The organism is Bacillus sp. FSL H8-0534, assembly GCF_038005885.1.
GTDB lineage: Bacteria > Bacillota > Bacilli > Bacillales > Bacillaceae_G > Bacillus_A > Bacillus_A pseudomycoides.
The window spans coordinates 115,344-346,029 of the sequence record NZ_JBBOUC010000001.1; the positions used below are offsets into that span (position 1 = coordinate 115,344).

Below are 230,686 nucleotides of genomic sequence, written 5' to 3' on the forward strand. Positions count from 1 at the left end.
TGAAAAGCCTAGCTTAACGGACTATTCTACATTCAGCCTAGATGAAGATAACCCTCATTTTATATTGCAACATACGGAGTGTAAACATTTTTCAGAAGATGAATTGTTTTATAATCAGTATGGTATTTGGGCGTTAGTAAAAAAAGCGTAGTATAAAATTTGTTGTGATAGGAATAGATGGTGCAGGAAATCCGATTTGTTGTAAATAACTAACTGTAAAAATGATGAGAGTTGATATGGATACTGGTGAATAAGAATGGAGTACTTCTAATTTAGGGGCATATTTACCTAGGCATTTACTGAAGAGGTATAAATCCATTTTTGATGATAGATTTGTAGGGGGAAAATTAAGTAAAGTAAAGGGGAATATGCGTGTCTATTAAAAATGCAATGCAACAATACTTTAGGTTAAGAATAAAATTAGCGTACGAAGGTTTAGATTTTCTATTAAAAACACCAGTTCTTGAAGAAGTGAATCCTATTCTTTATGATGGGGAAATAGATGAGGAAGGTTATATTCTATGGAAACCAGTAGAAAAAAATATCGTACACGACTTTATTCATTTAGAACAAGAAATGGATATTCACTTTCATCAAACGGTTATTACGTACTTTAATTCCTATTGGTTTGCTGAATTAAATGGTTTTTATAAAAATTATTATATTGAATTAGAAGCGGTATTGCCGAATATTGAATTGCATTCATTTAAAGAACGGTTAAAGGGCTATAAGGGGAACCATCAAGAGAGATTAAAACATATCCCAATAGGTATTGAAGGTAATGGAATGTTAGTTGTGATTGACAATGAAAATGGGAAAGTGAAATTGGAAGATTTTGAGAGAAGTTCATTTGAAACAATTTCAGAAAATATACAAGAATTGATTTTGAATTTACGTTTGAAGAGGTGATAGTTAGTACAAGTTTAAAGGAACTCATTTCTCGATTAAGCTTCCAATGAATTAGTAGTGTTTTGTTGGCTTTATATCTGTTAATTGGTGTGTATTGTTATAGAAAGTAAAGGGGCGTATTTATATGACAATCCGGTTTTGTAAGGAAGCAGTTGCATACTTAAAACCAATAGTAAAAGAGGATCTTGAGGAAGAATGCTTTACTTTATCTGAAGAAAATAGTTTTGTCCATACATTTTTTAATGAAGATTTAATGATTACCTTTTTAGTTGAGGATCATCAAAACGATTATTTTCAATATGTTCAAAATAAGCATATATCAGAAGAAGGATTGGATGAGGAACAGTTAGTAGAAATCGGGATCAATAATCTTTATAAATTAGCAGATGAAAAAGAACTACGGGTTCACACGCTATCGGAAGGGTGTTTTGCTTTAATTCTTGACGGGAATTTCGAGGCTAGCTTAATTGTTCTAGACGATTTATGGGAGCACTCATTAAAAGAATTCGTATCAAATGGGTATGCAGTTGCGATACCAGCGAGAGATATTCTTGTTTTTTGTGATTGTAATGCTAGTAACGGGATTGAAAAAATGAGAGGAATAATAGAAAAGGTTTGGGAAGATGGAGATCATTTACTGATTGATAAAATTTTGGTGAGAAGTGAGGGGAAATGGAGTTATTCAGAGTGAAAATGAAGCACATAGGAAAAGGGGAAGAAATTAGTGGAAAATTTTATTAAGAAGATAGGGGATAAAACTTTCATTGCTCAGGCGGAAAAGATCTTCGCAGTGCAGGTAGAAGGGTTATTTCATTTTTTAACTGAAGTAGAAAATGATCGATTAATAGATGGGTTTTCTATACAAGTTGGTTGGTCGATTTATTTTCTTGATAAAAGGGAAGATGGATTTCATATTACTGTACATGATTATACGAAGAATCCATTTGAAGATATGACAGATGATTTGACGATTTCATTATGGATACTATTAACACAAGTGAGTTTTTTAAAACCATTAACAATTGAAGGGGAATTGCTGCGATTTTGTGATAAAATTGTCGCTGCCAAAGATGTATTAAAGTTAGATGATATTTACTTAGAAAGAACAACAGATTGTGAAAAAGGTGACTCCGGTTGGTATATAGGTCCTATTAATGATGAGGATGATACAGAAGAGTACGAAGCGTTTTATGCATATGAATTACTAAAATTGAAGCCTTCACTTATTCAAGTATTAACATTACCTTCTGCATTTCTTGTAATCTTTGAAAAAGATGTAGTGAAAGCAGTGGTAGATGAAAATAATGTGAACATTTTGGATAGGATTAACGATAAATAATCTGGTATAGAAAAAAGACCTAGCCATTTGTTAATGTTAGTATCTCAATAAAGTGTAAAAATCGAATCGTGTAGGATGAGCCTTATTACATATTGAAGCAATTACTTAGGGAGGAACATTTGTGGCTTATAAAGATAGTTTATTTCATGTTGTTAAGGATAAAATTATATTAACTATGTTTATTTTACTTACTGTTTTCCATATGATAAATTTTGCATTTTTCTTCTTTTTTGCAGTTACGGTAGCTTTGTTTTGGGACGATCCGAATGCTGATATGAGTACAGAATATGCGCCAATAGTTATGCCGTATTTATATCCAGTTCTCATCGGTGGGATATGTATATTTTTAGCTTTTGTCAGCTGTTATTTCTATCAGAAGTACGCACCAAATTCTAAGTGGAAAAAGGTAGCTGTGGAAGTGCTTTTTCTGATTGTTGCATTTGTCATTCCAAGATTTTTTGGTGCATTTAAAATTCCTTTATTGGACATGCTTTCAAGATAAAGAGTTTACTATTGAGTATTCAAGAAACAAAAAGTCTCAGTAAATCGAAATTTACTGGGGCTTTTTGTTTATCGTTATCTTTTGAGTGAGACAGTTCACGATAAGAATGTAAAAAATAAATAGTATTCTACATATCAAAGATGGATGGTACATGACAACTCTCTTCAATCTGAAAGGTTTCTCTCCTAATATGAGCGAATAGATTGAAAAAGGAGGGAGTTTGTATGGAAGTTGTTGTGAAACAGCGGAAGAAAAGAGGTAAGGGGAAAAAAAATTTCATTTGGTTTGGTAGTATTCTTCTTTTTTTACTTGTTACCGCGGCAGTTTTTGTAAATGCATTCGTGATGAAGTCAATGCCAAAGGTAGAAGGGACGGTTCATGTCAGTGGATTGCAAAAATCGGTTCAAGTAATACGAGATGAAAGAGGGGTACCTCATATTAAAGCTGAGAATGAGCATGATTTATATTTTTCACAAGGATATGTTCAGGCGCAAGATCGGTTGTTTCAAATGGACTTAAGTAGAAGACAAGCATCTGGAACATTAGGCGAAGTGGTTGGGAAGGCAGCGCTAGATAAAGATAAATTGTTCCGAACCCTTGGGCTAAGGCGAGCAGCAGAAGCATCAGTAAGCCAATATACTGGCGAAGCAAAAGATGCATTGGAGTCGTTTGCTGATGGAGTAAATGCATTTATAAAGGAAGCAAAAAAGGACGGGAAACTACCAGTAGAGTTTCATTTACTAGGATACGAGCCTGCTGAATGGACTCCGGTTGATTCTTTAACGATTGGCAAGTATATGGCTTTTGACTTAGGTGGTCATTGGCATGGACAAGCATTTCGATTTTGGGCACTTCAACATCTTTCGAAAGAGCAGGCCTATGAATTATTTCCAACTTATCCAACGGATGCTCCTAGACTATTAGCGCTGTTAAATAATCTGGATGTGAATGTGGCCAGTGGTTTTGCAAAAGCAATTATTCCACCAGAATCTAACGGGAGCAATAATTGGGTTGTAAGTGGAGAAAAAAGTGCATCAGGAATGCCTATATTAGCAGATGATCCCCATCTTTCTTTGGCGACACCATCGATATGGTATCAAACACATTTGGAGATGAAAGACATAAATGTGAGCGGAGTTATTTTTGCAGGGGTTCCAGGTGTTATGTTAGGGCATAACAAACAAATTGCTTGGGGTGTCACGAATACAGGTCCGGACGTACAAGATTTATATATAGAAAAAAGAAACCCGGATAATCCCAATGAGTTTTTGTATAACGATAAATGGGAAAAAGCTACGATTGTGAATGAACCTATAAAAGTGAAAGGTGAAAAAACAATTCCTTACGAAGTGACGATTACTAGACACGGTCCAGTCATTTCAGAATTTGCTTATAAAAATAAAGATGAGGCTGTTTTTGCGCTTAGATGGACGGCATTGGAACCTTCAGCGGAATTAAAGGCCGTATTAAATATGAACAAAGCAACAAATTGGACTGAATTTGAATCAGCGCTGGAAGATTTTCATACTCCTACTCAAAATTTCTTATTTGCATCAACAGATGGCACAATTGCTTATAAAGCAAACGGAAACATACCGATACGTAAAAAGGGAGATGGAATTTTACCTGTTCCTGGATGGACAGATGAATATGAATGGGAAGGCTACATTCCCTTTGATAAACTTCCAAAGGTGATAAACCCAGAACAAGGCTTTATATCAACAGCCAATAATAAAATAATAAATGATGATTATCCGTATCATATTAGTCATATTTGGGCGCAGCCGTATCGTCAAATGCGTATTCAAGAATTTTTACAGGAAAAGGATAAATTGACTACGAAGGATTTACAAACTTTGCAAATGGATCAAAAGAACCTTCAGGCAAGAGAGTTTGTTCCAGTGTTTGTGAAAGAACTGAATAAAGTAAACGTATCAGACGTGGAGAAACAAGGGTTAAAAGAGCTGACAAATTGGGATTTTTACGATAATAAAGAGAAAGCTGCCCCGTTAATCTTTCATTTATGGATGAAAGAAATATCCAATACTTTATTTTCAAAGGAAATACCAAAGGGTATAATGGGTTTATTTGAAGGTAAGCAACAAGTTGTGGAACAATTGATACGGAAGCAGATGAATGGGGAAAACAGTGTATGGTTTTCTAAACATGGAGGCTTCAAAGAAGTTTTACATACATCGTATTCAAAGGTAATGAAAAAGCTTGAAAAACAATATGGATCAGACGTAACGAAATGGAAGTGGGGAGAATACCATAAGCTTTCTTTTACGCATCCTATGTCCCAATCCTCTCAGTTACTTGGTTTTTTTTTCAATCGTGAAAAGGCTGTGCCAGTTGGGGGAAGTAATATTACAGTTCAAGCAGCAAGTTATGGAGATGATGGGATTGTGAATCACGGAGCATCTTGGCGATTTGTAATAGATACAAAGGATATGTCAAATGGTTATCATATTGTAGGACCAGGACAATCAGGACATTTTAAAAGTGACTGGTATCATGATCAAATAGAAGATTGGGTAAATGGAAACTATCATGCTACTACGCTTCGTACAGATCGAATTGACGGTAAAATATTAACTCTAAAACCACAATAAGATTTATCCCGGATTAACGGGAAAGAAGACCCCACCTAAAGCTTCAGAGAGGAATGAGGAAGATAGGTGAGGGATAACTGCCCGTAAAAGCCTGATTGGTTCATCTAACCAACAGTGGGGGATGAAGAAAAAACTCACTGATGAAAGTTGTACTTTATAGGACTCTTACGTTTGTAAGAGTCTTTTTCGTATCATAAATAGCTTTCTTATAAAACGACAGTGTACCATAATTAAATTATGGAATGTTATAATTTGGGAAGAGAGTTTCATAGTTATACATATATAGAGGTGAGTACATGAGCAATTGTTATTTTGAATTTGTAATACATAAAGAGTCTTGTTTTCATAGACTAAGAGAATTTTTTTACAATCTTAAAGAAGAGAAAGAAAAAGAGATGATAGATTGTAGTGATTCTATGTGGTTAGATTATTTTGAAGAAGATACATTAAAACAGTTTTGGTGGCCGACGGAAGAAGAATTACATCATTACCAGATTTTATGGAAACAAACCCCTGTAGAAAAACGCTTAACAGATCCTAAACTGAGAACTCCATGGGACTTTGAATCTATGATTGATGCATTTGCTTCTGGGGAATATGAACTAGTCTCATGTGAAAAGGCAACAAACAATATTGGAAGAATTGATTTTTATCCTTATGGATGGCCATACGGCGGGAGCGATGTGTTTAGAGCTTTAATTGAGTATAGTGGTTTCAAAATTATTGATGAGAGTGTATAGAATTTACCATAGTTAAAGGTATAGTGATAGATTTTCTTATTGTAACTATGCATTTAGTTTTGAAAAATCAAATAAACACGGAAATACGTATAAAATTGTAGATAGTTTTCATTTAGTTATATAAGGTTGAAAGAATCCAAGTTACATAACAATCAATGAAATATATGGAATAGAATAAATCATAAAAAGAAACTGCAGAAGGGATGAGAAAATATGTCTAATTACTTAAAGTCGGAATTTATCGAAAATGCAGGTGGCTGTATCGTATCGAAAAATATTTTAGATGGAAATGGAAAATTAAAATGGTTGGTTAGAGATGAATCTGTGACTAGCGTTGATAATGGCTGGAGGTTTTTTTCGGATATTGATGATGATGATTATGTAAACGTTCCGAATAACTTAGTAGTATGTGATTTTAATACAGTAGCCCAAATTGAACCTGCTATTCTAGCGGTTTATTCCTTTCCGGTTGGAAGTGATCTACAATTAGTTGTAGAGAATGGAAAATATTATTTTATTGATAATATAACAGAAGAAGTTATCGAGTTTTTGTACCATTAAAATAACATACTCTAAAGAGGAATAATAACTTGTAGCCAGATAGATTCTGTACAAAGAGAAAATGTATATTATGCTACACGAAGTTGTACTGAATTTATTAGTGAATTGTATGAAGTAGGGAATAGATAATGGTTTGGGAGAAGTGAAAATGAAAAGAGAAATGGAGCAGTATTTTCATAAATTATTTAAGGAATGGAAAAACTATAATCATTCATTACCAAAATCCGTATGGATAGAAGAAGCAGATTCTTTTATATATGTAGGGGAACCAGATGCAGAGGAATATATTTTTTGGAAGCCTATAGAAAAAGATTTATTTCATGACTTTTCTGATATAGAAAAGAAATTAGCAGTACAATTACATCATTCGATTAAAGAATATTATAATTCCTACTGGTTTTTAGATTTAGCAGGTAGTTATTTAGAGTATAACATAGAGCTAAATCCTGTTATACCAGGAATTGAACTTCGAGATTTTTATACCTTTTTACAAGATTATAAAAAAGCGCACCATAATGAGTTGAAAAATATTCCTATAGGTATGGAATGTAACGGGCTTTTGGTAGTTGTAGATAATGAAAATGGCCAAGTGAAGATAGAAGATTATGAAAAGGGGACTTTTGAAGTTATTAGTAATAGTTTAGCAGAACTCATTTCAATGCTCTAATGAAAGTATATAATATAGGGTTCAATTTGAAATATAAGTTAAGAGGTAAAGGATATGAGCAAATCAGTATTTGAAAAAATAGAATTAGTCAAAAATATTTTAGGTGATGATCCATTCTGTTTGATTATTGGTGAAATTGTGGAAGAAGAAAACCCAATAGATGAAAAATTAGAAGATCATATTTTAAAAGATTATTATTTTATTGCAGGAAAATACAAAATATTGAATGGTGGAGTAATTACTATATACGGCCATCAAAGACTTAAAAGTATTCAGTTTTATGTGGAAGATATGCTAGATGGTGCTGATAAATGGATTTGTATAGGAACGGTAGAAAATTATCCATTATTTATTAATAAAATTGATGGAGAAGTATCTTGTTTGTTTGGAAATTTAATTGATCAAAATTTTGTTATTGAATCATACGGTGATTTTAGCAGTTTTTTAGAAAATTATTTTTTAGGGAGCAAATATATTGATATCGGCCTGTCTTTTGTTGAAGCGGGTGGAATAAGGAATCCCATTGGAAGTAAAGAGGATGAGTGGTATAAACTGTTAGAATTGAATAGATTAGTTTAAATGTATTACTTTGAATTTGGTGGTGAAAACTTTTTTACTTTAGAGAAGTAGAAATGAAAGGGGACGGCTATATGGAACCAAAACTTGCATTTTTAAGAAAATATAAAAGAAATGTAAAGCTTCAATCAATAGATAAAATTGATAATAAGGTCATACCTAGTATTTGGTTTGAAATTTTTAAAGAACACGATAGCAACAAGAGAATAAAAATGGTTTTAGAGATTTGGAGAACATACGTAGGGAAAGAATTAAGAAACACAATCTCATATTTGGAAGAGCACCTTTTCAATGTGGAGTTAATAGAAAATAACGGCATGTATTCGATGTTATATATACTGGAGACGTCGGATGGTGAAATAGTGTATTATGAAGCAGGAAATCCTATGGATACATTTCATAATAAAGTGCTAGAAGTTTCATGGGATAGAATTCCCATTTCAGTTCGAAAGTTTTATGAAAAAGTTCATAATGGTTTTTATTATTATGCGAGCGGTGCTATGGGATTAGTGCCTTTTGAATGTGTTACTTATTTTGATGATGATGAGTGGGGAATTATTGAAGAATTAGAGGAGAACTTACAAATTGATTTGAAAACAACTTTTGGATTTTTTAAAAGTGGAGCGGGCGGTTATGTAGCTATTGATTATAACAATTGCAAATATGATAAAGCTACATTATGGTTTGCAAACAATCAGCCAAAATATAATGTTGATTTTTGGGATCTAGTAGATGAATGGATAGTAACCGGTTTTGAAACGTAGTATGTAGAGAGTTTAAGAATTACTTTTGTGTACTGAAAAAAACGATATATGAATGGAGTTTGTATGCATGGAAAAAGAAGGTGTGGTCTCATTATGGCTAGGAAACATGGAATCTTAAGATTTTTTAGAGGACTATTTCAGTATAAAATATACAGATGATGGTGATTCCATAGCATCACCATTTATAAAAGACTTTCATATTTGTATGTATGATATTGATGAGGACTTTATTGAAAAAGAATTTTATTTAAAGCGAAGTGATAATCTAGAAGCTTTACTAACCGGGTGTTCTTATGAAGAAGTTGTGATACCACAGATGAAAAGATATTTGCTGCGAATACACTAGAGATGAAATACAACACAATTATTATGATATATAACTATGAATACAGCGGCGAAATAATAAATAAAAATGAAAATCTTTATGAAATGAAATACATAGGAGCTGTTTCGTATAAATGATAATAAAAAGGGGATTAGAACATGGAAGCTAGAGAAGTACATTCATTTCATCTACATTCAGAAAAAGAATTTTCTGAAATTCAAGATAAATTGATACATAGAATTGAATTGAAAAATAACTTTCATCTAGAAGATGTAAGTTTAATAGCTGGAGTAGATTTAGCTTATTGGGAAAAAGATGATAAGCACTATGGAACTTGCTGTATTGTTGTTATTGAGTATCATACGAAGAAGGAAGTGGAGAAGGTCTATAGTTATGGGGAGGTAACGGTACCGTATATACCAGGTTTTTTAGCATTTCGTGAGTTGCCTTTAGTAATAGAAGCAGCCAAAAAGCTTACTTCTAATCCAGATATATTTATGTTCGATGGAAATGGCTATTTACACTATAAACATATGGGGATTGCGACACATGCTTCTTTTTTCTTACAAAAACCTACAATCGGTGTAGCGAAAAGTTATCTTAAGATTAAAGATGTTGATTTTATCATGCCAGAGAATAAGGCGTTTACTTTTAGTGATATTATGATCGATGACGAGGTATATGGAAGAGTTTTAAGAACGAAGGAGAATGTAAAACCTATTTTTGTTTCTTGTGGAAATAATATCGATTTAGATACGAGTATTCAAATTGTATCGAATTTAATCGGGAAAGAAAGTAGATTACCAATTCCAGTGAGATTGGCAGATTTAGAAACGCATAAGGTGAGAAGAGACAAGAGGGAAAATGATAGATGATAGGTCTATGTAAAAAGGGATAGGAGGATGATCCCTTTTTTTGTTGTATTCGACGAAATACGACAACGCATAAAAACTTTATTTGCTATGATGTTTTTTGGAATATTTCATTTTTATAATAATGAGTTGTATTAGCTATTCTTTATGGTGTTTTTGGAGAGATTCACTCTACAAAAACCATGACAACATTAGTTAGAATCAAAGTGTTTATTTAGAGGGGAATGGATAAGAAGATGGATGAAATGGAGAAATATCGCAAAAAAATTAAGGTGATTTCTTTTGATAGAGAACAAAATAGAATGGTGGAAGTTGAAGAAAGTAAAATGACTTTCGCCGATGTTGGCGGAATGGAAGAGATTAAGAAGAAAATTAATATGGATTTTATTATGCCAATTAAAAATCCTGAATACTTTCAAGCGTTTGGTAAGAAAACAGGTGGAAGCTTATTATTTTATGGACCGCCTGGTTGCGGGAAGACATTTTTAGCACGTGCGGTAGCTGGAGAAATTGATGCGAATTTTATTCATTTGGAACTGCAGGCTATACTTTCTATGTGGACGGGTGAGTCTGAGAAAAATTTACATGAGATTTTTGAGGAAGCACGGAGAACAAAGCCATGTATTTTGTTTATTGATGAATTAGATGCATTTGGAGGGAATAGACAAAAAATGGGTTCTCATCATCAGCGGACACTAGTAAATCAATTGCTAGTAGAAATGGATGGAAGTAATTCTTTTAATGAAGGAGTTTATATTATTGGTGCAACAAATACACCATGGTATATTGACCCTGCATTGCGCCGTCCAGGACGCTTTAATTCTCTTGTTTTTGTTGCACCGCCGACTTATGAGGAACGATTAACAATCCTGGATTTGAAAACAAAAGATAAGCCGAAAACAGAATTACAGCTTGACTTGGTCGCAAAGTATGCAGAGCATTTTTCGGGTGCCGATTTAACATATTTAGTTGAGGATGCGATTAATCAAGCGATTCAGCGTTCATTTGAAACAGGGCAATTACAACCTCTTTCAAATGAAGACTTGCTAGAAGCGATGAAAAAACGTCAGCCAACGACTTTAGATTGGTTTTCAACAGCAAAAAATTATGCGACATTTAGCGATGTGAATAAGGATTTTGATAAAGTGCTAGATTATATGAAAGAACACAGATTGAAATAGCAGGTAAGAAGCAGGGGATGAGGGAATGGAAGACAATTTTAGAAGGGTTTATTATTTGCTGAAACTTGGTGATGTTGAGCGTGCCAAAGAAGAAGCGGAACTTATGGTTAGGGAAGATCCAGAAGATGTTTATGGATATCTCAGCTTAAGCTATGTATATTTCTATGGGCTTCATGAAAGTGATATTGCAAGTGAATATATAGAAGAAGCGCTTAAATTAGATCACTTAAATGAATTTGTTCTTTTAGCAGGATTAGATATTTTTACTGCGCAAAGTAATTTTACAAGATTAAGAGAAATAGCGGAAATTGGTATAAGAAACTCCCCTGAAGAGGGACCATATTATTTCTATATGAGCGAAGCTGTCATGCATCTTGAAGGAATGAAGAATGTACTTGTTTACCTAGAAAAGGCGATGGAATTAGACCCTGAAAATGAAACGTATGTAGGTAGGTATGCTTATATCCTTTTGAAACATTTCCCAAAACGAAAAGAAGAGGGATTAAAGGCTGAAAAGCGTGCTTTAGAATTAAATCCAGAAAATATAACGAATCTTTTCTGTTTTGCAAGTATAGCGAAGGAGAAGAGGAATTTTAAAAAAGCAAGAATGCTAGCTGAAACTGCGATGAAACTAGATCCAAATGATGAAGATGTTAGAGGGATTTATAAAGATACAATTGTAACGAAAAATAAATTTTGTGCTTTTACTATGGGATTTTCACAAATTTTAGTACGAGCTTTTTCTAAATTTTGCTCGTTATTTGGATTTGTATATGATCTAAATCGGTATGTGTATACTTTTTTAATCGTATTAAGTTTTATTGGATGGCTTATTCTTCCTATATATGTGATAGGAGGGTATGCAGGTATTATCTATTTTGTTGTTCTTGTGATGTGTCTTGTTTCTTCTATCATTAAAGGGAAGATATATAAAGAAGCTGGACTAAGTATGCCTTCAGATTGGAGAACGAATCTGCGCCAGAATCAATCTATTAGAGATCGAGAAATCTCTAAAATGAAACGTGAAGTTGGGAAAGTAGAGCCTGTAAATGTATCGACACAAAAGCTGTCACCAGAAGAGATTGAGTCGCAATTAGCAAGTTTTTGGGGAAAAGAAGCCATGTTTGAAAAACAACAAGTCGCAGAGGTAGCGCCCACGGTTGCTCGATCACAATTATCGTCTGAAGAGCATAAACAAATTCAATCGTATTCAGATATTAAATCTCCACGGTATAATAAATGGGGAATCTGTCTAGTCATTATTTTCTCTTTTACTCTTATTTATCGCGCTGAAAAATTATACAACCTGTATCAGAGGGAAACCGGAAATACAACGCCACATATCAGCCAAGAAACAAAACAATCGATTGTTGAATATCAGGATAGAGCGCTCGAAGAACAAAAAGAAAAATTCAATAAGTATACGGTGGAATCTATTTTATATTCATTGAAAAGAAGTGATTTTAGTGAGAAATCCCTTCAGCAATTTGTTGAAGAAGGTTATGTTCCAGTTGTGATGGGAAAGGTTGGCCAACCTAGTGTCGAGAAATTAAAAAATGCACATTCAACTAAATTTTATAAAGAAGGAACAATTACATATGTATTATTGCAAGATGAGGAGGGCTCGTTTCTTTTAGAAATCCGAGCAACAAAAATAAGTCACATTTACGGTGAAAGTTGGGATAATAGTGAGCGAGAGATGCAGAGATATCATGAGTTAATTACGAAAATTGATACACAAGGTATTGCAGTAGGAACAAAATAAAATCATATAGGTTACATTGTTTGCTTTTATATAACAAGTAAGGGGGACAAATGTCCTCCTTTTAGTTTTTGCTGAATGTTGAGGAAGGGATATTACTGCCCGTTAATGTGTGATAAATTTAATTAAAAAATAAGAAAGTTTTTTGATTTGTTACATATATTTTAGTGAAAGGCCTTTCACCATTTTATCACCTAGGGGGCAATCATAATGAAGTTTTTGTCTTACCTTACAGTAATTCTGGTGATTCTTGGCGGTTTGAATTGGTTGTTTGTTGCGCTGGATTATAATGTAGTTGAGAAATGGTTTGGTTCTACACCAGCTCTTGTTGATACCATTTATTGGCTTTTTGGTCTTTCTGCTCTTTATCAAATTTATGATCGGTTCTTTACGGACAATTAGCTCTTATAAATTTATGAATGGAGTGTTAAGCGAGATAAAATGCTTAACACTTTTTTGTATGTTTATAAAAGTAAATGCATCTGCAAACGGTTCCATTGCGTCTTGCACCCTAATAAAGCAAAACAAATTGACCGTATATTTTATATAGGTTATAATTCAGAAAGTTTAAAAATTAATAAATATAGAAACAGGGAGGTCATACAGTTGATGGAGAGAGTTTACAATTTTTCGGCAGGACCATCTATACTCCCTTTGCCAGTTTTAGAAAAAGTGCAAAGGGAGCTTTTGAATTATAACCGGACAGGCATGTCTGTTATTGAAATGAGTCACCGGTCTTCAGAGTTTCAAAATATTATAGATGAAGCAAGTAGCTTGCTTCGTGAATTGATGCACATTCCTGAGAATTACGACGTGCTATTTTTACAGGGAGGGGCATCGTTACAGTTTTCAATGGTTCCATTAAATTTAATGAATGAACATAAAAGAGCTGGATATGTCCTTACAGGGTCATGGTCTAAGAAAGCCTTACAGGAGGCTAAGAAAACTGGAGAAGTAGAAGTTATTGCTTCATCGGAAGAAAATCATTTTTCAACGATTCCACATGTTGATGTTTCAATGATTCCGAAAGAACTAGATTATGTACATATAACAACGAATAATACGATTGAAGGAACGAAATATGTTCAATTGCCGAAATTAGAGAATATTCCACTTATTGCTGATATGTCTTCAAATATTTTATCTGAAGAATACGATATAGAGAAATTTGGTTTCATTTATGCAGGAGCACAAAAGAATTTAGGACCAGCAGGACTAACAATTGCAATTATTAGAAAAGACTTAATTGGTAAAGCGGATACTTCTTGTCCGATAATGTTAAACTATGAAACTTACAGTAAAAATAATTCCTTATATAATACACCACCATCCTTTAGTATTTATGTGACGAAGCTAGTATTAGAATGGTTAAAGGAGCAGGGCGGCGTATCCGCGATTGAAGAACAAAATAGAAAAAAAGCAGCTCTTCTATACGATTTCTTAGATGAATCAAAATTATTTACTTCACCGGTTGATCCTGCATATCGTTCGCTTATGAATATTCCATTTACAACACCATCCAATGATTTAAATGAGCAATTTTTACAAAAAGCTAAGACACTAGGGCTTGTTACATTAAAAGGCCATCGTTCAGTCGGTGGCATGCGAGCGAGTATTTATAATGCAATGCCGGTAGAAGGTGTTCAACAATTAGTAGATTACATGAAGGATTTTGAGCTAGAGAATAGATAGGGAGATGGGGAAATGTTTCGCGTTCAAACATTAAATCAGATTGCTGAAAAGGGCTTGCAAATTTTTGGTGGAGAGCGATATGAGGTTGGAGAAGGCTTAGAACATCCAGATGGTATACTACTTCGAAGTTTTTCCTTACATCAAGAAGAATTTTCAAAAGATTTAAAGGCAATTGCAAGAGCAGGAGCTGGTGTAAATAACATTCCTGTAGAACGTTGTACAGAAAGAGGTATCGTTGTTTTTAATACCCCAGGGGCAAATGCGAATGCAGTGAAAGAACTTATTCTTGCCAGTCTTATTATGTCATCACGTAATATTATAAGTGGGGTTGGTTGGACAGCGGGATTAGAAGGTGAAGAAGTTCCGCAGCTTGTAGAAGCAGGAAAAAAACAATTCGTTGGTTCAGAGATAGCGGGAAAACGACTTGGTGTTATTGGACTGGGTGCTATTGGTGCCCTTGTCGCAAATGACGCATTATCTCTTGGTATGGACGTCGTTGGATACGATCCATATATATCTGTTGAAACAGCATGGCGCTTATCAACACATGTACAACGTGCATTTAGTTTAGATGAAATCTTTGCAACATGTGATTATATTACATTGCATATTCCACTGACGGATCAAACGAGAGGGATAATTGGAGAACATGCTATACAAACGATGAAAAAAAGTGTCCGTCTCTTTAACTTCTCAAGAGGAGAACTTGTGGATGAAGTTACGTTAGCAAAAGCTTTAGAAGAAGGGATTATTAATCATTACGTAACTGATTTTCCAAATGAAAATGTAATAAAAATGAGAAATGTAACGGCAACACCCCATCTTGGAGCTTCAACGTATGAATCTGAAGAGAATTGTGCAGTTATGGCTGCTCGTCAATTACGAGACTATTTAGAAACAGGAAATATCCGTAATTCAGTAAATTATCCAAATGTAGAACTTCCTTATGTCGGAAAGAAACGAATTACGATTATGCATCAAAACGTTCCGAATATGGTGGGGCAAATTACAGGATGTTTAGCGGAACATCATATTAATATTGCTGATATGATAAACCGTAGTAAAGGCTCTTTTGCATATACAATGATTGATATCGATAATGGAATTGATGATATAATTAAAGAAAATGTAGTTGAAAACATAAAGAAAATCACAGGTGTAGTAGCTGTTCGAATGATTGTATAAAGGAGAGAGAGATTTGGCGACAATTCGACCATTCAGGGCAATTCGTCCAGTATCTGATAAAGCTGCACAAGTTGCAGCACTGCCGTATGATGTGTTAAATAGTGAAGAAGCAAGAGAAGTTGTAAAGGGAAACTCATATTCCTTTTTGCATATTGATAAAGCTGAAATAGACTTAGATCCGGCTGTTTCACCATATGATAACAGTGTATATGAAAAGGCAAGTGAAAATCTACAACGTTTAATGCAAGAAGAAGTATTGATTCAAGATGAAGAGCCATGTCTTTATATTTATCAATTAACAATGCAAGGGAGAACGCAGTCTGGACTTGTCGTTTGTACATCAATTGATGAGTATACTGATAATACAATTAAAAAGCATGAGCGGACCCGTCATGAAAAAGAACAAGATCGCATTCGTCATGTTGATATATGTAATGCGAATACAGGTCCAATTTTTTCAACATATCGTGCGAAAGAAGACGTAACAAAGTTAATTGCAACGTGGCAAAAAAATCACACGCCAATTTATCAATTTACTGCAGATGACGGTGTGGAGCATGTAATATGGAAAATCGCAGAAATTGATGCGATTTCTGCATTAGTAGAATCATTCGAAGAGATTCCTTCCTTATATATTGCAGATGGACATCATCGATCAGCATCTGCTGTGAAAGTTGGGTTAATGCGTAGGGAACAATATCCGAACTATACAGGAGAAGAAGAATTTAATTTCTTTTTATCTGTTTTATTCCCTCATGATGAACTATCAATTTGGGATTATAATCGTGTTGTGAAAGATTTAAATGGTTTATCACAGGACCAATTTTTACAGCAAATTTCACACTATTTTTATGTAGAAAGAGCTTATGTATCTCCATATAAACCAACTGAACCAAAATCATTTGGCATGTATTTGGATCAGGGGTGGTATAAACTAACTGTGAAAGAAGAAACATTTGATGCCTATGATGTTGTAAAACGTTTAGATGTTTCTATTTTACAAGATCACTTATTGAGTCAAGTATTACAAATTCACGACCCACGTGCAGATAGCCGCATTGATTTTGTTGGTGGTATTCGAGGTTTAGAGGAGCTAGAGCGCCTTGTAAATCGTGGTGATTATAAAGTAGCGTTTGCTTTATATCCTACATCAATGGAAGATTTATTAGCAATTGCTGATGCGGGGGAAGTTATGCCACCAAAGTCCACTTGGTTTGAACCGAAGCTTCGTAGTGGGCTTTTCATACATTCTTTAAATTAAACAAAAAGACATAAGATTAGGAGTAAAGATAGTAAGGATTAAATATCCCTACTATCTTTTTTAAACTATAAGTACAAATTAAAGATACATAGTAATAATTGACGACTTATGAAAATACGCTATACACTATTCTTTCTTCAATTAAGGGATAGGTTCTAAAGTACCGTAGTTGATTGAAATTCCTCTTCCAACCATAAAATAGTATGAACACATTCTATCCATTTTCATCTTCTATAGTGTAGTACCTGTGCTGTATGAATGGATAACAGGTAGTTATCTACAAAAACAACATGATTTTTGTATTGATCTAATGGTTCTAGATGTAATGAAATTTACGGCATTAAGATTGTTAGGAGGAAATGGGAGTGTCAAATGAAATAATGAGTTACATTGACAATCAGATGGTGAAAATTCCAGGGGGAGAAATAGAATTAAGAGACGATAGAATAAAAAGCAAATGGAAAGTTGAAATAAGACCGTTTCTTCTTGCAAGGTATCCTGTAACTATGGATCTATACTATGCTATTACAAATAAGTCATCCAATTCTTTTGACGGAGATCTAAAACCATTTGTTAATATTTCTTGGAATGATGCAATTTCTTTTTGTAATCTACTTTCACAGAAAGCTGGACTGAAAGAGTGTTATTCTATAAGTAATGATGGTGAAAACATTATTTGTAATTGGGAATCTGACGGTTATCGACTTCCTTCAGAAGCAGAGTGGCAATATGCATGTAAAGCAGGGACTACTGGTTATAGATATGGAGAGCTTGATAAGATTGCCTGGTACAATGAAAATTCAGGGGGCAAAATCCATGAAGTAGGAAGAAAGGAACCGAATGCATGGGGTCTATATGATATGTTAGGGAATGTTTGGGAGTGGTGCTTTGATTTATATGATGAACAAGTGTACGGATCCTACCGAATTTTCCGAGGAGGTAGCTGGGCTGAAGAGGCCAGGGGGTGTGGGGCTTCGTGTCGTCGTCGTAGCCATCCGACATTTTACATTGAGGACCTTGGATTCCGTCTTGCTCGGTCTTTTTAGCTCCTACAAACAAGCGGATTTTCGGGTTTTACAGCTTAACGAACGGAGAGCTAGGGTTAAATAAAAAAGCCTGTATCGAAAATTACTTAGTAATCGAAGGTGCAGGCTTTCATTTGTAATATTTGTTAATATTTGTATATATTTAATTTTAAATGCGGGCTTTTTCTTGCAAAAAACACAATTGTTTCTTAATGTAATAGTGTAGAAGGATAAACAAGGAAGGATTTAACGAATATGATACATATTTTATTAGCGGATGATGACGGGCATATTAGAGAATTATTACATTACCACTTACAAAAGGAAGGCTATAAAGTTTTTGAAGCTGAGGATGGAAAGGTAGCGCAATCCATATTAGAAAAAGAAAATATTCACCTGGCCGTTGTCGATATCATGATGCCATTTATTGACGGATATACTTTGTGCGAAGAAATTAGAAAGTATCATGATATACCTGTTATTTTATTAACTGCTAAAGATCAATTGGTGGATAAAGAAAAAGGATTTATTTCAGGAACAGATGATTATATTGTAAAGCCATTCGAACCGGCGGAAGTTATTTTCCGTATGAAAGCTTTACTTCGTCGTTATCAAATGCTGAGTGCGGACGTTATCACGCTTCACGGAACAACGATTGATAGAAAAAGCTTTGAGGTAAAATGTAATGACCAAACGATTTTACTTCCTTTAAAGGAATTTGAATTGTTATCACAACTTGCAGGGTATCCTGGAAGAACGTTTTCAAGAGAAGAGTTGATTGAACTTGTTTGGGGGATGGACTTTGAAGGAGATGAACGGACAGTCGATGTTCATATTAAACGTCTTCGAGATCGTTTTTCAAAACGAACAGATGATTTTCAAATTAAAACGGTACGTGGACTTGGTTATAAGTTGGAGCTGAAATAAGATGAAGTCACTTTATTCTAGATTTGCATTGATTACGATTGGGATTATGCTTCTTAGTAGCATCATTGGTTTTTTATTAACCAATGTTTATTATCAAGTGAAATTAAAACCGTATAATAGTGAAAAGATTTTACGTTACGCTGAGGAAGTAAAACATTTATATGAAAAACAGACTGAGGAAAATAAGGATGAGTATTTACATTCTATTGCGAAATTAGGTTATGAGATTTATGTAGTAGATGATCAAAAACAGGGGAAACGAATTGGAAATGCTTTTCGGACTATAAAGATTAGTGATGCTACCATTGACAAAGTCTTACAAGGGAAAACATACAATGGTGTTTCTACCTATCCAACTCGTCTATTTATAACAGGCTTTTTTGATAATGAATTAATTAATAGCGTAGGGGTTCCGCTGAAACATGGTGATAAGCAATATGCCTTATTTATTCGTCCTGATATTCAGCAACAATTCGGTGAAATGAGGATTTTCTTAGCGGTATTGCTTGGATTTATTGTTGTATTAAGTATCGTTTTTATTGCAATCGCAGCGCGGTATATCGTTCGTCCGATTCGCATATTTACAAAAGCGACGCAAAAAATTGCGAATGGTGAATATGATATTGAATTAGAAGAAGGGCGAAAAGATGAGATTGGAACATTATCTACGAGTTTTAAAAAAATGACAAAAAGTATAAAAGAGTTAGATCAAATGAGACAAGAGTTCGTTTCTAACGTGTCTCATGAATTTCAATCTCCACTTTCCTCGATTCAAGGTTTTTCTAAAACTCTACAGTCAGAAAAGATGACAGAAGATGAAAGAAAACGTTATTTACAAATTATTGAGGGTGAAAGTAAGCGGATGTCTAGTTTATGTAAGCAGTTACTTACGCTTGCTTCTTTAGATAAAGAGGAAAAGGTTCTTCAAATAAAAGAATTTGATGTGCACAAACAAATGAAAGATGTCATTTTTATGTTGGAATGGAAATGGCGTGAAAAAGACATAGCGGTTGAATTTGACGTACCTAGCATAAATGTAAGAGGCGATGAAAATTTACTTCATCAAGTTTGGACAAATATCTTTACAAATAGTATTAAGTTTACAGATAGTGGTGGAACGATTGGATTTGCCGTAGAAGAATTAGAAGCGAGTGTAGTGATTTCAATTTCAGATAGCGGGATTGGTATGGAGCAAGAAGAAGTAGAGCGGATTTTTGATCGGTTTTATAAGGTGGATACAGCGAGGGCTCGTAATGTGGAAGGAAGTGGCTTAGGCTTATCCATTGTGCAAAAAATTGTTGAACTGCACCATGGAGAAATTTCAGTGGAGAGTATAAGAGGGGAAGGTACGACATTTCGAATTGAATTACCGAAATGATGAGAAGGACTGATTTGAAGAGGAAATCTTTAAATCAGTCTTTTTTTATAAGATAAAATGATAAAAATGTTAAAAGAAAATATGTAAATCATTTGAGGTAGATTGTTGGAAGTAGCCATTTGGAAATGGGTACGTCATTTTCGGTTCTGGTGCAAATATATGAAGAAGAACGCGGATAATAGTAGATTCCTAGTGAAATCGTATTTTATGCTATAAGTCCAAACACTTTGTGGATGAACTCTTTTTGATTTTGGGCAGAATGATTCCGTAAATCAATCTGTCCCTTTTTTATACCGATTATGAAAAATGAAAGTGATAATGTAAAGTTGTTATTACAACATGTTTTCCATTTTCAACTTAGTTGTCATTAGAATGTTTTTCTACAAAATCAAGGATCCTGGCATTAACTTCGTTAGAGAACTCACCATTGATTGCGTGAGATGCATTTTTCCAGTTAACTATATCGATATCTTTAACATATTTTTTCCCAGTTTCAACTGCTTTTACTGAATTGTGCATTGTACTTTTTTCAGCCATTAATGCAAGCACTGGAACATTGATATTTTTTAAGTCTTCTTTACTAAATAGATCAGGCGCTGGCGTTTTAAGTTTATAGTTACGCATACCCGACTCGATTAATTTAGCGATAGGCTCATCGTCATTTGTTTCTGCTCCTCCAGATACATAGCTTAACATCTTTTCTCTTATAAACTTAGGTACAATAGGGACGGAAGCTGGAATAGATGCTAGAATCATCTTTATGGGCATTTGCGCAAATACAAAGACTGGGTCCAATAAACTAGCCGTAGCAATATGCTCTGGATTATATCTGGCCAAATTCATTGTTGTCCAACCACCAATGGAGACACCCACGATATGCACTTTTTCTAAACCTAATCCCTCAATTACTTCATTTAACCATTCTGCTTGTTGTTTTTGGTTTTCAATCACCTTCGTTTGCACACTCATTCCAGGTTCACCGAGTAAATCTATCGTGTAAACAGGCCTTTTCTCCCTTAGCCCTTCTAAATTGGGTACCCACATTGGAGTAGATGCACCACGTCCAGGGAGTAAGAGTATTGGTTCCTTATGTTTGTTTTCCTCTTTAGTAAAGTAATAAGCACGAATTGTGCCATATTTAGTTTTTATATCTCTCGTATCGTTAGGCTTTGGAAGAAGTGCCATTGATTCATCGTAGGCAATTTGAAAGTCTTCCTTTCCTTTTTCAGATGTAAAGTGACCAATCTTATTATCATCTTTCTTCATTTTAATTCCTCCTTTCTACAAATATATTGATGAACTTTATCAATATATTCATGGCAATAATCCATTAAAAATTTATCTTCTTTAAGCCAAAACTCTCTTTTAGAAAAAAGAAAAATCTCACGTAAAATTAAACTTATACAAGCTTAGCTTGTTGGGCGTGGGGTGATACCCCTATTACGTAATGATTATTACAATTATGATAGTTGATTAACCACACTTTCTAAAAATTGGTCTACTTTTTCTTTTGATGTATCCGGCGTATGATAACCAATCGTAAATGTAAGTCTTCCATTATAAGAGCTTGCCCCCATTGTAAAGAATGGTGCATACATAATAGGTGATGTCATATACCCGTCCTCAGCTTGAACTTCACCAAACTTAATAGGTTCATCTGCTATCACCCCGAAATTTGTAAGTAACGGCAATGCCATCCCCATCTGTAAAGCCTGTTCGTATTGCTGCTTATACATTTCTTTCACCGCAGATAGCTTTATACCTGCCAGTAGCTCCATTCCTGCTGCTGAAGAAAGACCTGGATTTTGAGATTTTATTTTATCCATTGATTGTTTGACTCGAGCTAGAGTCTGATTAAATGATTCATCATCTTCCATTTTAATCACTGGCATTTCCATACCGGATAAGTTGCAAATAGCACCAGTTGTATGATTAGGAAGATATCGGCGTAAATCAATTGTTAAACCGATCATTTTTTCTGCGGTGCGAGGTTCTGCATACACAGTGAAACGTGATAAAGCTCGGAAGTATGCAGTCATGATTGCATCATTCAAGGTAGCCTGTTGTACTTTTGTCCATTGGATTAGACGTAGAGTTTGCTCATGGCTCAACCGCCGTACCGACATTTTTGGGTATATATTTTTGTTCGGTTGAGATGGAAAAGACCATAACGATGCCTGTTGTTCTTGGTTAGGACGATAGGCACTTTTTACGTCTGGTATTCCAGCATATTTGAAAACAGGTGATTGATCACGAAAACTCTCATTCCCCTCACCAAATTCCTTTATAATTTGATCCTTAGATTTTCCCAGGTAAAGTTGAGTATAAATTGCTCCCAACAAATTAATATATTCCTTGACTCCTGCACCATCTGAACATAGATGGGATAATTTCACCACTAACATATTTGTTGTAGTGCCTCGTAATAATTTTGTTTGAACCATAGACCCCTGAATACGATCTCCAGATTCCTTAATAAAATCTATTGCCATCATTTCAAGTTCTTGATCATTTCCTTCTGCAAAAAGACAAATAGGTGAGTTAGTACCAGATGAATGTTCCTCCCAGTAAGGAATATCACTTTCTACAAAACGGCTGTTCAAAACCGGCTGCAATTGTAACGTTATCCTTACTGATTGTTCAAGTATGTTCTTTGATATACCTACAGGAAAATAAAGAACTGCATTAATTTGTTGATTTGCCGAATAAAGACCTAATATATAATTCATTCGATCTTGAGGTGTTACTGGATACTTTCTTTGTTCCATAATTTTCTCCCCTTTTTAAGACTATTTTTGGTTATAACCCCGTTCTCCATATGGTTGTAACTTTTCTTCAAGAGCTAATAATTCTTCTTTTCTATTTTTCTAGTATGTCAATCATGAAAGCATCTTTGCCGTACTGGTTCCATTCTTTTTGCAGCTCTTTGTTGGTGGTATACCCATTTCTTTATTGTTATTAACATTTCCTATCTCTTATGAATATAAATAAACATAAATTTATTTCGTTTACACATATATAAACATTTTATAATAACGTTTGGATATTGTCAAAAAAACCAAACGAGTGGTTCTGTTGCAAAGTTTGAAAAAAGCATAAACAGGTTGGTAAATGAGGAGCAATGTTTAAGAAGTAGCTAGTAATTGTTGAAGTTCATTGTACGTTGAAAAGGCGGAGTCTCTTTGAAGACTTCGCCTTTGTTTATATAGAGCATGAATGGTTTCAATACCTTTTATCGTACGTGAAGCATGACGAAGATTTTGAAATCCTGCGGATTTAGCAAAACGTCTCTTTACATGCCTATGATCCTGTTCAATAAGATTGTTTAAATGCTTGATTGTACAATGGATTGTAGTTTGATAAAATCCTTGTTTTCTTAATTTGTTAAATGCGCAAAGTAATGCCGGTGTTTTGTCTGTAGTGAGAACAGTTGGTTCTCCAAAATGTTTTACTAATCTTTTCATGAAGGCATAGGCAACTTTTTAAAAGTGTTCATTATCTAGGGGACAGCTAAACAGGAGGGCAAATAAAGTGAATTTGTAATGTAAGTAGAAGATTGCGTTTTTTACTCATGCTTCTTTATATATTGAAGAATAAAATTAATATATCAATAAATTGAAAGGAGCAAATAGGATGAATATATTATTATCCGCAAAAAATGTTACAAAAATTTACAATAAGAATCAATTGCCTGGACTGAATAAAGTATCTTTTGATATTGAATCAGGTGAATTTATTGGTATTATGGGTGCTTCAGGATCTGGAAAGACAACTTTATTAAATATACTATCAACTATTGATACACCGACAGATGGAGATGTTTTGATAAATGGTGTCAATATTAAAACACTTAATGTTAACAAAACTGCGGATTTTAGGAAGGATCATTTAGGCTTTATTTTTCAAGAGTATTTTTTACTTGATAGTTTAACGGTGCAGGAAAATGTTGCTGTGCCACTTACTCTGTTAAACAAATCTCCAAACGAAATCGAATCGACTATAGAAAGTTTAGCAAAGCGTTTTGGCATATTCGAACAATTATCAAAGTACCCTAGTCAACTTTCTGGAGGACAAAAGCAGAGGGTTGCGGCAGCAAGAGCCATTGCGAAACAGCCAAGTATATTATTTGCAGATGAACCAACCGGCGCGTTAGATTCAAACTCTGCAACAGAGCTGCTTCAAAAGTTAAGAGAGGCTAATGAGGATCTTCATACAACAATTTTGATGGTAACCCATGACGCTTATGCAGCAAGTTTTTCAAGTAGAATCTTAATATTCAAGGATGGGAATATTTTGAAAGAATTAAAAAGAAACGAAAAGGGTAGAAAAGAATTTTTTGAAGAGATATTAAAGGAAATCTCAAAAATTGATGAAAATCGATATAACTAAGAGTGTGAAAGGAAGGCATGACTGTGGGATTATTAACAATAGCAACAAAGAATCTGAAGAATAACTTTTCCTTCTATTCGTTCTATTTCGTTTCAGTGGCTTTTGTTTTGATGGTGTTTTTCGCCTTTATTTCTTTTTCCATGAACGATATTATCATGGAAAAGATTTCGTCTGATGGTAGAGTAGAAACAATGTCGAGAACGGTGGCAATCTTCGTTATGGCATTTGTACTATTCTATATGTCATACTCCAATACTTTCTTTATGAAAAAAAGAATGAAAGAACTGGGAATTTATTCGCTCTTGGGGTATCGAAAGTCAACCATGGTAAAATTATTAACCTTTGAAAATATTATAATTTCTTTTACTGCTCTAATTGTAGGTATCGTGCTGGGTGCTGTTGCTCATAAAGGAATTATTGAGGTGATAGTCAAAGTACTAAAATTAAACATTAATACTTCTGAAGTGCCATTAATTAATCTTGATTCGGTACTATTCACTTTTATTTTTATATTTGCTGTTTTGACTGTCTTATTCTTATCAAACTGGATAATCCTTCGAAAAAGTTCCTTACTTACTTTGGTATGTATGGAGAAAAAGGAAGAAAAGCAGATGAAAGTTAGTACAGCTTTATCCCTATTAGGACTATTCTTGATTTTGGTAGGCTATTTCTTAGCTATTGATATTATAAGAGGAACCGAATCATTGTGGAAAACGATAGGGTTTTCACCAATCGCACTTTTAACAATGTTAAGTGTGGTATTAGGGACAATCTTCTTTATTCACTCCTTTTTACCTTTTGCTATTCAAAAATTGAAGAAAAAGAAAAAATGGTTTTATAAGGAATCGAATATTATTATCATTCCAAACTTTATATTTAAAATCCGTTCGAAGGCAAAGACTTTAATTTTGTTAACTTTATTAGCTGCAGGAACTTTGGCTATATTTGGCGCCACTATACTAACGCTTTACTATCCAATTGCTGCTACAGAACGTATCGTACCGTCAGCTATTGAGTTCCCGTTGGAAGATAAAGAATCGGCTAATAAAGCAATTAAAGCTGTGCAAGATACTGTCGGAAAAGAAAACATGAAATACAAAGAAACGACTATTATTCAAGGAGCATCCTCTTCTGAAAATTTGCCTAAAGAATATAGTATGAAGAAAGAACATGGATTTGATCTAATCTCTGAGTCGGATTACAGGGATCTAATAAATTTTCAAGGGAAAAATGTAGAATTTGAGAATTTAGCTAAACATGAAAGTATTTTAGTGAAATATAGGCCTGAAAAAGAAAAGTTAGATAAAGAGAATACATATACTTTGAACTTAACATCTACAAAGAGTGTGGATGTGAAAGTGAAAGAGACTACATTACTTAACCCAATTGGATTTGCGAATAGTGTAGGAACCCTTATTATTTCTGACAAACTTTACAAAGAAATAAAAGCATTAGGGCTTCCAGAAAAGACTATGATGAGCATTAACGGAACAGATATGAGAGATAACAAAGAAGTTTATGAAAACTTAGCTCCACTATTTAAAGATAATATCTATTTTACAAGTAGTTATCAAAAAAATGATTACATTATCCAGCAGAATAGCTCAACATTCCTGCTCATTAGCTTTGTCACTATCATCTTTTTTATTGCAACAGGTAGCATACTCTATTTCCATAATCTTTCGAGTATAATGTCAAATGAAAATGAATTTACAATTTTACAAAGAATGGGATATAACAAGAAAAAGATAAAAAGGATAATAAGAAAAGAAATCTTTACGTTATTTAGCATCCCTTATATATTAGGGGCAGCGCATAGTATTTTTGCACTGGTGGCATACAAAACTGCTTTAATGGACGATTTATTAGGAAAAGGTAGTGCCTTTATATTACCTATTCTTTTTGCATTAATTATTTTTACTGTGGTTTATATCATTTATTATTTGTTAACAAAAAGAGCATGCTATAAAATTATATTTAACGATAAAAAGTAAAAATTTACAGATAAAGCTGATGATAATAAACAAACATCAGCTTTATCTGTATGTAATCTAGTAAAGGTAAGTGAGTCTATGAAAAAATACTATGAGCAAAAACAAATCTTTATTTTAATGAATCAACTTTGTATGATTATTTTTTTATGCTATGAATTTTTGCAAGGTAAGATTGCAGGAACAGCAAAGTTACTTCCACTAACGTTTATAACAATAATGGTCATATATGGGGCATATATTAGTTTTGTAAACATAAAAGAAAATAACACGCTATCAAAATTCTCCAAATTGCTATTTTTTGCTTCATGGCAATTTTTACTTACGCTTAACGGGAGTCAAATTTCTTATACACTAAGTATACTACTTAGTGTAGTAATTCTATATAAGACAGTACAATTTTTGCTTTTGTTCTTTTTCCAAGATTCTATTTATGCTTATAAAAAAGAGACAGACTGGATTTTAAAGATTACATGTGTATTAACATTGGTTGCGAAATTGACAAACGATAAAATATTTGCCGCTCTATTTTCATGTCAATGGATTTTTAGTTTTATTTGTATTATTTTTCTGTTTTTGAAAAATCGAGAACGAATTAAATTTATCTTCAAAAGCGAAAAAAAGCAGTTATTTAAATCTGTTGCTATTCTTATCGCTCTCTTTATTGTATATGCTATGTTGTTTGCAGGAAGCCCCGAATATTTAAGTAATTTAGGGTGGTATATCGTGATCCTGCTACCCTTATTTAGTATTCATGCGATTGCTTTTAAAAGCCATACATTTATGAAGCAATATTTTCTTTTAAAGGAAGGTAAAATGATATTCATGTTTTTATGTTTTATTGTTTTTATTAGTTCGCTTGGGCTGTTGTTTAAATTTAATATGATTACCTATTTTGTCATTATACATACGATTTTTTGGTTTGTTCTTCTTTATTTCACATTATTATTTCAAGACATAAAAGATACGATCTTAAATGTGGATGCAGAAGAACCTAAACCCTTGCCAGAAAGCTCTTACGTTCAAAATCTTTTACAGATAGCTAAAGAGGAGAGGTTGAAAAGTGAATTTTCTGATTATCTGCATGATGAAATATTACAAGATATATTAGCAGTTAAAAATATGATGAATAAATCTAATAAAGAAGAAATTCATGAAATGATAGTAAAAACGCTAGATGACTTAAACCAGTCTATACGTGTACAAATGCAAGAATACCACCCAACGTTATTAAAGACACTCACATTAAAAAAGAATTATAGTAATCTGCTTGAGATGATCCAGCAAAAATACGGAATGAAAAATATTGATATATCTTTTAATTGTAATGATAATTTATTCTTAGTTGAACCTTATAATCTTGTTATATATCGAATTTTAAAAGAATTAGTAACAAATGCGTTCAAACATTCTAAATGTTCTAAGTTAGTTTTGAGTTTGACACAAGAAAATAACAAAATAGAGCTTATAGTAAAAGATAATGGGATAGGTATGGGAAATGAGAAGCATATTCCTAATGAACATAGGGGGGTGAATTCGATTAAAGAACAACTGTTTTTGTTAAACGGTAACATGACAATTTCAGAATGTAATCCTTCTGGTTTATGTATTGATATTTTTATTCCTATGAAAGGAGATGATTCCTATCAATATTTTATTAATAGATGACCATGCTTTGTTTTCAAAAAGTTTGGAGATAGCTTTAGAAGATTATCCTGAGATAGATGAATTCTATTCATTACAAAATGTTGGAAATGTTATCACAATCATTAATGAGTTTAAGCCAGATATTATTTTAGTAGATATAAATTTAAGCAATATTAGTAGCGAAGATGGTTTAGAAATAGCAAAAACTATTTTAGATAGTAAATGTGACACGAAAATAGCTATATTAACAGGCTATGATTTGCCTGTTTATCGATATGAAGCTCAAAAAATTGGTGTAAGTGGCTTTATTAATAAAAATATTATGCCAGATAAGTTGTTGGAAATTTTAATTAAAATTAACGAAGGTATTTGTTATTTTCCAATGTCTATGGACTATGTTGAAGAATTAACCGATAGTGAGAAACAAATTTTACAGTTACTATGTGGTGGATATAAGCGTAAAGAAATTGCTACTATGTTATATGCTAGTGAACGCACAATTTCAAACCATATTCAACATATGTTTGATAAATTGGATGTTTCATCTTCATTAGAAGCTGTAACAAAAGGAATACAATTAGGATATATTCAACCTCATTATAGAAATCGTTAATGAAACTATGGGCTTGAATCCAATACATTTCATTCAATGGTAAATTTTTGATTGTAATCTTTTGTTCATATTCCGTTCATATTTCTTTTTTAAGATGAGCACATAGAAAGAAATAGGAAGGAGCGAGCGAAATGTTTCTAGCTCTGCGTGAATTAAAACAATCAAAATTAAGATATGGATTAATCGGGCTCATCATGATTTTATTATCATTTTTAGTTCTTGTGATTTCTGGATTAGCAAATGGTTTATCGTATGATAATGCATCATCAATTCAAAATATGGATGCAACAAAATTTGTATTAGCAGATGATGCAGAAAATAAATTACTCCGTTCACAAATAAAGAAAGAAGATGTGGATGATGTAGTAGGGCAAGTAGATGCAAAAGATGCTGTGCCATTTCATGTGAAGGTTTCTACGTATGAAAAGAAGGATAGTTCAAAAAAGGTTGATATTGCAATTTTTGCAAGTGAACGTGACACGTTCTTGGAACCAAAGATTGTGAAAGGGAATGCATTAGGAACAGCACAAGATGAAATGGTTGCTGACGAATCGATTAAAGAAAAAGGCATAGATATTGGCGATACAATTATCGATCCAGTTTCGAAAAAGGAATTCAAAATCGTTGGCTTTACGAAAGATCAAATGTTTAGTCACACACCTGTTGTTTATGTGAATCAAGATGTATGGGGACAAATTGCGCAGCCAAATCAAAAGGATTATAGCGCAATTGCACTTCGTACTGATAAAGAAGTGAAAAATGCACATGTGATTGAGAAAAAAGAAGTTCTTCAAAGTATTCCAGGGTATAAAGAAGAACAAGGAACATTAACAATGATTATTGCGTTCTTGCTTGTGATTGCTGCTTTATTAATCGGTGTGTTCTTCTATGTCATTACATTACAAAAAACGCAGCAATTAGGTGTATTAAAAGCAATTGGAACGAAAAATTCGTATTTAGCAAATACTTTAGTTGTGCAAGCATTATTCTTATCTGTTGTTGCAATGGGGATAAGTATTGTATTAGTAGAAGGATTGCAAAAGATTTTGCCAGAAAGCATGCCATTTTTATTAACAACGACAATGATTGGCCAATATGCAGGAATCTTTATTGTCATTAGTATTCTAGGAACACTTATTTCCTTATATCAAGTGTTAAAAGTTGATGCACTAGAAGCAATTGGAGGTGGCATGTAATGACTTCATTATTAAAATTAGAGGAAGTAAGTAAAGTGTACGGAGAAGGAAATACCGAAGTAACTGCTCTACATCCAATTTCACTTGATGTGAAGGCGGGAGAGTTTATCGGTATTGTTGGTCCCTCTGGATCAGGGAAAAGTACTTTGTTATCAATTGCTGGTGCGTTATTATCACCATCAAAAGGAAACATTTACATTCGTGAACAAAATATTACGCGTTTATCAGAAAAGGAAATGACAGATATTCGTTTAAGAAAAATCGGGTTCATTTTTCAGTTTGCAAATCTTGTTCCCTATTTAAATGTAAAGGAACAATTACTCTACATTGCAAAATTAAAGAAAGAAGACCGAAAAGAATCCGAAAAGCGTGTGGATCATTTGTTAGCTGCATTTGGATTATCTCAAAGAAAAAATCATTATCCAAATCAATTATCTGGCGGAGAAAAACAAAGGGTTGCAATTGCTCGTGCTTTCATGAATAATCCAGATTTAATATTAGCGGATGAACCAACAGCAAGCCTTGATTCAAAACGTGGGCGCGAAGTTGTCGAAATGATGAAACGAGAAGTAAAAGAAAGTCAAAAAGCAGCGATTATGATTACACATGACGAAAGAATGCTGGATGTATGTGATCGCATCTTAACATTACGTGACGGAAAGTTAGTATAGGTAGTATAAGAAAAAGCGCAGGGTGGATTCCTGTGCTTTTTTGTACATGATAATTCGTTTAGACTGGTTTTGGAATTAAATGTTATAATAGTCTTATTATTCTGTTATTTATAAGGGAGGAGGATAAAATATGGAGAAAAAAATCATACGTATGGAAGGGCTTATTGTCTTAATAGCGACCATTTATATATATGCATTAAATGAGTTTAGCTGGTTAATATTCTTCTTGTTGCTTTTAGTACCTGATGTTTCAATGCTAGCATATCTTATTAATAATCGTATTGGTGCGCAGATTTATAACCTGTTTCATACTTACATAGTATCAATATTACTGGTTTTGATCGGTTTATTTCTAAAATCAGATGTGACTCTTATGATCGGCTTAATTTGGACAGCTCATATTGGAATGGATCGTCTGTTCGGATGTGGTCTTAAATATCAAACGGATTTTAAGGATACGCATATTCAGAAGTTATAAAATACAGTAGGAATAAACGTTTATAATACATATGAATCTTTTTATGTACCAAGCTATATTCATTTTAAAATCTAAGAGGGATAGGTATATGAATAATGATATGAAACGATACTTAATATGCACGTTCATATTTACATGGATACTCTGGGCACTATTAATTAGCTTGATAAAATGGGACATTACCACATTCGGTACTCCATTAGCAATGATATTGTTTGTTTTCGGAGGTATCATGCCAGCAATTAGTGCAATTAGTTTAAAGAAAAAATATGGATCAAAAGAGGAGTTTAGAGTTTTTATCAAAAACATTGTTAACGCTAAACATCATTTTGCATGGTATATTCTGCTCATTGTTCTAGCTTTTATTAGCTGTTATCTGCCAACGCTATTTGGTGGGGAAACGATGCAAAAGCCATTATACGTTGCATTATTTAATTTTCCAATGATTATTGGTGGTGGAGTTGAGGAAATCGGATGGAGGGGATTCTTGCAACCTGCACTTCAAAAAAGGTTTTCTTCATTTTTAAGCACCATGATTGTGAGCATAATATGGGCTGTTTGGCACCTGCCGTTATGGTTCATTCCAGGCACTAACCAGTCTCAAATAAATTTTATATACTTTATAATCACGATAATTGCCGTATCCTTCATATATACTACAATTTATAATGCAACTAAAAGTATTTTTATGTGTCTAGTTTTCCATGCACTTATGAATTCTTTTTGGAGCGTATACGTGCCAAATGATAAGATTTTACCAGCCTGTTCAACTCTTATCTTTGGAATTTTCGTCTTTATAGTGTATAAATTAGTGATAAAAAGAAAAAGTACTTTATTAACAGGTTAACAAAGATAAAGCAAGGAAACCTATTTCGAGTTTCCCTTCATCAAACCTTAAGTCCCCTATTAAGGGATATAACTTACCGACATGTTATATCGTGGATTTTAAATGCTGCTCTCTGGGCACAATTTTATTTTGCGAACGCTGTCTGCAGCGTGATAAAGCGATCTATTCATGATGGGAAAATGACGCAAATGGAACTCGATGTAATAGCTGATGATAAAAAGAATATTCTTGTCGGTGCAACAGAGTACATGGAATATTCTATAGAAGGAACAAACGAATGTCATACATATAATGCGGGGAATCCTCCAAAATTTGAAGGGGATCAAACGGTATATGTGCGCCATAAAGGAGAAAGGAATTTACATCCAGGTTTAACACGGATTGTTCATTTTTCAGCTAATAAATAGTTTAGAAAAGTAGTATGAAAGTAATAATGTATATCTTCTATATAAAAAGGGCTTTTATGTTATGATAAAGCTCTTTTTTGTGCGTTTATAAAAAAGTAAGTGAAATGTTAGGGGAAATCATGTTTTTTAAATCATTAGAGTCGCTTTACTACAATGAATCAAGTATACTGAGAAATGTTTCCTGAAAATAATTCAGGCTAAAAATCCATTAGGATTGTTTGGTTACTGAAGACTTTTCTAATAAAAGTGTAAGAGTTATGATTAGTGAACAGATAATGCTTGATGGATATTTGAATTACTATTTTAATTTTAGATAAAGAGTAAATAAGGAGAGTTAGTATGAATTTAGCAAAATTCCCTAGAAAAAAATATACAGAATCATATACGCCAATTGAAAAATTAAATCACTTTTCTGAAGTCCTAGGAGGACCTTCTATTTATTTTAAACGAGATGATTTACTTGGTTTAACAGCTGGTGGAAATAAAACAAGAAAATTAGAATTCCTTGTGGCGGATGCACAGGCGAAAGGTGCAGATACGTTAATTACTGCTGGCGGTATTCAGTCCAATCATTGCCGATTAACATTAGCAGCTGCGGTAAAAGAGAAAATGAAATGCATTCTTGTATTAGAAGAAGGACTTGAACCAGAAGAAAAACCAGATTTTAATGGGAATTACTTCTTATATCATTTATTAGGTGCTGAAAATGTAATCGTTGTGCCAAACGGAACTGACCTTATGGATGAGATGCAAAAAGTGGCCAAAGAAGTAACTGAAAAAGGGCATACACCATACGTCATTCCAGTTGGAGGATCCAATCCTACCGGTGCAATGGGATATATTGCATGTGCAGAGGAAATTATGGCTCAATCGTTTGAGCAAGGGATAGATTTCAATACGGTTGTTTGTGTAAGTGGCAGCGGGGGCATGCATGCTGGTTTGATCACTGGATTTTATGGAAGACAAACAGGGATTCCGGTAATTGGAATGAATGTGAGCCGCGGGAAAGCTGAACAAGAAGAAAAGGTATGTAAGCTTGTGCAAGAAACTTCAGCGCATGTTGGTATTCTAAACAGTATTCCGCGTGAGGCCGTGACATGTTTTGATGAATACGTTGGACCAGGATACGCTTTACCAACACCTGAAATGGTAGAAGCTGTTCAGCTTTTAGCAAAAACAGAAGGGGTTTTACTGGATCCAGTATATACAGGGAAAGCAGTAGCTGGACTGATCGACCTAATTCGAAAAGGTACATTTAAGAAAGAAGATAACATTCTATTTGTACATTCAGGTGGTTCTCCGGCGTTATATGCGAATACATCACTATTTTCCTAATATGTAAGAAAATCAGCACCAAAATAAGTGGTGCTGATTTTTTATGTAAGCTTTACTTGTCTGTCTTAATTAGCTATAAAGAACAAATTGCTCATCTAACCAGTTTACTATTTTTTCAATCATTGGAATACTTATAGAATGATTGATATTTTGGTATAGCATAAATGTAATGTTAGCTGTTGTATCTTGATGGTGTGATTGTACTTTTTCACAAAATGTTTGTTGTCCAAGAGGCGAGACAACAGCATCACTTGCCCCGTGTAATAATAGTATAGGTCGATTATGAATGCGTTCGATAAATTGAATAGGATCCATTTTTCTAATCATATGAATTTCATTGGCGATATTTGAGCCTTGCTTTTGAAAAATCTCTTCAGAAGTTATCCAAGCTCCTGAACCATTTATATTAATAAGTGCATCAATTTTTGAATCTTTGATAAAAGCTCCTGAGGATATGAATCCACCCATTGAACTTCCGAGAACTACAATTTTATGACCTAAGCAGTATTCACTCTCATAGATACTAGTAAATAAATCATTTATATCATGTTTAACAGTATGCAAAATGGTTTTCCAGAAATATTGTTCCATTATCGGTTTAGAAAAATGATTTTCTAAAGCTGTCCGTGAATCGTGATAAATAATTTCTGGAATAATTACGGTATATCCAAAGTTAGTTAAGATGGTACCTAAAAAGATTTGATGATAAATGCTAGATCCCCATCCATGATAGAAAACGATTGTTATTTTTTTATCCTGTTTTGTGGGCTGTAATAAGAGACCATGTATGTTTCCTAGTTGAATGTCTGTTTGATTCAATGTATCGGTTCACCTCCATAAATAAATAAGTGAGGGAATGAATGCCCTTACTGATAAAAGCTTTACTTTATCACTCCGTCTCAAAAAACTCAATCCATTCTCCATCAGGTAATGTTTCAATTTCCTCTGTTAATAAAAAAGTTACTCCTAACTTCTTCAGTCTTTCAATTTCATCTTCTAGAGAGTCTACTTTAAAGCAAATATGATGCACTTTTCCTTCTGCTGGAAGAGAAGGATTATAGCCTTCAATTAATTCAAGAATTGTTTCTTGTGATTCTTCTACACTAAAAAAGCAAGCTTTAAGTTTGGGTCTGGATGTCCCATACGTTTGATAAGCTTTAGTCCAATTACTTCTTCATAAAAGGAAAGGGACGTTTCTAAGTTTGCAACCATGATTCCGACGTGTTCGATTCTTCTTACTGGCATATTGATATCTTCTTTCCGTAAATTTCATATGTATCATAATATTGAAAATTAAGAAAATAAGCAAGATAAAAACCTTACAAATTTTATCGTGTTATATGATATAGTGAGAAAGTATGTTTGGAGAGAAGGAAGGAGACATTAGTATGAATACAACTTCGCAAGCTCCTTCATTAACGGAAACGATGAAAGAGTGGCATCAGGCGTTAGTATATGAAATTAAACATTGGAAAACGATAGGCGGCAGTAAATTATCGATTATAAATGGCCGTTTTTTATATACAGATTATGAGAGTACGGTGTATGTATTTCAGCTTATTTCGGAAGTAAGCTTACCTGATGGTACACCCATTCGGATTGAATTTGATGGTGAGGAAGCAACAGGAGAAGTGCTATCTGTACATGGATTAGAAATCGAACTGAAATTAAATGATTATATACAAGGCGAAATAAGAGAAGCAATTTTATATAGTGAACCATGGCAGTTATTAGAGCAATTGCAAGAGCGATTGAAAGAAATACGAAAAGATAAACAAAAACGTCAACGCGTAAAGCGTCTTTTAGATGGAAAAAGTACGCCAAAGCATATAGAAAAGATGAAAAATCCGAAGAATGAACTGGCATATCGTTCTTTTTATAATCCGACGACATATGTTTGGGGCCCACCGGGAACAGGAAAATCTTATAATTTATCACGTATTATTTCAGCGCACTATCAAAAAGGAAAATCAGTACTTGTACTTGCTCATAGTAATGCAGCGGTTGATGTATTAATGAGTGAGGTTACAAAGCAAATAGAAAAAAAAGAAAAATGGACACCAGGGGAAATCGTCCGGTATGGATTTAGTCAACATGAACATATACGTAACCATGAAACGTTGCTTGCTTCTAGATTAGTGGAAACAACGAATGGCTCATGGGGAGAAGAAAAGCTTTATTTAGAAGAAATGCGTCAAGATCTTCGTCAAAAAATCTTATCTTATAAGGCAACTGCTTCTGATAAAAAGCGTATGCAAGAAATTGAAGGAGATCTTAGAAAACAAAGAGCGAAAATTAAAGAAGTAGAAAGAGAATATATTGAAAATGCAAAGGTAATAGGTGCGACACTATCTAAGTGTGCAATTGATTCTCTTATTTATGAACGAACATTTGACTTAGTTGTTGTAGATGAAGTGAGTATGACATATGTACCACAAATCGCATTAGCTGCTTCTCTTGGTAAGCGAATTGTCGTTTGTGGTGATTTTTTACAGTTGCCACCAATTGCGATGGCAAATCATGAGCTTGTTAGAAAGTGGTTAGGAGAAGATATGTTTTATCATGCAGGGATTGTCCAATCCGTAAACAAGTGCGAGACACATCCGAATCTATTTATGCTGCAAGAACAAAGACGTATGCATGCGGATATATCTAAATTTACAAACTCATTTATTTATAAGAATAGAGTGTTCGACCATCCTTCTGTTTCGGCAAGACAAGAATTAGCGAAATTACAGCCGTTTGCAAACGAAGCGACAGCTCTGTTTGATACAAGTTTAATGGGAGCTTACTCTTTAAAAGATGCCGCTTCTGGTTCTCGTTTTAACATTATGTCCGGTTTCGTTGCAATGCAGATGATTTTAATTGGATTATTAGATGGCGTTCAATCGATTGGAGTTGTAACGCCATATCGCGCGCAGTCTCGTTTCTTATCAACATGTATAAGAGAAATATTGCAAAAAACAAAGTATCGAAATACACCTATTCTAGCAGCGACGGTTCATAAATTTCAAGGATCTGAACGCGATATGATGATTTTTGATACAGTAGATAGTTATCCGCAGGAACGTCCTGGCGTGTTATTCTTTGATCATAAGAATCATCGTCTTGTAAATGTTGCGGTAACGAGAGCAAGAGGAAAGCTCATTCAGTTATCGGACTGTCAATATATGCGGAAAAATCTTTCTAGAAAACAAGCGTTATCTCACTTAACTTCTCACATAGAAAGACACGGAAATGTATATGATCGTACAACATCACGTCCATTGTTAGAACGAAAAATTACAAAACGCTTGAGATGGTTTATGCAAATGAATTTGGAAGAGACGAAAGCATTATTAAAAGACATTCTGTCAGCAAAACAAAAAATTATTATTTCGCTCCCAAGTACAAGACAAGTAGATAAAAGGGTATGGCAGGCGTTAATGCGTACAACAGCGCAGGTAACAATCTATAGCGATGGACCAATTCCATTAAAAAATGTGAGAGTACAAAGGCAAAATAAATCACTCCCATTTGTATGTATTGATGATGAGATCTTTTGGGTAGGTGCTCCGTTAACATCGCAAATGATGTTTGAAGGAAGTCCAGAATTCCCTTATATATGTGCAAGAATGCAGGCGCCTGAAACGATTGGCGTTTTAAAAGGATTTTTAGATATTCGTTAAAATCAGATCGGAATTCCTTGACATTTACTCGGAATAAAACTAGAATGAAAATAATTTAATATAATTTTATGAAAATAAAAACGATTTTCTTATCACGAGAGGTGGAGGGACTGGCCCTATGAAACCTCGGCAGCGGATTCAATATGAATACTGTGCCAATTCCAGCAAGTGAAAGACTTGAAAGATAAGAAAGAAGGCCATTTTTGAATCTGTATGTTCAAGCCTCTTTCTATCTTTTAGAAAGAGGCTTTTTTATGTGCAAATTTAAAGGAGGAATGGGAAATGGGAACAAAACAAGTAACGTCACACCGAAATAGTATTACGGAAAGTATAGAAAGAAATAGAGAAAAATACTTAAAAACAAGTCATGATATACATGCGAATCCTGAAATTGGTAATCAAGAATTCTTTGCATCTAGAGCGTTAAGTTTACTTTTAGGAAGTACAGGATTTCAGCTTCAGCACAATATCGCAGGACATGAAACAGGATTTATTGCACGGAAAAGTTCAGGGAAACAAGGGCCGACAATTGCCTTTTTAGCAGAGTATGACGCTTTGCCTGGATTAGGCCATGCGTGTGGTCATAATTTAATTGGTACAATTAGCGTTGCAGCAGCCATTGCATTATCGGAAACAATTGAAGAAATCGGCGGTGAAATCGTTGTATTCGGAACACCAGCAGAAGAAGGTGGGCCGAATGGAAGTGCAAAAGCAAGTTATGTGAAGGCAGGTTTGTTTAACAATATTGATGCAGCACTTATGATTCACCCTAGTGGAAAAACAGCAACAACAAGTCCGTCACTCGCAGTTGATCCACTTGATTTTCATTTTTATGGAAAGTCGGCACATGCGGCTGCTTCACCTGAAGAAGGAATTAATGCATTAGACGCGGTGATTCAGCTTTACAATGGGATTAACGCACTTCGTCAGCAGCTTCCATCAGATGTGAAAATTCATGGTGTCATTACTGAGGGTGGTAAGGCACCGAATATTATTCCGGATTACGCATCAGCCCGTTTCTTTATTCGAGCAGCAACACGTAAAAGATGTGTTGAAATAACTGAAAAGGTACGAAATATTGCAAAGGGAGCAGCTTTAGCTACAGGAACAACAGTAAAAATCAATCAATTTCAAAATGAAATTGATGAATTATTAGTGACGAAGACATTTAATGAGGTGGTTGCTGAGGAATTAGAAAACCTTGGTGAAGATGTAAATCGTAAAGAGAGACTTGGAATCGGTTCAACAGATGCAGGAAATGTGAGTCAAGTCGTACCAACGGTTCATCCTTATATTAAAATTGGGCCGGATAATTTAGTTGCACATACGAATGAATTTAGAGAAGCAGCTCGTTCGGAACTTGGCGATAAAGCATTAGTTACATCCGCAAAAGTATTAGCGTATGTAGCATATCGATTAATTACAGAAGAAGGAACGCTTGATCAAATTAAGGAGGAGTTTAGAGGGGCGCAGCGAAATCAGTAATGTGATTAGTATTGGAGAAGTAGTTTTCTAGAATTCTATTTAGATAAAAAAGGTTTGGAGAAATCTCTAAGCCTTTTTTAGTTATAAAAGTTGGAACTTATTATTTAGATAACTATCTCTATTGGTTCCATTGGCTTGAATTAGGGAAGAATTTAGCATTTGATAAACGAGTAGAACAAATGCTTATTTCAGCGTGTCAGAAATCAAATTGTACAACAGTTGAGATGTTGAGAAGTGCATAAAAAAGACCTCAACTAAGAGTCGATTGAGGTCGAAATATCAGTAAACTAAGTTATTTTTTAACCCTTATTAAATTGTATTTGAATAATAGCGTTATTCCTAAGTTCATTAGAAAATGTACAACAAATGGTACTAAAATATTGTTTGTTTCAAAATATATCCAACCAAAAGTCAAACTTGGAACGCTTATATTTATTAGCATTATAGGCTTTTTGAAGTATTGAGTATGAAAACCTAAGAAAAATAAAGTAGTTGTTATAATTGCAATCCATGGGTTCTCTATAAATATGAAAAGCAAATTTTGAATAATTCCTCTAAACAAAAGTTCTTCAAATAACGCTCCTAAAAACATAAAGGCAAAAACACTTAACAGTGAATACTTTTGATAACTCTTGTTTGTATCGTCAATGTATTTCGAGGGAATGTAAAGCGTTAACATTACACCAAACAAAAGTAGAGCAAACGAAGCAATAAATATATTCATTATCATTCGGATTGGTTTATCGAATGATAGGAAATTTTGAATTGTGAGTACATCATAAACCATAAGAATAAAAATGATAGCCACGCAAATGAATGTAAAAGAAGAGAATACTAAAACAGCGTCTTTTGGGTTGAAATCCTTTTTTGTTTTCTTGGTTTTGTCTTTTATATCTTTCATATCTTACCTTCTTTCCTGTGACTTTAGAATAATGAAAATACTTTACTATTTTATCAGAAGATATAATATCTACAAATAATTATTTAAAAAGCAACAATCTTTTAGAAAACAGCCTTTATTTATACCATATGATAATGGAACCTTTGTAAAGGAAAGAAAAGACGTCACCATTCAATTTTATATATTAAGGTAGAGTGTTTCTTTTTTTATTTAAGTAAAAAGCCGAAGTGCTAAAAGGAAGGAAGAAAAATTGTATCAAAATATTCTTGAAGGCTATCAAATTAGAACTGCACATAATGATGAAAGTCCTCTCATTGTTAAAATGCTAAAAGAAGTTGCACAGTGGTTAAAAGAGCGAGAAATTGACCAGTGGCAGTATCTTTTAGAAGGTGGAGATGACGAAGAGATCATTCAAGCGGTAATAAATAAAAACACTTACATCATTTTAAAGGAAAATGAAATGATAGGTATTTTTACAGTTTCTTCTGTACAAAGTGAGTCTTCTTTTTCGTATTATTGGATTTTAAGTGATAGAAAATAAATTTTAAATATTTTGATAGATAGTGCATTTTTAATTATAATACAGCTAGATACATAGAAAAGGGGAATTGTTCATGCAAATAACAAATGAACGAGCAATGTTACGATTAATAGATACAAATGATATAGAAAAATTATTTTCAATTGTGGAAGGAAATAAAGAAATCTGGACGTATTTAATAGCTAAAATGGATAGCTATCAAGATATGGAGCGATATGTTGAAACGGCAGTAAAACGATATGAAAAGGGAACGGATTTACCATTTGTTGTGATAGATCAAAAAACGAATGAAGTTGTCGGCAGTACACGTTTATACAATATATCAACAGAAAGCAAGACTGTTGAACTTGGTCAAACGTGGTATCATCCGAGTGTACAGAGAACGAGTATAAATACGGAATGTAAGTATATGTTATTGCAATATGCGTTTGAAGAATTACAAATGCTGCGCGTGCAAATAAAAACAGACTTGCGAAATGAAAAAGCACAACGAGCAATTGAACGGCTAGGTGCAGTAAAAGAAGGGATATTACGAAATGAGAGAAGGTTACCAAGCGGTTATATAAGGGATGCGGTAGTATATAGCATCATTGCAAGCGAGTGGCCAATCGTGAAAGATCGATTACTGCACAAAATGGACCTGTATAAATAGGAGGCAAACATGACAAATATTGAAACAAAAAGACTAAAGATGATTCCTTTTACATTAGAACTTGTTGAGGCAACGATAAAAGGCAGAGAAGAGCTGCAAGAAATCATACCATATAAAATATCTTTAGAATGGCCAATGCCTGATTATAAAGATATTTTACCATGGGTTGCTGAAGGTTTACGGAAAAATCCGGAACAAAGTAAGTGGAGTGGACTGATTGTTCATAAGGAAGATAATGTTATTATTGGTGATATGGGTTGTAAAGGTGCGCCCGATCCAACTGGTACAGTAGAGATCGGATATAGTATTGTACCAGAATATCAAGGGAAGGGTTATGCGACTGAAATGGCAAAAGCTTTCGTTGAATGGTTAGAACGGAATGAAGAAGTGCAAACGATTCAAGCAGATTGTTTAACGAGTAATGCCGCTTCAAGTAGAGTGTTAGAAAAAGCCGGTTTTACATGTGTGCTTGAAGAACAACATATGAAATATTGGATTGTAAAGTGAAGTGGAAGAGGTATACGTCCCTAAGAGGGAAAAAATATACCTCTTTTTCTTACAAAATGATTACTTCTTTTATATACTTTTGTTTCATCATTCCCTTCTGTGAAAAAATTCGTTACAATGGAGTTGTATGAGAAATTTTGTACATAAATTAAATTCATAAAATATGCACCACAAAAAATAGTAAATTAAAAATCCTCTATTTGAATGAAAACCCTTTATAGCACGAATCAATTGTTGAGAAAAGTGCCTTCTTTCAAATGAACTCAAATATAATGATTTAAAATAGATTATTTTTTAGAAGTATGGATAATGCACGGGGGCCAGTACAAATGAAACAAAATAAGAAAAGTAAAAAAAGAAGAGTCTTGCAAGTGTTCTTGCTCATGGTTAGTTCTATCATTCTATTTGTAAGTTATGCAGCTTACGATATTTGGAGTTATCGCTTTAAAACGGATGAGGTGGATACAGATGCTGCTATTGTACTAGGAGCAGCTTCTTGGAACGGAAAACCATCTCCTGTATTTCGTGAAAGAATCAATCATGCGATTTCTTTGTATAAGAATGGAAGTATTAAAAAAATTATTTTTACAGGTGGTACTAAATTTGAAGCAGAGCAGGAAGAAGCACGTACTGCGAAAGCGTATGCATTAAAGCATAACGTAAAGGATGAAGATATATTAATTGAAACACAGTCGCGTTTTACAGAAGATAATTTAAAGAATGCGAAACAGGTTGGAATTGATAATGGCTTACATACGTATACGATTGTAAGTGATCCTCTTCATATGAAGCGAGCGATGAGAATAGCGAAGCATATTGGGATAGATGCATATGCATCACCAACGCCAACATCAGCATATAAAACATTAGATACGGAAATTCCATTTTTCTTTAAAGAATTATGTTCTTATATTGGATATGTTGCATCGTTACCTTTGCGTATATTGAAAGGTGATTAAAAAATAAAGAAAAGGATAGACAAAGGTAGAGTGGTTCTACGGAGTCTATCCTTTTTTTATGCAAATATGCTTTGGATTTTCTATAACTTTACAAATTATAGAAAAAACTTTCAATAAAAACCTTGTATTTTCATCGGAATAGTGACACACTAGAATGCATAATCAAATATAATCTTATCGAGAGAAGTGGAGGGAACGGCCCAATGAAGCTTCAGCAACCTATCTGTAATAAAAAAGGTGCTAATTCCGAGTAGATAAGAAGGAAAAGAGATGACAACCTTCTTAATATGTAAGGTTGTTTTTTAGTAGGAGGAGAAGGGATGAAACGTTTATTTTTTGCACTTGTAAGTATTGTATGTAGTTTATTTATCATTACGGGTTGCACGCAGACATCAGGGGGCGATCAAAAAGAAATTCGTTTAGGTTTTACACCTGGTCCGTACAGTGATCAAGTGAAAAAAGCGGTACAACCGTACTTAGAGAAAAAGGGATACAAAATTAAAATTGTTGAGTTTAATTCACCAAACGAAACAAATCCAGCATTAACGAATAAGGATATTGATGCAAATATATTTCAAAGTACTGCTTTTATGAAGTCTTACGCAAAAGAAAATAATGCGGAAATTTCAAGTATTATTCAAGTTCCATCAGCACCTCAAGGTGTATACTCTGAGAAACATAAATCATTAGATGATTTGAAAGATGGAATGAAGATTGGGGTACCAAATGATCCAGTTAATTTAGAACGGGCATTACGTATTTTAGAAGGGATTGGCTGGGTGAAATTAAAAGGAAATGTAAATATTTTAACAATTTCCGAAAAAGATATAACGTTTAAAAAGAAAGATTTCAAATTAGTACCACTTGAATCACCACAAATCCCAAGGGCAATGAAAGATTTAGATTACGGCATTATTAACGGAAATCTTGTCATTTCATCTGGACATAAGTTAAAAGAGGCACTGGAATTAGAAAAAACACCTTCACAACATAGAATTATTGTTACGGTTCGTGATGAAGATAAAGAAAAACAATTTGCGAAAGATTTAATTGAAGCATACCATTCACCAGAGTTCAAAAAGATGATTCAGTCTGAAGAACAATTTGAAGGGTTTGTGCTTCCTGACTACTTAAAGTAAAGGAGATCTTGACATGACATTATCATTTATAGAAACAGAAGAACAAGCTCTCGTATTGGAGAAGATAACAGAATTCATTCCGCAATTTGCAGGAAGGGAACATCAACTGAGCGAACTAGGCTCTTTTCCTTTTGAAAATATTAAAGACTTACAAAGTATTGGTTATACAAAGTTAACTCTTCCGAAGGATTTTGGTGGGAAGGCAATTTCATTATATGATTTTGTTTTATTTCAAGAGAAGATTGCAGAGGGAGATGGAGCAACAGCTTTGTCTATTGGATGGCATGTTGGAATTGTGAAGGAACTTGCGGAAAATCGCTCATGGAAACCTGAGATGTTTTCTTGGTTTTGTGAAGAAGTAAAAAAAGGCGCCCTTTTTAACAGGGCGGCAACTGAACCGAAGACAGGGAGTCCTACTCGGGGAGGAAAACCAGAAACATTAGCTGTACAAAAAGGCGATAAGTGGATTATAAACGGAAGAAAAACGTTCACAACGATGGCGCCAGTACTTGATTATTTCATCATATCTGCAAGCATTGAAGGGCGAGATGAGATAGGAGAATTTGTGATTCCAAGACACGAAAAGGGTGTGTTGATTGAAGAGACATGGGATAGTGTTGCGATGCGTGGAACGGCTAGCCATGATCTTGTATTACAGAATGTTGAAATCCCGCATAAATTTTTTACAGATGTAAAAGGTTCACAGGCGAAACCGAAAGGAATTGGATGGTTACTTCATATACCAGCATGTTATTTAGGGATTGCGCAGGCTGCAAGAAATTATGCGATTGATTTTGCGAAAGCATATCAACCGAATAGTTTAAATCACCCAATTAGTTTGCTTCCAAACGTTAGAAGATTAGTAGGCGAATTAGAGCTGGAACTCTTGCAAGCTCGTACTTTTTTATACCAAGTTGCGAAAAAATATGATGAGGTGGAAAATAAACAATCTTTACAAGCGGAATTAGCAGCAGCGAAATATATTGCGACGAATGCGGCGATATCAATTGTTGATAAGGCAATGAGAATTGTAGGGGCAAAAAGCTTATCTGAAAAGAATCCACTGCACCGCTATTATTTAAATGTTCGCGCGGGTTTACACAATCCACCGATGGATGATGTAACACTCTCATTACTAGCAGATGATGCGTTTAAATCAATTGAAAAGGAGTGAGTGAAAATGATAACGTTACGCGATATCAATAAAACGTTTCAGACGAAAGAAGGTTTATTTCACGGTGTAAAATCAGTCTCTTTGCAAATTGAGGAACATGATATATATGGAATTGCTGGATTAAGTGGTGCTGGAAAGTCTACATTATTACGTACAATGAATTTATTGGAAAAACCAGATTCAGGTGCAGTTATTGTAAATGGAAAAGATTTAACAAAGTTATCCAAGAAAGATTTACGAACAGCAAGACAGTCAATTGGTATGATTTTTCAGCATTTTCATCTTCTTCATAATAAAAACGTATCGGATAATATTGCTTTACCATTAGAATTGAAATCAGTTTCAAAAGAAGAGAGAGAAAAACGTGTAAGAGAGTGTTTGGAGATTGTTGGCTTAAGTGATAAAGCGCATCATTTTCCTTCTCAACTAAGTGGTGGACAAAAACAGCGTGTTGCGATTGCTCGTGCATTAGCAAATGATCCCAAGGTATTGCTTTGTGATGAACCGACATCGGCACTCGATCCGAAAACGACACGATCTATTTTGCAATTTTTACAAAAGATAAATAAAGAGTTAGGAGTTACAATCGTAATTGTAACGCATGAAATGAATGTAATTAAACAAATTTGTAATAAAGTAGCGGTGATGGAAGAAGGAGAAGTTGTTGAATCTTTCCACTTACGTGACCAACATCTAAAACCAACAACAGAAATTGCAAAACTTCTATTAGGTGTAGAACAAGAGAGGGGCATTGCACATGTTCAATAATGTTATCCCACTGCTTCCAGAGATTTGGACATCACTTTTACAAACATTATTAATGGTTGGACTTTCAGTTGGAGCAGCAATTATTTTAGGTGTTCCTTTAGGTGTAATTTTATATTTTACAAGTAAAGGACAAATTTTGGAACAAAATATTGTCCATCGTATTTTAAACGGCATTGTAAATATTATTCGCTCATTTCCATTTATCATTTTACTAGTGGCTCTTGTGCCACTTACAAGAATTTTATTAGGAACTACAATTGGTCCAATCGCTGCAACGATTCCATTATCAGTAGCAGCCATTCCCTATTTTGCGAGACTCGTAGAGCAAGCATTACGCGAGGTTCCAAAAGGTGTAATTGAAGCTGCTGAGGCAATGGGAGCGACGCCACTGCAAATTGTGTGGAAAGTATTGCTCGTTGAAGCGCGTTCAGGCCTTGTATTAAGCTTAACAGTTTTAACAGTAAGTTTTATTTCCTACTCAGCCATGGCAGGTGTTGTTGGCGGAGGCGGTGTCGGCGATTTAGCAATTCGTTTTGGATATTATCGTTTTCAAACAGACGTTATGATTGTTACGGTACTTATGCTTGTTATTCTCGTTCAATCTGTTCAATTCATTGGGAATAGGATTGCTGCAAAAATTGATAAACGGTAAGTATGAAAAAAGGCTTCGGTATACACCGAGCCTTTTTATAGTGAAAGATGAATTGCTGAGGGTATTCTGCTAAGTTCAAACAATCAGTATAGTTCATAATGAATCAGAGGTAGATGTGTGGGAAATTAGCCCTATCGATATAGATATGAGAGAATGTAGGAGATCTAAATAGGGAATATATATTTTAAAGGGGGAATAACAGTGGCGGAAATTAAATTTGATATTAAAGAAATTTTTGGAACTTTATCACAGTCACCTAAAGGCTGGAATAAAGAGCTCAATTTAATCAGTTGGAACGGAAAAGAGCCAAAATATGATCTGCGTGATTGGGCACCAGAGCATGACAAAATGGGAAAAGGTGTTACATTGACGGTTGAAGAGTTAAAGGCATTAAAAGATATTTTAAATCGTATGGAGTTATAAAGTAAAACTTTAATCAGTGGGGGCTATCCCCACTGATTATCAGCCCTCACCAATCGGGATTTTACGGACAGCAACACTCCCACCTAACTTCTTTGCTTTTACTGAATTTTGAGGCGGGAGTGTTACTGTCCGTTAATGCGGGATAAAAACGAAATGATTTGTGCAGAGAAAACCACTTTTGAAACATTATTTCAAAAGTGGCTTTTTGTATGGACGTATATGTCGGAAAAGACTATATAATCTTTACCTCTTTATCTTCTTTCTTGTGATGTTCAGGTACATAGATATATTGGGATACGATAAGGAGAACGCTTATAAAAAATATAGGGAACATACTTGATATAAATAGACCATCAATCTTTAAATTAGTGATTAGACAAACGATAATAATGAGTGATGTAAATAGATGAGAAATGTGTTTTCTTAATCGTATTTTATATACCTCTCGCAATATTTCACAGCATACAAATAGGATGAGCATACTTAAAAAAATTACATTTGTATCATAAATGATGAAACAACAGATTAGGCCGAAAAAAGCTAGGTATTCAATGAGTAATGGAATATTACGTAGCATAAGATGTTACCGTACTAAGTAAGGAAGTGGATCAACGGCATTTGTTTTTTCAAAATTCCATTCCCCATTATGTAATTCGAAATGAAGATGTTGCCCAGTTGAATGTCCAGTATTCCCCATCTGCCCCAACACTTGTCCAGTTTGAACGCGATCTCCAGCTTGTACAGATCGGTTTTTCATATGTGCATAAACAGTTGTATATAATTTTCCTTTTATGTAATGAGTGACGAATACGACGTTTCCGTAGCTGCTAGAATAGTAGGATTTGATAACTTTTCCAGCAGCTGCAGCACGAATAGGCTTATCTCCAGTTGCTGTAAAATCGACACCATAATGCATTTGCCCCCATCTGACTTCGAAGTTTGAGCTAACTTGTCCTTGTGTTGGAAATTTAAAAACAGCAGGTATTGAAGGTGACGCAGACTGTTCTTGTTGTTTATTTTGTAATACATATTGCTTTGTAACATATCCATATCCAGAGCCAAAACGAATTTTATACCATGTACCTACTGTGCCTACTACTTGTATTTGTGTCCCATTTTGCAAGGAACCAATAACAGCAGTATTTGTTCCTGCACCATTTCTTACCCTTAGTTTAGGGGTTGCAACATAATAAGAATTATTTTGTATAGTGATTCCTTTAACGAATGGTTGTGAGTTATGTGATACAAATTCTTTTTTCACATATCCTATTTTTCCGTTGTAAGAGATGAGATACCAGTCATTAAGTGTTTCTTGAACGGAGATAAATGTCCCATTTGGTAATACGTCAAGGATGGATGATTGTATACTTGGTTCTGAACGAAGGTTTAAGGCGCTTGCATTTACGATATGTTGGTTACGCTGTTGATTTAATTTCGCCAAAGATAAATTAGATTTTTGTATGTAACCAATTTTGTTTTGAGCGTTTACTTTATACCAGTCACGTGTAGTTTCGAGAATGGTAACAGGTGTATTGTATGAAATACTGCCAAGGGAATCACCATTTGTTGTATTTTCTTGATATAGTTGGACTTTATCAAGTTTTACATGTCCGATTTTTACGTTGTTTTTTGGTTGTACAGCAGCTGTTTTCATATCCGCTTCAGTAATTGATGGGAGAAGAGAAGTAACCGCGACAGTTGCTGCTGTCAATGTTGTAACTTTCATATTCATCGTATAATGAGCCCCCTTGTGTAATTTGTGGTAAAATTTAGAATTATATTACAAGAATAACAGAAATATAAAGAATATGGAAATAAATGAAAGAGATTTTTGTTTTTCTCAACATAAGATTTATTCGTACGATAATATTTGATGGTTTAAATGAGGCGTGGAAATTATCCGATATTTTCTAGGAAGATTAACTGCTTTATAGAATTCACAGACTTCATGTGATAAACGTAACAATTTTGAGAAAATAATGAATCTGTTAAGGAGTTTCGAAATCTTTCTTTTCAATTCCTTTTTTTATGTTTTATATGAGAAACCTAGGTTTCTTATTTATGCTGCGGTATAATAATGTGGAAAAAGTACGAAAAGAGGTAGTTTCATGCTCGAAGTCATTGCAACTTGTTTAGAAGATGTGAAGCAAATTGAAAAAGCTGGTGGAAATCGAATTGAGTTAATTTCAGCATATACAGAAGGTGGGTTAACACCAAGTTATGCTTTTATAAAAAAAGCGGTGAAAGCAGCAAACATACCTATCCATGTTATGATTCGTCCCCATGCTAAGTCATTTATATATACAACAGAAGAAATTGAAATGATGAAAGAAGATATTTTAATTGCACAAGAACTTGGTGCAGCAGGTGTTGTTTTAGGTGTATTAAATGAGCAGAATCAAGTTGATGAAAAAAATTTAGCTAATTTATTATCTGTTGTAGATGGGATTAATATCACATTTCATCGTGCGATAGATGAAGTGGATGATCTTATTGGTGCAGTTAAAACATTACGTAATTTTGAAAAAATAACTCATATTTTAACTTCTGGTGGTCAAGGGACGATAGAGGGAAATATACCTGTACTTCATGAAATGCAAAGAGTCAGTAAAGGGGATATCCAGCTCATTGTTGGAAGTGGTGTGACAAAAGAAAATATAAAGCGACTATTGAACGAAACAGGAATTTCAGAAGCACATGTTGGTACTGCAGTCCGAGAAGGTAAATCTTGTTTTGCTGAAGTAGATCAAAAATCTGTACAAGATCTAGTGGTATTAACAAAATCATTATAATACTAGAGAAGAGGGAAAAAGATGGAGAAAAGCAAGAAAAAAGAAATCGTTTCATGGGTTAAAACAATAGGGATTACGCTAGGAATCGCTTTAATTGTACGTGGTATTTTATTTACTCCTTCACTCGTACAAGGTGAGTCTATGATGCCTACTTTAGAAAATAACGAGCGTGTACTTGTAAATAAAATTGGTTTTAACGTACAAGGATTAAATCGTTTTGATATTATTGTTTTTCATGGAAAAGAAGGATATGATTTAGTGAAGCGAGTAATTGGCTTACCAGGAGATACGATTGAATATAAAAACGACGTATTGTACGTGAATGGAAAAGCGGTTGATGAACCATATTTAGCAGATTATAAGGACGAGGTATCGAAAGGGAAATTAACTCCTGATTTTACATTAGAACAAAAAACTGGGAAAACAAAAGTTCCAGAAGGTCAAGTGTTTGTGTTAGGAGATAATCGTCAAGTTTCAAAAGATAGTCGCATGTTTGGTTTTGTTTCTGAAGATCAAATTGTCGGAAAAGGTGAAGCGGTATTTTGGCCGCTGCAACAAGTGAGAGCATTGCATTAAAGAGAGAGTTTACGTATACGCGTTAAAAAAGCATTGAATTTTACTTTCAATGCTTTTTTTATTTGAGAAAAATATTGTTTAAATAGAAAGAATATTTTATAATTTTAAATTATATGTTTGTTTCAAAAAACGGAATTATTGTTCCGAATTACGGAACTTAGGGGAGCTAAGATGAGTGTAAATAAAACGGCAGTAAAGACGATGGATATTTTAGAACTATTTTATGGACATGAAGAGCTAACGTTAACGGAAATGGTTCATCAGACGGGAATGCCTAAAACATCTGTATACCGTTTAATTGGTTCGCTTGAAGAAATGGGCTTTTTACAAAAGACAACAAGGGGAACATATAGGCTTGGATTAGTATTTTTAAGGTTCGGTCAACTCGTTTCGAAGCGATTGTCAGTACGAAATATTGCAAAGCCATATATGAAAAAACTTAGAGACTCTCTTGGTCAAGCTGTCAATTTAATTATTCAAGATGCGAATGAGGCAATTTATATTGAAAAAATGGATGGAGATCAACCAGTAAGAGTATACACAGAGATAGGACGGCGAGCTCCTTTATATGCCGGAGCATGTCCGCGTATTTTACTTTCGTATTTTTCGGAAGACGATCAAATGCAGTATATAGAGAAAGTGCAATTACAACAATTTGCAGATGGAACGATAGTGGATAAAGAAGAGTTGCAAAGCCTATTATGTAAGGCTAAAAGAGAAGGATATACGATCAGTTATTCGGAACTTGAGAATCATACAGCTGCAATTGCAGCCCCTATTTTTGCAAGTGATGGTAGTGTAATAGCTGGTATTAGTATTTCGGGATTAGAAATAGAGTATAATGAATCGACAATTCCAAACTTTATTACAAAAGTAAAAGAAACAGCGCATCAAATTTCGAAAGAACTTGGCTGGATAGGTGAAAAGGAAGGTATATGATGAAATTTTCAGCACTAGGGGATCAAGCAGTTGTTGTTACGTTTGGAGAAACAATTGATTTGGATATATATGAAAATGTGCAAAATTTACATCGACTATTAAAGAGAAATCCATTTCTTGGAATGGTTGAGTGTGTACCTTCTTTTACTTCTTTAACGGTTTACTATGATGTATATAAGTTATGGAGGAAAAATGAAAGAAAGGTAGTACCATATGAGTTTGTATGTGAATACATGAATCGATTGTTTAGTCATAATCAAAATAAAACACAAAAACAATATGATTGTATTTCAATTCCAGTTTGTTATGGCGGGAAATATGGACCTGATTTAGAAGAAGTTGCGGCGTATCATGGGTTATGTGCAAATGAGGTGATTCGTCTTCATAGTGAAGTGACTTATTTTGTTTATATGTTAGGATTTACACCAGGATTTCCGTATTTGGGTGGTATGCCCAAAGAGCTAGAAACACCTAGAAAACAAACACCACGTCTACAAATAACACCTGGTTCAGTTGGAATTGGTGGAAGTCAAACTGGAATATATCCATTAGAAACACCAGGCGGCTGGAATATTATTGGCCGAACACCGATTGCGTTGTTTCAGCCAAATGAAGAAAAGCCTACATATGTGCAGAGCGGAATGTATTTACGTTTTATCCCAATAACAGAGGAAGAGTACCTGGTTATGGAGGGAGCTAGGAAATGAATGTTGAGGTTTTACATGCTGGGATGTTTACAACTGTTCAAGATTTAGGAAGATATCACTATCAACAATATGGCGTGCCTGTTGGCGGTGCTATGGATCAGACAGCATTAAGAATGATAAATATGTTAGTTGGAAATGAAGAGAATGAAGCTGGATTAGAAATTACAATGATGGGACCAAAGCTTCTTATAAAGAAAACGACATTGCTAGCAATTGGTGGTGCGAATATGGAGCCTCTGTTAAACGGAGAACCCATTCCATTGTGGCGACCAGTTTTAGCGAAAGAAGGTAGCATGCTTTGCTTCGGGAAGACGCAGTTTGGGTGTAGGACATATGTGACATTTGCAGGTGGAATTGATGTTGCAAGTAGTATGGGAAGCAAAAGTACATATGTAAAAGCAGCTATAGGTGGACTAGAAGGACGAGCGCTTAAAAAGGGCGACCTTTTTCAAATTGGTACACCATCAAAATTTGCTACTTGTATGATAAAGAAATTGATGGATGAAGACAGAATAGAAACACGTTGGGGTATATGTAATCCTGTTCTACCCAAATATAGTCGCAGCCCAATCATTCGTGTTATTCCAGGTTTTGAATGGGATCAATTTAAGAGTGAGAGTTTAGAGTCGTTTTTTACAAAGGAATATAAAGTTTCCAATTATGCTGACCGTATGGGCTATCGATTTGAAGGTGAAAAATTAAAAAGAATAGAACAATCTGAGATTCTATCGAGTGCAGTTACATTTGGAACAATTCAAGTGCCATCTGATGGTCATCCAATCATCTTAATGGCAGATAGACAAACGACAGGTGGATATCCGTTAATTGGTAATGTCATATCAGTTGATTTACCTATTCTTGCGCAATTGAAACCAGGTGATTATGTCACGTTTGCAAAGACTTCTATAACAGAAGCGACGGAGCTTTACATCGAGAAAGAACAAAATATGAATCTATTAAAGAAGTTCATCGCTTTACAAGCGTAAAGCAGGAGGAGAGATAGCGTATGGTTACCGTTGACTTAAATTGTGATTTAGGAGAAGGCTTTGGTGCATATAAGATAGGAAACGATGATAAAATTCTTCCGTTTGTTTCATCAGTAAATATTGCATGCGGTTTTCATGCTGGTGATCCAACTGTCATGCGTCAAACTGTTGAAAAAGCGTTGTACCACAATGTGGAAATAGGAGCACATCCAGGGTTTCCGGACTTAATTGGATTTGGTAGAAGAATGATGTATATTTCGCCAGAAGAGGTCTATGATTATGTTTTATATCAAATAGGGGCATTAGATGGATTTATAAGAGCGGCAGGAGGAAGGATGCACCATATAAAACCGCACGGTGCACTTTATAATATGGCAGCCACTGATCAAGAGATTGCGGATGCAATTGCAAAAGCAATTTATCATATAAATCCAGATTTATTTCTGTATGGATTAGCGAAAAGTAAATTTATACAAGCAGCTGAAAAATATGAACTGAAACTCGTGCAGGAAGCATTTGCCGATCGTACGTATCAATTAGATGGAACATTAACAAGCCGAACAGAAGAAAATGCACTCATAAAAAATGAAGATATAGCAATTGAACAAGTGTTGCAGATGGTTAAGGAAAGAAATGTAAAAGCAGTTGGTGGAAAGATTATCAATATCGATGCACAAACAATTTGCATACACGGTGATGGTGAGCATGCAGTTCAATTTGCAGAAAGAATATACAGAACATTTAGATTAAATGATATTTCTATTTGTGCACCAAAGTAGAATAAGGAGGAGATACATAGATGTTGAAACTAATTGGAATATTGCTTGTAGCTGTTGGATTTTTATTTCGCCTTAATACGTTATTGGTTGTAATGGTTGCAGGAATTGTTACTGGTATGGTTGCGGGGATGAGTTTTTATGATGTCATAAGTATGTTTGGAAAGTTTTTTATAGAAAACCGATATATGTCTATGCCAATATTATTAACTTTGCCTGTAATTGGAATTTTAGAACGATATGGACTGAAGGAACGTGCAGAAGCATTGATATCAAAATCTAAGGGAGCAACGACTGGTAGAGTATTAATGTCATATTTTACAATTCGTGAGGCTTCGGCAGCGGTAGGACTAAATATTGGGGGACATGCTCAAACAGTAAGGCCTCTTGTTGCACCGATGGCAGAAGGTGCAGCTCATGGACGTTATGGAAAACTACCAGAAAAATTAAAAGAAAAGATTAAAGCGAATGCAGCGGCAGCTGAAAATACGGCATGGTTTTTTGGTGAAGATATTTTTATCGCAACAGGAGCGATTCTATTAATGAAAGGATTCTTTGATTCTGTAGGAATGCATGTTGGTGTGTGGGATATGGCGCTTTGGGGAATTCCTACGGCAATCTCAGCTTTTATTGTAAGTTGGATTCGTTTTAAACAATTCGATAAGTATATTGAAAAAACGATGAAAAAAGAAGAAAGCCAACAAAAGGAGGCGATATAGGATGAATATTATTACACTTGATACAATCTATTATTTATTAGGTATTATTGTTGCCTTTGTCGCGATTCGTGTCGCTTTTGATCGTCAACATCCAAATCGCTTTGGTTCTAGTTTATTTTGGGCATTATTTTCTATTACATTTTTATTTGGAAATATGATTCCATCATTTTATATCGGTTGTATTGTATTAGCAATGGTCATTTTAGCATCATTGAATAAAGTAACGAAGTCCAATGAAAAAGAAGCACCTACTGAAGAACGAGTGAAACATGCAGAAAAACTGAGAAATAAAATTTTTATGCCCGCTATTTTAATTCCTATTTTTACGATTATTGGTACTTTAACTTTAGGAAAGCTAAAGTTTGGAAATGTATTTCTTGTTGATCCTGAGAAAGTCACATTAATTGCATTAGCTCTTGGGGCATTGCTTGCTTTTGTAGCAGCAATGGGAATCACAAAAGCAAAAATAACAGCGCCTGTACAAGAGGGAAGCAGATTATTACAAGCTGTCGGCTGGGCAGTTATTTTACCACAAATGTTAGCTGCGCTTGGCGGTATTTTTGCAAAGTCTGGTGTGGGTCAAGTTGTCTCGGATTTAGTAGGACAAGTATTGCCAACAGAGTATCCATTCGTTGCTGTTATGGCATATTGTTTAGGTATGATGTTGTTTACAGTTGTAATGGGGAATGCCTTTGCCGCATTTGCTGTTATTACAGGAGGAATTGGTTTACCGCTTATCGTTCAAATGCATGGTGGTAATCCAGCGATCATGGCCGCACTTGGAATGTTTGCAGGGTACTGCGGTACATTGATAACACCAATGGCTGCAAATTTTAATATTGTACCAGCGATGCTATTAGAATTAAAAGATAAAAATGCGGTAATTAAAGCCCAAGCACCAATTGCTATTACCATTTTTGTTATTAATATGTTCATCATGTATGGGCTCGTATATCGATTTTAGTAAGGAGTGGGAATGATGAAGACAGTATTGTTAACAGGGTTCGAACCTTTTGGTGGAGAGGAGATTAATCCTGCCTGGGAAGTTGTAAAGCAGCTTGATGGACAAAGCTTTGGAGATTACAAGATTGTTAGTAAACAAGTTCCAACTGTGTTTCATAAATCATTACAAGCGTTAAAGTCTTATATGGAAGAAATAGAACCGGAGCTTGTTATATGTATCGGGCAAGCAGGAGGACGTCCAGATATTACAGTGGAACGAGTTGCAATAAATGTAGATGATGCAAGAATCACTGACAATGAAGGAAACCAACCGGTTGATGTATCTATTGTAGAAGGGGGGCCCGTTGCGTATTGGTCTACACTTCCTATAAAAGCTACTGTAAAAAAACTTCGGGAAGAAGGAATACCTGCTTCTGTTTCTCAAACTGCAGGTACATTTGTTTGTAATCATCTCTTTTATGGACTTATGGACATTTTAGCAAAAAGTGAAAACGGGGCTCGTGGTGGTTTTATACATATTCCGTTTTTGCCAGAGCAAGCAAGTAAGCATCCTGGACAACCGAGTATGTCGCTTTCAACTATTACAACTGGAATTGAATTATTGGTACGGATCGCATTAGAGGTAGAAATGGATATTATAGAATGTGGCGGGACCACACACTAAACAAAAGTACAACACCTGCTATGGACAAATGTTATAATAAAGGAAGGATTATACATAGAGGTGAGAGCAATGCAGCAATATGAAGAAGTTCGTTCTGTTATAGAAAAAGCAAATAAGATAACGGTATTAACAGGTGCTGGTGCAAGTACAGAAAGTGGCATTCCTGATTTTCGCTCAGCCAATGGTTTATATGCAGATGCTAAAGTTGAAATGTACTTATCTAGAGGATATTATAACCGTAATCCAAAAGAATTTTGGAAGCATTACAAAGAAATATTTCAAATTAATACTTTCCATCAATACAAACCAAACCGTGGGCATCAATTTTTAGCAAGTATAGAAGAGCAAGGAAAAGATATTGTGGTGTTAACACAAAACATTGATGGTCTGCACCAATTAGGAGGGAGTAAGCATGTGATAGATTTGCATGGTACACTCCAAACGGCCCATTGTCCAAAATGCAAAACGAAATATGATTTGCAATATATGATAGACCATGAGGTACCACGATGTGAAACATGTAATTTTATTTTAAATCCAGATGTCGTTTTATATGGTGATACATTACCACAATATCAAAATGCAATACAGCGTTTATATGAAACGGATGTATTACTTGTTATGGGAACCTCATTAAAAGTGCAGCCGGTTGCATCGTTCCCGCAAATTGCAAAAAGAGAAGTAGGGACAACGACTATTTTAGTAAATGAAGAGTTAACGAGTCAAGAGTATTATTTTGATTATATCTTTCAGCAAAAAATCGGGCAGTTTGTAGATCGATTTTAAATGATGTAGGAAAACCGAGATAAGAGGTATTTATCTCGGTTTTTTGGAGTTTAAATTTTCTTAATTTTCTTTAAAAATACTATAAATTATATTATCTATGTGCTTTAATATTATTAATAGAGGAGATTTTTATATCCGGATGAGAAAGTATGGTTTAATTTTTGTTATTTATAAGATAAAGATACTTTAGACCATAGAAAGAGGAGAGCATAATGAAAAAGAAAGAACAGAAAAAGAAAGAACAGAAAAAGAAACGGAAAAAGAAAACCCATATTCCTTTCCGATTAAATGTGTTGTTTTTCTTTGTATTTCTTATGTTTTCAACTGTTATTGTTCAATTAGGTAAGGTTCAAATTATTGATGGTGAGACTTATAAAAATGAGGTGGAAAAAAAGGGAGATTTAACGGTTAGTACTCCCGTTCCACGTGGGAAAATTTTTGATCGAGAAGGCCACTCGATTGTTGACAATAAACCATTACGGACAATTACATATACAAAAATGAAAGGTGTTAATTCAGAAGAGATTTTAAATACGGCAAGACAACTTGCGAAGATGATTGAAATGCCGCAGGAGGCTATAAATAAGTTAACCGAGGTAGATAAGAAAGATTTTTGGATGCAATTACATAAGAAACGTGCAGCAGAAAAGGTTACAAAGGAGGATGAAAATAAATTAAGAGTAAAAAAAATAGAGGGAAAAGAATTAGATAAAAAGGTGGAAGAAATTAGACGTGAGCGAATTACAGCGGAAGAGTTAAATGAACTTACCCCACAAGATATAGAAGTATTAGCTATTAAAAGTAAAATGAATGCAGGATATAATATGACTCCTAAAATAATAAAAAAAGATGTAAAACCAGAAGAATATGCAGTAATTAGTGAAAATTTAGCAAATCTTCCAGGTGTGGATACGACCGTAGATTGGGAACGTGAGTATCCATATGATAAAATACTTCGTTCAGTACTTGGAAACGTTTCAAGTGCTGATGAAGGACTACCGAAAGAGCAATTAGATTATTATTTAGTTCGTGATTATAACCGCAATGATCGGGTTGGAAAGAGTTATATTGAAAAGCAATACGAAGACGCCCTACATGGTATGAAAGCGCAATCGAAAAATATTACAGATAAAGAAGGGAAAATACTTCGTACTGAACAAATTACGAAAGGGAGAAGTGGCAATAATTTAATGCTAACAATTGATATGGAATTGCAAAAGAAAGTTGAGGAAAGCATTGAAAAAAACTTAATGGCGTTCAAAGCTGTAGAACCAATGTTGGATCGTGCCTTTGTGGTAATGATGAATCCTAAAAACGGACAACTTTTGTCAATTTCAGGAAAGAAACTAGTAAATAAAGATGGAAATATTCAAGTAGAGGATTATGCCCTTGGTACAATGACAAGTTCATATGAATTAGGTTCAACAGTCAAGGGAGCTACGCTACTAACAGGTTATCAAACGGGTGCGATCAAACCATTTACTCATTTTTACGATGCACCGATGACATTTAAAGGGACAACAAAAGCAAAGAAATCATGGAAAGATTTTGGTGATATTGATGATGTCAGAGCTTTACAAGTATCTTCTAACGTATATATGTTTAACACAGCTTTAAAGATTGCGGGGATTGATTACGTACCGAATAGTCCGTTAAATGTGAAACAAGAAGTTTTTAATAAAATGCGTTATCATTTTGGGCAATTTGGTTTAGGCATTCCAACGGGGATTGATTTACCCAATGAGACTGCGGGACAACGTGGAAGAAAAGATAATACACCAGGATTCTTACTTGATTATTCAATCGGTCAATATGATACGTATACACCGCTTCAGCTTGCGCAATATATTTCGACGATTGCGAATGGTGGTTATCGTATGAAACCACAAATTGTACAAGAAATTAGAGAGCAACCGAATAAAGCTGAGGATATAGGTAAGGTAGTTCAATCAATGGAACCGGTCATCTTAAATCGTGTAGACATGGACATATCCTATATTAATCAAGTGAAAGAAGGATTTAAGAAAGTGTTTCAAGAAGGCGATGGAACCGGTGTAGCACACTTTCAAAATCTACCGTATAAGCCTGCTGGAAAAACAGGAACAGCAGAAACAGTGTATGGTGGTGATAGTAATATAGGTAAGGATGAAAATGGAGATAGAAAAAAGTGTTATAATTTAACCTTAGCTGGTTACGCACCTTATGACTCTGATCCAGAAGTGGCATTTTCTGTTGTTGTACCATGGGTAAACGATGATAAATCAGGGATTAATTCTAAAATTGGAAGAGAAATTTTAGACGCATATTTTGATTTGAAAGTGAAAAGAGTGGGTGGAAATCCAGTGCCTATGGAACAGCCGAATAAACAGCAATAAAAGATTTTTACATTTACATAGAATAACAGGACAGTGAGGCATTTTAGGGGATGAAGGAAAGTCATGGAGCAGATTACTAGAAAAGAGTGGGACAAACTTATTTTGCTTGTATTCGTTATAATTGTTATGATTCAGTCTTTTACATTGTGTAAAGTAGAATTTGTGTATTATCCTTTTTCTAAAGCTAAGATCTTAGAATAACAATTCATCCGAAAAAGAGTCCTAAAAGGTAATGGAGCATACCTGTTAGGACTCTTTTATTATGATATTCTTACCGTTTTAATAAAAAAACGGTGTTGTTTCACATCAAAATACCCTTTTTGTAGGATAAGTTGATGTATTTTGTACAATTCATTTACATATGTTTCAGTTTCAAAATCAGGCACTTGCCAAGGAATTGCTTGTAAATAATAGACGAGAGCACTGATATCATAAAACCTTTGAACGGGAAACTCTTCTTTATATGTTAAAACTTTAAAACCATGTTGCTCGAGTTCACTTAGAGCAGTTTCTAAATTCCAATTTGTAAATTCAGAATTGAGTGGTGCTCCTAGTGCTTCATTGATTTCCGCACAATCTAAGCCACCTACTTGCTGCGTAAGAAAGATGCCATTTGGAGAAAGGATCCTTTTTACTTCGGAAACAGAGTAGGATTCGTGTTGATTTAAAATCAAATCGAATTGTCCATCATCAAATGGTAAAGTCTCATCATTGGTTACTTCTACAACCTTTACACCTAAAGGTTCTAAATTCTTTTTTGCTAATGGGATATTTGGAGAATACCCTTCAGTCGCATAAATAGAAGGAGGGAATGGTCTTAACATGGATAAGAATTCTCCACCACCTGTTCCCATATCAAGCATAGAATTCGTGTTTTGAATAAGGGAAAAGGCCATGCTACCGTAGGACCAAGAAAGTAATTGACTCTTCATACGATCAGTTTCTGTAATAAAGGAAAAATCCCATCCAGTAAAGCTTGCGTTTGCATTTTCTAATAAGGTGAAAAATAATTTATCATTCTTCATGTTAAATCCTCCTGTTTACTATATTCAAAATAGGGTGAATATAATAAACAGGAGGAGGACCTCTAATTACAATATACGGTTGTTACGTTTCATGTTCTAGTATTTTCATATGAAATCACTCCTGGCAAAAGTATGTTGTTTTACCTTCTAGATTTATGAGTATAATACCTTCTAAAAGTAAAAAATAAAATAGATATAGCTGTACAGTGGTAATAAATAAAGTCCCATAAACGGCCGTTTTCGGTACTTTTTAAGGAAACTAGATTGGATATATATGTTAGGATAGAGAAGAAATATACTTAAGCCAACACCAATAAAGGAATCCACGTTTTAGACTACCTAATTTGTGGATTCTTTTTATTTTAACCTAAATATAATTCGAAAAATATTGTATTTTTATGTGTTTCTTACCGAATTATTTTTTTACATTGATGTTGGAACAATAATGGTGTATGACGCATAGTATAAAACATATACCGTATAACATACACCAAGAAAAGAGGTGAATGAATGGATACTTTATTGAATTCATTAACGACAGAGCTTAGGAGAGGAACTTTGACGTTAGCTGTTTTAAGTCAATTACAAAAGCCCCAGTACGGATATTCACTTGTTCAATTGTTGGAACAGTCAGGTATTAACATTGATCAAAGTACTTTATATCCATTGCTACGCCGCTTAGAAAAACAAGAGTTAGTAACAAGTAGTTGGGATACATCTGAGAGTAGACCGCGTAAGTACTATGTTCTAAGCGAATATGGTTTGGAGATTTTTTTACAGTTAAAAAGGGAATGGATGGACAATTCTAAAAAACTCTTAGAAGTGTTAAAAGGGGAGAAAGATGATGAATCTAATTGAGATTTATATACAAGAAGTGACTCGAAGACTGCCTGAAAAAAATCGTGAAGATATTGCTCTCGAGTTAAGATCAACCATTGAGGATATGTTACTTGATGATTACAGTGAAAAAAATATAAAAGGGGTTCTTGAAACATTAGGGAATCCCGCTATATTAGCTAGTAAATACCGCGATCAACCAATGCATCTTATTGGTCCTCACTATTTTGAGACATATGTTACGTTATTAAAAATGATTTTACCGATTGCTGCTATTATTTCTCTAATCTCGATCATTCCCGAATATTTTATAGGGTATCATGGCGAAGAAGCAGTAATTAGTGTGGGTTTTGATATTATTGGTTTTTGTATAGGGAGAATCGTTGAAGTAGGTATGCACGTCTTTTTCTGGCTGACACTTGTTTTCGCGCTTATTGAACGAGTAAATCATTCGAAAGGAAGTCACCCATTCACAACAAAGTTTACCAAATGGACAGCTGATGATTTAAAAAACACACCTTATATTCCTAAGAAAAAAGTCATCACGAAATTCGAAGTATTTGGAAGTTTATTATGGACTGCTATTTGGGCAACAGTTTATTTTTACGCAAATCATCTTGTAGGTATATATCGAAGTAGTACACACGGACTTGATTTTGCGGCCCCAGCTCTTAATCAGGATGTATTGCTTCAGTATTGCCCAATCGTTCTTGTTGTAATCGGTTTAGAAATAGTATTATCTATTTATAAATTAATTAAGGGACAATGGACAAAAGGAATAGCAATATTTAATACAGCTTTCCAGCTTATTGGAACCATTGTATTCATTGTGATAGTAACGAATCCAAATGTAATGAACCAAGATTTTATTACGTATACAGCTGATTTATTCACTATTACTACTAAACAACTTGAATCGCGGATAGTTGGCGGTGCAATTTTCTTCTTTATGTTATCTGCGGCAATCAGTGTATTTGATGGTATCCGCAAGGCTAAAATTCATTAATCAGCATTCGTCTATTACAATAATGGGGTTTAGTTTAACAAGCCATCCCTTAAAAAAGTCGGATTCTTAGCGTACAGGTGAACTGTACCCCATAAAGAAAAGACACTCTAATGAGTGCCTGATCTTAACTAGCAACCGAATCCGCCACCTGAACAGCTGCATCCAATAATGATTAATAGAATGAACAGCACAATTAGTAAAGCGAATCCGCCACCAAAACCACCACAACTACCACCAAAGCTCATAATATTTCCTCCTTGAGTAAGAGGGGCCAACTGGGATGCACATGTGTTTTAACGGATACACATTACTTTATGTTTTTAAACAATATATGAGCAGGTCCTTTAAGAAATAAAGAAAGACACCCTTACGTGGTTCAGCCAAGATACGTGTATTATTCTTCAATTCTTTCTAGTAGCCAATCTTGGACTTCATCTTTCAAATCCATTCCCACGATGATCTTACCAAGGACTACACCTTTACCGATTAAATTTATATCTATGTCTATAGATGGTTTTAATGGATTCATTGTGTATGTAACTGTTTCGATATGGCGAACTGGGATACGAACAATCCCAATGATTCCAGATGTAAGTAAATATCCATCCTCTGTAATCTCAATTACGTTATTTTTCCATGTGAATTTGTTATCAGTTATTGCTTTTGGATTTTTCGCACCAAAAATACCCATGATTTCACTCCTAAATGGGGTAGCGTCTTAAAGAATCTAACGAGACCATTTTTTCTGAATTAAAATGGTATTCTCCAAGTAAATTAATATGTTCCCAACCTAGAGGTGACATATGGTGCAATAAGTCTCTGTTAAAAATATCGGAATTAATAAAATTTCATCAAGTAATATACTTTCCTGACGTTATCTGTCAGGGAAGTTATATTATAATAGGCTATATCAATAGTGATAGGAGTGTTATTGGATGCAAACAAAAAAGGTTTATCTTTATGTATTTAATACAATGTCAGACTGGGAATATGGGTATTTAATTGCTGAATTAAACTCAGGAAGATATTTCAAAAAAGATGTAGCACCTTTAAAAGTAGTTACAGTAGGAACGAATAAAGAAGGTATTACTACGATGGGAGGGCTGAGCATACAACCAGATATGTCCCTTGATGAATGTACTCTTGAGAGTAAAGACCTTTTAGTCTTACCTGGAGGGAATACTTGGAGAGAAGATATTCATCAACCTATCTTAAAAAAAATTGATGAAGCCTTAAAGATTGGCACTATTGTTGCTGCAATTTGTGGTGCAACTGAGGCCCTCGCGAATATGGGATACTTAGATTTTAGAAAGCACACAAGCAATGACTTAGAGTATATTAAAATGGTCTGTCCTAATTATAAAGGAGAAAAATTTTATGAGATGAGACCTGCGGTATCTGGTGAGAATTTGGTTACTGCATCAGGAGTAGCACCTCTGGAATTTACGATGGAAGTACTGAAAAAATTAGATGTATTTGCACCTGATACATTACATGCATGGTATAACTTAAATAAGACTCATAACCCTGAATACTTCTTCCAGTTAATGAATTCAATAAATAGATGAGCTAAAAAAATCAACTTAGCAGTTTTATATTAGTTCAAATAATTACCATGCTTTAGACGATGTCAAAGCATGGTTTTTGTGTATAACTTAAAAATGTTTATAGAAGTAAAAAAATTACAAGGCACTCCTGAAGTTGTTATAAATAGAACTGGTAACTCAATCTCTTTTTAATATTGAAATTTCCTTAACGTTGTAAATCCGCATTTTCCTGACGATACCCCATTTAAGAAAATCCTATATCAGAGCCATTTAGTGACCTTAAAGATGTACATCCAAATGCTTTTTCAACAAAAAGAGTTTCTATCCATCCTAGAGCAAGAGATTGATGAATTAGCCATGCAGTTTGAAGAGTATGAGATTCTCCGTTCTATACCGGGAGTAGGATGTAAGATTGCGGCTACGCTCATCTCCGAAATCGGGGGAATCAAGCAGTTTAGTCACCCTAAAAAGCTAGTGACCTATGCAGGAATTGACCCCAGGATCTATCAATCAGGTAAGTTTACAGCTACCATAAGCCGCATCACGAAAAGAGGCTCTTCCAAGCTACGACAAGCTTTATATACAGCCGTTCAGTGTGGATTAACGAATAATCGAAACACCAAACTCAGAGAGTTTTACGACAAAAAAAGAAGTGAGGGAAAACCTCACAAAGTAGCGATAATAGCCTACGCCAACAAGCTATTACATTGGATTTATGCCATTTTCAAGCATAAAGAGAGTTTCATAGCATGACAAATAATTAATAATTACATTAATTGAAAAAACTTCAAATTGTTGTTTTGAAGTCTCTTTGTCATGCCTTTTTTTATTGTACCATTACTTATGAATCAATATTAAGCCAAAAGTATTGACTTATATTAGCTGATATAATTGAATAAATGAATATTAACTACATGTTTAAATGACTACACTTTAACAACATTCACTTTCCAGCTATTTTGCAGTTTTCGAATAAAGATGATTTGACCAATGTGATATGCGTTATGAGTGGATACATTTCCAAGTATCTCCCACCACTTCGCATGTGCAGGGAAGCCATTTACTTCACTCTCAACTTTTTCTTCCGTTAATAAATCTTGCCATTGTAACAACACCTCTAAAAGTCGTTCTTTTAAGTTACTAAAACTTTTATTTTCGGGAATTATAAAACTTTTATTATTATCACCTATGGAAGGTACAGCATTAACATGAGATTTTTGGTACCTAGTTTGCCATGTTTCATTCCAATAAAGTAGGTGCTGCACAATTTCAGCAATACTATTACAATTTTCGTTAGGCTTCCAAAATGCTTCTTCCTCTGACAAATTTTCGACTGAGTCAGAAAATGGAAGGTACCAGCTAGGATCATTAGCATTAGCTAATAACTGATCGGATAAGACGTCTTTTGCATGAAACATGCTCTCCACACTCCTAATAATTTTTTTCTGATTTATTCAAGTTAAAAACCAAAGTAGTGCTAAAACTCAGGCCTCAAATGTAATAAATCGACTACCTAGTTCTACTAATTCTCTTATATTAAGTTAATCCCTTCATTATTTTTTCATAAGGGGATCCTACCACATCGCCATCAAGCTAAGGTTTTAATATACCCCCTAAATGAACATTTTCTTTTTTTACAGGTAGTTACTTTGAAAAGTCAGCTTATTTTTTCGTTTTGAGGGCGTTTATTTTTCTTAAGCTGATGAATATGGAGTACCCCCTAGGTTAAATGAAATTCCACTTAGAAACAAGTGATTTTAACAACGTTAGGAGTGTTTCATGCAGCACAATGTCATTTGTGTTGTATCGCAAGAAGAAAAATTACATTAGAAAAGAGCCGGAATTCACCCTGTTAAGAGTAAACCAAATCTTTAATATTTAAAGGACGAAAAAAAGAAACATAGAAGTGAAAAACCTCTGTGTTTCTTTTTGATTCATATATTTATTGGGAAATACTTTGAACTTTCAGGCACAGATACTTCTTCTACCCTATTATAGAAGCTATTTTGAACGTAAGGGATTTGTAAGGAATAGGTAAGGAAAAAGAGATTTTCATTGTGTATGATCAAAATATAAAGAAGCATGAAAGGCGGAACAGATATGACTTATATATGAAAAACAAACCAGTTAACAAGAGTGTTTCAAGGAAAAGAAGTAATTTCTGGGGTTAACATACATGTGAAAAAAGAGGGATTTACCGTTTGTTAGGACAGAATGGCGTTTGTAAAAATAATCATTATGAAGATGATTACGAATTCAATGTTGACCTTTTGTCATTGGTGGAGATGATAACTGTGTGGTTAGTACGAAACAGCAAGCAACCACCTATCCAATATGAATAGAGGAGAGGAATGCCTTATGAAAACACGTAGTCAAATTACATGTGCAAGTTTGGCCCTTTTAATAGCTGGAAGTTCCCTGTTATACACAACGCCAACCTCAATTGTAAAAGCAGAGCCCACTCAAAATATATCTAGTTCGTTACAAACAAGCACTCAACGAGATCGTAATTCCGTCAAGCAAGCAATGCGGGATATATTGCAACTTGGAATCCCGGGGATACTTGCTAAAACTTCTGAGGGTGGAAAAACGTGGGGTTATGCCGCTGGGGTAGCGAATCTGAGCACCAAGAAACCAATGAAAACAGATTTTCGCTTTCGCATTGGCAGCGTGACGAAGACGTTCACCGCAACAGTTGTACTTCAATTAGCTGGAGAGAACCGCCTGAATCTAGACGACTCCATTGAAAAATGGTTGCCTGGTGTCATTCAAGGAAACGGATATGATGGTAACCAGATTACTATCCGGCAGATATTGAACCATACAAGTGGTATCGCTGAATACTTAAGGTCAAAAGACGCTGATATGATGAATACCAAAAAAACATATACGGCTGAAGAATTAGTAAAGATTGGGCTTTCTCTGCCTCCAGACTTTGCCCCAGGAAAGGGCTGGTCTTATTCAGACACAGGATATGTATTACTGGGTATCCTTATTGAAAAAGTAACCGGGAACAGCTATGCGGAAGAGATTGAAAATCGGATTATTGAACCGCTTGAATTGTCGAATACATTCCTACCGGGCAATTCAAGCGTTATTCCAGGCACCAACCATGCCCGTGGATATGTCCAACCAGACGGAGCAAGTGAGCTAAAAGACGTTACTTATTATAACCCAAGTATAGCTAGCTCGGCTGGAGATATGATCTCTACTGCTGACGACTTAAACAAATTCTTCTCTTACTTACTCAGTGGCAAATTACTGAAGGAACAGCAATTAAAACAAATGCTTACTACAGTTCCTACAGGAAGTGCTGAAATCAGCGGATATGGTCTTGGAATCTATGAAACTAAGCTTCCAAACGGTGTCTCGATATGGGGACACACAGGTAGCATTCCAGGGTTTGTTACTCTTGTTGGGGGTACACTTGGAGGCAAGCATACGTTGGCCGTCAATTTGAACAGTATGGGTAAAGCTAACTTTAAAAATATTTTACTTGCTGAATTTAGCAAGTAGGCAAAAAGGAAGAACGGATAAATTTTGTCATATTTTTTATAGTTAAACATATACCTTTCTGGTTCAAAAACCCCCAACTTACTCTAAAAAATAATTTTTTGGGTTTTTGGAATTACGGTGGCACCCCAATGTTATTCAAGGAAAAGAAGTAATTTCTGGGGTTAACATACATGTAAAAAAAGAGGGATTTACCGTTTGTTAGGACAGAATAGCGTTTGTAAAAATAATAATTATGAAGATGATTACAAATTCAATGTTGACCTTTTGTCACTGGTAGAGATGATAGCTGTGTGGTTAGTGTGAAACAGCAAGCAACCACCTATCCAATATGAATAGAGGAGAGGAATGCCTTATGAAAACACGTAGTCAAATTACATGTGCAAGTTTGGCCCTTTTAATAGCTGGAAGTTCCCTGTTATACACAACGCCAACCTCAATTGTAAAAGCGGAGTCCACTCAAAATGTATCTAGTTCGTTACAAACAAGCACTCAACGAGATCGTAATTCCGTCAAACAAGCAATGCGGGATACATTGCAACTTGGATTCCCGGGGATACTTGCTAAAACTTCCGAGGGTGGAAAAACGTGGAGTTATGCCGCTGGGATAGCGGATCTGAGAACCAAGAAACCAATGAAAACAGATTTTCGCTTTCGCATTGGCAGCGTGACGAAGACGTTCATTGCAACAGTTCTACTTCAATTAGCTGGAGAGAACCGCCTGAATCTAGACGACTCCATCGAAAAATGGTTGCCTGGTGTCATTCAAGGAAACGGATATGATGATAAACAGATTACTATCCGGCAGATATTGAACCATACAAGTGGTATCGCTGAATACTCAAGATCAAAAGACTTTGATCTTATGGATACAAAAAAATCGTATACGGCTGAGGAATTAGTAAAGATGGGGATTTCTCTGCCCCCAGACTTTGCCCCAGGAAAGGGCTGGTCTTATTCAAATACAGGATACGTATTACTGGGTATCCTTATTGAAAAAGTAACTGGAAACAGCTATGCGGAAGAGATTGAAAATCGGATTGTTGAACCACTTGAATTGTCGAATACATTCCTACCTGGCAATTCAAGCGTTATTCCAGGCACCAAGCATGCCCGTGGATATTTCCAACCAGACGGAGCAAGTGAGCTAAAAGACGTTACTTATTATAACCCAAGTATGGGTAGCTCGGCTGGAGAGATGATTTCTACTGCTGACGACTTAAACAAATTCTTCTCTTACTTACTCAGTGGCAAATTACTGAAGGAACAGCAACTAAAACAAATGCTTACTACAGTTCCTACAGAAATAGCTGAATTAGGAGAATGTGGTCTTGGAATCTTTGAAACTAAGCTTCCAAACGGTGTCTCGATATGGGGACACGGAGGTAGCATTCCAGGGTTTCTTACTTTTGCTGGAGGTACAATTGGAGGCAAGCATACGTTGGCCGTCAATTTAAACAGCATGGGTAAAGCTAACAGTCCTGACCCTTTTAAAAATATTTTACTTGCTGAATTTAGCAAGTAGGCAAAAAAGGAAAACAGGATGAATTTTTTCATAGTTTTTATAGTTGAAAATATACCTTTCTGGTTCAAAAACCCCCAACTTACTCTAAAAAATAATTTTTTGGGTTTTTGGAATTACGGTGGCACTTCAATGCTATTAAGCTAATAAAACAAAATCTTCCCTAAAATGAAAAAATACGTCATCCGTTCCTATTGGAGTGCCCCCTGAGAAAGAAACAATAAAAAACACCTCTCTAAATCGTAAGTATCAGTTATGATTTTAATGGAGGTGTTTTTCGTATTATGGATACAATTTCGCTTTAGCTTGATTGACATGGGGTACCGCCACACATCCATCAACTTAAGAATTTTATAACACACCCAAAACGAAAAAATGTACATTTTTTTGTTTTGGGACACTTGCTTTTCTTATCTTGATAGTGATGTGGTGAAACCCTTTAATTGTAATCATCATTTTGATAATCGTTATCTAAGCTGAGCGCTCTTCCATTTGGACGATATTCTATGTGAAAGGTATTATGTTATTACTTGTACTGAGGCTCTTCTTGTTCAATTTGCTGAAGACGAGGATTTAAAGATTCAATAATTTCTTGAGTTTGTTGTGCTGCACCTTTATATAATTGTTTTGCTTCCTGGTTATCAGTATCAAGAACAAATCCTTCTAGGCATGCTTGAGCACTCTTTAATCCAGCGATAGTTTGTTTAAGTTTAGTGCTTACTGTCATGTAGTATTTCCTCCTTGTAAATGTACTTCAAAATATAGAATGCCTATTTTGTTATCATAGTACGATTTCCAATTTTCGGTGTATAACGAATTACAGGAATTATTAATGGTTGCATAACCATTTAACGATGCAACCCTAGATTCTCTATGTTTTGGGTAACTTTGCAACAGAACCGTTTATATGCTCCCATCCCAAGTGGTGAAATATGTTCTAGTAATTCCTCATTGAAATCATACTTACTCTTTAATACTTCTATAGTCTTACTCAAATAAACGATATTCCATAAAGTCTTGATGGCGATGGGCGGGACCCCAATTAAAGTTTTTTAAACCTAATTGGACTTACCATTAAGAGAGCGAGGATTAATGTAATCCATGCATTGCTATATGAAAACAATCCCATACCAGCCAATGGTAATCCTGCAGCTGGAATAGGTAATCCCTTAAAATATCCAATGGTTGGTTTAACACTAAATTTTGCTAATCTTAAAGCACCCATCGTTGGGAAAAGGATAAATGCCAAAGAAGTTAAAATAGATGGTGTTGCTATCGAATGAAATAAAAGTGCAGGAGCAACTCCGAAACTAACAATATCAGCTAAGGAATCCAACTCTACACCAAACTCACTGTTCACTTTTAATTTTCTCGCAATCCTTCCATCAAGAAGATCTAAAACAGCTGAAAAGAAAATGAAAATGGAGGCTGCTTCCAAATAGTCACTCATATTCATGGTAATTGAAAAAACACCGCACAATAAATTTCCGATCGTAAATAAATTGGGTACAGCTTTTACTATCTGATTGAACAAGGTTGTCCCCCCTAAGTTGATCAAACTTCACATTTATGTAGCATTTTCTATATATTCTTCCGTTATTCTTAAAAATATATGACCACTGTACGCTAAGTAAATTTCGACAAGAGAAAGGCCGATTTCCTGTACGTTATGTTGGTTTATAAAAATGTTTGATCATGGGTAAGTCTATTACTGTTGATTTACCTAATATAAAAAGCCTGTTTTTGAAAAAAGATTGATCAAAACAGGCTCTAAAATAGAAAAGGGGAAAGAGGAGAGAGGTGAAAACTTGAAAAGTGTAATTTGATGTAAGGTTCTCAGTTTATGAATATAGAATGCAGTAATCCCCTTATTAAAAGTAATTTTGATTATATTGTAATTATGATGCATGAAATTATTTTAGTGTAAACAAAGAAAAGGTAGCTCCTGCTGCAAGGTACCTTTTCCAAGGGATATAACTCATTATCTAAACGATCGATGGTCATTTTATTGAGAAATAAATCAATTACTTAACAATAAAAGGAAAATGATTGTAACAAGCGAATGAGATTTAAGAAGAATTTACCGATATATGAACTTTCTTCTATTACATTAGTTTAAGGAGGACTATAAAAATGTCTGATCTCTATTCTCGTCTTTCCAAAAATGATGCCGCTGTTCTTCTAGTGGATCATCAAACTGGTCTTATTTCCAGCCTAGTGCGTGATTATGGTGTTGATGAATTTAAGAACAATGTTTTGGCTCTTGCTAATACCGCTAAGTTTTTTGATTTACCAGTTATTTTAACAACAAGCTTTGAAAGCGGACCGAACGGCCCACTAATGCATGAATTGGTTGAGCTCTTTCCTGGTGCGCCAAAAATAGCTCGGCCTGGACAAATTAATGCATGGGACAATGAAGAATTTGTTAAAGCCATCGAAGCAACAGGTAAAAAGCAACTAATTATCGCAGGGGTTGTTACTGATGTTTGTGTTGCGTTCCCAGCACTATCTGCTGTAAACGCAGGATATGAGGTATTCGTTGTAACTGATGCATCAGGGACTTTTAGTAAACAAGTTGCAGATGCTGCCCTTATGCGTATGGCTCATGGAGGAGTCCAATTAATGAACTGGTTTAGCGTTGCAGCAGAATTACATCGTGACTGGCGAAATGACGTTGAAGGTTTTGGAGCTTTACTTGCTAAACATCTGCCTAGTTATCAAAATATCATGGAAAGCTATATGAGAGCTCAAAGAGAGCTTAGCAAGTAAAATGACTTAATTAATAGTTGTACTGTTTCATTTTTTTCGTTTTGGGGAGCAACCAATTTCTTAACTTGATGGTGATGTATGGTGACCCCTATTAGGCTTGATAAAAATAAAGAATGCCCTTGCTTCAGTCAAGAAACAAGGGCATTCTTCATTTTTTAATTGATAATCCATATACAAGTGTTTCGCTAGGAGTCGTAATACTAAAACCTGTCATTTTATAATCAAGCTTTAATGTATTTCCTATATAGTCTTTTGTAAAATCATCCGTTTGAATAATAAGTTGCTCATCTTCATAAGCGATTTCATTTGGATTATACTCATCGAAAATTAAATCAACATCAACAAATATACTACAAGAATTTGTCATTGTACCTCTAATACGTATGATGTTTTTGTTATTTGCGTTTAATTTATGTAATACGGCTTTTGCCCCATCAGTTACGCGAATGTTCATGGAATCCCAACCTTTGTTTATAGTTCTTATTCTATTATTGCAAAAACATTAGAAATAGGGAAGTAAAGGGTTTCAATGAATGATAAACGTATAGGGATTACGATTTGAAAAGTAAGGATGGAACCGTAAATGTTTGTGTTAAGCATAACTCATCATCACTTATTTTCTCAACTTCTTGATACTTTATCACATTCTTTTGGTAGAACTTTTTCTAAAAGTTCACCGCTGTTTTATTGTTTTTTAATTGCATTACATAATAGGTTCCTTTGTGCTGTTTTAAAAGTTCTAAAATTGCTTGATCTGCTATCCTTTTTCCGCGGTACGCTTTTAATATGAAAAGATCGTTAATGCAGCAGTCTGTTTCAGGTGCTGTGAATGGTGGTTTCGCGAATAGAAGAAACCCGACATATTTTTCTTCATATGTAATGAAATAAGGAGAAAGCTCATCTCGGTTACAAATAAGTTCAAAAGCATCAAATTCAAAAAATCCATTTTCATTTGGATGAAGGGTAGGGGAGAATTCGGATAAATCATGTAAATATAGAGCATAAAAATTCTTTAATATTTTAAGTTGTTCAGTGGAGACAATTTCTAACGCGACGTTCATTTTAATCCCACCCTTTTTTTAATAATTCCTCTATGCAGTAAACCATTCGACATAAAGAAAACATATCCTTTGAATGTGAAGGATTCATTCCAATAAAAAAGGCCAGCAAACATGATTGATGTTTGCTGGCCTTTTATCACTTAAAGTTCACATTTATCAAGAGGAATTACTTTTGTTTTCTTTGTAAATTTATATCCTAACCACATCGCAAGGAAGAGAGGTAAGCCGATATAGGAAACAAGTACACCATTCCAATCGATAGACTCGCCTATAAATGCTCCGTAATTTTGTCCTAAAATGACAATGACACAAAGTGCAAATGCGAAGATTGGACCAAATGGGAACCATTTTGCTTTATACGGTAAATCATTTAAATCTTTTCCTTGTGCAATATATGCTTTTCGGAAACGATAATGACTAATAGCAATTCCGACCCATGCAATAAATCCAGACATTCCAGATGCATTTAATAACCAAATATATACAACACCGTCGCCGAATAAGGAAGCTAGGAAAGCGGCACAGCCAACTACTGAAGTTGCGATTAACGCGTTAACAGGTACGCCGCGGCTATTTAATTTACCTAAAAATTTCGGTGCTTTTCCTTGTCTTGCTAAATCCCAAAGCATACGAGCTGATGCGTACATACCTGAGTTACCAGCAGATAAAACTGCAGTTAAAATAACTGCGTTCATAACAGAAGCGGCAAATGCAACTCCTGCTTTTTCAAATACAAGTGTAAATGGACTTACTGTTACATCGCTAGCTGCAAGACTTTCAGTTGTATACGGAATTAATAAACCGATAACAAGTATTGCAAAGATGTAGAATAATAGAATACGCCAAAAGATTGAGCGAATTGCTTTTGGAATGCTACGCTCTGGATCGGCAGTTTCACCAGCAGCTACACCTAATAATTCAGTTCCTTGGAATGAAAAACCAGCAGCCATAAATACACCGATAATTGCCATAATACCACCGTTAAATGGTGCATCTGCAACAGTAAAGTTTTTAAATCCAACAGGTTCGCCACCCATAATACCAAAAATCATCATAAATCCAACGATTAAAAAGATAATAACAGTAGCTACTTTAATAAGTGCGAACCAATATTCCGCTTCACCAAACCCTTTAACAGATAAGTAATTTAAAAGAAACATAATGACTAAACAAAGGCCACTCCAAATAAGGGAAGGTGTATTTGGGAACCAAAACTTCATAATTAATGTTACGGCTGCAAGTTCAGCGGCAATGGTAATTGCCCAGTTATACCAATAATTCCAGCCGAGTGCAAATCCAAGTGATGGATCGACAAATTTTGTCGCGTATGTGCTAAAAGATCCAGTGACAGGCATGTAAGCTGCTAATTCAGCTAAACTTGTCATTAAGAAGTAAACCATAATTCCGATTGCCGCATATGCGATGAGAGCTCCGCCAGGCCCTGCTGTGTGAATGACACCACCACTTGCAAGAAATAGTCCGGTACCGATTGTACCGCCGAGAGAAATCATCGTAAGGTGACGAGATTTTAACCCGCGTCTTAATTCACCTTGTCCTTGTGTAGATTGTTTTGTAGAGGTAGCTTGATTCGTTGCGCTATTCATGTTCAACACTCCTTTTCTTGTAAGATTAGGAAGGAACGGGGAGAAAAATACAAAAAACCGCCAAAGGAATTTGGCGGAACGTTTCACAAATAACCACCCCATCATACCCTTCCGTTAAGATAGCACCCCACGTTTACACGGTACTTTGTAAACGTGACAGTTCTGTTCCTGTTTGGAGACAGCCCCAGCTCGTACTTCCAGAGAAGAAATACAAACTTCGGCAGCATTTCCTTTCAAACGGAGTCATTGACATTCTCTGTGTCTAATCCGTTCTACTAATAAAAGCCGCAACCTCTACCTCATCGGATTGATGAGGATTTATTTATTGCTGTGATTTTTAATATATGGCAATTGTAATTAGTTTCTGAAAATATTGCAAGGGATTTTTGTAGGAAAATATCAAAAAAAATCGGTTATTGTATAGGAAACGTTTCAAAATTCCACCCGAACCTACGTGATATGTAAAAAAATGAAGAAAAAATTGTTATACAAATGTTTCGCAAAAAGATATGGAAAATCCTCTAAAATTAAAAGAAAATTCAGAAAAATAAATTCGACATTGATTATAAGCAAAATAAAGAGTGCTAAAGAGATTAAAAAAGGTAAGCAAACTTATCATTTGCTTACCGTAGTATTTCACACCACTTTATAATTATTTCTGTTTTAAGGCAAAACTCGTTTTTGTCCAGTCGTATATCCAACGTTTTGTTTTGTAAGCTGGGAGTGATTTCTAACCGAAATGAAAAGTGCAATGATAACGACAAGACCCGCTGCAATATAGGAAAGGTTAATAATTGTTGGATCCACTTTAAATGATGTAAGCAGTGTCCGGATATTTGTAAAAATAATCAGTCCACCAACGAGTACCCCAAGTAAATGTGAAGGTACAATTCGTACTAACCATGCAGCGATTGGAGCGGCGATAATGCCGCCGAGCATAAGAGCAAATACCCAAAACCAGCTTACTTGTTCCCAGCCTAATGAAATGAAAAATCCAATAGTTGCAGCTAATGAGACAGGAAACTCACTCGTATCAACGGAACCAATGACTTTTCTTGCTTCATTTCCACGTGCGAGAAGTACGGGTGTAGTGATAGGTCCCCAGCCACCTCCACCAGTTGAATCAACAAATCCCGCAAACAATCCGAGTGGTATAAGTTGCTTACCAGACATACGTTTATTTGATTGGACAATTTGTTTTTGAATAATAAATCGTAATAAAATATAGACACCTAAAGTAAATAAAAAGATAGAAATGTACGGTTTAATTAAATCACCCGGTAAATTGCTTAAAAAACAAGCACCAACAAAAGCACCAATTGCACCTGGTAATGTTAGTCTGGAAACAGTGTATTTATCAACGTTTCCAAATCGAATATGAGATACGCCAGAAGCTGCAGTGGTAACAACTTCAGCTAAATGAACGGATGCGGAAGCGACAGCAGGTGCAATGCCAAACATTAATAATAATGAGGAAGACGTTACTCCGTAAGCCATTCCAAGTGCCCCATCAATCAGTTGAGCAAAAAAACCAATAATAGCAAAGACAATTAATTTTTGCATATAAAATCCCCCTGTAATAATAAACAAAAAGGCTCTTTTCTCGAGTGAGAAAAGAGCCTTTGGTTTTTCCAATCAGCTTAACGTTAATTTTTTATTATTATAATGCATATTAATCTCATAAAGCAACTGGGTTTTAAAAGTTTTTTAAATTGATTGAAATAACAGAACAGTTATATAATAAAAGGATGTAAATAAAGGGAGGGGAAAATTATGTTAGCATTTGATCATCTCGTTCATACCGTTAGGTGCACACCAAAGGAAGCAGAAAAGCGAATGGAGGAGCTTGGATTTCATACGGTACAGGGCGGAGAACATACAAACTGGGGGACATGGAATAGTTTATGTTATTTTGACTTATCTTATATTGAATTTTTAGCAGTGCAACATGAAGATACAGCGAAACAAGCGGATAATCCACTTGTTCAGGAAACTGTAGAGAAATTACGAGATAGAGAAGGAATGCTGCAAATTGCTCTTCGTACAGATCATATTGAAGAACTTGCGGTAAGGTTCATGGAAAAAGGGTTACAAGTTAAAGGGCCGTTTGAAGGAAAACGAATGAGAAATGACGGTCATCTTATCGAATGGAAAATGTTATTTGTGGAACAGGAAGATAGTGGACCGAAATTACCTTTCTTTATACAGTGGGAAGAATCTGATGAGAGTAGGAGATTCGATTTACAAGAAGTGGGCGTCATTGTCCCGCATAGCAACGAGGTAAAAGAAATTCAGACAATATATTATGCTGTGAAAAATGCACGTGCAACAGTAGAAAGATGGAAAGAGATACTCGAAGTACAAGTGACTTTACCTGAAATTCATCAAGAATGGAATGCGCTTTGTCAAAGTGTATTGCTTGAAAATGTAAATGTGCAGTTTTGTGAACCTATTGGTGAAGGGTTCGTGCAAGAATGTTTGTTAAAATATGGAGAACTTCCTTTTGCTGCTGAACTTCAAGGAGCAAATACACAGAAGAAAAAACAACAAATTTTAGGGAATGTATACATATATTAATTGGAGTGGTCTATGTGGAAGAGGTGCTAAGGGAGTTAGAACAACAATTGGATTGTCCTCGTATAGTAAAATGTACTTTGATTCCAAAAGGTTTTTCATTTGATAAAAAATATAAAATTGAATTAGAAAATGATGAACGCTATTTTATTAAAGTGTGTGATATGTCAACTAGTGAACGTAAGCGCGAAGAATATGAATATACGCGTCATTTTGAATCATTAGGTATACCAATACCAAAACCAGTTCATTTTATAAGGCTTGTTAGATTAAATCAATGTGTACAAGTATTTGAATGGGTTAACGGAGAAGATGGTGAAGATATACTTGGAAAGTTGACTGAGAAAGAGCAATATTTGGCTGGAAAAAGGGCAGGAGAAGTCTTAAAGACAATTCATACAGTGAAGAAAAAGAATGTAGAAGAATCTTGGGAAACAGCTCGATGGAATAAATACGAGAGATATTTGCAATTATTAGTGGAATACGAGGTGGATTTTATTGACTTGCAATCGGTGTTAACCTTTGTAGAAAATCATAAGAATTTATTGCGAAATCGTCCTACTGTGTTTCTGCATGATGATTTTCACCCAGCAAATATTATGATTCATCATAATGAATTTCGTTCAGTAATCGATTTTGCGAGGTTTGATTTTGGGGATCCCATTCATGATTTTTATAAAACGGCCTTGTTTACAATTGATATAAGTGAACCATTTGCTGTTGGACAAGTCCATGGGTATTGTGATGGGGAGCCGTCACTTCATTTTTGGAAACTATATTCACTGTATGCAGCGATGATTTTTCCAGCAGATATTGTTTGGGCACATAAAGTAACACCAAATTTATTAGATGGAATGAAGGGGAGGTTGAAGCGGATTGTAGACGATCAGAATGATTTTACTTCTTATATTCCAAATTGGTATAAATCTTTTAATAAAGATATAATAAATATAGAATAGTTGGGGGTGTTGATTTGGATAAAATAGCGGTTATTTCAGATATTCATGGTAATATTCCTGCTTTAGAAGCAGTTCTTAAAGACATCAAACTAAAAGGGATAGAACGTATTGTGTGCTTAGGTGATCTAGTAGGGAAAGGACCACATTCTAGTGAAGCAATTGAGATTATTCGGAAAGAATGTGAGCATGTTGTAATGGGAAATTGGGATGATTTTATTACAAAGCCTAGTGATTTCGAAACATTACAATGGCATCAAAAACAATTATCAGAACAGCAGCGGAATTATTTAAGGGAATTACCATTTTCAATTGAATTTATAATGAGTGGGAAACTAATTAGAATGTTCCATGCATCACCTAGAAGCCTATATGAAAGAGTTCAGCCCGGAGCTCCAATGGAACAACGTGTTAGTTTATTTGAAAATAGTAATCTTACAGAAAACATTGAAGGTGAAAGGAAACCGGATGTCGTTTGCTACGGAGATATTCATCAAGCTTATGTGCAAAATTTTCGTGGGAAAACTTTGTGTAATGCAGGAAGTGTGGGTAACCCACTTGAGATTACGCAAGCCTCTTATTTGATTTTTGAAGGCGTATATGGCCAAAAAGAGGCAGCAAGTTTCTCAATTCAACTTGTAAGAGTTCCTTATGATATAGAGCTTGCGATCCGATTGGCTAGAGAAGAAGAAATGCCTGAGATTGATGCGTACATACAAGAATTGACGACAGCTAAGTATCGGGGATTAAAGTAGAATTAGACAAAATATATTCGATAAATCAACATACAGTTCTGTATAAATACTTAAAAATATTAACTATAGGGGAGGGAATATTCTAAAATGATTATTTCGAATATTTAAAATAAAAAGTTAGATAAATGATTGGGAAAGTAATTATAACTTCTAAATAGAGAGAATTAGAAATAGCGAAATCATTAGATACAATGATTTTTCTCCAAATAGGCATGGTTAAAAATCCTTAGGTTGGCAGCTCATGTCTGTATTCAAAAGGTGTATAGTAACCTTAATAAATGATGAAATATGCTAAAAGTTAAAAACTAACGAGGGAATAGAGATGAAAATACAATTAAAGGCGGATTTAATGTTACTATTGGTTACATTTTTTTGGGGGGCATCCATCTTACTTACAAAAGTTGGCCTCAATTACATGCAAGAATATAATTTAATCTCATTACGTTTTATTATTGCTTTTCTTTTGTCAGGTATAGTGTTTTATAAGCATTTAATCAAAATTGATTTTAGAACTATTAAATATGCTTTTATATTAGCTGTTATCTTGTTTATAGTTTATATTTTTGCGACTTTTGGTACAAAGTATACATCGGTTTCTAATGCTGGTTTTTTAATGAGTCTTACAGTGATATTTATTCCAGTATTATCATCTATTTTTTTAAAACAAAGACCTGAAAAAAAAGTTATATTGGGAGTTGTTTTAACAATAGTAGGGATAGGGTTATTAACGTTAAATAGCCAATTAAAAATAGGTTATGGCGATATATTATGTATTTTATGTGCGCTATTTTATGCAGTCCATATCATTATTACTGGAACAATAACGAAGCAGGTTAATTCAATTAGCCTTGGAGTTTTACAACTTGGTTTTGTCGGTCTATTTAGTAGTATTTTCTCAATGTTTATGGAAAATCCTAAACTTCCTAGTACTGTTGAATCATGGTTTTCAATCTTAGTATTAAGCGTATTTTGTACAGCAATGGCTTTCATTGTTCAAATCATTGCACAGCAATATACGAGTCCTACACATACAGGTCTTATTTTTTCATTAGAACCTGTTTTTTCAGCGGGTTTTGCTTTCGTTTTCACAGGTGAAACTCTCACAGCTAAAGGTTATTTAGGTGCAACTCTTATATTATTAAGTGTAGTAATCGCTGAACTAGATTTTAAGAGTTTATTAAAAACAAATTATAAAAAAATATAGGATAGATGTTTTTTATAATACGTTCAAGTTGAGAATATTCATTTATATCATTTTAGCTCATATAAATCAGATTTACTTTTGATAAGTAGTTTTATGCTAATAGTTAGTGTTTGTAGCAAATATGGTATAATTTTTATAGTAATAAAAATCAACGATAAAATTTCTTAATGTTTTGTAAATATCTAACTGAGGTGGACTATTTTTGAAAAAAATGCGCTTATGAATTTCTAAAAATAAAAACTTTAAGTAAATCACATTTGATTATAGTAACAAAAAGGTGTTTTCACGTCTAGAAAGCACCTTTTCAGTCCACAGTTATTTGTTATAGTTTCATACTTGTTTCCGTAGTCTAAAGCATTTTTCATGGAGCGTTAATGCTCCATGAAAAATGTTTTTTTATTTTTGACAAAATTCAATGGCGGTATGTAAACGAGAAATTCCGTCCTCTATTTGATTGATATGTACTTTCCCATACGATAACCGAATATAGCCATCTTTTGCTCCAAAAATACTGCCAGGCATAAAGGCTACTTGCTGTTTTAAACTTTGCATTATAAGCTGTTTTTCGTTAATAGGCTCCTTTAATTTTCCCCATATGTAAATCCCGCCATTAGGATTTGAAAAAGAAATCTTATCTTGAAGATAATAATTTAGGGCATCGACAATGACATCTCTTTTTTGTGCTAACTGATTGCGTAATTGCGTTATATGCGTATCAAATGGAACAGTTTCAAAAAATTGCTGCATGAGCCATTGAGGAAATATACTCAGTCCTAATTCCATTTGATGCCGTGCATCTGATAACCGTTCTACTACTGACTGTGGAGCAACAAGCCAACCGATGCGAAGGCCAGGTGCAATCATTTTGGATAGTGAATGCACATAGATGACGGTTCCATTTTCATCAATGGATTTTAAAGTAGGGCAAGGCTGTTTATTTGCTAATGTTAATAAACTAGATGGATCATCCTCAACGATTGGAATACGTAGGTCTGCGCATAACGATAAAAGTTTTTTTCTTCGATTTGGATGAAGCATCGTACCTGTTGGGTTTTGGAAATTTGGATTTAAAAAAATCATTTTAATTCGGTGCTTTCGATATAGTTCATGCACATCTTCAGGATTCACTCCATGTTCATCAACAGGTAACGGGAAAATACGAATCCCCGCTGATTGGAAGAGGGGTAATGAATAGCAATGTGAGGGGCTTTCAAAAGCGACTGCATCACCTGGGTTTAATAAGCATTGAACGATAAGATGAAGCGCTTGTTGTGCCCCAGAAGTAATCATAATCGATTGCTCTGTTGCTTCAATTTTTAGATAATCTCTCATATATTTCGCTGCCGCTTGTCTTAATGGTAGATAGCCTAGTGGATGATCGTAGCTAAGTGATTGCGTTAAAGGTTGCTCACGTAAAATGTTTTGTAACTGTTCATGGGGAAACAGGTTACAACCAAGTTCTCCATTTGCGAAATCAATTATATTTTCATTTTGCTGGACTTGTTCCCGAATATGTCGAAGTAGTGGTAAATTTGGTAAAAAAGTACCACCTTCTACGAATCCTCTCCAGTTCGGTGTTAATGTTGGAGAAACGCCCCACATATGTGTACTTACACGTGTACCTCTTCCAGTTGTGCTGTCCACAATTCCCATAGCACGCAGTTCATTATAAGCAGTTGTAACAGTACTTCTGTTTACATTCAGTTGGATTGCTAATTTTCGTTCCGAAGGGAGAAAACTACCAGGAGGAAGCTCTCCGTACATAATACGTCTTTCAATAAAATCAACAACTTGTTGATAAATCGGAATCTTGCTGTCATTATCTAACTTCCATTCCATGTATAACGTCCCCTTATTCTTTATCTAGTTTCATTATAACAAATTGGCTGGGTAAAAAAACAGCCAATTGGACGGTGTGGTATCCAGCCAATTTTACTATGCTAAGGTAGTGGAAGGGGAGATTCGGATGAAACGATGGCAAATGGAATGGCTCCTAATATCAGTTGCTTTAGTATGGGGAGCGAATTATACAATTGGAAAATATGGAGTGGCGTATATGTCATCCATTCAATTTAATAGTTTACGATTTTTAGTTGCATCTCCGGTATTATTATTGATTACATTTTTTATGGAACGATCGCTACGAATTGAGAGAAAAGATTGGTTAAGATTATTAGTGGTTGGGATAGTTGGAACAACATTGTATCAAACATTATTTATGTTATCTGTAAAATATACATCAGCAACAAATGCGTCACTATTAATTGCGATGTCACCTATTTTTACAGGGATTTTAGCAGTGTTACACAAACAAGAACGTTTTTCGATGAAGATTCAAATCGGTTCTTTATTATCCTTTAGCGGCGCAGCACTTGTTTTATTAACAGGGCATACGAATCAATCTACATATGAGTATGCTTGGCTTGGAAATCTAATTGGATTAGTTGCTGCGATTGCTTGGGGTTGGTATCCAATTCTTGCACAGCCACTTATTACAAAATATTCGGCAATGCGAGTAACATCTTGGTCTACATTAATTGGCATTGTGCCACTTGTCGTATATTGTTTATTCAACGTAAATACACTAACATGGCCGACAGATACGTTAAGCTGGGGTTCATTAGGTTATTCAATCCTCTTTGCAACAGTCTTTGGACTTGCGATGTGGTATGTTGGTATTAGCAAAATTGGCTCTACAAAAGTAATGGTCTATATGTATCTTGTCCCGTTGTTTGCTGTCATTTTTGCCGCAGTAACAATTGGAGAAAGAATAAATACGATGCAATTGCTTGGCGGACTTGTTATATTTATTGGTTTGTACGTTGTGAAAAAAGGAGCGGTAAAAAAGCCCGCTTTCAATTTGAAAAAAGTAAGTTAATGTAAAAATAGCGTTTGTTTCACTGCCCATTGTTTTATAATTTATATAGAAATATACGTATGGAATTGTAACATAGGGCTTTTTTCAAAGCCCTATGTTTATTCTAATTAGCTTCAATTCTAAGTGCTTGAATATCACGACAGTCCAAAACAATTACAGAGCCAGGTTCTGTTGTGTTATCCACAAAGGTTGCGCAAAAATTATCTGGATTAAAGTTAGTAAAAATAAGATCCTCTAGTGTTGTTCCTGTAAGAAAAACATCTACTTCTGTACCTAACTGTAATCTTTCTAATTGTTCGCAGGCACATTTTGTATGCTTAGTCATATAAAAAACCTCCTTTTCTCGATTTACTATTAATATATTAATCAATCAAATAGAATGTTTGGATTAATAACCCAGTAATACTAATTATTTTGCTAGTTTATATTTTTAAATGTACGGGGCGTGGAAATGAAGGAAGCTGAAGACGCAAAAAAGGTTACAGCATTTTATTATACAAATCAAAAAGTAGAATCGGTAGAGGGACGTATGTGGTTTGTAGAGTTGCTTTTATCTGATGAAGTACGAGTAAAAAGAAGGTGATAATCTTTAACGATATGGAAATGTCTACTTATTACGGAGTGGGCGGTGGTATACGTATTATTTTGGATATGCGTGCTCTATTTCGCTGATAATTGTCTAGGGAAATCGGAATTGAAACGTAAAATAGAAAGGACAGATATTGCAGTTAAAGATGTATTATAGGGTTTTATGAGATGAAAAAGTTAGTTCCTCTGTAGATTTGGTTTTATTTTGTTAGTTTAATAAACTAATTATTATATTATAGAAAATTAATAATATATCATGGTAAAATATACTATATAAATATTGATTATTACATAGATTGGAGAATGGCAGAATGAAATTAAACTTACTAAAAGCGGGGGTACTGACTAGTTTTATGCTTTTATGTTGGTCTTATGAAGAGGTTCCCGCTTCTGCAGCATCTACGTGTGGGCCGTACGGTCAAATTAAGCCGAATCAAAATCCCTCTCGTCAGCACATGAATTGCTTACTAACGAACGCAGCATTAAAAGCAAATGTTCCTCCTGAAGTTGTAAAAGCTGTGGCTGCACAAGAAAGTGGCTGGAAACAATTTGATGGAAACGGCCGGCCAATCATAGCGCAAGACGGTGGGATTGGGATTATGCAAATTACAAATCAGTCCAAGTACGATCAACAAAAGTTAAAATACGATATTGAGTATAATATTCAAGCGGGTGTTGAAGTTCTTCGTGGTATGTATCAGCGAACGGATCTTCCTAAGATAAAGTCTGCTGGACCAGAAGGAATTGAAAACTGGTACTTCCCTGTTATGGCTTATAATGGAACAAAACCTGCAAATAGCCCTTTATATAAGGCTAATGGCCAGAAAAATTCAAACGCTTATCAAGAAAAAGTATTTGCTATTCTTGAACAATACAGTTTTTTAAATGATACGAAATTGGCACAGTTCCCTTTCCGTACAGCTGATTTCGAATATGACCCTAACACTAGCAAAAATATTGTATTTAAAAAGAAAGAGTACACACTAACAGGTTTACATCCCTCTACATACCATCTTAAAACAGGCGACCAAGTACTTGTAACAAGAGATGGAGTGAACTTAAGATCCAAACCCACTTCCGTATCAAGTGGGAAGCCGTTAAGTAAAAATACGAACTTGATTATTCAGGGGAACTTTGCATATGATGAATCTTTAAACAGTAATAATCAGTTTGTATGGTATCCAGTCAAAACGGCAGATCAAAAACTAGTAGGTTATATTTCTTCTGCGTACATTATGAAAAAAGGTGTACCTTTACCTCCAAAGGTGAATGCGGTCACAGATAAAGATAAGGTAGTGACAGGAACAGCTGAACCTAATTCTAGTATCTCTGTAAAATCTGGAACGACATTTATTGGTAAAGGAAAAGCGAATTCACAAGGAGTATTCTCAATTGTGATACCTTTACAAAAAGCAGGGACAAGAATAAGTGTAATAGTAAAGGATAGTGCAGGCAATAGCAGCCCATTTACAACAATAAGCGTACTAGATAAAACACCTCCAACTATCCCAAATGTAAATAAACTGACCAGTAAGGATACAGTGATAACAGGAACAACTGAGCCTAATACAGATGTGAATGTAAAAGTGGCTTCAACTCTTATTGGTAAAGGAAAGGCAAACTCAAAAGGACAGTTTTCAATTAAGATACCAGTACAAAAAATGGGAACGAGAGTAAGCGTAGTAGTAAGAGATAGTGCGGGGAATTATAGCCCATCCAAGGTAATAGAAGTAAGTAAGTAAGTAAGTAAGTAAGTAAGTAAGTAAGTAAGTAAGTAAGTAAGTAAGTAAGTAAGTAAGTAAGTAAGTAAGTAAGTAAGTAAGTAAGTAAGTAAGTAAGTAAGTAAGTGAAATATGTAAAGTATTTACAAGTAGGATCGAAATAGATCGGTCCTACTTGTATTGGCTCTGTTAAAGTAAAATGTTCATAAACGATATTTAAAACACCACCTGTTTGGGTGTAAGTAGTTCAGATAACATGGAGAAAAAGCCTAATCACAGTATAAATAGCGCATGATTTTGCAACACAATTTGCATATTAAATAATAGTATATTTAGCATATAAAAACGCTTGGGATTATCCAAACGTTTTTATATACTATATTTAAGCTTTATTCAACTAAAGCACCTTTGTTCGTATTTCCTGTTGTACAGATAAGAAGCAGATTTTATGAATTGGCTTATAAGTTGAAGATAGGATAGATTTTTAATAAGTGAATAGATGTCTATGTTAATATGAAAATATAAATACTCATAAATCAGATTTAAAAATGTAACTAGTTAAAAAAATCTCAATTTATTAGAGGTGAAAGATATGGTGGAAGAGAGAAGAAGTGTTACAGGATATGAAGAACAATACGATGTTACCCGATCTGGTAGAATTATAATAAAAAAAAATAACCAAGTTCGTCATAAAAAAGGAGATGAATATGGGTATAAGTATGTTCATCTACATAAGAAGGGTACTAGGGAACTCTGTAAAACATTTGATGTATGGCGAGAGGCGTTCCATGATGCGGACATAAGTGAATATAAAGGTATAAAATAGGATTCTAAAAAATAAAAAGAACCAAAATGGTTCTTTTTGTGTTTTTTGAAATAGAAATTATACTGCTTGTACATGAATATTTGAAAGGGGTGAATTTAGTTATGGAGCAGGTAATAGCAGAGTTTTTTTCTCCAAGTAAAAAATATAAAGTTCAAATAATAAAACGAAAAGATGACTTATATACAACGGAAGTCTATCGGTGGATGGAGGATTGTGGATATGAGTTTTGGAGTTTTATGTCTCAAGGGCTGTCTTTGATAGATTGTGAAGAACATGCGCGAAAGATAGCTATTGAACAGTTGAAAGAGTGTTCTAGAGAAAATCTTAATACAGACGTGTTAAAAGATTGAATTAATTAGAATTGAAGTCTTTATCATGTCTGAGTGTGAGGATTAAGATAGGAAAGTTAGAAGCTGCTAAAAAGGTTCGTAATATACACGTTGATTCCACTTAACCGTTTACTACGTTCCTTATAGGTAATCCCTTTCTTTTTTTCTCTTTTGGCTTGTTCTATCAACCTTTTCTCAATGGAATTCTCTAATTAAATAACAATAATAAACGCAGAGAAGGGATAGCTTAATCGCTATCCCTTCATCTTAATTTCACTATCTAATCCCATTGGTTGAAGAAAGTTGTTGTCTGTTTTTATTGAGTGTCTTCATCGCTTTTGTACTCCAAAATATCACCTGGTTGACAATCCAAAGTCTTACATATCGCTTCTAATGTTGAAAAACGAACCGCTTTTGCTTTCCCATTTTTCAGAATGGAAAGATTCGCCATCGTAATCCCAACCCTCTCCGAAAGCTCCGTTACGCTCATTTTTCGTTTTGCTAACATCACATCAATATTAATAATAATTGCCATATTCTCCACCTCAGACCGTTAAATCATTTTCTGATTTTATATTAATAGCTTCTTGTAAAAGTCTTTGGAGAACAGCAGCAAAAACGGCGATCACCATAGAGGCGAAAATAATGACCAATCCGATTGGTATGATACTTGGAGGGTCAACTCTTTCCGCTATGAGATAGTAGAGTGGCATACCTAGCAAGTACAAGGTACTGATCGTGATGGCACAGTATTTTATATTCTTTAAAGCCTTTACCGATAATTCCGAGAACGCTTGGTTCTTATCAATATAGCTTAAAAGTTTAAAAGCTTGATACAGAGCAAAGTAAAAAGGTATGGCTGCCGCGTACATATCGATTAAAACGAGAGATTTCATATAAGCAATATCTGGATACAATTCTCCAGCAAAATTCCCGAACTTAGGCACCAAAAATATGCACAATGCAAGAACTGGGATTCCTATAAAAATAACAGCTAGCTTTAAAAAGAGTGTCGTAACTTGTTTCATAAAATGCACCTCGCTTATTTAATGACAACATGATTTTATCATGTGATTTATCGTTTTACAATAAATTCATATTGTTTTTTATTATATTATTATTGTTATTGAAATATCCTTTTAATTTTGACAAAAATAAAAAGCATTTCTCATTACAAAGAAATGCTCTTACTTTAAAATGTTAAATTTACAACTTGTTCAACAAAACTTCCAAATAGTTTAATAAAGTAAATCAACAACGAAAGATAACAGAACCTTGAAATAAAAAATTTTCATGTGTTAAAAGAAATTAATAACTTATAAAACAAAAAAGTGAGATGAAATTTGTGTTTTGGGGTATTTGCTTTTCTTAGCTTGATGGTGATGTGGCGAGACCCCAATATGTAAAATAACTTAATAATCTATCAAAAGAATTGATCTCGGCATATGGTTTTATTTCGGTGTCATTCTTGATCATATAAGGATTGAACCATATGCCCTTTATATTCGCATTTTGACAGCCACCAATATCTTTTTCTATGTCATCTCCAACGAATAATGCTGCTTCCGGTTGCACATTAAGCTTATTTAATGCTAATTCAAATATACGTTTGTCAGGTTTACTAAATCCCACTTCTTCAGAAATAATTATTATATCAAAACAACTATTTAAATTGGTGTTAATTATTTTAGCCTTTTGTCTCTGAGTTGAGCCATTTGTTATAATTGCAACTTTAACATGCATCTTTATAGTATTTATGATATTTATAGTATTTTGGTTTATAGAAAAACAATGAGGAAAATTATTATTCCAAAAATCTTGAATGTAATTCCGTGGCAATCTATATTTTGGTGGGAATTCATCAAAAAATGATTCCAAAACTTTTACTTTGTCACTGTAGCCATAGCTTCTTTTATCATATTCTTTGAATTTCTGCAACATTTCGTTTTTTACTGAATGTTGTTTAACATCCCCATAGCACTTCTCTAAAATAATTGAAAACAAGTTATCTACTGCCTTATCCCTATCAAGTAAGGTATCATCTAAATCAAATAGCATTGCTTTATAACCCCTCAAACAACTTCACAGCCTTTCTCACATTATATAAATAATCCCTAGTGTTATGGTGACGAATCACTTTAAGGATGATTTTCCCATATATTTTTGATAGATCGAACTAGCCACCACTGTATCTAAAAAAGCTACCCCAACTGATTTAAATAGAGTAATTTCATCAGAGTTTGAACGTCCTTGTTTATGTCCTAAAATAATATCCCCGAGCTCACTATGTACATTTGAAAAATCCCATTCATTTTTTTCGCTTGCAATCAAGAAATCACCAGCTTCATGCTGTACACCTTCTAATGTATCTACAATAATTTTATCGCTGCGCTGTAATGTAGTGAAATCGAGTTCTTGCATATGAGGTTGGTAAGAACCGATTCCATTAATATGAGTACCAGGTTTAATGTATTTTCCATCAAACACAGGAGTAGTGGAGGTGGTACTACAAATGACAATATCAGCCATTGCAACAGCTTCGTCAGCTGATTCCATAATTTCAATGGATCCTTTCCAATTTGGATATAAGGAGAGTAACTGATTTTTAAATTCAAATGCTTTTTGCATTGTACGGTTTACAAGGAGAATACGAGTTAGAGAACGAACTTCCATAACAGCTTGTATTTGCCCGAGTGCTTGAGCGCCGCATCCGATGACAACGCAGATGCTAGCATCTTGACGAGCGAAATGATTTGTCGCAATACCACTCATTGCTCCTGTGCGAAGTGTTGTTAAATAGGAAGCTTCAATTGTCGCGACATGATCTCCAGTATTTGTTTCTGTTAAAACGATTAAGCTTTGTAGTGCTTTTTTCCCTTTTTGCGTATTTTGAGGGAAGATACTAACGATTTTCGTAGATGCAAATTCAATTGGAGCTACATAAGAGGGCATATAAAGGGAGTTTGCCTCTTCTTGAGAGTGTTGTATATTTAGCCTTACAGGTGTTGTAATCTCATTGTTCATATAGTACTGGAATGCCTTTTCGACGTCTTGCAAGCAATCTTTCATTTTATAAGTTTCTTGTACCATTTCTTCTGTAATATGAATCATTTCAATTATCCTCCTTTTAATAGAAAAGGGGGAGTTGAAAATCCCCCAATTGACTAGGCTTGTATATCTTGCTTTTGTACATTTTCTGCAATTTGCTTTGTTGAAACGGCAGTGATAGCGATTAAAGAAATGCAGCAAGTAAGTACAATATATAAAGCTACCGGAACCCAAGAATTGTTATACACATTCATTAAATAAGCAGCAATCATCGGTGCTGTCCCACCAGCTAATGCAGCTCCTAATTGATAACCTAGCGTAACGCCAGTATAGCGTACTTGAGTGGAGAAAATTTCAGAGAATAATGTACCTAATACGGCGGTTACAGGTGCCCATAAAATACCTAAACCGATAACAGTTGCGAGAATGATAGAGAAAGTTGTTCCTTGGTTTAGTATTAAGAAATAGGGAAAAGCATATAAGAGAATTGCAATCGTGCCCCATATGTACATTTTCTTTCTTCCAATTGAATCTGAAAGTTTTCCCATAATCGGAATCATAATAGTAGTAATGAGCATAGCGATTGTAACTGCGTTTAAGACAGTTGTATTGGGTAGTTTTAGCTGCGATGTCCCATAAGAAACAATGAATGTCGAGAAAATATAGAAGGGACCTGTTTCCGCTACCTTTGCTCCTGTAGCGATAAGTACAGATTTCCAATGATGACGTAAAGTGTCAGCAATAGGTAGTTTTGAAATATTTCCGCTTTCTTTTGCTTTTTTGAAATCTGGTGTTTCATCTAATCCGTTTCGAATCCATAACCCTATGAATACCAATACGGCACTTAAAATAAATGGAACTCGCCATCCCCACGTTACAAATTTATCACCAGAAATCATTGTCATGAAAGAGATCGCAGCAGTTCCGAGTAACATTCCAATTGTTACACCTGTTTGAGGGATGCTACCAAAAAGTCCTTTTTTTTCCTTCGGTGCATATTCTACGGCTAATAGTAAAGCACCACCCCATTCGCCGCCAATTCCTAATCCTTGAATAATTCTTAGTAATATTAAAAGAATAGGAGCTAGTATACCGATAGTTTCGTATGAAGGAAGCAAACCAATGCATACTGTCGCCCCTCCCATCAGAGATAGGGTTAACACAAGTGTCTTTTTTCTTCCGATTTTGTCACCGATATGACTAAAGATAATCCCTCCAAGTGGACGGATAAAAAATGGAATACCAAAAGAAAGATAAGAAAGCATGAGTGCGACAAGAGGATCTTCGTTTACAAAAAACAATTTGTTAAATACAAGTGCAGCAGCAGTTCCATATAAGAAGAAATCAAACCATTCGATAGAACTACCAATTAAACTAGCTATGAGTGCTTTTTTCTGGACAGAGTTTTGTTGATTCATCAGTTCACCTCTTTTGCTTTTAATATTCTAATTATTAAGAATATTTTATATAAAATGTTTTTATATGTCAAAGTTTTAGGACGTGGAGGAAGTATTGTTTTAAATAGCAAATATTATAAAGTGATGTTTTTCATTAGAATGGAAGGGGTTTAGAATAGTAGATATTTGTATTTACCTAATAATCAGAAGTATAGATAAAATGGGGAATAATAGGATGAGAGGAAGAGAGAAATGAAAGTAAGACACCTTCAAGACGAAGATTATGTAACGATTCATTCCGTGCTTAATGAGTGGTGGGGCGGGAGAAATATGGCTGATATGTTGCCGAAACTTTTTTTCGTTCATTTCCGAGAAACAAGTTTTATTATCGAGCAGGATGGGGAGATTACAGGGTTTTTATGTGGATTTTTCTCACAAACATATACCGATGAAGCATATGTTCATTTTATTGGAGTAAATCCAAAGCATCGAAGAAAGGGCATAGCTTCTACATTATACTCTTATTTTTTCGATGCAGCTCGCGCAAATAATCGTCATATTGTAAAAGCGGTAACTTCTCCGGTAAATAAAAAATCAATTCAATTCCATCAAGAAATTGGATTTGAAATTGAAATAGGTGATGGGGAAGTAGATGGAGTATCTGTACATACAAATTATGATGGGGATGGAGGGAGCAGGGTATTATTTGTGAAGAAGATGTAGAAAAGTATTATGAAAACTTTCATTTACATGGTGAGACATGGCGAATCACCAAAAACAGAAGAAAATAAAAGAACAAGAGGGTTAACTGAAAGAGGGAAATTAGATACTTATCGAATAACTGATATATTACAAGGGGAAGGTATTGAGGTTTTTGTTTCAAGCCCATACCACCGATCCATCCTAACTATTCAGGAGTTAGCTAAACGTTTAGGGCAAGAAGTTTTAGTATTTGAAGATCTAAAAGAGAGGGTTTTTTCTGCTGAAGACAAGCGAATATCTGATAAGGAATTATTACCTTTGTTAAAAAAATCATTTTCTGATCCAAACTTCGCTTTAAAGGGAGGAGAGTCTAATGCAGTTTGTCAGAACCAAGCTATAAAAGTTTTAAAAGAATTATTAAAGACTTATCGGGGCCAGAAAGTAGTATTAGGCACCCATGGAGCTGTTATGACTTTGATGATGGGATATTATGACAATCAGTACGGTTTGAACTTTTTACTACATACATCAAAACCGGATATATACAGAATGGAATTTCATGATCAGGAATTGGTGGAAGTTAATAGGTTGTGGAAATGTTAATAGAAGTGTTTATTTGCCCTACTATCTAAAATCGTGGTTTGGAAAAAGGATATTTGTATAATGGAATTCTCTTGAAACTATTACCACACCTATTCGCAAACATAGTTACATTTATAAATTTTAGAGGTCAAAAATGTTAGCAATTTCATTAATTTTCATGGCTTTGGGAATTGAAGAAAAGCAACAACATTTTTTATAGAGCATAATAAGTAAGCACCTTTTTTTCATCACCCCCATAACTTTTTAACCAGGAAAATCGTTATATAAAATGAATACTAATTTTATAAGTTATGAAAATGAATGGGGGAAAATTATGAAGGTCCTTATATTAGGAGGTACTCGTTTTTTAGGAAGAGCTTTAGTAGAAGAAGCATTGAAAAGAGGGCATGAAGTCACCTTATTTAATCGTGGCACGAATAAAGATGTATTTCCTGAAGTAGAGCAGCTAACCGGCGATAGAGGCAGTGATGTATCATGTTTAGCAAATCGAAAATGGGATGTTGTAATGGACACATGTGGATTTTCTCCTCATCAAATTAAAAAAATCGCTGCTGTACTTGGAGATAACATCGAACATTATACATTTATATCAAGTATCTCTACTTACAAAGATTGGATTCCACTTCATATTAAGGAAGGCTATCGTGTACAGCCTATGCCGCCTAGCGATAAGTTGAAAGCGGTTGAGGATGGGGAAATATCTCCTTACGAGTATTATGGAGCACTTAAAGTTTTATGCGAAGAAGAAGTAGAAAAATATTGGCCGGGGCGTGTTTTGCATATAAGAGCAGGGCTTCTTGTTGGACCATTTGACTATTCAGATCGACTCCCGTACTGGGTTCAGCGTGTAGCACAGGGTGGGAAAATAATGGTGCCAGGGCGTTCAGACCGTCCTGTTCAACTGATTGACGTGAAAGATGTGGCAACCTGGGCATTCGATATGGCAGAAAACAGAAAAGTAGGCAAGTTTAATGTAACAGGGCCGAATAATGAATTGACGATAGAAGAACTATTAAATACTTGTAAAGCAGTAACAAATAGCGATGCTGAATTTGTATGGGTAGAAGAACAATTTTTAATTGAGAATAAAGTACAGCCATGGACGGAGATGCCTTTATGGATTCCTGAAACTTTCCCATTAGAAGGGGAAACAGAGCCGTGGAAAGGTGGTTTTTTCATCAGTATAGAAAAAGCTGTTAACGCTGATCTTTCTTTCAGGCCTATTGAAGATACCATTTGTGATGTATATCAATGGGAGAAATCGAGACAGGATACAGAACGAAAGGCAGGTATATCAAGAGAAAGAGAGGCCGAATTGCTAGAGGTTTGGTTTCAGAAGGAGATATTATGATGAGAGTATATACTCATCAAGCAGAGAAAAAATTTTGCAAGGAAATAGATTCTGCTAAATTGGGAATCCAAAAGATCTGATATGATTGTGTAATAAAATTTAGATTTCAAAAAAATATTCTTGCCCCGTCTTAAATTTAGACGGGGTTATATGCGTTTGGGACTTTGAAATTTTGTGCGTACGCTCTTATTTTTAGAAAAAATAATATTTTCAAAATATATACTTGAATGAAGTATATATTTTTGTTAAATTTATCCTATGGATAGAACAAGTTTAATTAAAGGTCATTTAGAGATGTGTGTGTTATCTATTTTGTCAAAGGGTAAAAGTTATGGATATGAAATTATGAAGGAGTTAGAAAAACACAATTTAAAACTGAAAGGAGTAGGAAGCATTTATCCCATTTTGACTAAGCTCAAAGATCAAGAATGGGTTCACACTTACCGTGAAATGACAGAAAGTGGTAAGGTTAGAGTTTATTATGAAATGAATGAAAAAGGGGAAATGTATCTTCAGAAAAAAATCAACGAGTGGTTGGAGTTACAACAGGATATAAAATCCCTACTGCAAAGTGGTTTGAAAGGAGAACATTTCGAATGAACATGAGATTGAATATGGAAGAAACACAATTCTTAAATGAAGTTCTTGAAGAGTTAAAACAATACAAAGTAAGTTCAAAGAACAGAAAAGTTATTAAACAGCAACTTTTAGAACATATTCAAGAATGTCGTGAACATGGCCAAGATAGTCTAAATGATTTAGGAGATACAACAACATTTATCAAAGATTTTTTAGAAATGAATGAAATTGATCTTCATTCTGAAATAAAACAGATACGAAAATCAAAAAATAGAACAGGCATTTTATTTGTGATTGGATTCCTTACTTCAATTGTTACCTACCTCACTTCACAACTCTTACTATCTATGTTTTTAACAGAATCATTTAATCCACTACATACTAATAATTCGTTTGACTATAATATTTTGTATCAGATAGCAGATAATTCTTGGTGGAATTCTCTGTTAATGATTACCAGCGTTTCTATTTCCATACTAATTTCCACGCTGATAGTGTTTTATATAAGAAAAGTAAATATAAGCAGGTGAATGTTAATATGAAAATACTAAAATTCATGGTCATTTTTATATGCTTATTATGGAATGTGGTGATTTTATTTCTACCAGCCTCGAAAGTCTCCGCAGAAAAAGATATTAAGAATACTATAGACAACTATGTAGAAACTTTTTTAAAAGAACATCGAATTCCAGGAGCTTCGATTGCTATTGTTCATGAAAATGATTTATTTTATTCTAAAGCATGGGGTGTAACGGAAGAAACTGAGGAAAAAGTAACGACTGAAACTCCCTTTACTATAGGTTCGATAAGTAAATCATTAACAGGTTTAGCTATAATGAAATTAATGGAAGAAGGTAAAGTTGACCTTGAAGATCCAGTTCAAAAATACATCCCATGGTTTACACTTAAAGATAAAGAAGCAGCATCAAACATAACAATTAAACATCTGCTTACTCATTCAAGTGGAATTAGTACGTATTCTGGTTTATCAATATCAGATAAAGAATCTAAAGACTTTCATGCTATTAAAAACAATGTAGAAAACCTATCAAATGTTACACTTACCGTTTCACCTGGAGAAAAGCATCAATATAGTAATGCTAATTTCCTGATTCTTGGTGCTCTTATTGAAGAAGTTACCAATCAAACATATTCTGACTACATGAAGCAGGAAGTATTTTTACCATTAGGTATGAAAAGTGCCGCGGCTGATAATGATACTGCATATAAAAAAGGATATCTTGCTGGTTATCAGTCATGGTTTGGAATCCCTAGAAAAAGTTCGGTAACATATGATAATGGAGGAGCACCATATGGGTACATAACGGCAAGTGCAGAAGATATGCTTCAATACATTAAATTCCTTAGCCGACAAGAGAATGCCAATTTTTTAACTGAAAATACTATGAATCTTTATGTATCACCGCATGTTCAAACAGGTGAAAACCGCTACTATGGCTTAGGGGTAAGAATCACAAATCCAGTTTCTGATGAAAAAATGATATGGCATTCAGGCTCAACCCCTGATTCACATGCAGAAATGTTTTTTATACCGAAAACGGGTTGGGGCGGTGTGATTCTCACCAATAAAAATCATATTTTGGAAGAAGAGGCACTTTCCTATTTGAAGCAAGGTATTATAAATGTAATAAATGGAAATGAACCAGTTGATATACCTTCAAATACTCCTATTGTTCAATTGGTTACAATTGGGGTAATATGTTTACTTTTTGTAATGCTCGTTTATTTGTTGATAAAGATGAAATCAAAAAAAATTCGTAAAAGAAGCGTATGGTGCATTTCTGGTATTATTTTCTTAGTGCTATCTATCGCTACAATTCCGGTACTCATTTATAGTACGGATTCTCCATGGCATGCGATTTATGTGTTTTCTCCAGATTTAGCTTATTTATCAATTGGAGTAGTTATCCTGTTTGCGCTTAATGGATTGTTTTCTATTATCATCGCTTATAAGCAAAATTTGCAAGTGAAATATTTTAGTAGTTAAATCTAATAATCATATAAGGGTGGTACATAACAATGGATCTTACATTCAAATCAGAAAAAACGTGTTTTAACTATCGAGTCGGCGCGATATGTAAACATAATAATAAAATGTTAATGATTCAAAATGAAGGGGAAGATTTCTGGTATATACCAGGTGGACGAGTGCAGATGCTAGAAAGCAGTGAATCGGCAGTGAGAAGAGAACTTAGGGAAGAACTAGGAGTAGATGTTGATGTGAAGAGACTGCTTTGGATGGCTGAAAATTTTTTCACATATGATGAACATCAATTTCATGAAATCAGCTTTTATTATAAAGTAAATTTACTGGAGCTGCCTGCAAAGGGAGAGGATTCTTTCTTTCTTGAAGAAGACGGCAAAAGGTATGTATTTCAATGGGTACCTTTAGAGCATGTAAGTGAATATAATTTGAAACCAGATTTTCTAAAGGATAAAGTGAATGAGTTGCCTATTCATATGGAGCATATTGTTAGGAATGGATAAGAAGAGATAGGAAGATAAGAATTGGGACTTTACTTATAACTAATAAGATGATTATGGGGGGAATAACAAGAAAAGTATAAGCTTACAAAGTCTGTATGAAAAAACAATATTCCTAAATATGGAATTATAGTATAATAGAAGAGAAACACAAGGAAATGAGGGGAACAGCTATGATTACATTGCAACAAAAGCTGGAGCAATACACACATATATATGCACAGTTAAAAGGGGAACTAAAATGGAAAACTAGTGATTCTCGGACAGGGATGATGATTGCCGCTATGTATGCAGGCAGTGATAAGTCGTTTCATCTTGGGCGTTTTTTAGAAATCAGTAATTATATTAAGGATCAGGTAGGGATGTTTTCCTATTTAAAGTCCTATCATCGCTTTGTGGTTGCCGCAACATTAGATATTCACTTTACCCATTACAAAGAAGCGTTTCAGAAGTTTCTAGACTTATATGAACGATTAGTCGCTGGTGGTTTTAGCCGGAGTATATTTACTTATTTGGCAGCAGCTGCGCTTTTACCAGAAGAAACTGGGCAGCATGACGTACGCATTCAGCGGTCAATGCAAGTATATAAGCGCATGAAAGAGGATCACTTCTTTCTTACAAGTACAGATGATTACCCGCTCGCTGTTTTACTAGCAGGACAATCAGAGAAAGTAGAGACGCTTATGGATCGAGTGGAACGTCTCTATCAGAAGCTGGCGGCAGCTGGTATGTACAAAGGGAATAATCTTCAATTTTTAAGTCATATTCTTTCTCTAAAGAAGGATGTCAGTGAAGATATTTTAGTAGCACAGTGCACAAACATATGGAATCTGCTAAAGCGAGAAAAGGTAAAAGTAAAACAAATGCATTATCCGGCTATCGGGCTACTAGCGTTGCTTGAGGATGGAGAGAAAGAGGTTCATTCTATTCGAGCATTCATTGAAAAATTGCAGGGGGACAAATTATTCCGCTGGCATACGGATGCAAATATTCTTATTGCTATCCAATTGTTCGTAAGTCAGAAAGGTGCGGAAAGTCAGGCTGCCAACACAGGTTTACAAACAATGATAGAGGTTCTTATACAGGCACAGCAGGCTGCTATGATCGCAGCAATTACAGCTTCTACAGCAGCGGCATCAGCTAGCAGTGGATCATAACGTGCAATGCGCGGCATGAACTTTTTCAAAAAGGGTTACATAGACTGAGAAGTCGCTTGTCTGCTGACAAGCGACTTCTTAGTCTATGTTAAATTAATGAGGTAAGCGTCAAATATTCCCCACCTACTTTTTGTAAATAGCCCATGAGATAATCTCCTTACATACTATATGTTACATGTGGAGTTTTTTAATCCAAATTTGGCTTCTCCACCAATTTTATCCCGCTATTTTAGGACAGTAAGACTCCCACCTCAAAATTCGGCAAAACAAAGAAGTTAGGTGGGAGATCGACTGTCCGTAAAAGCCCGATTGGTGAGGGCTGATTAAAGTTTCACTTTATCGAAAGATGTTAAATCACTAAAAAATATTTGCATTTTTAGGAAGTTGTATATCGGTTTCATATAAGTGCAGTAAGTATAAGAAATGCCATTCAATAACTTTTTCTAGTATCCCTCTATCATTTAAATCTCCTGTTAATGATAAAATCTTTTATTCTTAAAAAAACATAAACTTCAATAATATGAAAGAAAATAAATGAACATATATTTAGAAAATTATAATATATTATATGGTGTTTTTTTCTATACTGTATACAAGAAACATTACAATTATCAATTTTATCCCGCATTAACGGATAGTAACACTCCCACCTCAAAATTCAACGAAAGCAAAGAAGTTAGGTGGGAGATGAACTGTCCGTAAAAGCCCGATTGGTGAGGGGTGATAATCAATGGGGGGTGGAGAAAACCCCCACTGATTAAAGTTTCTCTTGATTACAAGCATCAGTTTTCGGTCGTTAGCACATTACAAAATGGAGGTTGTTACAATGAGTGTAAACGTAGAACAAGTTAGATTGGCAAATGATGATGAAACTTATAGAAAGTTAAATATTCATCCTACAGAACCGCAGCCAAAAGAGGATGGCATGCGCACAGATGGAAGGGAGGGTTCTTTTGAGTGGTGGTATACTGATGCCGAATTTGAGGACGGAACAACTGTAGTGACTACCTTTTACACCAAAAACCACTTTGATGTTCTTGGACCAGCATGGCCTACAGTCCAAATTGATATTACATATCCTGATGGCACCAAAATCCTTATGTCTTCTCAAGAGGCTAAAGGCAGCAGGCTTAACGCTAAAAAAGATATTTGTGATGTCAATATCAACAAATCCTACCTCAAATACCAAGATGGACAATATATCCTTCATTTTGAAGAAGGATATATTAAATATCATGCTACAATGACGTCAAAATTACCGATGTGGCGTCCAAACACCGGTCATTGGTTCTACGGAGACCAAGATGAGCACTTCTTTGCATGGTTTATTGCTCAACCATCCGCGACAATCGAAGCTACTTTGACTATTGGTGATAAAATGATTCAATTAAATGGGACTGGTTACCATGATCATAACTGGGGCAATATCGGCATGGAGAAATTGATGAATCATTGGTATTGGGGAAGAGCTAAAGTTGATGGTTTTGACATCATTGCTTGCGATATTATTGCTGAGAAGAATTATAACTACAAAAGGTTGCCTGTGTTTATGTTAGCCAAAGATGGAAAAATAATATCGGACGATCAATCTCTTACTAAAATTCAGAGAGAAGATATTATAGAACATCCCGAAACGAAAAAGTTTATGGATAATCATTTAATATACCTTCAACCTATTTCAAGTTTTGAGTCTTATACAGTAGAATTTATTAGAAATAGGGATATTGTTTCAATAAGTTTATTAGACAATTTGGATTCTACTCAGGCTTTGATAGCCAAAAAGTCAGGGGCTAACCCTACCTATACTCGTATCTTAGGGGATGTTCACCTGACTCATGAATTGAATGGTGTGAAAAAAAATTATAAAGCTGAGGGTTTATGGGATCAAATGTTCTTCGGGAATAATAAATATGCTATCATCAACAATTAGCTAAGAGAGAATGAATAGCTTCACTTTTCACTCATAATTTGTGAAAGATCAGACTGTTTACAAAACCTTGTTTTTCGAGTTTATCTGGATAGAGCGCTCTTTTTATTTTCTGTTTGTGAAGTTTCGGAATACGAGTTGAAAGCATATTGGTGTCTACTATTATGTCAGTCATACTATGGGGGAGTTCCCGAAGATGAAGTATCAAATGATTGGGGCATTATCGAAGAATGAGATGAACCCATTAAAATTGATGTGAATTCAACCTTGTGGTTTAAAAATAAGCCACCTAAGTACAATTTAAATTTCTGGAATGTTGTCGATGAATGGATAGTAATTGGTTTTTAAGTATAATTTGATAATAAATTCTCTACTTAGTTATGATGCTTTAAACGCCCCGATAAAAGTGTCATATCACTCGTGAAATATTATAGAAAAAGCGAATCTAAGGAATTAAACTTTCTTTAGATTCGCTTTTTTATTTTATCCCGCATTAAAGGACAGTAACACTCCCACCTCAAAATTCAGCGAAAGCGAAGAAGTTAGGTGGGAGATGAACTGTCCGTAAAAGCCCGATTGGTTCAACTAATAATCAGTGGGGGATGGAGACCCCCCACTGATTAAAGTTTTACTTTATATGCTCAAGTTGATAAATTTGTTTTCTTTTAACAAATTAGTATAAAAGGAGGTTGATTATGGGAACAACAGAGCATGCTAGTATCTTCACTTAATAAGCACGAAGCACATGTAGTAAATAATCTTTTCGATTCAGTGGATTATAATCTACTCGTTTTCGCGACGGGAAATTTGATTCGATTTTACTATATCCGCAAGATCTAGCGATAAAAACACCTTCGCCTTCAGTGAAAGAATGTAGGCCGCGCTTAAAATTTTCCGTTTTGGCCATAGGCAGAGTTCCTGTTAAATAAAAGGAATTGTTATGCAGTACAGGGTCTTTAAAAGTAGCGTGTATTGCCGATAATTTATACATTGCTGTGCTAATTGAATTTGTTGGTACTGTTAATTCAAATTCATTTATTGGTTCGTATACATTTGTTCCAGCTTGCTTTAAAGCATCCATCAAGACAAGAGGTGTTAGTTTTCTAAAATCACCAGCTGTCGTTACGGGACTTGCATAACCGGTATGGGTTAATGTTACGGCAATGTCAGTGACTTCCCATCCATATAAGCCTTGTTTTAACGTTTGGAATACAGTGTCTTCAATGGCTTTATGAAATGCTAAAGGCAATGAGCCAAGCTCGACTTCTAAGTTATAAGTGATACCAGAACCTGGTGCACTAGGCTTCATGTGAAAACCAATTGTTGCATAGAAAGGGTTATTCTTTTCACCCATTATTTCTAGTGCATTTCCGATTCCAATTGGTTTTTCTATACATACAATTCTTGTGTCTGAGAAAGAAACATTTAAATTATATTTTTCCTGTAAAGTTGTTTCAATCACTTCTTTTTGAACTTCACCAAAAAGCCGAATATAGATTTCATTGTGAATATCATCTTTCACTACTTTTATAAGTGGATCTTCTTCTGAGAGTTCTACGAGTGCTTGATATAGGTTGTGATTTTCCCCTTTTGGCCGTGCTTCAATTGCAGCTTCCATTTGAGGTTCTGCAAAGTGAATATCTTTCATTTTATCTGACCATTCACCGATCACGTCACCGATTCTAATGTCGCTAAGCCCCCATACTTTACAAAACTCTCCCGTTCCAACAGTAGGGGATTGAATAGCACTTCCATTATGAAATATATGAAGCTTTTTGATTTTTTCTTTGTGTGAAAGGGTCTTTAAGTCACTTTGTTTTCGATTAATATCAACATATTTTCTTACGTGTAAACAGCCTGAGAATATTCGTACGTAAGCAATTTTTTCCCCGGTAAGTTCTCTTTCGATTTTAAAAATAATCCCAGATAAAGGTGTATTTATATCATTGTCACAATTATTTTTGGGAATCATTACTGAGATACCTTCGAGTAATTCAGTGATTCCTATTCCAGTCATTGCCGAACCGAAAAAGATTGGATATACAGTTGCATGCTGAATTTGATCCCATAATTCATTTCTTAAAGTGGCTGTAGTTAATACTTCGCCATTTACATAGGATTCAAGTAACGATTCATCATGTGTTGCTAGAAGTTCAATATATTCATCATATACATCAGCATGTACTTCATTTTGAATCATACATGCATCTTTTGTCCCTTCATTTTTCACTTTATATAATGGAAGTACTTGATTGGTAAGCATTTCCCGTATTTGTTGTATCACTTTAGTAGTTTGGGCACCACTCCGATCAATTTTATTGACGAATAGTATGGTCGGAATGCGCAGTTTCTGCAGAGTTCTCATTAAAATTTTGGTTTGTGCCTGAATGCCCTCAACTGCAGATATAACTAAAACGGCTCCATCTAGAACACGAAAAGATCGCTCCACTTCGGCAATAAAATCCGCATGGCCGGGTGTGTCAATTACATTTACCTTCAGATCATTTATAAAAAATGAAACGACAGATGCTTTAATTGTAATACCACGTTGCTTTTCTAACTCCATCGAATCTGTTTGTGTGCTTCCTTTATCTACTTGACCGATTTCCTGAATCACATTAGTTTCATAAAGAATACGCTCAGTCAAACTCGTCTTTCCAGCGTCTACATGCGCTACAATCCCTATATTTATTGTTTTCATGTATTAAAATCCTCATTTCGTTTTTCATGTTCATTTTCTCATTTCTTTTCGTAATAAATTGCCGCATTACAATCACTCTCCAGTCTTTCATGATATTTCTATTATAGGGAAATTTTCCTTATTTGTAATCTGGTGAAATACTTAATTTTGGAAAAATGGCAAGGTAAGATTACTAATGAGGTTGATATTAAAGTTTCACTTCTTATATACATGCGATTTATCATAATTACACATTTTTAAATGATTTGTGCACGAATACACGAATGAATGAAATGAACCATCACGTGTAATTGCAGAACAGGTGGGAATATTGTTAGAGAGAAATTTATAATTTAAGCGGAATGAATAAAACCTCTTTGTAAAAGGAAAGAGGTTTTATTTTTTTATGTAGGCAAAAAATAAATAAGTGAAAAACAAAATGGTTGCATTTAAAATTTTAATCGGGTATATTATTTGATGTATCAATTATTGATATGTCAAATAATTATGTGTTGCCTTTGCAAAGGAGGGGTAAATTGACAAATTCATGTTCAAAGGAAGCGATTATTTTATATAAATTACACTTTCTTAATAAAGAAGTGAGTTCAAAGTTTGAAGGTTGTACAGGTATGAGTCAATCTAGGCTTGAGCTTATACTTCAGTTATATGAAGTAGATGAAATTAGTCAAAAAGCACTTCAAAAAGAAGTGAATATTGATAATGCTGCGATTACAAGGCATTTAAAACAGCTTGAAGCAAATGGGATGATTACACGACGTAAAAATCCAGATGATAACAGGATTACTTTAGTCTCTCTTACGAAAGATGGACGAAATAAAATTCATGCCTTTCAAGAAGAGAAAGAGCGTTTTGCAGCTTCAGCGCTAAAAGGTTTAAGTGAAGAAGAGCGAGATAACCTTTTAAATATGTTAAATCGCATTGAAGCAAATATTCAGGAAATCTAAATATAAAATTGAAAAAGGGAGATTACATCTATGAATAACGTAACGAAAATCAATGATTTTACAGAAATTTTAACAGGACGTCGTTCAATTCGTAAATACGACCCAGCTGTGAAAATTAGTAAAGAAGAAATGACAGAAATTCTGACTGAAGCAACACTTGCACCATCTTCAGTAAATATGCAGCCTTGGCGTTTTCTTGTAATCGATAGTGAAGAAGGAAAAGCAACGCTTGCACCTCTTGCGAAATTCAATCAACTTCAAGTAGAAACATCTTCAGCAATGATCGCTGTATTTGGTGATTTACAAAACTTTGATAATGCAGAAGAGATTTATGGCACAGCGGTTGAACGTGGGCTTATGCCAGCTGAAGTGAAAAAAGCTCAAATGCAAAAGCTTTCTGCGTATTTCTCTTCAGTTTCACCAGAAGTAATGAAGGATACAGTATTAATTGATGGTGGCCTTGCATCAATGCAATTTATGCTGGCAGCTCGCGCTCATGGATATGACACATGTCCAATTGGTGGTTTTGAGAAGGACAAAATTGCAGAAGCTTTCGGATTAGATAAAGACCGTTATGTACCAGTTATGTTGATTTCAATTGGAAAAGCAGCTGATAGTGGATACAAATCAGTTCGTCTGCCGATTGATAAAATTGCTCAGTGGAAGTAATTTTATAAAGATACGTAGAATATGAGAGGGGAAGCACTATGATTATCATTCACGCAGTATTTCAAGTGGATCCAGCAAAACAACAAGCATTTTTAGAAGAAATTCAACCGTTGATTCATGGTTCAAGAGAAGAAAGTGGAAACGTATCATATGATTTATATAAAGATACTGAAAAAGAAAATGTATATACAATGGTAGAAGTTTGGCAAGATGCAGAAGCGGTTGCTAGCCACAATACGAGTGAACATTTTACTTCTTTTGTTAGTAAAGCAAATCAATTTTTGACAGCACCATTAGATGTTAAAGTTTACGATGGACAACAAGTGAATAATAAATAAGGATTTTAGCACGATAGGTAAAACCTCGATTACTCTAAAAGGGAGTTATCGAGGTTTTATTTTTTCTTCTTTTTTAACATCTTTTGATAGGTGTAAAGTTTATTTATCTCTTCTTTAAATTGCTGAAAGAGTGCAGTATTCTCTTGATCAGCATATCGTACGGCATTGTACGTTTCTATAATTGTATCGAATTGAATAGAGACATCTTCTTCTCTTTGAATCCGTTCCATCCATGCGTCAACTGTTTCACCACGAGTTCTGTTTAAAGGTGGTTTTAATTTCTTTTCTAGTTTGAAAATTTCTTTGCGAATGGCATTAGTAGGTGGACGTGTAATTCGTCTTTGTTTTTGTAAAATCCCCTCCTCTGTAATAGTTATGTTAGGGTTATAGAAGGAGATGTTTCCTAAATGAAATGATTTTCTTTTTTTGTAAAGCCTCCAAATTACAAATACGGCAAATAGACCGATCAAGGTAGCTGTAATGGATTGAGCAACAAAAGGGTTATAATTTTCACTTGGCGGTATGTCTGTACTGGAACCGCCTAGCTTTTCTATCGCGTCTGTAGCATCATTCGGATTTGTGATAGATAATAAAGCTTCAATGCCATATCCGAAACCAAGTGATACCCAGTATAAAAGATATGAGAGAACAATACGTATATAAGGGATCAACGGCAAGAATAAAAGGCTAGCTGTGCCTATTACTGCGATTGATATAAAACGAACTAATTTTTGATTTTTGTTATAGCTTGTAATCCAAAGCGACAGCAAAATAAACAGAGCGAATAGTCCGAGTTCCCATATAGAAGGCAGTTTCATCGCATGAAGAATAAAGGAGACAATGAACCATAAAAAGGCACCTAGCATTTTATGATATGGTGTAATATCTTCTCTTGCATGTACGATAAAAAAGAAAAACGGAAGTAAGATGGAACTGACAATAGAGAAAATAGAAAATGCGTAACAAAGTATAATTTGTACGAAAAAGAGAACAAGCAAGGCGGTTCGTTTATTAACCCTTATTTTATTGATGAAAATAATGCAAATAAAACTAATAGTCAGGAAGAGTACGATGTGAACAATTGCTCCTCGTTCTGTTAGCATACAAAGAAGGAGTAACAGGATAAAATCATTAATATAATGGAGCCAAGTTTTCAAGTTCTTCCACCGTCCCTTCATCAGTGATGAGATACGTTTGCTGCATCATATTTGGTAAATTAGCTTTTCTTATTCCGACAAAAAATAGTATTGAGGAACGCTCTTTTTTCCTATTCAAATAGTGCAGGAAACTTTCACGAGGGAGTAAAGTACTATCCTCTGAAATTCGGGCAAGTTCTTCTAATGCTTTCGCATATTGTACATGACCTTCATTTAATGCGAGATGTAAAGGGCCTTCTTCAGTGAATATGCTAACAAATAATTCAAAAGGAATATTTTTCTCTGTTGCAAATTGACATAAATACGTCGTGTAAGAAATAAGATCCTCGATATTTTCTTTCCAACCAAACCCACGATCTGCTCCTAAGCAAAGAGAAATTGTCCAGCTGTAATTTTTTATCGCTTCATATTGTTTCGCTTGTAAACTTTGCATTTTAGCAGATGCTTTCCAATGAATGGAGCGGAATGATTCTCTTTCATATTGTTTTATGCCAACAATAGAGGATTCATCATGAAAATAGGAAAAGTTTGTTTTATAAGTACCGATTGCCAATTGATGTATCTCCTGTAAACCTGCAACACGTTTTAACGTAGGGTAAACAATAATTTCAGTCTTCAATTTGTCTACAGTAGGTAGATGAACTTGAATGATATGAAATGGGTCACCTATAATGCATTCAAACTGCTCAATTTTAAAAACACCACGTTTTGTAGCGGTAAACGATAATTCCCATTTTTGTTCTGACTTTGCAGGTTGTGAAAATCGAAAGGAAAATAAAGTTTTAGATATTTGCTCAACGCCAGTAGTCGTATGTGGAACTAAGGTTGGGTTAATATGTAAAAAACAACTTCCATTTACTAAAGGAAGTTTTGCTTTATTTTGCAAATGAATCGATAAATTTCCTGTTTCATCGGGAAATAAACGTGATGTTTGTTTTTTATCGATAATTTGAAAGTGTCGATCTATATAAGCGGTATATCGATAAATAAAATAAGCAAACAAATAGTAAAACAAAAATGGAAAAACTAAAAATGAACTAGGTACATAGAAGGCTAGAAATAGAGCTACTGGAATTGTTAATTTAATAATATGATGCTGGAAAAATAATGGAACAGTTACGATGCGTGTATAATTCATGATTGCTCGATCTCCACAGGAACGTCTACGTCAGTTAAAATACTTTCAATTAACTTCTGTTTTGTTGTTCGCAGCGCACCCTCCATTGATAAAATGAGACGATGTTTCCATACGTAAGGAAGTAAGAATTGTATATCTTCAGGCGTACAGTATTCACGACCATGTAAAAAGGCCAATGCTTGTATCGCCCTGACTAAGGCAAGTGTTGCACGCGGGCTGACACCGTTGGCGATATAATCATGATTTCGTGTAGCATTGGCTAGTTGAATGATATAGTGCTCTAACGATTCAGATACGTATATTTCTTTTGCTTTTTGTTGTACTTGTAAAATTTCTTCTAAAGTTATAACGGGGCGAATGGCATCTAAAGGCTTGTTATTTCGAAAACGGCGCATCATTTTTAGTTCATCTTCTGGAGAAGGATAGCCAATTGAAATGGTCATTAAAAAACGATCTAGCTGTGCATCCGGAAGAGGAAAAGTCCCTTGTGATTCAATTGGATTTTGCGTTGCAATAACAAAGAAAGGTTTAGGAAGAGGCGTGGACTGTTTTTCGAGAGTTACTTGGCGCTCTTCCATTGCTTCTAATAAACTAGATTGTGTTCTAGGCATAGCCCGGTTTATTTCATCTGCTAGCAATATATTTGTCATGACTGGCCCAAATCTTAATTCAAATTCACTCGTTTTAGGATTGAAATATTCAATTCCTGTCACGTCACTCGGAAGTACATCGGGAGTGAATTGAACACGAGAAAATCCGCCGCCAATACTTTTTGCAATTGTCTTAGCGAGTAATGTTTTGCCAGTACCAGGCACATCCTCAAGTAACACATGACCATCAGCAAGTAATGAAACTAGGAGTAAATCAACCACGTTTTCTTTTCCGACGAAAACAGAGCTTATATTTTCTTTTAATTTATTTATCATAGGTATCATCCTTTCAAAAAGTAGGCAATTGTATTGTTATATTTTAACAAATTTTTCTGAAAATTAATATAATAATATTTTTGTATAGAATAAATATAAAATCTAAAAAAATAACTTCGTTTTTAGTTGTATTTATTTGGAATACGATATACAATATCGATATACGATGTATCGTGAGTCGATATATCATACATCGATGTATCGGAGGTAGTTATAATGAGTGTGAAAGCGCAGAAATATATTCCATTAACAGAGGCGACGTATTATATTTTGTTGTCATTAGTAAAGCCTATGCATGGTTATGGGATTATGCAGATGGTGGAAGAAATGACAAATGGGGAAGTAAAGCTCGGGCCTGGTACGTTATATGGGAACACGACAAAGTTATTGAAAGAAAAACTAATTGTAGAAGTAGCGTCTACAGATAGAAAGAAGTGTTACGTTTTAACTCCGTTAGGTAGAGACGTGTTAGAACTTGAATTTAAAAGGTTACAACGTTCTGTTCAAAATGGGGAAAATATTCTAGGGGAGTGAAGATAGTATGGAAATAAAGAAAACATTAAAATTTTTTGCGGCGTGGAACCTAGAAAAAGAAGAGGCGTATTTAAGAAAAATGCACCAAAAGGGCTGGGCATTCCAAAACTACAATTTTATGTACACATTTAAGAAAACGGAGCCGAAGGATGTTGTTTATAAAGCCGATTTCAAACTAGATAATCGAAACTCACAAATGAATCAAAAAGAATACATTGAAATATATGAGATGTCTGGCTGGAAGCATGTCACAAGCTTTACGAAATGGCACTATTTTTCTAAAGAAGTAACGGATGATAATGAATTACCTGATATTTATTCGGAAAAAGAAACAAAGATTGAAAAGCTTATGGATTTAATGAGATTTTTTGGAATTATCTTTGTCATTGAGATGCTAGGGATGTATTTGAATTACTTAGGACCTTCAGCAGCCAATAGTCCCATTTGGATAAAACTTGTGGTGGGGCTTTGCGGGTGTATAAATGTGTATGTATTTGTAAGGTTATTTTGGAAGATACGAAAATTTAAAAAAGAGGTTTTGTGAACGACTAGGTTCCAAAAAAGTACAGTTTCATTTCACTGAGTGTTACTTTGAACAGTTCCTGACGATTGTATATGACCATAGGATCCATTTATCCATCCATGCTACTACATATAATAATTGATTTGATTGTACTCGTTCGATTAGTTGTATTAAAAGGGGAAGTAATTTTACAGTGAGTTGAAAGAATAGATGAAGAATAAAATTAAAAACGTTACTTGGAAAACAAGTGGCGTTTTTATTGGTTTCAGAAAGAGTTGTAAGGAAATTTTATAGGAGTATATGTAATTTTGTTTTTTTTTTTTTTTTGTTTTTCAGAAAGATAAGATTATTCTGTTATAATCATTCGTAAATGGGATTAATTGTATATGGATATAGTTAGGGGGAAGAAATGTGCAAAGGGTATATAAACTGACATTGATATGTATCATTTTTATCTTTTGTAATGCTTGTGGTACACAAACAGAAACAACGAAAACAGAGAACAAGAATGTAAGCCAGAAAGAAAGTAAGAAAATAGATAATGAAAAACAGGTTGTTCATTCTATTCCTGTTACATTTGAAGAAATGACGAAATATCCGAATGGAAAATATAACGGGAAGTATAAAGTGGGGTTATTGGACATATCGAAAGAATCGGAACCGATTATGAAAGAGGTAGCTCATGATACGGAAGAGAATGTAAAATCTGCCGATTTGAAGAATAAATCTAATAGTGAGCAAGCGGACTTATATGTACATACGATGTATAGCTTGTTAAAACAGGAGATTATACCATTTGATAAAATGCCATTACAAATTTTAGGAATAGGCAGAGTTGAGGATGAAGAAAAGAAAAGCAATGGAACAAAGGGAGAGCAAAAAAATAAAGAGGACAGGGGAAACTATAATATTGAAATACTATTAGATGCTAGTGGGAGTATGGCTGGTAAAATCGATGGAAAAATGAAGATGGATATTGCAAAAGAGGCAATTCAGCAATTTGTTTCTGATTTACCAGAGGCTGTTAATGTTTCGTTACGAGTATATGGACATAAAGGATCAAATGATGAGAAGGATAAAACGGCTTCATGCGGAGCAATTGAAAATGTATATACTTTACAAAAGTATAATCAAACAACGTTCCGTCAATCATTAGATGGGTTTCAGCCGGTAGGGTGGACACCGCTCGCTGAAGCAATTAAAAGATCTACAGAAACGTTCCAATCTGCAAAAGCAAATGATAAAAATATAATGTATGTTGTAAGTGATGGAGTGGAAACATGTGGAGGAAATCCAGTTGAAGAGGCTCAGAAAGTTTCGAATTCAAACATAAAACCTATTATGAATATTATTGGATTTCAAGTAGATCATGAAGCAGAAAAACAATTAAAAGAGATCGCGGAAGTAAGTAAGGGGAAATACGTACTAGCAAATAATGCAAAAGAGTTACAAGATCAGTTTAAAGAAACAGGAAAAGATATTACGAGTCGTAGATTAAAGGCTGGTGGAGCTCAAGTAGATTTAAATATGGCTAGCGTCAGTGATAAAATGAAACTTGATGAATATGAACGGAAAACGAAAGAAAATATAAGAAGCGTTCAGATTGCTATGAAGCATACAGTTACAATTCTACATAAAGACGAAAAAATGAGTCAACAATTAGCTGATGAAATAGAGAAAAGGATAAACGATTTAACTGAGAAGCAGGATAAACAAGTGGAAATGGCATATAGTCACTTCCAAGAAAAAATAAAAAAGCATTATGAAGAGATGAGTAGGTCGATTAAAAGCGAGTAATTGATAGATAATCCAAAAGGTAATGAGGGATTTTATGTTACCTTTTGGATTAGGAAATATGAATCAAGTTTCCAAGTGTTAGAATGATTGGTTTTGCGCAGGTTTAATAAATTGTTCTGGGTTCTCAACAAGCCCGCATACTGCACATTGGACACGATAGGAAGGTCCTTGATATGCCATATGAAAAGCATTCATTGTTTCGTTCGTATATTCTTCTTCAATTTGACCAGTTTGTGGATTTAATTTTACTGGTTTTATTTGCTGCTCAAGAATATTAAAGCGAGTGCGATTTGTTTTACAACTTGGGCAAAGCATTGGTTCCATATGTATACACCTCCATTTTTAGCATCTCTTTATATGAAGAAATTTATTCAAAAGCAAAAGTTATTGATGTACAAGCAATTATATTTAACCATCCCTGTAAAAAAAAGTTTCTCAACATAAATCGTTGATTATTATATTTAAAATTCAGAAAAGATAAAATATAATAAAAGTATGAACTGGTTATGTCCAAACCAATCTCCTGTTTTATGCCAATATGTTTGAGACCGAGAAATCGGTCTTCTTTTTTTTGTTTATAATTATGAATACTGTCATATAAACAAGGTTTTCTACGTCCTTTGTCGAATTTTTAGAAGAGAATTTGAAAGGGGGATTACAATGAACTTAAAAATGAAATATGTCATTTTATATGTGGAGCGATATGAAGAATGTCTTCGGTTTTATAAAGATCTTTTATGCTTACCGATAAAAGGCGAACATGGTACATACATTGAGTTTGATACCGGAGCAACAATTTTAGCGATGAATAGTAGAGAGGATGTACGAGAGTTAACGGGATTATCAATTCCAAAGGGTGAATCAGAATCCTCTAATTTTGAAATTGGATTTGTTGTGGAGGATGTTAACGAAACGATTTCGGGATTAAGAGAAGAAGGTGTAAAAGTATTAGTGGAGCCAATAACGAAACCATGGGGGCAAACCATTGCTTATGTGTCTGATCCAGATGGTAATTACATAGAAATTTGTAACTCATTAGAGTAGAGGGAGAAGAGAGAATGGGATTTCCAATCTTAGAAACTGAGCGTTTAAAATTACGGGAATTAACATTATTAGACGCTGAAACAATGTTTTATTATTTTGAGAAGGCATCTGTTATCCGTTACTTTGGTATGGACTCTTTTCAAAATACGGAACAAGTGAAAAATACGATTCAAACTTTTAGAAAAAGGTATGAAGAGGGAAATGTTTTACGCTGGGGGATAGAGCTAAAAGGAACAAATCAATTAATTGGTACATTTGGATTTCATTTAATCAATCCAAATCATAAGAGAGCCGAAATTGGCTATGAATTAGATGATACGTATTGGGGAAAAGGGTATGCATCTGAGGCTTTACAGGCAATTCTTACATATGGATTTGAAACACTACAGCTAATAAGGATTGCAGCAGTTGTTTATACAGAAAATGAGGCTTCACATCGATTACTGAAAAGAGCTGGTTTTCAGGAAGAAGGATTACTTCGAAAATATATGATTCAAAATGGTGTAGCTCATGATACTGTAATCTATTCATTATTAGAAGAAGAGTGGAAAAGATAATGAATTCAAACGAATTAGTAAAAGTGATTGCTGAAAATACAAGTAATCGTTTTATTCTAGGTATAGATGGTCTGAGTCGTTCGGGAAAAACAACATTAGTCAAGCAGCTAGAAGACGAATTGAAACAAAAAGATATTCCATTTCATATTTTTCATATTGATGATCATATTGTGGAGCGTAGCAAGCGCTATAATACGAAACATGAAGAATGGTATGAGTATTATCAACTACAATGGGATGTTGAATGGTTGCAACAGCATTTGTTTCATAAATTAAGAATGGCAAATCAGCTAAACATTCCGTTCTATGATCATCAAACGGATTTCTGTGAAATGAGAGAGCTAATCATACCTAATCCTTGTGTGATTGTAATTGAAGGAATATTTCTTCAGCGTAAAGAGTGGCGAGAATACTTTGATTACATGGTGTATTTGGATTGCCCAAGGGAACAAAGGTTTCTTCGTGAAAATGAAGAAACACAAAAGAATCTCCTAAAGTTTGAACATAGATATTGGAAAGCCGAGGATTTTTATTTGAAAACGGAATTTCCGAAGCAAAATGCTAATTTAGTTATAAAATGAATGTTCCTACCCATTCATAGATAATTATAATTGTTAAAAAGCTAGCAAAATGCTAGCTTTTTGTATTTCTAATATTTGTATCATTTTTAATACGACGTGACATAATACCAATTTTTCTCGATTTTTGTGATTTCTTTATATTCGCTATTAAAATCATTTTTGTTTGGTTTTATATCATTTGGTGTGTAAATAAACCCTGAAAAGTTATCTAATATACCACGATAAGTAAAAAAGAAAACTAAGGTACCATTTTTATTATGCTGTATAAGTACATCTCCACCGCCTTTTGAAGTAGCTGCAAATCGTTCAGGTAAATGAATTTGGCTACTATCATGATTAATATTAGGAGTTAACTCTTTGCGATTTATAAGTTCTACAACTTCTTTACGGTTTTCTTTGTAGAATATAAAATCTAGTTTTAGATAGATTAGTGTAAATGGTGTACATAGCCAAATAACTATTATCGTTATTTGAATAATAAAAGGTTTCCAACTTTTATATTTGATAACATGTATAATCGTAAGGATTAACATTACGAAAAACCATCCGTGAATTGCTATTGATAAAAACGGCATAGCAAATGGTGTAAGAAATTCTACTAAATACCATTGAAAAAAATGATAGAAAATAAGAATGAGACCACTTGTTATTGTAATTTTTGTTAAGTTTTTATTCATATTCTGTATGTCCTTTCCATCCTGAAAAATATATCATTTTAGTGGGAATGTTCCGAATTATTGTATTTCTATTATATTATAAATTAAATATGTAGTGCAAAAAAGGATAGATAAGGCATAAATGTTTTTGCCTTATCTATCCTTTTCTTGGTTTTATATAATGAGCAATATGTTAATTTACGAGTCTTTTTTGAAAAGTTTAAAATTCTAAAAATATAAAAGGATAAATTCGATATTTATAGAATTTAAAATAATAACAAAATAAGGAGGGATACAATGGAAGTATTGAATTTGACAAGTAGAAAAAAGGAGACATATGACGTTCAAATCAAGTATTCATTACTGTTTGAGTGTGCGCTCGGGATTGCGGCGATCACTCATAAAAGGCTGATTGATACGTTAGAAAAATCTCAAAGTGAGTGGGAGGAGATAAGACAATCATTATCAGCGGAAATGATAGAGCATTTACGTTTCGTAGAGAAACATAACACGTGGAAAGCGTTGTTACAGCTATTATATCGAGAGGATTTTATGAATTTATCTGAGTTTATTCAGTATATTAACTCGCTATCAGAGGAGGAACTAAAGTATATATGCATTCCATTTGTCGGCTATACATATCAAGAAAAAAGAAGGAAGGCAGCAAATGGAGAGATGAAAGCAGTTCAGGACTTAAAAGAGTTAACAAGTAGCAATCCATTTTTTCCTGCTTATATTGATTTCATCTGTAAAGCGGATATAAAAATGCTTAAAGAGCATTTCATTGCAGTGATGACAGGCTGGTATGAAGCTATTATTGAACCGGAAGCAGAAAAGCTATCACTTATACTAAAACAAGACTATGAAACGAAATGTAAAATGAACGAAAAGATGAATGCCGAAGAATTTGTTGAATGGGCAACAGGCGGTGTTACCTATTCTCCAGAGCCAAGTGTACATCATGTTCTTCTTATTCCACAATACACGTATCGACCTTGGAATATCGAAGCAGATATAGAAGATACAAAAATATTTCATTATCCAATCGCAAATGAAAGTATACATCCAGAAGATCCATATCAGCCAAGTTATTTTTTAGTTCATAAACATAAGGCTTTAGGTGATGAAGCAAGATTGAGAATTGTAAAATTGTTATTTGAAAAAGATCGTACATTGCAGGAGATAACGGAACAATTAAATCTTGGGAAGTCAACAATTCATCATCATTTGAAAATTTTAAGATCTGCGAAGTTAGTTGATATTCAAGATGCAAAGTATATTTTGAAAAAGAAAGCATTAGAGGCTATATCGAAAGAGTTGGAATTCTATTTAAATCATTAATTATAAATTTGTACATCAAAGGTAAAAGATAAAATACTTTTACTTTTATAGAATATGCACAATAGGAGGAGAACTGAAAAGAAAAGTTGGTGCAAAATGGGGAGAAATATTTTAAAAAATCGATCGTTTTTCTTTATGTGGATTGGTAGCGCGATTTCTGAATTAGGCGGTGCATTTGGTACCCTATGTAATTCCATTCTTATTTATCAATTAACGGGCTCGAAAATGGCCTTAGGAAGCATGTGGCTACTTTACTTTATCCCATCGCTTCTTTTACAGCTTGTCATCGGTCCTTTCATTGATAAGTGGAGCCGGAAATGGATTATGATTGTATCTCAGTGGACACGTGGGCTAGCTTTTTTACTCCCTCTATGTATGATAATCATTGGAAATATAGAAACATGGCATATTTGTGTTGTACAAATAATCGTGGGGCTTATCACCCCATTCTATGTACCAGCCAATCAAGCGATTACACCAACAATTGTATCAAGGGAAGAGCTACAAACAGCGAACGCTTATATTGATGGTATGGTTCGTCTTATGATGTTTTTAGCCCCTGTATTAGGGGGAATTGTTATTGAGTTTATAGGCGTAAAGCTAACTTTATTTTTCGTTTGTTTATTTCTATTTATAAGTGGTACTTTACTGTTATTTATACAGGAACATAGAGTAGCTCAAACTGTTCGTAAAAGTTGGTTAAAGCAATCTATTGAAGGATTTACCTATTATTTCAAACAACCCATTATCGTTTGGTTAGGTATTTTTCTCACATTTGTTCAATTTGGAGTCGGTGTAACGATGGTTATCAACCTTCCATATATAATAGATGAGCTTTCGGCAAGTTATGCTGATTATGGATATTTTATGGCAGGTTTTCCCCTTGGATATGTAATTGGCTCTATACTTGTTGGGAAAGTTCAGTATCATAGTCGACGTCTTCTCATGCTTGGGGCGCTATTGGTAGGAGGAATCACATATATTTCACTAGGCCTAAATCATAGCATCATTTTAGCAGTTATGATTGAAGTTGTAGCGGGCGTATGCATGGCGTTTTTTAATGTCCATAACACGACAATATGCCAGCAAACTGTGCCAAATGATATGATGGGGAAGGTATTTTCGGTACGCTTATTTTTAATAAGGGGTGCGATGCCACTAGGTGTTTTAGTTGGAGGAGTATTGAGTGAGATATGGGGAGTAAGAACGTTATATATATTAATTGGCTCTATCATATGTGTAACTTCTTTAGCTGGAATAGTCCTTCCGTATTTTAAATTTCTCAATGAATCGATTCGAGAAAAATCAGCTTGAAACGTTTTAATTGAAAATGATTATCGAAATCAATTATAATAAAACAATAATATATTTATTTGCATACAAAGGGAGTGGGATATATGTTTATCGAAACGAAAACAATTACAGTTAAAGAAGGAACTTCAGACCTTGTTGTTCAGCGTTTTTCTGGAGAAGGTATTATTGAAAAATTTGAAGGGTTTATCGACTTAAGTGTTCTTGTTGAAAAGGTGAGAAGAGGGGACGAAGAAGTCGTAGTTATGATTCGCTGGGAATCTGAAGAAGCATGGAAAAACTGGGAGACAAGTGAAGAGCATTTAGCAGGGCATAGAGCAAGTCGCGGAAAACCAAAACCGGATCATATTTTGAAATCGGAGCATGCGGTATATTATGTGAAATCATCGAAATCTGCTTATCAGCAGTCTTAATCAAAAAAGGAAATAAATTTTGTGAAATATAAGACATGGAGTGTCATAAAGTTTTTTAATATCAATGTTTTGTTTATAATATATGAAAAAAGTACATCACACATAGTGGTGTACTTTTTTATTCACTTGGTATGTGTAAATGTGTAAACAAACACGAATAATATTAAACATGTAAACAACATGAGAGAAAATCCTTTGGAGACTCAATCTTAACTTGCCGTTGATAGGGTATTACCAGTATTTTTGAAAAGATAAGTTAAGCTAAATAGACATGAAATGATAATTTTATCCACATATCGTGTGAATGTACATATCTCCACATGATACAACCTGTTGGACGGCAATGGTAGATTCTATACAAGGAATTGGATATATGAGCACTTGAAAAAGAGAAGCAATTCGTATGTCAAATGTTAAAAGATTGCATACAAGTATCTTGGAATTTTGATGACAGAACTCTTTCGTATGATTTTCAATAGAAAATGGAACAAAAGAAACTTTTATCTTGTCTATATAAGGGAGTCAATTATAAAACATGAGGAAAGGTGTTTATGCTTATGCAAATAAGCTTGAGGTGTTGAGATGGAACATAAGGTTATTGAAAATTGCAATCATGATGAAATTGATAATGTTATAAGAGAACATTGGCAAGACGTATGGAATTATTCATTCATTATTACAAAAGATACACATTTATCAGATGATATAACGCAAGAGGTGTTTATAAAAGTATTTAAAAAGTGGGATTCATTTCGGAATGAGTCCTCTGTTAAGACATGGTTATTAAAAATTACAAGGAATACAGCTTTAAATTATTTAAAGTCCTCCTATTTTAAGAGGATTTCTTTAGTAAGTTTTTTTCGACATGATAAGGAATATCCGTCAGCAGAAAAACAATTTTTACAAAAAGAAACTATGAATGAAGTTTGGGACACCGTATTAAATTTGCCCCAAAAACATCGTGAAGTATTAATACTAGATGCAAAATATGAATTATCTTATGATGAAATTGCTGAAACATTAGGCGTGTCTATTGGAACTGTGAAATCTAGGCTACATCGCGCTCGTGCACGAGTTTCAAAAATATTATCGGAGGATGAATTATGAACAATGATAGAAAGCCGGATTGGTATAAAGAATTAAAAGGTGGGCCTATGAAACAGCCTCAAGACGAAGAGGAATTTATTTATAAAATAAAACAATCTATATACCAAAATAGGGAGGAAGGTTTCCCTAAAATTAGAAGGCCATTTCGTATAAAGACATTCACTGTTGCAGCTGTTCTAGTTTTTACGGCTGTGCTGTTTAACTTTCAACAATTCTGGTTTGGAAAAAATGAACCGCCTGTGCAAAGTAGCACTCAAATTGAAGTTAAGATGAAAGATGAATCTAATCAAGATCAATCACTAAAACAATTTATGGATGAATTAAATCAAAACACAAGCTTAAAAAATAAGAACGATTTATATAGAGTATTGGATGAAGAATTTGTTTTTAAGGGAGAAAAGTATAGTAAAAATGAATGGAAGTTTGATGATGATATTTTTCATGATTTACAAGTAGCTCTTGCAATGGGGGGAGAATTTGTGAATGATACGAAAACATTATATAAGATACCAAGTGGATTGGCAGAAAGTAACCAAACGAAGCAAGAACGTTATTTATATGCTACTGTTGTTGGTGAAGAAACAAAAATTTTAACTCAACCAAAACATGATTCACGCGTTTTATATCGGGTATCTAACGAAACTGTAAAAGCATGGATTCCGGAGAAAGTGAAGAATGATGGATATATAAAAATAACTACAATGAATGGTTATACTGGCTACGTAAAAGAAGACCATGTATCAATAGATATCCAGTATTCTTTCATTTTTGAAAAACAAAATGATGGTATGTGGAAAATAAAGAGTATAGATTCTATATGGTAAAAGAGAAAGGTTCACTTTATTGAACCTTTCTCTTTATTTTTTATTCTCTTTTTGGAGAGTATCCCACTCCTTTAAAATTTCCGCTGCAACAAGTGCTGCACTATTTCTTTCAGAATTACCACCAGGAATAATGACAGAAATAGCAATATGCGGATTTTTAGTAGGGGCATATGAAATAAATAGAGAATGATTTATAACTTTCTCTTGTTCATTCGGCGAACCTGTTATTCCCGTTTTACCAGCAACGTCAAAGGGTAAGTTTTTAATTTCTTGTATGTTTTGACTCATTCCACTTTGTAAAACATTCCAGAATCTTGAAGGATAACGATTTGAACTTTCTAAAATTGGTTTAAATTCTTTTGTTTTTTTATCACCGTTTTCCATAATTGCATTCACGATTTGAGGTTTGTATTTGTCCCCTTTATTTGCAAGAGCAGCCGCATATTGAGCGAGTTGGAGAGTAGTGTGTACTTCATTTGCGCCCCAAGAAGCATTCAATAAAGCAGAAATCCCACTTTCAAAATTACTAGATGCATGTAACTTATATTGTCCTTCTTCTTCAAAGGGCAAATCAATCCCAGTTTTGGAGCGAAGACCGAATTGTTTTAAATAACTCGTCCACACGGTTGCCACTTTTTCTAAATTTCCATTATTTTGATTGAATAGTGGAATTGCTACTTTTGCTGTCATAAATGTATTTGATGAGTTAATGATAGCTTGACTCGGTGTAATTTCACCAGTTGGAGTTCCAGCAGCATTGGTGATGTTATTTTGATTATTATACTGAAAGCGACCTTTATCTAAATATGTATCTTCAGGCTGAAAAAGCTTTTCGTTTAACCCAATTAATATAGTAAGCGGCTTTATAGTTGATGCCATATTTACATAGGAATCACCATACTTTAATTTTTGGATTGTTTTATTTTGAGCAAGTAATTGGATGTTTTCTTTTTCAGACGATGATAAAGGTGTATTGAATATATTTGGATCAAAAACTGGCGAGTTAGCCATAGTTAATATTTCTCCTGTTTTAACATCTATCACCACAGCATAACCAGCAGTAGCATCAGGGGTTTTCTGAATTTGGGATCTTAGTGCTTTTTCAGTTTTTTGCTGAAGTTTATAGTCTAGTGCTAGCTGAATATCTTTTCCTCTTTGAGGACTTTGTATGTTCCATAAGAACTTTTTATTTTTTATTTTAAAAGTGAGAGTTTTTCCTGGTTTCCCTTTTAAATCGTTTTCATATTGAAGTTCAATTCCGTTTTTACCAACAGGAACATAATTAGAATCCGAGTTATTTTTTTCATAGTCAACATACCCAATTACTTGTGAAGCAATTTCATGATGTGGATAAACACGTATCCACTCATTTTTTACTTTTATATTTTTGAAGCTGTTTTCGTTTATAAATGCGAATTCTTTATCATTTAAGTTTGCATGTAATCGTATTTCATTTTTATCATGATGTTTACAAGATTTTTGTAATTGTGAATTTATATCATCTACTGAAATCTTATGGTTAAACTTGGATGAAAACTGATTTAGAAAACTTGATATCTTCGCTACTTCTTGATCGGCTGGACAATCAATATTATAGACATAATACAAAGATTTTACTTTTTTATTTGTGGCTAGTATGACTCCATTTTGGTCAATAATTTTTCCCCTTTCAGCTGCAGAAGTTTTGATAGTAAACGAAATAAAACTCGTTTTGAATAAAAACATCAAAATAACTCCTAAAATGAATAAAACTGCTAAAATTATCCACCTCTTTGATTTTTTATGTAACATAAAATCCTCCCTTACCCAGATTCTATTCTATATTAAAATTTATTATTTTTTTTGTAAATGTGGGAACAACTTTATCATTTGGATTGTCTATTAAGTGTAGTAGCGCTTTTAGAGAAGTAAGCTGCTAGGAAAGGAGCAATGAAAATGAAAAAGAAACTGATATTAAAAGTAGGTCTATGCGCAAGTATATTAGGGATTAGCCAATTTGCCAGTTCAATATTTCCAGTACAAGCTGCCGAAAAAGTAGAGCAAATAAAAAATAAAGATCAAGAGAAAGATGTATCCATTTCACAATTGTATCCAAAGGTCTGGATGCATACAAGCATTGGAGTGGTAAATGGAACACGTATTCCTGCAAATGGTTTAATTCTTGAAACGTCTAAAGGACTAGTACTAATTGATACACCTTGGAATGATGATCTTACAGATCAACTGCTTCAAATACTAAAAAAGCAATTTCCTACAAAAGAGGTCACAGGAGCAATTGTGACTCATGCTCATGACGATCGTATAGGAGGAATTAAAACGCTGACTAAAAAAGGCGTCAAGGTACACAGTACGGCTTTAACTGCTGATTTAGCAGAGAAACAAGGTTTTGATAAGCCTCTTGGAGACTTGAAGAAACGCGATAATATGCGATTTGGTGATATAAACGTGGAAACATTTTATCCAGGAAAAGGACATACACAAGATAACATAACAGTATGGTTACCAAAGTATAAAATCCTATTTGGAGGATGTTTAATAAAATCACTAGATACGCAAGAGATTGTACAAACTCCAGGTTCATATGTATCTAATTGGTCAAAGGCAATTAAAAAAGTAGAAAAGAAATACAGCGATATAAATATTATTGTACCAGGACATGGAGATCCCGGAGATAGTCGTTTATTTACTCATACGTTGAACTTGTTAAAAAATAATGAAAATTAATAGGGTGTGACGGCCACGTAATATAGAGGAATAGCCTAATTTTTGTTTTAGATATATTAATAAAAAATAAGGGGAACTGCTTATGATTGAATGCAGTTTCTCTTATTATTTATCCCGCATTAACGGGTAGTAAGCCCCTCGCCTTAAGAGATAGAGAGAAACGAGGAAGAGAGGTGAGGGCTAACCATCAGTGAGGGATGAAGAAAACGCCCACTGATGGAAGTTTCACTTTATGTAAATAGAGGAACGATTCCATTTTCATCTATTCAATTTATTAATTGAATGAACCGCTACCTTTTAGTTTTCTTTGTATAAAGATCGAATAACACATATGCGTGAATTTGTATATGAAACTGTAATCTGAATGAAACTCATTAAAAAATGGAGGATATATGAAAAAGCAAACAGGAAAGAAGCAGAAGACATCGATATCTATCCGATTAAACATCCTATTTTTCTGCGTATTTATACTATTTTCGGCTATTATTTTTCAGCTAGGAAAAGTACAAATTGTTGATGGAGAGACCTATAAAAATCAAGTAGAAAAAAATGAAAATGCAACAACGAGTATACCAGTTCCCCGTGGGAAAATTTATGATCGAGAAGGGAAACAGGTTGTTGATAATAGAGCACTTCGTACGATTACGTATACAAGATTGAAGGGGGTAAGCTCTGAAGACATTTTAAAAACTGCAAAAGATATTGCAAATATACTTGAAATATCAGAAGAAGAAATAAATAAATTAACGGAAGTAGATAAAAAAGATTTTTGGATGCAATTAAATAAAAAGCGTGCTAAAGCAAAGATCACGAAGCAAGAAGAGGAAAAATTTAGAGAAAAGGGTATAGAAGGGAAAGAGTTAGACAAAAGAATCGAAGAGTTAAGACGAAAACGCATTACAGAAGAAGAATTAGGAGAGCTCACGCCACAAGACTTACAAGTGTTAGTTATTAAAAGTAAAATGAGTTCTGGTTATCAAATGACACCACAAGTTATAAAAAAAGACGTGACAGAGCAAGAGTATACGAGGATAAGTGAAAATTCAGCAAAATTCCCAGGGATAGATGCGACAGTTGATTGGGAACGAAACTATGTAAATGGTGATTTATTCCGTTCGGTATTAGGTAATATAACAAGTGCTGAAGAAGGGTTGCCAAAAGAACACTTAGATTCTTATTTGGTCCGCGGATATAATCGGAACGATCGCGTGGGGAAAAGCTATATTGAACAGCGATATGAAGATGTATTACATGGAACAAAAGAAGAAGTTAAAAATAATATTGATAAAGCAGGAAATGTTGTTCAAACGGAAACAGTCTCTAAAGGAAAAAGTGGTAACAATTTAACTTTAACAATTGATATGGAGTTACAAAAGAAAGTAGAAGAAAGTATAGAAAAAAATTTAAAAGCTTTTAAGAGTTCTGAACCATTAATGGATCGTGCTTTTGTTGTCATGATGGATCCAAAAACTGGACAACTTTTATCTATGGCTGGTAAGAGATTTGTAGAAAAAGATGGGAAAGTAGAAGTAGAAGATTTTGCATTAGGTAACATGGTAACTTCTTATGAGTTAGGATCAGCTGTAAAAGGTGCTACTTTATTAACTGGATACCAAACAGGAGCTATACAACCAGGGACTCAATTTTATGATGCACCTATGAAGTTTAAAGGTACGAGAGTTAAAAAATCATGGAATGTATCTGGATTTGGGAATATTAATGATTTAAGAGCTTTACAAGTATCATCTAATGTATACATGTTTCATACAGCGTTACAAATAGCTGGAGTGAATTATGTACCAAATAGTTCATTGGATATTAAACAAGCAGCATTTGATACAATGCGTTATTATTTTAAACAATTTGGTTTAGGGGTTCCAACAGGAATTAATTTACCGAATGAAATAACTGGACAAACAAGACAAAAAGATAGCCAACCTGGATTTTTATTAGATTTTTCTATTGGACAGTATGATACGTATACACCACTACAATTGGCACAATATATTTCAACCATTGCAAATGATGGATACCGAATGCAACCTCAAATTGTCCAAGAGATTCGAGAACAAACAACAAAAAAAGAAGAAATTGGAAAAGTTGTACAATCTATAGAACCTGTTGTGTTAAATCGAGTGGATGTGAAATCGGAATATATTGATCGAGTAAAAGAAGGGTTTAGATGGGTATTTCAAGAAGGCGATGGAACTGGTGTGAAATATTTCCAAAAGGCTCCATATAAACCAGCTGGGAAAACAGGAACAGCTCAGACAGTATATGGAGGAGATAGTAAAATTGGAAGGAATGAGAAGGGAGAACGTATTGAGTGTTACAATTTAACATTAGTTGGATATGCTCCATATGATAATCCAGAAATAGCATTTTCTGTAGTAGTCCCTTGGGTTCACAATGATAAAGGCGGTATTAATTCATTAATTGGAAAGGATATATTAGATATATACTTTGACTTGAAAAAGCAACGTATGAATGGTGAAACTACTAATATAGTGAATCCTAATCAGTAATAGTGAAATTTCGTTCTCTGTAGGGAAGGTAATGATTACTAGGATCCAAGTTATATTGTTTATCCAGTTATTCGCGGGCAGTAAGACTCTCACCTCAAATTTCGGCGAAAGCAAACAAGTTTAGGTGGGACTCAATTGCCCGTGAAATCCTGGATAGAGCGGGCTTATTAAGGTTGTACTTTATATTAAGAAGCTTTTTGAATAAAAGAATTAAGGTGAATTTGTGGAATAGCAGCTAGTATAGTTGCTATTTCACAGGTTTTTAATAATAACTTTGTTACCAAGATATAGAACATTATTAAATCTCAGGTTCATATTAATCAGTAGAAAACGAGCGGATGTACACTATTTATAGCAAGTTACTCATGTAAAAAGGATTATAAGAATTATTTAAGCTATTTTGATTTATTTAAAGGAGAAGTTTGAATTGAAAAAAATATGGATACTACTTTTCTTTTGTTTCACATTTATATTGGTAGGATGCAATAAAGGCGAAACTTCAGAACAAGCATTTGAAACATATATAAAATTATGGAATGACAAAAAATTTGCAGATATGTATGATCAACTGTCAAAACACGCAAAAGAATCCATTTCAAAAAAAGAATTTACAGAGAAAAATGAAAAAATTTACGAAGGTATTGGAGTTGAGAATTTAAAAATTAAAAGAGAGAAAGTAAGTAAAGATAAAAAGGAAAGTAAGGTCATTCTTTTTACCGTAAGTATGGATACAGCAGGAGGAGAAATTTCTTTTTCACATGAAGCAACACTTGTGAAAGAAAAAGATGGAGATAAGAAGTCTTGGAAAATAAATTGGACCCCAGACTTTATCTTTCCAGGGATGAAAAAAAATTATAAAGTCCGTCTGCAGACAGAGCAAGGAAAACGCGGTGAAATATATGATCGAAATGGAAAAGGGCTTGTAGTGAATGGAAAGGCAACTGAGGTTGGAATTATTCCAGAAAAATTAGGAGATACTGCAACACAAACGAAAGAAACAATAGCGCAATTACTTAATATGTCTATCGAAGAAGTCGATCAGAAGCTTACAGCGAAATGGATTAAACCAGATTCCTATGTACCAATTGGTATTTTACCAGAAGGACGAACACAAAGTGATTATATTTCGTTGGAAGGTGTTTCGTCTCGTCCGGTAAAAGTCCGTACATATCCATTAGGGGAAGCGGCAGCACACTTAACGGGATATATAGGAGAAGTAAATGCAGAAGAGTTAAAATTGCTTCAGAAAAAAGGATATCAAGCGGATGATTTAGTAGGTAAGACAGGATTAGAAAAAGTCTTAGAAAATAAATTGCGCGGTGAAAAGGGTGGACGCGTATTTATGGAAGATGAGAACGGAAAAGAGATTAAAAACTTAGCAAAAACAGAAGCAAGGGATGGAGAGAATGTTACATTAACAATTGATGCCTCAATTCAAGAAAAAATCTATAATGAAATGAAAAATGAGGCAGGATCTAGTGCAGCGATTAATCCAAAGACGGGTGAAACAATTGCCCTTGTAAGTAGTCCAGCTTATAATCCAAATATAATAGTTAGAGGGGCATCAAAAGCGCAACGTGAAGTATGGAATAATGATTTGAAAAATCCAATGATAAACCGTTTCACACAGGCAGTTGTACCAGGATCTGTATTTAAAACAATTACAGGGGCAATCGGTTTGGAAGCAAACGTTATAAATCCAACGGAAGAGTTTAAAATTGAAGGATTAAAGTGGACAAAAGATTCATCATGGGGAAATTATTATGTAACACGTGTGAAAGATGCTAGTCCAATTGATTTCGATAAGGCAATGAAGTACTCTGACAATATTTATTTTGCACAACAAGCTTTAAAAATAGGAAAAGATCAGTATGAAAGCATGCTTAAGAAGTTCGGATTTCATGAAAAATTGCCGATTGAATACGAATTTCCTATTTCAATCATTGCAAAAGATGGGATAAAAAACGATATTCAACTGGCAGATACAGGATACGGTCAAGGACAAGTATTAATGACACCTCTTCATTTAGCTTTAACATATGCACCGATTGTAAATGAAGGGAATATTCCATCTCCACATCTGATACAAAAAGAAGTGAAGAATTGGAAAGAGAATGTGATTTCTAAAGAAAGTCAAAGAATATTAAAAAGTGCGTTAATAAAAGTAATTAATGATTCCGATGGTGCCGGGAAAATTGCTAGGATTGATGATATGACTCTTGCTGGTAAAACAGGTACGGCAGAACTAAAAGAATCAAAAGAAGCAGATGGAAAAGAACTCGGATGGTTTGCAGCTTTCGATGCAAATGCGCCGGATATGATTGTTACAATGATGATTGAAGATGTGAAAGGAAGAGGGGGGAGTAATGTTCCAGGTGAAAAAATAAAACATATTTTTCAGAAGTGATACTTAGATTTAATCATAAAAAAAGAATCCTCTTATAAAGAGGATTCTTTTTTTAGAAAGTAAAAATATATTATTTAATCATCCGATTTAATTTTTTATCTCATTATACAACTCTAGCCCTTCTTTCACATTCAAGCCATTTTTAACAATACCGTGTATCGCTTGAATCATTGCAGCTGGATGTTCTGACTGCCAAATATTTCGTCCCATATCAACTCCAATCGCACCCTCTTGCAATGCTTGGTATGTAATTGTTAAAGCGTCTTCGATCGAATCTAATTTTGGGCCACCTGCAATGACGACTGGGGCAGGGCATGTGCTCGTAATTTTTTCAAATCCTTCGCAGTAATACGTTTTAATAATATCAGCACCCATCTCCACACATACACGCGATGCAAGTGCTAAAAAGCGTGCTTCTCGTTTTTGTAGTTCTTTTGCAACGGCCGTAATACCGAGAACAGGTAAACCGTAATCATGAGCCTCGGAAACTACGTTTGCTAGATTTGAAACAGTTTGTGTTTCATATTCTGAACCGACAAAAACAGATACACCAACTCCGACTACATTTTGCCGCAGTGCTTCTTTAATTGGTGTAACAATGGTCTCGTTTGCTAAATCTTTACCAACGACAGTTGGACCGCCTGAAACACGTAAAACCATTGGTGTTTTGCAGTCTTTAGGAATGCAGGAATTGAGTACACCCCTTGTTAAAAAGAGAGAATCTGTATAGGGAAGTAAGTTTTTTACTGTTTCTAATGGTTGTTCTAATCCATGAATTGGACCTAAAAAGTAACCGTGATCAATTGCTAACATAACTGCTTTTCCATCAGGCAGAATCGTATTTAATCGATTTTGAAATCCCCAAGTCATTGTGAATCACTCCTTCGTTAAATTTGGATTTTCTGTTTGTACAGTATCTTTTTCTTGTAAATGTGGTGACTTAATAAAAACAGCTTTAAAGATTTGATCTGAGTGGTTAATAAGATAGTGAGATTCATGAGGGCGAACTTGCAAGACGTCACCTTGTTTTACAGGAACTCTTTCATTATCAATATAGAAATCAATTTCACCTTCTAGGGCATAAAAAATTTCTTCGCATGTAGTATGATAATGATTTTGAAACTCTTGCCCAGGCTGAATGACTACAATGCCAAGGTCAATGTTAGGGCCCTTTATTAAATATTTTGGGCCGTTGTTACCAAAGCGATAGGAGAAATCCTCTTCATTTACTTTGAGCATATTGTTCACTCCTTTATGAATGTGTTACAGTGCACCTGGTGCAATCCACATATGTGATGTGAAGCCTTCATCCGCTAGCGGGAGTTGTTTTTCATAAACAGATTTCCACGTTTGATAGAAATTTTGATATAATTTATAATTTTCAGCATTCGGTTCATAGGTGCTTTCCCACTTTACAAATTCCTGAGAGATTGTTTCCATAGAGTCATATATTCCAGCACCAACTCCTGCCGCAATTGCTGTTCCTAAGGCGGCCGCTTCTTTTACAACTGGTACTTTAACAGAAATTCCGAGAACATCCGCAACAATTTGGGGCCAGAGCTTGCCTTTGGCAGCACCCCCAGCAAATATCACTTCAGAAGGGAACTTTCCTGTTAATGATTCTATTAATTTTAAATTTCCAAGTGTTATAAATGCAGCATTTTCTTCGAGTGCACGGAACAGTTCTTTCTTTCCGCATTTATTAGCATCTAAGCTTAAATTAATGAAAGAAGGTGCGGCATGGCGCCATGAAATGTAGTTCATTACATTTGAAAATATAGGAATAATGCCATATGATCCGACTGGCACATGTTTTGCTTGTTCCTCTAATAATTCATAAGCATCTACACCTAGTTTAGTAGCAAGTTCTTGTTCTTCTTGGCAAAAACCATCTCGAAACCATCTCATCACAAGCCCGGGGAAAAAAGCGATTGTTTCATATTGCCAAAGTGTAGGGATAGCGTGGCAATTGATGCGAATACGAGCATTTGAATCTGTTTTTGGACTTGTTATATTTACTTCTTGTTGCCAAAAGCTCCCTCCGCAAATAAATGTTTGTTCAGGATGTACGACTCCCGAACCGAGTGAAGCCATCTGGGCATCTCCGCCCCCAGCAACTACCGGTGTTCCTACATGTAAACCTGTTAGTTCTGCACTTTGTTTTGTGATATTACCAATAACTGTCCCCGCTTCATTTACATTTGGAGAAAATGATAAGTTTAGACGGCATTGCTCAGCAATCGAATTATCCCAAGTTCTATTTTCTAAATCAAAAATACCAGATGTACATCCATTGGAAGGGTCTATTTGTAATACCCCGCACAATTTATATAAAATCCAATCGTTTAACATTGTAAAGGAATAGATTTTATCATATATATCTGGTTGATGTTTTTGAATCCAAAGTAGCCTAGGCAGAGCGCCAAGTGCAAAAGTTTGCCCTGATTTCATATATAAATCTTCTTCAAGATGGGAGCGGATCTGTTTTAATTGACTTACTTCAGAAGAAGCACGGCCATCAACGTTCGCACATGCCCATATTTCTTGCCCACTTTTATCATATAAAACAAATCCTTCGCGCATACTTGTTGCACTAATCCCTTTAATAGAAGAAGGGGATATGTTGCTTTTTTGAAGTACATCTTTTGTGCATTCTTGAACGAGTTTCCAATTCTCTATCACATCAAAATTCACAGAACCAGGATAACGAGAGTCGGGTTTATGAACCCACTCTTTTTGACTCACAGCAAGCTGATTTCCTTGTAAATCGAAAAGGACGGCCCTGATACTACCAGTACCCGCGTCATAAGCTAATAGAGAAGACATTATGATTCACCTTCCTTTCTCAATAGGGAGAGTGCTGTGTCCTCATCGGTAATTAATGTATGAATGAATCTACCTTTTAAGGCTCCGTAAATTGCATCTATTTTTTCTTCACCGCCAGCTACACCGACTACGTGTTTCATCTTTTGAAGAGCTGAAAGAGGTGTACCAATTAGGCGGTCGTGATGGGGAAGTTCTAGTAATTCTCCATGTGTATTATAAAATTGTCCTAGAATATCTCCGGCACCATTTTGACTTCGTATATAGGTCATTTCACGAAGCGTTAATTTTTCTTCTTTTACAATGGTTGCATCATGAGATAAACCACCAATACCAACTATTGCTGTATTAGCAAGTGAAGCGACATGTAGCATATCTTTAACGGCTGGTTCGGAAAGGATACTTTGTGCCATTTCGGTTGTGGATGCTAAAAATGGCGTAGGAATGATATGAAGTTCGCCTTGCATGTGATTGAGATAGTTTTGTTTTCTAGGAAGGTAATGATTTACACCACCTGTAAGAGTAACGATTGAAAGTTGTATAGATGCTTCAAAATGGATGTTTTCTAACATTTTTGATATCGTTTCCCCCCAACCAATGCCGAGTAAATCTCCTTGTTGTAAATGTGTTTCTACATATTGCGCTGCAGCTTTCCCTAAAGAAGAAGGGGAATTTTCCATTAGCGTAGGGATAATAAAAGAGTCTTTTAAATGAAATCTTTTAATTAGTTCACGTTCAATGCTTAAGCAATGTAAACCCGTACCTTTTACATGAAATGTAACGACACCTTCAGATCGAGCTTTATCTAATAACCGTACGACCTTATTTCGTGAAATGTGAAGCAAAGAAGCGATTTCCTGCTGCGTTAAATGATCTTTATAGTAATACCAGGCTACTTTTGTTAACAAATTTTCTTCAAAGTTCAACTGTGACATTCTCTTCATCCCTTTCAACAATTGACCGATGCTTAAACATATGTGCTTATTTTTTTGTTTATACCGATAGAAGTAGTAATTGTGTTCAAGAAAAATTTGTTCTAGATATGAAAAAAGGGATATACAATGCTACAAAACAAGTAGAACAAAAAATCATTTTCTCAAAAATTGTTCTGTATAAAGGCAGGTGACAAGATGTGGAGAATGCCCCCTTATTAAAAGTGAGGCAAATGAGTAAATCATTCTCAGAACAAAGGGTACTAAAAGAAGTGAATTTAGAATTAGACTATGGCGATGTATATGCTTTAGTTGGCGGAAACGGTGCTGGGAAATCAACATTGATGAAAATATTAACAGGTTTATACTCTTATGATGCTGGGGAGATGTATGTAAAGGGAGTAGTGCAAAGTTTTTCTAATCCAGCGGAAGCACATTTAAATGGTATTTATTTAATTCCACAAGAACCGTTAATTTTTTCTCATATGACAATTGAAGAAAATATATGTATCGGAATAAAAGCAAAGAAGAAGGAACTTCGTACAAAGATAAAAGATTTGATAAAAAGTTTAGGGTGGAACATAGAACTGAGTGCAATTGGAAGTTCATTATCAATTGCACAGCAACAATTAGTAGAAATATTAAGAGGGTTAATAAGAGAAGCAGAGATTCTTATTTTAGATGAGCCAACATCGACATTAACAACTCATGAAATAAAGAGTCTTTTTGTGCTGATAAAAGACTTAAAAGAAAAGGGAATCGGAATGATTTATATTACACATCGTTTTCCGGAAATCTTTGAGATTGCGAATAAAGTAGCTATTTTGCGTGATGGAATGATAGTGAGTCAAGGGGATGTATCAGATTATACATACGACATGCTAATGGAGGGATTATTGCCAAAAGATTATAAACAAGAGAAGAAGAAAGTGGCACCTCAAGAAACGATGAAACTTTCTCAACAAGTATTAGAGGTAACAAATCTGTCGAGTTATGCATTTCAGAATATATCACTAAATGTACATGCTGGAGAGATTGTAGGGATTGCTGGTGTTGTTGGATCGGGTAGAACGGAATTAGCAGAAGTGTTATATGGGATAAGGCCCATACGGTCAGGGGATATTTTATTAGAAGGGGAGTCAATTGCAAGGTGTTCTACGAGCAAACGATTAGATAAAGGGATGGTATATGTTCCAGAGGATAGGGCAGGGAATGGTATTTTTTCAATTCGGTCTGTTAAAGAAAATATAACGGCAGCTTCTTTACACCGAATGAGCCCATTCTTTTTAAAGTGTAAAAAAGAAAGCGCTTTAGCGGAGTTGTATATGAATAAGTTTCGGATAGTTGTTTCCAATGTAGATGAAAAAATGACATCTTTATCAGGTGGAAACCAACAAAAAGTTGTATTAGCAAAATATCTTGCTTGTGAACCTAAATTAATTATTCTTGATGAACCAACGCGCGGGATTGATGCAAAAGCAAGATTAGAAGTATATGAGGCAATTCAAGGTTTAAAACAATCAGGGCTTGCGATTTTATTAATTTCCTCAGATGTAGAAGAAATTGTTCAATTAGCAAACCGGGTATATGTGATGAGGAATGGAAAACTTGTTTCACATTTAGAGAAAGGAGAAGTTTGTATAGATGAAGTTACACGCCTTGCATATGTGGGAAGGGAAGGTGTAACGGAATGAAACGTTTTTTAAATATAGTTAAAATGCATGAAACATCCATTATTATTTTATTACTTATTTACATAGCCCTCGTAGGAATTATTAATCCTAGTTTTGTTCAGTTTAGTTCGCTTTCTTTAATTATGAAATCAAGTCTTATTTTAGTCATACTAGCTATTGGTCAATCATTCGTATTATTTACTAAAAATATTGATGTTTCAGTCGGTTCTATTATGGGATTAAGTGCAGCAATTTGTGGGATGTTTTTGACAAATGGTAATAGCATCTTAATTTCAATCATTGTTGCAATCTTGCTTGGAGCTGTGATTGGAATGATAAATGGCGTTGGGGTTACGAAGTTTCGTGTACCGGCAATTATTATGACATTAGGAATGTTAGGAATTATTAGAGGAGCGATGTTGATCTATACAGGTGGCAAATGGATTGAAGATATTCCTAAGTCTTATAAACAGATGTCTTCTGTCATGATACTAGGGCTTCCAGTTACAGTATGGATCATTTTGGCTATTTTACTATTATTATATATCTTTTTAAAGAAAGCACCTTTTGGAAGATATTTTTATGCTGCCGGAGATAACGAAGACGGAGCACGCCTCATTGGAATACCGGTAGACAAGGTGAAAATATATGCATTTATTATTTCTGGGATGAGCGCAGGGGTTGCAGGGTGCATATTTGTTATGAATATCGGCTTTGTGCCAAATCAAACTGGTACAGGAATCGAGTTACAAGTAATTGCTGCCGCTGTTCTCGGCGGAATTCATCTAAAAGGTGGAACAGGTTCTATATTTGGAGCAGCACTGGGAGCGATTTTTTTAGAAGTTATAAGTAGTTCACTAGTCTTTTTAAAAATACCTGCTTTTTGGAATAGTGCTATATCAGGATTCTTACTGTTACTTATTATTATATTAGACAGCATCTTAAAAAAATGGAAGGGAATAAGACAGTTGGAAGAAAGAAGGATGAATCTATGAAGTATGCACGTGGATTTTTAAGATGGGAAGGAGTTCTTATTGTATTACTTATTATAGAGTTCATTCTCTTTGGTTTGTTAAACAGTGATTTTTTAAATATTAGTAATTTACTTTTCAGTATGAATGACTTCGTTTTTATTACGATTGCCGCAATTCCAATGACTTTTGTAATTATAACAGGTGGAATCGATGTATCTGTAGGATCGATTATGGGGCTTACTTCCATTCTTATTGGTGTACTCTGGATGAATGGAATTCCGGTTATTTTAGCTGTAATTATTTCCTTGTTTATCAGTTGTCTAGCGGGTTGTATCAACGGGGTGATTATTAAAACGACAGAGATAGAACCTCTTGTTGTTACACTTGGAACGATGTTTTTATATTCAGGAATTGCACTTGTTATCTCGGGTGGCTCAAATGCCAGTGGATATGAAGGGATAAGTGGTTTACCGGATTCTTACGTGCAACTTGCAAATGGAAGTTTTATGGGAATTCCTAATTTAGTATGGTTACTTTTCGTTTTGACTGTTTTGTTTACACTCTTACTTCATCGAACAAGGTACGGACGTTATGTCTTGTTGACAGGTGCGAATGAAAAGGCAGCTAAATATTCTGGTATTCGAACAAAAAAAATAGTAACTATTTCCTATATTCTTTCTGGGTTAGGAGGTGGATTAGGAGGGGCTTTTTTAACAGCATATTTTGGCTCAGCTCGAGCTGATATTGGAAGCGAGACAATTCTGCCGGTTATTACGGCAGTTGTATTAGGTGGGACACTCATCACTGGGGGAAAAGGAAGTATTCTTGGAACAGTACTAGCAAGTATATTTATTGGAATGATGCAGTACGGTTTACAAATGACAGGTTTAACGAACGAACAGTCAAATGTAGTTATTGGCATTATACTGATCCTCTCTGTTATTATTAGGCATTTCAAGTTACAGCAACTCACTATGTGGAAAAGAAGGAAATTGCATAAGGGGGAAATGTCATGAAAAGAAAACTAGGGATCTTTATCATTATATGTGTTTGTATTATCGGTTTAATTGCATGTTCTAGCAAAACAGCAGACAAGAAAAAAGCAGATGATGTGAAATTTGCATTCATTCCGAAATTGACAGGGGTTGGCTTCTTTACATCAGGTGGTGAAGGGGCAAAAGAAATGGGAGATAAATTAGGGGTGCAAGTGAAATATGATGGGCCATCAGAGGCGAGTGTATCAGGACAAGTGAAATATATAAATAATTTTATTAATCAAAACTATGATGCGTTAATGGTTTCATCTACATCGGTTGATGGTCTGACGCAATCCTTACAGAGAGCAAAGAAAAAGGGAATGACAGTTTTAACATGGGATTCTGATGTGAATCCGAAAGATCGTTCATTTTATATAAGCCAAGGAACACCGGAGCAATTGGCAAATTTATTAATTCAAATGACCTCATCACAAATTGGAGATAAAGGAAAAGTAGCATTCTTTTATTCAAGTCCGACTGTAACAGATCAAAATCAGTGGGTAACAAAAGCAAAAGAGATAATAAAAGAAAAATATCCAAATTGGGAAATTGTAACGACGCAGTACGGAGAGAATAATGCACAAAAATCATTATCGGTTGGAGAAAGCATTTTAAAAACGTATCCAGATATTAATGCGGTCATTTGTCCGGATGCAACGGCACTTCCAGCAATGGCACAAGCTGCTGAAAACTTAAAAATGGATAAAAAGGTAGTTGTGACGGGATTTTCAACTCCAAACGTAATGCGTGATTATGTAAAACGTGGAACTGTTCAGCAATTTGGATTATGGGATGTAAAACAACAAGGCGCACTTGCAACTTATGTTGCAAATGAAATTGTGGTAAAAGGAAAGAAATTAAAAGTTGGCGATAGCTTTGAAGTTCCGAATATAGGTAAAGTAAAGGTGGAACCGAATTCTATTCAAGGTTATGACTACGAAGCAGATGGAAATGGAATCATTGTATTACCAGAAAGAGTTGTATTTACGAAGGATAATATTGATAAGTATAATTTTTAATGTTGAAATGAAAAACGTCCGGTATTTTTATCGGACGTTTTTATTATGCCAATCTTTTAGAATCTCTTCGTCAATTTGTCCAACTGCTTCTTGTGTACCATCACCTTTTTCAATTCTAACCTCAGCCCATTCTGTATTACTAACGACATACCAAAACCTTTTCGTTCCTTCAACAGTAATGATTTTTGCATTTTTGTTCCCGACATAAACTTTAGTAATAGCGTTATCACGAATTGTTCCAGCATAAATGTAAGGGATTTGATGCATGGAAGTCCATCTTACGGGGCTATTCCATTCAGTTCCTGTAGTTCTTATCCAATTCCATTTGCCATTTTCTTTTTCAAAATAAGCAATAAATATTTGTTCACCTTGCTGGTTATGCTCTGTAAATATTGCTACGGCATCATTTTCTTGTGAAACATTCATTTCTGTATGAATGAGAGTGTAGGAATTATTCTTTTGTCCAAAATACATTTTTTGCATCTTTTCATGGAAGTACATATAAAAGGATTGCTCTTTTGAACAGCTAATAAGAAATGTGATTAATATGAGGAAAGTATAGGTTATATTTCTATTCAACTTGCTACCTCCTTTTATCTTGAAGGATAAGTCTTTTTAGCAGAATAAGTAGAAATGTCCTAATAATTGTATTTATGTTAAAATTATTCTGAATATTAAATTATGTGATTGGAGGAATCGATTTGCTTACACAAGAACAAATCTCCAACTTATTTAGAAATTTTTCTATAAAAGAAGGTAAAGGATCGAGCGATTTATACGAACATTTATCATTGGAAATTTCAGAAGATGAGGAAATCCTTACATTAGCGTCACACGCACAACTTGGTCAGCCAACTCCTAACTTATTACTTGGTGCCGTTCACTATTTATTACTGAAAGGGAATAATCATGTATTAAAACAATACTATGGTAGCCTTGTTTCTGTTCCAGAAAAAAATCTAGAACATGCTTTTCAACATTTTAAAGATTTTTGTCAGATTCATAGGGAAGAGATAATCAATATTTTAAAAACAAAGCTAGTGCAGACAAACGAAGTAAGACGATGTACATATTTATATCCGAGTTTTTGTTATATGTTTAATAAAGTGAATAAGCCTTTAGCGCTAATTGAAATTGGGACAAGTGCGGGCCTGCAGCTGTTCTGGGATCAATATAGATATTCTTATGGAACAGGCGAGGTGTTTGGAAATAAAGACTCTAAAGTTCATTTGAAATCAGAAATAAAAGGGGAGAATCAGCCATTTTTCTTACAACAAAGTCCACCTGTCGTAGAAAGAATCGGACTTGATTTACATATAAATGATTTAAATAATGAGGAAGATTATTTATGGTTACGCTCACTTATTTGGCCTGAGCATAAAGAACGACTTGAAATGTTTGATCACGCAGCAGCTTGTTTAAAAGAACAATCTGTGAAACTGATAGAAGGGGATGGAGTAGCTCTTCTTTCAGAAATTGCGGAACAAATCTCAGAGGATGCAGTAATTTGTATTTTCCACACACATGTGGCGAATCAAATACCAGAGAGTGTAAAACATAAATTAATAGATAAAGTGAAAGAAATTGGTGCGAAACGGGATGTTTTCCATCTTTATAACAATATGTGGGATAGAGATCTTCATCTTGATTATTTTATGAATGGGAAAGAATACAATGAAACTGTTGGAGAAACGGATGGCCATGCGCGTTGGTTTAGTTGGAGGTTGGGCGATAAATCGCTTTGTTAGATTGATATTTTAACGGTGTATAAAGAAGGGACAACTTACATGAGTTGTTCCTTCTTTATTGTAATACTAAAATGAACCTTTTGTGAGAAACGAGCGAATATAGTGTGAAAGATTGTTTAAAACGTGAGAGGGGAACGAGAATTGGATGAAATAGAACTAAAGGAATGGTTACAGAGAATGGCCTTTGGAGATCAACAAGCCTTTCAGGTTATTTATGAATTTACATGTAAAAATATTTGTAGAACAGTAGCTTTTTTAGTAGTAGATAAGCAGGATGTAGAGGATATTGTGAATGAAGTATATATTCAAATATGGAAATCTGTAGTTAACTATGATGTGAAAGGTGAATTAAGTTCAAAAAGTGGTAGTTTTTATTAATGTTCCAGTCGGTATTCTATCCTTACTCTTCGTCTTGCTTTTTATTAAAGAATCATATGATCATACAGCTAGTTCTAAAATAGATTGGGCAGGTATGGTTACTTCATCATGTGCATTGTTTTTACTTGTATACGCTCTGATACAAGTAAATAACTCGAGTTTAAGTCCGCTAAGTGTAAGTCTTCTCTTTGTTATTTCTTTTATAAGCTTTATATTGTTTATCTTTATTGAAAAGAAAAGTAAAAATCCGATGTTACCCCTATATTTATTCTCATATAAAGAGTTTTCGTTTTCAAATCTTTCATTATTTTTTGTAGGCATGGGTTTAATGAACTTTTTATTTATTTTTGCATTTTATTTAGTTCAAGTAGATGGAATGAGCGAGCTTCAATCAGGGATGATTATTAGTACACTTGCGATAGTATCAATGGTAGTTACCGCGATTATGACACCCATTGCTGCAAAACATGGAAGTAGTGTTATCGGTATTATAGGAATTATCGCATTTATAATCGCTTCGTATTTATTTGGTCATATGGAATCAGGCTTTTCAAATTGGGATTATATTTGGCGACTCGTGGTTGTAGGTTTTGGTGCAGGGTGTACGCTTGCTCCATTGACAACAACTGCCGTTTTAAGTGTTCCAACCGAAAAATCAGGTATTGCGTCAAGTATATCTAATATTTCTAGAACAGTAGGAAGTATAGTAGGTGTAGCGATATTAGTGGTGATTTTAAATCATCAATTATCTATCGAAAAAGAAGAAATAAAGCAACAAGTGAAAGCGATGATTCAAAAAGGCGATCAAACAGACTTTGAAAAACAAAAAATACTACACGTAATACAAACAAGTGATGAGAAGAAATATGTAAGCATGGAATCAGAGGAAGGAAATAAACTCTACGAACAAATTAAATGAAAATATAAATACGGGGTTATTCGTAGTTTTAATAAAACTTTTTTAATAGGAGCATTTATTTTCTTTTTGGCACTTATTTGTAGTGTGCTAGAAATATATATGAAGAGAAAGAGAGGGAATAAATTAAGAGCCACATGTTAAAAGGAAGATACAATACAATAACACTATTTACATAATATAATTATGGTTAAGATGTTTAAGGATGCTATTATTTATTTGGTAACCCTCATCTCAAGATAGTAAGAAAGAGATAAAAACAGTGTGTGAAAATGTTTGAAGTGAAAGTTTACCATAAAAAAACTTTAAAAAGAACGCTAGTTCGTATATGCTTAATACAATTGAAGTTGAAGTAGAAGAAGGGAAGAGAAGATGATGATTCATAAAGTTGGTCAAATTATGCTATATGTAAATAATCAAGATGAGGCTGTGCAATTTTGGACAGAAAAAGTAGGTTTCCACTTAGTTGCTGATGAAGATAACGGTCAAGGATTTAGATGGGTTGAAATCGCGCCAACAGAGAAAGCAGAAACGAGTATGGTTCTACATAATAAAGAATTAATTGCGAAGATGCAGCCTGAATTAAATCTTAGTACACCATCCATGTTGTTTTTCACTGAAGATATCGATAAATTATATAAAGAGTTTGTAGAGAAAGAAATTACAGTTGGAGAACTTGTAAATATGCCGTCTGGTAGAGCATTTAATTTTGCTGATCATGAGAAAAATTACTTTGCAATTATGGAAAAGAAGTAAGTATAAAATTGACTAACTTGATCTTTAAACGAAACAACACCATTTTATAGATGGTGTTGTTTTATAGTTTTTGAGCAATTATTTATTACAAAATGCAAATGATTATTTACATTTTGTTGGTAATGATTTACAATGAGAGTGTTTGAAAAGGAGGGAAGTGAAGTTAGGATGCTTGAAAACAGAGTTAGAGAATTACGGGCAAGATTTAGGTGGACTCAGCAAGACTTGGCTGATGCAATTGGAGTGACGAGGCAGACAATTGGGTTAATTGAAAAAGGTGATTATTCTCCCTCTGTCACCATGGCGTTAAAAATAGCTGCCGCGTTTCAACTTACAGTAGAAGATGTTTTTTATTTAAAGGGAAAGGAATGATTATAATGAAACAGGTTTTAAAATCTCCGCTTATAGGGGCCGGTATATTTGTTTTGATTATTGCATTTTTACTATTTTCTCTTATGAGTACACAGGTCGTTTTAGCTAGATTATGTTTTTGGATTCTAGTGACGGTTACTGTTTTCTGGTTCATTCTCACAAAGCTTTATAATCGAAAGAATTCGGATGATAAGATTAGATTATTTAGCTTTATACCATCCGAATTTCGTGAAATAGATGAAGGGCAGCAGTGGGTAACTTATAAGGCTTGCCGAAATGTATATATTTACTATAGCGTTGCACTTCCAGTAACGGCAGGGATCTTCTTCTTCTTTTCTCAACATAATTTTGTTCCATTACTGTGCATTGGTGTATTAGGTGCAGGCCAATACATGGTCTATTGGTTAACTACTATTCTTATTTTAAATCGTATTTAATCTAAAGAAAAAAGGGGATGAAACAATATGCTAGAGTGGGCTCAAAATGCAGGTGAAATGTGGCAATATGTCGTTTTATTTCTATTAGCTTTTGCTCCATGGATGGATGTATCAATCGTTGTACCACTTGGTATCGCATGGGGATTGCAACCATTTGCAGTAGGGGTGACTGCATTTGCAGGGAATCTTATCTTGGTTCTATTATTGGGATTCTTCTTTAAGCAGTATGCAAAATGGCAAGCGGCAAGAAAGTTAAAAAAAGGTATAACAACACCTTCTAAAAAAGAAACTAGATCAAGGCGAATATGGGAACGATATGGTATTCCTGGTTTGGCATTGCTTGCTCCCATTCTCGTAGGAACTGATATTGCAGCCGTATTAGCTTTAACATTTGGATCTAACAAGACACACGTCATAAGTTGGATGACAGTCAGTCTAGCGGTATGGACAATCATTTTTGTAGTTGCTTCGATGTATGGATTTAGCCTTTTACATATTATTTAGGATGATATAAAACTGTCTATGAATATAGTAATGAAGTAAAAGGGATGAAGAAAAAACGTCGTAGATTGAATATGGAAGTCAAAATAAGAAGAAGTGTCCAATTTAAGGTTATTAAAGTCTGAATTTTCCGATCGATTATTAGGATCTAATAGGAATGGATCTTGGTTCTTCTCCGATTACACTGATAGAAGTGATTAAGGGAGAATAATGAAATATGAAAAAAACTGTATATATTGCATTAGAAAAGATCTCGTTAAAATATAAAAATTCACTATATTGTAAGGAGAGAAAATAATTGAACCTAGGTAATCCGATAGCTATTGGGAATACAGCAAAGATATATCTTTATGATAATAAAATTGTGAAAGTGCTTAAAAAACACTTTCCAAATACAGAATCGTTATATGAAGCAAAGAAACAAGAATACGCTTATTCATGTGGGATTCAAGTCCCAAAGGTATTAGAAGTCACAAAAATAAAGGGTAGGCAAGCAATTATAATGGAATATGTAAAAGGGAAAACAGTAGGTGATCTCTTAATTCATAATATGGAACGAGCGGAGCATTACATAGGTATTTGTGTTAATGCACAACAAAAGGTGCATGCTGTTGTTGTTGATTCGGATTTACTTGAACCGATGTCAGAAAAGCTACGTCGTCAAATTGAATCAGTACAGAATCTAGATGAGAAACAAAAGGGTAAATTGTTAAGAAAATTGGATTCAATGGTATTTGAACCTAGGCTATGTCATGGGGATTTTCATCCATTTAATTTGATTTTGAGTAATGATAATGTGAAAATTATTGATTGGGTGGATGCTAACGCGGGAGATATTCGTGCCGATGTCTACCGAACATATTTGTTGTATGCCCAGGCTTCAGTAGAGTTGGCTGAAATGTATTTACGTATATATTGCAAAAATGCTGGTTTATCAAGGGATGAAGTTATAAAGTGGGCTCCTATTATTGCTGGGGCAAGATTGTCAGAAAAAGTATCTTCAGAAAACATAGAACATCTAAAGAGATTAGTACACCAGTATTGTCATTAAGGAACACGATAGAACTAGCATTTCTGTAATGATCAAACTTTTTTAATGCGACAGTATTAGATAATAAAACCGTTCAAAATTTTCGAACGGTTTTTGGTTGTTATATTATTTTTTAACTTATATATTGAAAAGTTATGCTAGATAGTTATTTCGATTTGATTTCCTTCTGGATCACTAATTACGCTCTCATAATAGCCATCTCCAGTGAAACGTGGTCCATTTAATACAGGATATCCAGCTTCTTTTAATGCTTTGGTTAGTTGATTCACATTTTCTTCACTACCAACAGAGAAAGCGATATGGGCATATCCAGTTAGGTTAGAACTAGGTTTATCTTCTATTCCTTTCTTTCGCATAATTTCAAGGCGTGCTCCAGATTCAAAAGTAATAAAATAAGATTCGAAGTGTTTAGCTTTATTGTGATATAAAGAATTTGCCTCTCCATTAAAGTATTGTGTATAGAAAGTGCGCATTGCCTCTAAATCATTTACCCAAATAGCTATATGTTCGATTTTCATTTATTTCACCTGTCCTATTCCTATATAAATTTATATAAGTTAATTAAGTATTGTGGGCTAATAATCAGTGAAGATGAAAAACAACGATTAGAGTTTCACTTTATGAAGTTTGAAATGATATGTCAAGAAATACGGATGACTGCTCAGACCCATCAAGCTAAAATTAAGTGATTTTCAAACGGCAGCACAAATTGCTACGCAAATGGGGATGGCTGCTAATACAGTTCACAGTGGAAAAGGTTTTAGTCACGCAAGTTTACAGCACCACTATTTTTATTTTTTCGAAATAAAATCTTGTCATTTTCCCTATGTCAATTTTATTTGTTGGTTTTTTTGAACATTAAATCAAAAAGAATCATATAAGTGTTTTTGCAAAATCAAAAGGAGCTATCTCATGTGAGAATAACTCCTTTTGAAAGTCATCAAATTATTTTTTGGATTTTGTTAGTTCTTTAGTCCCGCGTGTTCAATAATGCGCTTCATCGCTTGAATTTGCCCCAAATGATTTGCTTCATGCATTAATGTAAGGCCGGCTAATTCTCCAAAGGTTTCCAATCCCATAAATGATTTTTCCAGCGTTTCATTTAACTGTTCAGCAGGAATTTGTTGGAGACGAACTAATTGATCTTTCAACTCTATAATGAGTTTATCTACGGTAGGTACATCTCCCTTCCAATCAGCCGGCTTTGTACCGTTTCCAAATAATTCGATATAATTTGCAGGAAGATGCGTCGTTTTATGTGGAAAGCCGAGCATAAACTGTTCAGTAACCGTTAATACATGGCCGATATGCCATTGGATCGTATTGTTAAAACCGTCTGGCTGTACATTTGTTATTTCCTTCGAAAATGATTCTACGTTTTTAATAAAATAACTTCTTGTCATCGCAAATTGTTTAAATATTAGTTTATTCATACCTTACACCCCTTTCAAATCCCTCTCATTCATTAGCGTATTAAAAATCTGGATAAATTAGAAGTGACATGAGATAAAGATCGATTATATTCTATACGAATCATTCATATCGTGTAAAGCGGAATGACTTTATAAAAGTTATTATTTGTTCATTTGTATATAAGCGCGAATCATAAAATAACTAATATAATCAGGAAGCTGTTCTTTAATAGCTTTCAATCCACCTTCAGCTTGCGTACTTCAGCGATATGAGCAATTATTGTTTATAGATGCTTTCTTGCATTCTTTTGGAATTTTAATGATTTTTAACTTGGTTGATTTACTCATTATAGATTGGCTTATATTTTGTTGGATTACCCCGAGATTTGTTGTTATTCCTAGTACAGAAGGGATGAAGGGATATAAAGATTATAAGATACATCTAAGAGGAGCAATGATTGGTACGTCTTTTCTAATAATAGTTAGTTTATTCATTGCAGCAATTGCTATAAATATTTAGTATGAGGAATATATTATATTTTACTTTACTTTGAGGAGATAAGGATGGACATTTTTATTAGAAAACTAGAAATACATGATTTGAATGGAATTCCTGAAATTGATGATAGTTTTACGGTTGATTCTAAGCTATTCCTTTCATTAGCAGCGATGGATCAACGAATAGAATACACCGTGCAAGAAATACAAAGCTATGAGAAAAATTATTCAGAAGATATATATAAAGAGGATCAAGAGAATGATTTAGATTATAGTGAATATGTTAATAATCCAGATAAGATAATTTATTTGGCGTTTATGAATCACCAAATAATTGGAATGATTATAGTAAAGAGAAACTGGAATGGTTTTGCTTACGTGGAAGATATAAAAGTAGATAAGCAGTTTAGACAACTTGGAGTTGGTAGGAAATTAATTGAGCAGGCAAAGCATTGGGCGCAAGCTTGTGAAATGCCAGGAATCATGCTGGAGACACAGAACAATAATGTTAAAGCATGCAAATTTTATGAAAGTTGTGGCTTTGTTATAGGAGGCTTTGATTTTCTTGTATATAAAGGCATTCATGAGCAAAATGATGAAGTTGCAATATATTGGTATTTGAGATTTAAAGACAGTCCGATATAACCTATAGTGCTTCACGCGAACAAAGAGTGTCTTTAGAGATTTTTATGGCACTCTTTGTTCGTTATTATGCTAAAAAAATTCTAAAGATACAAGGAATAGGTTAGTTCACCGTATGTGAGAATTTCATCATCGGTAAACCCCTGATTAGAATAGAATTTTTGACCCGAATCATTTTCAGGATGCACAGTTAAGCGAATACGATGGCAAGATGGATGAACGATTTTTAAATGGTTAATTAACGCTTTTATTGCCGCGGCTCCAAATCCTTTTCTTTGATGTCCTTTGTCGATAAAAAAATGAAACAGCCAAAAGTCCTTTTGACAATCTAGTTCGTAATGTAGATTAAAGAAACCAACCATTTTCTCGTTATGATAAATTCCAAAAGGTTCAATCATTCTATCATCCGGCCTAATATACGCTTTAGCAAGTGCAATAGCAACAGGTGGTGTAACTTCAGAAACAAACTTTTGTTGTTCAATATTTACAGAAAGCGTGAGAGCCTCTCGCCAGTTGTCAGAAGTTATTTTTTTCAGAGTTACTTGAGACATAAGTTGAAACCTCCAGTTTAAATAGGGAATATGGGAAGAGCTATTGAACAAGCGTATTTTGCCCAGCAGCAATTTTCCATGTTTCTTTTTCTTTAACCATCACATAAACAGCAAGGCTCCCTTGCTCATCTTCTATTATTTTTCCTTCAGAGGTTGTTGGGTATTGTCTAATATGTGCGATAGCTACATCAGAGCGAATAAAGTTAATACTTTCAACTGTATAACAAGCGTATGAGTCCCGAAGAGGTCCTGGTAAAAGAACTTTGTGTGTCTCATTGATTTGCTTCCAACCTGAAAGCCGCTTGCCAAATACATTGACCCATGTGGCATTTAAAGTGAAGTAGCGATCTAATTCATCCGCATCATGTGTATTAAATGCAATTTCCATTTCGGTGATCGTTTGCCGGATTGCATGTATTTCTTCTTGTTGATGTTCTTTTGAATCATAACCTTTAGACATCTTGATTCCTCCTACGTTAGTTTGATATCTACAGATTACTAAAGTAAAGGTTCTATAACATCCAACAATAGTAGTATTTTTTTGTAGTGGAAATTATACGAAGGTATGATAGCAAGACGGTTTTATATACATATATTAAAATTTTTCTCTAAATCATACTCGCTAGCTAATAAGAGGAGTTAATTCAAGGAGTCTAGAATATTATAATGTTATGTATAGAGAGGTGAAATATGTTATTTCAAAAAGGGAGTTTATCGATTAGATATGTTATAGAAGATGATGTGAATACCATTTCAAAATGGTTAACAAATCCAGAAGTTTTACAGTATTACGAAGGCAGAGATAATCCGCAATCTCCAGAGCAAGTTCGTACTCATTTTATTCATGACCCAAAGAGTGCTGAGAAAAGATGTTTAGTAGAACATGCTGAAGAACCGATTGGTTATATACAAATTTACCTGATCGATTCAGAATGGAAAAAGTTATATGGATATAGAGAAAATCAAAATATATGTGGGATGGACCAATTTATTGGGGACACAGCATATTGGAATAAGGGAATCGGTACAGAGCTTGTGAAAGCAGCAATTACATATATCACCGATGAGTTAGGGGCAGAAGCAATTGCGATGGATCCAAGAGTGAGCAATGAACGTGCGATTTGTTGTTATGAAAAGTGTGGATTTCAAAAGATAAAAAGGTTAATAAAACATGAACTTCATGAAGGGAAGCTAGAAGATTGCTGGATGATGGAGTATAGACGATAAAGGTATGTAGTGATTTTAATTTTATTAAAGTTACATATTATTAATATATATAAATCTACATTAAAAAGGGGAGCGATGTGTGATGAAGAAAGCTTTGGTAGTAATAGATGTTCAAGAAGGTATATATACAGCTCTACCCTTTGGATTTAGTATTTAAAGGGGTGTTATTTATTTTTGATGGGTTTTATAAGGATTATAGCAATTTTTCAAGATTAAAAATTGCTTTCCATTTTGTAGATTAATTACAATTATACTACGCCCTCCGCTATGCTTCGGTTGTGACATAATAAGAGGGCGTTAATTATGAATAATAAAATTTAATTAGGTAGGTGTGAATGGTGGTATATAAAGTGGAAGGTTTTAACTTTTCTGAAAAATACGACTGTTGGGATGGGTCTATAAACGTAAATTGTTCCGTTTCGTTTTTTGAACAAAAAAAAATTGAGATAAAGGGGTATTTAGAGAGTAATCAACCTTTAACAAAAGAATCTTATAATACGCTATGTTATTTAAAGGAACACTTTGATATTGTTTATGAAAATATACTAAAGGGTCTATTTGAATTGCAATGTAAAGATTTAATGAGTTACGAGATATATAATGAAAATGATCATTCCTTTAGTCCCATTACTTTTAATAGTATGGAAGAAATCCATCCTTATATAGGAACTCCTACATTTGAGATTTTACCTGACTATACGAAGGATAACTATGCTTACTTTGCAATTTCATTTGATGAAGGTTGCTTGCTATCTATTGAACATGGTCTCATAGCTTTATTTTTTAAAAATGATATGATTCATATTCAGCCTTCTGATTCATATTGTATGCTTCAGATGCTTATGGATTACGAGGAAGATTGTACAAAGTGGCAAAAAGATTTTTGGTTAGTGTGTTATGAACTAGCTAAGAACAATCTATTAAACGATAGAGAATTGGTTAGAGCCAAGTGGTTGAAAAGTAAATAACCCTCTTAGTTTTTAAACAGAAATCTTAAAAACAAAACTGATGATAATTTTTAGCGTTATAAAACCTAGCAGCATAGCGTTATGTTGCTAGGTTTTATTTTCTGTTATTGTTGCTTTGAATAAAGTCACGAAACTTCACCTCTTTCAATTAAAGAATTCTACGAAAGCTTCAAACAAACTTTTTATAAAATGGAATGTTTTTTGGTTAAAGTTGTTGAAGTTCATGCAATTATTCCTGATATCCGAAATATTGAAGGATTATAAAAAAGATCAATCTTTTTTATAAAAGAATAATCCGATTAAATACTATAAGAGCATGTTTTGATTAATCTTTTTTTCAAAACACGCTCTTTTCTTTTGTTCTTCTATTACGGTTAATAGCATTAATTTGATCAAACTTTATTCGAAACCTACAGTTTTAGATTTGGGAGGAAAGAGAAGTGTCATCAGATTTGATTAAAGGGAAATTAGTACATATGTGAGGTCATTTATGAAATGCTGCATTTCGAGAGTTTTTTCTCAATATTCAATTGCAGTTGGCTCTACAGGTAGCTTAGGCTTTCAAGTAATTGTACATATGTCAGTGGATGTAAAAGGGTGGAAGGAAGAATAGTTAGTGTAAAAGAAGGATGTCATTACCAGTATAATGACATCCTTCTTTTTTATTTTTTCTTATCTTTATCTAAGATGTTTTGTTCTTCAGCAAACTCAGTTCCATACGCGAAGCGGCCATTCATATTAATTCGTTCATTATTGAGCCGTTCATGCGTATGAGAAAAACGATGCACAAACACTTCAGATAATGTAAAGACAATAGCGGATATAATACTACCCCATGCAATCTGCATATAATTGTCCAATAAAATATTACCGAAAATCCACACACTTAAATATGTTAACAAAAAGTCAGCCATAATAGCGGCGGAATTGCCAATATGATTCAAAAGGATTTTATCAACAAACATATAAGAAACGATTGTTACAAACAGGCTAAAGGAAATAACATCAACAATTGTTGCATCAAAAAATAAATCAAGTCCGATAGCAAAAGCAATGATACACGATATAAATTTGATAAGCACAATCGTAAAATTGCTCAAATTGCACACCTCCCGTTTTTTATATAGTTTTGGTATAAAACAAGAAGTTCATACATTTCTTATGTATGTACATAGTTGCAAATAAAATTTTTTCATGTTGAACATCTTGTCGAAATATTAAAAAAATAAACAAAAAATGTTATAGTAAAATGAGAGTGTATGACATTTTTAGGTAAGGGGGGATCCAAATGTGGATTACTTCAGAAGTAGAAATTCCAGATGAACTATTTGATAATCTTGAACAAGGAAGGCTTGTATTATTTGTCGGAGCAGGAGTTTCTATGAAAGGGAAATCAAACTTACCAAATTTCGATGATTTAGTTGATGAAATTGCGGAAGCTTTATATGTTGAAAAGCGTGAAAATACAGAACCGCATGATTATTATCTTGGAAAAGTTGCGAAGACGAAAGATGTACATCAAGTTGCACAAGATCTTGTTGATGTGAAAAATTCAAAACCGAATCCATTACACTATGCCATTCCACGGCTTTTTTCAGATGATATTGATGTTCGCATCGTTACTACAAATTTTGATCAGCATTTTACAAGTGTAATTCGGGAAATGAATCCAGATATTAATATATATTACGCACCTGCACTTCCAACAGGTAGAGCGTTTAAAGGTTTAGCATATATACACGGCAATGTAGAACAGGAAAAAGAAAATTTAATATTAACGGATGGCGATTTTGGAAGGGCTTACTTAACAGAGGGTTGGGCAAGAAGATTTTTAGTTGATTTATTTTCAAATTATACGGTGTTATTCATCGGATATAGTCATAATGATCCTGTCATGAAATATTTAGCAACAGGTTTACCACCGAGTACAAAACGTTATGCATTTGTTGCGCAAGGAGATAATACATATCATTGGGAGCATTTAGGAGTAAGGCCCATTGTTTATCCAAATAAGGCGAACAATCATCAGGCACTTGTTCAAGCGGTGAAGCGCTGGGCTGAATTAATGGGAGATAATTATATTACAAAAAGAATGCGGATTCGTGATATCGTGACAGTTCCACCATCAGTTGAACAAGAGCAATTATCATATATAAAACAATCAGTAAAAAAAATTGAAACACTCCGGTATTTTATAGAATTTGCTCGCGATTATGGATGGGTAGAATGGTTAGAGGCAGAAGGCAAAATCCAAAATTTATTTTTGCTTTCCACTATTCATAGTGAAGAGGATGAGTTGTTGGCCGAGTGGCTCGTCAAACAATTTCTTTTTAGCCACCAAAAAGAATTATTTCAGCTTATTTATAAAAATCACTCAAAAATTTCTCCTTTGTTATGGCGAACGATTTGTACGTATTTAAACGAAACAAAAGAGCCAATTGAACCGCTATTATTCGCAAAATGGACATTGCTCTTACTGGAAACAGCAGAAAAAAATAGTAGCTCTATAGAATTGGTTTCATATTTGTTACATAAATGTTCCTTTCCTGATCATAAAGAAATTTTCGTCTTATTGTTGGCGTTTATTTTGGATGGGAAAATTAAATTAAAGCGTGTCAGAAGATGGGAACACGATATGCAAGATTCAATTGAATTAGAGGAGACAAGCCGTTTACCAGTTCCCGTATTTGCATTTGTACAAAGAATCTGGGATGAAAGAATGAAACCGCATATCGCATATTTTGCTGACCCAATTATGGTTATGGGGTTAGAAAAAATCCAAATGTTATTTTTAAGGCAGACTGCACTGCAGAAAAAGGACGGTGTGACATATAATACAGTCGAATTTTCAGAGCATGATTTACAGCCGAAAGATTTTACATTTTTAATTCGTATTGTAAAAGAATGTCTCGCCTATTTATGTGAAAATAATAAGAGAAAGGCAAACTACTATATCGCCCAAATGATAGAAACAGATAGTATAGTACAAAAACGGATTGCAATAGCTGCGATGAGTAAAAATTTATTTGTAACTGACGATGAAAAAATCAAATGGCTACTAGAACAAAAATTACTTTTACATGTTACATATAGGCATGAAGTATTTAAATTTTTAAAGAAGCATTATCCATTTACCTCGGAACAAAGAAAGCAAGAAGTGTTACAAAAGGTTATGAAACACCTTGTTAATGAGAGGGCTTTTGATGTTTGTCTTATTATGGATTTACTTTATACATGTGATCCAAATAGTAATTGTACAGTACAAGCATATAAAAAAATGAAACAAAAACATCCTCATTTTTCCCCAGAACGTTACGGTGAAAAGCGAGTAGAGGATGCTGTACAAAGTATTACATGCAACGTAACGGCCGATGGATTATTGCAGTTGAAAGACCATGAAATGATGAAACAAGTTAGGCTTTTTTCTCATGATGGTATTTTTGAACAGCGTCATTTTTTAGAAATGTTATCAAAAGCATGTAAATTGGATACAGAGTGGAGTATTTCGCTTGCGTATCAATTAGTAGGGGAAAGTAATGTAAGTAATGAAGTATGGTTTGTCTGTATTCGGGCATGGAGAAATAATCGTAAGCTTACAAATCAACAAATACAAAAAATCATTCCACTCCTGCAACGATTTGTAAGAAATACATCTTTTCATTGGTTAATTAGCAGTTTTCTTTATGAAATCAGCAATCGATTAGAAGAATTCCAAGAGAATAGTATACGTGTGGTGAAACGTTTTGCCTTTTCTTTATTTCCTCAAGTAATGAAAGGTGATCCGAATTTTAAGATAGAAGAGCATGATTTTTATAATGAATCTATTCAACATCCTATTGGAAAGATGACGTCAGTATTATTAAAGTTACTAGCATATGACCACTTATATGATCGGAATATTCATGAATACTTGTTTTTATTTGAAGAACAAATGCGAACATTTTCACAGAGTACAAACTTCATGTTTGCACGATTAACAGCAGATATAACATTTTTATATCATATTGAGAAACAATGGTGTAGAAAAAATTTGCTACCTTATCTCGATTTAAAAAAACAAGAAAAATCAATAAAATATGCATGGGCAGGACTTTGCTATACACAAATAAATTTACCGTTATTTACAGAGATAAAGCGACATATTAAATATGCAGTCGAGCATTTATATTTGTTACATCCACATACAAAAGAAGTATTCTTAAAGTGGCTCAGCTTTGTTTTTATTAAATGTGTATTATATTGGGAACAGCGAGCAGATTGGTTATATCCGCTTTTTATACAGGAAACGGAAAATGACAAAATTAAGTTTATGGAACATTTATGTTATTATGTGAAAACATTAAGCGTGAGAGAACAACAAAAATTTTGGGAAGCTTGGTTAGCTGGATTTTTAATTGAACGTCCAAAAATGAGTTCCGTAACTGGTAGGGAATATGTCATGTTTTTACGTTTTGTATTATGTATGGATGAAGTTGCCGAAAAAGGATTACAAACAATTCTTACTCGTTTCTCTCCACCATCAGAACGTTACGATCAAGCGGAAATGAAACAACTATTTTTGTCTATTTTGGAAAAGAAAAATAATATGAAATATCATGTAGAAGCCTATGGTGAGTTGTTTTTTTCGTTATTACAAAACCTTCATGAGGCAAATTCTTTTGAAAATGAAATCATTGAGATTAAACAATTGTTAACAGAGTACCAAGTGGAGAAACATTTGCTAATATCTATTCAAAACGAAATGATTCGTATTGGACTTGTGATGACAAATTTACAAGATTAATAGTGGGTAAAGAGTGGGATTTTAAAAAAATAACTAAAAAGGTGTTGACAGTATTTGAAAAAGCATTCTATAATACGAATCATAACTTATTCAATTTCAAAAACATTTGAATAAACAAAGTGCAATGAAGAGATCACAGTAGTGAGGATCTTACTGTAACAGAGAGCTGATGGTTGGTGTGAATCAGTACAGGGATAATCATGAATTACAGTCTTGGAGCATCTTTTTCGTAGTAAAGATTTGTTTTCTTTATGAAGGAAAGGCGGTCAAATGATCGTTAACAGTGAAGAGAGGTAGACGAAATAAGTCTACAACTAGGGTGGTACCGCGATAAATATCGTCCCTACTGATTGGATCAGTAGGGACTTTTTGTATTTTTGTGGCCCAACTTGAAAATGGAATATAACATGCGGTGAAAGGAAAAGAAGTAGTAGTTGTTTCCCTGTAACAGAGAGCTGGTGGTTGGTGTGAACCAGTACAAAGACAAGTGCGAATTACAGTCCTGGAGCATCTTTTTCGTAGTAAAGATAATTGTCTTTATGAAGGGAAAGACGGTCGAATGATCGTTAACAGTGAAGAGAGGTAGACGAAATAAGTCTGCAACTAGGGTGGTACCGCGATAAATATCGTCCCTACTGAGTAGATCAGTAGGGATTTTTTGTACACATAAAAGGCGGAATCGATCTCATAATAAGTTTTTGTGGAGTTTCAATTCAGAAAATAGGGAATTTTTATTCTCTTCACATAGTTTTAAACATTAAAAGGAGGATTTTAAAATGGCAAATCATGAGTTAGAACAATTACGTAAACAGGTGGATAAAATCAATTTACAGTTACTAGAGCTTTTAAATGAACGAGGTAAAATTGTTCAGAAGATTGGGGAACAAAAACAAGTGCAAGGTACGAAACGTTTTGACCCAGTTCGTGAGCGTGAAGTACTGGATATGATCGCAGAACATAATGAAGGGCCATTCGAAACTTCAACAGTTCAACACATTTTCAAAACGATTTTCAAAGCGAGCTTAGAATTGCAAGAAGATGACAACCGTAAAGCATTACTTGTTTCACGTAAAAAGAAAAAAGAAAATACAATTGTTGATGTAAAAGGTGAATTATTAGGAAATGGAACACAAACATTCATCATGGGTCCTTGTGCGGTAGAAAGTTTAGAGCAAGTTCGCCAAGTGGGGCAAGCGATGAAAGCACAAGGATTAAAATTAATGCGCGGCGGTGCTTTCAAACCGAGAACGTCACCATACGACTTCCAAGGATTAGGGGTTGAAGGCTTACAAATTTTACGCCAAGTAGCTGATGAATTCGATTTAGCGATTATCAGTGAGATTTTAAATCCAAATGATGTAGAAATGGCTCTTGATTACGTTGATGTCATTCAAGTTGGGGCACGAAACATGCAAAACTTCGATTTATTAAGAGCTGTGGGTAAAGTAAATAAACCTGTATTATTAAAACGTGGTTTAGCAGCGACAATTGATGAATTCATTAATGCAGCTGAATACATCATCGCACAAGGAAATGATCAAATTATACTATGTGAGCGCGGTATCCGCACATACGAAAGAGCGACACGTAACACATTAGACATTTCAGCAGTACCGATTTTAAAGAAAGAAACACACTTACCTGTTGTTGTGGACGTAACGCATTCTACAGGACGTAGAGATTTATTATTACCTACTGCAAAAGCAGCACTAGCAATTGGAGCAGATGCAGTCATGGCAGAAGTACATCCAGACCCAGCAGTTGCATTATCTGATTCTGCACAGCAAATGGATATTCCAGAGTTCCATAAATTCATGGAAGAGTTAAAAGGATTTAAAAATAAATTATCTTAATTTCATATTGAATATGCGTAGAAAGGGAAACAGTAGTGCTTATCTCCCTGTTTATAGAGAGCTGATGGCCGGTGAGAATCAGTACAAAGATAAGCATGAATTACAGCCCTAGAGCATCTTTTTCGTAGTAAAGATCATATCTTTATGAAGGGAAAGACGGTCTCATAGATCGTTAACAATGATAAGAGGTAGACAAAAAAATAGTCTACAATTAGGGTGGTACCGCGATATGAATCGTCCCTACTGAGCGCTCAGTAGGGACTTTTTTGTACAAAAAAATAATAAAGGGGTAAGAGAAATGAGATATATTACAGCTGGAGAATCACATGGTCCGCAGTTAACTGTTATTTTAGAAGGTGTACCTGCAGGATTATCGTTACAAGCAGAACATATTAATAAGGAATTATTAAGAAGACAAAAAGGGCATGGTCGTGGGAGACGCATGCAAATTGAAACGGATACAGTAGAGATTGTAAGTGGTGTGCGCCACGGAATAACACTTGGTTCACCAATTACATTAATCGTAAAAAATGATGATTTCAAACATTGGACGAAAGTAATGGGGGCTGAACCTATTTCGGAGCAAGAAAGTAAAGAAATGAAACGTACAATTACAAAACCACGTCCAGGACATGCTGATTTAAATGGTGCAATTAAATATGGTCACCGTGATATACGAAATGTTTTGGAACGTTCTTCTGCAAGGGAGACAACTGTAAGAGTAGCTGCTGGTGCAGTTGCAAAACAAATTTTAAAAGAATTAGGTGTGCAAATTGCAGGACATGTTCTTGAGATTGGCGGGATACAAGCAAATCGTGTAGGCCGACTACTAATAGAAGAAATTCAAACAATTACAGAAAATTCACCTGTGCGTTGCCTAGATAAAGAGGTAGAGCAAAAGATGATGGATGCTATCGATACTGCAAAAAGCAGTGGGGATTCAATAGGTGGAATTGTAGAAGTAATTGCAGAAGGGATGCCAATTGGTGTTGGTAGCTACGTACATTATGATCGTAAATTAGATGCAAAACTCGCGGGAGCAATTATGAGTATTAATGCTTTTAAAGGCGCTGAAATTGGGATTGGATTTGAGGCGGCAAGGCAGCCAGGAAGCTTAGTACACGATGAAATCCTATGGGATGAAGAAAAAGGCTATACAAGAAAAACAAATCATGCAGGTGGATTAGAAGGTGGTATGACTACAGGAATGCCAATTGTAGTAAGAGGTGTAATGAAGCCGATTCCTACATTATATAAGCCACTTGCGAGTGTAGATATTGATACGAAAGAAACATTCCAAGCAAGTATTGAACGATCTGATAGTTGTGCAGTACCAGCTGCAAGTGTTGTTGCAGAAGCTGTGGTTGCATGGGAGCTTGCGGACGCATTAGTTGAACAATTCGGAAAAGACCGCATGGAATTAATCAAGCAAAATATTACGCAGCATAACAAATATGCAAAAGAATTTTAAAAAGGATGGATGCCAGATGAAGGTAAAAGAGCAATTATCATCATTACAGCCATATAAACCAGGTAAATCAGCGCAGCAAATGAAAGAGATATATGGGGATCATTCATTTGTAAAATTAGCATCAAATGAAAATCCATTCGGTTGTTCACCACGTGTTATAGAAGAGTTGCAAAAAGCATGGCATGAACATGCCTTATATCCAGATGGAGGAGCTGTAGAACTTCGCCAAACAATTGCAGAAAAACTACAAGTTCAAAAGGAACAAATTATATGTGGAAGCGGACTTGATGAAGTCATTCAAATTATAAGCCGTGCGGTACTTTGTAAGGGAGATAATGTAGTAACAGCAGGAGAAACTTTCCCGCAATATCGTCATCATGCAGTTATTGAAGGGTGCGAAGTGAAAGAAGTAGCTTTAAATAACGGTGTATATGACTTAGACGAAATTTCTTCAGCGGTTGATAACAATACAAAAATCGTTTGGATTTGTAATCCGAACAATCCGACAGGCACATATGTAAATGAGCGAAAATTGACTCAATTCATTGAGGGAATTAGTAAAAATACGTTAATTGTCATTGATGAAGCGTACTATGAATACGTAACAGCAAAAGATTTCCCAGAGACATTACCGCTTCTAGAAAAACATAAAAACATTCTTATACTAAGAACGTTTTCTAAAGCATACGGATTAGCATCATTCCGTGTTGGGTATTCGATTGGACATGAAGAGTTAATCGAGAAATTAAATGTTGTACGTTTGCCGTTTAACGTATCTTCATTGGCACAAAATGCAGCAACGATTGCCTTAAGCGATGAGTCATTTATTGAAAAGATGGTACGTGTTAATACAGAGGGGCTGCAACAATACGAAAGTTTTTGTAAGAGAAATGAAATTCCATTCTATCCGTCGCAAACAAACTTCATCTTCTTGCCGGTAGATGGTGCTGGAGAAATTTATGAAGCTTGCGCGCACGCAGGGTTTATTATTCGTCCGTTTCCAAATGGTGTCCGTATTACAATCGGAACAAGGGAACAAAATGAAGGAGTGATTTCAGTGTTAAAACAACACTTTGAAAATAAAAAACATAAGTCTCGAGATGAGGCCAATGTGTAAAAAGGTAGTATTAATTGGAACAGGATTAATAGGAGGCTCTCTCGCATTAGCAATTAAGAAAGAGCACGATGTAACGATAACAGGTTATGATTTATTTAAAGAGCAGGTAGAGCGTGCGAAAGAATTACATGTAGTAGATGAAGTAGCAATAGATTTACAGCGTGCATGTGAAGAGGCAAATTTAATTATTTTTGCCTCTCCAGTTGAAGAAACGAAGAAGTTATTACACAAACTAGCGTCATTTCGTTTACGGGATGATGTAATAGTGACCGATGTTGGAAGTACAAAAGGAACAATTATGAATGAAGCGGAAGCTTTATTTTCAAAGAAAGTTTCTTTTATTGGCGGACATCCGATGGCAGGGTCTCATAAAACTGGTGTTGAAAGTGCAAAGGCGCATTTATTTGAAAATGCATTTTACATTTTAACACCGATGAATCATGTGCCAAATGATCAAGTGGAAGAGCTAAAAGTATGGTTGAAAGGAACAGGATCACATTTTCTCGTCTTAAATACAGAAGAACACGATTATGTAACAGGAATCGTTAGTCATTTTCCGCATCTTATTGCGGCAGGTTTAGTAAAACAAGTCGAGAAACATGCAGGAGATAATCCACTCATTCATCAACTAGCTGCCGGTGGATTTAAAGATATTACACGTATCGCATCTAGCAGTCCGAAAATGTGGAGTGACATTGTAAAGCAAAATCGTGAGCATTTAATGGTATTATTAAAAGAGTGGATCTCTGAAATGGAAGAGTTATATAAGACGGTTTCTATAGGAGATGCAGGCGAAATACAAAACTACTTTGCAGATGCGAAAGAATATCGTGATTCTTTACCAGTGAGAAAAAGAGGAGCTATTCCCGCCTATCACGACTTCTACGTCGATGTTTTAGATAAAGTAGGGGCATTAGCTCATATTACGAGTATTCTTGCGCGCGAAGAAATTAGTATTACGAACTTGCAAATATTAGAAGCGCGTGAAGGATTGCTTGGGGTATTACGTATTAGCTTCCAAAGAGAAGAAGATCGTATGAAAGCAAAACTAGCACTTGGAAAAGAAGAATACCAAACATATGAAACAATTTAAATGAGAAGGTGAAAATGTGAAAGAAAGAACAATACAACCTGTTAATAACGGATTGAATGGAACCATTACAATTCCTGGTGATAAATCCATTTCACACCGCGCTGTTATGTTCGGCGCAATTGCAGAGGGAAGAACAACAATTAAAGGCTTTCTACCTGGTGCAGACTGTTTAAGTACTATTTCTTGTTTTAAAGAAATGGGAGTAGACATTATGCAAAACGGTGATGAAGTTATTGTAATCGGAAAAGGAATTGAAGGTTTACAAGAACCAAAAGCTGTATTAGATGTTGGTAATTCTGGAACTACGATACGATTAATATCAGGAATATTGGCAAACACGCCATTCTTTTCTTGCGTACAAGGTGATGCTTCTATCGCAAAAAGACCGATGAAACGCGTAACCAATCCATTAAAGCAAATGGGCGCAAACATTGATGGCCGAGAAGACGGGACGTACACACCGCTAACAATAAGAGGTGGAGCATTAAAAGCAATCCAATACACTTCCCCAGTTGCAAGCGCACAAGTAAAGTCAGCTATTTTACTTGCAGGTCTTCGTGCAGAAGGTGTAACAGCTGTTACAGAACCGCACATTTCACGCGATCATACGGAAAGAATGCTTGAGGCGTTTGGTGTTACAGTAACTCGTGAAGGGAAAACTGTAAAACTAGCAGGTGGCCAGAAATTAACTGGAATAGACGTTCAAGTTCCAGGTGACGTATCATCAGCGGCATTTTTCTTAGTAGCAGGAGCCATTCTTCCAAATAGTAAAATACAACTACAAAATGTAGGAATGAATCCGACTCGTACAGGTATTATAGATGTTTTAGAGAGAATGGGTGCTACGTTCACTATAGAACCAATTAACGAAGGAGCATCAGAACCAGCTGCAAACATTACTATTGAAACATCTTCACTAAAAGGAATCGAAATTGGCGGGGATATTATTCCAAGATTAATCGATGAAATTCCGATTATCGCATTAGCGGCAACGCAAGCTGAAGGAATTACGGTTATTAAAGATGCACGTGAGCTAAAAGTGAAAGAAACGAATCGTATTGACACAGTTGTTGCTGAACTAACGAAACTAGGAGCTCGTATTGAAGCAACAGATGACGGAATGATTATTTACGGTAAATCAACTTTAAAAGGCAATACAGTACATAGTTACGGTGATCACCGCATTGGAATGATGCTTGCAATCGCCGGCTGTATAGCTGAAGGAAAAACAACGATTCAAGATGCAGAAGCAGTAGGTGTATCGTATCCTACATTCTTTCAGGAATTGAGCAAACTACAAACCGAATTGGAAAAAGCATAAAGTGAAACTTTATATGGTATACAGGGGACATGATAAAAGTAATTAGTAAGTACAGCTTTTTGTTTTATGGTAAATCTTTATTTGGAAGATAGTGTGTTATATCAAGATATAATAATTATAGAAAGGTCGATGTATATTCCATCGACCTTTCTGATTTTTTAGATAGGATTTTATCCGCATGAGTACGAATGTAATAAAGGGAATAGGAGGAGAAAGTCATGAAAGTAATTGAATTAGCAGAGCGACAATATAGAGAAGCGATTGCTTTATCTGAATATGCCTTTCAATATAAGGTACCGGAAGATCAAATTGAAAAGCGTCTTACATTAATGAAAAAACACCATCAACTATTTGGAATTTTGGAAGGAGATCAACTCGCAGCAAAACTGCACCTTCTTCCATTCGAAATAAATATTGGTGATGAAATGTTTAAAATGGGTGGAATTGCAGGAGTAGCGACATACCCAGAGTATAGACGGAGTGGGCATGTAAAAGAATTACTGAAGTATGTGCTACAAAAAATGAAACAAGATGGATTTAGTGTATCAATGTTACATCCATTTGCAGTTTCATTCTATAGAAAGTATGGATGGGAACTATTTGCCAATCGTTTCATATGTTCCATGACGAAGAGTGATTTAGTGATGCAGAAGCATGTGAAAGGGAATGTGAGACGTTTTAATAAAGATTCACATCCAAAAGAAATAGAAGCAGTATATGAGCAATTTGCAAAGCGATTCGCTGGTATGCTAGTTCGAAGTACGGATTGGTGGACGCAAGCAGTTTACCATGATTTGACGGCAGCGGTCTATTACAATGAAAAAGATGAAGCTACTGGTTATATGCTGTACAAAATAAATGATTCAAAAATGACAGTGGAAGAATTTGTACCGCTAAATAATGAAGCTCGAAATGGACTTTGGAATTTTATTTGCCAACATGATTCTATGATAAAAGAGCTTAAGATGATACTAAGTGAAACAGAGCCATTACTTTATACTTTACAAGAGCCTCGAGTGAAGGCTGAAATTACTCCTTATTTTATGGCTCGGATTGTAGACGTGGAAAAGTTTTTAAATCAATATTCATTTGTTTGGGCTAATCAACAAAACGAAGTTATTTTGCATATTTCAGACTCATTTGCCTCATGGAATAATGTGACGGTTAAATTACAAAGTAAAGAAGTAGTAATTATTAATAAAGAAGAAACCGAAAAACAAAATAGTAGCGGAATCCATTTAAATATAAATGATTTATCAGCAATGTTATTCGGATATAAGCGTCCATTAGAGTTATACGAAATGGACCATATTTTAGGGAGTGAGGAAGAAGTAAAAACACTTGAACATTTGATTCCATTACATAAGCCGTTTATTTATGATTTCTTTTAAAATTTCAAATAAAAAGCACGATTTGAAAAGTGCTTTTTATTTTGTTGAAATAGAAAGATGATTAGATATACCTTTAGATGTCTAAGTATGTTATAGTAAGTGAAGTATGTATATAAAAGTATCGAAATTGGAGGAAACACATGATTACAGTTAGTAACGTAGGATTGCGCTTTGCGGACAGAAAATTATTTGATGATGTTAACATAAAATTCACACCAGGTAACTGCTACGGTTTAATCGGAGCAAACGGTGCTGGTAAATCAACATTTCTAAAGATTTTATCTGGAGAAATTGATCCATCAACAGGTGATGTAAACATCACGCCAGGTGAGCGTTTAGCAGTATTAAAACAGAACCACTTCGAATACGAAGAGTTTCCTGTATTAGAAACAGTAATTATGGGTCACACACGTCTTTACAAAGTAATGCAAGAAAAAAATGCAATTTACATGAAAGAAGATTTCAGTGATGAAGACGGTATGCGTGCTGCAGAACTGGAAGGTGAATTTGCTGAGCTAAACGGTTGGGAAGCTGAATCTGAAGCTGCAATTCTTTTAAAAGGCCTAGGCATTGGAGAAGACGTTCATGACAAAAAATTGTCAGAGTTAACAGGGGCAGAGAAAGTAAAAGTATTACTTGCTCAAGCATTATTCGGTCAACCTGACATTCTATTATTAGATGAGCCTACCAACCACTTAGACTTAAAAGCGATTCAATGGTTAGAGAACTTCTTAATGAACTTTGAAAATACAGTTATCGTTGTATCCCATGACCGTCACTTCTTAAATAAAGTATGTACGCACATGGCGGATCTTGATTTCGGTAAAATTCAATTGTATGTTGGTAACTATGACTTCTGGTATGAATCAAGCCAATTAGCATTAAAACTAACACAAGATGCAAATAAGAAAAAAGAAGAGAAAGTAAAAGAGTTACAAAACTTCATTGCACGCTTTAGTTCAAACGCATCTAAAGCGAAGCAAGCGACTTCTCGTAAAAAATTATTAGATAAAATTACATTAGATGATATTAAACCATCATCACGCCGTTATCCATTCGTTGGCTTCACACCAGAGCGTGAAGTAGGAAATGACTTATTAACTGTAGAAGGTCTTTCAAAAACGATTGATGGAGAAAAAGTGTTAGATAATGTGTACTTCACATTATCTAAAGGTGATAAAGTTGCATTTATCGGACGCAATGATATTGCGATGACAACATTATTTAAAATTCTTATGGGTGAAATGGAGCCAGATAGCGGTTCATTTAAGTGGGGCGTTACAACATCTCAAGCTTACTTCCCAAGAGATAACTCTAAGTACTTCGAGAACAGTGAATATAACTTAGTTGAATGGTTACGTCAGTTCTCTCCGCAAGATGAAACAGAAAGTTTCTTGCGTGGCTTCTTAGGTCGTATGCTATTCTCTGGTGAAGAAGTAAAGAAAAATGTTTCTGTATTGTCAGGTGGAGAAAAAGTTCGTTGTATGCTTTCTAAAATGATGTTAAGCGGAGCAAACGTATTAACACTTGATGATCCAACGAACCATTTAGACCTTGAGTCTATCACAGCATTAAACAACGGTTTAATCGCATTTAAAGGAACATTACTATTTACATCTCATGACCATCAGTTCGTACAAACAATTGCAAATCGTATTATCGAAGTGACGCCAAACGGTGTAATCGATAAAGAAGCAACATACGATGAGTTCTTAGAAAATGTAGAACTTCAAAAGCAAGTAGATGCAATGTATCAGGGGAAATAATCTGTAAAACAAAACCCTCGCACTTAGAATAGAGCGAGGGTTTTGTTTTTTTACTATAGGTACATCAATTAAAAAACCGACATAAAACCCCTTTTTTTTAGGTGGGGGAGAGCTTCTGGCCATGCATAGAAGCGGTCAGGGCCTTTTTCTGCCACATGCGAAGTAAAAACAGAAAGAGCAAACGAGTGTAAGTTACTTTTTATTCTGCATAGCAGGTATTTGTATATATAAATGTGTATAATTTTTTCAATATTCATGGAATTTTATTGAAAAGAAGTTACATATAATGAAAAATTACATGTCTTTCCAAACGGAACCGGTCTGTTCAGATTAAATATATTCTTTTCGTATCACAAAGCTAATGTTAAATGAACAGGAGAAATAATAGAATTAAATGTTGTTTATAGAAGTTAATAATAAAAAATATGTATGTGAATTATAATTTTTTACATATAAAGGACGCAGTAAGAAGAAATTTTCTCAGAATGAATAAATTAGCAGCAATAAATCCAATTGGTAATTTTGGAAATAAGAATGTTTGCGGAGTGAAGAATAAAAGTTTATAGTGGGGAGTGTCCTAATAACCGGACGGATTTTTAGAAAGTTAGATAGAAATAAAAAATGTTACAAATGCATTTTATTAAATATATATCTAGGTCAACATATTTAATAAGAAATAGTTGAATAAATACAACCTTAAACTTATAATTACTAATATTCTTCATAAGGTTAAAGAAAAGTGAGGGTTGTTTTGGGAAAGTAAATTCAAAACAGAGGTAGACTTATAAAAAATAAACCTTGGATGATTAAAAGAGGTGGAGAGATGAAACAATTATTATTAAAGAGCAAACGTGTGTTAAGTAATCATTTTGGGTTCTTTATTTTTGCAGTTGTTTTATTCTGGTTAAAAACATATGCAGCATATGTTACAGAATTCGACTTAGGAATATCGAACACAATCCAAAAATTCTTGCTATTTTTTAACCCGCTAAGCTCAGCTGTCCTATTTTTAGGACTTGCATTATTTGCAAAAGGGAAACGATCTTATATTTGGTTAATTATTATTAATTTGTTACTGTCAATTATCTTATACTCAAACGTAGTATATTATCGCTTTTTCAGCGATTTTATTACGTTCCCGACATTAACACAAACGAATAACTTTGGAGATTTAGGTGGTAGTATTTTAGCGTTATTACATCTATATGATCCATTATATTTCTTAGACACAATTATCTTGCTTGTGTTGGTAATAACAAAATTCGCTAATCCAAAACCAATTCGTGTTGCAAAATATAAATTGTCACTTGTATTTATTATGGGGATTTTGATTTTTAGCATCAACTTAGGTTTAGCAGAATCTGATCGTCCTGAATTACTAACAAGAACGTTTGACCGCAACTACATTGTGAAATACTTAGGTGCGTACAACTATACAATTTATGATGGCATCCAAAGTATGAAAGCATCGACAGAACGTGCTTTAGCGGATGGAGATAGCATGACAGGTGTAAGAAACTATATTACATCGAACTATGCAAGCCCTAACCCAGAGTATTTTGGTAAGGGGAAAGGTATGAACGTTATCTATATTCATTTAGAGTCGTTCCAAAACTTTTTAATTAATTACAAGTTGAACGGACAAGAAGTTACACCATTCTTAAATTCATTTACACAAGATGCAAATACACTGTATTTTGATAACTTCTTCCATCAAACAGGACAAGGTAAAACATCTGATGCGGAGTTTATGTTAGAGAACTCACTATTCGGTTTACCACAAGGGTCTGTATTTACAAACAAAGCTCATAATACGTATCAAGCAGCACCAGCTATTTTAGGACAGCAGGGCTATACATCTGCGGTGTTCCATGGTAACTATAAAACATTCTGGAATCGTGATGATATTTATAAATCATTTGGATTTAATAAATTCTTTGATGCATCATATTATGATATGAATGAAAAAGATGTTGTAAACTATGGTCTGAAAGATAAACCATTCTTTAATGAGTCTATTCCAATGTTACAAACATTAAAACAACCGTTCTATGCGAAGTTTATTACGTTATCAAATCACTTCCCTTATCCAATTAATAAGGATGAAGCGACAATTGAACCAGCAAAAACTGGTGATTCATCTGTAGATACGTATTTCCAAACAGCACGTTATTTAGATGAATCTGTAAAAAGCTTTATGGATTACTTGAAGCAATCTGGTTTATATGACAATTCGATCATTGTGATGTATGGAGACCATTATGGTATTTCAGATAATCATAATGCAGCGATGTCACAAATCATGGGTAAAGAAATTAATTCATTTGAAAATGCACAATTACAACGTGTACCTTTAATCATTCATGTTCCAGGAATGAAGGGCGGAGTTCAACACCAATATGGCGGAGAAATCGATGTTCTTCCAACGCTGTTACATTTACTAGGTACCGATACAAAGAATTATATCCAATTTGGTACAGATTTATTATCACCAGAGCATCAGCAAGTTGTTCCTTTCCGTAATGGTAACTATGTAAGTCCGACCGTTACTGCGCTTAATGGAAAGTATTATGACACAACCACTGGAAAACCAGTAGAAGCAACGGATGAAATCAAACAAAATGAAAAAATGGTTCAACAGAAACTTAAATTTTCTGATGAAGTTGTAAACGGAGATTTATTACGATTCTACACACCAGAAGGATTTACACCAGTAGATCGTTCGAAATATAACTATAATCATCGTGATATAAATAAGACGAAAGTAAAAACTACGCAAGAAGGTTAAACGTAATAAAATAAATCAACGTTAGCCTCCTTATAAGGATAAATATCCTTGTAAGGAGGCTTTTTTATTTTGGAGACATTTGATAATTTCACATACCGCATTGATAAAGTATAATAAATGTATGAAAAGAGTACAATTATTGCACACTACAGAAACGATAATTTGGAGTTAATTTTATGGGGGATACAAGATACTATATTAGTAGAAAGTGATTGGAACAATCTAATTTTGCAAAGTTAGTATCTATACTTGTAAAATTAATAACTTCTATTTTCTAAACAAATAAAAATAAAAAAAGACTTGATTTTCCTATAAAGAAAATCAAGTCTTTTTTTTATTACATACGTTTATCATGCCAGAAGTTTAATGGGAAATGTTCATCTTCTTGATAACTTTCCAGTTCATAACCTTTTTCTTTTAGACCTTTAATGATCCCAGGCACAGCTTTTACTGATTGTGGGTGAATATCATGCATTAACACGACCTCGATTGGATTTGTAGCACCAGCAAGAACATTTTGTACAATTTGCGCCGAGGCAGCATCTACTGGCATTTTATTATATCTCCAGTCTAAAGAGTCAATTGTCCAATCCCAAACCTTAAAACCACCTTCAGCAACTTTATTGCGGAGCGCTTCATTCAATCCTGGCATTGAGCCATATGGTGGACGTGTTAAGATAGGGGATTTTCCGATAATCGCAGCAATTAAACTTTGATCTTCTTTCATTTCATCCACATAATGTCCTTCAGTATATAGCTTTTTGTAGTTATGTGTCATACTGTGCATACCAACATAATGTCCTTCGGCTAATTCTTGTTTCACAAGATCTGGAAATGCTTTAACGTTTGCTCCAATTAGGAAAAATGTAGCTTTCGCATCTTCTTTTTTCAACATTTCTAATAGCTCAGCAGTGTACTTTCCAGGACCATCGTCAAATGTTAAGTAAGCAACTTTTCTAACTTGCCCGTTATATTGTTTTGGAGCTTCTTTCGGAGCTAGAGCAGTTTGAATTTCACTTACAAGTTGAACAGATTTTGTTTCATCTTCCGTACTTGCCCGAGCAATATGAGTTGGACCGTACATTGCTTCGTATAAAAATAATACCCCGACGCAAATTAACAATGCCCTTTTTACTAAGGTTGTCATTCGAATTCCATTGTGCATAGTTTTCCTTCTCTCTATAATAGTTCTACTCTACTATATTAGCAATTTTAGGTAGGTAAATGCAAAAAAAGATTTTTACAAGTACAAAAAAGTTTGTAAAAAAGTATGCAAGATTTTGTTGTTTTTACTGTGATAATTATTCTTGCTTAGCAGGTTTTTGAGAATGAAAAGAGAAATGGACAAAAAACAGTAATACGTTGGTTAAAAAATCTAAATTCTATAATTGTACATATGCGTTTTTAAAATGAAAAAGGTGTGATAAAAGTGAAAAAAATAGCTTGTTTACATGCCTATCATTCAAATGTTGAATATATAGAAAGAGCATTTGAAGTATTGGAGGTAGAATTAATTCATTTTGTGGATCCCATCTTGTCGAGGAGGATAGAAAATGATAAGGGGTTTGGAAGGGCTCAAGCTCATAACAAGTTGAAAAATCAGCTGAAATGGATAGCAGAAAGTAATATAGATGCAGTTTTAAGAGAAGTGAATGTCAGTTCCATAGTTAATCAGTTTTAATAATTTTGCTACTGCTTGTGAAGCAAAATTATCCCAAGAAGTGCTATAAAGAGGAATACGACCTTCCTCTTGTACGGCTTTCGCCCAAGCTGCTACAACATTATAGCCATATCCTTTCCCTTGGAAGGACACTAATGTTTCTACACTTGCTTCAGCGGCTATAGTTGTACTTCTCGCACTACAGCATATAGAAGCAATCATTTCGTTTTCAAGAATTACAAAACAAGGTTGTCGCCATTTTAACTGATGTAATAAATTTGGAAAGCTGTATTGAAGAAGTTCTTTATTTGTCTCCGTAATCTTTATTGCTCGGATAGGATTATCTAGATTATTTGGAAATACAAAAGCAGGCCCTATCCAGATTTTATGTATCGGCTGTTCTCCGCTTAGTATGTGCATAATTTTTGCTAAATCTATGTGATTAGGATGATTGGTAAATAATTCTTCAATCTCATTTATTAGAACGTTGGGTAGATCAAAGCGATATCGTCTAATCGTACCATCTTTTGTATGACCAAGAAAAAAACGAGGTGCAACTGTGCTTTCAGGTTCGTTAATACTTGTTATTTTTCCAAATTGATTATGAGAAAATAAAACTTCAGTCTGAATAGACATTAATTCAAAATTCGAAAGCAATGTATCATTCACCCCCTTATTCATTGCAAATGTGTAATATTATATAACATAAAAATCAAAATTCCTTCTTTAGTTAGGTAAGATATTTCATTGCATCTTTTTTTTTAGGTTTATTTAATTTCACATACCGTATTTAAAAATGAAAACTAGGAAAATAATAAATAATGTCGAATATATCGTAAGTGCGTATTTAAGGCAAGGAGAACTAACATAAAAACGAGGTGCCCAAATGATATTAGAAGAAGTCATGCATCAGCTTGAGGAATGTGGAACAGAACAAAATCGTAAAACATATAGGAACCATGGGGCAAAAGAGCCACTATTTGGTGTTAGTTTTGCAAACTTAAAACAATTAAAGAAGAAAATCAAAAAAGATCATGAATTAGCCATGTCATTATGGGAAACAAAAAATATGGATGCAATGACATTAGCTACAATGATTGTTGATCCAAAAAAATTCACGTCAGGGCAGTTGGATGAATGGGTACAAGAGGTTGATTATTATTGTTTGATGGATGTACTTATGTCAGCTGTAAGTTCGTCTCCAATTGCAATAGAGAAATTGAAAAAGTGGACAGCATCTCAAGATGAATGGATTGGTAGAGCGGGTTGGTCTTTACTCGCTCATGTTGCTATAAAGGATAAATCGTTAGAAGATGAATTTTTCCTACCATTTTTAAAAGAAATTAAGGCTCATATACATACTGAAAAAAATCGAAAAAAAGAAGCAATGAATAGTGCACTTATTGCGATTGGAATTCGAAATGATGAGCTTGAGCAAAAAGCAATCACAATTGCACGTGAAATTGGAAAGGTTGATGTTGAGCATGGTGCCACTTCATGTAAAACACCTGATGCAGAGGCATATATTAAAAAAGCACGGGATAGAGAAAGAAATAAAAAAAGAAAATGAAAGAAGGAGAACAGCATGAAAGCAATTGACGCTGCACAAAAAATTATTGAATCACAATTTCCACATTGTGACGTCGCTTTATTAGGAGGAAGTATTGCAAGGGGAGAAGCAACCAAAACATCTGACCTTGATATTGTAATATTTGATGAAAGTCTATCTAATTGTTATCGTGAATCTTTTTTTAGCAATGGTTGGCCAGTTGAAGTGTTTGTACATACTTTTGAAACATATAAAGAATATTTTAGGAGTGACTGCAAGCGTGGGAGACCTAGTTTACCACAATTAGTTTCGGAAGGGATTATTTTAAAAGGGGAGGAAGGAATTGTAACTAGCTTAAAACTGGAAGCACGGCAATTATTAGATAAAGGTCCTGAAAAGTGGACAGAAGAACTTATCAGACAGAAGCGTTACTTTATTACCGATGTGCTAGATGATTTTATTGGTGCGACAAAGAGGGAAGAAGAATTGTTTATTGCTAATCTTCTGGCAGACTTAGTTCATGAATATGTCCTTAGAGTAAATGAACAATGGGTTGGAAATTCTAAATGGTTTATTAGGGTGTTAAGAAAATATGATGAATTATTTGCAGAGCAATTTGTTGAAGCTTTTGATCATTTTTATAAAACTGGAGAGAAGAAGAAACTTATTGCTTTTGTAGAGAACACTTTAGAAAACTATGGAGGCAGGTTGTTTGAAGGTTTTTCTATAGGGAAATAAAAGGGAGATGGAAAAATGAATGTACCAATTGTTCAATTAAGAGAACTTTCACTAGAAGATATAGAAGATCGATATCAATGGTCATTAGATAAAGAAGTAACAAAACATTTAGTTATACCTAATCAATATCCACCGTTTACACGTGATGAAACAAAAAGATGGATTGAGATGTGTATGAGTCGAGAAAATGGGTATGAACAACGAGCTATTGTTACTAGAGATGGTGTGCATATCGGCTGGGTCGATTTAAAAAACTTTGATACAACGAATAAAAATGCTGAATTAGGAATTGCAATTGGTAACAAAGAATATTGGGGGCGAAGATATGGTATTGCGGCGCTATACAGCATGTTACAAATTGGATTTTATGAATTTGGTCTAGAGAAAGTGTGGCTACGTGTTGATGCGGATAACATAAATGCGATAAAAAGTTATGAAAAGGCTGGGTTTGTTTGTGAAGGAATCATGAGAAATGATAGATTACGAGAAGGTGCATTTATTAATCGGTATCGTTTTAGTATGTTGAAAGAAGAATATGAAATTATTAATAAAAAAGTTTTGAACATATAATATTATTATGTAAACAAAAGTGGATTAAGTTTAGAAATTTAATGATGAGAGGATGCATACAAATGATTCGAGTTTTATCAGACTCAGATGCAGTACAATATTGGAACTTACGCTTACAAGCACTACAAATGAATCCAGAATCATTCGTGACAACTTATGAAGAAGCGATGCAAAAAGAAAACCCTGTTGAGGAAGTTGTTCGAAATTTAAATTCAAAAACTAGTTACACATTCGGTGCTTTTAATAAAGAGAATCAACTAATGGGTGTAGTAACGTTACTAACGGAACAAAAAGCAGCATATAAGCATAAGGGGCATCTTGTTGCCATGTATGTAGATCATCAAAGTAGAGGGAAAGGCTTAGCAAAATGCTTAATTCGCGCGTTAATTGAAAAGGCAAGAGAACTAAAAATAGAGCAAATTAGTTTAGGGGTTGTTTCAGATAATGAAGCAGCAAAAAAATTGTATCAATCAATAGGTTTTACAACGTATGGGATAGAAAAAAGAGCACTAAAAATAAATGGCATATATCGCGATGACGAACATATGGTTTTATTTCTCTAAAAATATATCCAAAAGGAGTATCTGATGTTTAAAAACAAGAAGCGTATTGTTTTGTTTATTGCGTTAATTGTTTTTATTGCTAGTGTACTGTATCAAGCTATTTGTGTAAATAATTATACGGAAGTACCTGGTAAGATAATTGAAGTTAACAATCATGATATGCACATTTTTGCAACAGGAAAACGTGAGGATAAACCAGTGATAGTCATGACAGCAGGAAGTGGAACGACTACACCGTATGCAGATTTTTATCCACTGTATAATAAGTTAGAAAAAGAAAATAGAGTAGTTGTGTATGAGCGACCTGGCTACGGATACAGTGAAAAAACAGAGAGAAGTAGGGATATTGATACAGTTGTAAGCGAATTGCATGCATTATTAATAGAGTCTGATGAGAAACCTCCCTTTATATTAGTAGGACATTCAATGGGAGCATTAGAAAGTATTCGTTATGCACAATTATATCCAAATGAAATTGAGGGATTAGTTTTTATCGATGGAATTAGTCCGGAATACGCACAGAATTTTGAAATGAATATAGGTATGAAAGTTAGTTGGCACACAATGAATACAGCTAAAAATATCGGCATCTTGCGTACGTTATCATTGTTTGGAATCATGGATAACGTATTTATAGATATCCCTAATTTACCAAAAGAATTACAAGAACTTAAAATTTCAATGGCTCTTAAAAATACAAATAATCGAAATATGAAAGAAGAATTAGAGTGGATGAGTAGAAATGGTAAAAAGGTAATAGAACAAGGGGATCTAGGAACTCTGCCAGTATTGCAATTTTCCGCAACAAATAATGGATATGAAAATTGGGAGAAAACGCAGAATGAACTGTTAAAAATATCTTCAAGAACGGAACAGATTATATTTCCAAATACAAAGCATTATATTCATCATGAAAAGGCACATGAGATCAATGAAGGGATTAAGAGTTGGATAGGAGAATTGCAGTGAAAGATTTATATGTAGAAAGGGATATGAACCCTTACGTTGCAGTGTTATATGCTACTGTAAGTGATACATTCAAAAGATTAAGAGAATTAGTAAAGGATGTAGGGAAAGAAGAACTACATTACAAAGGTTCTTCTAATGATGAAAATAACATTGGGTGTATCGCTTGAAAGGTGCGCAAGTTCCACTATCATTACAAGAAAAATATGGTCCTATGCTTGATGAAAAAGGAGAATTACCTAATACAACAAAAGGTTCTTTGCGAGAAATCATGCGAGATTATGAAGATGTTCAAAATATGTTTTATGATGAATGTATGAAGTTAACAGAAGCAGACTTAACACGAGAAGTATATTATGAAGATGGTGAAACTGCTACGATTAGGTGGGGAATCTGGCATATAGCTGATCATAATCGGTATCATCAAGCTCATATAAGTCGATTGCGGAAATTGTACCGATATGATTCTAGATAAATGTACAAAGATATCACTTGTAGTATGAAATTTATTTTAAATTAATTGTGTTCTGTTATATAGTAGAAGAAAAAATGTATAAGGGGTTTTAGGATGAAAGCAATTGCAGCGGGGGTATTGGCATCGTTTTTCTTTGCCTTTACATTTATTTTAAACCGTGCGATGGATTTACAAGGCGGAAGCTGGATTTGGAGTGCATCGTTACGATATTACTTTATGGTTCCACTACTTTTAATTATTGTCATGTATAGAGGGAATTTAAAGCAACTCTTTCAATATATGAAAAGTAATCCGAAAGAGTGGTTGTTATGGAGTATTGTTGGCTTCGGTCTTTTTTACGCACCACTTAGTTTCGCAGGTGCATTTGGACCAGGATGGCTCGTTGCCTCAACATGGCAAATTACAATTATAGCAGGGATTTTATTAACACCATTATTTGCAACAAATTCGCTACATAAAAAAATTCCAATGAAAGAATTGATGATGTCTGCTGTCATATTATTAGGTGTGCTTCTTATGCAAGTGGAACATGCTTCTTCTTTAGGGATTCGTGAAACAGTTTTATGTGTGGTGCCCGTAATTGTAGCAGCATTTGCTTACCCGCTTGGAAATCGAAAAATGATGCAAGTATGTAAAGGAGAGTTAGATGTTTTTCAACGAGTTCTTGGAATGACACTCGCAAGTTTACCATTTTGGTTTTTGTTATCAGGCTATGAGGTTTCTACAAATGGATTACCATCAAGTGACCAAGTTTTTCAATGCTTCATCGTAGCAATTAGTTCTGGTTTAATTGCGACTGTATTATTTTTCTTTGCAACAGATCTTGTAAAGGATGATCCGCAGAAATTGGCAACAGTAGAAGCAACGCAGTCAGGTGAAGTTTTATTTGCATTACTCGGAGAATTAATCTGGCTATCTGCTCCATTTCCATCATCATTATCATGGATTGGAATGAGTTTAGTTGTTGTAGGAATGATTCTGCATAGTTATGTTGCAGTTGTTATGAAAAAGGAAGAAAAGATAACAGCATAAAAAATGAAAGATAGAAAAGGAATGGATTCGTAATTATAAGGGTCTGTTCTTTTTTGTTTCGTTTAAAAAATATGAATTGATGGAAACTAAAATTATATATTTTATCCACGTATGAAACTATTTTGATAAAATTATAATATAGTTGTTAGTAAAGGAAGTAGATTTTTAAGTTTTGGTCGATAAGAAGCAGTGACTTTACAAGCAATGGATTACTCTAAAGGGAGAGACATGAATGATGAATATGGAAAAAGATATGAACTTAACAAATAATAACAAGGATAATACCGTTACCTTATATATTACTAGACATGGAAAAACAATGTTAAACACTAGTGAACGTGTACAAGGCTGGGCAGATTCTCCATTAGTAGAGAAGGGCATTGAAATAGCGAAGGGTTTAGGAAATGGACTACAAGATATACCTTTTGTTGATGCGTATAGTAGTGATAGTGGCCGTGCAATTGAAACTGCTAACTTAGTACTAAAGTATAGTGGACAATCAAAGTTAAAATTTGAACAACGGAAAGATTTACGTGAATTGAATTTTGGGATTTTTGAAGGCGATAAGATTGAAAATATGTGGAAGGCTATGCAAGATACTGCTGGTGTTAAAGCAGTATCTGAATTAATGAAGTTCTCTATTAAAGAAATTACGAATTTCATTGCAGAAGCAGACACTACGAAACAAGCTGAAAATTGGGAAGTATTTTCAACTCGTATAAAAAAAGAAATCGATAAAATTAGTGAAGACACCGCTAAAAATGGAGGAGGTAACGTTTTAGTCGTATCTCATGGACTGATGATCACTACATTAGTAGAAATGCTTGATAGTAGTAAAACAAAAATGGGAGTAGAAAATGCAAGTGTAACTAAAATTCTCTATAAAGATGGGGCATATAAAGTCGAATCTGTTGGCGATATGAGTTATGCTGAAAAAGGAAGAGAAATTGTGGAATTATAAAAATGCACGCATACAGTCTTGATAATACTGTATGCGTGTTTTCATTATCTTTTGTATATACTAACTAAATGATAAAAATAATATGATATTTTAGTTTGTGTTACAAAGGAGCATATGAAAATGAATGAGAAGTATTATAAAGGTTTGATTATGAGACCTATTAAGGAAAGTGAAGTGGATCAGTTTTCAAACTTAATGAAATATGTGTTTCAAGTTTCTAAAAAGATGATTAATGATGAAGAAAAGATGGTACAAAAGAAAAGCCATCAATTAAAGCCAGGGACTGCATTAGGCTGGTTTGATCATGATAAATTAATTTCTCAAATTGTTGTTTTGCCATTCCAAATAAATATCCATGGTGTGATTTATGAAATGGGAGGAGTTACTGGAGTTGGTACATATCCAGAATATGCAGGGCATGGATTAATGAACTCATTAATGAAAGAAAGCTTAAAAACGATGAGAGAAAATGGACAATATATTTCTTATTTGTTCCCTTACTCGATTCCTTATTATCGCAAAAAAGGCTGGGAAATTATTTCTGATATCATCGAATACCAAATTAAAGATACACAGCTTCCTAAGTATCGTGGAAACATTAGTGGCCGAGTAAGGCGAGTTGGATTAAAAAGTAAAGAAAAAGAAAAAGTTTATGATGAGTTTGCTAGAAAAACAAATGGAGCGATGGTTCGAAATACACTTGCATGGGAAGAACGATTTCGTGAGGAAACAATTGATTTGCAATTAGCAATTTATTATACAGATGAAGATATTCCACATGGCTATTTATTTTATCGTGTCCTTGAAGAGAAGTTTTATATAGAAGAAATGATTTACTTAAATGAAGAGGCGAGAAGAGGGTTATGGAATTTCATTAGTGCACACTTTTCAATGGTGTATTATGTTAAAGGAAAGACATGCGTTCATGAACCGGTTGCTTTCTTACTTGAAGATAGTGAAATAAAACAGACAATCGCCCCTTACTATATGGGAAGAATTGTCGATGTAGTTGGTTTTCTGAAACAATATCCATTTAAACATGTAAAAAATGAAAAGCTAATTTTACATATAGATGATCCAATGTTGGAGTGGAATAAAGGGACTTTTTCTTTAAAGTGGGATTATGACAAACAATTACATATAACATATGAGAAAGAACCAAATAATATGGAGGGAATGTCCTTAACGATTCAAACATTAACAACTATGTTATTAAGTTATAAAAGCCCTGCATTTTTGTATGATATCGGAAGAATAAAAGGAAGTCATGAAATGATAGAGGTGCTTGAGAATTTAATTCCGGATTCACCGCCATGCTTTTTTGATTATTTTTAAACGATTGAAAGCCTTCTTCTAAAGTGAATACAAAAGGGGGCTTTTATCATATGTAGGTAATTCATACATGTTCAATTATTGCACCTTTAATGGGGCAAGAAAAATGTTACATGTTTACAGCAGTCGTTTCATCATTCCCTAGCTTTTTACGATACCACAGTTCACAAGGGTACAATAAGAGGTGGAAAAGCATATGAACAATGATAGCGGCAATTAAACCATTCGACCAGAATTGCCAGCCACAAAAAATACCTACCCACAAATTTCCTAATACAGCATAAGAATATAGCCATCTTGATTTTTTCATTCCTTTTACACCTAGAAAGTGTGTGACTGCAAATAGAATACTAGATAGGATAATTCCAAGAACTACAATAATCTGAGTGACAGCATGAAAAAAACTCATCAACGTGATGAAAAGTGACATAAGACCCCACCGGAAGATGATTTCTTCAACAACTCCGCCATATAGGACTCTGGCTCCTAATCCTACACTATGGCGCTGATGTTCAATTTGTAGAAACGTTTCTTTATCAATAACTTTTCTAAAGAATCCATAATATATAATAACGTGTCCGAGGGAGCAAATTACTCCAATTAGAACTGCTTCACCAATGTTGCTCGGTAAAATAATATTTCCATCTTGGATCTTTGATAAGAAAAATGCACCCATTCCGGAAAAAAGTAAAACGAGTAGAGTATGGATAAAAAGACTTAGGTAGATAGAGGGTGTTTCTGGAGTATTTTCTAACTTTTTGTTTATTTTTTGTTCCGCTAAGCTCATTGTAACAATTCCTGGTATAGCAATGCTGAATACAAAGATCCAGTTGAACATATGGCTTCATCTCCCTTGAAAATAGACTAAGAAAGACCTTTTATGTATGTTGACGCTATGCAAGGTTGTGATAGTCTTTCATAATTCTTCTTTTTATAGACCGACCAGTCGGTTTTATTGTATAATATTTACCATAATAATACAAGTGTATATGGAGCAGTGCTATAGTTCAGTTGTCTAGGATACATAAGTCAGTATGAACAGAATTTTTTAGGAGGTCTCTTTGGCGTTTGGATTAAAAATTAAGAAAAATATGATAATATATTGATGAGATTTAAAATTCAATTTGATAGTTTATAAGCATAGAGAGAACCTTATGGGGGAGTAATTATGAAAATAAACGACATTGTGGCAGAAACGCAATTACCAAATACAATTGAAACTATATCGAATGATTTACAGGCATTAGGACTTAAAAAAGGAATGACAGTGATCGTCCATTCTTCTTTGAGCTCAATTGGCTGGGTATCTGGTGGGGCCGTCGCCGTAGTTGAAGCTTTAATGAATGTAATTACTGAAGAAGGTACGATTATCATGCCAACTCAAACGTCGGATTTGTCTGATCCGAAAAACTGGGTAAGGCCACCCGTTCCAGAAAACTGGTGGCAAATTATTCGAGACAATGTTCCAGCGTTTCATCCGGATGTAACTCCAACACGCGCGATGGGGAAAGTTGTAGAATGTTTTCGTACATATCCAAATGTAAAACGTAGTAATCATCCGTTAAATAGTTTTGCTGCATGGGGAAAACATGCGGAGGTTATTATAGCGGAGCATTCACTTTCAATTAGTTTTGGAGAGTACTCACCACTAAAGAAAATATATGATTTAGATGGATATGTATTGTTGATAGGTGTAGGCTACGATTCTAATACATCGATTCACTTATCTGAAATACGTACAGGAGCACGTGAATTAATAAAAGTTGGAGCACCCATTATAGAAAATAACGTAAGGGCGTGGAAAGAGTTCGATGAAATGGACTATGATTCTGACTTGTTTGTTGAGATTGGAAAAGAGTTTGAACATATAAACGCTGTAACAATTGGTAAAGTGGGAAATGCAACGTGTAGATTAATGAAACAACGAGAAATTGTTGACTTTGGTGTACAATGGTTTCGTTCGAAAAATAAGTAAGGGATGGTTATGATGAAGGGGAAAAAGATTTTAATTACGAGTGGTGGCTGTTTAGAAAAATGGGATCAAGTACGTGGTCATACGAATTTAGCAAAAGGTACAATCGGAAAAATTCTTGCTGAAGAAGCGATGTCAAAAGGAGCACATGTCATATACTTACATGGTTATTTTGCTGAAAAACCGAATGCTACAAATAGCGAATTAGAATTACATCCATTTGAAGGTATTATTGATTTACAAGATAAAATGAAAAGTATCATTACACATGAGAAAATCGATGCTGTGATTATGGCGGCAGCTGGATCGGATTGGATTGTTGATAAAATTTGTGATCAAGAAGGAAATGGACTTGATAAGAATGGGAAGATTTCGAGTGATATAGCACCAATCGTTCATTTTCAAAAGGCACCTAAAATATTAAAACAAATTAAACAATGGGATCCGGAAACGATTTTAGTTGGATTTAAACTTGAAAGCGATGTCACAGAAGCTGGATTAATCCAACGAGCAAGTGAAAGAATGGAACAGGCAAAAGCAAATCTGATGATAGCAAATTCTCCGCATTCCCTGTATTCACATGCAGCCATTCATCATGTGATTGGAGAAGATGGCAATGTTTGGGTTTGTGAAGGGAAAGATGAAACAGCGAAAGAGATTGTAAACAGGTTAGAAGATTTGTGTAATCGTGTAAACGAAATAAGTATTGGTCATATGTAAATAGAAGGAGGAGCTTATGCTTTTTAAAAATATAAAAGTTATTGTATTAGATTTAGATGGTACATTATTAAATAACGAAAAGAAGGTATCAGAGAGAAATATAAAAGCGGTTATGGATTGCCATAGAAAAGGTATACATATCATTTTTGCGACAGCAAGAGCTCCTCGTTCTGTAAAGCAGTTTCTTTCCAAGGAATTACAGAATATTGGCATGATGGTGTATTACAATGGCGCTCTATTACGGGATCAAATAACAAAAATGAATTACCATTACCCAATTGATGCTATGTATACCGCAGAAATTATCAGTTTTGTTACGCAGAAGGAACCTGATTCTTTCATCGCTATTGAGGTGGAAGATACATGTTACATTAATCAAAATATAAAAACAAATTTTATAACAGCAACAAAGCCTATTGTGATTACAAATGAAGAAATGAAGCAACGCTCTGTATCTAAAATACTGTTACACTCTTTTTCTCACTATGAAAAATTAAAAGAACAATTTCGGCATAAAGTAAATGTAATCTGTACTGATCAAAATCAGCTCGTTCAAATTATGGATTGCAATGTTTCGAAAGAGAATGCTGTGTTAAATTGGTGCCAAAGGCATGAAATAAGTGCAGAGCAAGTCATGGTATTTGGTGATGATTGGAATGATATCGGTTTGTTCCAAGAATGTGGTTATCCAATTGCAATGGAAAATGCAATTTCAGAGTTAAAAGAATTAGCATATTATATTACGGATAGTAATGAAGATGATGGTGTAGCATCTATTCTGGATCAAATAAGGAGCGATGCAGGTGAAACAGTTATTTGAGCAAGCGATTCAATTTCGGAATGAAAAAAAATATGCACAAGCAAGGGACATACTCATTGGGTTAACTAACTTTACTCAAAATCCAGAAGTCCTCTATGAATGCGCTTGTATACATGATGTAATGGGACTTGAAACAGAAGCTGTTCCATTTTACGAAAAAGCAATTGTAAATGGACTTAAAGGAGAATCATTATGTGGGGCATATATTGGACTCGGTAGCACATATCGCTGTATTGGTCAATATAATAAAGCGATTGTTACGTTAGAAGCTGGAATCAAACAGTTTCCAGACAATGATACCATGAAAGTATTTCTTTCCATTGCCAAATATAACATTAAAGAATATGAAGAAGCAATGAAATTATTGCTTGAAACTGTTGTAAAACTAGAAGGTGTAAAAGAATATGAACGAGCTATTTTGTTCTATAAAGATCATCTTAATGAGATTTTTAAATAAAAAGGTGGGATTATATGAGTAAATCCATTTCACGTAAAAGAAGAAATATTTCGATTGGTTTTATAGCTTTAATTGTAATATCAAATTATCTAGCATATACACTTCCTATTGTACCCGCTGTACCGAAGGAAATGGTGTTAGGGTCCTTGTTAGATTTTCTTATTGTCATTCCAGTCATTACGTATTTCTTTATTATACGTAAACGCTATTCGTTAACTTATATATTTCCAGTTGTAATAGCAGGTTATATTGCCGCAAGATTTGTTATTCCAAGCGATTATTTACAGTCGTTTTCGTTTGTTTCTTATATTTTAGTGGCAGGAGAAATTGCGTTTATAGGTTTAGAGTTATTTATGCTGTATAAGATTGCTAGAGCTTTGCCTACGGTTATACGATGTTATAAACAATATAAGAACGAATATCCATCATTTTCCTTTGCAATTGATAAAGCCTTTGATACTGTGTTGAAAAGAAATACTGTAGTAGATGTTATTGTTTCGGAATGTAAATTATTTTACTACGCTTTATTCTCGTGGCGTACAAAGATGCCGGAAAGTCAGCATGTTTTTTCATATCATAAAAAGACCGGAGCAATCCCGTTTTATATTATGCTGATTCACGCAACATTAATTGAATCAATTGGATTTCATTATTTACTTCATCAGTGGAATGAGGTAGTTGCTTGGAGCTTACTTATTGTAAATATATATGGAATTCTTTATTTTTTAGCTGAGATACAAGCAATTCGTACGAATCCATATATGATGACGGAAACGGAAGTAATTATCCAAGTTGGATTTGGGAAGAAAATCATAATCCCATTTACTCAAATAAAGGAGATTACATTTTATAAAGGCGAGGTATTAACGAAGGAAGAAGGAAAAGAAGTATTCGAAGCAACGGTAATGGAATTTATAAAGGAACCGGCTACTTTTGAAATAAAATTAAAAGAGCCGTTAACAGCGCAGTTATTATATGGGTTTACCAAAAAGGTGAATCGTGTACATGTAAATGTGGATGATGAGCGGGAATTTTATGAAGCGATTGTTGGAAAACTAGTCCAAGATGGAGAATAAAAGAATAGGAATCAGTAAAACCGGCAAGCGAGAGACTTGCCGGTTTTCATCGTAAAAGATTAGAAAATATGATAAAATTAAGAGGTAACTTATGGTATGGTTGGTTGTTCAATTATCACTTCTCCGGATAGAAGGGAGGTGATAATAAATGAGTGAAATTGCGTTGTTACTGCAAGGCGGATTATTTCTCGTTGCATTGTTAACGTTTGTTGTCGTATTAATTGACAAGCTCAAAAAATAACAACCCACCTATGCCAATAGAATGTGGGTTGTCTCGTTTGTAAGAAACAAATAGGATAAATGAACAATCCAATCTGCTAAGTTACATAGACTGGTGTGTAGCCGCACACTAGTCTTTTTTATTTATATACAATTTATAATTATTTTATGTGATTGTATTGTTCTTTTCATACACATTATAACATAGTGTCTTTTCATCAAGAAAGGAGACCGTATGTTCTAGTTTGTAATTAGATATGAGTTTTTGGGCTTTTTTGTTTAAATAACTTATCCATGTATTGTTTTAAATTTTCAATATAGAATTCTTGTTTTTCTATATCATTCACTCCAACAATTGGAGATGGAAGTTGATATTTTTTTCTAGAAAGATGGACAACAACATCAAAAATATCAAATAGACGAATGAAGCAGAATAGACCATCTTTGTCACTTAATAAAATAAAGTAGTGATTATCGCTAGTTGTATTGAGGGTATTCCACAATGAACTTTTACTTAGATCACGAACAATGCTTCGTTCTTTTAATTCGATAAAGTCAACATTCGATATAATAGTAGAAATATCAATCGCATCTGGATCATTAAAATAACCGTCAATTGTATGTACTGCGAATGTATAAGCCATTTTTAAGATACTCATTTTATATTTACGGTTATCTAAAAGTAATTCACGTTGAATTGAGCTTGCTACTTTTGTTACGCGCTCTTCTTTCCAAATTTCATTATGCAATGAAATATCATGTTTTTTACATAGTTTCATAATTAATTCATTAGAATAGTATATTTCATCGTTTGTTTCAACTTCTTCAGTTTCTGCCGCAGCTAATTCTTGACCATATTCATTCGTATAAAGAGGAGAATCAATTTGTTGTTTCATTTGTTCGATTTTATATTGAATCAGTTTATGCCGAATTAATGGTCGATCCACGTTTGTTATGAGATGTTCATAACAAGTATCACAAATTGAATTTGTAAAATAATGTCCACATAAAATCTCTGGGATAACATGTTGTTCACTAAGTTCTTTCGTTTCTTTTCTGCAAATAATACATTGCGTCATATTTATCACCTTTTACCCTGCAAATTTGTATGTAATCTCATTGTAGTGTATTTATTCGCATTTTGGAACATTGAAGGTGAAAATAGCATGTAAAATTCATGGATGTTTTGATACAATATAGGGAAGTGCTAGTTTAAAGGAGGACGTTTTTTTGAAATCGAAAGTGCACTTTTGGACATTAGAAGTGCTAATGGTTGTAGGAATTATATTTATTTGCACAAAAATATCATTTTTATTTCAACCGATTGGCATATTCATTTCCACTTTATTTTTCCCAATTTTAATTGCTATGTTTTTATATTTCATCTTTAATCCAGTGTTAGTGTTTTTAGAGGCGAAAAAAGTTCCTAGAAGTTTAGCGATATTGTTGTTATATGTTTTTATCATTACACTGGCAGCAGTTGCAATTGGTGTAGTCGTTCCAACGATTTCACAGCAGCTAATGGACCTAGTGAAAAACATGCCAACATATATTAAAGAGGGGAAAGTATACATACAAGAATTATCTCATCATAGGCTATTTGAATGGCTGGCTACACAAGATTATGTATCAATTGAAACGATTGAAAAAAACGCAATTGAGTATTTAAAAGAGATACCAAATACAATAACGTCGAGTGCAACGGCTTTATTCGGTATTATTACAAACGTTGCATTAGTCGTATTTACAGTACCATTTATCTTGTTTTACATGTTTAAAGATGGTCATGCATTTCCAGGAAAAGCTGTTAGTTTTTTACCAGAATCGTATCGTGAAGAAGGACTTCGTATTATAAAAGAAACAGGTGAAACGTTGTCTGCCTATATTCAGGGGCAAGCGCTCGTTTGTTTATTCGTCGGTGCATTTACATTTATCGGATATGTCATCATGGATTTGCCATATGCTTTTGTTTTAGGTATTATAGCGGCATTTACAAATATTATCCCGAATTTAGGACCTTTTATTGGGGCAGCACCAGCTGTAATTGTTGGATTATTTGTATCTCCAATGCAAGCATTGTGGGTAATTGTTATCGTAACAATTGTACAACAATTTGAGAGTAACATCATTTCACCGCGTATTATGAGTTCGAAATTAAATATCCATCCTTTAACAATTATTGTGTTAATTCTTGGTGTAGGTAATTTCGCGGGTATTATTGGGATGATTTTAGCAGTACCAGCTTACGCTGTGACAAAAACAGTTGTTTCAAACTTGGTGAGATTATTTAAGATGAAAAGAAATAATCGGAAATAAAAAGAATTCATATGAATCAAGAAGGATACATTGCTTGTTAAGCGATGTATCCTTCTTGATTTTATAGAGGAGAGGTATCACGAGTGGCATATTACTAAAAGAAGACTATGAGAAAGTGATAGCTTTTGTTCATTCCTGATCAAAATGGGAAGATCAAGAAGAAAAATAGTTTCTACATGATGACGCCAGTATTCATAATTTTTTGTTTCATCATGAAGTGTTGAATGGAATTATTGATCCTTCGCCGATGGTGGGGTCATTATTTTATGATTTTACATACGCATTTTGTTCCTCACCAAATAATCTAGACACAGAGACGTTATTTACGGCATTTTCGCAATTGAACGATTTGAAGGTTGAAAACTCAAGATTAATAGAAGAGGGAATTGCACAAGTATATACCCGCATTGGGGTGGGGGCTGTGCGAAAGTTCATCCGCATGATTTAAAAGATTACTTGAAGACGTGGGAATACTAGAGAAAATTACTACCTTGTTATAAATGAGGATGAAAGTTAACTTTAGGTATCACAATAAAAACACCTAGTTTTAAATGGAAATTAGGCGTTTTTATTGTGTGATTTTTTCGTGTTTATTTGAAAAAAATAGCCTTTTAAAATATCATACATTGGACTATGTGGAATCCCTCTCAATAATCCAAATCATTTCTTTACAACGCGCCATTAACATCTTAATCCTCTCCTCTCATAAGATTTAAATCGCATCATTATAGATGTGTATAATATTTGCTTCTACGATCTCGAATGTCATCCATAATCTTTTTATATTGCTGTTCTTGCACAATTTCAGCTTCAGATAACCGCATCTTTTGAATGCTAATCGTTAAAAAGAAAACATGAAATTTCATAAATGAATTCCTCCTTTCGTAAAGGAATTATAGGTGACTACAATAAGGGACTTGACGTTCTTTCACTTCATCCATAGCATTTTGAATGTGTTGATCGTGTAACATTTCGAACTCGGAAAATTTGTTTTTGTGAATTGTAATCGTTAAAAAGAAAACTTGGAATTTCATAAGGTGATTGCTCCTTTTTATATAAATTTTTAGTACATATCGTTGTAATAAGAAACTTGACGTTCTTTCACTTCATCCATCATTTTTTTGATTTGCTGTTCTTGTAAAATTTCAGTTTCAGAGACTTTACTTTTGTGAACAGTAATGGTTAAAAAGAATACTCGAAATTTCATCAGAAGATTGCTCCTTTTATAAATTAATTTTTAATACATTTGATTATAATAAGAACTCTTGCGATCTTTTACTTCGTCCGTAATCGCTTTTAATTGTTGTTTACGTAAAATCTCAGTTTCAGATAAAGATTTTTTCTGAAGAGCAAACGTAAAAAAGAAAATATGAATCGTCATAAATGAATTCCTCCTTTCGTAAAGGAATTACAGGTGACTACTGTAAGGACATTGACGCTCCTTTATGTCATTCATAGTCTTTTGAATGTGTTGATCGTGTAACATTTCAACTTCAGATAATTGCTTTCGTTGGATTGTAATACTGAAAAAAAGTACGTGAAAAGTCATTGAATATTTGCTCCTTCCGAAAAGAAATAGTGTTAGAGATTAAAAAATCGCACAAAAAAGCCACAGGAAGATATAATTCTCCTGTGACAGGCATGAAAAAGCCACAGGAAAGTATACGACCTCCTGTGGCGAATTTGCTAATTAAAGAAAATACCGAACGATTTTCAATTCTCCATTAGGGTGGTCGAATTCATATTTAATTGTAAAATAGATGCAACATGTAATTGTAATTTCATCATTTTATTCGACCTCCTTTTAGAATTTTTTTCTTACGTTAGTAAGTATATACAATTAATGGATAATTGTAAACATAAAAAATGAAAATTTTTAATTTTGATTAAAATGCGTATGTTTTGAAAGGAAGTTTTGATAAGGTATTGAGCATACAAGTTATCATCTAGGACAGGTAGTAGATCGAACAAAATTATTAAAGGGAAAGAAGTTTGATTTTTGTCAAAATGGTTTGAATGAAAAGAACTTGAGGTTCAGTATAGAAAATACAACGGTTTTATAAAGAAGTATCATTCTTTAAGGTATGATACTTCTTTTTTGCGAAAAAATTATGGAAAAATATTGAATGGAAATATATTCTTGTGATATGGTTAATTGCATAAGTAATGAACCTATGAACCTAAGGGGGAAGGTATGAAACAATCTCTTGAACAAAATAAGTTAATATACATACAAATTGCAGAAACCATTGAGTCGGATATTTTAAAGGGAATACTGCTTGAAGAAGAAAAGGTTCCGTCAACAAATCAATTTGCAAAATTGCTGCAAATCAATCCGGCGACAGCGGCGAAAGGAGTAAATTTGTTAGTCGATGAAGGTATTTTATATAAAAAGAGAGGGATTGGGATGTTTGTTGCAAAGGGAGCGAAGGAAGTGGTACTAAAGAAGCGACAAAGTGCTTTTAGGAATGAATTTTTGCCTAAAGTGTGGAAGGAAGCGGAGGTACTTGAAATCTCTAAAGAAGAGCTAATCAAAATGATTCAAATGGTTACAAAGGAGGGAAAAGAATGACAATTGTAGTGAAAACTGAAGAATTGACAAAACAATATAAGAAAAAGATGGCTATAAATGGATTAACCTTTTCATTGGAAGAGCATAAGATATATGGTTTGCTTGGTAGAAATGGAGCGGGGAAAACAACGCTACTTCACCTTCTTACTGGACAAATCGTTTCAAGTAAAGGTAGTGTATCAATATTTAATGAAAATGTGTATGAAAATAGTCACTTTTACAAAATATTTGTTTTGTAAAAGTGAAAGAAGAGATTTATTCGAATTATAAAGTGAAAGAAATTTTTAAGTTATGTAACATGTTTTATAAAAATTGGGATCAGAAGTTTGCGGAGGAACTTGCAGTAAAGTTTCAAATAGATGTAAACCAAAAGTACGATAAATTATCACATGGCATGCAGACTGTTGTCGGAATCATTAAAGGATTAGCAAGTAGGGCACCTATTACCATTTTTGATGAGCCGACTACCGGTTTGGATGCAGCGCACCGAGAATTATTTTACAGTATGTTGTTAGAAGACTATGGCAATCATCCCCGAACAATTATTTTATCAACGCATTTAGTAGAAGAGGTAGCGCATGTTGTAGAAGATGTGCTGATTTTGAAAGAAGGGGAAGTAGTTGTTCAATCAGCAGTTGAAGATTTATTACAGCAAGGCCATTACATATCAGGGCGAAAAGATAAAGTGGATGAATTTATGATAAATAAAAATGTTGTATACCGAGAATTGTTTGGAAATAAAAGGATTGGTGTTATATGGGGAGAGCTTTCTAAAGAAGACTATAAATATCTTGAAAGTGAAGAGTTAGAAATTGAGGGAGTGTCGCTTCAGAAATTATTTATTTATATAACGGATGGTGACGTAAAGTGAAGATGCTAATGAATCAGTTGAAATTACACATTAATTATCATTATAAAGCTATTTTAATATTTTGGATTGTAGCGTTAATCATAAAAGGTTCAACGAGTTTAATAGATATAAAAGATATACGAGTTGGCTTTTTACAAGATGTTTTCAACAATCCTTCTATTGCCATTATATTTTTTATTGTAGTGAGCACTTTCTTTATACAGCTAGATGTATTTCGCTTAGCTGTTTCGTTTGGGACAACAAGGTTACAGTTTTTCATTGGATCAGTTTGTTATATTGCTTTACAAGCAGCGTTTTTTTCACTGTTTCAAATGGTTTTCTTACAGGACTTATTTTATCGTGTGGAAAGTGCTAGTTTGATAGGAGGTTCAATTGAGCAGTTTTTTGTACAGTTTTTACTTTATGTTACTATAGCGAGTCTTTTTCAAGGAATTGTTATTTTTCAGCAGAGATTTAATTGGATTGGATGTGGAGTTGGTTCAATCTTTTTTATAGGCTTAACAAGCGTATGTTATGACAGTGGGCTAAAATTGACCCTTACAAAAACTGAAGTTTTGATGAATATACCTTCGTTCATAATCATTTCCAGTGGGCTAATCGTGTTTTACTTTGTGATTAGTGGTATATGTATTCGAAAAATTTCTTTAGAACAAACGGTTTAATAAATTGTATAGCAGTGTTAGATAAAATATTTTAGGAGAGAAGGAAAACATATGGGAGATACATCTTCGTTAATAACGATGTTTTTATGTATTGCATTATTGATTTTATGGCGGCGTTATCGCTCTATGCATAGACCGATAAAGGGAAATGGTAAACGAATTTTATTACCACTGCTTTTTTTATCACCAGGAATTTTAATGTTTTTTGGTCCTATTCATCCGGCTGCAGTATACATTGGCTTTGCGATGTTATTTGGAATTTTTTTCGCGATTCCACTTATTATACTTACAAATTATGAGAGAAGGGAAGATGGGAATGTCTATACGAAGAAAAGTGTAGCTTTTCTCATTACTTTTATTGGGATTGTAATTTTAAGGTACGTTTCTAGGCAATATATAATTGATTTGGATCAGCAAACGATAGGGTTATTGTTTTATGTTGTTGCGATTTCTTATATAGTTCCATGGAGAATTGCTTGTTATATGAAGTTTAGAAAAGTTTTTCGTGCAGTTTCATAGAGCTGAGTTTTTTGTTTCGTTGGAGGGAGGGTGGAGAGTGCGTACTATTTTACTTTTTCTAGGTGAGGCGCAAATAGATGAAATTGAAGCAATTAGAAAAAAGCATGATCCTTTATTTGGATTCATTCAACCACATATTATACTTGTGTTTCCTTTTGAAAGTGCACTTTCTAATGATGAACTAAGAGCGCATATAGCCCGGAAATTGCAAGGGATTCATCCAATAGAAATTGAGCTTATTGATCGAATAAGTCATGAAGGTGAGTACTTGTTCTTACATGTTGAAAAAGGGAAGGGAACAGGTAAGAGAGTTACATGATGAGTTATACAAAGGGCCTTTGACGGAATTTTTGCGAAGTGATATACCTTATATACCACACGTTACAGTTGGACGAAAAGAAAATGAACAACGGGCAATAAAAATCGCAGAGAAGATGCTGAAATTAAGCACGCGATTGCGATGTATAATTGAAAAAGTAAGTGTTGAACGTATTGGAGAAGATGGAGAATCAATAATAGAATTTGAAGTGGAACTTCCAAAATAAAAAGGAGATACAAATTTGTATCTCCTTTTTATTGATTTTTCATATATATGTGTTAAAATGGAAAAACGCTCATCGTTTATTTTTGCGAAAACTCAATAATTACCCAATTTAATTATAACAAATTAAATGCTTGTTTGTCAAACTTTTTATTGAATTTGTTATAGCATCAAACAATGAGCATCAGAACGATTAGTTGATAAGGAGTGGCAATATGGGGAAAACAGGTCAAGAGTGGAAACAGGAACAACATCGTGTGAAAGAAGTAGTTGGAAAGATTGAAAAACATATTGATACATTAGAGCAATATACAAGTGCAGCAACAAAAGATGTTGTCCAGATTCGAAAACATTTTTGGGACGATGTAACTGTGAATGTTGATAATACAGAAGAGGCTATCGAAACGGCAGCAAGTATCAAACAACAAGCAGAGTTATTATCTGAACGAGAGCAAAGTCACCGCCATGCTTACAATCAACTAAAAGGATTACAAAGATTACAGCAATCACCATACTTTGGAAGGGTAGATTTTTTAGAAGACGGTGAAAAAAGTGAGGATGCTATTTATCTTGGTATTCACTCATTCTACGATGAACAGACAGAACAATTTCTTGTGTATGACTGGCGAGCCCCTATATCAAGTTTGTATTATGACTATTCTGTAGGAAGAGCTAAATACGAAGCACCTAATGATACGATTTCGGGTGAAATGACATTAAAAAGGCAATATGTTATTCGGAATGGTCGAATTGTAAGTATGTTTGATACAGGAGTGACGATTGGCGATAAATTGCTACAAGAAGTATTAGGAAATAACGCCAATACACAAATGAAAAGCATTGTTTCAACAATTCAAAAGGAACAAAACCAAATTATCCGGAATGAAAAGAGTCGTTTACTTGTTGTTCAAGGAGCTGCAGGAAGCGGTAAAACATCGGCAGCTCTTCAGCGCGTTGCATATTTATTATATCGTTATCGAGAGACATTACACGCCGATCAAATCGTTCTCTTTTCTCCAAACTCGATGTTTAATAGCTATGTATCTACAGTATTGCCGGAACTTGGTGAAGACAATATGAAGCAAACGACATTCCAAGAATACTTAGAGCGTCATATTGATAAGAAATTTGAATTAGAAGATCCATTTACACAAATGGAATATGTACTGACAAGAATGGAAGAAAAGAGTTATAAAACACGATTAGAAGGGATTAGATATAAAGCAAGTTCTGATTTTATTGAAGTAGTAGATCAGTATGTATCTTATTTAAAACGAGAAGGTATGTTATTTAAAGATATAAAATTTAGAGGGGAAGTATTAATCTCTAAAGAACAAATAAAAGAACAATTTTATAAATTTGATCCTTCAATACGGATTCCGAATCGAATAAAGTTAATTTCTGAGTGGTTGTTAAAGGAGCTGAAGGAGCAAGAAAAAATAGAGAGAAAAAAACTTTGGGTGGAAGAAGAAGTACAGTTATTAGATAAAGAAACATACGCAAAAGTTCATCGGAAATTACAGAAAAGACAAGAATATTCCGATGGTACGTTTGATGATTTTGAACGTGAACAAAATATGTTAGCAGCTATTGTTGTGAAAAAATATTTTAAACCGCTCCGAAGACGTGTGAAAAAATTACAATTTATTCATACATCAGCACTCTATATACAGTTATTTAAAGATCCCGAGTTTGCTAAGCAACTTGTAGAAGAATATAAATTACCACAAAAATGGGATGAAATATGCGGAGAAACAATAGAAAAAATGCAAGGTTTTTATATGGCGTATGAAGATGCAACGCCTTATTTATACATGAAAGACCAACTAGAAGAATTACAAAAAAATACATCTGTGCAGCACATATTTATTGATGAAGCGCAGGATTATTCTGCATTTCAATATGCATTTTTAAAACGAATATTCCCTCATACAAAAATGACGATACTAGGCGATTTTAATCAGACCATTTATGAACATGCGTCAGAGAATGAATTTTCACAGTTAAGTACCTTGTATGGGGAAGAACTAAGTGAAAAAATTGTTCTTACGCGTAGTTATCGCTCTACAAAGCAAATTATTGAATTTACGAAGCAGTTAATTGACGGTGATGAAATTGAACCGTTTCAGCGTGAAGGAAAACAACCGATTATAACAGAAGTGAAAGAAGGAGAAGCTCATCATAAAAAGATTGTGGACCAAATCGAACAATTGAAGCAAAGTGGTCACAGAACAATCGCGGTTATTTGTAAAACAGCGGAAGAAAGCGAAGATGCGTACTATGCCCTACAAACATCATTACCAGTTCGCCTCATTAAGAAAGAAACGAGTTCGTTTGATGAAGGTATTTTGATTATCCCATCGTATTTATCGAAAGGGGTAGAGTTTGATGCGGTCATTATCTACGATGCATCAGAGGAAAAATACAGCCGAGAAAGTGAACGTAAGTTATTTTATACCGCTTGTACGCGTGCGATGCATGAGTTATATATTTATTCTGTAGGGGAGATGAATGAATTTTTACAGTCTGTTTCTCCAAAAACGTATTGTTACAAGAAAATATAGAAGCGGAATAAAAGAGGTTGTTACATGTTAATGTACCTAAGTTTTCCTTAAAGGGGCGGATTACATGGAATTAATAAATATTAATGGGGATACTTATAAAATGGAATGTATACCTTTTGAAGACAAGAGTGAACAGGATGAAGAGGGATATTATGAATATTATTATAAGGGAATATATATATCGTTTCATTCAGACAAAGATATAATAAAAGCTAAAATTTATGATGGAGAAAAAACAATCTCGTTTTTGAAAAACCCTATTCCTTATTTTGGTGAAGGGTTTGAAGCGATGAGAGGATATGTAGCGCAAGCGTTTGGTGTAAATCGTTTTCAATATCTTGGTGGAGAAAAAGGATATGTAGAGCTATAGTTCAAATAAAAAAGCTGGTCTAAAAACCAGCTTTTTTATTATGTGAAATTTTGACTCATGTTTTCTCTTTCACAGAGGCTCTTTTCTTTGTAATATATTTATTTGGCTATACTCAGTAAGGCACCAATAGCCCCGCTAAAACCGTGATCTTCTAAGAAGATAGGTTTTTTATTTTGATACAAAGTATAACTACCTATAATTTCTTGTAGATGTGTATTATTTGATAGTGTAGATCCAATATAAACGATATGATCCATATCTTTTGCTTCTGCAAATTGAAGGCTTAATGCAGTAACTACTTCACCAACAAGACCTTGAAGGGTAGCGAGTAAATCGGGGTTGTTATAATCAGCTTCACTCATAGCAGCTTTTCCGAAATTACTAGCTGTTAAATTACTATCAATAGGAGATAGAATCCCGCTATAAATATCTCCAACTGTTATATCGAGATTCTGCCTAGAACCTAGTTTTGTCTGCTGGATTACTTCTTCAAAACGATCTATATTCGCTAATAGTTTCGACAAGCCCATGATAGTGCCTCCACCAATACCAGTTCCTCCAGCACGAATATAATTTTTATTATGGACATAATGAATGGATGTTCCTGTACCGATATTTGTTAAAACAAAGTTGTTTATGGAATAATTTCCGTTGTTAATAAGATAGTGAACGCCTGCAAGTGTGGCATCGAATTCTGCAACATACTCTATAGTGTATGTTGCAGAAAATAATGTTTGTAACTGTTCAGCTTTACCACCAGTCAGAGACAATCTATTTATATACTTATTTTTATTTAACCACTCTTGAATTTTGATTTGTTCATGAGAGTAAAATTTTTTAAAATGCAATTCATTTTCTTCATTAAAATAAGCAATTTTTGTTAGTGTTCCTCCAGCATCAATACCGACGGTGCTCTTCATTTTTGTACTCCTTATCATTGTGTAATAATAATGAACATCTATCATTCACTCTTTATGAAGTAATGTAAACTAATAACTTTTCAACTATAACAATGGGTTTACCATTTACAGAAGCAATTCCTTTCCCGAGAACAAATCCTCGTTTATTCCGCAGAACTTCATATTGTAAATCTAGCTTGTCACCAGGTATAGCAGTGCCATTAAATGTTACACCGTCTAATGAGGAGAGGAATCCTAATCCGGTAGACTCACTTGTTCCTACAAATGCTCCAAGCTGTGCAAGGGCCTCTACAATTAGCATGTGTGGCATGCTGTTTTGATTCGGATTTATAAACCATTCGTTACTTGTGATTAATTTATATCCTTTTACGGATTTTTCATTTTCAATTTCTGTGATTCTATCAATCATTAAAAATGGGTAGCGATGAGGAAGTGTATCGTTAATATTTTTGATATTCATAAAGGTCTCCGATCTTTAATCCTTAAATGGGAAAATAATAGCCCCTGCTAAAAATAAGCAGGGGATTTGTAATTAATTATTGACTAATGCATCTGCCTTTTCGGGAGAGAAAATACCGCTATTTTCAATATTTTCAACAACTTGTTGTAACACTTCTTTATCTTGAACAAGTGCGATACGAACGAATCCTTCACCATGTGGTCCAAAAGCATGACCAGGGGTTACAACAACATGCGCACGATCCATTAGTGCATAGGTAAAGTCTAATGAGGTCCAGCCTTTTGGGATTTCAGCCCAAACAAACATACTACCAGCTGGTCTATCAACATGCCATCCGAAAGAAGCAAATCCATCAACTAAAGTATCTCTACGTTCTTGGTAGATAATCCGATTTTTGGCGCAGAAATCGGCCCCTTTACGTAAGGCAACTGATGCGGCCTTTTGAATTGGCAAGAACACTCCGTAGTCTGTGTTTGATTTAAATTGCGCTAGTGCACCTACAATTTCTTCATTTCCAATCATATAACCAATGCGGCTACCAGCTAAGCTATAGCTTTTGGATAGGGAATTAATTTCAACACCAACTTCTTTGGCGCCAGGAACAGATAAGAAACTGATTGGTTTCTTTCCATCGTAATAAAATTCTGCATAGGCGAAATCATGTACCACAATGATATTGTGCTGTTTTGCGAATGCAATGACCTCTTTGAAGAAATCTTCATGAGCCATTGCCGGAACTGGATTTCCAGGGAAGTTTAATATCATCATTTTTGCTTGTTTAGCAATTTCCTCAGGAACGTCTTGTAAATTAGGTAAAAAATCATTTTCCTTCTTTAAAGGCATGAAGTAAGGCTTTGCACCTGCCATTTGAATACCCGTCTCATATGCTGTATATCCAGGATCAGGTACTAAAATAAGATCACCTGGATTTGCAAAAATCATAGGCAAGTGAACGAGTCCATCTTGGGAACCCATTAATAATAAAACTTCATTGTTTGGATCTAATTTAACATTGTGATTGTTATCGTAATATTCAGTTACTGACTCATGGAATTCTTGAATACCTGTTAAAGTATAACCGTAACTTTCTTTTTCATTTGCTGTATGTACCATAGCTTCTCTTACAATATCAGCAGGAGGCATATCTGGATTGCCGATACTCAAATCAATCATTTTGTGACCTGCTGCAATTTTTACCTTTTTATAAGCTGCTAATTCACTGAATATAGAAGATTGAAATGCTTTCATTCTAGCTGCTAACGTATAAGTCATCAAAACCCCTCCTAAAAAACTGTGCTTTCATTTTCTAAATTTTATATTCTTTTATTATTCTGAAAACACATAATTATATTTTATCACTTTTGAGTCAGAATTCAAAACGCAGTTGTGTAAAAAGAAAAAGAAGGGAAGGCTAAAGAGTATGAATACTACCACATAATGAAGAGGTGTTAAAGGTGAAACAAATTCCAATTGGTGTATCAAATCGGCATGTCCATCTGACAAGCGAAGATTTAGAAAAACTTTTTGGGGAAGGATATGAGCTCCTGGTTGCAAAAGAACTTTCACAACCAGGAGAGTTTGCAGCGAAAGAAACAGTAACGATTAAGACTGAAAAGGCGGAAATCCCAAAAGTCCGTATCCTTGGTCCTATTCGAAAGTTTACACAGGTTGAAATTTCAAAAACAGATGCACGTAAATTAGGAGTGGATGCTCCGATTCGAGCATCAGGCAATATTGATGGAACACCAGGGATTACTCTTATTGGTCCAAAGGGTTCTTTAAAAATTGAAAAAGGTGTAATCATCGCTGAGCGCCATATCCATATGACACCTCAAGATGCTGAAAAATTTCAAGTGAAAGATGGACAATATGCAAGTGTGAAAGTAGAAGGAAACAGAGGATTGATTTTTAATCAAGTGTTAATTCGTGTAAAAGATACATACGCCTTAGATATGCATATTGATACAGATGAAGCAAATAGTGGGAATATAACAACAGGAGACTTAGGTCATCTCTTACAATAAGAGAAAAATCCATCTCAATTTGGAGATGGATTTTACATGTTCGATACTTGGGAAGTGTTTTTACTTGCCTGCTTGTGCTTTGATAACGACATGAAAATAATTAATAATGAAATAGCGCCAAAAATAAGAACCATATATCGTAACCCAATTGTGTCTAAGAAGAATCCAGTTCCAAGTAAGACAATTTGGAACATTACCCTTTCAAACATATTACGGAATGAGAAAAGACGTCCATGATAACTTTTTTCAACTTTTGTTTGGAAAATTGTTGACATGATAGGGAAGAAACAGCCAACGCTAAATCCAAATAGACCAAATGATACAAGTGCCATCCATTTCACATCACTAAAGAACAATGAGAGATGCGCAAAAGCAGTACAGAAGGCGAAGAAATAAAGTAATTTATCAGGTGGGAAATGATCAGATAAACGCTTAATTACGAAAGCTCCTAACATAAAAGCCACACCTTCAATGGTATAAATAAACCCTTTAATTGTCGGATCATGTTGCATTTCGCTAATGTTAATAACCATTAAATTGAAACCAGCGATGAATAAAAGGGGAATAATACTTAAAATAAGTGCCCGAAATGCAACTGGGATTCCTCTTAAAATCCGAAATACTTCCATAAAGCTATTATCTTTTGCTGCTTTTTTACTTGATGTATTTGATTTTTGATCTTCAAATCGTAGGAAAAAGGTCGAAAGGAATAATAAAGCGTATGCTGCCATTGAGAACGCGTACATGTACTGTAAACTCATAACGACAAGAAGAACACCACCTAGTGAGGTTCCAGCAATACGAGCGATTGTTCCGATATTCATATGGACACCATTCATCTGTAATAGTTCATGTTCACGAACAATAAGCGGAATAACAGACTGCAATGCAGGGAAATAAAAAGCCGCTGAAATTTGAAGGGCAATCATAAAGGCAATCATAAAGGCGATACTTTCATATTGAATAGCGAAGAACATAAAAATAACACTGATAACACGGCCGAAACCAGCATAAAGAAGGACTTTCTTTTTTTCGTATTGATCGATAACACGACCAGCCATCGGACCAACAAGAACACCGGCTAATAATCCAATAAATAAAATAACCGACTTCATAAAATCAGAAGGTACATACTTCTGCATAAATTCTAGATTGCCAAGAATCCCAAGCCACAAACCAAGCCCAGCGATAAACTCACCGATTAGAACAATCCAGACATTTTTATTACGCCACATAACAAAACCTCTCAGTCTTATAAAATAGGAAAAATCGTATATAAATCCTCCTCTTCATTCATACATTTGAATCATTATTTTTTAGAGTCAGAGTCTATATTACGTGTTTGATAATGAAAGTTCAATCTTTTTGATTTGGATAAAACTTTGCTTTTATAGAGCTAAAAAATCAAATTTACATATTAGAAAATAAATTGGAATAAATTTAAAATGTACGAGGGAGGGATACTTATGATTCAACAATTTTTCAAAAAATTGTTCGACCAGTTTTTAGAGAAGCAGGAAGAGGAAATAATAGCAAAGCTTTGTTTTTGGATTGTCTATTATTACATATCAGTCCCAAAATATATGGTGAACTCTAGTGGTATTTTAGTACATATGAATCAAACGCATGAAGGCTATACGTATGATACAATTGGAGATTTTTTACGCGAGTATAGTGGGAAAACAAGGGGAGCGTTCTATTTTGAAAGTAGAATATACTATATTAAATTTGAGGAAATGATTAGGGAGAAGTGTCGTGAAATGATTTATGCTTATTACTTTCCACGCTTTATTGATGGACATTCGTTATTATGTAAAGAGCTATTAAGAGAAATAGGTGTAGGTAAAACAGAAATTGAATGCGGAAGTTTCTATACGTTGATTTTTAATTATTGTACAGAAACAAAGGATTGGGTTGATGAATACGAAGAGAATGTGTTAAAAGAACTATTTGTATTGTCACTTCCCTTCATTGTACAAGCATATGGTATAAATGTATGTAAATATATAAAACAAGAAGAAAATCGGAAGGAAATAGAGTGCTTAGTTCATTGAATAAAGAGGATATTTATATATTCTTGCTGAAAAAGAATATGTAAATATATGTAGAAAGAAGATGATTGAAATGAGTAACGAAGAACTTGTGAAAACACAATTTGGTAGTAATGCTGAAAAGTATGTGAATAGTCAAATTCATGCAAAAGGACCAGATTTACAGTATGTCGTTCAACAAGTAAAAAATCGTAAAAATATTCGTCTTCTTGATATCGCTACAGGTGGCGGTCATGTTGCTAATTTATTAGCCCCGATATTTAAAGAGGTTGTTGCGCTCGATTTAACAGAAAAAATGTTAGAAAAAGCGAAAGCATTTATCCAGACAAACGGACATGAAAATGTATCATTTGTAGTAGGAAATGCAGAGGATTTACCATTTTCTAATCAATCGTTTGATACGATTATTTGTCGCATTGCAGCGCATCATTTTTCAAACCCTTCTCAATTTATTTTTGAAGTACATCGAAAGTTAGAAGAGAACGGATTATTTATATTAATTGATAATGTCTCCCCAGAAAACCTAGAATATGATACATTTTATAATTTTATTGAGAAAAAGCGAGATCCAAGTCACAGGAGAGCGCTTAGAAAAACAGAGTGGATTTCATTATTAGAAAAGCAAGGTTTACAAATGCAATCATGTTTCACATTTGAAAAACAATTTAATTTTGATTGGTGGTGTAACATGATGGATGTCCCATCGCCAACACGCTCCAAGTTAACGGATTGTATGATGAAAACGTCAAATGAAATGAAGGAGTTCTTCAACATACAATTTAACAATAATAAAGTAGAATCATTTTATACGGAGATGGCACTGTTTGTATGTCATAAAAGTTCAACGCTAAAAAGATAATTTTCTTGCAGTCTTTTCTCAGTACGCTATACTTAGTACAGAGAAATAGAGAATTGAGGAGTAATAACAATGATTCGTGTACGCGTTGAGGGAACGGAAAAAGAGATTGTTGAATTTTTGGAGAAAATGCCTGAAATTCCTGGGTTTGAAAAGACACATGTTAGAGAGCCGAAAAAAGGAAACAATCCTAAATATGATACAAGTAAGAATGTATTAGCATATTTGTCGTATAAAAAGATGGAAAATGCTGTTCACAAATAATAAAGTCCTTTAAAAACAATAAAATTGTTTAATGATAGAGAGCCGAAACGACACAAAATACAGTGTCGTTTTTTCTATTCATGTATAATAGAAATGTAAAAAGTTATTTAATTAATAGGGGAGAACTTTTTAATGAAAAAGTATTTTGAATATTTCGTTCCTTCCTATATAAGCTATACATCTATATGAAAAAATAATTTAATAAATTGATTTTTATTTAGAAATACATAAGTTGAATCAGCACACAGAAGATCTGTTTTGTGTGCCTATTTATTGTAAAGAAAGAATATGTTCCTGGAGTATCTAATTGTTATATTTGTTTTTTGACCAGTTATCGTGTGAAAACAACCGGTTATCGAAAATCCATTTACAGTAACTTAAATAGCTTTTATATTTAGAGCGAGTGAAAGGGAAGTGGTGAAGTGAAGTTTGAAGTGTCGATTGATCCATCTTATAAAGAGCCGAAAATTATCATTCTAACGGATAAAATGACAGATGAGATATCTGATATTATGAAGCGACTATCGGAGACTCATATGGATTCATTAGCTGTATTTTCAGAAAGAGGTGTTGAAATTGTTGAATGTAAAGATATCGTTAGAATCTATACAGAGAAACAGAAGGTATTTCTCCAAACCGCTGCTGGTATTTATACCGTTCGCTCAAGGTTATATGAACTGGAAGAGAAATTAAATAGTCAATTTTTTGTTCGTATTTCAAATTCAGAGATTGTTAACATTAAAATGATTACGAATATGGATATTAGTATGACAGGAACAATTGGCGTGTCATTAACAGGGAATATCAAAACGTATGCTTCTCGACGCTATGTTTCAAAAATTAAGAAACTGTTCGGAATATGAGGTGAAAATATCTTGAAAAATATAATTAGTCGAGTTGTTGGTGGTTTTGTTATCGGTGTGATTATTGGAGAAATCGTACAACTCCTTATTTCGCTCCCATTAGGTCAAGGAGAATATATGCCAGTTGTGGAACAGTTTCGCTCTTTATTTGTTAGTAAGATGTCAGCTGTCACGGTACAAATACTGTTAACAGGGCTGATTGGGGTCACATTCGCTACAAGTTCGCTTGTTTTTGACATAGTGAAGTGGAGTCTACTAAAACAGTACATCGTTCATTTTTGTATAACAGCACTAGTATGGGGGCCGATTGTAACGCTACTGTGGATGCCCAAAACATCTATAGGCACACTGATTTTTTTTATTGGTTTTTTAGGTACGTATGTCATCACATGGACTATTCAATACATGATTTCAAAGAATGATATAAAAAAAATTAATGCTGCGATTCAATCAAGGCAATTTGAAGGGAGAAGTGATGAATAATGGCCATAATTATAAAAAATCTAACGAAAAAATTTAAAGAGCGCACAGCTGTTGACAATCTTTCACTGACGATTAAGAAGGGAGAATTCTTCGCACTTTTAGGGCAAAATGCTGCTGGAAAAACAACAACGATTAAAATGCTTAGTTGCTTACTTACACCTACAAGTGGCGATGCACTGATGTTAGGAGATAGTATCATCAAAAACCCTACGGCAGTAAAACAAAAAATAAACATTTCTCCGCAAGAAACTGCGGTAGCTCCGAATCTTTCTGTAAAGGGAAATTTAGAATTCATCTCGAGTATCTATGGAAGCAATAAGCAAGAGGCTAAGCAAAAAGCGGTGGAAATGATGACAAAGTTTGGACTTTCGGAGCGAGCAAAAAATAAAGCAAAAACATTATCAGGTGGGTTGCAGCGCCGGCTAAGCATTGCGATGGCACTTATTTCGTCTCCCCAAATCATTTTTTTAGATGAGCCAACACTAGGACTTGATATTCGTGCTAGACATGATCTGTGGAAGACTCTACTTGAATTAAAGGGTAAAATCACGATTATTTTAACGACGCACTATCTAGAAGAAGTAGAAGCACTTGCTGATCGCGTCGGTATTATGCATGGTGGTAAATTGCATGCACTTGGAACGATTGATGAGTTAAAAGAAAATACGGGACAATCTTCTTTAGAAGATATTTTCCTTACACTAACTGAAGAGGGAGGCGGACTATGAGATATTTAGCATTTGCTTCACGTAATCGTAAGGAGATTTTACGAGATCCTCTGACGCTTCTTTTTGGGATTGTGCTTCCGGTTATTATTATGTGTCTTTTTTCAATCATGCAGAAAAATATGCCTTTGGACCTTTATCATATAGAAAACTTAACGCCAGGTGTAATCGTTTTCAGTTTTTCTTTTATTACGTTATTTTCAGGGATGCTGATTGGTAAGGATAAAAGCAGTTCATTTTTAATGCGGATGTTTGCTTCCCCTATGTCTGCCTCTGATTATATTACTGGGTACGCTCTTCCACTATTACCGGTTGCCATTCTTCAAATTGTTATTTGCTTTATTTCAGCATTCTTCTTAGGTCTATCATTTAATGCGAATGTATTAGGTGCCACTATTCTACTCATTATCATTGCAATGCTTTATATTGGATTTGGTCTACTACTTGGTACGTATTTTACGGATAAGCAAGTTGGTGGGATTTTTGCGATTTTTGTTAATCTTACAACATGGTTAAGTGGCACTTGGTTTAAGTTAGATATGATTGGTGGTACGTTTAAAACAGTCGGTTATGCATTGCCATTTGCTCATGCGGTTGATGCTACACGATTTGCTTTATCTGGTGAATATGGTGATCTTGTTGTACCTTTATTATGGGTAGTTGGTTATATAATCATTATCTTCGTAATCGCTGTTTTGGGCTTTAAGAGGAAAATGAAAAGGTAAATAAATTGTATTCATAGTGAAAAATACACGATAGTTGAATAAAATATAAACAATTTTATTATCTCCATATAACCGCCAGTAAATAGGCGGTTTTTTTATTTGATACTGTTTCACCGCCTTGTCTTTTTCGCATAATAATAATAGTAGAAAATGATGAGGAGGGTGAGAGGAGTTAATAAAAAATCTTTTTTGGAGATTTGGGTATCGATGATGCAGTTGCTTTAATTTATGCCGATAAAACATGCAATATTATTTCTTTTGTATCCAGATGTAATGGACCAAGTATGCGCTTATTATATAATGGGTGGCGCATTTTTATTTCCAGGTAATGTTACTCCTGTTTCAGAAGCTAACTTTTACCCCGCATTAACGGGCAGTAAGACCCCCACCTCAAAGTTCAGCGAAAGCAAAGAAGTTAGGTGGGGAACCAACTGCCCATAAAAGCCCGATTCGTTCAACTAATAATCAGAGGGGGATGAAGAAAATCCCCACTGATTAAAGGTTCACTTTATGGAGATCCAATTGCAACTAATATTGTCATGAAATATGCCAAGAATGTTAGTGTTTATCCGTTAAATGTAACGCAGCAGGCACTTATTACTCCTGAAATGGAAACATTATTAATGAAAAGGGAACAGGGCTAGCAAAACTAATTAAGCCAATGATTGATTTTTATTATGAGAACTTTTATAAAAAAGAATACCGTGGAATTGGTAGAAGTCCCATTCATGATTTATTACCGTTTATTTCATTAATGAATGATAATATCTTTGAATATAAAAAGTCTGCTGTATGGATAAGTACAACAAATGACGAAACTCGAGGACAAAGTGTAGCTGATTTTAGAAAGATTGCTGAACCCATAAGATTTGATAATCGGTCTGTACAAAGAATGGCCATTGATTTTAACTATCAAACGTTTTAAAAAAATTTATGAGAACAATGTTGAAACCAGATTGTTCTTAGGGAATAAGGCTATGAGATCATCGAGGAATAATATGGTTTGGAAAAATAATTTATTTTGAATGGATACAAAACTGTACTAATTCAATTGTATAAAAAGCTATACGTGGCATTTAAGGTATAACTTATCAAAAATAGTAGCATAACTAATGGTAAGCAATAATTTATAGGTATTATTTTTGTTTTGTAAAATTAAGGAGGTATAGTGATATGGCATTTATATGGTCTTTAATTGTTGGTGGTATTTTAGGATGGCTAGCAAGTTTAATCGTTGGTAAAGATGTACCTGGTGGTGTGATTGGAAATATTATTGCTGGGATAATCGGTTCTTGGCTTGGAACATTGTTATTGGGTACGTTTGGACCGGTTATCGGAGGGTATGCAATTATTCCAGCATTAATTGGTGCCATTGTTTTAATTTTTATTGTCAGCTTATTACTGCGTGCAATGCGAAAATGAAATTAGGTGGATCGCTGAAAATTGTCAGCGATCCATTTTTGTATTATTTGTCCTAATCTGTTATGCTACTGTTATACAATCAGGAGGTGTAAGCATTGAAATCATTTACAGTAAACTTTCATCAAGAAGACAATGCAAAAGCAACAACAGTACATAAGTTAAGTGAAGAGGACTTCAATAAAGTAACAGAAAACGGTACTCGTCATCTATTTGATCTAGATACAAATGTTGGTTTCTTTGTATTCTTTGATGCAGAAGATGCAGAAGGCAATGAACAATACTTAATGTTGCAATATGAAGGAGATCATGAAGAGCCAAGTGCTTGCTACGGATTTGATTTGAAATTATTCTATCAATTTTTAGCACTTTACTTAAATGACCTTGAATTCCAAGGTGAAACAGATGAAGAAGAGGAAGAATATGGTCCAATTCATCATTTAGCTCATTTACTTTACCACATCGTTGAAGATGGAAAAAGTATTGAAGTATAAATACATAGCTAAAGCTGCCTTTAATAGGGCGGCTTTTTTATTTTGGATAAATTTCACAAAAATGATTATACAAATTGTTAGCAGAAATCTAAAAAAATAACAATTTATTAGTAGAGAAGGAGGATATCTGCTCAAAGGAGCATCCATACCATGAAAAAGTTTCTTCGGACATTTGAAAAGTGAAGCTTTTTACTTGTAAAAGATAAAAATTATCCAACATAACCGAGTGAAAGAGTGCACTAGAAGTCAGCCTTTATTGCAATTGTGTGCAAATTCATTCATGAGTTCAATAACCATATCTTCTGATAAACGTGGGTATGCAGAAGGGCCAATGATAAGAGTTCCTTCCATGTATTCATGATCTACTATGTGAATTAAAACAAAATTTTCTAGATAACGATTGGTCTTGATGAGTGGAAAGTTATAGGGATCATTTTTTTGATAAAGGTCATTTAGTTGTTCTTTCTTAGAGGAATAAAAAGGACTACAACTATCGTTAGAAATAAATTCATATAAGATATCATTATTTGTAGATAAAAAATGAACAGGAATTGAAAATGTTTGATATATTAAATGACACAGATATTGTATGTCGATAGCTTTATTCATTATACCTCTTCTTTAAAGTGAATAAAATGGTTATCAAACCCAGTAAAATTTTCCTATTATCTATTCAGTATAACAAATAAATAGGATATGTTTTAAGGAAGAAATTATGAATAAAGAATATATACATGTAGAGTTTTCCACAGAGGACAGTGTTAATAATATGGCAGGGTAGTTGATATAAGAAAAAGAGCCGTTCTGTTATAAGAACAGCTCTTTTGATTTATTACGCTCTACTGAATATACAAAATAAGTTTGAATGATTCCACCAATTATTAATAAGCAGGCACAAATATAAAATAGAGTGCCGCCGCTTACATGACTTAATATAACTGCACCTATAGCAGGACCGCACGTTCGAGAAATATCCCAGTGTATGCCGTAGATAGAAAAATATAATCCCCGCTTGTGACTTGGTGCTATTCTGGAAACAAATCGTAGTAAGTGATTTAAAGCAATACTTTCACCAATTGTCAGGAAAAGCAATGTGAAGAAGAGTGACCATAATGTTGTAGAATAACCATAACCAATAGCAGCGAATGTATAACAAATATATGAAATTACAATTATTTTAGGCATTGAAAATCGTTCAGACCATTTGACAAGACCAACTTGCAGGATGATTTCCATTACAGCTTTACAAGTCGAGATAAATGCGAGAACAAATAAGAAATTTGGAAAGATATCTTCTGCGAATACACGATAATTTGTTTCAGTTTGGGCATAGAAAAAGCTAATCGGAAGAGTAGATATCATGAGTCCAAATATAGCATAATGCTTAAAAATAAACTGTGTACGTGTTGTTACTTGTGCTGATTTTTCATTAGTTTGAATGATTGGAGCTGTTTCTGGCAGTTGTGTCCAAACGAGAATGGCATACAGCAGGAGAGTTACAGCTTGAATGACAAATAAGTATTCAGGGTGACTATTGTAAAAAAAGGCACCGATGAATGGACCAATCACAGCACCGATAGCTCCTACTGTTTGAAGAACAGCGAATATTTCAGCTTGTTGTTTTTGTTCAGTTAAATCGGCAATTTGTGCACGCTGAGCAGGAATATATAAGGAGCGGCCAATACCGTTCATTACATATAACAAAGCAAAGAATAGGACTGATTCAGCAAAAACAAATCCGCCTATTGCAATTGCTTGCACGAATAATCCGAGTAACATAATTTTCTTTCTACCGTAGCGATCTGTTACACCTCCAGCAATGATTGTGAACACAATATCAGAAAGTGGCTGCAATCCAAACAGAAGCATTGTCATAATCACATTACCTTCTAGTGCTTTATTGACATGGACAATAAAAATAATTGCTAACATGGCCTCAGTTGTTCTAGTTAACAACTCACCTAATAATCGAATCCGGATTGGTTTATTATAGCGTTTTATAAGATGATTCATTCTTCATTTCCCCCTTTCTATATAGAAATCTTAAGATAGAAGCAAGAAATGAAAAAGGGTAGAATGAAAGAAGGAGATTTTTCATCTTTTAGGGGGAAAAGTATGGTTATTTTGGAGCAGTACATACAGCTGTGGGTCCAGTATGGAAAAGGGAGAACAGAGGAAGAAAAAATAGAAATATCATTACAAAATATATCGGAAACATTGTTTTGTACGGATCGTAATAGTAAATTTATTATAAAAAAATTAGAAGAGTTAGCGTGGATTTGTTGGTTTCCAGGACGCGGAAGAGGGAATCGATCAAAGTTATCGTTTCAAAAAAATCCTATTTCTTTAATTTTAGAACAGGGGAAAGAAATAACGAAACAAGGGGATGTAAAGGGTGGAAAAGCATTTGTTGAGCAATATAGCTCATATTTCCCCATATTAGAAAAACAATTCCAAGCTTGGATAGATTCGATATTTGGTTATCAAATTGAAATGACTTCTCGAGGAAGACAAGATGTACTGCGTTTACAAGTTGAAATGAACCTGAAAATTTCTTTAGATCCTGTATATGCTACAATGCGTTCGGAGTGTCATATGGTAAAACATCTATATGACACGCTTATTTATGTTAATGAGAGCACAAATACAATAGAGCCGAGACTCGCTTTTCATTGGGAATATAATGACAATCTAAAACTATGGACTTTTTATTTACGAAAGGGGGTTCGATTTCATAATGGAAAACGATTTACAGCTCATGATGTTGTATATACATTTGGTAGGTTTATGAATAAAGAGGATAATCCGTATTCATGGATGCTTCAACATGTTGAAAGTGTTCGTATTGTAAATGAATATATTGTAGAAATGCACTTGCATACGGAAAATCAATTGTTATTACATGCTTTAAGCTCAGAACAGTGTTCTATTGTAATGGAAGATGAGGAAGACAAATTAATTGGAACAGGACCGTTTAAACTGTGTGAAAATAATGAGTCTATTTTTGTATTAGAAGCTCATGATTTGTATTTTCGTGAACGACCCTTTCTCGATCGGATTGAATTATGGAATGTGCCACAAAGTATTGATACATATGATGTTTTCGTAAAGGCGCAACATAAAGAATTAGAAAAGTATCATAAGGAACTTTCTATACTGGAATCCAATGTAACATATATAACGTTAAACACTGAGAAACAAGGACCTATGCAAGATATTACATTTCGCAAAGCGTTGTATAAAATTATTCATAGCAGCAAAATAATAGGTGAGTTAGAGGGAGAGCGTGGCGAGGTAGCAGGGGAATTATTATTGACGAATTTTTTTATGCCAAGAATAAAAGAGGATATTCAAATCTTGGTTCAAAATAGTAAGTATAATAATGAAATATTAAATTTATACACATTTAAAGGACAAGATCATGTAGAAGATTCATATTGGATTCAAAAAGAATGTGCCAAATATGGAATTGTAATTGAAATAGCTTTTCTTGATACACAGGAATTATTACAGGTTCAAATGATAAAGCAAGCAGATATCATTCATGATAGTGCTACCATTAGCGAGCAAACAGAAAGCAGTTTTCTGTATATGTTTCTTTCAAAAAATAGTTTTATTTATCAGCATAGCTCTCTGGATTTTAATGAGCAATTACATTCATATTTTATTGAACCTAATTTTGAAAAGCGAATTACACTGTTACGCGATATAGAGGATACATTGTTACGTAATATTCATATTGTTCCTTTATATCGTAATAAACAACACATACGTACACATGAAAAAGTACAAAATATAATCATCAACGCTCAAGGTTGGATTGATTTTTATAATATATGGTTTAAACCTTAATATATAAGCATTTAATAAAGGTTCTTTTGAAAAATCAAAAGGGCCTTTTTGTATGGAAGTACATTTTGATTTTGAACATTGTTTCGCACATTTTTTATAAACACCCATTTACAGTGTAACAGTGTTATGTTACATTGTTATCAGGAAGGAGTGTTATACAGTTGAGTACGGATTTAATTTCAAAAAAGGATTTATTAGAACTGACTGGTATTTCATACGGACAGCTATATAGGTGGAAAAGAAAGAATTTAATACCAGAAGATTGGTTTGTAAGAAAATCAACTTTTACAGGGCAAGAAACATTTTTTCCGAAAGAAAAGATATTAGAACGTATTGATAAAATTCAAACAATGAAAGAGGATTTGTCTCTAGATGAATTAGCGAATATGTTTTCACCAAGTGTAACAGAGGTTTCTTTAACGAAAGAAGACATGATACGAAAGGGTATTGCCTCCGAACCGGTTGTGCAGTTTTTTATAGAACAAACGAATAAACCGGTAGAATTTCAATTTGTTGATATTCTCTATGTATACATTTTAGAAGAATTACTGCAATCTGGAGAAATTAGTTTAGAAGAAGGTAAGATGATACTGCAAGTGCTGCATGAGCACTATGAAATCATGAAACAAAAGAATAGTGAATTAGTTGTGGTTCGAAAACTAGGTATTGCTACATGTTTCTTAGTTTCAAATGTGGAAGATCTATTTTTTGAAAAAGGTACGAAGATAGTCGTACGTTTAACAATCATGCAATATACAGAAGCATTAAAATCAAAACTATTGTAGTGGAGGAGAAATAATGCATACAGAAAAATTAATTATAAATGGCTATGGTTCTTCAAATGGTGGAGAGTTCCATAAAGTACAGTTAAATGGAAAAGGAACTGTTAATGGAAATATTGACTGTGATGAATTTGAATGTAATGGGTCAGGTAGTGTAAATGGTGATTTAAAAAGCGAGAACACAAAAATTAGTGGATCCGGTAAAGTTGACGGTACAGTAAGCACTGAAAATATGCGAATTGATGGAAAAGCAACGATTACAAAAGATGTAAAGGCTAACAATTTAAAGATTGCTGGAAAAGGAACAATTGGTGGTACTTTGACAGGAGAAGAGCTTAAAATCCGTGGGCAAGCGACTATTGACGGTAATTGTGAAGTAGATATCTTTTCGTCAGAAGGGCAATTCACAATTGGTGGCTTACTAAGCGCAGATGAAATTGACATCGATATTCATGGTACATGTAGAGTAAAAGAAATAGGTGGTCAAACAATTAAAGTAAGACACAGACCAACAGCATTTAGTGGGCTTTTTAAAACGGTGTTTGGATCACATTTAGAAGCTGAATTGTTAGAAGGTGACAATATTGATATTGATTACGTGCAAATTAAAACTGTAAGAGGTAACAATGTTACAGTGGGGCCGAATTGTGAGATTGGACTTATAGAATATACGGGAGTTCTTCATGTCGATAAAAATGCAAAAGTAAAAGAAATTCAGCAAGTTTAATTTTTTTATAGAGAGAGGAATGTAAATGGAAAAGCGAAATAGTCTTACATTGAATGGTTCTGGTAGTTCATCAGGTGGAATCTATAATAAAGTGAAAATTCGAGGAGAAGGAACAATTTCAAATGATGTGAACTGCAATGAATTTAAAGCATATGGAACGAGCGGTGTTCGTGGTGATATGACGACAAATTCATATATTGTGTATGGAGATAGTGAAGTACAAGGTGGTTTGCATGCTGAGTATGTGAAAGTATATGGTAATACACAAGTGCAGAATGATTGTCACATTAACAAAATAAAAATTCGAGGAATGTTCGAAGTGAATGGAAAGTTATCCGGAAACTTTGTGGACATTAAAGGAGGGCTGACTGTAAAAGAAGATATTGAAGTTGAAGAATTTTTATTAACGGGTGGTCTTGAAAGTGAAGGGCTTTTAAATGCTGAAAATATTAACATTATCTTGCGTTATGAAGGAAGTAAAGTAAGAGAAATTGGTGGGAAAAAGATTACAGTACGAAAAAAAGCTAGATTTATTCCTTTTACAAGCCATACTGGTAATCTTCAAACATCAATTATTGAAGGTGATGACATTTATTTAGAGCATACAATAGCTGAAGTAGTGAGGGGAAACAATGTTACAATTGGCCCTGGCTGTGAAATAAGTGTTGTTGAATATCATACTAGCTTTAATCAAAAAGGCAAATCAGTTGTAAAAGAACATAAACAAATATAGTTGTAAGAGGGAGAGCAAGATATATGGTTGCAAAGAATAGTAAACTTAGCTTTGTAGTTGCTGGTTTATTGCTAGGGATTTTAATGGCATCAATGGATAATACCATTGTTGTTACAGCGATGGGAACAATTGTTGGCGATTTAGGCGGATTAGAAAACTTTGTTTGGGTTGTATCGGCGTATATGGTAGCAGAAATGGCAGGAATGCCGATTTTCGGAAAACTATCAGATATGTATGGTAGAAAAAGATTCTTTATTTTCGGCTTAATTGTCTTTATGATTGGTTCGGCACTTTGTGGTACCGCAGAAAATATTACGCAGTTAGGTATTTATCGTGCGATCCAAGGTATTGGTGGCGGGGCACTTGTTCCAATTGCCTTTACTATTGTTTTTGATATTTTTCCGCCCGAAAAGCGCGGGAAAATGGGGGGATTATTTGGTGCGGTCTTTGGATTATCTAGTATTTTCGGTCCTTTACTTGGCGCATATATTACAGACTACATTAGCTGGCACTGGGTGTTTTATATTAACTTACCGCTTGGTATTCTATCACTTATTTTTATTGTATTCTTTTATAAAGAATCGCGCGTTCATCAAAAACAAAAGATTGATTGGTTTGGTGCAATTACACTAGTCGGTGCAGTTGTTTGTTTAATGTTCGCATTAGAACTTGGTGGACAGAAGTATGATTGGGACTCTACTTTTATTTTAAGTTTATTTGCGGCATTTGCTATTTTAATTATTATGTTTATTTTTATTGAAAGAAAAGTGGTAGAACCTATCATATCGTTTGAAATGTTTAAACAGCGCTTATTCGGGATGAGTACAATTATCGCTTTATTTTACGGGGCTGCTTTTATGTCAGCAACTGTATATATTCCTTTGTTCATTCAAGGTGTATATGGCGGATCGGCAACGAATTCTGGCTTATTACTATTGCCAATGATGTTAGGATCAGTCGTTACAGCACAGTTAGGCGGATTTTTAACATCAAAGTTAAGTTACCGCAATATCATGATTATTTCTGCTGTAATTATGCTTGGTGGATTGTTCTTATTAAGTACATTAACACCAGAAACAAGTCGTGTATGGCTAACCCTTTATATGATTATTATCGGTTTTGGTGTAGGGTTTTCATTCTCAGTATTAAGTATGGCTGCAATCCATGGCTTTGGTATGAACCAGCGCGGATCAGCAACTTCAACGAGTAACTTTATCCGCTCATTAGGAATGACACTTGGGATTACAATATTTGGTATGATTCAAAGAACAGGTTTTCAAGATCAATTAGAAGAAGCATTTAAAGGAATGGATGGCGGAATAAATAGCAACGCTCTAGGGGATTCAAGAGCAATTCTTTCAGAAGGCGCAAGATCTCAAATTCCGCCACAAATATTAGATAAAATTATTGAAGCCCTTTCAAGTTCTATCGTTCATACTTTTATGTGGGCGTTAGTTCCAGCAGGTTTAGCATTCGTGTTTATTTTCTTTATGGGGAATGAACGAATGGTATACAAGAAAGAACAAGGTAAGATAAAGGCTGAAACATCAAAAGCATAGAAGAAAAAAGCTCCTTTCTCAAATAGAAAGGAGCTTTTTTGTATGTAACTTTACAAATTAACCTTCGATTACTTCATATTCTTCGTCTGCTAATAATAAAATCTGTGTTTTTTTACCTTTGTTTTGTACTTCAATTACATCGTATGTGCCTAGGTCTCTTAATTTATTTTGAGACACATTTACCATTACTTCAATAGAATCGATTAAAATATCTTCTTCGATATATGATTCAGGCAATGCCATATCCTCTGTATCTAATACACATGTGTATAGATTTTGTAAATCTGCAGTAGATGGGTTTTGTTCTTCAACATCAATGATGTTTTTTACTGCATCCATATTTTCTTCTTTTACTTGATACACTTTAATTTTAGCCATTTTTTAATCTCCTTTATAACGTAATCGTAGAGGCTACAGTTTATTATAACGTTTTTTAGTGGAAAGATGAAATTGTTTCCTTATTATCATTCTCAATTATAATATTCGCATCCAAAAGTTCGGGTAGGAGAAGTGCTATTCAGTGAAGGGAAAGGAAATCCTTGCTAATTCAAAATTGGTTCGAATTTATTACAAAAGTGTAAGGTTTTTGTAAGGAAAATAGATAAATAGATCATAAGGTTTCTGATAGTATACGAGGTGTCACATACTATTAAAACAAGAGGTTGAAAACATGAAGAAACTGTTAATAACTTTGATTGCTTTTCTCGTATTATTAGGTCTTTTAATGACTGCTTTTGTAAGCTTTGATTGGGATTTAGCTGAAATGAAGCAAAAATTGGGCAAAGATAAAATGTATGTTCATATTACGGAGAACGGAAAAGAATATCAGGTAGATAAAGATGATCCTACTTGGAAGCGTTACGAGTATAACGTAATTGCATATGATAAAGATGGAAATAAGACGAGTATTAAGTTCGATGCTAATAAAAATTTAAAGCTAAATGCTTTTTTACGTGTGTATGTATTTGATGAACCAAATAGTGAGGGATATAAAGGGATTTCAACATATGAAGAAGTCCAACAAAATGAAATTCCTAAAAAAGCACTAAAGCAGATGGATAAAAACTAATATATAAGGATTGTTCATAGATGAAAAGGCAGCATGTATAATTGTACATGCTGCCTTTTTGTTTGAAGAAGAAAATAATGGTATGAAATGAAGTTTGAATTTAAAAGTGCTTATAATTTAAACAACAAAACATTTTTATCATATTCCCGTAAACACCAATTGTATTTATTTAATACAGTAGGATGAACACCCTCTTGATCAGTATTAATTTCTTTAAAACCATATTTTTTATAAAAAGCTGCCAGTTCTTCAAAAGGAATGCAATAAATATTAGGTACATTGGATTGCTTTGCTTCGTCTACTAAGAAAGAAAGGAGATCGCCTGCTAATTTATAGCCCCTGAATTTAGGAAGTATATAAATACCGCCCATTTCTAACGTGCTTTGATCAATTTTAACTAAACGTCCAAGTCCAACATATTCTCCGTTGTATGTCACAATTGCCACTTTATCTTTTTTTAAATCACTTGGCACAAATCCAACTGATTTATACTGACTGTTAATCCATTCTAAATCCTCTGGTGAAGCAAATTTTATTTTCATAAAAATACACTCCTTGAAAAATTCTGATATTTCTATTGTATAGGAAACAAAATGATTTGTAATGAAATAATGGTACTTGGTTCAATTAGATATAACTCGTTTGAGAAATTGATTTGATCATGAAGTTAATTTCTCCACATTCCACGCATAGAATATAGAATAGTTTAATAATACTTTCTCTTTCTTCATAAGTGTTTTACGTATATAATTTAAAGGTAATTGTTCTTATTTTAGTATACTTATAATAGAATAGAGGTTTAAAAATGAGCGTTAAAATCATTACGGATAGTGCTGCTGATTTACCAAAAGAATTGCTGCAAGCTTATGATATAGATTTGATTCCACTCCGTGTATATGATGAGGCAGAAACAGAGTATTTAGATGGAGTAACATTAGATTCGGTTCAATTATTACAAAAGATGAGAGAAGGCGAGGTATTTAAGACATCGCTGCCATCATTAGAAACATTCCAAGAAAAGTTCGTTACATATGCAAAGCAAAGTACACCTTGTATATATGTAGCTTTCTCTTCTGAACTTTCTGGTACATATCAATCTTCAGTAGTGATTAAAGAAGAAGTACAAGAAACATATGCAGATTTCGATTTAGAAATTATTGATACAAAATGCGCTTCACTTGGTCAAGGTCTTGTTGTATTAGAAGCTGCGAAAATGGCTAAAGAAGGTGCATCAAAAGAAGAAATTTTGAAACGAATTGCTTTTCTAACAAAACATATGGAGCATATCTTTACAGTTGCTGATTTGCAGTATCTTGTTAGAGGTGGTCGTTTAAGTAAGGTAGCTGGATTTATTGGTGGTTTATTAAATATTAAGCCGATTCTAAATGTGGAAGAAGGAAAGCTTGTACCACTTGAAAAGATTAGAGGTAGAAAGAAAGTTTTAGGCCGAATTGTCGATATAATGGAAGAGCGAGGAAAAGACCTTAAAGGTCAAACAGTTGGCATTACACATGGTGATGATTTAGAAACTGCGAATGCATTAAAAGCGTTAATTACTGAAAAATTTGGCTGTGATGTGTTTATTGTAAATACAATTGGAGCAGCAATCGGTGCGCATACAGGACCAGGTGTTTTAACATTGTTCTTCTTAAATGAAGTAGAGTAAAGGATTGATCTTTTTGATCAATCTTTTTTTTTACAATCATAGTTTTGTGCGAAATAGATGAGGATAACATCGTAGGAGGAATTAATATATCAAATGCAATAAAGAATATATGTAATACAAACGATTTACAGTAGCAGACGTAACTTTTTTATTATTCACTAGCTTTTTTTCTAACAGGCAAGAAGGTAGAAAGGAAACTAGTGAGAACTAGTATAAAAGAAACTCTCTCAGTCGTATCAATCTCTAAACCGTTATTCCATTGATATATAAAGGATACTAGTATTAAAAGTATAACAAATCCTGCAACATATCTTACTGTTTTTCGCGCCTTTTTGTCATTTGTTCTCAAAATCATATTCGTCCCTCTTTCTTATTTAATAAATATTTTTTGATTTCAATCATCGATAAACTGTAGTCTTTTTAGCTAGCAACTAAATATGTATAATTGCATAAAAAAATTGAAATATATAGGTTATTATTAAACTACATTTTTAATGTGGAAGGGTATTTTTGTTTAAAAGTAAAATCGTTTACGTTATTGATGAAATTGAAATTTAGGAGAATCGTATGAAAAAGAAATTATGTACACTAGCTTTTGTAACAGCAATATCTTCTATTGCAATGACAATTCCAACAGAAACATATGCTTGTGGAATTGACGAAGTAATGAAACAGGAAAACCAAGAGCACAAACGTGTGAAAAGATGGTCTGCGGAGCATCCGCACCATCCTAATGAAAGCACACATTTATGGATTGCACGAAACGCAATTCAAATTATGGGTCGTAATCAAGATAAGACGGTTCAAGCAAATGAATTACAATTTTTAAATACTCCTGAATATAAGGAGTTATTTGAAAGAGGTCTTTATGATGCCGATTACCTTGATGAATTTAACGATGGCGGTACAGGTACGATAGGCATTGATGGGCTAATTAAGGGAGGATGGAAATCTCACTTCTACGATCCTGATACGAGAAAGAACTATAAAGGAGAAGAAGAACCAACAGCTCTCTCGCAAGGAGATAAATATTTTAAATTAGCAGGTGAATACTTTAAGAAGGATGACCGAAAACAAGCTTTTTATTATTTAGGTGTTGCGACGCACTACTTCACAGATGCTACTCAGCCAATGCATGCTGCTAATTTTACAGCCGTCGACATGAGTGCTTTAAAGTTTCATAGCGCTTTTGAAAATTATGTGACGACAATTCAGACACAGTATGAAGTATCTGATGGTGAGGGCGTATATAATTTAGTGAATTCTAATGATCCAAAACAGTGGATCCATGAAACAGCGAAACTCGCAAAAGTGGAAATCGGGAACATTACCAATGACGAGATTAAATCTCACTATAATAAAGGAAACAATACTCTTTGGCAAGAAGAAGTTATGCCAGCTGTTCAGAGAAGTTTAGAAAAAGCTCAAAGAAATACAGCGGGATTTATTCATTTATGGTTTAACACATTTGTTGGAAATACTGCTGCTGAAGATATTGAAAATACGATAGTAAAAGATTCTAAAGGAGAAGCAATACAAGATAATAAAAAATACTTCGTAGTACCAAGTGAGTTTCTAAATAGAGGTTTGACCTTTGAAGTATATGCTGCGAATGATTACGCACTATTATCTAATCATGTAGATGATAATAAAGTTCACGGTACACCTGTTCAGTTTGTATTTGATAAAGAGAATAATGGAATCCTCCATCGCGGAGAAAGTGTACTGCTGAAAATGACGCAATCCAACTATGATAATTACGTATTTCTTAATTACTCCAACATGACAAATTGGGTACATCTTGCGAAACAAAAAGCAAATACTGCACAGTTTAAAGTGTATCCAAATCCGAATAATTCAGCTGAATATTACCTATATACAGATGGATACCCAGTAAATTATCAAGAAAATGGTAAAGGGAAGAGCTGGATTGTGTTAGGAAAGAAAACGGATCAACCAAAAGCATGGAAATTTATACAGGCTGAATAGGATTTCCTAGAAGAGAGAAAGAAAAATTTATATATTTTAATAATACTTCATGTATTTAGAATGAGTTTTTTGTTCATTAACTAGCATCTAATTTTAAAGGGGATTTGTGTATATGCCATTTCAAAAAATAAAACTAAGTATGGTTGCTATTTCTTCATTCTTTATTTTAGGTTCCTCGTCCTTATCATTTACAGATACTACATATGCTGAAGTAGTGTCTGCGTCTCCGAAAGCAGAGATGATTTTAACACAAGAGGTTACTGTAAAAAATTATGATGATACATATTATAATAGCGCAAAGGGAAAAGCGGGTTCAGAATTAAAAAAGGAGCTTCATAATATTATTGATAATCATACAAAGATATCATACAGTGCGGTTTGGGAAGCACTAAGAGATACTGATGAAGATCCAAATAATAAAAACAATGTTCTTCTCTTATATACAGGACGTTCGCAAGGGAAATTTACAAATGGTTCAGGGGTCGATAATTGGAACCGAGAGCATGTTTGGGCAAAATCTCACGGTGATTTTGGGACAGCTGCAGGACCAGGAACGGACCTTCACCATTTAAGAGCTACGGATGTATCTGTCAATAGTTCACGTGGGAATTTGGATTTTGATAATGGCGGTGTGAGTCATTCAGAAGCAACAGAATGTAAATACGATAGTGATTCTTGGGAACCTCGTGATAGTGTAAAAGGAGATATTGCTAGAATGTTATTTTACATGGCTGTTCGTTATGAAGGAGACAATGGCGAAGTAGATTTAGAGCTTAATGAAAAAGTGAATAACAATAAAGATCCATATATGGGGAAACTATCTGTTTTACTAAAATGGAATGAACAAGACCCTGTCGATGATTTGGAACGAAAGCGTAATGAAGTTATTTTTACAAAATATCAACATAATCGTAATCCATTTATTGATCATCCTGAATGGGCAAATGAAATTTGGAAATAAATAAGTAAAATCATACCTGGGTAAATTTTAAAGTAGAAAGGAGTGATCATAAGAATCACTCCTTTTTTGGCGTTTACTCCCATCACAATCAACCTAAGAAAAGCAAATACCCCAAAACGAGAAAATTGGCATCTCCCGGTGAAAATGTACAATTTTTTGTTTTAGGGGTGTTATAAAATTCTATGCCCATCAACTTAAGAACAAAAACAAAATGAACTTCCGTTTATCAGAAATAAGATATTCTTAAAGTAGAGGTACACTCTTAAAAATGTGCATGCCAAATAAACCTAGATAGGCATCATTATTGGCTTGATAGCGATGTGGTAATACCCAATAGCCTTGCAAACTTCTGATTACACAGAAGGGCACTGCATTCTTATATAAATTTTATATTAATTCATTATTAATAATATATTATCCGTATTAAAATGTGGTCTTTATAATGAAGATAGCACTTTTAAAAGGAGGAACTAGAATGGAGTTTAGTAAACTTGGCAATAGCGGATTAACAATAAGCAAGATTGCATACGGAAACTGGATAAATCATGGGGGTAAAGTAGATGAGGATACTGCAAAAGAGTGTGTTAAAGCAGCACTAGATGTCGGTATAACAACAGTCGATACTGCTGATGTTTATTCAGACACTAAAGCTGAAGAAGTACTCGGCCGGTCTTTACAAGGTATACGACGGGAGAGCATTGAACTATGTACAAAGGTGTGCCATCCGACTGGGAATGGGCAAAACGATAAAGGTTTATCACGAAAACATATTCTAGAAAATTGTAATGCATCGCTGCGTCGGTTACAGACCGACTATATTGATGTCTATTATGCACACAGATTTGACCCAACTACTCCTCTTGAAGAAACGATGTTAGCTTTCGCAGATCTTGTAAGACAAGGTAAAGTGCTTTATATCGGTGTAAGTGAATGGACAGCAGAACAAATCACCCGTGGTGCAACACTTTCACGGGAATTGAATATTCCGCTCATCGCTAGCCAACCCCAGTATTCAATGTTGTGGAGAGTTATCGAAACCGATGTGATACCAACCTGTCAACGTGAGGGACTTGGGCAAGTAGTATGGTCGCCTCTCGCACAAGGTGTTCTCACTGGAAAATATCACCCCAAAAAACCAGTACCAACTCAATCACGTGCTAATTCTCCTGCTGGCAAACCATTTTTTTATAATCTTGCACAACGTTGGATGAATGACAATGTGCTCACTGCTATCCAGAAGCTCAAACCCATCGCACAAGAGATTGATCTTACCCTCGCTCAACTCGCAGTAGCTTGGGTACTACAAAACCAGAATGTTTCCTCAGCAATTATCGGTGCCTCGAGACCGGAACAGGTAAGAGAGAATGTGTTCGCTTCTGATGTCAAACTGAAACCTGAAATAATGAATCAGATTGACAAAGTACTAGAAGGTTTCGTTGAGTACGATCCGAGTAAAACAGGTTAAGTTTTTGCACGTGACTTAATCAGAAATATATACAAAATCTTTGTAGTCTTACTTTAAAACTTAAGTTAAATTAGCATTCTTCCTTTGTAATATTTTACTACCCATCCCATCAGGGTGGGCTTTTATTCTTGGTGATCAAGTTGTAAAATCGAATACACCTCTCTAACAACTGTTAAGAAATGATCTACTACTGCAGATTTTTCATCCTGTCTCCATCCAACATATAGATTTACTTTTGGTGTAGTCTCTTGGATTTTTTTATAGATAACCCCAGGACGTTTATAACTTTCCACCGACGATGGAACGACAGAAACTCCCATTCCTGTTGCAACTAAATTAACAATAGTTTGCATTTGAACAGCTTCTTGAACAACATTTAAACTTACACCATGATCCCCAAAATAGTTAATAATTAAATCATAAAAATTCGGACCAAAATGACGAGGAAACAAAATAAATGGTTCATCAATTAACAATTGGAGTGGAATTTCGGGCAATGAGGTGAAAGGGTGATCTTGATGTAAAACCAATCTTAAAGATTCTTCAGAACAAACTTCAGAAGATAGTATCCCGTTGTTCTGTTTAGAACGAATAAATCCAATATGAATTTGTTTCTCATAGAGTGCTTTTAGTTGCTGCTCCGTTGTCATTTCACGCAATATAAGATGGATTTTAGGAAAGCGTTCTCGAAATTTATTAAGAACTTCTATAACGATTTCTGTGGAATCGACAAAACCGATTATTAAGTTCCCTATTTTTCCTTCAGCTGCAAGTTGTGTTTCTTTTATGGCTCTTTCTAATTGAAACAGTGTTTGTTGAGATCCTTCTAAAAATATCTTCCCAGCATCCGTAAGTTCAACCATTCTTTTTGTTCGATGAAAAAGTTGAACTCCCAATTCTTCTTCTAATTTACGAATTTCTTGGCTTAGAGGAGGTTGTGCCATCCTAAGACGTTCTGCTGCACGACTAAAATTCAATTCTTCTGCCACCATTATGAAATATCGCATTTTCCTAATATCCATTTTCATCCATCCCTTCTACTAAAATCTAATAAGAACTTCTCTTTTATTATCAAACTCATTTAGGTGCCTAGTATTTTCGTAGCCATGCTTTTTATGTTTTACAGCTCTTTGGTATTAGAGAGAGGAGATGTTTTAGAGTTTATCGACCAGTTCCATAGATAAGGGGAAAAATACCTCTCTTCAAATAACCTGTCAGTTAGTTAAGTAATTACACAAACCCACTTTAACATAATATCCCACTTTTGAATCGAAATTTTCTGAATAGGGGATGAAAGAAAAAAGGTAGATTAAAAGTCTTTCTCCTTCTGCAACTAACCTGCATCGTTAGTTTAAGTACATTTCTTCACAATCTTTATAGTGATATTAACATAAATATCCAATGAAAAATCATCTTATTTGTTCAAATTTCTTCGGGTTAAAAATGAGTGGAGTATTTCAAGTATGTATAGGTGTATTAACTTTTCTTATCTTACTCATAACAATTGTTTGTTCATTGCCTTATATTGAAATGGAAAACATAAATATAAACATTTCATTAAATGAAATACACCCTATTTTACATGCTACATTATTAATATTTTGGTCTTTTTTTGGATGGGAAGCAATTTCAAGTTTAGCGCCTGAATTCAAATCTCCGAGAAAAAGAAATATCATTTTTTCAACAGGTGCTGCGATTATTATTATTGGCCTTATTTATATAGGAATTGCTATTTCAGTAATTGGGACAGGAGCATATTCTATAAAGTCTGATAATAGTACTGCTCTTGTAATCGTTATAAAAAATACATTAGGTGACCAATTTGTATGGTTAGTTGGATTGGTAGCTTTTATAATTTGTTTAGGTACAACAAATGCATGTATAGCAAGTATGAGTCGGCTGGGTTATTCTCTAGGAAAAGAAGAATTTGCACCTGAATATCTGGGGTATTTGAATAACAAAAGCAATACACCAACGAATGCTTTAATGATAGTAGGTTTCATCGCAATAACAGTGCTTTTAATAAGCTTCTTTTTTCATATTCGCGTAGATCAATTAGTGCTAATCCCTAATTCATTAGGAATTGTTACATATATTGTAGGTACTGCAGCGGGAATAAAGCTAATCAAGAATAGACTAGGAAAGATTTTTTCTGTAACAGCATTCACATGTTGCGTAATGGTATATCCGTTTATTGGTGATGTAATTGCCATTCCGATTGTAGTTGTATTGATGTGTTTGGTGTATATATATCAAAAAGAAAAGGTAGTAAATACACGCTATATAAATAAGAAGAAATAGAATAGGAAAGGAGTGAAAGTAATACTATTTAAAATACCTGCACAAAAGTCGGAATATTTCAAGATGTTGAAATTTAAGTGATTCATATATAATTAGCTAATGAATGCATTATTGTAACTATCTGTAAAAACAGGAGGCTATAAAATGAATCAAATGATCAATCATCCAACGCGATGGGATTTGGAAAGGTTATATCCTGAAACAAAAGATCCTACGTTTTCTACAGAAATAGAGATAATCGAACAATTAATAGGAACATATAAAGAAAATAGCGACCCAGCAATCCTCTCAAGAATTATACAAAGAATTGAAAAGGCAGAGTATTACTTTTATTGTCTTTCTGCTGAACACGCAGATGAATTTACAGCTGCTTTACCTCATACAAAAATAAATAAGTTGAAAACAGAGGTTCGTTTATTACTACAAGAATCGAATCATGAAAAAAGTAACTTCTTCGAAAATCAAAATATCAACTTTATAGAAAATGAATTAAAAGCTTGGGAAGACATGTACATACAATTACGAAATAGATTAGAAGTACATCATAATAACGAGATATTATCATTTGGAAAAGCAAATTATCTTGCGATGAATGGTGAAACTCATCATGAAAGATTAGCGGTATTTTCTTCTCTTACAGAGGCATTGGAAAAGGAGAAAACAGTATTTGCTAGCGTACTTAATCAAATAGGTAGATTGCGTAACCTAAAAAGTAACCTGTTACAAGAAAAGGAGGTATTGTCACAATCGCTTCAAGCAAACGGTATTTCTAAAAATGCATTATTGGAAATGTGGAATGCTATTGAAGGGAATCTTGAAAAGTTATCGAGTGTTATAGCGTTTCATAAAAGAAGTAAGGAGACGTTTACTTGGCATGATTTGATGACATTGGAAGAAAATAATCAGGTTCAAATTCCGTTTTCAATAGCAGTAGAAAATATATATGAGGCCTTAAAGGATATCGATGAAGAACTAGCTCAATTTGCACAGCACGCTATTATGAATGGTTGGGTTGATGCTGAGCCAAGAGATAATAAGCCACCTAGTGGATTTTGCGCTCCTTTTTTAAGTGAAGGAGAATCTCGAATTTCATTACGGTATGATGAAACAATTGATAGTGTAAGAATATTAGCTCATGAATTAGGGCATGCATGGCATTTTTATGTAATGAGCAATGAGCAGTCTACTGCTTTTTTAGATGACTACCTTCCAATGTGTATGGCAGAATCAGCATCTATTTTCTTTGAGATGGTACTTGTAGATTACTTAGTTAAAATAGCAGAAAGTGAAGAACTGAGAAAATCATTGCTTAGCTGGAAAATCAGAAATAGCTTTAATTATGTAATGGCCATTCGAGCTTCATTTCAATTTGAGCAAACATTTTATGAAGAAAGTCAAAAGGGACATTTAAGTGCGGATGAATTAGAGAGATTATCTATACTTTCACAAAAAGCAGCTTATGGAAATTCTTTAACAGAATATCAACCTTTTGTTTGGATGAAATATGGTCAATTTTATACAGCGAGTGTTCCTTTTTACAATTATCCATATACATTTGGTTATCTACTAAGTTTAGGATTATTAGAAATTGCAAAACAAGATGGTAGTGAGTTTCATTCTAAATACAAAAAATTCTTGTGTGAGACTGGAAAACGCCCAGTCGAAGAGTTGGTGAAACAATACTTTCACATCGACCTTGCTGATAATGAGTTTTGGGAGAAAGCATTACTTCAAATAAATAAGGATATTGATGAGTATTTACAGTTTGTACAAGAGGAAGTTTAAGTCATTTATTATAAGAGAACACATAGGGGAAGTGTATGTAAGAAATGGAACAACAGTACATAAAAGGCATACCATTTTGTAGCTTAGAGTATAAGAGAGTAATAGATTTATTAAAAAATTGGTTATCTGAAAAGGAAAATAAACCAAAGTTTATTGTTACGGCAAATCCCGAAATTGTAATGTCTGCTAAAGAAACTTCAGCTGAATCTGTACGTTTTAAAAAGATTTTGTTATCAGCGGACTTAATAACAGCAGATGGAATAGGCGTGATACTCGGTTCAAAAATTTTAAAAGGAACATTGAAAGAGCGTGTTACCGGTGCAGATTTAACTCATGATTTAATAGAGTATTGTAATCAAGAGGGATACCGGGTATTTCTTTTTGGTGCTGCACCAGAAAATAATGAGAAAGCGTTAGAGAATTTAAACATACGTTTTCCACATGTTACTTTTGAAGGACAACATGGCTTTGTCAAAAATGAGCAAATAGAAGAAATCAAACTTCGAATTCAAAAATTTGAACCACACTTACTATTGGTAGGGTTAGGATCTCCTAAGCAAGAGGTATTCATCTATGAAAATCTTCAAGAATTAAACGTACCTTTATCTATTGGTATTGGAGGTATGATTGATATTTTATCCGGCACGGTAAAACGGGCTCCGAAACTAATGAGGGATACTGGTACAGAATGGTTATATAGGTTAGTAACACAGCCTAAAAGAATAAAACGACAGTTAATACTTCCGAAATTTTTAGTATCGGTTATGGCTGAGAGAGTCAGAAAAAGCGTGCAGTAACTGTTAAAAGAAAGTAAAGAAGAAGGATTTCATTTTCTTCTGAAATTAGTAAATGAATACAAAAGCAAAACGAACACATTTAGTAAGGTAGGGGAAGGCTTATATGGTGTTTTTCAAGGCGATGCTCTAATTGGGGTACAGCCGAGATACGTGTGAAAATAGGTCGTAGTCTTACTTTTATTTCCAACTATGACCTATTGAGCTTATAGAGGGATTGTTTCTTCTATTGGGTGAGAGATTTTTTGTAAATCAATTACATAATCCCCAAAGCGTTTGTGACTGCTAAACCAATTCTTCTTGACGGTTCCATCCTTCTACCTCGAAAAAAAAAGAGTCCTATTAATTTAGGACTCTCACACTAATTTCACAGAAACCATTTAAAGAATTCAATTGACTTTTTTATATTCATAAATTGATAATATTAAACCTACTACGAAAATAAAGGAAATACTACAAACACCAATAGGATAATTAATAAAAGTTCTTCCGATTCCGTCATGAGGACTGAATATTAGTGGTACTATCCAGGGATACAATACGTTTCCAGGTACATTAACTAAAATTAAATTCAAAAATAAAACTATACACATCAACAAGACTACTGAAAGAAAGTTTTTCCACTTAATTGCAAAAAAAGATGCTATAGGTATTAAACAAAAATGCATAATTGCCATTAATGAAACTATTTTAAGCTGTTGAATAAATAAACCATATGTAAAAGGAAGGTCAGTAATTAACGTACCTAGACAGAAAGGAAGAAAGAGCAGTATAACCATTGTAAAAACAATAAAGCTAAATACAATTAGCAATTTACCACAATAAAATTTTAATTTAGGAATAGGACTTGTAAATAAAATAATATTTGTTCCTTCTTGATATTCTCTAGAAAATATATATCCTCCAAAAATATAAAAAATAGCAGTACCTGTCATAATGTTAAAAAACATATAAATTGTCTTATAGTATTCGCCCCAACCTGTTTCAGTAATAGAATATTTAGGATTAAAGGCGTAAATAAAAAATACAAGTACTATAGGAATCAATTGCAACACGGTAGTAATATATATTAATTTAGAACCTTTGAATTTAATAAGTTCAGATTTTATTATAGATTGCATCGATTAATCCCTCCTGTTATTTGCATGAAATAATCCTCTAATGTTTGTTTTACGGTTACAATTTCATAAACATCGACTCCTGCATAATTTAATAATTTATTTAATTCTGCAGTATTTCCTTCAAAATGATTTATCAAAATATCTGTATTAGAAAATTGATAATCTAAATCTTTTATGTTTTCTTTTAAAATCTCAACACACTTATTAATATTGTTAACTTTAATCCTTACATATTTTTCGAATTTATCCTCTAATTTATCCATAGAACTTTCTTCTAAGAGTTTCCCCTTGTGTATAATTCCAATTTTATTTGCTAATTGTTGTACTTCACTAAGTATATGACTAGATACTAAAATTGTTTTTTGATGTTCTCTAGCTAATTCAGTGAGTAGTTCTCGTATTTCTTTAATTCCAGTTGGATCTAAGCCATTTGTTGGTTCATCTAATAATAATACATCTGGATTATGTAACAATGAACGAGCAATCCCTAATCGCTGTTTCATTCCTAAAGAGAAATTCTTTACTTTTTGATGCTGGACGTTTTGCAAATTAACTATATTTAAAACACGGTCGATGGCCTTAGAATCTTTAACTCCCATGTAATTACTACTAATTTTCAAATTATCATTTGCACTTAAATTCCCATAAAAACCTGGATATTCTATAATAGATCCGATATTCCCAAAAAAGGAACGATTATTAATATCTAGCTTATTTCCAAATATATATATGTCCCCACTTGTTGGTTTTAATAGACCCATAATCATCCTAATTGTTGTTGTTTTTCCAGCACCATTCTCACCTAATAAACCATAAACTTCACCTTTTTTTATTTGCAATGATATGGAATCGACTACGGTTTTTGAGTCATAAATTTTTATTAAGTTAGATGTTTCTAGTACATATTTCATAGTATTCCTCCCTGTTGCATTTGTAATTTACTACTAATAACTTACCAAATGAAAACAAAACATACCATAATTTTCAAAAATGTAAAAAATCGTCACTTTTGTAGTCATTTAATTAACATATCTCAGCTGTACCCCTATACCGTACCAAAAGCTGTACCTTTTGGAATGAAAAAGATGTATCTCAAAAATGGCTGTGCAACAATCTCTTGCTAAGGATAGCGCCACGTGCTCATCAACCTAAAATTATTTAAAAGCATACCAAATAAATCCTAACGGCTTTCCCTTTTTAATTAAGCTCCATGATCATGCGATATTGAATTGGAGAGTATATAGTGTAATTAGAAAAAAGAAAAAGGCAACACTGATAAAAACAGGTTGCCTTTTTCTATATATTCAATTAAATTATATCATTATTTTTTACAAATTTTCAGACTTTGTTTTTTTTATTTTATTGGTAAACTTATGCTTAGCATTAATTGGAGGGAGATATATGATAGATTATAGAATAATTTCAAGAGAAAACTATTCAAATAAGATTGGGGAACTTGTAACGATGCTTGAACATACAAGAGATGTTACATTGAGTGAAATCTCCAATTTAAGCCAAAGTGATTTAGATTTCTTATCAAACGGTAGTTCAAACACTATTGGTTCTCTTTTATCACATATTGCGGCGATAGAGTTTGTTCATCAAGTTATCTCATTTGAAAAAAGAGATTTAACTGAAAATGAATATCTAAAGTGGCGAATTTCTTTAGAACTTGGAGACAAAGCAAGAGAAGTAATAAAAAAACAATCTTTAGATTATTATTTGAATGAATTATCACAAGTTAGAGAAAATACACTAACATATCTGAAGTCGAAACAAGATAGCTGGTTGTTCGAGGAAGACAAGTGGGGTAATGGTGTGCCTTATAATAATTACTACTTGTGGTTTCATGTTATGGAAGACGAAATTAATCATCGTGGACAAATAAGAACAATTAAGCGATTGATGGGAAATAATAAATAAATAAATCTTATTCAGCTAAAGGATGCTTTACTTGAGAAAGTCACTAGAAGAGTTGAATGATAACTAAAGGAATTGACTATTTTAAACTGAAATTAGTTTAACCTTGAAGAATAGTAGTGTGAATATTCATTCTGTATAAGGTGAGGGCAGAATTCTTTTCATATTTATGATGAAATAAAAGTGAAATTATAAATTCTGAACGGGTAATAATATTATAAAAGTTTCGGAGGGGAAAACGGTAAAAGGGAATAAAAAGGAGATACACATAAACGACAAAGTGATTCGTTATACACATATAGAGAAAGGTTCCAAAACGATTTGCTTTATGTTTTCAGGTTCAGGTTACAATTACGATAAACCCTTGTTTTATTATTCGACGATGGTAATGCTCCAAAACAAAATCGATGTTGTACATATCCATTACTCCTATGATGAACAGATAATGAAAAATAATATAGAAGAAATAACTAAAATAATGATGGAGGATATTAATCCTGTAATTTTTGAAGTGTTAAAAAATGGGCAATACAACAATTCGATGTTTTTAGGAAAATCACTCGGAACAATCCTAATTGCGAATGACTTAATGAAGAGAGAGGAATACTTACAGTCAAAAATGATATTACTTACCCCTCTAATGACGTTTGATGCGATTTTAGACTCAATCTTGAATAGTCATCAGGAAGGGTTTTTAGTTATAGGGGACAAAGATCACCAATACAATTCAAATCAAATTGACCAATTAAGTAAAACGAATTTAAAGATTGATGTTGTCAAAAATGCAAACCATTCTTTAAATGTTGGGGAATTTGAAACAGCAAATTCAATTTTAGCTTTATCAAGGGTAATGGAAAAACTCCAAGAAACCGTTAGGACAAATTAGTGATAAACGGATATTATCAAAAGCTCACCAATTTGGGTGCTAATTTAATTGCTAAAATAAATACAAAATAGGTGTTAATTGCACCTATTTTTAAATGGTTATATTGTAAATAATTATATAGCAAAGCAAGAACATAAAAGAGTCGATTCCTTAGCGTATAGTGAAGTGCACCCCGATTGTTAGACGCAGTCTAACAATCGGGGTGCACTTCATAGGTAATCGGCTTTTTGTTAATCGTGAGGTAGATATTTTTAGCTGAAAAACTAATAATGGAAATATAATACAGATTATGACCCGTTTTTACACGTATCTCGGCTGAACCCCTAATTGGAATTGGTGGATTAAATCAATATCCATATACGAAAACTGAAACGATTGGACGGTTAAGAAGGTTTTATATTTCCAAAGCATATCGAAGGAAAGGGCTAGGAAACTTATTATTAAAGAGGATACTATCTGATGCAAGAGAACATTTTCAAATTGTCGTTCTATATACAGACACAGAACGAGCTAGTCCATTTTACACTTCAAATGGATTTCTGAAAAGTGAAGAATATAAAGGATCAACCCATTATGTAAAATTATAAAAAAGATTCCATAGACGATGTTTTATGGAATCTTTCTCTTTCTATTAGTGATTATGATGATGTAACTTTCAAATGCTTTAATAAATTTTCAGGATGACCTTGTACATAATAAAAGTGTGGATTATTTTCATCATCATAAATCATGATATATGGCTTTTCGTTAAGCGGAAGGAGTACAAGAACTTCATCTATCGTTGTATGTATCCATTGATTTGTGATGACTACAGGTTTAGATAAAGGGATTTTCACTATATGTCCAGTTTTAGGGACAACATTTAGATTTTTAAATGCTCCGGTAATTGATTTTGCATATTGTATCGCCTCTTTTTGAATTTCTGTGTCTAGAGATTGCTTTTGCACGACCATTTCCTTTTGACAATCAAATACTTCAATTTGTTTATTTGTTTCTGCGAAAACATTTGCTGATAATAAAAACGAAAACAGAAAAACGAATCCTATTTTTTTAAACATGGAACAACACCTCATATTTACTATACCCTCAAACCCTATAAATATTTTTTGTCACATTCGTGTAACAAAAAAGTTGTATCATAACAAAGTAAAATAGGAAATTCATTTTACTTTGTTATGAAAATGATTACAATTTATAAGGCGCATATAGATATTTAATGGAGGAAGGTACGAGTGAGAGTATTAATCGCAGATGATGAGCAGGATATGCTTAAAATTTTAAAAGCTTATTTTGAGAAAGAAGGGTTCCAAGTTCTTTTAGCAAAGGATGGAGAAGAAGCACTTGAAATATTTTATGAAGTGAAAATTGATTTAGCAATTTTAGACTGGATGATGCCAAAAAGGAATGGAATCACTGTATGCCAGGAAATAAAAAAGAACTCGAGTGTGAAAGTATTGATGCTTACTGCTAAAAGTGAAAATGAAGATGAACTTGTGGCCTTACAAAGCGGGGCGGATGAATATGTGAAAAAGCCATTTCATCCGGGGATTTTACTTACAAGAGCTAAAAAACTACTGAATCAAGATGAAGTCATACAAGTTCAAAATCTAAAAATAGATTTGATAAAGAATAAAGTATATAAAAGTGATAAAGAATTAGAAATTACAAAAACAGAGTTAGAATTAATTAAATGTTTTTTAAATCATAAAGGTACAATATTAACACGTGAAAAGTTACTAGATATTGTATGGGGATTTGATTATTTTGGAGATGAGCGAACAGTGGATACACATGTTAGACGATTGCGAAAAAAAATAGGGGAAGATATTATTAAAACGCACCGTGGTTTAGGTTACAGTTTGGAGGATGAACGTGAATAAGCTTGGTAAAAAACTTTTTGTTAGTATATCGTTAACAATCGTTCTTATATTTACTATTTCATTATTGTTAATGAACTATTTTTTACCGAAATATAATATATACAAAACACGAGAAAAGTTAAATATCATTACAGATCAAATCCAGTCTTCGTCTGTTGAACACTTAACAGCTACTATAAATCAAATTGAGAATGAGAATAACGTAACAATTGTGTATACTCCTATAAAAAATACAGAGGATGAAATTAATGAATCGTTACGCTCTGGGCTTATAAAAAAAAGAGTAACATTGAACAAGTTTTGGATTACAAAAGAAGACGTAATGAAAGTAAAAACTTCTGGACAAGCAAATAAATTATATGATCAAGAGAAGCTAAAAGCGAGCTTTTTTGCGAAATTTATTTCGAAAAATGAAATGTTAATCTTAGTAGGAGTATCTATTGCACACTCGAATGAACTAATCGAGACACTTAATACATTTAATATATATATTTTTGGTTTTTCAATATTTCTTGTCATTGTACTTGTTTGGATATTATCAAAAACGATTACAACACCGTTGAAAGAATTAAGCGATGTTGCAGAAGATATTTCCAATCTAGAATTTAAGAAAGCAAAAGTGAAAACAAACGATGAAATTGGCGATTTAGCCAATAGTATTAATGTTATGAGTGATAAATTATATGAAGCTCATCAAGATTTAACGAATAGAAATGAACATTTAAAACGGTTTATGGGGGACATTACTCATGAATTAAAGACCCCCATCGCTTTAGTCAAAGCATATTCTATGGGGATTAAAGACGGTCTCGATGATGGGACATATTTAGATACAATTATTAAACAAACTGATCAAATTTCAAATTTAATAGAAGAGTTATTACGTTTTTCAAAATTAGAAAGAGACTTGTTACAAAAAGAAGAAGTGCAGATAGAACCCCTTATTAAAAGTATAATTGATAAACATGAAATTGAGTTCCACGCAAAAGGTATACATTTACAAATAGATTGTCGTGCGAGAGATGCTAGTGTTTATGTAGATTTGGATAAAATGAAAATGGTATGTAATAATTTAATTTCAAATGCAATCAAATATACAACAAATCAAAATATCAAGATTGTATTGGAAGAGAGAAAAGATTATGTATATTTTAGTATCCAAAATGGAATTGCTCCTGAAGTAAGTACAGATATCGAAAAAATTTGGGAACCATTTTATGTATTAGAAGCTTCACGTAATAAAGAAATATCAGGAACTGGATTAGGATTAGCCATTGTAAAGAGTATTTTAGAACGACATGGTTTTGAGTATGGTGTCTCCATTATAAAAGAGGAAATACAATTTTATATGTATATGGAAAAGAGCTTACGAAAGTTAAACATACGATAATTTGAAGAGGATACCATGTCCAATATAAATTAATTTAGAAAACAACCTATATTAAACAAGTCATTATCCTGACCAATAAACAATACTATAAAGAGAAAAATATAATGGGGGTGGAGTCATGGGAGTTGTTAACGCTACAGATGCAGATATTGCACTTTTAGCAAGATTACTCAGAGCAGAAGCCGAAGGAGAAGGAACTCAGGGTATGTTACTCGTCGGAAATGTAGGAATTAACCGACTAAGAGCAAATTGTTCTGACTTTAAGAACCTTCGTACCATTAGACAAATGATTTTCCAAGAACATGCATTTGAAGCTGTTACGCATGGATATTTCTATCAAAGAGCAAGAGAAAGTGAAAAACGTTTAGCTCGTCGAGTTATCAATGGAGAGAGGTACTGGCCTGGAAAATTTAGTTTGTGGTATTTTAGGCCACCAGGCGATTGTCCTCAACAATGGTATAATCAGCCTTTTGTAGGACGCTATAAAAAACACTGTTTTTTTCAACCAACAGCCGAAACCTGTGAACAAGTTTATAACACATTTTAAACACTGATAAAAAAGTCTGTGATTACAGAAAAACCAATCCAAAAATGAACTGTACCTTATAAAGTGGACAGTTTAATAAAAAGACCTTTAGAAATTAAGCACTTAAAAGATGGTTCCGGTATTGTACCGGAACCATCTTTTTGAGTGCCCACGATTCGGGGTACAGTTCAGATAACCTTCGTAAGCTCTTTTTATTTTTTAAAATTGTATTCTGTCAAATAGATGTCACATGAACATTTTATAGTATAGGTATACAAGGATTGAGCATAAACGATATAGGAGATATGAATCTATGAAACAATTATTAAAATATATAGTAGTAATTTGCACGTTGACGCTTTTATGTTATGCAGCTTATATGAAGTATGAAAAACAAAAAGAAATTGAAAATAATAAATTAGTAATTACTGAAATCTCGAAGCAGTACGGTATACCAGACTGGATTCCACTTGCAATTGCTGATCATGAAACAAAATTTAATCGAAAAGCTGTTGGAGATAAAGGGACATCTTTTGGGCTATTTCAATTACATCGGGGCGGATTAGCACCTGCACAATTATCAGAAGAGAACTTAAAAGATGCAAAAACGAATGCAACAATAGCAATCTCATATATGGTGAGTTCCTATAAACGTGGAGTAAACAAAGGATTAACAGAATTAGCTCTTTTAAAATATGTTGCTAATACATCGGGATGGCCTGGAAATTTAGGAGAAGATTGGACAAATAATAATACGAAATATAATGTTGGGTTAGAGAAATCTTATAAGCTATACAAGAAAGGTTAAAATATTACAAATTTATCAAGTTTTCACCTCTTTATAAACTGAATTTTCTGTTATTTTGTTGTATAGTGAAAGAAGTGGTAGAAGAATATAAAGGGGGAAGGAATTTGAGGAAAAAACAGTTTGTAATTGCGCTTTCAGCAATGTTTTCTCTAACACTTACATCTGGCATATCTAGTATTACGGTACATGCAGAGCAGAAAGAAGAGAATTCAAAGAAATTTACTTTACCGCTAAATGGCAAAGTGCCAGAAACGTTAGCTCAATCGACAAAGATTGAGTTGGAAAATGGAATGACGAAGCCTATTTATTCAATTGATGAGGCGATTGTAGAAAATTTATTTGTAGAAACTGAGATTGATAGTGACCGAGATGGGAAAAAGGATCGTGTATCAATAAAGGTAATGCGACCGAAAACAGAACCGGGTGTGAAAGTTCCTGTTATTTATGAAATGAGTCCTTATCGTTCAGGGATAAAGGATGTACCAGTTTATAATGTAGATGAAGAATTACATCCTACCGGAGGCAAACCTTATGCAGGGCCAGCTAACCTCGGCTCATATGGAAACTACTATGTTCCTCGTGGATATGCTGTTATTTTAGGAGAAAGCATTGGTACTGGGAAATCAGATGGATGTCCAACAACTGGTGACGAACAAGAAATTATCGGTACAAAATCTGTTATTGATTGGGTAAATGGAAGAGCAAAAGCATTCACAGAATATGGTGAGGAAATACAGGCGGATTGGTCTACAGGAAATGTCGGGATGACAGGTGCTTCATATAATGGCACATTGCCGAACGCTGTTGCAACAACAGGAGTTGAAGGGTTAAAAACAATTATTCCTATTGCCGCGATTAGCAGTTGGTATGATTATTACCGTGCAAATGGGGCAGTTGTTGCACCAGGTGGTTATCAAGGTGAAGATACAGATAATATGGCCGAAGCAGTATTAACGAGAAAAAATCCTGAAGTTTGTCAAAAAATCATTAAAGAGCTTACTGATGGGCAGGACCGAAAAACAGGAGATTATAATGATTTTTGGGACAAGCGTAACTACGTGAAGGATGCAAAAAATATAAAGGCAAGTGTATTTGTTGTACATGGTTTAAACGATTGGAATGTAAAAACAAAACAGTTTTCACAATGGTGGGAAGCTTTAGGAGAAAATAATGTGCCACGTAAAATGTGGTTACATCAAGGAGGGCATGGGGGAACATCTAGTAATAACTGGCAGCAAACACAAAATAAATGGTTTGATTATTGGTTATACGGAATTGAAAATGGAATTATGAATGAACCGATGGTAGATGTACAGCGAGAAAATAAAACGTGGCAAAAATTAAAAAATTGGCCAGACCCTGCAGCAGCTCCGTCTAAAATACGTATGCTTTTAAGTAATAAAGCAGTAGATTTACCGCTTCGAATGGGTGCGGTACAACAAGTGTCTTCACTGTTAGATGATGCAAAAATTAAATCGAATCAATTACTAACAAATCCAGAATTAGAATCACCAAATCGGTTAGTATATGTAATGCCTAAGCTCGAAAAAGAAATGAGAATGAGTGGTACACCAAAAATTTCATTTAAGGGGAGTATTGATCGTCCAGTTTCAAATTTAACCGCATTACTTGTTGATTATGGTGGTGAGAAACCAGAAATTGTGACGAGAGGATGGATGGATCCACAAAACTTGAATGGAAAAGAAGAGTCAACACCAATTATACCAGGAAAAGATTACACATTTACATGGGACATGCAGCCGGATGATTATGTATTCCAAGCCGGCCATCAAATCGGAGTCGTATTAATTGCAAGTGACTATGACTATACGATTCGTCCAAAAGCAGGGACGAAACTTACAGTAAAATTAAGTGAATTAACACTGCCAATTGTAAAATAGAAGGAAGCCTCCGAATGTGGAGGCTTTTTTTGTGCTGAAAAAAGGGGATGGATTCTAACATCAAATTGCCGAAAGGATGTTAGAAAGGGAATGAAAGAAGCGAAGAGAGTATTTCTAACTAGAAGGATACCCTACATTCTTAGTATAAGTATTATGTTATTTTGAAATAACAATAGATTTATTATATAATATTTTCGTATTAATAATGGGGAATAGTAATTTTTAAAATAAGGAGAATGTAATATCCTATGAAAGATGTAGATTTTATACTAGAAAGTGACGAAACATTAAAGCCATCTGAACGATTAGTATTATTACTATTAGAAAAACATAGAATTCTATATACAAATGATCTGCTAGCACTATCTAATTTATCATATAAAACATTAACGGATTCATTAACTGAACTCGTAGTAAAATCATATGTATTAAAAGAGACGGGGAAGGGAAGAAGGCAAAATTGCTATAGGCTAATGTAAAAGTTATTGTATCTATAAAAGAATATAAAAATCATTTTTCAAATAAAATACAAAAAACATTTTCGTATTTTATTTGAAAAAACAATCATTAGTAGGTACCTACTAATGATTGTTTTTATATTAAAACTAATTAATCATTTTCGCATTTTCAAAAAGATATTCGAAATAAAAAATAAAATGTAATAAAGTCACTACAGTACGGAGTTTTTTATTTCTATATATATGTGGTGGTTTATTTTATAGAAAGATACAAAAATATATTTTTGATTAAACCCAAAACAGTTCATTCTAAAAATGAATTATTTTTTTATTTGGTAACAAAGTAATGAAAATGAGGTTTAACATTAATAATATTATTATGTAAACTATAACAGGTTGAAAAGGAATTCTTCATGTTTCATAGAATTATTTCATAGTTAAAAAATGAAATAATTCTATGAAAGAGGGGGATAAAGATGAATCCAATTGTAGCAATTACAAATGCTGTAATGGATGGAGAACAAATGTAAAGTTTGTTGATGAAGGACATAGTATTACTTCTGGAGGAATTTCGTCCGGAATTAATATGTCATTTCATGTA

Annotated in this window: 227 protein-coding genes, 21 pseudogenes, 3 riboswitches and 3 other annotated features (2 of these 254 only partly in view); of the genes and pseudogenes, 183 read left to right on the forward strand and 65 right to left on the reverse strand. The window is 34.1% G+C overall.

Features of this window, described 5'->3' with window-relative positions; genetic code table 11:
* From MHH71_RS00705 to MHH71_RS00810, 22 genes and pseudogenes are all read left to right on the forward strand, one after another.
* On the forward strand, positions 1–151 hold the end of the coding sequence (locus tag MHH71_RS00705; protein WP_006095423.1) for a DUF4261 domain-containing protein. The gene continues 581 nt to the left of window position 1, outside the view; 151 of the gene's 732 nt are visible here — the last part of the coding sequence; the start codon falls outside the window, past its left edge; it ends in the stop codon at positions 149–151.
* Positions 152–372: 221 nt separating this feature from the next.
* Positions 373–909: a SecY-interacting protein Syd gene (locus tag MHH71_RS00710; RefSeq protein ID WP_006095424.1), complete on the forward strand. Its 537-nt coding sequence runs from the start codon at positions 373–375 to the stop codon at positions 907–909.
* Between the two features lie 124 nt (positions 910–1,033).
* Positions 1,034–1,600 carry a DUF1444 family protein gene (locus MHH71_RS00715; RefSeq protein WP_006095425.1) on the forward strand — a complete coding sequence of 189 codons (567 nt, stop codon included), beginning with the start codon at positions 1,034–1,036 and terminating at the stop codon, positions 1,598–1,600.
* A 33-nt stretch (positions 1,601–1,633) separates the two neighbouring features.
* Entirely contained in the window at positions 1,634–2,248 is a 615-nt protein-coding gene (locus tag MHH71_RS00720; RefSeq protein ID WP_006095426.1) for an immunity protein Imm33 domain-containing protein, read from the forward strand.
* Positions 2,249–2,369: 121 nt separating this feature from the next.
* Positions 2,370–2,750, forward strand: coding sequence for a hypothetical protein (locus MHH71_RS00725; protein ID WP_003198562.1), 381 nt, complete (start codon positions 2,370–2,372; stop codon positions 2,748–2,750).
* A 224-nt stretch (positions 2,751–2,974) separates the two neighbouring features.
* Positions 2,975–5,362 carry a penicillin acylase family protein gene (locus MHH71_RS00730; RefSeq protein ID WP_006095427.1) on the forward strand — a complete coding sequence of 796 codons (2,388 nt, stop codon included), beginning with the start codon at positions 2,975–2,977 and terminating at the stop codon, positions 5,360–5,362.
* 296 nt (positions 5,363–5,658) lie between these two features.
* A complete protein-coding gene (locus tag MHH71_RS00735) occupies positions 5,659–6,102 on the forward strand; it encodes a hypothetical protein (protein WP_033799000.1) in 444 nt (147 codons plus the stop codon).
* Between the two features lie 213 nt (positions 6,103–6,315).
* The gene (locus tag MHH71_RS00740; RefSeq protein WP_006095429.1) at positions 6,316–6,663 is read left to right on the forward strand and encodes a DUF2185 domain-containing protein; all 348 of its coding nucleotides are present in this window, start codon (positions 6,316–6,318) and stop codon (positions 6,661–6,663) included.
* A 148-nt stretch (positions 6,664–6,811) separates the two neighbouring features.
* Positions 6,812–7,330, forward strand: coding sequence for a SecY-interacting protein Syd (locus MHH71_RS00745; protein ID WP_018783292.1), 519 nt, complete (start codon positions 6,812–6,814; stop codon positions 7,328–7,330).
* Positions 7,331–7,384: 54 nt separating this feature from the next.
* Entirely contained in the window at positions 7,385–7,909 is a 525-nt protein-coding gene (locus tag MHH71_RS00750; protein ID WP_006095431.1) for a hypothetical protein, read from the forward strand.
* A gap of 71 nt (positions 7,910–7,980) precedes the next feature.
* Entirely contained in the window at positions 7,981–8,670 is a 690-nt protein-coding gene (locus MHH71_RS00755; RefSeq protein ID WP_033799001.1) for a hypothetical protein, read from the forward strand.
* 136 nt (positions 8,671–8,806) lie between these two features.
* A pseudogene (locus MHH71_RS00760) lies at positions 8,807–9,132 on the forward strand (immunity 22 family protein); the annotation flags it as partial.
* Between the two features lie 21 nt (positions 9,133–9,153).
* Positions 9,154–9,870, forward strand: coding sequence for an endonuclease V (locus tag MHH71_RS00765; protein ID WP_006095435.1), 717 nt, complete (start codon positions 9,154–9,156; stop codon positions 9,868–9,870).
* A 233-nt stretch (positions 9,871–10,103) separates the two neighbouring features.
* A complete protein-coding gene (locus tag MHH71_RS00770) occupies positions 10,104–11,048 on the forward strand; it encodes an ATP-binding protein (RefSeq protein ID WP_033796253.1) in 945 nt (314 codons plus the stop codon).
* A 25-nt stretch (positions 11,049–11,073) separates the two neighbouring features.
* A complete protein-coding gene (locus tag MHH71_RS00775) occupies positions 11,074–12,813 on the forward strand; it encodes a tetratricopeptide repeat protein (RefSeq protein WP_006095436.1) in 1,740 nt (579 codons plus the stop codon).
* A 207-nt stretch (positions 12,814–13,020) separates the two neighbouring features.
* Positions 13,021–13,212: a DUF378 domain-containing protein gene (locus MHH71_RS00780; protein ID WP_016115354.1), complete on the forward strand. Its 192-nt coding sequence runs from the start codon at positions 13,021–13,023 to the stop codon at positions 13,210–13,212.
* 207 nt (positions 13,213–13,419) lie between these two features.
* Positions 13,420–14,502, forward strand: coding sequence for a 3-phosphoserine/phosphohydroxythreonine transaminase (serC, locus tag MHH71_RS00785; protein WP_033799002.1), 1,083 nt, complete (start codon positions 13,420–13,422; stop codon positions 14,500–14,502).
* 12 nt (positions 14,503–14,514) lie between these two features.
* Positions 14,515–15,687, forward strand: coding sequence for a phosphoglycerate dehydrogenase (locus MHH71_RS00790; RefSeq protein WP_006095438.1), 1,173 nt, complete (start codon positions 14,515–14,517; stop codon positions 15,685–15,687).
* 13 nt (positions 15,688–15,700) lie between these two features.
* Positions 15,701–16,948 (forward strand): DUF1015 domain-containing protein, encoded by a 1,248-nt coding sequence (locus MHH71_RS00795; protein WP_006095439.1) that lies wholly within the window; start codon positions 15,701–15,703, stop codon positions 16,946–16,948.
* A gap of 359 nt (positions 16,949–17,307) precedes the next feature.
* A complete protein-coding gene (locus tag MHH71_RS00800) occupies positions 17,308–17,994 on the forward strand; it encodes a formylglycine-generating enzyme family protein (RefSeq protein ID WP_006095440.1) in 687 nt (228 codons plus the stop codon).
* A gap of 234 nt (positions 17,995–18,228) precedes the next feature.
* The gene (locus tag MHH71_RS00805) at positions 18,229–18,900 is read left to right on the forward strand and encodes a response regulator transcription factor (RefSeq protein WP_003198595.1); all 672 of its coding nucleotides are present in this window, start codon (positions 18,229–18,231) and stop codon (positions 18,898–18,900) included.
* 1 nt (position 18,901) lies between these two features.
* The gene (locus tag MHH71_RS00810; protein ID WP_006095441.1) at positions 18,902–20,278 is read left to right on the forward strand and encodes a sensor histidine kinase; all 1,377 of its coding nucleotides are present in this window, start codon (positions 18,902–18,904) and stop codon (positions 20,276–20,278) included.
* A gap of 205 nt (positions 20,279–20,483) precedes the next feature.
* Here the strand turns inward: MHH71_RS00810 and MHH71_RS00815 are convergent.
* The 4 genes and pseudogenes from MHH71_RS00815 to MHH71_RS00835 all read right to left on the reverse strand — a co-directional run.
* Positions 20,484–20,570 (reverse strand): annotated as a pseudogene (locus MHH71_RS00815) (IS6 family transposase); the annotation flags it as partial.
* A gap of 65 nt (positions 20,571–20,635) precedes the next feature.
* A complete protein-coding gene (locus MHH71_RS00820; RefSeq protein ID WP_006095442.1) occupies positions 20,636–21,544 on the reverse strand; it encodes an alpha/beta fold hydrolase in 909 nt (302 codons plus the stop codon).
* Between the two features lie 194 nt (positions 21,545–21,738).
* Positions 21,739–23,046, reverse strand: a complete 1,308-nt coding sequence (locus MHH71_RS00825) for a condensation domain-containing protein (protein WP_006095443.1) — start codon at positions 23,044–23,046, stop codon at positions 21,739–21,741.
* A gap of 357 nt (positions 23,047–23,403) precedes the next feature.
* Positions 23,404–23,760 (reverse strand): annotated as a pseudogene (locus MHH71_RS00835) (DDE-type integrase/transposase/recombinase); the annotation flags it as partial.
* A gap of 151 nt (positions 23,761–23,911) precedes the next feature.
* On the opposite strand from MHH71_RS00835, the gene MHH71_RS00840 reads away from it, so the two are divergent.
* From MHH71_RS00840 to MHH71_RS00885, 10 genes and pseudogenes are all read left to right on the forward strand, one after another.
* The gene (locus tag MHH71_RS00840) at positions 23,912–24,667 is read left to right on the forward strand and encodes an ABC transporter ATP-binding protein (protein WP_006095445.1); all 756 of its coding nucleotides are present in this window, start codon (positions 23,912–23,914) and stop codon (positions 24,665–24,667) included.
* 23 nt (positions 24,668–24,690) lie between these two features.
* Complete coding sequence (locus MHH71_RS00845) at positions 24,691–26,661, forward strand: FtsX-like permease family protein (RefSeq protein WP_033799004.1); 1,971 nt, start codon at positions 24,691–24,693, stop codon at positions 26,659–26,661.
* A gap of 78 nt (positions 26,662–26,739) precedes the next feature.
* The gene (locus MHH71_RS00850; RefSeq protein WP_006095447.1) at positions 26,740–28,326 is read left to right on the forward strand and encodes an ATP-binding protein; all 1,587 of its coding nucleotides are present in this window, start codon (positions 26,740–26,742) and stop codon (positions 28,324–28,326) included.
* Positions 28,295–28,918, forward strand: coding sequence for a response regulator transcription factor (locus MHH71_RS00855; RefSeq protein WP_050774412.1), 624 nt, complete (start codon positions 28,295–28,297; stop codon positions 28,916–28,918). Before MHH71_RS00850 ends, MHH71_RS00855 begins: the two co-directional genes overlap by 32 nt.
* A gap of 131 nt (positions 28,919–29,049) precedes the next feature.
* A complete protein-coding gene (locus tag MHH71_RS00860; protein WP_003207595.1) occupies positions 29,050–30,114 on the forward strand; it encodes an ABC transporter permease in 1,065 nt (354 codons plus the stop codon).
* Complete coding sequence (locus tag MHH71_RS00865; RefSeq protein WP_003198455.1) at positions 30,114–30,785, forward strand: ABC transporter ATP-binding protein; 672 nt, start codon at positions 30,114–30,116, stop codon at positions 30,783–30,785. Before MHH71_RS00860 ends, MHH71_RS00865 begins: the two co-directional genes overlap by 1 nt.
* 130 nt (positions 30,786–30,915) lie before the next feature.
* Positions 30,916–31,263 carry a DUF4260 domain-containing protein gene (locus MHH71_RS00870; RefSeq protein ID WP_033799005.1) on the forward strand — a complete coding sequence of 116 codons (348 nt, stop codon included), beginning with the start codon at positions 30,916–30,918 and terminating at the stop codon, positions 31,261–31,263.
* Between the two features lie 88 nt (positions 31,264–31,351).
* Positions 31,352–32,110, forward strand: coding sequence for a CPBP family intramembrane glutamic endopeptidase (locus MHH71_RS00875; RefSeq protein WP_033799006.1), 759 nt, complete (start codon positions 31,352–31,354; stop codon positions 32,108–32,110).
* Between the two features lie 155 nt (positions 32,111–32,265).
* Positions 32,266–32,517 (forward strand): annotated as a pseudogene (locus MHH71_RS00880) (DUF4073 domain-containing protein); the annotation flags it as partial.
* Positions 32,518–32,856: 339 nt separating this feature from the next.
* Positions 32,857–33,852, forward strand: a complete 996-nt coding sequence (locus tag MHH71_RS00885; RefSeq protein ID WP_003207601.1) for a D-cysteine desulfhydrase — start codon at positions 32,857–32,859, stop codon at positions 33,850–33,852.
* Between the two features lie 69 nt (positions 33,853–33,921).
* On the opposite strand, the gene MHH71_RS00890 is transcribed toward MHH71_RS00885, so the two are convergent.
* Together MHH71_RS00890 and MHH71_RS00895 are read right to left on the reverse strand one after the other, a co-directional pair.
* Positions 33,922–34,671, reverse strand: coding sequence for an alpha/beta hydrolase family protein (locus tag MHH71_RS00890; protein WP_006095452.1), 750 nt, complete (start codon positions 34,669–34,671; stop codon positions 33,922–33,924).
* A 70-nt stretch (positions 34,672–34,741) separates the two neighbouring features.
* A pseudogene (locus MHH71_RS00895) lies at positions 34,742–35,097 on the reverse strand (VOC family protein).
* A gap of 113 nt (positions 35,098–35,210) precedes the next feature.
* Between MHH71_RS00895 and MHH71_RS00900 the strand changes: the two are divergent.
* From MHH71_RS00900 to MHH71_RS00910, 3 genes and pseudogenes are all read left to right on the forward strand, one after another.
* The gene (locus MHH71_RS00900; RefSeq protein WP_006095455.1) at positions 35,211–37,520 is read left to right on the forward strand and encodes an AAA domain-containing protein; all 2,310 of its coding nucleotides are present in this window, start codon (positions 35,211–35,213) and stop codon (positions 37,518–37,520) included.
* Between the two features lie 86 nt (positions 37,521–37,606).
* A riboswitch (SAM riboswitch) is annotated at positions 37,607–37,711 on the forward strand.
* 91 nt (positions 37,712–37,802) lie between these two features.
* Positions 37,803–39,005: a M20 family metallopeptidase gene (locus tag MHH71_RS00905; RefSeq protein WP_006095456.1), complete on the forward strand. Its 1,203-nt coding sequence runs from the start codon at positions 37,803–37,805 to the stop codon at positions 39,003–39,005.
* A gap of 89 nt (positions 39,006–39,094) precedes the next feature.
* A pseudogene (locus MHH71_RS00910) lies at positions 39,095–39,247 on the forward strand (IS1595 family transposase); the annotation flags it as partial.
* A gap of 50 nt (positions 39,248–39,297) precedes the next feature.
* Here the strand turns inward: MHH71_RS00910 and MHH71_RS00915 are convergent.
* On the reverse strand, positions 39,298–39,906 hold the full coding sequence (locus tag MHH71_RS00915; protein WP_006095457.1) for a CPBP family intramembrane glutamic endopeptidase: 609 nt from the start codon (positions 39,904–39,906) through the stop codon (positions 39,298–39,300).
* Positions 39,907–40,156: 250 nt separating this feature from the next.
* Between MHH71_RS00915 and MHH71_RS00920 the strand changes: the two genes are divergently transcribed.
* The 9 genes from MHH71_RS00920 (at position 40,157) to MHH71_RS00960 (ending at position 46,721) form a co-directional block, all read left to right on the forward strand.
* Positions 40,157–40,447 (forward strand): hypothetical protein, encoded by a 291-nt coding sequence (locus MHH71_RS00920; protein ID WP_006095458.1) that lies wholly within the window; start codon positions 40,157–40,159, stop codon positions 40,445–40,447.
* 73 nt (positions 40,448–40,520) lie between these two features.
* Positions 40,521–41,099 (forward strand): GNAT family N-acetyltransferase, encoded by a 579-nt coding sequence (locus MHH71_RS00925; RefSeq protein ID WP_006095459.1) that lies wholly within the window; start codon positions 40,521–40,523, stop codon positions 41,097–41,099.
* 9 nt (positions 41,100–41,108) lie between these two features.
* Positions 41,109–41,606, forward strand: a complete 498-nt coding sequence (locus MHH71_RS00930; RefSeq protein ID WP_006095460.1) for a GNAT family N-acetyltransferase — start codon at positions 41,109–41,111, stop codon at positions 41,604–41,606.
* Between the two features lie 329 nt (positions 41,607–41,935).
* Positions 41,936–42,565 carry a YdcF family protein gene (locus MHH71_RS00935; protein ID WP_018766823.1) on the forward strand — a complete coding sequence of 210 codons (630 nt, stop codon included), beginning with the start codon at positions 41,936–41,938 and terminating at the stop codon, positions 42,563–42,565.
* A gap of 171 nt (positions 42,566–42,736) precedes the next feature.
* Positions 42,737–42,826, forward strand: a riboswitch (SAM riboswitch).
* 59 nt (positions 42,827–42,885) lie between these two features.
* Entirely contained in the window at positions 42,886–43,704 is an 819-nt protein-coding gene (locus MHH71_RS00940; protein ID WP_006095461.1) for a MetQ/NlpA family ABC transporter substrate-binding protein, read from the forward strand.
* Positions 43,705–43,717: 13 nt separating this feature from the next.
* Positions 43,718–44,878 (forward strand): acyl-CoA dehydrogenase family protein, encoded by a 1,161-nt coding sequence (locus MHH71_RS00945; protein ID WP_006095462.1) that lies wholly within the window; start codon positions 43,718–43,720, stop codon positions 44,876–44,878.
* A 6-nt stretch (positions 44,879–44,884) separates the two neighbouring features.
* The gene (locus MHH71_RS00950) at positions 44,885–45,646 is read left to right on the forward strand and encodes a methionine ABC transporter ATP-binding protein (RefSeq protein ID WP_018783130.1); all 762 of its coding nucleotides are present in this window, start codon (positions 44,885–44,887) and stop codon (positions 45,644–45,646) included.
* Positions 45,636–46,298, forward strand: coding sequence for a methionine ABC transporter permease (locus MHH71_RS00955; protein ID WP_018783129.1), 663 nt, complete (start codon positions 45,636–45,638; stop codon positions 46,296–46,298). The genes MHH71_RS00950 and MHH71_RS00955 overlap by 11 nt, the downstream gene beginning before the upstream one ends.
* Positions 46,299–46,499: 201 nt before the next feature.
* The gene (locus MHH71_RS00960; protein WP_003198493.1) at positions 46,500–46,721 is read left to right on the forward strand and encodes a YdbC family protein; all 222 of its coding nucleotides are present in this window, start codon (positions 46,500–46,502) and stop codon (positions 46,719–46,721) included.
* Between the two features lie 583 nt (positions 46,722–47,304).
* Here the strand turns inward: MHH71_RS00960 and MHH71_RS00965 are convergent.
* On the reverse strand, positions 47,305–48,453 hold the full coding sequence (locus MHH71_RS00965; protein ID WP_006095465.1) for an SH3 domain-containing protein: 1,149 nt from the start codon (positions 48,451–48,453) through the stop codon (positions 47,305–47,307).
* A 376-nt stretch (positions 48,454–48,829) separates the two neighbouring features.
* Here MHH71_RS00965 and MHH71_RS00970 point away from each other — a divergent pair, with 376 nt between their 5' ends.
* The 11 genes from MHH71_RS00970 (at position 48,830) to MHH71_RS01020 (ending at position 59,004) form a co-directional block, all read left to right on the forward strand.
* Entirely contained in the window at positions 48,830–49,513 is a 684-nt protein-coding gene (locus MHH71_RS00970) for a copper homeostasis protein CutC (protein ID WP_006095466.1), read from the forward strand.
* A 21-nt stretch (positions 49,514–49,534) separates the two neighbouring features.
* Complete coding sequence (gene lepB, locus MHH71_RS00975; RefSeq protein ID WP_003207624.1) at positions 49,535–50,089, forward strand: signal peptidase I; 555 nt, start codon at positions 49,535–49,537, stop codon at positions 50,087–50,089.
* A gap of 171 nt (positions 50,090–50,260) precedes the next feature.
* A complete protein-coding gene (locus tag MHH71_RS00980; protein WP_018783127.1) occupies positions 50,261–51,028 on the forward strand; it encodes an IclR family transcriptional regulator in 768 nt (255 codons plus the stop codon).
* On the forward strand, positions 51,028–51,735 hold the full coding sequence (gene pxpB, locus MHH71_RS00985; RefSeq protein ID WP_006095468.1) for a 5-oxoprolinase subunit PxpB: 708 nt from the start codon (positions 51,028–51,030) through the stop codon (positions 51,733–51,735). Before MHH71_RS00980 ends, pxpB begins: the two co-directional genes overlap by 1 nt.
* Positions 51,732–52,721: a 5-oxoprolinase subunit C family protein gene (locus tag MHH71_RS00990; RefSeq protein ID WP_018783125.1), complete on the forward strand. Its 990-nt coding sequence runs from the start codon at positions 51,732–51,734 to the stop codon at positions 52,719–52,721. Before pxpB ends, MHH71_RS00990 begins: the two co-directional genes overlap by 4 nt.
* Before the next feature lie 20 nt (positions 52,722–52,741).
* Complete coding sequence (gene pxpA, locus MHH71_RS00995; protein WP_006095470.1) at positions 52,742–53,500, forward strand: 5-oxoprolinase subunit PxpA; 759 nt, start codon at positions 52,742–52,744, stop codon at positions 53,498–53,500.
* A 20-nt stretch (positions 53,501–53,520) separates the two neighbouring features.
* Positions 53,521–54,216 carry a DUF969 domain-containing protein gene (locus MHH71_RS01000; protein ID WP_003198508.1) on the forward strand — a complete coding sequence of 232 codons (696 nt, stop codon included), beginning with the start codon at positions 53,521–53,523 and terminating at the stop codon, positions 54,214–54,216.
* Position 54,217: 1 nt separating this feature from the next.
* Positions 54,218–55,180: a DUF979 domain-containing protein gene (locus tag MHH71_RS01005; RefSeq protein WP_003198510.1), complete on the forward strand. Its 963-nt coding sequence runs from the start codon at positions 54,218–54,220 to the stop codon at positions 55,178–55,180.
* A gap of 15 nt (positions 55,181–55,195) precedes the next feature.
* On the forward strand, positions 55,196–55,843 hold the full coding sequence (gene pcp, locus MHH71_RS01010) for a pyroglutamyl-peptidase I (protein WP_018783124.1): 648 nt from the start codon (positions 55,196–55,198) through the stop codon (positions 55,841–55,843).
* 69 nt (positions 55,844–55,912) lie between these two features.
* The gene (locus MHH71_RS01015) at positions 55,913–56,629 is read left to right on the forward strand and encodes an NAD-dependent protein deacylase (RefSeq protein ID WP_018783123.1); all 717 of its coding nucleotides are present in this window, start codon (positions 55,913–55,915) and stop codon (positions 56,627–56,629) included.
* Between the two features lie 212 nt (positions 56,630–56,841).
* Positions 56,842–59,004, forward strand: coding sequence for a peptidoglycan D,D-transpeptidase FtsI family protein (locus tag MHH71_RS01020; protein ID WP_006095473.1), 2,163 nt, complete (start codon positions 56,842–56,844; stop codon positions 59,002–59,004).
* A 260-nt stretch (positions 59,005–59,264) separates the two neighbouring features.
* Here MHH71_RS01020 and MHH71_RS01025 read toward each other — a convergent pair whose 3' ends face one another.
* Positions 59,265–60,029, reverse strand: coding sequence for a class I SAM-dependent methyltransferase (locus tag MHH71_RS01025; RefSeq protein ID WP_006095474.1), 765 nt, complete (start codon positions 60,027–60,029; stop codon positions 59,265–59,267).
* 510 nt (positions 60,030–60,539) lie between these two features.
* On the opposite strand from MHH71_RS01025, the gene MHH71_RS01030 reads away from it, so the two are divergent.
* The gene (locus MHH71_RS01030; RefSeq protein ID WP_006095475.1) at positions 60,540–60,887 is read left to right on the forward strand and encodes a PadR family transcriptional regulator; all 348 of its coding nucleotides are present in this window, start codon (positions 60,540–60,542) and stop codon (positions 60,885–60,887) included.
* On the forward strand, positions 60,874–61,872 hold the full coding sequence (locus MHH71_RS01035) for an HAAS signaling domain-containing protein (RefSeq protein ID WP_033799008.1): 999 nt from the start codon (positions 60,874–60,876) through the stop codon (positions 61,870–61,872). The genes MHH71_RS01030 and MHH71_RS01035 overlap by 14 nt, the downstream gene beginning before the upstream one ends.
* 128 nt (positions 61,873–62,000) lie before the next feature.
* Here the strand turns inward: MHH71_RS01035 and MHH71_RS01040 are convergent, their stop codons facing one another.
* Both MHH71_RS01040 and MHH71_RS01045 read right to left on the reverse strand, forming a co-directional pair.
* Positions 62,001–62,117 (reverse strand): YjcZ family sporulation protein, encoded by a 117-nt coding sequence (locus MHH71_RS01040; RefSeq protein WP_003209912.1) that lies wholly within the window; start codon positions 62,115–62,117, stop codon positions 62,001–62,003.
* 149 nt (positions 62,118–62,266) lie between these two features.
* Positions 62,267–62,563: a hypothetical protein gene (locus MHH71_RS01045; protein ID WP_006095477.1), complete on the reverse strand. Its 297-nt coding sequence runs from the start codon at positions 62,561–62,563 to the stop codon at positions 62,267–62,269.
* A gap of 244 nt (positions 62,564–62,807) precedes the next feature.
* Between MHH71_RS01045 and MHH71_RS01050 the strand changes: the two genes are divergently transcribed.
* Positions 62,808–63,440 carry a type 1 glutamine amidotransferase family protein gene (locus tag MHH71_RS01050; RefSeq protein ID WP_006095478.1) on the forward strand — a complete coding sequence of 211 codons (633 nt, stop codon included), beginning with the start codon at positions 62,808–62,810 and terminating at the stop codon, positions 63,438–63,440.
* Between the two features lie 219 nt (positions 63,441–63,659).
* Positions 63,660–64,172 (forward strand): annotated as a pseudogene (locus MHH71_RS01055) (IS110 family transposase); the annotation flags it as partial.
* A gap of 173 nt (positions 64,173–64,345) precedes the next feature.
* On the opposite strand, the gene MHH71_RS01060 reads toward MHH71_RS01055, so the two are convergent.
* Complete coding sequence (locus MHH71_RS01060) at positions 64,346–64,837, reverse strand: DinB family protein (protein ID WP_006095480.1); 492 nt, start codon at positions 64,835–64,837, stop codon at positions 64,346–64,348.
* 718 nt (positions 64,838–65,555) lie between these two features.
* Here MHH71_RS01060 and MHH71_RS30475 point away from each other — a divergent pair.
* The 3 genes and pseudogenes from MHH71_RS30475 to MHH71_RS01070 form a co-directional block, all read left to right on the forward strand.
* A pseudogene (locus tag MHH71_RS30475) lies at positions 65,556–65,675 on the forward strand (ABC transporter ATP-binding protein); the annotation flags it as partial.
* A 102-nt stretch (positions 65,676–65,777) separates the two neighbouring features.
* The gene (locus MHH71_RS01065) at positions 65,778–66,935 is read left to right on the forward strand and encodes a serine hydrolase domain-containing protein (protein WP_078211685.1); all 1,158 of its coding nucleotides are present in this window, start codon (positions 65,778–65,780) and stop codon (positions 66,933–66,935) included.
* A gap of 352 nt (positions 66,936–67,287) precedes the next feature.
* Complete coding sequence (locus MHH71_RS01070; protein ID WP_340721919.1) at positions 67,288–68,457, forward strand: serine hydrolase domain-containing protein; 1,170 nt, start codon at positions 67,288–67,290, stop codon at positions 68,455–68,457.
* Between the two features lie 523 nt (positions 68,458–68,980).
* On the opposite strand, the gene MHH71_RS01075 is transcribed toward MHH71_RS01070, so the two are convergent.
* The 3 genes and pseudogenes from MHH71_RS01075 to pssA form a co-directional block, all read right to left on the reverse strand.
* Positions 68,981–69,181 carry a DUF1657 domain-containing protein gene (locus tag MHH71_RS01075; protein ID WP_006095189.1) on the reverse strand — a complete coding sequence of 67 codons (201 nt, stop codon included), beginning with the start codon at positions 69,179–69,181 and terminating at the stop codon, positions 68,981–68,983.
* A gap of 174 nt (positions 69,182–69,355) precedes the next feature.
* A pseudogene (locus MHH71_RS30480) lies at positions 69,356–69,470 on the reverse strand (Tn3 family transposase); the annotation flags it as partial.
* Positions 69,471–69,496: 26 nt separating this feature from the next.
* A complete protein-coding gene (pssA, locus tag MHH71_RS01080; RefSeq protein WP_033798950.1) occupies positions 69,497–69,988 on the reverse strand; it encodes a CDP-diacylglycerol--serine O-phosphatidyltransferase in 492 nt (163 codons plus the stop codon).
* Between the two features lie 599 nt (positions 69,989–70,587).
* Here pssA and ycaC point away from each other — a divergent pair.
* Positions 70,588–71,223 carry an isochorismate family cysteine hydrolase YcaC gene (ycaC, locus tag MHH71_RS01085; protein ID WP_018767514.1) on the forward strand — a complete coding sequence of 212 codons (636 nt, stop codon included), beginning with the start codon at positions 70,588–70,590 and terminating at the stop codon, positions 71,221–71,223.
* Between the two features lie 148 nt (positions 71,224–71,371).
* Here the strand turns inward: ycaC and MHH71_RS01090 are convergent, their stop codons facing one another.
* The 4 genes from MHH71_RS01090 to MHH71_RS01105 all read right to left on the reverse strand — a co-directional run bounded on the left by MHH71_RS01090 (position 71,372) and on the right by MHH71_RS01105 (position 75,451).
* A complete protein-coding gene (locus tag MHH71_RS01090) occupies positions 71,372–71,677 on the reverse strand; it encodes an iron-sulfur cluster biosynthesis family protein (protein ID WP_006095192.1) in 306 nt (101 codons plus the stop codon).
* 211 nt (positions 71,678–71,888) lie between these two features.
* The gene (locus MHH71_RS01095; RefSeq protein WP_006095193.1) at positions 71,889–72,284 is read right to left on the reverse strand and encodes a GNAT family N-acetyltransferase; all 396 of its coding nucleotides are present in this window, start codon (positions 72,282–72,284) and stop codon (positions 71,889–71,891) included.
* Between the two features lie 140 nt (positions 72,285–72,424).
* On the reverse strand, positions 72,425–73,888 hold the full coding sequence (locus tag MHH71_RS01100) for an amino acid permease (protein ID WP_018767512.1): 1,464 nt from the start codon (positions 73,886–73,888) through the stop codon (positions 72,425–72,427).
* Positions 73,889–74,000: 112 nt separating this feature from the next.
* Positions 74,001–74,193: riboswitch (Lysine riboswitch) on the reverse strand.
* A 358-nt stretch (positions 74,194–74,551) separates the two neighbouring features.
* The gene (locus MHH71_RS01105; RefSeq protein WP_018767511.1) at positions 74,552–75,451 is read right to left on the reverse strand and encodes a sulfite exporter TauE/SafE family protein; all 900 of its coding nucleotides are present in this window, start codon (positions 75,449–75,451) and stop codon (positions 74,552–74,554) included.
* Positions 75,452–75,661: 210 nt separating this feature from the next.
* On the opposite strand from MHH71_RS01105, the gene MHH71_RS01110 reads away from it, so the two are divergent.
* From MHH71_RS01110 to MHH71_RS01125, 4 genes are all read left to right on the forward strand, one after another.
* Positions 75,662–76,465, forward strand: a complete 804-nt coding sequence (locus MHH71_RS01110) for a VOC family protein (protein ID WP_006095194.1) — start codon at positions 75,662–75,664, stop codon at positions 76,463–76,465.
* A gap of 14 nt (positions 76,466–76,479) precedes the next feature.
* Complete coding sequence (locus MHH71_RS01115; protein WP_006095195.1) at positions 76,480–77,421, forward strand: aminoglycoside phosphotransferase family protein; 942 nt, start codon at positions 76,480–76,482, stop codon at positions 77,419–77,421.
* Between the two features lie 14 nt (positions 77,422–77,435).
* On the forward strand, positions 77,436–78,173 hold the full coding sequence (locus MHH71_RS01120; protein WP_003198232.1) for a metallophosphoesterase family protein: 738 nt from the start codon (positions 77,436–77,438) through the stop codon (positions 78,171–78,173).
* A 322-nt stretch (positions 78,174–78,495) separates the two neighbouring features.
* Positions 78,496–79,377 (forward strand): DMT family transporter, encoded by an 882-nt coding sequence (locus MHH71_RS01125; protein WP_006095196.1) that lies wholly within the window; start codon positions 78,496–78,498, stop codon positions 79,375–79,377.
* Positions 79,378–79,773: 396 nt separating this feature from the next.
* Here the strand turns inward: MHH71_RS01125 and pdxR are convergent, their stop codons facing one another.
* A complete protein-coding gene (gene pdxR, locus MHH71_RS01130; protein WP_006095197.1) occupies positions 79,774–81,216 on the reverse strand; it encodes a MocR-like pyridoxine biosynthesis transcription factor PdxR in 1,443 nt (480 codons plus the stop codon).
* Between the two features lie 127 nt (positions 81,217–81,343).
* Here pdxR and MHH71_RS01135 point away from each other — a divergent pair, with 127 nt between their 5' ends.
* The gene (locus MHH71_RS01135) at positions 81,344–82,255 is read left to right on the forward strand and encodes a DMT family transporter (protein WP_033797787.1); all 912 of its coding nucleotides are present in this window, start codon (positions 81,344–81,346) and stop codon (positions 82,253–82,255) included.
* A gap of 103 nt (positions 82,256–82,358) precedes the next feature.
* Here MHH71_RS01135 and MHH71_RS01140 read toward each other — a convergent pair whose 3' ends face one another.
* Entirely contained in the window at positions 82,359–82,580 is a 222-nt protein-coding gene (locus MHH71_RS01140; RefSeq protein ID WP_003198239.1) for a hypothetical protein, read from the reverse strand.
* Positions 82,581–82,706: 126 nt separating this feature from the next.
* Between MHH71_RS01140 and MHH71_RS01145 the strand changes: the two genes are divergently transcribed.
* The 4 genes from MHH71_RS01145 (at position 82,707) to MHH71_RS01160 (ending at position 85,740) form a co-directional block, all read left to right on the forward strand.
* Positions 82,707–82,838 carry a hypothetical protein gene (locus tag MHH71_RS01145; RefSeq protein WP_255261188.1) on the forward strand — a complete coding sequence of 44 codons (132 nt, stop codon included), beginning with the start codon at positions 82,707–82,709 and terminating at the stop codon, positions 82,836–82,838.
* Between the two features lie 316 nt (positions 82,839–83,154).
* Positions 83,155–84,585, forward strand: a complete 1,431-nt coding sequence (locus MHH71_RS01150; protein ID WP_006095200.1) for an Ig-like domain-containing protein — start codon at positions 83,155–83,157, stop codon at positions 84,583–84,585.
* 571 nt (positions 84,586–85,156) lie between these two features.
* Entirely contained in the window at positions 85,157–85,390 is a 234-nt protein-coding gene (locus MHH71_RS01155) for a 3-ketosteroid-delta-1-dehydrogenase (protein WP_206777239.1), read from the forward strand.
* Positions 85,391–85,491: 101 nt separating this feature from the next.
* The gene (locus MHH71_RS01160; protein ID WP_029426850.1) at positions 85,492–85,740 is read left to right on the forward strand and encodes a hypothetical protein; all 249 of its coding nucleotides are present in this window, start codon (positions 85,492–85,494) and stop codon (positions 85,738–85,740) included.
* Between the two features lie 295 nt (positions 85,741–86,035).
* Here MHH71_RS01160 and MHH71_RS01165 read toward each other — a convergent pair whose 3' ends face one another.
* The 5 genes from MHH71_RS01165 to MHH71_RS01185 all read right to left on the reverse strand — a co-directional run bounded on the left by MHH71_RS01165 (position 86,036) and on the right by MHH71_RS01185 (position 90,185).
* Complete coding sequence (locus MHH71_RS01165) at positions 86,036–86,254, reverse strand: helix-turn-helix domain-containing protein (protein ID WP_004434885.1); 219 nt, start codon at positions 86,252–86,254, stop codon at positions 86,036–86,038.
* Between the two features lie 10 nt (positions 86,255–86,264).
* On the reverse strand, positions 86,265–86,747 hold the full coding sequence (locus MHH71_RS01170) for a DUF2975 domain-containing protein (RefSeq protein ID WP_003198256.1): 483 nt from the start codon (positions 86,745–86,747) through the stop codon (positions 86,265–86,267).
* 340 nt (positions 86,748–87,087) lie between these two features.
* Positions 87,088–87,777, reverse strand: a complete 690-nt coding sequence (locus MHH71_RS01175; protein WP_006095203.1) for an HAD family hydrolase — start codon at positions 87,775–87,777, stop codon at positions 87,088–87,090.
* 75 nt (positions 87,778–87,852) lie between these two features.
* Complete coding sequence (locus MHH71_RS01180) at positions 87,853–88,830, reverse strand: ornithine cyclodeaminase family protein (protein ID WP_006095204.1); 978 nt, start codon at positions 88,828–88,830, stop codon at positions 87,853–87,855.
* A gap of 53 nt (positions 88,831–88,883) precedes the next feature.
* The gene (locus MHH71_RS01185; protein ID WP_006095205.1) at positions 88,884–90,185 is read right to left on the reverse strand and encodes an MFS transporter; all 1,302 of its coding nucleotides are present in this window, start codon (positions 90,183–90,185) and stop codon (positions 88,884–88,886) included.
* Positions 90,186–90,416: 231 nt separating this feature from the next.
* On the opposite strand from MHH71_RS01185, the gene MHH71_RS01190 reads away from it, so the two are divergent.
* The 10 genes and pseudogenes from MHH71_RS01190 to MHH71_RS01235 all read left to right on the forward strand — a co-directional run.
* Positions 90,417–90,887, forward strand: a complete 471-nt coding sequence (locus tag MHH71_RS01190; protein ID WP_003198267.1) for a GNAT family N-acetyltransferase — start codon at positions 90,417–90,419, stop codon at positions 90,885–90,887.
* A 9-nt stretch (positions 90,888–90,896) separates the two neighbouring features.
* The gene (locus MHH71_RS01195) at positions 90,897–91,469 is read left to right on the forward strand and encodes a histidine phosphatase family protein (RefSeq protein WP_033798951.1); all 573 of its coding nucleotides are present in this window, start codon (positions 90,897–90,899) and stop codon (positions 91,467–91,469) included.
* Positions 91,470–91,782: 313 nt separating this feature from the next.
* Positions 91,783–92,820, forward strand: coding sequence for an SDR family oxidoreductase (locus MHH71_RS01200; protein ID WP_033798952.1), 1,038 nt, complete (start codon positions 91,783–91,785; stop codon positions 92,818–92,820).
* Between the two features lie 258 nt (positions 92,821–93,078).
* Positions 93,079–93,420 carry a PadR family transcriptional regulator gene (locus MHH71_RS01205; RefSeq protein ID WP_006095208.1) on the forward strand — a complete coding sequence of 114 codons (342 nt, stop codon included), beginning with the start codon at positions 93,079–93,081 and terminating at the stop codon, positions 93,418–93,420.
* Positions 93,417–93,929 (forward strand): hypothetical protein, encoded by a 513-nt coding sequence (locus MHH71_RS01210; protein ID WP_033798953.1) that lies wholly within the window; start codon positions 93,417–93,419, stop codon positions 93,927–93,929. The genes MHH71_RS01205 and MHH71_RS01210 overlap by 4 nt, the downstream gene beginning before the upstream one ends.
* Before the next feature lie 8 nt (positions 93,930–93,937).
* Positions 93,938–95,407, forward strand: a complete 1,470-nt coding sequence (locus tag MHH71_RS01215; RefSeq protein ID WP_033798954.1) for a serine hydrolase domain-containing protein — start codon at positions 93,938–93,940, stop codon at positions 95,405–95,407.
* Between the two features lie 32 nt (positions 95,408–95,439).
* Entirely contained in the window at positions 95,440–95,907 is a 468-nt protein-coding gene (locus tag MHH71_RS01220) for an NUDIX hydrolase (RefSeq protein ID WP_033798955.1), read from the forward strand.
* Between the two features lie 170 nt (positions 95,908–96,077).
* The gene (locus tag MHH71_RS01225; RefSeq protein ID WP_033798956.1) at positions 96,078–97,061 is read left to right on the forward strand and encodes a DUF4003 domain-containing protein; all 984 of its coding nucleotides are present in this window, start codon (positions 96,078–96,080) and stop codon (positions 97,059–97,061) included.
* 826 nt (positions 97,062–97,887) lie between these two features.
* On the forward strand, positions 97,888–98,991 hold the full coding sequence (locus tag MHH71_RS01230) for a lipocalin-like domain-containing protein (protein WP_033798957.1): 1,104 nt from the start codon (positions 97,888–97,890) through the stop codon (positions 98,989–98,991).
* Between the two features lie 142 nt (positions 98,992–99,133).
* A pseudogene (locus MHH71_RS01235) lies at positions 99,134–99,336 on the forward strand (SMI1/KNR4 family protein); the annotation flags it as partial.
* A gap of 379 nt (positions 99,337–99,715) precedes the next feature.
* Here MHH71_RS01235 and tet read toward each other — a convergent pair.
* Positions 99,716–101,689 (reverse strand): tetracycline resistance ribosomal protection protein, encoded by a 1,974-nt coding sequence (tet, locus tag MHH71_RS01240; RefSeq protein WP_006095187.1) that lies wholly within the window; start codon positions 101,687–101,689, stop codon positions 99,716–99,718.
* Positions 101,690–102,204: 515 nt separating this feature from the next.
* Between tet and MHH71_RS01245 the strand changes: the two genes are divergently transcribed.
* From MHH71_RS01245 to MHH71_RS01255, 3 genes are read left to right on the forward strand one after another with little or no spacing between them, the layout of a single operon-like run.
* Positions 102,205–102,633 (forward strand): MarR family winged helix-turn-helix transcriptional regulator, encoded by a 429-nt coding sequence (locus MHH71_RS01245; protein WP_003198290.1) that lies wholly within the window; start codon positions 102,205–102,207, stop codon positions 102,631–102,633.
* A 30-nt stretch (positions 102,634–102,663) separates the two neighbouring features.
* Positions 102,664–103,302, forward strand: coding sequence for a nitroreductase family protein (locus tag MHH71_RS01250; protein ID WP_006095186.1), 639 nt, complete (start codon positions 102,664–102,666; stop codon positions 103,300–103,302).
* Positions 103,303–103,340: 38 nt separating this feature from the next.
* Positions 103,341–103,640, forward strand: coding sequence for a putative quinol monooxygenase (locus MHH71_RS01255; RefSeq protein ID WP_006095185.1), 300 nt, complete (start codon positions 103,341–103,343; stop codon positions 103,638–103,640).
* 56 nt (positions 103,641–103,696) lie between these two features.
* Here the strand turns inward: MHH71_RS01255 and MHH71_RS01260 are convergent, their stop codons facing one another.
* Genes MHH71_RS01260 through MHH71_RS01270 form a run of 3 tightly spaced genes read right to left on the reverse strand, consistent with a single transcriptional unit; the run spans position 103,697 to position 106,861 of the window.
* Positions 103,697–104,797 (reverse strand): DUF4018 domain-containing protein, encoded by a 1,101-nt coding sequence (locus tag MHH71_RS01260; protein ID WP_033798949.1) that lies wholly within the window; start codon positions 104,795–104,797, stop codon positions 103,697–103,699.
* On the reverse strand, positions 104,772–105,935 hold the full coding sequence (locus MHH71_RS01265) for a DUF58 domain-containing protein (RefSeq protein WP_018780737.1): 1,164 nt from the start codon (positions 105,933–105,935) through the stop codon (positions 104,772–104,774). The genes MHH71_RS01260 and MHH71_RS01265 overlap by 26 nt, the downstream gene beginning before the upstream one ends.
* Complete coding sequence (locus MHH71_RS01270) at positions 105,932–106,861, reverse strand: AAA family ATPase (RefSeq protein WP_006095182.1); 930 nt, start codon at positions 106,859–106,861, stop codon at positions 105,932–105,934. The genes MHH71_RS01265 and MHH71_RS01270 overlap by 4 nt, the downstream gene beginning before the upstream one ends.
* A gap of 216 nt (positions 106,862–107,077) precedes the next feature.
* Between MHH71_RS01270 and MHH71_RS01275 the strand changes: the two genes are divergently transcribed.
* The 3 genes from MHH71_RS01275 (at position 107,078) to MHH71_RS01285 (ending at position 109,715) form a co-directional block, all read left to right on the forward strand.
* A complete protein-coding gene (locus tag MHH71_RS01275) occupies positions 107,078–107,395 on the forward strand; it encodes a PadR family transcriptional regulator (protein WP_006095181.1) in 318 nt (105 codons plus the stop codon).
* A gap of 7 nt (positions 107,396–107,402) precedes the next feature.
* Positions 107,403–107,939: a DUF2812 domain-containing protein gene (locus tag MHH71_RS01280; protein ID WP_006095180.1), complete on the forward strand. Its 537-nt coding sequence runs from the start codon at positions 107,403–107,405 to the stop codon at positions 107,937–107,939.
* Between the two features lie 390 nt (positions 107,940–108,329).
* Entirely contained in the window at positions 108,330–109,715 is a 1,386-nt protein-coding gene (locus tag MHH71_RS01285; protein WP_078212023.1) for a VWA domain-containing protein, read from the forward strand.
* 78 nt (positions 109,716–109,793) lie between these two features.
* Here MHH71_RS01285 and MHH71_RS01290 read toward each other — a convergent pair whose 3' ends face one another.
* On the reverse strand, positions 109,794–110,039 hold the full coding sequence (locus MHH71_RS01290) for a hypothetical protein (RefSeq protein WP_003198313.1): 246 nt from the start codon (positions 110,037–110,039) through the stop codon (positions 109,794–109,796).
* A 336-nt stretch (positions 110,040–110,375) separates the two neighbouring features.
* On the opposite strand from MHH71_RS01290, the gene MHH71_RS01295 reads away from it, so the two are divergent.
* The 3 genes from MHH71_RS01295 to MHH71_RS01305 are packed head-to-tail and all read left to right on the forward strand — an operon-like array spanning position 110,376 to position 111,897.
* Entirely contained in the window at positions 110,376–110,759 is a 384-nt protein-coding gene (locus tag MHH71_RS01295) for a VOC family protein (RefSeq protein ID WP_006095177.1), read from the forward strand.
* Positions 110,760–110,773: 14 nt separating this feature from the next.
* Positions 110,774–111,316: a GNAT family N-acetyltransferase gene (locus tag MHH71_RS01300; RefSeq protein ID WP_006095176.1), complete on the forward strand. Its 543-nt coding sequence runs from the start codon at positions 110,774–110,776 to the stop codon at positions 111,314–111,316.
* Positions 111,316–111,897: a kinase gene (locus MHH71_RS01305; RefSeq protein WP_006095175.1), complete on the forward strand. Its 582-nt coding sequence runs from the start codon at positions 111,316–111,318 to the stop codon at positions 111,895–111,897. The genes MHH71_RS01300 and MHH71_RS01305 overlap by 1 nt, the downstream gene beginning before the upstream one ends.
* Positions 111,898–111,983: 86 nt before the next feature.
* On the opposite strand, the gene MHH71_RS01310 is transcribed toward MHH71_RS01305, so the two are convergent.
* On the reverse strand, positions 111,984–112,574 hold the full coding sequence (locus MHH71_RS01310) for a hypothetical protein (protein WP_003198335.1): 591 nt from the start codon (positions 112,572–112,574) through the stop codon (positions 111,984–111,986).
* A gap of 276 nt (positions 112,575–112,850) precedes the next feature.
* Between MHH71_RS01310 and MHH71_RS01315 the strand changes: the two genes are divergently transcribed.
* The 5 genes from MHH71_RS01315 to MHH71_RS01335 all read left to right on the forward strand — a co-directional run bounded on the left by MHH71_RS01315 (position 112,851) and on the right by MHH71_RS01335 (position 117,549).
* A complete protein-coding gene (locus tag MHH71_RS01315) occupies positions 112,851–113,894 on the forward strand; it encodes an ArsR/SmtB family transcription factor (RefSeq protein WP_006095174.1) in 1,044 nt (347 codons plus the stop codon).
* A 96-nt stretch (positions 113,895–113,990) separates the two neighbouring features.
* The gene (locus MHH71_RS01320; RefSeq protein WP_006095173.1) at positions 113,991–115,208 is read left to right on the forward strand and encodes an MFS transporter; all 1,218 of its coding nucleotides are present in this window, start codon (positions 113,991–113,993) and stop codon (positions 115,206–115,208) included.
* A gap of 83 nt (positions 115,209–115,291) precedes the next feature.
* Positions 115,292–115,618 carry an antibiotic biosynthesis monooxygenase family protein gene (locus MHH71_RS01325; protein ID WP_033798948.1) on the forward strand — a complete coding sequence of 109 codons (327 nt, stop codon included), beginning with the start codon at positions 115,292–115,294 and terminating at the stop codon, positions 115,616–115,618.
* Between the two features lie 582 nt (positions 115,619–116,200).
* A complete protein-coding gene (locus tag MHH71_RS01330; protein WP_003198341.1) occupies positions 116,201–116,725 on the forward strand; it encodes an RNA polymerase sigma factor in 525 nt (174 codons plus the stop codon).
* Positions 116,722–117,549, forward strand: a complete 828-nt coding sequence (locus tag MHH71_RS01335) for an SH3 domain-containing protein (protein ID WP_018765771.1) — start codon at positions 116,722–116,724, stop codon at positions 117,547–117,549. Before MHH71_RS01330 ends, MHH71_RS01335 begins: the two co-directional genes overlap by 4 nt.
* An 11-nt stretch (positions 117,550–117,560) precedes the next feature.
* On the opposite strand, the pseudogene MHH71_RS01340 reads toward MHH71_RS01335, so the two are convergent.
* Positions 117,561–119,340, reverse strand: a pseudogene (locus MHH71_RS01340) (peptidoglycan D,D-transpeptidase FtsI family protein).
* 144 nt (positions 119,341–119,484) lie between these two features.
* Here MHH71_RS01340 and bla point away from each other — a divergent pair.
* From bla to MHH71_RS01355, 3 genes are all read left to right on the forward strand, one after another.
* Entirely contained in the window at positions 119,485–120,273 is a 789-nt protein-coding gene (gene bla, locus MHH71_RS01345; protein WP_033798947.1) for a subclass B1 metallo-beta-lactamase, read from the forward strand.
* Positions 120,274–120,665: 392 nt separating this feature from the next.
* Complete coding sequence (locus MHH71_RS01350) at positions 120,666–122,798, forward strand: peptidoglycan D,D-transpeptidase FtsI family protein (protein ID WP_078212126.1); 2,133 nt, start codon at positions 120,666–120,668, stop codon at positions 122,796–122,798.
* A gap of 427 nt (positions 122,799–123,225) precedes the next feature.
* Positions 123,226–125,205, forward strand: coding sequence for a penicillin-binding transpeptidase domain-containing protein (locus MHH71_RS01355; protein WP_078212124.1), 1,980 nt, complete (start codon positions 123,226–123,228; stop codon positions 125,203–125,205).
* A gap of 87 nt (positions 125,206–125,292) precedes the next feature.
* On the opposite strand, the gene lsrF is transcribed toward MHH71_RS01355, so the two are convergent.
* Genes lsrF through MHH71_RS01375 form a run of 4 tightly spaced genes read right to left on the reverse strand, consistent with a single transcriptional unit; the run spans position 125,293 to position 128,981 of the window.
* Entirely contained in the window at positions 125,293–126,075 is a 783-nt protein-coding gene (lsrF, locus tag MHH71_RS01360) for a 3-hydroxy-5-phosphonooxypentane-2,4-dione thiolase (RefSeq protein WP_006095138.1), read from the reverse strand.
* A 6-nt stretch (positions 126,076–126,081) separates the two neighbouring features.
* Positions 126,082–126,444, reverse strand: coding sequence for a cupin domain-containing protein (locus MHH71_RS01365; protein ID WP_006095139.1), 363 nt, complete (start codon positions 126,442–126,444; stop codon positions 126,082–126,084).
* A 24-nt stretch (positions 126,445–126,468) separates the two neighbouring features.
* The gene (lsrK, locus tag MHH71_RS01370; protein WP_006095140.1) at positions 126,469–128,031 is read right to left on the reverse strand and encodes an autoinducer-2 kinase; all 1,563 of its coding nucleotides are present in this window, start codon (positions 128,029–128,031) and stop codon (positions 126,469–126,471) included.
* Positions 128,031–128,981, reverse strand: a complete 951-nt coding sequence (locus tag MHH71_RS01375; RefSeq protein WP_006095141.1) for a sugar-binding transcriptional regulator — start codon at positions 128,979–128,981, stop codon at positions 128,031–128,033. The genes lsrK and MHH71_RS01375 overlap by 1 nt, the downstream gene beginning before the upstream one ends.
* Positions 128,982–129,160: 179 nt before the next feature.
* Between MHH71_RS01375 and MHH71_RS01380 the strand changes: the two genes are divergently transcribed.
* Genes MHH71_RS01380 through lsrB form a run of 4 tightly spaced genes read left to right on the forward strand, consistent with a single transcriptional unit; the run spans position 129,161 to position 133,663 of the window.
* A complete protein-coding gene (locus MHH71_RS01380) occupies positions 129,161–130,654 on the forward strand; it encodes a sugar ABC transporter ATP-binding protein (RefSeq protein WP_006095142.1) in 1,494 nt (497 codons plus the stop codon).
* Complete coding sequence (locus MHH71_RS01385; RefSeq protein ID WP_033798937.1) at positions 130,651–131,628, forward strand: ABC transporter permease subunit; 978 nt, start codon at positions 130,651–130,653, stop codon at positions 131,626–131,628. The genes MHH71_RS01380 and MHH71_RS01385 overlap by 4 nt, the downstream gene beginning before the upstream one ends.
* Positions 131,625–132,623, forward strand: a complete 999-nt coding sequence (locus tag MHH71_RS01390) for an ABC transporter permease (protein ID WP_033798938.1) — start codon at positions 131,625–131,627, stop codon at positions 132,621–132,623. The genes MHH71_RS01385 and MHH71_RS01390 overlap by 4 nt, the downstream gene beginning before the upstream one ends.
* Complete coding sequence (gene lsrB / locus MHH71_RS01395; protein WP_033798939.1) at positions 132,620–133,663, forward strand: autoinducer 2 ABC transporter substrate-binding protein LsrB; 1,044 nt, start codon at positions 132,620–132,622, stop codon at positions 133,661–133,663. Before MHH71_RS01390 ends, lsrB begins: the two co-directional genes overlap by 4 nt.
* 27 nt (positions 133,664–133,690) lie before the next feature.
* Here the strand turns inward: lsrB and MHH71_RS01400 are convergent, their stop codons facing one another.
* Positions 133,691–134,242, reverse strand: coding sequence for a hypothetical protein (locus MHH71_RS01400; protein ID WP_033798940.1), 552 nt, complete (start codon positions 134,240–134,242; stop codon positions 133,691–133,693).
* A 122-nt stretch (positions 134,243–134,364) separates the two neighbouring features.
* Here MHH71_RS01400 and MHH71_RS01405 point away from each other — a divergent pair, with 122 nt between their 5' ends.
* The 8 genes and pseudogenes from MHH71_RS01405 to MHH71_RS01440 all read left to right on the forward strand — a co-directional run bounded on the left by MHH71_RS01405 (position 134,365) and on the right by MHH71_RS01440 (position 139,822).
* Positions 134,365–135,411, forward strand: a complete 1,047-nt coding sequence (locus MHH71_RS01405; RefSeq protein ID WP_033798941.1) for a DUF2332 domain-containing protein — start codon at positions 134,365–134,367, stop codon at positions 135,409–135,411.
* Between the two features lie 141 nt (positions 135,412–135,552).
* Positions 135,553–135,750 (forward strand): annotated as a pseudogene (locus tag MHH71_RS01410) (RNA polymerase subunit sigma-70); the annotation flags it as partial.
* Between the two features lie 25 nt (positions 135,751–135,775).
* Positions 135,776–136,849, forward strand: a pseudogene (locus MHH71_RS01415) (MFS transporter); the annotation flags it as partial.
* A gap of 231 nt (positions 136,850–137,080) precedes the next feature.
* A complete protein-coding gene (locus MHH71_RS01420; protein WP_033799660.1) occupies positions 137,081–137,461 on the forward strand; it encodes a VOC family protein in 381 nt (126 codons plus the stop codon).
* Between the two features lie 168 nt (positions 137,462–137,629).
* Entirely contained in the window at positions 137,630–137,833 is a 204-nt protein-coding gene (locus MHH71_RS01425; protein WP_026008563.1) for a helix-turn-helix transcriptional regulator, read from the forward strand.
* Positions 137,834–137,835: 2 nt separating this feature from the next.
* Complete coding sequence (locus MHH71_RS01430; RefSeq protein ID WP_029426848.1) at positions 137,836–138,270, forward strand: hypothetical protein; 435 nt, start codon at positions 137,836–137,838, stop codon at positions 138,268–138,270.
* Positions 138,271–138,297: 27 nt separating this feature from the next.
* Positions 138,298–138,774 carry a small multi-drug export protein gene (locus MHH71_RS01435; RefSeq protein WP_003198383.1) on the forward strand — a complete coding sequence of 159 codons (477 nt, stop codon included), beginning with the start codon at positions 138,298–138,300 and terminating at the stop codon, positions 138,772–138,774.
* A 295-nt stretch (positions 138,775–139,069) separates the two neighbouring features.
* Positions 139,070–139,822, forward strand: a complete 753-nt coding sequence (locus MHH71_RS01440; protein WP_033798942.1) for a phosphotransferase family protein — start codon at positions 139,070–139,072, stop codon at positions 139,820–139,822.
* Between the two features lie 137 nt (positions 139,823–139,959).
* On the opposite strand, the gene MHH71_RS01445 is transcribed toward MHH71_RS01440, so the two are convergent.
* Together MHH71_RS01445 and MHH71_RS01450 are read right to left on the reverse strand one after the other, a co-directional pair.
* Positions 139,960–140,340, reverse strand: a complete 381-nt coding sequence (locus tag MHH71_RS01445) for a VOC family protein (protein ID WP_006095153.1) — start codon at positions 140,338–140,340, stop codon at positions 139,960–139,962.
* A gap of 444 nt (positions 140,341–140,784) precedes the next feature.
* Positions 140,785–141,255, reverse strand: coding sequence for a DinB family protein (locus MHH71_RS01450; RefSeq protein WP_006095154.1), 471 nt, complete (start codon positions 141,253–141,255; stop codon positions 140,785–140,787).
* A 256-nt stretch (positions 141,256–141,511) separates the two neighbouring features.
* Between MHH71_RS01450 and MHH71_RS01455 the strand changes: the two are divergent.
* Together MHH71_RS01455 and MHH71_RS01460 are read left to right on the forward strand one after the other, a co-directional pair.
* Positions 141,512–141,754 (forward strand): annotated as a pseudogene (locus MHH71_RS01455) (nitroreductase); the annotation flags it as partial.
* Between the two features lie 44 nt (positions 141,755–141,798).
* Positions 141,799–142,377, forward strand: coding sequence for a GNAT family N-acetyltransferase (locus MHH71_RS01460; protein WP_006095156.1), 579 nt, complete (start codon positions 141,799–141,801; stop codon positions 142,375–142,377).
* Between the two features lie 80 nt (positions 142,378–142,457).
* On the opposite strand, the gene MHH71_RS01465 is transcribed toward MHH71_RS01460, so the two are convergent.
* Positions 142,458–142,925 (reverse strand): GNAT family N-acetyltransferase, encoded by a 468-nt coding sequence (locus MHH71_RS01465; RefSeq protein ID WP_003198414.1) that lies wholly within the window; start codon positions 142,923–142,925, stop codon positions 142,458–142,460.
* A 40-nt stretch (positions 142,926–142,965) separates the two neighbouring features.
* Positions 142,966–143,385 (reverse strand): SgcJ/EcaC family oxidoreductase, encoded by a 420-nt coding sequence (locus MHH71_RS01470; protein WP_006095157.1) that lies wholly within the window; start codon positions 143,383–143,385, stop codon positions 142,966–142,968.
* A gap of 230 nt (positions 143,386–143,615) precedes the next feature.
* Between MHH71_RS01470 and MHH71_RS01475 the strand changes: the two genes are divergently transcribed.
* The 3 genes from MHH71_RS01475 (at position 143,616) to MHH71_RS01485 (ending at position 145,733) form a co-directional block, all read left to right on the forward strand.
* Entirely contained in the window at positions 143,616–144,152 is a 537-nt protein-coding gene (locus tag MHH71_RS01475; protein ID WP_006095158.1) for a GNAT family N-acetyltransferase, read from the forward strand.
* Positions 144,153–144,502: 350 nt separating this feature from the next.
* Positions 144,503–145,120: a DUF6985 domain-containing protein gene (locus tag MHH71_RS01480; protein WP_240516982.1), complete on the forward strand. Its 618-nt coding sequence runs from the start codon at positions 144,503–144,505 to the stop codon at positions 145,118–145,120.
* A 490-nt stretch (positions 145,121–145,610) separates the two neighbouring features.
* Positions 145,611–145,733 (forward strand): hypothetical protein, encoded by a 123-nt coding sequence (locus tag MHH71_RS01485; protein WP_003198421.1) that lies wholly within the window; start codon positions 145,611–145,613, stop codon positions 145,731–145,733.
* A gap of 49 nt (positions 145,734–145,782) precedes the next feature.
* Here the strand turns inward: MHH71_RS01485 and MHH71_RS01490 are convergent, their stop codons facing one another.
* A complete protein-coding gene (locus MHH71_RS01490) occupies positions 145,783–146,220 on the reverse strand; it encodes a YndM family protein (RefSeq protein WP_033798943.1) in 438 nt (145 codons plus the stop codon).
* Positions 146,221–146,408: 188 nt separating this feature from the next.
* Here MHH71_RS01490 and MHH71_RS01495 point away from each other — a divergent pair, with 188 nt between their 5' ends.
* The 9 genes from MHH71_RS01495 (at position 146,409) to MHH71_RS01535 (ending at position 162,703) form a co-directional block, all read left to right on the forward strand.
* Positions 146,409–149,903, forward strand: a complete 3,495-nt coding sequence (locus MHH71_RS01495; RefSeq protein WP_006095161.1) for a DUF4020 domain-containing protein — start codon at positions 146,409–146,411, stop codon at positions 149,901–149,903.
* 115 nt (positions 149,904–150,018) lie between these two features.
* Positions 150,019–150,251: a binding site (T-box leader), on the forward strand.
* Between the two features lie 55 nt (positions 150,252–150,306).
* Positions 150,307–150,540: a binding site (T-box leader), on the forward strand.
* 139 nt (positions 150,541–150,679) lie between these two features.
* Positions 150,680–151,756, forward strand: a complete 1,077-nt coding sequence (locus tag MHH71_RS01500; RefSeq protein ID WP_003198427.1) for a bifunctional 3-deoxy-7-phosphoheptulonate synthase/chorismate mutase — start codon at positions 150,680–150,682, stop codon at positions 151,754–151,756.
* Between the two features lie 9 nt (positions 151,757–151,765).
* Positions 151,766–152,001 (forward strand) — a binding site (T-box leader).
* A 53-nt stretch (positions 152,002–152,054) separates the two neighbouring features.
* On the forward strand, positions 152,055–153,227 hold the full coding sequence (aroC, locus tag MHH71_RS01505; RefSeq protein WP_003198429.1) for a chorismate synthase: 1,173 nt from the start codon (positions 152,055–152,057) through the stop codon (positions 153,225–153,227).
* Between the two features lie 16 nt (positions 153,228–153,243).
* A complete protein-coding gene (gene hisC / locus MHH71_RS01510; RefSeq protein WP_006095162.1) occupies positions 153,244–154,344 on the forward strand; it encodes a histidinol-phosphate transaminase in 1,101 nt (366 codons plus the stop codon).
* On the forward strand, positions 154,337–155,437 hold the full coding sequence (gene tyrA / locus MHH71_RS01515; RefSeq protein WP_033798944.1) for a prephenate dehydrogenase: 1,101 nt from the start codon (positions 154,337–154,339) through the stop codon (positions 155,435–155,437). Before hisC ends, tyrA begins: the two co-directional genes overlap by 8 nt.
* 16 nt (positions 155,438–155,453) lie before the next feature.
* On the forward strand, positions 155,454–156,758 hold the full coding sequence (gene aroA / locus MHH71_RS01520; protein ID WP_006095164.1) for a 3-phosphoshikimate 1-carboxyvinyltransferase: 1,305 nt from the start codon (positions 155,454–155,456) through the stop codon (positions 156,756–156,758).
* Between the two features lie 218 nt (positions 156,759–156,976).
* The gene (locus MHH71_RS01525) at positions 156,977–158,149 is read left to right on the forward strand and encodes a GNAT family N-acetyltransferase (protein WP_006095165.1); all 1,173 of its coding nucleotides are present in this window, start codon (positions 156,977–156,979) and stop codon (positions 158,147–158,149) included.
* A 140-nt stretch (positions 158,150–158,289) separates the two neighbouring features.
* Positions 158,290–159,915: an ABC-F family ATP-binding cassette domain-containing protein gene (locus tag MHH71_RS01530; RefSeq protein WP_006095166.1), complete on the forward strand. Its 1,626-nt coding sequence runs from the start codon at positions 158,290–158,292 to the stop codon at positions 159,913–159,915.
* An 823-nt stretch (positions 159,916–160,738) separates the two neighbouring features.
* On the forward strand, positions 160,739–162,703 hold the full coding sequence (locus tag MHH71_RS01535) for an LTA synthase family protein (RefSeq protein WP_033798945.1): 1,965 nt from the start codon (positions 160,739–160,741) through the stop codon (positions 162,701–162,703).
* 337 nt (positions 162,704–163,040) lie between these two features.
* On the opposite strand, the gene MHH71_RS01540 is transcribed toward MHH71_RS01535, so the two are convergent.
* Positions 163,041–163,868 (reverse strand): peptidoglycan-N-acetylglucosamine deacetylase, encoded by an 828-nt coding sequence (locus MHH71_RS01540; RefSeq protein WP_006095137.1) that lies wholly within the window; start codon positions 163,866–163,868, stop codon positions 163,041–163,043.
* Positions 163,869–164,132: 264 nt separating this feature from the next.
* Between MHH71_RS01540 and MHH71_RS01545 the strand changes: the two genes are divergently transcribed.
* Positions 164,133–164,384 (forward strand): hypothetical protein, encoded by a 252-nt coding sequence (locus MHH71_RS01545; RefSeq protein ID WP_033798936.1) that lies wholly within the window; start codon positions 164,133–164,135, stop codon positions 164,382–164,384.
* Here MHH71_RS01545 and MHH71_RS01550 read toward each other — a convergent pair.
* Positions 164,343–165,044 (reverse strand): GNAT family N-acetyltransferase, encoded by a 702-nt coding sequence (locus MHH71_RS01550; RefSeq protein ID WP_006095136.1) that lies wholly within the window; start codon positions 165,042–165,044, stop codon positions 164,343–164,345. The genes MHH71_RS01545 and MHH71_RS01550 overlap by 42 nt on opposite strands.
* 205 nt (positions 165,045–165,249) lie before the next feature.
* Between MHH71_RS01550 and MHH71_RS01555 the strand changes: the two genes are divergently transcribed.
* From MHH71_RS01555 to MHH71_RS01595, 9 genes and pseudogenes are all read left to right on the forward strand, one after another.
* Positions 165,250–165,933, forward strand: a complete 684-nt coding sequence (locus MHH71_RS01555; protein WP_006095135.1) for a DNA alkylation repair protein — start codon at positions 165,250–165,252, stop codon at positions 165,931–165,933.
* Positions 165,934–165,948: 15 nt separating this feature from the next.
* Positions 165,949–166,650, forward strand: coding sequence for a nucleotidyltransferase domain-containing protein (locus tag MHH71_RS01560; protein WP_006095134.1), 702 nt, complete (start codon positions 165,949–165,951; stop codon positions 166,648–166,650).
* Between the two features lie 15 nt (positions 166,651–166,665).
* The gene (locus MHH71_RS01565; protein WP_006095133.1) at positions 166,666–167,220 is read left to right on the forward strand and encodes a GNAT family N-acetyltransferase; all 555 of its coding nucleotides are present in this window, start codon (positions 166,666–166,668) and stop codon (positions 167,218–167,220) included.
* A gap of 62 nt (positions 167,221–167,282) precedes the next feature.
* A complete protein-coding gene (locus MHH71_RS01570) occupies positions 167,283–167,783 on the forward strand; it encodes a GNAT family N-acetyltransferase (RefSeq protein ID WP_033798935.1) in 501 nt (166 codons plus the stop codon).
* Between the two features lie 24 nt (positions 167,784–167,807).
* Positions 167,808–168,752, forward strand: a complete 945-nt coding sequence (locus tag MHH71_RS01575) for an alpha/beta hydrolase (protein ID WP_006095131.1) — start codon at positions 167,808–167,810, stop codon at positions 168,750–168,752.
* Positions 168,749–169,224 (forward strand): annotated as a pseudogene (locus MHH71_RS01580) (DinB family protein). Before MHH71_RS01575 ends, MHH71_RS01580 begins: the two are co-directional and overlap by 4 nt.
* A 93-nt stretch (positions 169,225–169,317) precedes the next feature.
* Positions 169,318–170,256 (forward strand): DMT family transporter, encoded by a 939-nt coding sequence (locus MHH71_RS01585; RefSeq protein WP_006095128.1) that lies wholly within the window; start codon positions 169,318–169,320, stop codon positions 170,254–170,256.
* Positions 170,257–170,488: 232 nt separating this feature from the next.
* Positions 170,489–171,217, forward strand: coding sequence for a histidine phosphatase family protein (locus tag MHH71_RS01590; RefSeq protein WP_006095127.1), 729 nt, complete (start codon positions 170,489–170,491; stop codon positions 171,215–171,217).
* 120 nt (positions 171,218–171,337) lie between these two features.
* Positions 171,338–172,552 carry a GNAT family N-acetyltransferase gene (locus MHH71_RS01595; protein ID WP_033798934.1) on the forward strand — a complete coding sequence of 405 codons (1,215 nt, stop codon included), beginning with the start codon at positions 171,338–171,340 and terminating at the stop codon, positions 172,550–172,552.
* 106 nt (positions 172,553–172,658) lie between these two features.
* Here the strand turns inward: MHH71_RS01595 and MHH71_RS01600 are convergent, their stop codons facing one another.
* Positions 172,659–173,387, reverse strand: coding sequence for a CPBP family intramembrane glutamic endopeptidase (locus MHH71_RS01600; protein ID WP_006095125.1), 729 nt, complete (start codon positions 173,385–173,387; stop codon positions 172,659–172,661).
* A 330-nt stretch (positions 173,388–173,717) separates the two neighbouring features.
* Here MHH71_RS01600 and MHH71_RS01605 point away from each other — a divergent pair, with 330 nt between their 5' ends.
* The 6 genes from MHH71_RS01605 (at position 173,718) to MHH71_RS01630 (ending at position 177,835) form a co-directional block, all read left to right on the forward strand.
* Positions 173,718–174,524, forward strand: coding sequence for an aminoglycoside N(3)-acetyltransferase (locus tag MHH71_RS01605; RefSeq protein ID WP_006095124.1), 807 nt, complete (start codon positions 173,718–173,720; stop codon positions 174,522–174,524).
* A 3-nt stretch (positions 174,525–174,527) separates the two neighbouring features.
* Entirely contained in the window at positions 174,528–175,241 is a 714-nt protein-coding gene (locus MHH71_RS01610) for a phosphopantothenoylcysteine decarboxylase domain-containing protein (RefSeq protein ID WP_006095123.1), read from the forward strand.
* A 16-nt stretch (positions 175,242–175,257) separates the two neighbouring features.
* Entirely contained in the window at positions 175,258–176,061 is an 804-nt protein-coding gene (locus tag MHH71_RS01615) for a Cof-type HAD-IIB family hydrolase (protein WP_006095122.1), read from the forward strand.
* Entirely contained in the window at positions 176,039–176,518 is a 480-nt protein-coding gene (locus MHH71_RS01620) for a tetratricopeptide repeat protein (RefSeq protein ID WP_224796282.1), read from the forward strand. The genes MHH71_RS01615 and MHH71_RS01620 overlap by 23 nt, the downstream gene beginning before the upstream one ends.
* A 14-nt stretch (positions 176,519–176,532) precedes the next feature.
* Positions 176,533–177,594: a hypothetical protein gene (locus MHH71_RS01625; RefSeq protein WP_006095121.1), complete on the forward strand. Its 1,062-nt coding sequence runs from the start codon at positions 176,533–176,535 to the stop codon at positions 177,592–177,594.
* A 148-nt stretch (positions 177,595–177,742) separates the two neighbouring features.
* Entirely contained in the window at positions 177,743–177,835 is a 93-nt protein-coding gene (locus tag MHH71_RS01630; protein ID WP_001289320.1) for a putative holin-like toxin, read from the forward strand.
* A gap of 229 nt (positions 177,836–178,064) precedes the next feature.
* Here the strand turns inward: MHH71_RS01630 and MHH71_RS01635 are convergent, their stop codons facing one another.
* Entirely contained in the window at positions 178,065–178,892 is an 828-nt protein-coding gene (locus MHH71_RS01635) for an HNH endonuclease (RefSeq protein WP_003207379.1), read from the reverse strand.
* A 151-nt stretch (positions 178,893–179,043) separates the two neighbouring features.
* Between MHH71_RS01635 and MHH71_RS01640 the strand changes: the two genes are divergently transcribed.
* Positions 179,044–180,129: an AI-2E family transporter gene (locus tag MHH71_RS01640; protein ID WP_033797807.1), complete on the forward strand. Its 1,086-nt coding sequence runs from the start codon at positions 179,044–179,046 to the stop codon at positions 180,127–180,129.
* Between the two features lie 725 nt (positions 180,130–180,854).
* Here MHH71_RS01640 and MHH71_RS01645 read toward each other — a convergent pair.
* From MHH71_RS01645 to MHH71_RS01665, 5 genes are read right to left on the reverse strand one after another with little or no spacing between them, the layout of a single operon-like run.
* The gene (locus MHH71_RS01645) at positions 180,855–180,995 is read right to left on the reverse strand and encodes a YrzI family small protein (protein WP_006095118.1); all 141 of its coding nucleotides are present in this window, start codon (positions 180,993–180,995) and stop codon (positions 180,855–180,857) included.
* A gap of 27 nt (positions 180,996–181,022) precedes the next feature.
* On the reverse strand, positions 181,023–181,163 hold the full coding sequence (locus tag MHH71_RS01650) for a YrzI family small protein (RefSeq protein ID WP_006095117.1): 141 nt from the start codon (positions 181,161–181,163) through the stop codon (positions 181,023–181,025).
* A 29-nt stretch (positions 181,164–181,192) separates the two neighbouring features.
* On the reverse strand, positions 181,193–181,336 hold the full coding sequence (locus tag MHH71_RS01655) for a YrzI family small protein (RefSeq protein ID WP_006095116.1): 144 nt from the start codon (positions 181,334–181,336) through the stop codon (positions 181,193–181,195).
* A 30-nt stretch (positions 181,337–181,366) separates the two neighbouring features.
* Positions 181,367–181,510, reverse strand: a complete 144-nt coding sequence (locus MHH71_RS01660) for a YrzI family small protein (protein ID WP_003198152.1) — start codon at positions 181,508–181,510, stop codon at positions 181,367–181,369.
* A gap of 27 nt (positions 181,511–181,537) precedes the next feature.
* A complete protein-coding gene (locus MHH71_RS01665) occupies positions 181,538–181,678 on the reverse strand; it encodes a YrzI family small protein (RefSeq protein WP_016115192.1) in 141 nt (46 codons plus the stop codon).
* Positions 181,679–182,323: 645 nt separating this feature from the next.
* Here MHH71_RS01665 and MHH71_RS01670 point away from each other — a divergent pair.
* The 7 genes and pseudogenes from MHH71_RS01670 (at position 182,324) to MHH71_RS01700 (ending at position 188,228) form a co-directional block, all read left to right on the forward strand.
* The gene (locus MHH71_RS01670; RefSeq protein ID WP_006095115.1) at positions 182,324–182,701 is read left to right on the forward strand and encodes a GntR family transcriptional regulator; all 378 of its coding nucleotides are present in this window, start codon (positions 182,324–182,326) and stop codon (positions 182,699–182,701) included.
* Positions 182,698–183,572: pseudogene (locus MHH71_RS01675) on the forward strand (ABC transporter ATP-binding protein). Before MHH71_RS01670 ends, MHH71_RS01675 begins: the two are co-directional and overlap by 4 nt.
* A 2-nt stretch (positions 183,573–183,574) precedes the next feature.
* Complete coding sequence (locus MHH71_RS01680) at positions 183,575–184,234, forward strand: DUF4052 family protein (RefSeq protein ID WP_006095112.1); 660 nt, start codon at positions 183,575–183,577, stop codon at positions 184,232–184,234.
* A gap of 51 nt (positions 184,235–184,285) precedes the next feature.
* A complete protein-coding gene (locus tag MHH71_RS01685) occupies positions 184,286–184,753 on the forward strand; it encodes a CcdC family protein (RefSeq protein ID WP_006095111.1) in 468 nt (155 codons plus the stop codon).
* 37 nt (positions 184,754–184,790) lie between these two features.
* Positions 184,791–185,298: pseudogene (locus MHH71_RS01690) on the forward strand (2'-5' RNA ligase family protein).
* Between the two features lie 211 nt (positions 185,299–185,509).
* Entirely contained in the window at positions 185,510–187,858 is a 2,349-nt protein-coding gene (gene helD / locus MHH71_RS01695; protein ID WP_006095108.1) for an RNA polymerase recycling motor HelD, read from the forward strand.
* A 64-nt stretch (positions 187,859–187,922) separates the two neighbouring features.
* The gene (locus MHH71_RS01700) at positions 187,923–188,228 is read left to right on the forward strand and encodes a hypothetical protein (RefSeq protein ID WP_018780678.1); all 306 of its coding nucleotides are present in this window, start codon (positions 187,923–187,925) and stop codon (positions 188,226–188,228) included.
* Positions 188,229–188,326: 98 nt separating this feature from the next.
* Here the strand turns inward: MHH71_RS01700 and coaW are convergent, their stop codons facing one another.
* The 3 genes from coaW to MHH71_RS01715 all read right to left on the reverse strand — a co-directional run bounded on the left by coaW (position 188,327) and on the right by MHH71_RS01715 (position 190,880).
* On the reverse strand, positions 188,327–189,148 hold the full coding sequence (coaW, locus tag MHH71_RS01705) for a type II pantothenate kinase (RefSeq protein WP_033798932.1): 822 nt from the start codon (positions 189,146–189,148) through the stop codon (positions 188,327–188,329).
* Positions 189,149–189,200: 52 nt separating this feature from the next.
* Positions 189,201–189,608: a 3-hydroxyacyl-ACP dehydratase FabZ family protein gene (locus tag MHH71_RS01710; protein ID WP_006095105.1), complete on the reverse strand. Its 408-nt coding sequence runs from the start codon at positions 189,606–189,608 to the stop codon at positions 189,201–189,203.
* Positions 189,609–189,680: 72 nt separating this feature from the next.
* A complete protein-coding gene (locus MHH71_RS01715; protein WP_006095104.1) occupies positions 189,681–190,880 on the reverse strand; it encodes an LL-diaminopimelate aminotransferase in 1,200 nt (399 codons plus the stop codon).
* Between the two features lie 182 nt (positions 190,881–191,062).
* On the opposite strand from MHH71_RS01715, the gene pduL reads away from it, so the two are divergent.
* Positions 191,063–191,632, forward strand: coding sequence for a phosphate propanoyltransferase (gene pduL, locus MHH71_RS01720; RefSeq protein WP_018780675.1), 570 nt, complete (start codon positions 191,063–191,065; stop codon positions 191,630–191,632).
* Between the two features lie 32 nt (positions 191,633–191,664).
* On the opposite strand, the gene MHH71_RS01725 is transcribed toward pduL, so the two are convergent.
* Complete coding sequence (locus MHH71_RS01725; RefSeq protein ID WP_006095102.1) at positions 191,665–192,867, reverse strand: MFS transporter; 1,203 nt, start codon at positions 192,865–192,867, stop codon at positions 191,665–191,667.
* Between the two features lie 231 nt (positions 192,868–193,098).
* Between MHH71_RS01725 and MHH71_RS01730 the strand changes: the two genes are divergently transcribed.
* The 10 genes and pseudogenes from MHH71_RS01730 (at position 193,099) to MHH71_RS01780 (ending at position 199,512) form a co-directional block, all read left to right on the forward strand.
* Positions 193,099–193,686, forward strand: a complete 588-nt coding sequence (locus MHH71_RS01730) for a hypothetical protein (RefSeq protein WP_006095101.1) — start codon at positions 193,099–193,101, stop codon at positions 193,684–193,686.
* Between the two features lie 70 nt (positions 193,687–193,756).
* On the forward strand, positions 193,757–194,542 hold the full coding sequence (locus MHH71_RS01735) for a class I SAM-dependent methyltransferase (RefSeq protein ID WP_018780673.1): 786 nt from the start codon (positions 193,757–193,759) through the stop codon (positions 194,540–194,542).
* Between the two features lie 69 nt (positions 194,543–194,611).
* On the forward strand, positions 194,612–194,803 hold the full coding sequence (locus MHH71_RS01740) for a YvzF family protein (RefSeq protein ID WP_003198184.1): 192 nt from the start codon (positions 194,612–194,614) through the stop codon (positions 194,801–194,803).
* 422 nt (positions 194,804–195,225) lie between these two features.
* Positions 195,226–195,666 (forward strand): LytTR family DNA-binding domain-containing protein, encoded by a 441-nt coding sequence (locus tag MHH71_RS01745; protein ID WP_003198186.1) that lies wholly within the window; start codon positions 195,226–195,228, stop codon positions 195,664–195,666.
* A gap of 12 nt (positions 195,667–195,678) precedes the next feature.
* Positions 195,679–196,149: a DUF3021 domain-containing protein gene (locus MHH71_RS01750; RefSeq protein ID WP_006095100.1), complete on the forward strand. Its 471-nt coding sequence runs from the start codon at positions 195,679–195,681 to the stop codon at positions 196,147–196,149.
* On the forward strand, positions 196,149–196,877 hold the full coding sequence (locus tag MHH71_RS01755) for an ABC transporter ATP-binding protein (protein ID WP_006095099.1): 729 nt from the start codon (positions 196,149–196,151) through the stop codon (positions 196,875–196,877). Before MHH71_RS01750 ends, MHH71_RS01755 begins: the two co-directional genes overlap by 1 nt.
* Positions 196,874–197,599 carry an ABC transporter permease gene (locus tag MHH71_RS01760; RefSeq protein ID WP_033798931.1) on the forward strand — a complete coding sequence of 242 codons (726 nt, stop codon included), beginning with the start codon at positions 196,874–196,876 and terminating at the stop codon, positions 197,597–197,599. The genes MHH71_RS01755 and MHH71_RS01760 overlap by 4 nt, the downstream gene beginning before the upstream one ends.
* Positions 197,600–197,842: 243 nt before the next feature.
* Positions 197,843–198,565 (forward strand): annotated as a pseudogene (locus tag MHH71_RS01770) (nucleoside hydrolase); the annotation flags it as partial.
* Positions 198,566–198,772: 207 nt separating this feature from the next.
* Positions 198,773–199,021: a GlsB/YeaQ/YmgE family stress response membrane protein gene (locus tag MHH71_RS01775; protein WP_003197984.1), complete on the forward strand. Its 249-nt coding sequence runs from the start codon at positions 198,773–198,775 to the stop codon at positions 199,019–199,021.
* A 95-nt stretch (positions 199,022–199,116) separates the two neighbouring features.
* Positions 199,117–199,512, forward strand: a complete 396-nt coding sequence (locus MHH71_RS01780) for a hypothetical protein (RefSeq protein WP_003197987.1) — start codon at positions 199,117–199,119, stop codon at positions 199,510–199,512.
* A gap of 246 nt (positions 199,513–199,758) precedes the next feature.
* On the opposite strand, the gene MHH71_RS01785 is transcribed toward MHH71_RS01780, so the two are convergent.
* Both MHH71_RS01785 and MHH71_RS01790 read right to left on the reverse strand, forming a co-directional pair.
* Positions 199,759–200,121 carry a hypothetical protein gene (locus tag MHH71_RS01785; RefSeq protein WP_006095096.1) on the reverse strand — a complete coding sequence of 121 codons (363 nt, stop codon included), beginning with the start codon at positions 200,119–200,121 and terminating at the stop codon, positions 199,759–199,761.
* 198 nt (positions 200,122–200,319) lie between these two features.
* On the reverse strand, positions 200,320–201,525 hold the full coding sequence (locus tag MHH71_RS01790; RefSeq protein ID WP_033798930.1) for an MDR family MFS transporter: 1,206 nt from the start codon (positions 201,523–201,525) through the stop codon (positions 200,320–200,322).
* A 48-nt stretch (positions 201,526–201,573) separates the two neighbouring features.
* Here MHH71_RS01790 and MHH71_RS01795 point away from each other — a divergent pair, with 48 nt between their 5' ends.
* The 5 genes from MHH71_RS01795 to MHH71_RS01815 all read left to right on the forward strand — a co-directional run bounded on the left by MHH71_RS01795 (position 201,574) and on the right by MHH71_RS01815 (position 207,165).
* On the forward strand, positions 201,574–203,364 hold the full coding sequence (locus tag MHH71_RS01795; protein WP_006095094.1) for an ABC transporter substrate-binding protein: 1,791 nt from the start codon (positions 201,574–201,576) through the stop codon (positions 203,362–203,364).
* Between the two features lie 161 nt (positions 203,365–203,525).
* The gene (locus MHH71_RS01800; RefSeq protein ID WP_003197991.1) at positions 203,526–204,149 is read left to right on the forward strand and encodes a YhbD family protein; all 624 of its coding nucleotides are present in this window, start codon (positions 203,526–203,528) and stop codon (positions 204,147–204,149) included.
* 13 nt (positions 204,150–204,162) lie between these two features.
* Positions 204,163–204,873, forward strand: coding sequence for a polymer-forming cytoskeletal protein (locus MHH71_RS01805; RefSeq protein WP_006095093.1), 711 nt, complete (start codon positions 204,163–204,165; stop codon positions 204,871–204,873).
* 25 nt (positions 204,874–204,898) lie between these two features.
* Positions 204,899–205,606: a hypothetical protein gene (locus MHH71_RS01810; RefSeq protein WP_006095092.1), complete on the forward strand. Its 708-nt coding sequence runs from the start codon at positions 204,899–204,901 to the stop codon at positions 205,604–205,606.
* Between the two features lie 23 nt (positions 205,607–205,629).
* Entirely contained in the window at positions 205,630–207,165 is a 1,536-nt protein-coding gene (locus tag MHH71_RS01815) for an MDR family MFS transporter (protein WP_006095091.1), read from the forward strand.
* A gap of 57 nt (positions 207,166–207,222) precedes the next feature.
* On the opposite strand, the gene MHH71_RS01820 is transcribed toward MHH71_RS01815, so the two are convergent.
* Entirely contained in the window at positions 207,223–207,543 is a 321-nt protein-coding gene (locus MHH71_RS01820) for a hypothetical protein (protein ID WP_003197999.1), read from the reverse strand.
* A gap of 292 nt (positions 207,544–207,835) precedes the next feature.
* Between MHH71_RS01820 and MHH71_RS01825 the strand changes: the two genes are divergently transcribed.
* On the forward strand, positions 207,836–208,234 hold the full coding sequence (locus tag MHH71_RS01825) for a YxeA family protein (protein WP_018765696.1): 399 nt from the start codon (positions 207,836–207,838) through the stop codon (positions 208,232–208,234).
* A gap of 110 nt (positions 208,235–208,344) precedes the next feature.
* Here the strand turns inward: MHH71_RS01825 and MHH71_RS01830 are convergent, their stop codons facing one another.
* Positions 208,345–208,776: a GNAT family N-acetyltransferase gene (locus MHH71_RS01830; RefSeq protein ID WP_003198003.1), complete on the reverse strand. Its 432-nt coding sequence runs from the start codon at positions 208,774–208,776 to the stop codon at positions 208,345–208,347.
* 263 nt (positions 208,777–209,039) lie between these two features.
* Here MHH71_RS01830 and MHH71_RS01835 point away from each other — a divergent pair, with 263 nt between their 5' ends.
* Positions 209,040–209,900 (forward strand): DegV family protein, encoded by an 861-nt coding sequence (locus tag MHH71_RS01835; RefSeq protein WP_006095090.1) that lies wholly within the window; start codon positions 209,040–209,042, stop codon positions 209,898–209,900.
* A gap of 151 nt (positions 209,901–210,051) precedes the next feature.
* Here the strand turns inward: MHH71_RS01835 and MHH71_RS01840 are convergent, their stop codons facing one another.
* Positions 210,052–210,255, reverse strand: a complete 204-nt coding sequence (locus tag MHH71_RS01840; RefSeq protein WP_018765695.1) for a hypothetical protein — start codon at positions 210,253–210,255, stop codon at positions 210,052–210,054.
* Positions 210,256–210,467: 212 nt separating this feature from the next.
* Between MHH71_RS01840 and MHH71_RS01845 the strand changes: the two genes are divergently transcribed.
* From MHH71_RS01845 to MHH71_RS01855, 3 genes are all read left to right on the forward strand, one after another.
* Complete coding sequence (locus tag MHH71_RS01845; protein ID WP_006095089.1) at positions 210,468–211,889, forward strand: zinc dependent phospholipase C family protein; 1,422 nt, start codon at positions 210,468–210,470, stop codon at positions 211,887–211,889.
* Positions 211,890–212,001: 112 nt separating this feature from the next.
* Entirely contained in the window at positions 212,002–212,850 is an 849-nt protein-coding gene (locus MHH71_RS01850) for an endonuclease I family protein (RefSeq protein ID WP_003198008.1), read from the forward strand.
* Positions 212,851–213,325: 475 nt separating this feature from the next.
* Positions 213,326–214,315 (forward strand): aldo/keto reductase family protein, encoded by a 990-nt coding sequence (locus tag MHH71_RS01855; RefSeq protein WP_033798929.1) that lies wholly within the window; start codon positions 213,326–213,328, stop codon positions 214,313–214,315.
* Between the two features lie 122 nt (positions 214,316–214,437).
* Here MHH71_RS01855 and MHH71_RS01860 read toward each other — a convergent pair whose 3' ends face one another.
* Positions 214,438–215,337: a LysR substrate-binding domain-containing protein gene (locus tag MHH71_RS01860; RefSeq protein WP_029426842.1), complete on the reverse strand. Its 900-nt coding sequence runs from the start codon at positions 215,335–215,337 to the stop codon at positions 214,438–214,440.
* Positions 215,338–215,740: 403 nt separating this feature from the next.
* Between MHH71_RS01860 and MHH71_RS01865 the strand changes: the two are divergent.
* The 3 genes and pseudogenes from MHH71_RS01865 to MHH71_RS01875 form a co-directional block, all read left to right on the forward strand.
* Positions 215,741–216,616: pseudogene (locus tag MHH71_RS01865) on the forward strand (APC family permease); the annotation flags it as partial.
* A gap of 144 nt (positions 216,617–216,760) precedes the next feature.
* The gene (locus MHH71_RS01870) at positions 216,761–218,401 is read left to right on the forward strand and encodes a M3 family metallopeptidase (RefSeq protein WP_006095085.1); all 1,641 of its coding nucleotides are present in this window, start codon (positions 216,761–216,763) and stop codon (positions 218,399–218,401) included.
* 44 nt (positions 218,402–218,445) lie between these two features.
* Positions 218,446–219,198: a WecB/TagA/CpsF family glycosyltransferase gene (locus MHH71_RS01875; RefSeq protein ID WP_006095084.1), complete on the forward strand. Its 753-nt coding sequence runs from the start codon at positions 218,446–218,448 to the stop codon at positions 219,196–219,198.
* Between the two features lie 386 nt (positions 219,199–219,584).
* On the opposite strand, the gene MHH71_RS01885 is transcribed toward MHH71_RS01875, so the two are convergent.
* Together MHH71_RS01885 and MHH71_RS01890 are read right to left on the reverse strand one after the other, a co-directional pair.
* A complete protein-coding gene (locus tag MHH71_RS01885; protein WP_033798928.1) occupies positions 219,585–220,316 on the reverse strand; it encodes an ABC transporter permease in 732 nt (243 codons plus the stop codon).
* Positions 220,304–221,227 carry an ABC transporter ATP-binding protein gene (locus MHH71_RS01890; protein ID WP_033798927.1) on the reverse strand — a complete coding sequence of 308 codons (924 nt, stop codon included), beginning with the start codon at positions 221,225–221,227 and terminating at the stop codon, positions 220,304–220,306. The genes MHH71_RS01885 and MHH71_RS01890 overlap by 13 nt, the downstream gene beginning before the upstream one ends.
* Positions 221,228–221,717: 490 nt before the next feature.
* Here MHH71_RS01890 and MHH71_RS01895 point away from each other — a divergent pair, with 490 nt between their 5' ends.
* The 3 genes and pseudogenes from MHH71_RS01895 to MHH71_RS01905 all read left to right on the forward strand — a co-directional run.
* Positions 221,718–222,239: a DinB family protein gene (locus tag MHH71_RS01895; RefSeq protein WP_033798926.1), complete on the forward strand. Its 522-nt coding sequence runs from the start codon at positions 221,718–221,720 to the stop codon at positions 222,237–222,239.
* A 277-nt stretch (positions 222,240–222,516) separates the two neighbouring features.
* Positions 222,517–223,122: a hypothetical protein gene (locus MHH71_RS01900; RefSeq protein WP_006095080.1), complete on the forward strand. Its 606-nt coding sequence runs from the start codon at positions 222,517–222,519 to the stop codon at positions 223,120–223,122.
* Positions 223,123–223,439: 317 nt separating this feature from the next.
* A pseudogene (locus MHH71_RS01905) lies at positions 223,440–223,709 on the forward strand (GNAT family N-acetyltransferase); the annotation flags it as partial.
* A gap of 51 nt (positions 223,710–223,760) precedes the next feature.
* Here the strand turns inward: MHH71_RS01905 and MHH71_RS01910 are convergent.
* Positions 223,761–224,180: a hypothetical protein gene (locus MHH71_RS01910; protein ID WP_006095079.1), complete on the reverse strand. Its 420-nt coding sequence runs from the start codon at positions 224,178–224,180 to the stop codon at positions 223,761–223,763.
* 174 nt (positions 224,181–224,354) lie between these two features.
* On the opposite strand from MHH71_RS01910, the gene MHH71_RS01915 reads away from it, so the two are divergent.
* From MHH71_RS01915 to MHH71_RS01945, 7 genes and pseudogenes are all read left to right on the forward strand, one after another.
* On the forward strand, positions 224,355–225,002 hold the full coding sequence (locus MHH71_RS01915) for a response regulator transcription factor (RefSeq protein ID WP_006095078.1): 648 nt from the start codon (positions 224,355–224,357) through the stop codon (positions 225,000–225,002).
* Positions 224,995–226,392: a sensor histidine kinase gene (locus MHH71_RS01920; RefSeq protein WP_033798924.1), complete on the forward strand. Its 1,398-nt coding sequence runs from the start codon at positions 224,995–224,997 to the stop codon at positions 226,390–226,392. Before MHH71_RS01915 ends, MHH71_RS01920 begins: the two co-directional genes overlap by 8 nt.
* Positions 226,393–226,510: 118 nt before the next feature.
* Positions 226,511–226,939, forward strand: a complete 429-nt coding sequence (locus MHH71_RS01925) for a cell wall hydrolase (protein WP_006095076.1) — start codon at positions 226,511–226,513, stop codon at positions 226,937–226,939.
* Positions 226,940–227,231: 292 nt separating this feature from the next.
* On the forward strand, positions 227,232–227,726 hold the full coding sequence (locus MHH71_RS01930) for a transglycosylase SLT domain-containing protein (protein WP_033798923.1): 495 nt from the start codon (positions 227,232–227,234) through the stop codon (positions 227,724–227,726).
* Between the two features lie 104 nt (positions 227,727–227,830).
* On the forward strand, positions 227,831–229,627 hold the full coding sequence (locus tag MHH71_RS01935) for a Xaa-Pro dipeptidyl-peptidase (RefSeq protein ID WP_033798922.1): 1,797 nt from the start codon (positions 227,831–227,833) through the stop codon (positions 229,625–229,627).
* 248 nt (positions 229,628–229,875) lie between these two features.
* A complete protein-coding gene (locus MHH71_RS01940) occupies positions 229,876–230,106 on the forward strand; it encodes a hypothetical protein (RefSeq protein WP_003198034.1) in 231 nt (76 codons plus the stop codon).
* 502 nt (positions 230,107–230,608) lie between these two features.
* Positions 230,609–230,686, forward strand: a pseudogene (locus MHH71_RS01945) (DJ-1/PfpI family protein); its annotated part runs 78 nt beyond the window's last position; the annotation flags it as partial.

Coding starts and splice junctions, on each gene's coding strand:
- ycaC (WP_018767514.1), top strand. CDS start 70,588: ATGTCTGATCTCTATTCTCGTCTTTCCAAAAATGATGCCGCTGTTCTT.
- MHH71_RS01005 (WP_003198510.1), top strand. CDS start 54,218: ATGAATATTATTACACTTGATACAATCTATTATTTATTAGGTATTATT.
- MHH71_RS01195 (WP_033798951.1), top strand. CDS start 90,897: ATGAAAACTTTCATTTACATGGTGAGACATGGCGAATCACCAAAAACA.
- MHH71_RS01040 (WP_003209912.1), bottom strand. CDS start 62,117: ATGAGCTTTGGTGGTAGTTGTGGTGGTTTTGGTGGCGGATTCGCTTTA.
- MHH71_RS01910 (WP_006095079.1), bottom strand. CDS start 224,180: ATGTTTAAAAAAATAGGATTCGTTTTTCTGTTTTCGTTTTTATTATCA.
- MHH71_RS00735 (WP_033799000.1), top strand. CDS start 5,659: ATGAGCAATTGTTATTTTGAATTTGTAATACATAAAGAGTCTTGTTTT.
- MHH71_RS01300 (WP_006095176.1), top strand. CDS start 110,774: ATGGGATTTCCAATCTTAGAAACTGAGCGTTTAAAATTACGGGAATTA.
- MHH71_RS00865 (WP_003198455.1), top strand. CDS start 30,114: ATGACTTCATTATTAAAATTAGAGGAAGTAAGTAAAGTGTACGGAGAA.
- MHH71_RS01535 (WP_033798945.1), top strand. CDS start 160,739: ATGAAACAATTATTATTAAAGAGCAAACGTGTGTTAAGTAATCATTTT.
- MHH71_RS00970 (WP_006095466.1), top strand. CDS start 48,830: ATGCTCGAAGTCATTGCAACTTGTTTAGAAGATGTGAAGCAAATTGAA.
- MHH71_RS01185 (WP_006095205.1), bottom strand. CDS start 90,185: ATGAATCAACAAAACTCTGTCCAGAAAAAAGCACTCATAGCTAGTTTA.
- MHH71_RS01825 (WP_018765696.1), top strand. CDS start 207,836: ATGAAGAAACTGTTAATAACTTTGATTGCTTTTCTCGTATTATTAGGT.
- MHH71_RS01160 (WP_029426850.1), top strand. CDS start 85,492: ATGGAGCAGGTAATAGCAGAGTTTTTTTCTCCAAGTAAAAAATATAAA.
- MHH71_RS01420 (WP_033799660.1), top strand. CDS start 137,081: ATGATTCATAAAGTTGGTCAAATTATGCTATATGTAAATAATCAAGAT.
- MHH71_RS01890 (WP_033798927.1), bottom strand. CDS start 221,227: ATGAAATATGTACTAGAAACATCTAACTTAATAAAAATTTATGACTCA.
- MHH71_RS01035 (WP_033799008.1), top strand. CDS start 60,874: ATGAATCTAATTGAGATTTATATACAAGAAGTGACTCGAAGACTGCCT.
- lsrK (WP_006095140.1), bottom strand. CDS start 128,031: ATGTCTTCTCTATTAGCTTATGACGCGGGTACTGGTAGTATCAGGGCC.
- MHH71_RS01500 (WP_003198427.1), top strand. CDS start 150,680: ATGGCAAATCATGAGTTAGAACAATTACGTAAACAGGTGGATAAAATC.
- MHH71_RS01540 (WP_006095137.1), bottom strand. CDS start 163,868: ATGCACAATGGAATTCGAATGACAACCTTAGTAAAAAGGGCATTGTTA.
- MHH71_RS01610 (WP_006095123.1), top strand. CDS start 174,528: ATGGTTATGATGAAGGGGAAAAAGATTTTAATTACGAGTGGTGGCTGT.
- MHH71_RS01100 (WP_018767512.1), bottom strand. CDS start 73,888: ATGAATAGCGCAACGAATCAAGCTACCTCTACAAAACAATCTACACAA.
- MHH71_RS01265 (WP_018780737.1), bottom strand. CDS start 105,935: ATGAATTATACACGCATCGTAACTGTTCCATTATTTTTCCAGCATCAT.
- MHH71_RS01365 (WP_006095139.1), bottom strand. CDS start 126,444: ATGCTCAAAGTAAATGAAGAGGATTTCTCCTATCGCTTTGGTAACAAC.
- MHH71_RS01225 (WP_033798956.1), top strand. CDS start 96,078: ATGATTACATTGCAACAAAAGCTGGAGCAATACACACATATATATGCA.
- MHH71_RS01755 (WP_006095099.1), top strand. CDS start 196,149: ATGGCCATAATTATAAAAAATCTAACGAAAAAATTTAAAGAGCGCACA.
- MHH71_RS01435 (WP_003198383.1), top strand. CDS start 138,298: ATGCTAGAGTGGGCTCAAAATGCAGGTGAAATGTGGCAATATGTCGTT.
- MHH71_RS01030 (WP_006095475.1), top strand. CDS start 60,540: ATGGATACTTTATTGAATTCATTAACGACAGAGCTTAGGAGAGGAACT.
- MHH71_RS01000 (WP_003198508.1), top strand. CDS start 53,521: ATGTTGAAACTAATTGGAATATTGCTTGTAGCTGTTGGATTTTTATTT.
- MHH71_RS01425 (WP_026008563.1), top strand. CDS start 137,630: ATGCTTGAAAACAGAGTTAGAGAATTACGGGCAAGATTTAGGTGGACT.
- MHH71_RS01670 (WP_006095115.1), top strand. CDS start 182,324: ATGAAACAATCTCTTGAACAAAATAAGTTAATATACATACAAATTGCA.
- MHH71_RS01325 (WP_033798948.1), top strand. CDS start 115,292: ATGTTTATCGAAACGAAAACAATTACAGTTAAAGAAGGAACTTCAGAC.
- MHH71_RS01230 (WP_033798957.1), top strand. CDS start 97,888: ATGAGTGTAAACGTAGAACAAGTTAGATTGGCAAATGATGATGAAACT.
- MHH71_RS00750 (WP_006095431.1), top strand. CDS start 7,385: ATGAGCAAATCAGTATTTGAAAAAATAGAATTAGTCAAAAATATTTTA.
- bla (WP_033798947.1), top strand. CDS start 119,485: ATGAAAAAGAAACTGATATTAAAAGTAGGTCTATGCGCAAGTATATTA.
- MHH71_RS00945 (WP_006095462.1), top strand. CDS start 43,718: ATGACATTATCATTTATAGAAACAGAAGAACAAGCTCTCGTATTGGAG.
- MHH71_RS00860 (WP_003207595.1), top strand. CDS start 29,050: ATGTTTCTAGCTCTGCGTGAATTAAAACAATCAAAATTAAGATATGGA.
- pcp (WP_018783124.1), top strand. CDS start 55,196: ATGAAGACAGTATTGTTAACAGGGTTCGAACCTTTTGGTGGAGAGGAG.
- MHH71_RS00965 (WP_006095465.1), bottom strand. CDS start 48,453: ATGAATATGAAAGTTACAACATTGACAGCAGCAACTGTCGCGGTTACT.
- MHH71_RS01445 (WP_006095153.1), bottom strand. CDS start 140,340: ATGAAAATCGAACATATAGCTATTTGGGTAAATGATTTAGAGGCAATG.
- MHH71_RS00790 (WP_006095438.1), top strand. CDS start 14,515: ATGTTTCGCGTTCAAACATTAAATCAGATTGCTGAAAAGGGCTTGCAA.
- tyrA (WP_033798944.1), top strand. CDS start 154,337: ATGTGTAAAAAGGTAGTATTAATTGGAACAGGATTAATAGGAGGCTCT.
- MHH71_RS01870 (WP_006095085.1), top strand. CDS start 216,761: ATGAATCAAATGATCAATCATCCAACGCGATGGGATTTGGAAAGGTTA.
- pxpB (WP_006095468.1), top strand. CDS start 51,028: ATGAAATTTTCAGCACTAGGGGATCAAGCAGTTGTTGTTACGTTTGGA.
- MHH71_RS01585 (WP_006095128.1), top strand. CDS start 169,318: ATGAAAGCAATTGCAGCGGGGGTATTGGCATCGTTTTTCTTTGCCTTT.
- MHH71_RS01875 (WP_006095084.1), top strand. CDS start 218,446: ATGGAACAACAGTACATAAAAGGCATACCATTTTGTAGCTTAGAGTAT.
- MHH71_RS01310 (WP_003198335.1), bottom strand. CDS start 112,574: ATGAATAAAAACTTAACAAAAATTACAATAACAAGTGGTCTCATTCTT.
- MHH71_RS01630 (WP_001289320.1), top strand. CDS start 177,743: ATGAGTGAAATTGCGTTGTTACTGCAAGGCGGATTATTTCTCGTTGCA.
- aroC (WP_003198429.1), top strand. CDS start 152,055: ATGAGATATATTACAGCTGGAGAATCACATGGTCCGCAGTTAACTGTT.
- MHH71_RS01895 (WP_033798926.1), top strand. CDS start 221,718: ATGATAGATTATAGAATAATTTCAAGAGAAAACTATTCAAATAAGATT.
- MHH71_RS00820 (WP_006095442.1), bottom strand. CDS start 21,544: ATGAAGAAAGATGATAATAAGATTGGTCACTTTACATCTGAAAAAGGA.
- MHH71_RS01645 (WP_006095118.1), bottom strand. CDS start 180,995: ATGAAATTTCATGTTTTCTTTTTAACGATTAGCATTCAAAAGATGCGG.
- MHH71_RS00930 (WP_006095460.1), top strand. CDS start 41,109: ATGACAAATATTGAAACAAAAAGACTAAAGATGATTCCTTTTACATTA.
- MHH71_RS00745 (WP_018783292.1), top strand. CDS start 6,812: ATGAAAAGAGAAATGGAGCAGTATTTTCATAAATTATTTAAGGAATGG.
- MHH71_RS01460 (WP_006095156.1), top strand. CDS start 141,799: ATGGACATTTTTATTAGAAAACTAGAAATACATGATTTGAATGGAATT.
- MHH71_RS01295 (WP_006095177.1), top strand. CDS start 110,376: ATGAACTTAAAAATGAAATATGTCATTTTATATGTGGAGCGATATGAA.
- MHH71_RS01125 (WP_006095196.1), top strand. CDS start 78,496: ATGAAAATACAATTAAAGGCGGATTTAATGTTACTATTGGTTACATTT.
- hisC (WP_006095162.1), top strand. CDS start 153,244: ATGAAGGTAAAAGAGCAATTATCATCATTACAGCCATATAAACCAGGT.
- helD (WP_006095108.1), top strand. CDS start 185,510: ATGGGGAAAACAGGTCAAGAGTGGAAACAGGAACAACATCGTGTGAAA.
- MHH71_RS01450 (WP_006095154.1), bottom strand. CDS start 141,255: ATGAATAAACTAATATTTAAACAATTTGCGATGACAAGAAGTTATTTT.
- MHH71_RS01470 (WP_006095157.1), bottom strand. CDS start 143,385: ATGTCTAAAGGTTATGATTCAAAAGAACATCAACAAGAAGAAATACAT.
- MHH71_RS01015 (WP_018783123.1), top strand. CDS start 55,913: ATGCAGCAATATGAAGAAGTTCGTTCTGTTATAGAAAAAGCAAATAAG.
- MHH71_RS01665 (WP_016115192.1), bottom strand. CDS start 181,678: ATGACTTTTCACGTACTTTTTTTCAGTATTACAATCCAACGAAAGCAA.
- MHH71_RS00800 (WP_006095440.1), top strand. CDS start 17,308: ATGGGAGTGTCAAATGAAATAATGAGTTACATTGACAATCAGATGGTG.
- MHH71_RS00935 (WP_018766823.1), top strand. CDS start 41,936: ATGAAACAAAATAAGAAAAGTAAAAAAAGAAGAGTCTTGCAAGTGTTC.
- MHH71_RS01330 (WP_003198341.1), top strand. CDS start 116,201: ATGGAACATAAGGTTATTGAAAATTGCAATCATGATGAAATTGATAAT.
- MHH71_RS01685 (WP_006095111.1), top strand. CDS start 184,286: ATGGGAGATACATCTTCGTTAATAACGATGTTTTTATGTATTGCATTA.
- MHH71_RS01785 (WP_006095096.1), bottom strand. CDS start 200,121: ATGAATAAAGCTATCGACATACAATATCTGTGTCATTTAATATATCAA.
- MHH71_RS01275 (WP_006095181.1), top strand. CDS start 107,078: ATGAGTGTGAAAGCGCAGAAATATATTCCATTAACAGAGGCGACGTAT.
- MHH71_RS01605 (WP_006095124.1), top strand. CDS start 173,718: ATGAAAATAAACGACATTGTGGCAGAAACGCAATTACCAAATACAATT.
- MHH71_RS00855 (WP_050774412.1), top strand. CDS start 28,295: ATGATTCCTATCAATATTTTATTAATAGATGACCATGCTTTGTTTTCA.
- MHH71_RS00755 (WP_033799001.1), top strand. CDS start 7,981: ATGGAACCAAAACTTGCATTTTTAAGAAAATATAAAAGAAATGTAAAG.
- MHH71_RS01320 (WP_006095173.1), top strand. CDS start 113,991: ATGGGGAGAAATATTTTAAAAAATCGATCGTTTTTCTTTATGTGGATT.
- MHH71_RS01465 (WP_003198414.1), bottom strand. CDS start 142,925: ATGTCTCAAGTAACTCTGAAAAAAATAACTTCTGACAACTGGCGAGAG.
- MHH71_RS01525 (WP_006095165.1), top strand. CDS start 156,977: ATGAAAGTAATTGAATTAGCAGAGCGACAATATAGAGAAGCGATTGCT.
- MHH71_RS01830 (WP_003198003.1), bottom strand. CDS start 208,776: ATGAAAATAAAATTTGCTTCACCAGAGGATTTAGAATGGATTAACAGT.
- lepB (WP_003207624.1), top strand. CDS start 49,535: ATGGAGAAAAGCAAGAAAAAAGAAATCGTTTCATGGGTTAAAACAATA.
- MHH71_RS01835 (WP_006095090.1), top strand. CDS start 209,040: ATGAGCGTTAAAATCATTACGGATAGTGCTGCTGATTTACCAAAAGAA.
- MHH71_RS00980 (WP_018783127.1), top strand. CDS start 50,261: ATGAGTGTAAATAAAACGGCAGTAAAGACGATGGATATTTTAGAACTA.
- MHH71_RS00875 (WP_033799006.1), top strand. CDS start 31,352: ATGAATAATGATATGAAACGATACTTAATATGCACGTTCATATTTACA.
- MHH71_RS01660 (WP_003198152.1), bottom strand. CDS start 181,510: ATGACGATTCATATTTTCTTTTTTACGTTTGCTCTTCAGAAAAAATCT.
- MHH71_RS01730 (WP_006095101.1), top strand. CDS start 193,099: ATGATTCAACAATTTTTCAAAAAATTGTTCGACCAGTTTTTAGAGAAG.
- MHH71_RS01840 (WP_018765695.1), bottom strand. CDS start 210,255: ATGATTTTGAGAACAAATGACAAAAAGGCGCGAAAAACAGTAAGATAT.
- MHH71_RS00885 (WP_003207601.1), top strand. CDS start 32,857: ATGAATTTAGCAAAATTCCCTAGAAAAAAATATACAGAATCATATACG.
- MHH71_RS01855 (WP_033798929.1), top strand. CDS start 213,326: ATGGAGTTTAGTAAACTTGGCAATAGCGGATTAACAATAAGCAAGATT.
- MHH71_RS01555 (WP_006095135.1), top strand. CDS start 165,250: ATGATATTAGAAGAAGTCATGCATCAGCTTGAGGAATGTGGAACAGAA.
- MHH71_RS01590 (WP_006095127.1), top strand. CDS start 170,489: ATGATGAATATGGAAAAAGATATGAACTTAACAAATAATAACAAGGAT.
- MHH71_RS01020 (WP_006095473.1), top strand. CDS start 56,842: ATGAAAAAGAAAGAACAGAAAAAGAAAGAACAGAAAAAGAAACGGAAA.
- MHH71_RS00900 (WP_006095455.1), top strand. CDS start 35,211: ATGTTTGGAGAGAAGGAAGGAGACATTAGTATGAATACAACTTCGCAA.
- coaW (WP_033798932.1), bottom strand. CDS start 189,148: ATGAAGAGCACCGTCGGTATTGATGCTGGAGGAACACTAACAAAAATT.
- MHH71_RS01845 (WP_006095089.1), top strand. CDS start 210,468: ATGAAAAAGAAATTATGTACACTAGCTTTTGTAACAGCAATATCTTCT.
- MHH71_RS00950 (WP_018783130.1), top strand. CDS start 44,885: ATGATAACGTTACGCGATATCAATAAAACGTTTCAGACGAAAGAAGGT.
- MHH71_RS00740 (WP_006095429.1), top strand. CDS start 6,316: ATGTCTAATTACTTAAAGTCGGAATTTATCGAAAATGCAGGTGGCTGT.
- MHH71_RS01475 (WP_006095158.1), top strand. CDS start 143,616: ATGTTATTTCAAAAAGGGAGTTTATCGATTAGATATGTTATAGAAGAT.
- MHH71_RS01575 (WP_006095131.1), top strand. CDS start 167,808: ATGTTTAAAAACAAGAAGCGTATTGTTTTGTTTATTGCGTTAATTGTT.
- MHH71_RS01810 (WP_006095092.1), top strand. CDS start 204,899: ATGGAAAAGCGAAATAGTCTTACATTGAATGGTTCTGGTAGTTCATCA.
- MHH71_RS01600 (WP_006095125.1), bottom strand. CDS start 173,387: ATGTTCAACTGGATCTTTGTATTCAGCATTGCTATACCAGGAATTGTT.
- MHH71_RS00775 (WP_006095436.1), top strand. CDS start 11,074: ATGGAAGACAATTTTAGAAGGGTTTATTATTTGCTGAAACTTGGTGAT.
- MHH71_RS01135 (WP_033797787.1), top strand. CDS start 81,344: ATGAAACGATGGCAAATGGAATGGCTCCTAATATCAGTTGCTTTAGTA.
- MHH71_RS01725 (WP_006095102.1), bottom strand. CDS start 192,867: ATGTGGCGTAATAAAAATGTCTGGATTGTTCTAATCGGTGAGTTTATC.
- pdxR (WP_006095197.1), bottom strand. CDS start 81,216: ATGGAATGGAAGTTAGATAATGACAGCAAGATTCCGATTTATCAACAA.
- MHH71_RS01385 (WP_033798937.1), top strand. CDS start 130,651: ATGAAACGTTTTTTAAATATAGTTAAAATGCATGAAACATCCATTATT.
- MHH71_RS00780 (WP_016115354.1), top strand. CDS start 13,021: ATGAAGTTTTTGTCTTACCTTACAGTAATTCTGGTGATTCTTGGCGGT.
- MHH71_RS01860 (WP_029426842.1), bottom strand. CDS start 215,337: ATGGATATTAGGAAAATGCGATATTTCATAATGGTGGCAGAAGAATTG.
- MHH71_RS00810 (WP_006095441.1), top strand. CDS start 18,902: ATGAAGTCACTTTATTCTAGATTTGCATTGATTACGATTGGGATTATG.
- MHH71_RS00840 (WP_006095445.1), top strand. CDS start 23,912: ATGAATATATTATTATCCGCAAAAAATGTTACAAAAATTTACAATAAG.
- MHH71_RS01795 (WP_006095094.1), top strand. CDS start 201,574: ATGAAAAAGGGTAGAATGAAAGAAGGAGATTTTTCATCTTTTAGGGGG.
- lsrB (WP_033798939.1), top strand. CDS start 132,620: ATGAAAAGAAAACTAGGGATCTTTATCATTATATGTGTTTGTATTATC.
- MHH71_RS01155 (WP_206777239.1), top strand. CDS start 85,157: ATGGTGGAAGAGAGAAGAAGTGTTACAGGATATGAAGAACAATACGAT.
- MHH71_RS01220 (WP_033798955.1), top strand. CDS start 95,440: ATGGATCTTACATTCAAATCAGAAAAAACGTGTTTTAACTATCGAGTC.
- MHH71_RS00765 (WP_006095435.1), top strand. CDS start 9,154: ATGGAAGCTAGAGAAGTACATTCATTTCATCTACATTCAGAAAAAGAA.
- MHH71_RS01075 (WP_006095189.1), bottom strand. CDS start 69,181: ATGACAGTAAGCACTAAACTTAAACAAACTATCGCTGGATTAAAGAGT.
- MHH71_RS01495 (WP_006095161.1), top strand. CDS start 146,409: ATGTGGATTACTTCAGAAGTAGAAATTCCAGATGAACTATTTGATAAT.
- MHH71_RS01620 (WP_224796282.1), top strand. CDS start 176,039: ATGCAGGTGAAACAGTTATTTGAGCAAGCGATTCAATTTCGGAATGAA.
- MHH71_RS01180 (WP_006095204.1), bottom strand. CDS start 88,830: ATGATTCATATTACAGAAGAAATGGTACAAGAAACTTATAAAATGAAA.
- MHH71_RS01350 (WP_078212126.1), top strand. CDS start 120,666: ATGAAAAAGCAAACAGGAAAGAAGCAGAAGACATCGATATCTATCCGA.
- MHH71_RS01390 (WP_033798938.1), top strand. CDS start 131,625: ATGAAGTATGCACGTGGATTTTTAAGATGGGAAGGAGTTCTTATTGTA.
- MHH71_RS01095 (WP_006095193.1), bottom strand. CDS start 72,284: ATGAACGTCGCGTTAGAAATTGTCTCCACTGAACAACTTAAAATATTA.
- pxpA (WP_006095470.1), top strand. CDS start 52,742: ATGGTTACCGTTGACTTAAATTGTGATTTAGGAGAAGGCTTTGGTGCA.
- MHH71_RS01560 (WP_006095134.1), top strand. CDS start 165,949: ATGAAAGCAATTGACGCTGCACAAAAAATTATTGAATCACAATTTCCA.
- MHH71_RS01090 (WP_006095192.1), bottom strand. CDS start 71,677: ATGAACATTCGCGTAACTGATGGGGCAAAAGCCGTATTACATAAATTA.
- MHH71_RS00955 (WP_018783129.1), top strand. CDS start 45,636: ATGTTCAATAATGTTATCCCACTGCTTCCAGAGATTTGGACATCACTT.
- MHH71_RS01760 (WP_033798931.1), top strand. CDS start 196,874: ATGAGATATTTAGCATTTGCTTCACGTAATCGTAAGGAGATTTTACGA.
- MHH71_RS01925 (WP_006095076.1), top strand. CDS start 226,511: ATGGGAGTTGTTAACGCTACAGATGCAGATATTGCACTTTTAGCAAGA.
- MHH71_RS01255 (WP_006095185.1), top strand. CDS start 103,341: ATGATTATCATTCACGCAGTATTTCAAGTGGATCCAGCAAAACAACAA.
- MHH71_RS01595 (WP_033798934.1), top strand. CDS start 171,338: ATGAATGAGAAGTATTATAAAGGTTTGATTATGAGACCTATTAAGGAA.
- MHH71_RS00715 (WP_006095425.1), top strand. CDS start 1,034: ATGACAATCCGGTTTTGTAAGGAAGCAGTTGCATACTTAAAACCAATA.
- MHH71_RS01650 (WP_006095117.1), bottom strand. CDS start 181,163: ATGAAATTCCAAGTTTTCTTTTTAACGATTACAATTCACAAAAACAAA.
- MHH71_RS01485 (WP_003198421.1), top strand. CDS start 145,611: ATGAAATGCTGCATTTCGAGAGTTTTTTCTCAATATTCAATTGCAGTT.
- MHH71_RS00805 (WP_003198595.1), top strand. CDS start 18,229: ATGATACATATTTTATTAGCGGATGATGACGGGCATATTAGAGAATTA.
- MHH71_RS01305 (WP_006095175.1), top strand. CDS start 111,316: ATGAATTCAAACGAATTAGTAAAAGTGATTGCTGAAAATACAAGTAAT.
- MHH71_RS00915 (WP_006095457.1), bottom strand. CDS start 39,906: ATGAAAGATATAAAAGACAAAACCAAGAAAACAAAAAAGGATTTCAAC.
- MHH71_RS01070 (WP_340721919.1), top strand. CDS start 67,288: ATGAAAACACGTAGTCAAATTACATGTGCAAGTTTGGCCCTTTTAATA.
- MHH71_RS01290 (WP_003198313.1), bottom strand. CDS start 110,039: ATGGAACCAATGCTTTGCCCAAGTTGTAAAACAAATCGCACTCGCTTT.
- MHH71_RS01270 (WP_006095182.1), bottom strand. CDS start 106,861: ATGATAAATAAATTAAAAGAAAATATAAGCTCTGTTTTCGTCGGAAAA.
- MHH71_RS01550 (WP_006095136.1), bottom strand. CDS start 165,044: ATGAATAAGGGGGTGAATGATACATTGCTTTCGAATTTTGAATTAATG.
- MHH71_RS00940 (WP_006095461.1), top strand. CDS start 42,886: ATGAAACGTTTATTTTTTGCACTTGTAAGTATTGTATGTAGTTTATTT.
- serC (WP_033799002.1), top strand. CDS start 13,420: ATGGAGAGAGTTTACAATTTTTCGGCAGGACCATCTATACTCCCTTTG.
- MHH71_RS01930 (WP_033798923.1), top strand. CDS start 227,232: ATGAAACAATTATTAAAATATATAGTAGTAATTTGCACGTTGACGCTT.
- MHH71_RS01820 (WP_003197999.1), bottom strand. CDS start 207,543: ATGGCTAAAATTAAAGTGTATCAAGTAAAAGAAGAAAATATGGATGCA.
- MHH71_RS01110 (WP_006095194.1), top strand. CDS start 75,662: ATGTTAGCATTTGATCATCTCGTTCATACCGTTAGGTGCACACCAAAG.
- MHH71_RS00905 (WP_006095456.1), top strand. CDS start 37,803: ATGGGAACAAAACAAGTAACGTCACACCGAAATAGTATTACGGAAAGT.
- MHH71_RS01050 (WP_006095478.1), top strand. CDS start 62,808: ATGCAAACAAAAAAGGTTTATCTTTATGTATTTAATACAATGTCAGAC.
- MHH71_RS01815 (WP_006095091.1), top strand. CDS start 205,630: ATGGTTGCAAAGAATAGTAAACTTAGCTTTGTAGTTGCTGGTTTATTG.
- MHH71_RS01060 (WP_006095480.1), bottom strand. CDS start 64,837: ATGTTTCATGCAAAAGACGTCTTATCCGATCAGTTATTAGCTAATGCT.
- MHH71_RS01150 (WP_006095200.1), top strand. CDS start 83,155: ATGAAATTAAACTTACTAAAAGCGGGGGTACTGACTAGTTTTATGCTT.
- MHH71_RS01145 (WP_255261188.1), top strand. CDS start 82,707: ATGAAGGAAGCTGAAGACGCAAAAAAGGTTACAGCATTTTATTATACA.
- MHH71_RS01190 (WP_003198267.1), top strand. CDS start 90,417: ATGAAAGTAAGACACCTTCAAGACGAAGATTATGTAACGATTCATTCC.
- MHH71_RS01790 (WP_033798930.1), bottom strand. CDS start 201,525: ATGAATCATCTTATAAAACGCTATAATAAACCAATCCGGATTCGATTA.
- MHH71_RS01530 (WP_006095166.1), top strand. CDS start 158,290: ATGATTACAGTTAGTAACGTAGGATTGCGCTTTGCGGACAGAAAATTA.
- MHH71_RS01250 (WP_006095186.1), top strand. CDS start 102,664: ATGAATAACGTAACGAAAATCAATGATTTTACAGAAATTTTAACAGGA.
- MHH71_RS01105 (WP_018767511.1), bottom strand. CDS start 75,451: ATGCAAAAATTAATTGTCTTTGCTATTATTGGTTTTTTTGCTCAACTG.
- MHH71_RS01625 (WP_006095121.1), top strand. CDS start 176,533: ATGAGTAAATCCATTTCACGTAAAAGAAGAAATATTTCGATTGGTTTT.
- MHH71_RS00770 (WP_033796253.1), top strand. CDS start 10,104: ATGGATGAAATGGAGAAATATCGCAAAAAAATTAAGGTGATTTCTTTT.
- MHH71_RS01205 (WP_006095208.1), top strand. CDS start 93,079: ATGGATAGAACAAGTTTAATTAAAGGTCATTTAGAGATGTGTGTGTTA.
- MHH71_RS01655 (WP_006095116.1), bottom strand. CDS start 181,336: ATGAAATTTCGAGTATTCTTTTTAACCATTACTGTTCACAAAAGTAAA.
- MHH71_RS01850 (WP_003198008.1), top strand. CDS start 212,002: ATGCCATTTCAAAAAATAAAACTAAGTATGGTTGCTATTTCTTCATTC.
- MHH71_RS01200 (WP_033798952.1), top strand. CDS start 91,783: ATGAAGGTCCTTATATTAGGAGGTACTCGTTTTTTAGGAAGAGCTTTA.
- MHH71_RS01165 (WP_004434885.1), bottom strand. CDS start 86,254: ATGGCAATTATTATTAATATTGATGTGATGTTAGCAAAACGAAAAATG.
- MHH71_RS01940 (WP_003198034.1), top strand. CDS start 229,876: ATGAAAGATGTAGATTTTATACTAGAAAGTGACGAAACATTAAAGCCA.
- MHH71_RS01215 (WP_033798954.1), top strand. CDS start 93,938: ATGAAAATACTAAAATTCATGGTCATTTTTATATGCTTATTATGGAAT.
- MHH71_RS01025 (WP_006095474.1), bottom strand. CDS start 60,029: ATGAAGAATGATAAATTATTTTTCACCTTATTAGAAAATGCAAACGCA.
- MHH71_RS01735 (WP_018780673.1), top strand. CDS start 193,757: ATGAGTAACGAAGAACTTGTGAAAACACAATTTGGTAGTAATGCTGAA.
- MHH71_RS01700 (WP_018780678.1), top strand. CDS start 187,923: ATGGAATTAATAAATATTAATGGGGATACTTATAAAATGGAATGTATA.
- MHH71_RS00990 (WP_018783125.1), top strand. CDS start 51,732: ATGAATGTTGAGGTTTTACATGCTGGGATGTTTACAACTGTTCAAGAT.
- MHH71_RS01775 (WP_003197984.1), top strand. CDS start 198,773: ATGGCATTTATATGGTCTTTAATTGTTGGTGGTATTTTAGGATGGCTA.
- MHH71_RS00925 (WP_006095459.1), top strand. CDS start 40,521: ATGCAAATAACAAATGAACGAGCAATGTTACGATTAATAGATACAAAT.
- MHH71_RS01805 (WP_006095093.1), top strand. CDS start 204,163: ATGCATACAGAAAAATTAATTATAAATGGCTATGGTTCTTCAAATGGT.
- MHH71_RS01170 (WP_003198256.1), bottom strand. CDS start 86,747: ATGAAACAAGTTACGACACTCTTTTTAAAGCTAGCTGTTATTTTTATA.
- MHH71_RS01715 (WP_006095104.1), bottom strand. CDS start 190,880: ATGACTTATACGTTAGCAGCTAGAATGAAAGCATTTCAATCTTCTATA.
- MHH71_RS01635 (WP_003207379.1), bottom strand. CDS start 178,892: ATGACGCAATGTATTATTTGCAGAAAAGAAACGAAAGAACTTAGTGAA.
- MHH71_RS00850 (WP_006095447.1), top strand. CDS start 26,740: ATGAAAAAATACTATGAGCAAAAACAAATCTTTATTTTAATGAATCAA.
- MHH71_RS01315 (WP_006095174.1), top strand. CDS start 112,851: ATGGAAGTATTGAATTTGACAAGTAGAAAAAAGGAGACATATGACGTT.
- MHH71_RS01565 (WP_006095133.1), top strand. CDS start 166,666: ATGAATGTACCAATTGTTCAATTAAGAGAACTTTCACTAGAAGATATA.
- MHH71_RS01045 (WP_006095477.1), bottom strand. CDS start 62,563: ATGGGTATTTTTGGTGCGAAAAATCCAAAAGCAATAACTGATAACAAA.
- MHH71_RS01140 (WP_003198239.1), bottom strand. CDS start 82,580: ATGACTAAGCATACAAAATGTGCCTGCGAACAATTAGAAAGATTACAG.
- MHH71_RS01065 (WP_078211685.1), top strand. CDS start 65,778: ATGAAAACACGTAGTCAAATTACATGTGCAAGTTTGGCCCTTTTAATA.
- MHH71_RS01175 (WP_006095203.1), bottom strand. CDS start 87,777: ATGCTATTTGATTTAGATGATACCTTACTTGATAGGGATAAGGCAGTA.
- MHH71_RS01740 (WP_003198184.1), top strand. CDS start 194,612: ATGATTCGTGTACGCGTTGAGGGAACGGAAAAAGAGATTGTTGAATTT.
- MHH71_RS00730 (WP_006095427.1), top strand. CDS start 2,975: ATGGAAGTTGTTGTGAAACAGCGGAAGAAAAGAGGTAAGGGGAAAAAA.
- MHH71_RS01615 (WP_006095122.1), top strand. CDS start 175,258: ATGCTTTTTAAAAATATAAAAGTTATTGTATTAGATTTAGATGGTACA.
- MHH71_RS01335 (WP_018765771.1), top strand. CDS start 116,722: ATGAACAATGATAGAAAGCCGGATTGGTATAAAGAATTAAAAGGTGGG.
- MHH71_RS01680 (WP_006095112.1), top strand. CDS start 183,575: ATGCTAATGAATCAGTTGAAATTACACATTAATTATCATTATAAAGCT.
- lsrF (WP_006095138.1), bottom strand. CDS start 126,075: ATGACTTGGGGATTTCAAAATCGATTAAATACGATTCTGCCTGATGGA.
- MHH71_RS00870 (WP_033799005.1), top strand. CDS start 30,916: ATGGAGAAAAAAATCATACGTATGGAAGGGCTTATTGTCTTAATAGCG.
- MHH71_RS01570 (WP_033798935.1), top strand. CDS start 167,283: ATGATTCGAGTTTTATCAGACTCAGATGCAGTACAATATTGGAACTTA.
- MHH71_RS00825 (WP_006095443.1), bottom strand. CDS start 23,046: ATGGAACAAAGAAAGTATCCAGTAACACCTCAAGATCGAATGAATTAT.
- MHH71_RS01280 (WP_006095180.1), top strand. CDS start 107,403: ATGGAAATAAAGAAAACATTAAAATTTTTTGCGGCGTGGAACCTAGAA.
- MHH71_RS01885 (WP_033798928.1), bottom strand. CDS start 220,316: ATGCAATCTATAATAAAATCTGAACTTATTAAATTCAAAGGTTCTAAA.
- MHH71_RS01210 (WP_033798953.1), top strand. CDS start 93,417: ATGAACATGAGATTGAATATGGAAGAAACACAATTCTTAAATGAAGTT.
- MHH71_RS01710 (WP_006095105.1), bottom strand. CDS start 189,608: ATGAATATCAAAAATATTAACGATACACTTCCTCATCGCTACCCATTT.
- tet (WP_006095187.1), bottom strand. CDS start 101,689: ATGAAAACAATAAATATAGGGATTGTAGCGCATGTAGACGCTGGAAAG.